The 230,686-nt window shown below is 55.5% G+C and carries 203 protein-coding genes, 5 tRNA genes, 3 rRNA genes and 2 pseudogenes (1 of these 213 only partly in view); 92 read left to right on the top strand and 121 right to left on the bottom strand.

The window, feature by feature from the left end; genetic code table 11:
- The first annotated feature begins 126 nt into the window (after window positions 1-126).
- Window positions 127-669 (top strand): DUF3251 domain-containing protein, encoded by a 543-nt coding sequence (locus EGY08_RS08785; RefSeq protein WP_049114423.1) that lies wholly within the window; start codon window positions 127-129, stop codon window positions 667-669.
- Between the two features lie 295 nt (window positions 670-964).
- A complete protein-coding gene (locus EGY08_RS08790; RefSeq protein WP_004129680.1) occupies window positions 965-1,849 on the top strand; it encodes a nucleoside-specific channel-forming protein Tsx in 885 nt (294 codons plus the stop codon).
- A 47-nt stretch (window positions 1,850-1,896) separates the two neighbouring features.
- On the opposite strand, the gene EGY08_RS08795 is transcribed toward EGY08_RS08790, so the two are convergent.
- The 8 genes from EGY08_RS08795 to queA form a co-directional block, all read right to left on the bottom strand.
- The gene (locus EGY08_RS08795; protein WP_004129678.1) at window positions 1,897-2,586 is read right to left on the bottom strand and encodes a helix-turn-helix transcriptional regulator; all 690 of its coding nucleotides are present in this window, start codon (window positions 2,584-2,586) and stop codon (window positions 1,897-1,899) included.
- A gap of 14 nt (window positions 2,587-2,600) precedes the next feature.
- A complete protein-coding gene (locus EGY08_RS08800; RefSeq protein WP_004129676.1) occupies window positions 2,601-2,966 on the bottom strand; it encodes a VOC family protein in 366 nt (121 codons plus the stop codon).
- A gap of 64 nt (window positions 2,967-3,030) precedes the next feature.
- On the bottom strand, window positions 3,031-4,422 hold the full coding sequence (locus tag EGY08_RS08805; RefSeq protein ID WP_004129673.1) for a M24 family metallopeptidase: 1,392 nt from the start codon (window positions 4,420-4,422) through the stop codon (window positions 3,031-3,033).
- A gap of 115 nt (window positions 4,423-4,537) precedes the next feature.
- The gene (gene secF / locus EGY08_RS08810; RefSeq protein ID WP_004129671.1) at window positions 4,538-5,509 is read right to left on the bottom strand and encodes a protein translocase subunit SecF; all 972 of its coding nucleotides are present in this window, start codon (window positions 5,507-5,509) and stop codon (window positions 4,538-4,540) included.
- Window positions 5,510-5,519: 10 nt separating this feature from the next.
- Window positions 5,520-7,367, bottom strand: coding sequence for a protein translocase subunit SecD (gene secD / locus EGY08_RS08815; RefSeq protein ID WP_071532289.1), 1,848 nt, complete (start codon window positions 7,365-7,367; stop codon window positions 5,520-5,522).
- 27 nt (window positions 7,368-7,394) lie between these two features.
- The gene (gene yajC, locus EGY08_RS08820) at window positions 7,395-7,727 is read right to left on the bottom strand and encodes a preprotein translocase subunit YajC (RefSeq protein WP_004099423.1); all 333 of its coding nucleotides are present in this window, start codon (window positions 7,725-7,727) and stop codon (window positions 7,395-7,397) included.
- Between the two features lie 22 nt (window positions 7,728-7,749).
- Entirely contained in the window at window positions 7,750-8,877 is a 1,128-nt protein-coding gene (tgt, locus tag EGY08_RS08825) for a tRNA guanosine(34) transglycosylase Tgt (protein ID WP_087828315.1), read from the bottom strand.
- 53 nt (window positions 8,878-8,930) lie between these two features.
- Window positions 8,931-10,001 carry a tRNA preQ1(34) S-adenosylmethionine ribosyltransferase-isomerase QueA gene (gene queA, locus EGY08_RS08830; protein ID WP_004129664.1) on the bottom strand — a complete coding sequence of 357 codons (1,071 nt, stop codon included), beginning with the start codon at window positions 9,999-10,001 and terminating at the stop codon, window positions 8,931-8,933.
- Between the two features lie 91 nt (window positions 10,002-10,092).
- Between queA and acpH the strand changes: the two genes are divergently transcribed.
- Window positions 10,093-10,674 carry an ACP phosphodiesterase gene (acpH, locus tag EGY08_RS08835; RefSeq protein WP_004129663.1) on the top strand — a complete coding sequence of 194 codons (582 nt, stop codon included), beginning with the start codon at window positions 10,093-10,095 and terminating at the stop codon, window positions 10,672-10,674.
- A gap of 170 nt (window positions 10,675-10,844) precedes the next feature.
- Window positions 10,845-11,447 (top strand): peroxiredoxin, encoded by a 603-nt coding sequence (locus EGY08_RS08840; RefSeq protein WP_004099418.1) that lies wholly within the window; start codon window positions 10,845-10,847, stop codon window positions 11,445-11,447.
- Window positions 11,448-11,494: 47 nt separating this feature from the next.
- Here the strand turns inward: EGY08_RS08840 and EGY08_RS08845 are convergent, their stop codons facing one another.
- The 5 genes from EGY08_RS08845 to EGY08_RS08865 all read right to left on the bottom strand — a co-directional run bounded on the left by EGY08_RS08845 (window position 11,495) and on the right by EGY08_RS08865 (window position 19,060).
- The gene (locus tag EGY08_RS08845) at window positions 11,495-12,889 is read right to left on the bottom strand and encodes a DUF3999 domain-containing protein (RefSeq protein ID WP_087828313.1); all 1,395 of its coding nucleotides are present in this window, start codon (window positions 12,887-12,889) and stop codon (window positions 11,495-11,497) included.
- Entirely contained in the window at window positions 12,886-15,537 is a 2,652-nt protein-coding gene (locus EGY08_RS08850; RefSeq protein WP_123828412.1) for a DUF2339 domain-containing protein, read from the bottom strand. Before EGY08_RS08850 ends, EGY08_RS08845 begins: the two co-directional genes overlap by 4 nt.
- 136 nt (window positions 15,538-15,673) lie before the next feature.
- Window positions 15,674-17,542 (bottom strand): amidohydrolase, encoded by a 1,869-nt coding sequence (locus EGY08_RS08855; protein ID WP_004129654.1) that lies wholly within the window; start codon window positions 17,540-17,542, stop codon window positions 15,674-15,676.
- Between the two features lie 24 nt (window positions 17,543-17,566).
- Window positions 17,567-18,112: an antibiotic biosynthesis monooxygenase gene (locus EGY08_RS08860; RefSeq protein ID WP_004129650.1), complete on the bottom strand. Its 546-nt coding sequence runs from the start codon at window positions 18,110-18,112 to the stop codon at window positions 17,567-17,569.
- Between the two features lie 306 nt (window positions 18,113-18,418).
- Window positions 18,419-19,060, bottom strand: a complete 642-nt coding sequence (locus tag EGY08_RS08865; RefSeq protein ID WP_004129647.1) for a hydrolase — start codon at window positions 19,058-19,060, stop codon at window positions 18,419-18,421.
- 291 nt (window positions 19,061-19,351) lie between these two features.
- Between EGY08_RS08865 and EGY08_RS08870 the strand changes: the two genes are divergently transcribed.
- Entirely contained in the window at window positions 19,352-20,254 is a 903-nt protein-coding gene (locus tag EGY08_RS08870) for a LysR family transcriptional regulator (RefSeq protein WP_004129645.1), read from the top strand.
- On the opposite strand, the gene malZ is transcribed toward EGY08_RS08870, so the two are convergent.
- From malZ to phoB, 5 genes are all read right to left on the bottom strand, one after another.
- On the bottom strand, window positions 20,251-22,068 hold the full coding sequence (gene malZ, locus EGY08_RS08875) for a maltodextrin glucosidase (RefSeq protein ID WP_087828310.1): 1,818 nt from the start codon (window positions 22,066-22,068) through the stop codon (window positions 20,251-20,253). The two genes, EGY08_RS08870 and malZ, sit on opposite strands and share 4 nt — an antisense overlap.
- A gap of 152 nt (window positions 22,069-22,220) precedes the next feature.
- Window positions 22,221-23,591, bottom strand: coding sequence for a proline-specific permease ProY (proY, locus tag EGY08_RS08880; protein WP_123828413.1), 1,371 nt, complete (start codon window positions 23,589-23,591; stop codon window positions 22,221-22,223).
- Between the two features lie 123 nt (window positions 23,592-23,714).
- On the bottom strand, window positions 23,715-25,034 hold the full coding sequence (gene brnQ, locus EGY08_RS08885) for a branched-chain amino acid transporter carrier protein BrnQ (RefSeq protein WP_004129638.1): 1,320 nt from the start codon (window positions 25,032-25,034) through the stop codon (window positions 23,715-23,717).
- 418 nt (window positions 25,035-25,452) lie between these two features.
- Window positions 25,453-26,742: a phosphate regulon sensor histidine kinase PhoR gene (gene phoR / locus EGY08_RS08890; protein ID WP_123828414.1), complete on the bottom strand. Its 1,290-nt coding sequence runs from the start codon at window positions 26,740-26,742 to the stop codon at window positions 25,453-25,455.
- Between the two features lie 21 nt (window positions 26,743-26,763).
- Window positions 26,764-27,453: a phosphate response regulator transcription factor PhoB gene (gene phoB / locus EGY08_RS08895; RefSeq protein ID WP_004099401.1), complete on the bottom strand. Its 690-nt coding sequence runs from the start codon at window positions 27,451-27,453 to the stop codon at window positions 26,764-26,766.
- Window positions 27,454-27,760: 307 nt separating this feature from the next.
- Between phoB and sbcD the strand changes: the two genes are divergently transcribed.
- The 3 genes from sbcD to EGY08_RS08910 all read left to right on the top strand — a co-directional run bounded on the left by sbcD (window position 27,761) and on the right by EGY08_RS08910 (window position 32,746).
- A complete protein-coding gene (gene sbcD, locus EGY08_RS08900) occupies window positions 27,761-28,963 on the top strand; it encodes an exonuclease subunit SbcD (protein ID WP_123828415.1) in 1,203 nt (400 codons plus the stop codon).
- Entirely contained in the window at window positions 28,960-32,094 is a 3,135-nt protein-coding gene (sbcC, locus tag EGY08_RS08905; protein WP_123828416.1) for an exonuclease subunit SbcC, read from the top strand. The genes sbcD and sbcC overlap by 4 nt, the downstream gene beginning before the upstream one ends.
- Before the next feature lie 289 nt (window positions 32,095-32,383).
- Complete coding sequence (locus tag EGY08_RS08910) at window positions 32,384-32,746, top strand: hypothetical protein (RefSeq protein WP_004129631.1); 363 nt, start codon at window positions 32,384-32,386, stop codon at window positions 32,744-32,746.
- A 47-nt stretch (window positions 32,747-32,793) separates the two neighbouring features.
- Here EGY08_RS08910 and mak read toward each other — a convergent pair whose 3' ends face one another.
- On the bottom strand, window positions 32,794-33,699 hold the full coding sequence (gene mak, locus EGY08_RS08915; protein WP_004129629.1) for a fructokinase: 906 nt from the start codon (window positions 33,697-33,699) through the stop codon (window positions 32,794-32,796).
- Between the two features lie 90 nt (window positions 33,700-33,789).
- Between mak and rdgC the strand changes: the two genes are divergently transcribed.
- Complete coding sequence (rdgC, locus tag EGY08_RS08920) at window positions 33,790-34,701, top strand: recombination-associated protein RdgC (protein ID WP_004129627.1); 912 nt, start codon at window positions 33,790-33,792, stop codon at window positions 34,699-34,701.
- Between the two features lie 45 nt (window positions 34,702-34,746).
- Here rdgC and ppnP read toward each other — a convergent pair whose 3' ends face one another.
- The 4 genes from ppnP to aroL form a co-directional block, all read right to left on the bottom strand.
- Window positions 34,747-35,031 carry a pyrimidine/purine nucleoside phosphorylase gene (ppnP, locus tag EGY08_RS08925; protein WP_004129626.1) on the bottom strand — a complete coding sequence of 95 codons (285 nt, stop codon included), beginning with the start codon at window positions 35,029-35,031 and terminating at the stop codon, window positions 34,747-34,749.
- Between the two features lie 87 nt (window positions 35,032-35,118).
- The gene (locus EGY08_RS08930; RefSeq protein WP_170100633.1) at window positions 35,119-35,799 is read right to left on the bottom strand and encodes an AroM family protein; all 681 of its coding nucleotides are present in this window, start codon (window positions 35,797-35,799) and stop codon (window positions 35,119-35,121) included.
- 250 nt (window positions 35,800-36,049) lie between these two features.
- On the bottom strand, window positions 36,050-36,241 hold the full coding sequence (locus EGY08_RS08935; protein ID WP_004129622.1) for a YaiA family protein: 192 nt from the start codon (window positions 36,239-36,241) through the stop codon (window positions 36,050-36,052).
- Between the two features lie 70 nt (window positions 36,242-36,311).
- Entirely contained in the window at window positions 36,312-36,839 is a 528-nt protein-coding gene (gene aroL / locus EGY08_RS08940; RefSeq protein ID WP_004129620.1) for a shikimate kinase AroL, read from the bottom strand.
- A gap of 334 nt (window positions 36,840-37,173) precedes the next feature.
- Between aroL and EGY08_RS08945 the strand changes: the two genes are divergently transcribed.
- Window positions 37,174-37,872: a DUF2076 domain-containing protein gene (locus tag EGY08_RS08945; RefSeq protein WP_049113305.1), complete on the top strand. Its 699-nt coding sequence runs from the start codon at window positions 37,174-37,176 to the stop codon at window positions 37,870-37,872.
- Here EGY08_RS08945 and EGY08_RS08950 read toward each other — a convergent pair.
- A complete protein-coding gene (locus EGY08_RS08950) occupies window positions 37,869-38,327 on the bottom strand; it encodes a YaiI/YqxD family protein (protein ID WP_049113307.1) in 459 nt (152 codons plus the stop codon). The genes EGY08_RS08945 and EGY08_RS08950 overlap by 4 nt on opposite strands.
- Before the next feature lie 116 nt (window positions 38,328-38,443).
- Here EGY08_RS08950 and proC point away from each other — a divergent pair, with 116 nt between their 5' ends.
- On the top strand, window positions 38,444-39,253 hold the full coding sequence (gene proC / locus EGY08_RS08955) for a pyrroline-5-carboxylate reductase (protein WP_123828417.1): 810 nt from the start codon (window positions 38,444-38,446) through the stop codon (window positions 39,251-39,253).
- 53 nt (window positions 39,254-39,306) lie between these two features.
- Here the strand turns inward: proC and psiF are convergent, their stop codons facing one another.
- The 8 genes from psiF to EGY08_RS08995 form a co-directional block, all read right to left on the bottom strand.
- Complete coding sequence (psiF, locus tag EGY08_RS08960; RefSeq protein ID WP_004129612.1) at window positions 39,307-39,627, bottom strand: phosphate starvation-inducible protein PsiF; 321 nt, start codon at window positions 39,625-39,627, stop codon at window positions 39,307-39,309.
- A gap of 90 nt (window positions 39,628-39,717) precedes the next feature.
- Window positions 39,718-41,148 carry an alkaline phosphatase gene (phoA, locus tag EGY08_RS08965; RefSeq protein WP_032742056.1) on the bottom strand — a complete coding sequence of 477 codons (1,431 nt, stop codon included), beginning with the start codon at window positions 41,146-41,148 and terminating at the stop codon, window positions 39,718-39,720.
- Between the two features lie 88 nt (window positions 41,149-41,236).
- Window positions 41,237-41,497: an anti-adapter protein IraP gene (iraP, locus tag EGY08_RS08970; RefSeq protein WP_004129608.1), complete on the bottom strand. Its 261-nt coding sequence runs from the start codon at window positions 41,495-41,497 to the stop codon at window positions 41,237-41,239.
- A gap of 224 nt (window positions 41,498-41,721) precedes the next feature.
- Window positions 41,722-42,714 (bottom strand): DNA-binding transcriptional regulator IdnR, encoded by a 993-nt coding sequence (idnR, locus tag EGY08_RS08975; RefSeq protein WP_004129606.1) that lies wholly within the window; start codon window positions 42,712-42,714, stop codon window positions 41,722-41,724.
- A gap of 66 nt (window positions 42,715-42,780) precedes the next feature.
- The gene (locus EGY08_RS08980; protein WP_123828418.1) at window positions 42,781-44,067 is read right to left on the bottom strand and encodes an MFS transporter; all 1,287 of its coding nucleotides are present in this window, start codon (window positions 44,065-44,067) and stop codon (window positions 42,781-42,783) included.
- Between the two features lie 94 nt (window positions 44,068-44,161).
- Window positions 44,162-44,926 carry a gluconate 5-dehydrogenase gene (gene idnO, locus EGY08_RS08985; RefSeq protein WP_049113309.1) on the bottom strand — a complete coding sequence of 255 codons (765 nt, stop codon included), beginning with the start codon at window positions 44,924-44,926 and terminating at the stop codon, window positions 44,162-44,164.
- A gap of 178 nt (window positions 44,927-45,104) precedes the next feature.
- The gene (locus EGY08_RS08990; protein ID WP_004129587.1) at window positions 45,105-46,304 is read right to left on the bottom strand and encodes a multidrug efflux MFS transporter; all 1,200 of its coding nucleotides are present in this window, start codon (window positions 46,302-46,304) and stop codon (window positions 45,105-45,107) included.
- A 169-nt stretch (window positions 46,305-46,473) separates the two neighbouring features.
- The gene (locus tag EGY08_RS08995) at window positions 46,474-47,157 is read right to left on the bottom strand and encodes an extensin family protein (protein WP_004129584.1); all 684 of its coding nucleotides are present in this window, start codon (window positions 47,155-47,157) and stop codon (window positions 46,474-46,476) included.
- Between the two features lie 101 nt (window positions 47,158-47,258).
- Between EGY08_RS08995 and ddlA the strand changes: the two genes are divergently transcribed.
- Entirely contained in the window at window positions 47,259-48,356 is a 1,098-nt protein-coding gene (ddlA, locus tag EGY08_RS09000) for a D-alanine--D-alanine ligase (protein ID WP_087828328.1), read from the top strand.
- A gap of 222 nt (window positions 48,357-48,578) precedes the next feature.
- On the opposite strand, the gene EGY08_RS09005 is transcribed toward ddlA, so the two are convergent.
- Window positions 48,579-48,782: a DUF2754 family protein gene (locus tag EGY08_RS09005; RefSeq protein ID WP_004129579.1), complete on the bottom strand. Its 204-nt coding sequence runs from the start codon at window positions 48,780-48,782 to the stop codon at window positions 48,579-48,581.
- 255 nt (window positions 48,783-49,037) lie between these two features.
- Between EGY08_RS09005 and EGY08_RS09010 the strand changes: the two genes are divergently transcribed.
- The gene (locus EGY08_RS09010) at window positions 49,038-49,340 is read left to right on the top strand and encodes a DUF2755 family protein (protein WP_004129576.1); all 303 of its coding nucleotides are present in this window, start codon (window positions 49,038-49,040) and stop codon (window positions 49,338-49,340) included.
- Here EGY08_RS09010 and EGY08_RS09015 read toward each other — a convergent pair.
- The 3 genes from EGY08_RS09015 to EGY08_RS09025 all read right to left on the bottom strand — a co-directional run bounded on the left by EGY08_RS09015 (window position 49,337) and on the right by EGY08_RS09025 (window position 52,312).
- Entirely contained in the window at window positions 49,337-50,443 is a 1,107-nt protein-coding gene (locus EGY08_RS09015) for a DUF1615 domain-containing protein (protein ID WP_123828419.1), read from the bottom strand. The genes EGY08_RS09010 and EGY08_RS09015 overlap by 4 nt on opposite strands.
- Window positions 50,444-50,461: 18 nt before the next feature.
- Window positions 50,462-51,682 (bottom strand): peptide antibiotic transporter SbmA, encoded by a 1,221-nt coding sequence (sbmA, locus tag EGY08_RS09020; protein WP_004129571.1) that lies wholly within the window; start codon window positions 51,680-51,682, stop codon window positions 50,462-50,464.
- A gap of 117 nt (window positions 51,683-51,799) precedes the next feature.
- Entirely contained in the window at window positions 51,800-52,312 is a 513-nt protein-coding gene (locus EGY08_RS09025; protein WP_162626048.1) for a cysteine hydrolase family protein, read from the bottom strand.
- Between the two features lie 221 nt (window positions 52,313-52,533).
- On the opposite strand from EGY08_RS09025, the gene ampH reads away from it, so the two are divergent.
- From ampH to EGY08_RS09045, 4 genes are all read left to right on the top strand, one after another.
- A complete protein-coding gene (gene ampH, locus EGY08_RS09030; protein ID WP_032742055.1) occupies window positions 52,534-53,694 on the top strand; it encodes a D-alanyl-D-alanine-carboxypeptidase/endopeptidase AmpH in 1,161 nt (386 codons plus the stop codon).
- Between the two features lie 106 nt (window positions 53,695-53,800).
- A complete protein-coding gene (gene hemB, locus EGY08_RS09035) occupies window positions 53,801-54,775 on the top strand; it encodes a porphobilinogen synthase (protein WP_112165862.1) in 975 nt (324 codons plus the stop codon).
- Between the two features lie 215 nt (window positions 54,776-54,990).
- Window positions 54,991-55,482: an REP-associated tyrosine transposase gene (locus EGY08_RS09040; RefSeq protein ID WP_087828305.1), complete on the top strand. Its 492-nt coding sequence runs from the start codon at window positions 54,991-54,993 to the stop codon at window positions 55,480-55,482.
- Window positions 55,483-55,666: 184 nt separating this feature from the next.
- Window positions 55,667-57,385 (top strand): lysophospholipid acyltransferase family protein, encoded by a 1,719-nt coding sequence (locus EGY08_RS09045; RefSeq protein ID WP_123828420.1) that lies wholly within the window; start codon window positions 55,667-55,669, stop codon window positions 57,383-57,385.
- A gap of 164 nt (window positions 57,386-57,549) precedes the next feature.
- Here the strand turns inward: EGY08_RS09045 and tauD are convergent, their stop codons facing one another.
- Genes tauD through tauA form a run of 4 tightly spaced genes read right to left on the bottom strand, consistent with a single transcriptional unit; the run spans window position 57,550 to window position 60,964 of the window.
- Window positions 57,550-58,401: a taurine dioxygenase gene (gene tauD, locus EGY08_RS09050; RefSeq protein WP_004129556.1), complete on the bottom strand. Its 852-nt coding sequence runs from the start codon at window positions 58,399-58,401 to the stop codon at window positions 57,550-57,552.
- Entirely contained in the window at window positions 58,398-59,225 is an 828-nt protein-coding gene (gene tauC, locus EGY08_RS09055; RefSeq protein WP_004129553.1) for a taurine ABC transporter permease TauC, read from the bottom strand. Before tauC ends, tauD begins: the two co-directional genes overlap by 4 nt.
- Window positions 59,222-59,989 (bottom strand): taurine ABC transporter ATP-binding subunit, encoded by a 768-nt coding sequence (gene tauB / locus EGY08_RS09060; protein ID WP_123829416.1) that lies wholly within the window; start codon window positions 59,987-59,989, stop codon window positions 59,222-59,224. Before tauB ends, tauC begins: the two co-directional genes overlap by 4 nt.
- A 12-nt stretch (window positions 59,990-60,001) precedes the next feature.
- Window positions 60,002-60,964, bottom strand: a complete 963-nt coding sequence (gene tauA / locus EGY08_RS09065; protein ID WP_004099349.1) for a taurine ABC transporter substrate-binding protein — start codon at window positions 60,962-60,964, stop codon at window positions 60,002-60,004.
- Window positions 60,965-61,305: 341 nt separating this feature from the next.
- On the opposite strand from tauA, the gene EGY08_RS09070 reads away from it, so the two are divergent.
- From EGY08_RS09070 to fbpC, 6 genes are all read left to right on the top strand, one after another.
- Window positions 61,306-61,935 (top strand): response regulator transcription factor, encoded by a 630-nt coding sequence (locus tag EGY08_RS09070; protein ID WP_004129541.1) that lies wholly within the window; start codon window positions 61,306-61,308, stop codon window positions 61,933-61,935.
- On the top strand, window positions 61,935-63,476 hold the full coding sequence (locus EGY08_RS09075; protein ID WP_004129537.1) for an MASE1 domain-containing protein: 1,542 nt from the start codon (window positions 61,935-61,937) through the stop codon (window positions 63,474-63,476). The genes EGY08_RS09070 and EGY08_RS09075 overlap by 1 nt, the downstream gene beginning before the upstream one ends.
- Before the next feature lie 84 nt (window positions 63,477-63,560).
- On the top strand, window positions 63,561-64,862 hold the full coding sequence (uhpC, locus tag EGY08_RS09080) for an MFS transporter family glucose-6-phosphate receptor UhpC (protein ID WP_004129536.1): 1,302 nt from the start codon (window positions 63,561-63,563) through the stop codon (window positions 64,860-64,862).
- The gene (locus EGY08_RS09085) at window positions 64,862-65,893 is read left to right on the top strand and encodes an ABC transporter substrate-binding protein (RefSeq protein WP_004133724.1); all 1,032 of its coding nucleotides are present in this window, start codon (window positions 64,862-64,864) and stop codon (window positions 65,891-65,893) included. The genes uhpC and EGY08_RS09085 overlap by 1 nt, the downstream gene beginning before the upstream one ends.
- Window positions 65,894-65,963: 70 nt before the next feature.
- The gene (locus EGY08_RS09090) at window positions 65,964-68,042 is read left to right on the top strand and encodes an ABC transporter permease (RefSeq protein ID WP_004129518.1); all 2,079 of its coding nucleotides are present in this window, start codon (window positions 65,964-65,966) and stop codon (window positions 68,040-68,042) included.
- A gap of 11 nt (window positions 68,043-68,053) precedes the next feature.
- A complete protein-coding gene (gene fbpC / locus EGY08_RS09095; RefSeq protein ID WP_049112661.1) occupies window positions 68,054-69,100 on the top strand; it encodes a ferric ABC transporter ATP-binding protein in 1,047 nt (348 codons plus the stop codon).
- Window positions 69,101-69,189: 89 nt separating this feature from the next.
- Here fbpC and mmuM read toward each other — a convergent pair whose 3' ends face one another.
- Complete coding sequence (gene mmuM / locus EGY08_RS09100) at window positions 69,190-70,122, bottom strand: homocysteine S-methyltransferase (RefSeq protein ID WP_004129514.1); 933 nt, start codon at window positions 70,120-70,122, stop codon at window positions 69,190-69,192.
- On the bottom strand, window positions 70,109-71,515 hold the full coding sequence (gene mmuP, locus EGY08_RS09105) for an S-methylmethionine permease (protein ID WP_004129511.1): 1,407 nt from the start codon (window positions 71,513-71,515) through the stop codon (window positions 70,109-70,111). The genes mmuM and mmuP overlap by 14 nt, the downstream gene beginning before the upstream one ends.
- A gap of 290 nt (window positions 71,516-71,805) precedes the next feature.
- Between mmuP and eat the strand changes: the two genes are divergently transcribed.
- The 3 genes from eat to eutC are packed head-to-tail and all read left to right on the top strand — an operon-like array spanning window position 71,806 to window position 75,358.
- Window positions 71,806-73,185: an ethanolamine permease gene (gene eat / locus EGY08_RS09110; RefSeq protein WP_004129501.1), complete on the top strand. Its 1,380-nt coding sequence runs from the start codon at window positions 71,806-71,808 to the stop codon at window positions 73,183-73,185.
- Between the two features lie 11 nt (window positions 73,186-73,196).
- Window positions 73,197-74,585 carry an ethanolamine ammonia-lyase subunit EutB gene (locus EGY08_RS09115; protein ID WP_123828421.1) on the top strand — a complete coding sequence of 463 codons (1,389 nt, stop codon included), beginning with the start codon at window positions 73,197-73,199 and terminating at the stop codon, window positions 74,583-74,585.
- On the top strand, window positions 74,582-75,358 hold the full coding sequence (eutC, locus tag EGY08_RS09120; RefSeq protein ID WP_004129497.1) for an ethanolamine ammonia-lyase subunit EutC: 777 nt from the start codon (window positions 74,582-74,584) through the stop codon (window positions 75,356-75,358). Before EGY08_RS09115 ends, eutC begins: the two co-directional genes overlap by 4 nt.
- Window positions 75,359-75,618: 260 nt before the next feature.
- Here eutC and EGY08_RS30765 read toward each other — a convergent pair whose 3' ends face one another.
- On the bottom strand, window positions 75,619-75,762 hold the full coding sequence (locus EGY08_RS30765; RefSeq protein WP_162626045.1) for a hypothetical protein: 144 nt from the start codon (window positions 75,760-75,762) through the stop codon (window positions 75,619-75,621).
- Between EGY08_RS30765 and EGY08_RS09125 the strand changes: the two genes are divergently transcribed.
- From EGY08_RS09125 to EGY08_RS09150, 5 genes are all read left to right on the top strand, one after another.
- Complete coding sequence (locus EGY08_RS09125) at window positions 75,755-76,861, top strand: ABC transporter substrate-binding protein (RefSeq protein WP_024359092.1); 1,107 nt, start codon at window positions 75,755-75,757, stop codon at window positions 76,859-76,861. The genes EGY08_RS30765 and EGY08_RS09125 overlap by 8 nt on opposite strands.
- A 153-nt stretch (window positions 76,862-77,014) precedes the next feature.
- Window positions 77,015-77,914, top strand: a complete 900-nt coding sequence (locus EGY08_RS09135) for a branched-chain amino acid ABC transporter permease (RefSeq protein ID WP_112165869.1) — start codon at window positions 77,015-77,017, stop codon at window positions 77,912-77,914.
- Complete coding sequence (locus tag EGY08_RS09140) at window positions 77,914-78,963, top strand: branched-chain amino acid ABC transporter permease (RefSeq protein ID WP_123828422.1); 1,050 nt, start codon at window positions 77,914-77,916, stop codon at window positions 78,961-78,963. The genes EGY08_RS09135 and EGY08_RS09140 overlap by 1 nt, the downstream gene beginning before the upstream one ends.
- Window positions 78,950-79,732 (top strand): ABC transporter ATP-binding protein, encoded by a 783-nt coding sequence (locus EGY08_RS09145; RefSeq protein ID WP_004129487.1) that lies wholly within the window; start codon window positions 78,950-78,952, stop codon window positions 79,730-79,732. The genes EGY08_RS09140 and EGY08_RS09145 overlap by 14 nt, the downstream gene beginning before the upstream one ends.
- Entirely contained in the window at window positions 79,725-80,420 is a 696-nt protein-coding gene (locus EGY08_RS09150; protein ID WP_004129484.1) for an ABC transporter ATP-binding protein, read from the top strand. The genes EGY08_RS09145 and EGY08_RS09150 overlap by 8 nt, the downstream gene beginning before the upstream one ends.
- 107 nt (window positions 80,421-80,527) lie before the next feature.
- Here the strand turns inward: EGY08_RS09150 and EGY08_RS09155 are convergent, their stop codons facing one another.
- Entirely contained in the window at window positions 80,528-80,710 is a 183-nt protein-coding gene (locus EGY08_RS09155) for a hypothetical protein (RefSeq protein WP_004129481.1), read from the bottom strand.
- Window positions 80,711-81,146: 436 nt separating this feature from the next.
- On the opposite strand from EGY08_RS09155, the gene EGY08_RS09160 reads away from it, so the two are divergent.
- From EGY08_RS09160 to EGY08_RS09175, 4 genes are read left to right on the top strand one after another with little or no spacing between them, the layout of a single operon-like run.
- On the top strand, window positions 81,147-81,956 hold the full coding sequence (locus EGY08_RS09160; protein WP_004099328.1) for an ABC transporter substrate-binding protein: 810 nt from the start codon (window positions 81,147-81,149) through the stop codon (window positions 81,954-81,956).
- Between the two features lie 14 nt (window positions 81,957-81,970).
- Entirely contained in the window at window positions 81,971-82,789 is an 819-nt protein-coding gene (locus tag EGY08_RS09165) for an amino acid ABC transporter ATP-binding protein (protein WP_004133749.1), read from the top strand.
- Entirely contained in the window at window positions 82,786-83,538 is a 753-nt protein-coding gene (locus EGY08_RS09170; RefSeq protein ID WP_004129476.1) for an amino acid ABC transporter permease, read from the top strand. Before EGY08_RS09165 ends, EGY08_RS09170 begins: the two co-directional genes overlap by 4 nt.
- On the top strand, window positions 83,528-84,211 hold the full coding sequence (locus EGY08_RS09175; protein ID WP_004129475.1) for an amino acid ABC transporter permease: 684 nt from the start codon (window positions 83,528-83,530) through the stop codon (window positions 84,209-84,211). The genes EGY08_RS09170 and EGY08_RS09175 overlap by 11 nt, the downstream gene beginning before the upstream one ends.
- Window positions 84,212-84,238: 27 nt before the next feature.
- On the opposite strand, the gene EGY08_RS09180 is transcribed toward EGY08_RS09175, so the two are convergent.
- The 6 genes from EGY08_RS09180 to ecpR all read right to left on the bottom strand — a co-directional run bounded on the left by EGY08_RS09180 (window position 84,239) and on the right by ecpR (window position 91,108).
- Entirely contained in the window at window positions 84,239-84,943 is a 705-nt protein-coding gene (locus tag EGY08_RS09180) for a fimbria/pilus periplasmic chaperone (protein WP_004129473.1), read from the bottom strand.
- On the bottom strand, window positions 84,912-86,525 hold the full coding sequence (ecpD, locus tag EGY08_RS09185) for a fimbrial adhesin EcpD (protein ID WP_224326426.1): 1,614 nt from the start codon (window positions 86,523-86,525) through the stop codon (window positions 84,912-84,914). The genes EGY08_RS09180 and ecpD overlap by 32 nt, the downstream gene beginning before the upstream one ends.
- 19 nt (window positions 86,526-86,544) lie before the next feature.
- Complete coding sequence (locus EGY08_RS09190; RefSeq protein ID WP_123828423.1) at window positions 86,545-89,070, bottom strand: fimbrial biogenesis outer membrane usher protein; 2,526 nt, start codon at window positions 89,068-89,070, stop codon at window positions 86,545-86,547.
- Between the two features lie 25 nt (window positions 89,071-89,095).
- A complete protein-coding gene (locus EGY08_RS09195; RefSeq protein ID WP_004133761.1) occupies window positions 89,096-89,764 on the bottom strand; it encodes a hypothetical protein in 669 nt (222 codons plus the stop codon).
- Between the two features lie 61 nt (window positions 89,765-89,825).
- Window positions 89,826-90,413, bottom strand: a complete 588-nt coding sequence (ecpA, locus tag EGY08_RS09200) for a common pilus major fimbrillin subunit EcpA (protein WP_004129459.1) — start codon at window positions 90,411-90,413, stop codon at window positions 89,826-89,828.
- 152 nt (window positions 90,414-90,565) lie between these two features.
- The gene (gene ecpR / locus EGY08_RS09205; protein WP_004129457.1) at window positions 90,566-91,108 is read right to left on the bottom strand and encodes an ECP biosynthesis operon DNA-binding transcriptional regulator EcpR; all 543 of its coding nucleotides are present in this window, start codon (window positions 91,106-91,108) and stop codon (window positions 90,566-90,568) included.
- Window positions 91,109-92,034: 926 nt separating this feature from the next.
- Between ecpR and phnC the strand changes: the two genes are divergently transcribed.
- The 4 genes from phnC to phnE (EGY08_RS09225) all read left to right on the top strand — a co-directional run bounded on the left by phnC (window position 92,035) and on the right by phnE (EGY08_RS09225) (window position 95,662).
- Complete coding sequence (gene phnC / locus EGY08_RS09210) at window positions 92,035-92,877, top strand: phosphonate ABC transporter ATP-binding protein (protein ID WP_004129455.1); 843 nt, start codon at window positions 92,035-92,037, stop codon at window positions 92,875-92,877.
- A 23-nt stretch (window positions 92,878-92,900) separates the two neighbouring features.
- Window positions 92,901-93,842, top strand: a complete 942-nt coding sequence (gene phnD / locus EGY08_RS09215) for a phosphonate ABC transporter substrate-binding protein (protein ID WP_029669800.1) — start codon at window positions 92,901-92,903, stop codon at window positions 93,840-93,842.
- A gap of 69 nt (window positions 93,843-93,911) precedes the next feature.
- Window positions 93,912-94,784, top strand: a complete 873-nt coding sequence (gene phnE / locus EGY08_RS09220; protein WP_004132516.1) for a phosphonate ABC transporter, permease protein PhnE — start codon at window positions 93,912-93,914, stop codon at window positions 94,782-94,784.
- Window positions 94,781-95,662 carry a phosphonate ABC transporter, permease protein PhnE gene (gene phnE / locus EGY08_RS09225; RefSeq protein ID WP_087828299.1) on the top strand — a complete coding sequence of 294 codons (882 nt, stop codon included), beginning with the start codon at window positions 94,781-94,783 and terminating at the stop codon, window positions 95,660-95,662. The genes phnE (EGY08_RS09220) and phnE (EGY08_RS09225) overlap by 4 nt, the downstream gene beginning before the upstream one ends.
- A 98-nt stretch (window positions 95,663-95,760) precedes the next feature.
- On the opposite strand, the gene EGY08_RS09230 is transcribed toward phnE (EGY08_RS09225), so the two are convergent.
- The 3 genes from EGY08_RS09230 to EGY08_RS09240 form a co-directional block, all read right to left on the bottom strand.
- Window positions 95,761-96,423 carry an HAD family hydrolase gene (locus EGY08_RS09230; RefSeq protein WP_087828298.1) on the bottom strand — a complete coding sequence of 221 codons (663 nt, stop codon included), beginning with the start codon at window positions 96,421-96,423 and terminating at the stop codon, window positions 95,761-95,763.
- A 94-nt stretch (window positions 96,424-96,517) separates the two neighbouring features.
- A complete protein-coding gene (locus EGY08_RS09235) occupies window positions 96,518-97,387 on the bottom strand; it encodes a DMT family transporter (protein WP_123828424.1) in 870 nt (289 codons plus the stop codon).
- A gap of 409 nt (window positions 97,388-97,796) precedes the next feature.
- On the bottom strand, window positions 97,797-98,606 hold the full coding sequence (locus EGY08_RS09240; RefSeq protein WP_004129438.1) for a sulfite exporter TauE/SafE family protein: 810 nt from the start codon (window positions 98,604-98,606) through the stop codon (window positions 97,797-97,799).
- A 100-nt stretch (window positions 98,607-98,706) separates the two neighbouring features.
- On the opposite strand from EGY08_RS09240, the gene EGY08_RS09245 reads away from it, so the two are divergent.
- Window positions 98,707-99,504, top strand: coding sequence for an AraC family transcriptional regulator (locus EGY08_RS09245; protein WP_123828425.1), 798 nt, complete (start codon window positions 98,707-98,709; stop codon window positions 99,502-99,504).
- A 7-nt stretch (window positions 99,505-99,511) separates the two neighbouring features.
- Here the strand turns inward: EGY08_RS09245 and EGY08_RS09250 are convergent, their stop codons facing one another.
- The 3 genes from EGY08_RS09250 to EGY08_RS09260 are packed head-to-tail and all read right to left on the bottom strand — an operon-like array spanning window position 99,512 to window position 103,631.
- The gene (locus tag EGY08_RS09250; RefSeq protein ID WP_123828426.1) at window positions 99,512-101,299 is read right to left on the bottom strand and encodes an aryl-sulfate sulfotransferase; all 1,788 of its coding nucleotides are present in this window, start codon (window positions 101,297-101,299) and stop codon (window positions 99,512-99,514) included.
- Between the two features lie 23 nt (window positions 101,300-101,322).
- Window positions 101,323-102,066, bottom strand: a complete 744-nt coding sequence (locus tag EGY08_RS09255; protein WP_004129433.1) for an ABC transporter ATP-binding protein — start codon at window positions 102,064-102,066, stop codon at window positions 101,323-101,325.
- The gene (locus EGY08_RS09260; RefSeq protein WP_123828427.1) at window positions 102,063-103,631 is read right to left on the bottom strand and encodes an ABC transporter permease; all 1,569 of its coding nucleotides are present in this window, start codon (window positions 103,629-103,631) and stop codon (window positions 102,063-102,065) included. Before EGY08_RS09260 ends, EGY08_RS09255 begins: the two co-directional genes overlap by 4 nt.
- Before the next feature lie 222 nt (window positions 103,632-103,853).
- Here EGY08_RS09260 and EGY08_RS09265 point away from each other — a divergent pair, with 222 nt between their 5' ends.
- Complete coding sequence (locus tag EGY08_RS09265; RefSeq protein WP_123828428.1) at window positions 103,854-104,921, top strand: ABC transporter substrate-binding protein; 1,068 nt, start codon at window positions 103,854-103,856, stop codon at window positions 104,919-104,921.
- Here the strand turns inward: EGY08_RS09265 and EGY08_RS09270 are convergent.
- On the bottom strand, window positions 104,918-105,862 hold the full coding sequence (locus tag EGY08_RS09270; RefSeq protein WP_004129427.1) for a LysR family transcriptional regulator: 945 nt from the start codon (window positions 105,860-105,862) through the stop codon (window positions 104,918-104,920). The genes EGY08_RS09265 and EGY08_RS09270 overlap by 4 nt on opposite strands.
- A 329-nt stretch (window positions 105,863-106,191) precedes the next feature.
- On the opposite strand from EGY08_RS09270, the gene EGY08_RS09275 reads away from it, so the two are divergent.
- Window positions 106,192-106,755, top strand: a complete 564-nt coding sequence (locus EGY08_RS09275; protein ID WP_004099299.1) for a C40 family peptidase — start codon at window positions 106,192-106,194, stop codon at window positions 106,753-106,755.
- 53 nt (window positions 106,756-106,808) lie between these two features.
- Here the strand turns inward: EGY08_RS09275 and phoE are convergent, their stop codons facing one another.
- Complete coding sequence (gene phoE, locus EGY08_RS09280; protein WP_004129421.1) at window positions 106,809-107,861, bottom strand: phosphoporin PhoE; 1,053 nt, start codon at window positions 107,859-107,861, stop codon at window positions 106,809-106,811.
- Between the two features lie 290 nt (window positions 107,862-108,151).
- On the opposite strand from phoE, the gene proB reads away from it, so the two are divergent.
- From proB to EGY08_RS09315, 7 genes are all read left to right on the top strand, one after another.
- On the top strand, window positions 108,152-109,255 hold the full coding sequence (gene proB / locus EGY08_RS09285) for a glutamate 5-kinase (RefSeq protein ID WP_004099297.1): 1,104 nt from the start codon (window positions 108,152-108,154) through the stop codon (window positions 109,253-109,255).
- Between the two features lie 10 nt (window positions 109,256-109,265).
- On the top strand, window positions 109,266-110,519 hold the full coding sequence (gene proA / locus EGY08_RS09290; protein WP_123828429.1) for a glutamate-5-semialdehyde dehydrogenase: 1,254 nt from the start codon (window positions 109,266-109,268) through the stop codon (window positions 110,517-110,519).
- A 112-nt stretch (window positions 110,520-110,631) separates the two neighbouring features.
- Window positions 110,632-110,704 (top strand) — tRNA-Thr (locus tag EGY08_RS09295).
- Between the two features lie 213 nt (window positions 110,705-110,917).
- Window positions 110,918-111,112: a helix-turn-helix domain-containing protein gene (locus EGY08_RS09300; protein ID WP_224326421.1), complete on the top strand. Its 195-nt coding sequence runs from the start codon at window positions 110,918-110,920 to the stop codon at window positions 111,110-111,112.
- 232 nt (window positions 111,113-111,344) lie between these two features.
- The gene (locus EGY08_RS09305) at window positions 111,345-111,722 is read left to right on the top strand and encodes a helix-turn-helix domain-containing protein (protein WP_227635278.1); all 378 of its coding nucleotides are present in this window, start codon (window positions 111,345-111,347) and stop codon (window positions 111,720-111,722) included.
- A gap of 257 nt (window positions 111,723-111,979) precedes the next feature.
- Complete coding sequence (gene cysI, locus EGY08_RS09310; protein WP_112165881.1) at window positions 111,980-113,674, top strand: assimilatory sulfite reductase (NADPH) hemoprotein subunit; 1,695 nt, start codon at window positions 111,980-111,982, stop codon at window positions 113,672-113,674.
- Between the two features lies 1 nt (window position 113,675).
- Window positions 113,676-114,392, top strand: coding sequence for a glutamine amidotransferase (locus EGY08_RS09315; protein WP_123828430.1), 717 nt, complete (start codon window positions 113,676-113,678; stop codon window positions 114,390-114,392).
- An 853-nt stretch (window positions 114,393-115,245) separates the two neighbouring features.
- Here the strand turns inward: EGY08_RS09315 and EGY08_RS09320 are convergent.
- From EGY08_RS09320 to EGY08_RS09350, 7 genes and pseudogenes are all read right to left on the bottom strand, one after another.
- Entirely contained in the window at window positions 115,246-116,079 is an 834-nt protein-coding gene (locus tag EGY08_RS09320) for a PRD domain-containing protein (protein ID WP_004129338.1), read from the bottom strand.
- Between the two features lie 24 nt (window positions 116,080-116,103).
- Window positions 116,104-117,564 carry a glycoside hydrolase family 1 protein gene (locus EGY08_RS09325; RefSeq protein WP_004129335.1) on the bottom strand — a complete coding sequence of 487 codons (1,461 nt, stop codon included), beginning with the start codon at window positions 117,562-117,564 and terminating at the stop codon, window positions 116,104-116,106.
- A gap of 5 nt (window positions 117,565-117,569) precedes the next feature.
- Complete coding sequence (locus tag EGY08_RS09330) at window positions 117,570-119,438, bottom strand: beta-glucoside-specific PTS transporter subunit IIABC (protein WP_004129330.1); 1,869 nt, start codon at window positions 119,436-119,438, stop codon at window positions 117,570-117,572.
- A gap of 343 nt (window positions 119,439-119,781) precedes the next feature.
- A complete protein-coding gene (locus EGY08_RS09335) occupies window positions 119,782-121,347 on the bottom strand; it encodes a carbohydrate porin (RefSeq protein WP_049115066.1) in 1,566 nt (521 codons plus the stop codon).
- Between the two features lie 1,095 nt (window positions 121,348-122,442).
- Complete coding sequence (locus EGY08_RS09340) at window positions 122,443-125,532, bottom strand: efflux RND transporter permease subunit (RefSeq protein WP_123828431.1); 3,090 nt, start codon at window positions 125,530-125,532, stop codon at window positions 122,443-122,445.
- On the bottom strand, window positions 125,529-126,638 hold the full coding sequence (locus EGY08_RS09345) for an efflux RND transporter periplasmic adaptor subunit (protein ID WP_123828432.1): 1,110 nt from the start codon (window positions 126,636-126,638) through the stop codon (window positions 125,529-125,531). The genes EGY08_RS09340 and EGY08_RS09345 overlap by 4 nt, the downstream gene beginning before the upstream one ends.
- 74 nt (window positions 126,639-126,712) lie before the next feature.
- Window positions 126,713-127,325, bottom strand: a pseudogene (locus EGY08_RS09350) (TetR/AcrR family transcriptional regulator).
- Window positions 127,326-127,672: 347 nt separating this feature from the next.
- Between EGY08_RS09350 and EGY08_RS09360 the strand changes: the two are divergent.
- Window positions 127,673-127,900 carry a hypothetical protein gene (locus EGY08_RS09360; protein ID WP_123828433.1) on the top strand — a complete coding sequence of 76 codons (228 nt, stop codon included), beginning with the start codon at window positions 127,673-127,675 and terminating at the stop codon, window positions 127,898-127,900.
- A gap of 215 nt (window positions 127,901-128,115) precedes the next feature.
- On the opposite strand, the gene EGY08_RS09365 is transcribed toward EGY08_RS09360, so the two are convergent.
- The 4 genes from EGY08_RS09365 to EGY08_RS09380 all read right to left on the bottom strand — a co-directional run bounded on the left by EGY08_RS09365 (window position 128,116) and on the right by EGY08_RS09380 (window position 132,722).
- Window positions 128,116-129,405: an anaerobic C4-dicarboxylate transporter family protein gene (locus tag EGY08_RS09365; protein WP_087828279.1), complete on the bottom strand. Its 1,290-nt coding sequence runs from the start codon at window positions 129,403-129,405 to the stop codon at window positions 128,116-128,118.
- 112 nt (window positions 129,406-129,517) lie between these two features.
- Complete coding sequence (locus EGY08_RS09370) at window positions 129,518-130,366, bottom strand: fumarylacetoacetate hydrolase family protein (protein ID WP_123828434.1); 849 nt, start codon at window positions 130,364-130,366, stop codon at window positions 129,518-129,520.
- A 143-nt stretch (window positions 130,367-130,509) separates the two neighbouring features.
- Window positions 130,510-131,439 (bottom strand): dihydrodipicolinate synthase family protein, encoded by a 930-nt coding sequence (locus EGY08_RS09375; RefSeq protein ID WP_004129307.1) that lies wholly within the window; start codon window positions 131,437-131,439, stop codon window positions 130,510-130,512.
- A gap of 251 nt (window positions 131,440-131,690) precedes the next feature.
- On the bottom strand, window positions 131,691-132,722 hold the full coding sequence (locus tag EGY08_RS09380; RefSeq protein ID WP_004129304.1) for a LacI family DNA-binding transcriptional regulator: 1,032 nt from the start codon (window positions 132,720-132,722) through the stop codon (window positions 131,691-131,693).
- 440 nt (window positions 132,723-133,162) lie between these two features.
- On the opposite strand from EGY08_RS09380, the gene EGY08_RS09385 reads away from it, so the two are divergent.
- The 6 genes from EGY08_RS09385 (at window position 133,163) to EGY08_RS09410 (ending at window position 141,061) form a co-directional block, all read left to right on the top strand.
- On the top strand, window positions 133,163-134,560 hold the full coding sequence (locus tag EGY08_RS09385) for an MFS transporter (protein WP_123828435.1): 1,398 nt from the start codon (window positions 133,163-133,165) through the stop codon (window positions 134,558-134,560).
- A 122-nt stretch (window positions 134,561-134,682) separates the two neighbouring features.
- Window positions 134,683-136,023: a carbohydrate porin gene (locus EGY08_RS09390; protein WP_123828436.1), complete on the top strand. Its 1,341-nt coding sequence runs from the start codon at window positions 134,683-134,685 to the stop codon at window positions 136,021-136,023.
- A gap of 696 nt (window positions 136,024-136,719) precedes the next feature.
- Entirely contained in the window at window positions 136,720-137,763 is a 1,044-nt protein-coding gene (locus tag EGY08_RS09395) for a TRAP transporter substrate-binding protein (protein ID WP_123828437.1), read from the top strand.
- Window positions 137,764-137,834: 71 nt separating this feature from the next.
- Window positions 137,835-139,709: a TRAP transporter large permease subunit gene (locus tag EGY08_RS09400; protein ID WP_004129256.1), complete on the top strand. Its 1,875-nt coding sequence runs from the start codon at window positions 137,835-137,837 to the stop codon at window positions 139,707-139,709.
- A 119-nt stretch (window positions 139,710-139,828) separates the two neighbouring features.
- Window positions 139,829-140,593, top strand: coding sequence for an SDR family NAD(P)-dependent oxidoreductase (locus EGY08_RS09405; protein WP_123828438.1), 765 nt, complete (start codon window positions 139,829-139,831; stop codon window positions 140,591-140,593).
- A 48-nt stretch (window positions 140,594-140,641) separates the two neighbouring features.
- On the top strand, window positions 140,642-141,061 hold the full coding sequence (locus tag EGY08_RS09410) for an RbsD/FucU family protein (protein ID WP_049115076.1): 420 nt from the start codon (window positions 140,642-140,644) through the stop codon (window positions 141,059-141,061).
- A 43-nt stretch (window positions 141,062-141,104) separates the two neighbouring features.
- Here the strand turns inward: EGY08_RS09410 and EGY08_RS09415 are convergent, their stop codons facing one another.
- The 5 genes and pseudogenes from EGY08_RS09415 to EGY08_RS09430 all read right to left on the bottom strand — a co-directional run bounded on the left by EGY08_RS09415 (window position 141,105) and on the right by EGY08_RS09430 (window position 145,015).
- A complete protein-coding gene (locus EGY08_RS09415; protein ID WP_123828439.1) occupies window positions 141,105-142,154 on the bottom strand; it encodes a LacI family DNA-binding transcriptional regulator in 1,050 nt (349 codons plus the stop codon).
- A 395-nt stretch (window positions 142,155-142,549) separates the two neighbouring features.
- Window positions 142,550-143,296, bottom strand: a complete 747-nt coding sequence (locus EGY08_RS31055) for an SAM-dependent methyltransferase (RefSeq protein WP_117085590.1) — start codon at window positions 143,294-143,296, stop codon at window positions 142,550-142,552.
- Window positions 143,297-143,704: 408 nt separating this feature from the next.
- Window positions 143,705-144,184: pseudogene (locus tag EGY08_RS31060) on the bottom strand (class I SAM-dependent methyltransferase); the annotation flags it as partial.
- Between the two features lie 11 nt (window positions 144,185-144,195).
- Entirely contained in the window at window positions 144,196-144,747 is a 552-nt protein-coding gene (locus tag EGY08_RS09425) for a GNAT family N-acetyltransferase (protein WP_049115078.1), read from the bottom strand.
- A 10-nt stretch (window positions 144,748-144,757) separates the two neighbouring features.
- Window positions 144,758-145,015, bottom strand: a complete 258-nt coding sequence (locus tag EGY08_RS09430; RefSeq protein ID WP_004129235.1) for a YjhX family toxin — start codon at window positions 145,013-145,015, stop codon at window positions 144,758-144,760.
- Window positions 145,016-145,598: 583 nt separating this feature from the next.
- Here EGY08_RS09430 and uxuA point away from each other — a divergent pair.
- The 5 genes from uxuA (at window position 145,599) to foxA (ending at window position 152,626) form a co-directional block, all read left to right on the top strand.
- Complete coding sequence (gene uxuA / locus EGY08_RS09435) at window positions 145,599-146,783, top strand: mannonate dehydratase (protein WP_004129234.1); 1,185 nt, start codon at window positions 145,599-145,601, stop codon at window positions 146,781-146,783.
- Window positions 146,784-146,859: 76 nt separating this feature from the next.
- Entirely contained in the window at window positions 146,860-148,335 is a 1,476-nt protein-coding gene (locus EGY08_RS09440) for a fructuronate reductase (protein WP_112165899.1), read from the top strand.
- A 137-nt stretch (window positions 148,336-148,472) separates the two neighbouring features.
- Window positions 148,473-149,249, top strand: coding sequence for a Uxu operon transcriptional regulator (uxuR, locus tag EGY08_RS09445; protein ID WP_004129229.1), 777 nt, complete (start codon window positions 148,473-148,475; stop codon window positions 149,247-149,249).
- 154 nt (window positions 149,250-149,403) lie between these two features.
- Entirely contained in the window at window positions 149,404-150,396 is a 993-nt protein-coding gene (locus tag EGY08_RS09450) for a helix-turn-helix transcriptional regulator (protein WP_123828440.1), read from the top strand.
- Window positions 150,397-150,517: 121 nt separating this feature from the next.
- The gene (gene foxA, locus EGY08_RS09455; protein ID WP_087828270.1) at window positions 150,518-152,626 is read left to right on the top strand and encodes a ferrioxamine B receptor FoxA; all 2,109 of its coding nucleotides are present in this window, start codon (window positions 150,518-150,520) and stop codon (window positions 152,624-152,626) included.
- A gap of 40 nt (window positions 152,627-152,666) precedes the next feature.
- On the opposite strand, the gene EGY08_RS09460 is transcribed toward foxA, so the two are convergent.
- Window positions 152,667-152,918, bottom strand: a complete 252-nt coding sequence (locus EGY08_RS09460; protein ID WP_004129224.1) for a zinc ribbon domain-containing protein — start codon at window positions 152,916-152,918, stop codon at window positions 152,667-152,669.
- A gap of 255 nt (window positions 152,919-153,173) precedes the next feature.
- On the opposite strand from EGY08_RS09460, the gene gabD reads away from it, so the two are divergent.
- The 13 genes from gabD (at window position 153,174) to EGY08_RS09525 (ending at window position 168,538) form a co-directional block, all read left to right on the top strand.
- Window positions 153,174-154,622: an NADP-dependent succinate-semialdehyde dehydrogenase gene (gene gabD / locus EGY08_RS09465; protein ID WP_004129222.1), complete on the top strand. Its 1,449-nt coding sequence runs from the start codon at window positions 153,174-153,176 to the stop codon at window positions 154,620-154,622.
- Window positions 154,623-154,960: 338 nt separating this feature from the next.
- Window positions 154,961-156,364 carry an undecaprenyl-phosphate glucose phosphotransferase gene (locus tag EGY08_RS09470; protein ID WP_004129221.1) on the top strand — a complete coding sequence of 468 codons (1,404 nt, stop codon included), beginning with the start codon at window positions 154,961-154,963 and terminating at the stop codon, window positions 156,362-156,364.
- Window positions 156,354-157,640, top strand: coding sequence for an outer membrane beta-barrel protein (locus tag EGY08_RS09475; protein WP_049115084.1), 1,287 nt, complete (start codon window positions 156,354-156,356; stop codon window positions 157,638-157,640). The genes EGY08_RS09470 and EGY08_RS09475 overlap by 11 nt, the downstream gene beginning before the upstream one ends.
- The gene (locus EGY08_RS09480) at window positions 157,637-158,191 is read left to right on the top strand and encodes a polysaccharide biosynthesis/export family protein (RefSeq protein WP_049115085.1); all 555 of its coding nucleotides are present in this window, start codon (window positions 157,637-157,639) and stop codon (window positions 158,189-158,191) included. Before EGY08_RS09475 ends, EGY08_RS09480 begins: the two co-directional genes overlap by 4 nt.
- A 1-nt stretch (window position 158,192) precedes the next feature.
- Window positions 158,193-160,280, top strand: coding sequence for a GumC family protein (locus EGY08_RS09485; RefSeq protein WP_123828441.1), 2,088 nt, complete (start codon window positions 158,193-158,195; stop codon window positions 160,278-160,280).
- Between the two features lie 5 nt (window positions 160,281-160,285).
- Entirely contained in the window at window positions 160,286-161,503 is a 1,218-nt protein-coding gene (locus tag EGY08_RS09490; protein WP_004129214.1) for a capsular polysaccharide biosynthesis protein, read from the top strand.
- A complete protein-coding gene (locus EGY08_RS09495; RefSeq protein WP_004129213.1) occupies window positions 161,494-162,876 on the top strand; it encodes a hypothetical protein in 1,383 nt (460 codons plus the stop codon). Before EGY08_RS09490 ends, EGY08_RS09495 begins: the two co-directional genes overlap by 10 nt.
- A complete protein-coding gene (locus EGY08_RS09500) occupies window positions 162,869-163,894 on the top strand; it encodes a glycosyltransferase family 2 protein (protein WP_004129212.1) in 1,026 nt (341 codons plus the stop codon). The genes EGY08_RS09495 and EGY08_RS09500 overlap by 8 nt, the downstream gene beginning before the upstream one ends.
- On the top strand, window positions 163,875-165,089 hold the full coding sequence (locus tag EGY08_RS09505) for a glycosyltransferase family 4 protein (protein WP_032742045.1): 1,215 nt from the start codon (window positions 163,875-163,877) through the stop codon (window positions 165,087-165,089). The genes EGY08_RS09500 and EGY08_RS09505 overlap by 20 nt, the downstream gene beginning before the upstream one ends.
- Window positions 165,086-166,201 carry a glycosyltransferase family 4 protein gene (locus tag EGY08_RS09510; RefSeq protein WP_004129209.1) on the top strand — a complete coding sequence of 372 codons (1,116 nt, stop codon included), beginning with the start codon at window positions 165,086-165,088 and terminating at the stop codon, window positions 166,199-166,201. Before EGY08_RS09505 ends, EGY08_RS09510 begins: the two co-directional genes overlap by 4 nt.
- On the top strand, window positions 166,198-166,608 hold the full coding sequence (locus EGY08_RS09515; protein WP_004129207.1) for a hypothetical protein: 411 nt from the start codon (window positions 166,198-166,200) through the stop codon (window positions 166,606-166,608). Before EGY08_RS09510 ends, EGY08_RS09515 begins: the two co-directional genes overlap by 4 nt.
- A gap of 2 nt (window positions 166,609-166,610) precedes the next feature.
- The gene (locus EGY08_RS09520; protein ID WP_123828442.1) at window positions 166,611-168,029 is read left to right on the top strand and encodes a DUF4832 domain-containing protein; all 1,419 of its coding nucleotides are present in this window, start codon (window positions 166,611-166,613) and stop codon (window positions 168,027-168,029) included.
- A 2-nt stretch (window positions 168,030-168,031) separates the two neighbouring features.
- Complete coding sequence (locus EGY08_RS09525) at window positions 168,032-168,538, top strand: serine acetyltransferase (RefSeq protein ID WP_087828264.1); 507 nt, start codon at window positions 168,032-168,034, stop codon at window positions 168,536-168,538.
- A 77-nt stretch (window positions 168,539-168,615) separates the two neighbouring features.
- Here EGY08_RS09525 and crl read toward each other — a convergent pair whose 3' ends face one another.
- The 3 genes from crl to gpt all read right to left on the bottom strand — a co-directional run bounded on the left by crl (window position 168,616) and on the right by gpt (window position 170,881).
- Window positions 168,616-169,014 (bottom strand): sigma factor-binding protein Crl, encoded by a 399-nt coding sequence (gene crl, locus EGY08_RS09530; RefSeq protein WP_004099188.1) that lies wholly within the window; start codon window positions 169,012-169,014, stop codon window positions 168,616-168,618.
- A 57-nt stretch (window positions 169,015-169,071) separates the two neighbouring features.
- A complete protein-coding gene (gene frsA / locus EGY08_RS09535; protein WP_004129202.1) occupies window positions 169,072-170,316 on the bottom strand; it encodes an esterase FrsA in 1,245 nt (414 codons plus the stop codon).
- Between the two features lie 106 nt (window positions 170,317-170,422).
- Entirely contained in the window at window positions 170,423-170,881 is a 459-nt protein-coding gene (gene gpt, locus EGY08_RS09540) for a xanthine phosphoribosyltransferase (RefSeq protein WP_004129200.1), read from the bottom strand.
- 258 nt (window positions 170,882-171,139) lie between these two features.
- Here gpt and pepD point away from each other — a divergent pair, with 258 nt between their 5' ends.
- Entirely contained in the window at window positions 171,140-172,597 is a 1,458-nt protein-coding gene (gene pepD, locus EGY08_RS09545) for a cytosol nonspecific dipeptidase (RefSeq protein ID WP_004129198.1), read from the top strand.
- Window positions 172,598-172,653: 56 nt separating this feature from the next.
- On the opposite strand, the gene prfH is transcribed toward pepD, so the two are convergent.
- From prfH to dinB, 4 genes are all read right to left on the bottom strand, one after another.
- Window positions 172,654-173,253, bottom strand: coding sequence for a peptide chain release factor H (prfH, locus tag EGY08_RS09550; protein WP_123828443.1), 600 nt, complete (start codon window positions 173,251-173,253; stop codon window positions 172,654-172,656).
- Entirely contained in the window at window positions 173,250-174,389 is a 1,140-nt protein-coding gene (locus EGY08_RS09555; protein WP_004129194.1) for an RNA ligase RtcB family protein, read from the bottom strand. Before EGY08_RS09555 ends, prfH begins: the two co-directional genes overlap by 4 nt.
- A gap of 172 nt (window positions 174,390-174,561) precedes the next feature.
- Window positions 174,562-175,014 (bottom strand): GNAT family N-acetyltransferase, encoded by a 453-nt coding sequence (locus EGY08_RS09560; RefSeq protein WP_406943860.1) that lies wholly within the window; start codon window positions 175,012-175,014, stop codon window positions 174,562-174,564.
- 5 nt (window positions 175,015-175,019) lie between these two features.
- On the bottom strand, window positions 175,020-176,075 hold the full coding sequence (dinB, locus tag EGY08_RS09565; RefSeq protein WP_004129190.1) for a DNA polymerase IV: 1,056 nt from the start codon (window positions 176,073-176,075) through the stop codon (window positions 175,020-175,022).
- A 159-nt stretch (window positions 176,076-176,234) separates the two neighbouring features.
- Here dinB and EGY08_RS09570 point away from each other — a divergent pair, with 159 nt between their 5' ends.
- Complete coding sequence (locus EGY08_RS09570) at window positions 176,235-177,092, top strand: glycerophosphodiester phosphodiesterase family protein (RefSeq protein WP_004129188.1); 858 nt, start codon at window positions 176,235-176,237, stop codon at window positions 177,090-177,092.
- Between the two features lie 33 nt (window positions 177,093-177,125).
- Here EGY08_RS09570 and nqrM read toward each other — a convergent pair whose 3' ends face one another.
- From nqrM to EGY08_RS09605, 7 genes are read right to left on the bottom strand one after another with little or no spacing between them, the layout of a single operon-like run.
- A complete protein-coding gene (nqrM, locus tag EGY08_RS09575) occupies window positions 177,126-177,341 on the bottom strand; it encodes a (Na+)-NQR maturation NqrM (protein ID WP_049114465.1) in 216 nt (71 codons plus the stop codon).
- A 2-nt stretch (window positions 177,342-177,343) separates the two neighbouring features.
- Complete coding sequence (gene nqrF, locus EGY08_RS09580) at window positions 177,344-178,567, bottom strand: NADH:ubiquinone reductase (Na(+)-transporting) subunit F (RefSeq protein WP_004129183.1); 1,224 nt, start codon at window positions 178,565-178,567, stop codon at window positions 177,344-177,346.
- Window positions 178,568-178,578: 11 nt separating this feature from the next.
- Window positions 178,579-179,175, bottom strand: coding sequence for an NADH:ubiquinone reductase (Na(+)-transporting) subunit E (gene nqrE / locus EGY08_RS09585; protein WP_004129181.1), 597 nt, complete (start codon window positions 179,173-179,175; stop codon window positions 178,579-178,581).
- Window positions 179,176-179,181: 6 nt separating this feature from the next.
- Entirely contained in the window at window positions 179,182-179,820 is a 639-nt protein-coding gene (locus EGY08_RS09590; protein ID WP_004099162.1) for an NADH:ubiquinone reductase (Na(+)-transporting) subunit D, read from the bottom strand.
- Window positions 179,813-180,607 carry a Na(+)-translocating NADH-quinone reductase subunit C gene (locus tag EGY08_RS09595; RefSeq protein WP_004129178.1) on the bottom strand — a complete coding sequence of 265 codons (795 nt, stop codon included), beginning with the start codon at window positions 180,605-180,607 and terminating at the stop codon, window positions 179,813-179,815. The genes EGY08_RS09590 and EGY08_RS09595 overlap by 8 nt, the downstream gene beginning before the upstream one ends.
- Window positions 180,600-181,838: an NADH:ubiquinone reductase (Na(+)-transporting) subunit B gene (locus tag EGY08_RS09600; protein WP_123828444.1), complete on the bottom strand. Its 1,239-nt coding sequence runs from the start codon at window positions 181,836-181,838 to the stop codon at window positions 180,600-180,602. The genes EGY08_RS09595 and EGY08_RS09600 overlap by 8 nt, the downstream gene beginning before the upstream one ends.
- A 3-nt stretch (window positions 181,839-181,841) precedes the next feature.
- Complete coding sequence (locus tag EGY08_RS09605; protein WP_004129173.1) at window positions 181,842-183,185, bottom strand: Na(+)-translocating NADH-quinone reductase subunit A; 1,344 nt, start codon at window positions 183,183-183,185, stop codon at window positions 181,842-181,844.
- A 413-nt stretch (window positions 183,186-183,598) separates the two neighbouring features.
- Here EGY08_RS09605 and dpaA point away from each other — a divergent pair, with 413 nt between their 5' ends.
- Window positions 183,599-184,339: a peptidoglycan meso-diaminopimelic acid protein amidase gene (gene dpaA / locus EGY08_RS09610; protein ID WP_004129169.1), complete on the top strand. Its 741-nt coding sequence runs from the start codon at window positions 183,599-183,601 to the stop codon at window positions 184,337-184,339.
- Here dpaA and EGY08_RS09615 read toward each other — a convergent pair.
- A complete protein-coding gene (locus tag EGY08_RS09615; protein ID WP_004129167.1) occupies window positions 184,310-185,077 on the bottom strand; it encodes a class II glutamine amidotransferase in 768 nt (255 codons plus the stop codon). The genes dpaA and EGY08_RS09615 overlap by 30 nt on opposite strands.
- A gap of 209 nt (window positions 185,078-185,286) precedes the next feature.
- Window positions 185,287-185,868 carry a D-sedoheptulose 7-phosphate isomerase gene (gene lpcA / locus EGY08_RS09620; RefSeq protein ID WP_004099149.1) on the bottom strand — a complete coding sequence of 194 codons (582 nt, stop codon included), beginning with the start codon at window positions 185,866-185,868 and terminating at the stop codon, window positions 185,287-185,289.
- Window positions 185,869-186,106: 238 nt separating this feature from the next.
- Between lpcA and fadE the strand changes: the two genes are divergently transcribed.
- Window positions 186,107-188,551 (top strand): acyl-CoA dehydrogenase FadE, encoded by a 2,445-nt coding sequence (fadE, locus tag EGY08_RS09625; protein WP_004129165.1) that lies wholly within the window; start codon window positions 186,107-186,109, stop codon window positions 188,549-188,551.
- Between the two features lie 183 nt (window positions 188,552-188,734).
- Entirely contained in the window at window positions 188,735-189,505 is a 771-nt protein-coding gene (locus EGY08_RS09630; RefSeq protein ID WP_087828258.1) for an amidohydrolase, read from the top strand.
- Between the two features lie 247 nt (window positions 189,506-189,752).
- Here the strand turns inward: EGY08_RS09630 and EGY08_RS09635 are convergent.
- Together EGY08_RS09635 and dnaQ are read right to left on the bottom strand one after the other, a co-directional pair.
- A tRNA-Asp gene (locus EGY08_RS09635) sits at window positions 189,753-189,829 on the bottom strand.
- Window positions 189,830-189,961: 132 nt separating this feature from the next.
- Window positions 189,962-190,693 (bottom strand): DNA polymerase III subunit epsilon, encoded by a 732-nt coding sequence (gene dnaQ, locus EGY08_RS09640; RefSeq protein ID WP_004133854.1) that lies wholly within the window; start codon window positions 190,691-190,693, stop codon window positions 189,962-189,964.
- A 65-nt stretch (window positions 190,694-190,758) separates the two neighbouring features.
- Here dnaQ and rnhA point away from each other — a divergent pair, with 65 nt between their 5' ends.
- Window positions 190,759-191,226, top strand: coding sequence for a ribonuclease HI (gene rnhA / locus EGY08_RS09645; RefSeq protein ID WP_004129160.1), 468 nt, complete (start codon window positions 190,759-190,761; stop codon window positions 191,224-191,226).
- On the opposite strand, the gene EGY08_RS09650 is transcribed toward rnhA, so the two are convergent.
- Entirely contained in the window at window positions 191,223-191,945 is a 723-nt protein-coding gene (locus EGY08_RS09650) for a class I SAM-dependent methyltransferase (protein WP_004129158.1), read from the bottom strand. The two genes, rnhA and EGY08_RS09650, sit on opposite strands and share 4 nt — an antisense overlap.
- 32 nt (window positions 191,946-191,977) lie before the next feature.
- On the opposite strand from EGY08_RS09650, the gene gloB reads away from it, so the two are divergent.
- Complete coding sequence (gloB, locus tag EGY08_RS09655; RefSeq protein ID WP_004129157.1) at window positions 191,978-192,733, top strand: hydroxyacylglutathione hydrolase; 756 nt, start codon at window positions 191,978-191,980, stop codon at window positions 192,731-192,733.
- A gap of 71 nt (window positions 192,734-192,804) precedes the next feature.
- Window positions 192,805-194,172: a murein transglycosylase D gene (gene mltD, locus EGY08_RS09660; RefSeq protein ID WP_087828257.1), complete on the top strand. Its 1,368-nt coding sequence runs from the start codon at window positions 192,805-192,807 to the stop codon at window positions 194,170-194,172.
- Window positions 194,173-194,229: 57 nt separating this feature from the next.
- Here mltD and EGY08_RS09665 read toward each other — a convergent pair whose 3' ends face one another.
- The 3 genes from EGY08_RS09665 to EGY08_RS09675 all read right to left on the bottom strand — a co-directional run bounded on the left by EGY08_RS09665 (window position 194,230) and on the right by EGY08_RS09675 (window position 197,178).
- A complete protein-coding gene (locus tag EGY08_RS09665; RefSeq protein WP_004129155.1) occupies window positions 194,230-195,000 on the bottom strand; it encodes a class I SAM-dependent methyltransferase in 771 nt (256 codons plus the stop codon).
- An 86-nt stretch (window positions 195,001-195,086) separates the two neighbouring features.
- Window positions 195,087-195,884 (bottom strand): endonuclease/exonuclease/phosphatase family protein, encoded by a 798-nt coding sequence (locus tag EGY08_RS09670; RefSeq protein WP_024359141.1) that lies wholly within the window; start codon window positions 195,882-195,884, stop codon window positions 195,087-195,089.
- 103 nt (window positions 195,885-195,987) lie between these two features.
- Window positions 195,988-197,178, bottom strand: a complete 1,191-nt coding sequence (locus tag EGY08_RS09675; RefSeq protein ID WP_004129154.1) for an MFS transporter — start codon at window positions 197,176-197,178, stop codon at window positions 195,988-195,990.
- 104 nt (window positions 197,179-197,282) lie between these two features.
- Here EGY08_RS09675 and yafC point away from each other — a divergent pair, with 104 nt between their 5' ends.
- Entirely contained in the window at window positions 197,283-198,185 is a 903-nt protein-coding gene (gene yafC / locus EGY08_RS09680; protein ID WP_004129153.1) for a DNA-binding transcriptional regulator YafC, read from the top strand.
- Between the two features lie 30 nt (window positions 198,186-198,215).
- Here the strand turns inward: yafC and dkgB are convergent, their stop codons facing one another.
- From dkgB to gmhB, 8 genes are all read right to left on the bottom strand, one after another.
- Window positions 198,216-199,019, bottom strand: coding sequence for a 2,5-didehydrogluconate reductase DkgB (gene dkgB, locus EGY08_RS09685; protein ID WP_004129152.1), 804 nt, complete (start codon window positions 199,017-199,019; stop codon window positions 198,216-198,218).
- A gap of 163 nt (window positions 199,020-199,182) precedes the next feature.
- Window positions 199,183-199,259, bottom strand: a tRNA-Asp gene (locus EGY08_RS09690).
- A gap of 55 nt (window positions 199,260-199,314) precedes the next feature.
- A 5S ribosomal RNA gene (gene rrf, locus EGY08_RS09695) occupies window positions 199,315-199,430 on the bottom strand.
- A gap of 201 nt (window positions 199,431-199,631) precedes the next feature.
- Window positions 199,632-202,535: ribosomal RNA gene (locus EGY08_RS09700) — 23S ribosomal RNA — on the bottom strand.
- Between the two features lie 178 nt (window positions 202,536-202,713).
- A tRNA-Ala gene (locus EGY08_RS09705) sits at window positions 202,714-202,789 on the bottom strand.
- 108 nt (window positions 202,790-202,897) lie between these two features.
- Window positions 202,898-202,974 (bottom strand) — tRNA-Ile (locus tag EGY08_RS09710).
- A gap of 72 nt (window positions 202,975-203,046) precedes the next feature.
- Window positions 203,047-204,585: ribosomal RNA gene (locus EGY08_RS09715) — 16S ribosomal RNA — on the bottom strand.
- Together the 16S, 23S and 5S rRNA genes with 3 tRNA genes alongside form the textbook arrangement of a ribosomal RNA operon.
- Window positions 204,586-204,955: 370 nt before the next feature.
- Window positions 204,956-205,522: a D-glycero-beta-D-manno-heptose 1,7-bisphosphate 7-phosphatase gene (gene gmhB / locus EGY08_RS09720; protein WP_004129150.1), complete on the bottom strand. Its 567-nt coding sequence runs from the start codon at window positions 205,520-205,522 to the stop codon at window positions 204,956-204,958.
- 188 nt (window positions 205,523-205,710) lie between these two features.
- Here gmhB and metN point away from each other — a divergent pair, with 188 nt between their 5' ends.
- The 7 genes from metN to EGY08_RS09755 all read left to right on the top strand — a co-directional run bounded on the left by metN (window position 205,711) and on the right by EGY08_RS09755 (window position 212,165).
- Window positions 205,711-206,742: a methionine ABC transporter ATP-binding protein MetN gene (metN, locus tag EGY08_RS09725; RefSeq protein WP_004129149.1), complete on the top strand. Its 1,032-nt coding sequence runs from the start codon at window positions 205,711-205,713 to the stop codon at window positions 206,740-206,742.
- Window positions 206,735-207,388 (top strand): methionine ABC transporter permease MetI, encoded by a 654-nt coding sequence (locus tag EGY08_RS09730; RefSeq protein ID WP_004129148.1) that lies wholly within the window; start codon window positions 206,735-206,737, stop codon window positions 207,386-207,388. Before metN ends, EGY08_RS09730 begins: the two co-directional genes overlap by 8 nt.
- A 39-nt stretch (window positions 207,389-207,427) precedes the next feature.
- Window positions 207,428-208,243 (top strand): methionine ABC transporter substrate-binding lipoprotein MetQ, encoded by an 816-nt coding sequence (gene metQ, locus EGY08_RS09735; protein ID WP_004098791.1) that lies wholly within the window; start codon window positions 207,428-207,430, stop codon window positions 208,241-208,243.
- A 108-nt stretch (window positions 208,244-208,351) separates the two neighbouring features.
- A complete protein-coding gene (gene rcsF / locus EGY08_RS09740) occupies window positions 208,352-208,759 on the top strand; it encodes an Rcs stress response system protein RcsF (RefSeq protein ID WP_004098790.1) in 408 nt (135 codons plus the stop codon).
- Window positions 208,756-209,463 (top strand): tRNA (N6-threonylcarbamoyladenosine(37)-N6)-methyltransferase TrmO, encoded by a 708-nt coding sequence (gene tsaA / locus EGY08_RS09745; RefSeq protein WP_004129147.1) that lies wholly within the window; start codon window positions 208,756-208,758, stop codon window positions 209,461-209,463. The genes rcsF and tsaA overlap by 4 nt, the downstream gene beginning before the upstream one ends.
- 110 nt (window positions 209,464-209,573) lie before the next feature.
- Window positions 209,574-211,292, top strand: a complete 1,719-nt coding sequence (proS, locus tag EGY08_RS09750) for a proline--tRNA ligase (protein ID WP_004129145.1) — start codon at window positions 209,574-209,576, stop codon at window positions 211,290-211,292.
- Window positions 211,293-211,343: 51 nt separating this feature from the next.
- The gene (locus tag EGY08_RS09755) at window positions 211,344-212,165 is read left to right on the top strand and encodes a YaeF family permuted papain-like enzyme (RefSeq protein ID WP_123828445.1); all 822 of its coding nucleotides are present in this window, start codon (window positions 211,344-211,346) and stop codon (window positions 212,163-212,165) included.
- Here the strand turns inward: EGY08_RS09755 and nlpE are convergent, their stop codons facing one another.
- The 3 genes from nlpE to EGY08_RS09770 are packed head-to-tail and all read right to left on the bottom strand — an operon-like array spanning window position 212,166 to window position 213,864.
- Window positions 212,166-212,867, bottom strand: a complete 702-nt coding sequence (nlpE, locus tag EGY08_RS09760; protein WP_004129140.1) for an envelope stress response activation lipoprotein NlpE — start codon at window positions 212,865-212,867, stop codon at window positions 212,166-212,168.
- 41 nt (window positions 212,868-212,908) lie between these two features.
- On the bottom strand, window positions 212,909-213,322 hold the full coding sequence (gene arfB, locus EGY08_RS09765; protein WP_004129138.1) for an alternative ribosome rescue aminoacyl-tRNA hydrolase ArfB: 414 nt from the start codon (window positions 213,320-213,322) through the stop codon (window positions 212,909-212,911).
- The gene (locus EGY08_RS09770) at window positions 213,319-213,864 is read right to left on the bottom strand and encodes a YaeQ family protein (RefSeq protein ID WP_123828446.1); all 546 of its coding nucleotides are present in this window, start codon (window positions 213,862-213,864) and stop codon (window positions 213,319-213,321) included. Before EGY08_RS09770 ends, arfB begins: the two co-directional genes overlap by 4 nt.
- A 196-nt stretch (window positions 213,865-214,060) precedes the next feature.
- On the opposite strand from EGY08_RS09770, the gene EGY08_RS09775 reads away from it, so the two are divergent.
- Both EGY08_RS09775 and rof read left to right on the top strand, forming a co-directional pair.
- Window positions 214,061-214,261, top strand: a complete 201-nt coding sequence (locus tag EGY08_RS09775) for a YaeP family protein (RefSeq protein WP_004098778.1) — start codon at window positions 214,061-214,063, stop codon at window positions 214,259-214,261.
- Complete coding sequence (rof, locus tag EGY08_RS09780) at window positions 214,248-214,508, top strand: Rho-binding antiterminator (RefSeq protein WP_004129134.1); 261 nt, start codon at window positions 214,248-214,250, stop codon at window positions 214,506-214,508. The genes EGY08_RS09775 and rof overlap by 14 nt, the downstream gene beginning before the upstream one ends.
- 15 nt (window positions 214,509-214,523) lie before the next feature.
- Here the strand turns inward: rof and tilS are convergent, their stop codons facing one another.
- The 13 genes from tilS to bamA all read right to left on the bottom strand — a co-directional run.
- A complete protein-coding gene (tilS, locus tag EGY08_RS09785; RefSeq protein WP_123829418.1) occupies window positions 214,524-215,825 on the bottom strand; it encodes a tRNA lysidine(34) synthetase TilS in 1,302 nt (433 codons plus the stop codon).
- A gap of 69 nt (window positions 215,826-215,894) precedes the next feature.
- Complete coding sequence (locus EGY08_RS09790) at window positions 215,895-216,284, bottom strand: VOC family protein (RefSeq protein ID WP_004129130.1); 390 nt, start codon at window positions 216,282-216,284, stop codon at window positions 215,895-215,897.
- A gap of 62 nt (window positions 216,285-216,346) precedes the next feature.
- Entirely contained in the window at window positions 216,347-218,485 is a 2,139-nt protein-coding gene (locus tag EGY08_RS09795) for a lysine decarboxylase LdcC (RefSeq protein WP_049123085.1), read from the bottom strand.
- A gap of 76 nt (window positions 218,486-218,561) precedes the next feature.
- Entirely contained in the window at window positions 218,562-220,349 is a 1,788-nt protein-coding gene (locus EGY08_RS09800; protein WP_123828447.1) for a chitinase, read from the bottom strand.
- A gap of 188 nt (window positions 220,350-220,537) precedes the next feature.
- On the bottom strand, window positions 220,538-221,497 hold the full coding sequence (accA, locus tag EGY08_RS09805; RefSeq protein ID WP_123828448.1) for an acetyl-CoA carboxylase carboxyl transferase subunit alpha: 960 nt from the start codon (window positions 221,495-221,497) through the stop codon (window positions 220,538-220,540).
- 12 nt (window positions 221,498-221,509) lie between these two features.
- Entirely contained in the window at window positions 221,510-224,992 is a 3,483-nt protein-coding gene (dnaE, locus tag EGY08_RS09810; protein WP_123828449.1) for a DNA polymerase III subunit alpha, read from the bottom strand.
- Window positions 224,993-225,030: 38 nt separating this feature from the next.
- Window positions 225,031-225,627 carry a ribonuclease HII gene (gene rnhB, locus EGY08_RS09815; protein ID WP_004129122.1) on the bottom strand — a complete coding sequence of 199 codons (597 nt, stop codon included), beginning with the start codon at window positions 225,625-225,627 and terminating at the stop codon, window positions 225,031-225,033.
- Entirely contained in the window at window positions 225,624-226,772 is a 1,149-nt protein-coding gene (lpxB, locus tag EGY08_RS09820) for a lipid-A-disaccharide synthase (protein ID WP_004129121.1), read from the bottom strand. Before lpxB ends, rnhB begins: the two co-directional genes overlap by 4 nt.
- The gene (gene lpxA, locus EGY08_RS09825; RefSeq protein WP_004129120.1) at window positions 226,772-227,560 is read right to left on the bottom strand and encodes an acyl-ACP--UDP-N-acetylglucosamine O-acyltransferase; all 789 of its coding nucleotides are present in this window, start codon (window positions 227,558-227,560) and stop codon (window positions 226,772-226,774) included. Before lpxA ends, lpxB begins: the two co-directional genes overlap by 1 nt.
- A gap of 3 nt (window positions 227,561-227,563) precedes the next feature.
- Window positions 227,564-228,019 carry a 3-hydroxyacyl-ACP dehydratase FabZ gene (gene fabZ / locus EGY08_RS09830; RefSeq protein WP_004098761.1) on the bottom strand — a complete coding sequence of 152 codons (456 nt, stop codon included), beginning with the start codon at window positions 228,017-228,019 and terminating at the stop codon, window positions 227,564-227,566.
- Window positions 228,020-228,120: 101 nt separating this feature from the next.
- Window positions 228,121-229,146, bottom strand: a complete 1,026-nt coding sequence (lpxD, locus tag EGY08_RS09835) for a UDP-3-O-(3-hydroxymyristoyl)glucosamine N-acyltransferase (protein WP_004129118.1) — start codon at window positions 229,144-229,146, stop codon at window positions 228,121-228,123.
- 3 nt (window positions 229,147-229,149) lie between these two features.
- Window positions 229,150-229,635 carry a molecular chaperone Skp gene (gene skp, locus EGY08_RS09840; protein WP_004129116.1) on the bottom strand — a complete coding sequence of 162 codons (486 nt, stop codon included), beginning with the start codon at window positions 229,633-229,635 and terminating at the stop codon, window positions 229,150-229,152.
- 130 nt (window positions 229,636-229,765) lie between these two features.
- A protein-coding gene (gene bamA / locus EGY08_RS09845; protein ID WP_004129114.1) for an outer membrane protein assembly factor BamA crosses the window boundary here: on the bottom strand, window positions 229,766-230,686 show its final stretch. Its footprint extends 1,509 nt past the window's final position; the window shows 921 of its 2,430 coding nt (coding positions 1,510-2,430); its start codon lies beyond the right edge, outside the window — the gene reads right to left on this strand; it ends in the stop codon at window positions 229,766-229,768.

Raw genomic sequence — 230,686 nt, forward strand, 5'->3', positions numbered from 1 at the left:
AAACTAACGGGTAGTTTACCGCGAAGTGACCCGACAACAAAGAAAGAGCTTTTGAGACAAAGGATCTATAGTGCGATTATCCGAACGATCTACCATTAAGCATCCTCTGTTAACGGAATCCCAACTATGACAAGACGTTATTTAAAACTGGCCATTGTGGGTAGCATTTTCACCCTCAGCGCCTGCGCGCAGCAAAGCGAAATCCGCCAGATGAACCAGAGCGTGAGCACGCTGAGCAAAGAGATGACCCAACTCAATCAGCAGACGGTCAAAATCACCCAGCAAAACGTGCTGAATGCGAAATCGAGCAGCGGCGTTTATCTGCTGCCGGCCGCGAAAACGCCGGCCCGCCTGAAAAGCCAGATCGGTACCCTGCGCATGTCTCTGCTCAATATCACTCAGGATGGCGACGGTACCCGCCTGACGCTGCGCATCCAGGGTGAATCAAACGATCCGCTGCCGGCCTTTAGCGCGACGGTGGCCTCGGGGCAGATCAGCGGCACCACTGAGAGCTATCAGGAAGTTAACGTGCAAAATCAGCTGATTAGCGCCCCGGCAAGCGTTCTGGCGCCGAGCGATGTCGATATTCCGCTGCGCCTGAATGGCGTAACGCCCGAGCAGGTTGGCTTTGTCCGCATCCACGATATCCAGCCCGCAAACCTGCCGTAACTCCCTTCTGCCGGGTGTCGCGAACATCCGGCTTCCCCTCTCGCGCCAATCCACTTACAGATTTTCCATTCAGTTCACTAAAAATTGACAGGATTTATGAATTTCAGTGGCATTCCGTCAAGAAATGCATAAAATCGTGAACGCAATCGATTACGTTAATGTTCGTTATGTGAAACAACACATATTTTTGTGAGCAATGATTCCTATAATAGACGCCACAGAAATACGAAATATTTAGAAACGCTTCGGCGCTTCTTTTAACGCCTTCAGGCTTAATTTAAACAGTGGCATCATTATGAAAAAAACATTACTGGCCGCCGGCGCAGCTCTGGCGCTCTCCGCATCTTTCTCTGCCAGCGCGGCAGAAAACGACAAACCGCAATATCTGTCTGATTGGTGGCACCAGAGTGTGAACGTGGTGGGTAGCTACCACACTCGTTTTGGGCCACAGATCCGTAACGATACTTATCTGGAATATGAAGCGTTCGCCAAGAAAGACTGGTTTGATTTCTATGGCTATATGGATGCGCCGGTCTTCTTCGGCGGTAACACCAACGCGAAAGGCATCTGGAACCACGGTTCGCCGCTGTTTATGGAAATTGAGCCGCGCTTCTCTATCGACAAACTGACCGGTACCGACCTCAGCTTCGGCCCGTTTAAAGAGTGGTATTTCGCCAACAACTACATCTACGACATGGGCCGCAACAAGTCCGGTCGTCAGAGCACCTGGTATATGGGTCTGGGTACCGATATCGATACCGGCCTGCCGATGAGCCTGTCGCTGAACGTCTATGCGAAATACCAGTGGCAAAACTATGGCGCGTCTAACGAGAACGAGTGGGACGGCTACCGCTTCAAAGTAAAATACTTTGTGCCGCTGACCGACCTGTGGGGCGGTTCACTGAGCTATATCGGCTTCACCAACTTTGACTGGGGCTCCGATCTGGGCGATGACAACTCTTATGATTTGAACGGTAAGCATTCACGCACCAGCAACTCCATTGCTTCCAGCCATATCCTGGCGCTGAACTACGATCACTGGCACTACTCCGTCGTGGCGCGTTACTTCCACAACGGCGGCCAGTGGGCTGACGACGCGAAGCTGAACTTCGGCGACGGCGACTTTAACGTTCGCTCGACCGGCTGGGGTGGTTACTTCGTGGTTGGTTACAACTTCTAATCGGCGCGAATTTTCCCCGGCGAATACGCCGGGGAAAGTATAAAAAGCTAGCGCTCTTCGCATCTCACCTTACGTAAAAAATCACTCAATGAGCGATCGGCTCGTTCGCTAAAATGACGCCCGGTTGCGGAAATTTCCAGGCAGCGGTCGAGGCGAAAACAGCGATAATCTTCCCGCAGCTCACACCAGGTCACCAGCAGCCAGCGCTCGCCCCAGAAAAATAGCCCCAGCGGCAGCACTTCACGCTGCGATACCTTTCCCGCTTCATCGCGATAGTGCAGCGCCAGCGCCTGCTGGGCGGAAACTGCCCGATGCACTAAATCAAATTGATCTTTGCTATAGCCCTGAGCGCCAAAGTCGGGAGCAAACAGCCTCGACTGCTCCGCCTTGCGCCGGCTCTCGGCAGGCAAAATGGCCAGCACTTTTTCCTGCGCCGATTCCAGCGCCAGGGATAGCGACGCGCCGCCCCAGGTTTGCAGCAGCCGAATAGCGGCTACCAGCGCTTCCGATTCCTGGGTTGTCAGCATCAGCGGCGGTAGGTCGTAGCCCGCCAGCAGCCGGTAGCCGCTTCCGGCCTCCCCCTCAACCGGGACGCCGGAGAGCGAAAGATCGCGAATGTCGCGGTAGATCGTGCGCTCCGATACGCCAAGCCGCTCGGCCAGCAGTCCGGCGGTCGTTAATCTCCTACCGCGCAGGATCTGAACGATTTGAAAAAGGCGGTCGGCGCGTCGGCTCATTTCTGTTGTCTCATTTACGCAGGTTGGTGAAGGCCAATCCGATTACCCTCGCTATCATTAAAAAGGGCAATCGTGCCGATATCGTCCGCCAGCTCAAGGGGGCCAAACACGCAGCTTCCGCCCGCCGAGTTGACGCGATCGAGCGTGGCCGCCAGATTGTCAGTATGCAGATAGATAATACATCCCTGATCGGAGGGCTTAACGCCATCGAACTTTGCCAGCGCGCCGCCGGGAGCCGGGTCCTCATACGGAAAAACGGCCATTTCGATGCAATCCATTTTTTCCCGACGCAGCGTCACCTGCATCACCGGCTCGTAAAACGCCACGGCACGATCCATCTCCACCACCGGAATCTCAAACCAGTTAATTACGTTGTTCATACATCCTCCTGTCCATTGTTTGGGTTCAGGAGGAGTGTATGACAGGCCTACTGACAGCATTGTGTCAGTAGGGTGCGCACACCAGCGCGCGCTCGCGGCTCAGCAGCCACGGGCGCAGATACCCCACGGTACTGGAAAAAGGCAACACCTCTTCAGGCAGCACAATGCCAAGCTGCTCGCCGATGTACAAGCGGCGGGCGACAATACGCTGCCAGAGCTGAGGGTAGCGCTGCGCCAGCGCCTGACGCAAAGGGCCATCGGCAAGCGCCACGGTATCTTCAATGCTTGCGCCGCCGTAGCCCGCGCGGGAAGGAATGATGTCGATCTGCAATATCATCCCGCTTTGCAGGGTGGCGGCTGAATTGGGGCCAATGGGCGAACAGAGCCACTCTTCATCCGCGACCAGATGCCCGGGATTGAGGTGCCAGTGATATTCCGCCTTCGGCAACACCTGTTCTATCAGTGCATACATATCGCCGCCGCGCATGCCAATGCGCAGATTTTCCAGCCAGTTAACCACCGCCTTAAAGTAGGGCTTCGCCACCACCTCAAGATAATCGGCGACTTCCGGCGCCAGCTCGCGCTCATCGGCCACCACGTAAGCGGCGCGGCTGCTCAGGCCACCTTTGAAGCTGGTGGTCAGCGAGAATTTATCTCCGCGCTGAATGACCTTATCGCCCGGATAGAGATTCGCCCAGGCAAAGCGATCGCCGGTGGCGGCAATCATCACCACGCTATTAGGCTGCCCTTCCGCCGCCAGCAGCGCGCCGATTTGCTTTTCCGTTTTACCCGGCGCAATGGCGTTAAGCGCGGTCAAAATCGCGGTAGAAGCCAGATTAGCGCCGTACTCATAATGCGCCAGCTCGTTGGCATTATTAGTGATTCGCGCCCCCTCTGCCGGATCGATAAAAATACCGGTGGCATTGCTTAATTTCGCCTGCGGCCCGGCGGTCTGGCGAAGAGCGTCAACGATAAATGCCGGCAGATCGAACATCTGCGAGCGGTCATCAGCCGCGCCGGTAAAGAGCTTCCAGCCCGCCAGGCCGATACTTTTTCCCGCGGCGACGCCGGCCTCCTGGAGCAACTGAGCCAGGGTTTTGCGGGTATCCATCGGCTGATTAGGCAGCGAAAACCACGGAGCGTGAATGACCCGGTTTTCCAGCCGGGCATAGCCTGCGAGCTTGAGATTCTCGTTGCCCAGCACCAGCACCGCCTCGCCGTCCCGATGCAGCACCAGCAGCGCCTCTTCGAAACGGGGAATAAAGCCGGTGAGATACTCAAAATTGCCGCCGTGCTCTTTATCGGCATAGACGATAAGCGTGTCTAAGCCGCGCTGCAGCATCTTCGCCAGTACTTTGGCTTTGCGCTGCCGCAGCGTGTCGTCATCGAGGGTAACGGAAGGCACATCGCGCCAGAGAGGGGGTTGAGGAACGGTGGAAAGAGTTACGACAGCCATCGGCATTTCTCCATGTCATTTAACGCTGATACCGGAGAGTAACCAAAATCCGAGCGGCTGTAATAAAAAAATCCCGGCCTTGCGACCGGGATTCGTTTATCAACACGCCAATGCCTTACGGCAGAATTGACGGCTGATCCGCCCCTTCTTTCTCGACTTTCTGCTGCAGCATGTGCTCACGCTTCATGCCCAGCTTCAGCGCCAGCGCGGACGCGACGTAGATAGAAGAAGCCGTACCGATGGAGACGCCGATCAGCATGGTCAGCGAGAAGCCTTCCAGAATCGGCCCGCCGAAGAGATACAGCATCAGGATAACCATCAAGGTCGTCCCGGAGGTGATCAAGGTACGGTGCAGCGTCTGCGTCAACGACACGTTAAAGATTTCGTACGGCGTACCGCGGCGAATCTTACGGAAGTTTTCACGAATACGGTCAGATACCACGATACTGTCGTTCAGCGAGTAGCCGATCACCGACATCAACGAGGCCACGATGGTCAGGTCAATCTCGATATGCAGTAACGACAGCACGCCCATGGTGATCACCACGTCGTGCGCCAGCGCGATAACCACCCCAGCCGCCAGACGCCACTCAAAGCGGAAACCGACGTAGATCAGGATACACACCAGCGCGGCGATCAGCGCCAGCGCGCCGGTCTGCGCAAGATCGGCGCCAACGCTCGGACCCACAAACTCAATACGCTTGACCGTCGCGTTCTGGCTGGTTGATTCGTTAATGACGGTAACGACCTTGCTGCCCAGCTCCTGGCTGCCGTTGGCGTCATGCACCGGCGGCATACGCACCATGATGTCGCGGCTGCTACCGAAGTTTTGCAACTGCGGCTCTTCAAAGCCCGCCTTCTGCAGCGACTGGCGCACCTGGTCCATATCGACAGGTTTTTCGAGGGTAATCTCAATCACCGTACCCCCGGTGAAATCCAGACCCCAGTTAAACCCGCGCACGCCAATAATAGCGATGGACAAAATCAGCAGAAAACCTGAAATGCCGAAAGCCCAGTAGTCCCAGCGCATAAAGTCCCAGACTTTACGGCCGTGGTTCAATTGTTCAACAGTATATTCCTGTGCCACAACGCACTCCTCAGATAGACAGCTTTTTAACGCGCTTGCCGCCGTACAGCAGGTTCACGATGGCACGGGTGCCGACGATAGCGGTAAACATTGAGGTCGCAATACCGATACCGGTGGTAATCGCAAACCCTTTAATGGCACCGGTACCGACCGCGTACAGGATAATGACTTTGATAAGCGTCGTAATGTTGGCATCAAAGATGGAGCTGAACGCGCCGCGATAACCTTCGTCAATCGCCTGCTGCACGGAACGCCCGTTGCTCAGCTCTTCTTTAATACGTTCGTTAATCAGAACGTTCGCATCGACCGCCACCGCAAGGGTTAAGACGATCCCCGCAATCCCCGGCATGGTCAGCGTCGCCCCCGGAATCAGGGACATAATGCCGACAATCAGCACCAGGTTAGCCACCAGCGCAGAGGTCGCAATCAGGCCGAACTTCTTGTAGAAGAAGATCATAAACAGGATGGAGACCACCAGACCGGCCAGACACGCTTCCAGGCCCTGCTTGATGTTCTGCATACCGAGGGTTGGACCGATGGTCCGTTCTTCAACAATCTGAATCGGCGCAATCAGCGCGCCTGCACGCAGCAGCAGGGAGAGCTGGCGCGCTTCGGTCGGGTTGCTGATGCCGGTAATACGGAAGCTGTTACCCAGACGAGACTGGATGTTGGCGATGTTAATCACCTCTTCCTCTTTCGCCAGAATCGCACGACCATTGGCATCTTTCTTACCGCTGTCTTTGTACTCCACAAACAGGGTCGCCATCGGTTTACCGATGTTGTCCTTGGTGAAGTTAGACATGATGTTGCCGCCAGCGCTATCCAGGGAGATGTTAACCTGCGCCTGGTTGTACTCATCCATGCTCGACGTCGAGTCGGTGATGTGGTCACCGGTGAGGATGACGCGCTTGTACAGCACAACCGGCTGGCCTTCGCGGGTATATTTCACTTCCGAGTCGCCCGGAACGCGACCGGAGGCCGCCGCGGCGCTATCAACGTTGGTGTTAACCAGACGGAATTCCAGGGTCGCGGTCGCGCCGAGAATCTCTTTCGCACGCGCGGTGTCCTGGATACCCGGCAGTTCAACCACAATACGGTCGGCGCCCTGACGCTGAACCAGAGGTTCGGCAACGCCCAGCTGGTTTACACGGTTACGCAGGATATTGATGTTCTGCTGAACGGCATATTCGCGAGCTTCTTTCAGACGGTCGTCGGTCATCACGGCTTTCAGGCCAGTGCTGCCCTGAGTGGAGATAACCAGATCGCGGTGACGAGGGCTAAGGTAGGAGATAGCCTGGTCGCGCGCGGCGCTGTCGCGGAAAGCGATGCTCAGGCCGTAGTTGTCTTCTTTACGCACGGTCGCGTAAGGAATGCCTTTATCACGCAGTTCGCTGCGCAGGCTGTCGATATTTTGTTCCTGCAGTTTGCCCAGCGCGGTATCCATGTCGACTTCCATCAGGAAGTGCACGCCGCCGCGCAGATCAAGACCCAGCTTCATCGGCTCGGCATAAAGGGCCGCCAGCCAGCGCGGGGTTGCCGGAGCAAGGTTAAGCGCCACGACGTATTTGTCACCCAGCACGCCCATCAGCGCTTCGCGCGCGCGCAGCTGGATATCAGTGGTGTCGAAGCGCGCAAGAATTGCGCCCTCTTCCAGTGCCACAGACTTCGCGGTAATTTTTTCTTCTTGTAGTGTTTTCTGGACCTGGATCAGCGTTTGCTCACTGGCGGCGACGCCGCGCGCGCCAGTGATTTGAACAGCCGGATCCTCACCATACAGGTTGGGAAGCGCATACACTAAGCCGACGACAATAACGACGACCAGCATGACGTACTTCCACAAAGGATAACGGTTTAACACGGCAGTTCCCTTAGGGAAAATGGGTAATTACAGCGCCTTCATGGTGCCTTTCGGCAGAACGGCAGCTACGAAGTCACGTTTGATAACCACTTCAGTGGTATCGTTCAGCGCGATAGCGATGTAACCGCTTTCCGCGACTTTAGTGACGCGCCCAACCAGGCCGCCGTTGGTCAGTACTTCATCGCCTTTGGCAATGGAGTTCATCAGGTTTTTATGTTCCTTGGTGCGTTTCTGCTGTGGGCGCAGGATCATGAAGTAAAAAATCAGACCAAACACCACCAGCATCAGGATCAGAGACATCGGGCTACCCTGCGCCGCGCCACCGGTTGCTGCTACCGCATCAGAAATAAAAAAGCTCATTGAAATTCCCTCATTATTAAAATTAGTCAACGTTCAAAGGTGGAACGGTTCGACCCTGACGTTGGTAAAAATCGGTCACGAAGCTCTCTAATTTACCCTCTTCAATAGCCTTGCGTAAACCAGCCATTAAGCGCTGATAGTAACGAAGGTTATGAATGGTATTGAGGCGCGCGCCCAATATTTCGTTGCAACGGTCCAGATGATGCAAGTAAGCGCGTGAATAGTTGCGACAGGTGTAGCAATCACATTCTGCATCCAGCGGCGAAGTATCGCTCTTGTGCTTCGCGTTGCGGATTTTCACCACGCCGTCGGTGACGAACAGGTGGCCATTGCGCGCATTGCGCGTCGGCATGACGCAGTCGAACATATCGATCCCGCGGCGCACCCCTTCGACCAGATCTTCCGGCTTACCGACGCCCATCAGGTATCGCGGCTTGTCGGCCGGGATCTGCGGGCAGACGTGCTCCAGTATACGGTGCATATCTTCTTTCGGCTCGCCGACAGCCAAACCGCCGACAGCGTAGCCATCAAAGCCAATCTCTACCAGACCTTTAACAGAGATATCACGTAAATCTTCGTAAACGCTGCCCTGAATAATGCCAAACAGCGCATTTTTATTGCCCAGACCGTCAAAACGGTCGCGGCTGCGCTTCGCCCAGCGCAGGGACATTTCCATCGAACGCTTAGCGTAATCCCAGTCCGCCGGGTATGGCGTGCATTCATCGAAGATCATCACGATATCGGAACCGAGATCGTACTGAATCTCCATCGATTTTTCCGGATCGAGGAAAATCGGATCGCCGTTGATCGGATTGCGGAAGTGCACACCCTGTTCGGTGATCTTGCGAATATCGCCGAGGCTGAAGACCTGGAAGCCGCCGGAATCAGTGAGGATCGGCCCTTTCCACTGCATAAAGTCGTGCAGGTCGCCGTGCAGCTTCATAATTTCCTGGCCCGGACGCAGCCACAGGTGGAAGGTATTGCCGAGGATGATTTGCGCGCCGGTCGCTTCAACTTCCTCCGGCGTCATTCCTTTTACGGTACCGTAGGTGCCGACCGGCATAAACGCTGGCGTTTCAACGACGCCGCGCTCAAACAAAAGACGGCCGCGACGCGCGCGACCATCGGTAGTATCTAACTCAAATTTCATTATCACTCCTGCGTCAGAAAAACAGTCTGACGTTAAACACGCGCATCGCGGACTTATTCCCCGACACGTTCAAAAATAGCCTGCGGATTGTACGTGATAAACATCGCGTCCCCGTAGCTAAAAAAGCGATATTTTTGTTCTACCGCAGCCTTATAGGCGTTCATGGTGTGCTGATAGCCGGCAAACGCGGAGACCAGCATAATCAGCGTGGATTCAGGCAGATGGAAGTTGGTCACCAGCGCATCAATGACTTTGTACTGATAGCCCGGATAGATAAAAATCTGCGTATCGCCGAAGAAGGGCTCAATCAGATCGTTTTTCGCCGCCTGCGCCGCGCTTTCCAGCGAACGCACCGAGGTCGTCCCGACCGCAATCACCCGGTTCCCGCGCGCTTTTGCCGCCAGCACCGCATCGACCACCTCCTGCGGCACTTCCGCATATTCAGAGTGCATAATGTGGTCTTCAATGCTGTCTACGCGCACTGGCTGGAAGGTCCCCGCTCCGACGTGTAGCGTAACAAACGCCATCTCAACGCCTTTTTCGCGCAGCTTCGCCAGCAGCGGCTCGTCAAAGTGCAGGCCGGCGGTGGGCGCAGCCACGGCGCCCGGTTTTTCGCTATATACGGTCTGATACAGCTCGCGGTCGGCCTCTTCGTCCGGACGCTCAATGTACGGCGGCAGCGGCATATGGCCGATAGCGTTGAGAATATCCAGTACGCTGCGCGCGTCGTCGAAAGCCACTTCAAACAGCGCGTCGTGGCGTGCAACCATCGTTGCTTTAATGCTCTCATCGTCGCCAAGCAGCAGCTCGGCGCCGGGTTTCGGCGCTTTAGACGCGCGAATATGTGCCAGAATACGTTTATCATCGAGCATACGCTCGACCAGCACCTCAATCTTGCCGCCGCTGGCTTTACGGCCAAACAGGCGGGCCGGGATCACGCGGGTATTATTAAAAACCAGCAGGTCGCCTGGGTTGAGCTTGTCGAGTAAATCGGTGAAAGTACCGTGCGTCAGCGCGCCCGTCGGCCCGTCTAATGACAGCAAGCGGCAGCTGCTGCGCTCGGGCATGGGATAGTGGGCAATCAGGGATTCGGGTAATTCAAAGGAGAAATCGGCGACGCGCATGGCATATACTCATGACTTAAAAACAGGCGGCTTAGTCTAGTGCTCACACCTCTTCGCTGCAACAACTAGCCGTATCCGGATAACGAATCGCATGAATTTTCTCGCACACCTGCACCTTGCCCATCTCGCTGACAGCTCCCTTTCCGGTAATTTACTGGCCGATTTCGTTCGCGGCGACCCCGCCGGCGAATGGCCGGCTGACGTCGTAGAGGGCATCTTTATGCACCGGCGGATCGATGTACTGACGGATAACCTGCCCGAAGTCGCCGAAGCCAAAGGGTGGTTTCGCCCCGAAACGCGCCGGGTCGCGCCCATCACCCTGGACGTGATGTGGGACCATTTCTTGTCACGCCACTGGGCGCAGCTGTCGCCCGAACTGCCGCTGCCGGAGTTTGTCCGCTACGCCCACGCCCAGGTCACGTTTATTTTGCCCGATTCTCCGCCGCGTTTTGTCAATCTCAACGAATACCTATGGTCTGAGCGCTGGCTTGAACGCTATCGGGATATGGAGTTTATTCAGCGCGTGCTGAACGGGATGGCCAGCCGCCGTCCGCGGCTGGATGCCCTGCGCGATTCCTGGCAGGATCTGGATACCCACTACGACCGGCTGGAGGAGCAGTTCTGGCGCTTCTACCCGCAGATGATGGCGCAGGCGAAAAAACGCGAACTGTAAAAGATTGCGCTTTTTTCAGAAAACGCTATTCTGGAAAGCGCTTTTAAATAACGATTGATAGACAAAACCTATCTCATCGATTGTCAGCGTCACGTTGAGTTCCTCCGCACCGCTCCCTATACTTGCCCGCGTTGCGTTCCAATTAACCTTAGTATTAACAGGAGAATCATATGGTTCTGGTTACTCGTCAGGCTCCGGACTTCACCGCGGCAGCTGTTTTAGGTAACGGCGAAATCGTTGAGAAATTCAACTTCAAACAGCACACCAGCGGTAAAGCCACCGTTCTGTTCTTCTGGCCGATGGACTTCACCTTCGTTTGCCCGTCTGAACTGATCGCTTTTGACAAGCGCTACGAAGAATTCCAGAAACGCGGCGTAGAAGTGGTTGGCGTTTCTTTTGACTCCGAGTTCGTCCACAACGCATGGCGTAACACCCCAGTAGACCAGGGCGGCATCGGCCCGGTTAAATACGCGATGGTTGCTGACATCAAACGCGAAATCCAGAAAGCGTACGGTATCGAGCATCCGGACGAAGGCGTTGCCCTGCGCGGTTCCTTCCTGATCGACGCTAACGGCGTTGTTCGTCACCAGGTGGTTAACGATCTGCCGCTGGGCCGTAACATCGACGAAATGCTGCGTATGGTTGACGCGCTGCAGTTCCACGAAGAGCACGGCGAAGTTTGCCCGGCGCAGTGGGAAAAAGGAAAAGAAGGGATGGCCGCTTCTCCGGAAGGCGTGGCTAAATACCTGACCGAGAACGTTTCCAGCCTGTAATCGGCGTACGTTCGGCAAAAGGCTCGCAGACGCGAGCCTTTTTTGTTTTATACGGAGCCGCTTTTTTTCACTTCACGCCAGATGCGCCACGCCATCAACGCCAGCACAACGACGCCAAATATCAGCGCACCCCATACCAGCAGCGTTTTCCAGCTGCTTTGCTGCTCGGCAGCAGACGTCGCCGTTAACCGCGCTTCGCCGCCCAGCATGACGTCTTCTTGCGCGACCGCCAGAGGGAGATCATTCACAGACTGCGTCTTACGCAGCGACGGCGGGATCAGCATGTCCAGGGCGACATCTGCCTTTTGCGCCGCCCGGTTTCCCCAGGCCAGCATATAAGGCCCTTTTCCTTGGGTATTAAAGACCAGCTGGTATTTATCGCGCGCGCCGCTTATCGCCGGCAGCGACGCCGATAAGCGGGCATTAATCGTCTTCATGCGAACCGCTTCAACCGTTTGACCTGACAGAGGAATATCGTCCGAACGCTTGCCGTCCAGCTGATACAGCACGGTTTTCGTCAGCGGCTGCCAGGGCTCATTTTCGCCGCTACGCCAGGCAAGCTCGACCGGTAGAACCCCTTCGCCTGCCAGCGATATTCTGAGCGAAGTCAGCGGCTGAGGCCGGGCCCAGCGCCAAACGGCCTCCTCATCTGAAACCCTGTCCGCCTGAGCATCAAGCTCAATGCGCGTAGACTCCGGTTCTCTGCGTTCCGCCAGAGCCGTCACGCTATTTAACGCCGGCGCCTTGCTTTGTGCATCGAGGATCAGCAGCAGGTAACGATTCCCGTCCGCGGAGAGCGTCAGGTCAGCGCTAATGGTGTCCATTTTCAAACGATCGCTATCGCGCGTCAGATCCATAAGAGGCGCATCCTCCTGAACAGAGCGCCAGTACTTCAAATCGCGGCTGGAATACAGCGACGCTTTCCCCTGCCAGTTAGCCGCCAACGATTCCCAGTTCAGCCGCAGTTGAGCCAGCGCGAAAGCGTCCGTCTTATCCGCCGGCAGCGTCAGTAAATAGCTCTGCCCGAGCGCCTTCGCATCATCGGTTTCCAGGTGAATTTCGATCCCCGTTGTTGAACGCAGGACCAGCGACTCTCCGCCGCGTCGCCCCTCTTCACGCGGCGGAACCGGCGACATCTGCAGAGGGAAAAGCCGTAGCGTCATCGCTTCAGGCGTAACGGGTTGCGCCTTCTGCACCTGCAGCGCGAACGGTACCGTATCTCCCTGATGGTTAAATACCCGCACATCGCGCAAATCAGGCCATGCCGTCCCCTGATAGAGCAACGGGGAAAGCTCGACGCGATACCAGGGCGACGCGCCGCTGGTTTCCAGCATCACCCCCTGCATATAATCCAGTGGTTTTTCTCGCGCTTCATTGCCGCTGACAGCCGCGCCCGTCACACCCAGCAGCACGCCGCATAACACCGCTTTCATCCATTTCATTTTTCTTCTCCTGCTTTGGGCGGTAACGGGGAAAAATACCCGACGATCAACACCAAAATCGCCACGCCGATAAACGCAACAGCCCGCGCCAGCCCGCCGCCGCCTGCGCTATCCACCAGCATGAGTTTCACAATGACAACGCCTAACAACGCCGCGCCGCATAGCCATTCGCGGCGGGAAAGTCGCCGCGTCGCGCGCAGCATGATCGTCAGCGCTGCCAGCGTCCAGACCAGCGCGAAAGTGGTCTGAATTAAACGCGAATGCCACAGCGGCTCGATACTCCAGGCCACCTCGCCGTACCAGGCCAGGGCGCGCAGCAGCAGACCATTCAGCCACCAGAAGCCGAGCGCCAGCAAAGCAACGACGGGCCAGGGGCGGCATACCGATAGCTGCAGCGGAAAATAACGCCGCGAAACGCGGTAAAATATCGTCAGCCCAAGCAGCGCAAAAGCGGCGCCCTCTTCCAACGGGTTAATCAGCGGCAAATAGGTCTGACCGTAGACTGTGCCATCCTGCACATTCGTCAGCATTAACAGGCATCCCAGCGCCACCGCCACCGGTATCATCGCCTGAGAAGCATACAGCGCAGGCCATACCCGGAATGGCCACACTTGCCGATGAACGGCTTCCGAGACGAGGAAAATCAGCATCCCGCCCGCCGCCATCATTAATCCGCTCGCCCAGGCCGACATGCCCCACGGCAAATCCTGGGTAAACCAAAACAGCTCCATTGCCAGCGCCAGCAAAATCATCCACAACAGCGACAGGTGGGCAAGCTTACTCAGGCGCGGCGGCAGTGAATGCCCATCACGCCAGAGCAGGGCCGCCGCCGCGGGTAGCGCCGCGCACCAGGCCAGATTTTTCCAGCCAGCAGCGAAAATCTGCTGCTGGGACAGCTGGTAAAACAGCACCATCAGCATCATTGGCCACAGCAGCCATTTGCTCGCATCCAGCTCTTGCCAGGCTAAGCGCGCGGCGGCTGCGCGCCAGCACCACACCGACGCCGCCAGCGCCGCCAGCACGCCAAAGACAATCTGCGTGTCTTTACTCACCGCCAGCTGCGATGCGCCCACAAGCGCCACCATCCAGAACAACAGGCCGCCGATAAGCAGCCCCCAACTGCCCTGCACCTGGACGGTTCGCCACAGCCAGGCGGCAACCAGCCAGCTAAGGCTGAGTACGGCGAAAATCAGCAGCAAAGAGAGCGGCGTGGCGCCATTCGCCTGCGCCCATAGCGCGCTGCCAACCGCCAGTACAAGTAACGCCGTACCGCTGTAGCTCATGCGCCGCTGCTGCTGTTGCACGCCCAGCCAGAGGATGCCAAGACCTTCCAGCGACCAGGCCATCGCAGTCCAGCGAGCCGACAGCGCCAGCGGGATGGCCAGCGTGGTAAAGGCGCCGCCGAGCGCCAGCGCCGCCAGCACCAGCGGCTTCCCTAAAGAGGGGTAGCGACGCAGCGCCAGCCAGGCAAGGGCCAGATAGAAACCGCCGTAGCCCAGCGCGCTAAGCGCCGGGCCGTATTCCATATGCCGGGTAATGGCGTACTGCATACCAAAACCGACCAGCGGCGGCGCAAACAGCAGCACGCCGTCAATAATCTGACGACCTTTTTCCTGCGCCCTCAGCGACAGCGCCACGCTCAACACGCCAAAAATAAGCGTATTGGCAATTAAAAACAGCTGACAGCTCAGGTAAAACGCTGGCCGATACTCATTCAGCCCCCACAGGCCGCCAACGCCAAAGGTAAACAGCAGGCCAAGCAGATTAAGCTCGCGCCAGTGCTGGCGGATGCTAATGGCATGAATGCCGACCGACAGCAGAAGATAGAAGGAGAACAACGCCACATGGCTGCCGCCGCCGGTAGAGAGCAGCAGCGGCGCAAGATAACCGCCAAGGCTCGCCAGCATGGCCAGGCTGAGCGCTTTTTGCACAATCGCCAACCCAACGCTCGCCGCGCAGATCGCCACCAACAGCGCAAACGCCAGGGTCATCGGCAGCATCTGCCACAGGCGAAAGGCGCCAAAAACGGTGAGATAGAGCGCGCCCGTTGCCCCACCCTGCAAGATCAGGGCGTACACCGGTTGCTTATGCCGCAATCGCCATCCGACAGCCAGCAGGACGACCGCGAACAGCGCCGCCGCGACCAGACGTAATTCGAGGGGGAACAGAGCGTGTTCCACGGTATAGCGCAGCAGAAAGGAGAGGCCAAGAAACAGCAGCAGGATCCCGAGCTTCGCCAGCGGATTGCCCTGCATAAACCAGCCTGCCAGTGACGATATTATTCCGCCAAAGGCGGAAGATGGCTTGCTTTCGGGGAGAGAGGCCGCCTTTTGCTCTGGCTGCGGTTGTGGCGTTGGCTGCGCGCGCCACGGATCGATGGCTTCAGCCACGGGCTCCGGCCGAGGCTCACTGAGCTTCACCGTCATCGCGTCAGCAGCGATAGCGGCTTCTGGCGTTGTCGGCGCGAAGGCGGTGGTCTCTGCCGCAGGCGCGACGCCGCATCGCTCAAGCTCCTCAACCCGACGTTGCAAAGCCGCCAGCTCAAAACGGACCGCCGCGCTGCGCCTGAGAGCGACAATCGCGACGAGCGGCCCAACCACCAGCCCGCAGAATAAAATCACGGCGCCAAAGATCAGTAGATCGTCCATGTTCCCACCTTCACTGTTTGAAGAGGGAGCAGAATGACACACATTGTCTTATCAGCGCTATCCGAGAAAATGAAAAAGGCCAATGAGGGCGTTGATGCTCTCATTGGCCTACCGGTACTGATAAGCGCCCGTCGCGCTAAAAAGCAAAGCAGGAGCAGCCGAGCACGCCCCAGAATGCCTGCTCATCGGCAACCGGTATCGACGATTTGCGCGCAATATCATGCTGATGCCCGTGTACGCCGCAGCTGCCGCAGCACTGGTGCATCTGCACGATTGCACCGATTTTCGCGGCCGTCGGCGGCGCGGAACGGTAATGACCCGGAACCTTCACCACCGGCGACCACTCGGGCAGCACCGGAATGGGCGGCGGCGCCAGCGGCGAGAAGTGTCCGGCGGCGTACACCACCTTGCCGTCCACCACCGTCAGCACCGACTCGATCCCCTTGATTTCCTCTTCCGCGACGCTGAAATAGTCTTTGGAGAGCACCACCAGGTCGGCAAGCTGGCCTTGTTCAATGCGCCCTTTCTTACCCTGTTCGCTGGAAAACCACGCGCTTCCCGCCGTCCACAGCTCCAGCGCCACGTCGCGCGGCAGGCGGTTGCTGTCGTCATACATCGCCATCCCGCCGACGGTACGGCCGGAAACCAGCCAGTAGAGCGCGGTCCACGGATTGTAGCTCGCCACGCGGGTAGCATCCGTCCCCAGCCCCACCGGAACCTCCAGCTCGAGCATTTTCGCCACCGGCGGCGTATGTTTGACCGCATCTTTACCGTAGCGGTCGACAAAATATTCGCCCTGGAAAGCCATACGGTGCTGCACGGCAATGCCGCCGCCCAGCGCTTTAACGCGTTCGATATTGCGCTCGGTGATGGTTTCCGCATGATCGAAGAACCAGTGCAGACCGTTGAACGGAATATCGCGATTCACCTTCTCGAAGACGTCGAGCATCCGGCTGATGGATTCATCATAGGTGGCATGCAGGCGGAACGGCCAGCGATGTTCAACCAAGTGGCGCACCACCCGCTCCAGCTCATCTTCCATCCCTTCCGGCAGATCCGGACGCGGCTGGAGGAAGTCTTCGAAATCCGCCGCCGAGAAAACCAGCATCTCCCCGGCGCCGTTGGCGCGGTAAAAATCGGTGCCCTGTCCCGGCTTGAGCATATCGGTCCAGCGCTCAAAATCTTCCAGCTCCTGCTTAGGCCGCTGGGTAAACAGGTTATAGGCAATCCGCACGGTCATCTGCTCTTTGGCGTGCAGCTGTTCAATAATTTCATAATCTTCCGGGTAGTTCTGGAAACCGCCCCCGGCATCAATGGCGCTGGTCAGCCCCAGACGATTCAGCTCGCGCATAAACTGTCGCGTTGAGTTGACCTGAAGTTCCAGCGGCAGCTTCGGCCCTTTGGCCAGCGTCGAGTAGAGGATCATGGCGTTGGGTTTGGCGATCAGCATGCCGGTAGGATTACCGTTGCCGTCGCGAACGATCTCGCCGCCCGCCGGATCCGGCGTCTCTTTGGTGTAGCCCACCGCCTTCAGGGCCGCGCGGTTAAGCAATGCGCGATCGTACAGATGCAGGACAAACACCGGGGTATCCGGCGCCGCATCATTAAGCTCCTCCAGCGTCGGCATCCGCCGTTCAGCGAACTGGAATTCGCTCCAGCCGCCGACGACCCGCACCCACTGCGGCGACGGCGTGCGATCGGCCTGATCTTTTAGCATCCGTAGCGCGTCCGCCAGCGAGGGAACCCCCTCCCAGCGAAGCTCCAGATTGTAGTTCAGACCGCCGCGGATCAAGTGCAGATGGGAGTCGTTCAGGCCGGGGATCACCGTATGGCCTTTAAGATCGATAATTTGCGTCCCTTCAGCGGCAAAGCTCATGATCCGATCGTGGCTACCGGCTGCGAGAATTTTACCGTCAGCGATCGCCACCGCATCGGCCAGAGGGTGTTGACGATCGAGAGTATGAACCCGACCGTGGGTCAGGATCAGTGTGGCAGTTTGCGACATAACGCACTCCTTCAGGAGGCTGGCTCAGTTTTTCTTTAACCAGCCAGCAAACAGACGGGTCACGATGGGCATCCAGAACCAGACCACCAGCGCGACCACACAGGCATCATTGATCAGATGCAGCAACAGGCTTCCCTTCAGCGAGGGCAACAGTATTCCGGTTATCGACGGCACCAGGTTAGTACTGGGGAAAATCACCAGCAGGGTGATTAAAAATTGCTTCCAGCGTCGCGGCTGGCGCACGTTCGCCGCGGGCGGCGTAAACCAGAAGGCCGGTTCAGTCCGGACTTCGGTACGATCGCCTTCGCTTAGCAGCGGCGCAATTTCCGCCACCAGCTGGCGGCGGGTCTCCGACTGGGTCCAGGCATAAAGATGCTCAATGGTGTCGAAGCGAATAATCACGCTCCATAAATTCTGCCCGGGGGCCGGACGAATGACGTTTGCGCCAAGATGGCCGGGAAACTCTGCCGCAATCGGCATAATTTTGCCCAGCCACGCTTCATACCGCTGGCCATGCTCCGGGTCGAGCACATGGCTGATCACCAGGGTCACCGATTTCTGTTGCGCCATTAAGAGTTCCTTGCTTCAGGGAATGGCGGGTTGTCCGCCGCCATTAGCTATACATGACCATACACAAAATCATTCACGCTGCGTCGAGGCGGCAAGGTTGTTCGTCCCCGGGAGCTGACATGAGTCAGTGACCGGGGCGGGCAAACCAAGCCCACAAAGAGGCAGCTGAAGGATGATGCCAATACACAAAATCATTCACGCTGCGTCGAGGCGGCAAGGTTGTTCGTCCCCGGGAGCTGACATGAGTCAGTGACCGGCGCGGGCAAACGAAGCCAACAAAGAGGCAGCTTGAAGGATGAAGTGTATTTAAGCTTTACGCTCTGGAGCGCCGTGCACCATGGTATAAGCGTAATCCACGCCCATCCCGTAGGCGCCGCTGTGCTCGCGCACCAGATCCATTACCGCGTCATAGGTCTCTTTACGCGACCAGTCGCGCTGGTACTCAAGCAGCACCTGCTGCCAGGTCACCGGCACCGCGCCGGCCTGCACCATACGGTCAATTGAGCGCTCGTGGGCATCAACCGAGGTGCCGCCGGAGGTATCGGTCACCACGTAAACTTCATAGCCTGCGTCCAGCGCCATAAGCGCCGGGAAGGTCAGGCAAACTTCCGTCCACAGCGCGGAAATAATCAATTTTTTACGCCCGGTGGCTTTTACCGCGGCCACAAAAGCCGCATCTTCCCAGGAGTTCATCGAGGTACGTTCAATGGGTTTCACATCAGGATGCACGGCCAGCAGTTCCGGCCAGATATAACCGCTGAAGCTTTTAGTTTCTACGGAAGTATAAATCACCGGAACATTAAAAATTTTGCCCGCTTTGGCTAAAGCCACCGTATTATTTTTGAGAGTCTGACGGTCAATATTGGCCACGCCAAAAGACATTTGCGGCTGGTGGTCAATAAAAATAAGCGCTGAGTTTGAGGGATCGATCAGTTCACGAATAGACATAACATATCCTGTTAATCAATGAGTTAAAAAGATACTACCGTTTCCGTTGTGCTGTCTGGATCCTGACTGATAAAGCATGATGAGTATAGTCAGTAATTTCTAACGAGTTATTAAAGATTTTTTTCTGATTTATTTCCAAAGCGAAAAGTTATGGTTATTCAATTAACCATTACAAGATGCGCGAAATTATGTTTATCAAATTTTTACGGATAACCGTTCTAAATTATTCACTGGAATTGAACAGGACGCTCAGGTAAAACGGGGGCACTCTTTTTTACCGGAAGCTGACGCATGCGCCTGAACCTTGATGTCCTGTTGATTCTCGACGCGCTGGACAAACATGGCTCTTTTGCCACCGCCGCAGAATCGCTATTTAAAACCCCTGCCGCGCTGAGCTACATGATTCAAAAGCTGGAAAACGATCTGAATATCACCCTGCTGGATCGCTCCGGACATCGGGCTAAATTTACCGATACCGGCAGAATGATGTTGGAGAAAGGCCGATTGCTGCTAAATGCCGCCAAAGATCTGGAAAAGCAGGCGGTGCAGCTCAGCGCCGGTTGGGAGCGGGATCTGGCTATCGCCCTGGATGACTCTTTCCCGTTCAGCGCGCTGCTGCCGCTGATCGACGCGTTCTATGCCCAGCACCCGCAAACCCGCCTTAACTTTACCCACCATACCCTTGCGGGCTCGTGGGAAGAGCTCACTCACAACGGCGCGGATATTATTCTCGGGGCGATCAATGAACCACCGACCTCCGCCGAATGGTCGTGGAAAATGCTCGGCGCCATGGACAATATCTTCGTCATCGCGCCGGGGCATCCGCTGGCGGAAACCACCCAACCGCTGACCAACAAGCAGCTCAGCCTGCATCGCGCGGTGGTCATCAGCGACAGCGCCCGCTACTGCCATCCGCTCAACAGTAACCTGCTCGACGAACAGCCGCAAATTCGCGTGGATGATTTCGCCAGTAAAGTCGAACTCTTGCGCGCCGGGCTGGGCTGCGGCTTTTTACCGCGCCATATTGCCCGGCCGTGGCTGGAAAAAGGCGAGCTAGTCGAAAAGGCCGTTATCTCCTGCCGTGAGAAAGATATCACCTATATGGCCTGGCGAAGCGGCAACGACGGGCTGGCCCAGCGCTGGTGGCGCGAGGCCATTTTGCAAAGTGAAAGCCTGGGCCAGCTCTACGACTAGCGGCTAAACCAGACGCTGGCGGAGATCGCCGGTAGCGTCAGCACGCCGTCGTGTAGCTCCCCGGCGCCCTCTTTCAACTGCCAGCCGTTGACGTCGAGTAGCGGCGAATCCTCTACCACTACCTCGCAGGCTTCGCCGCGGTTGATCGCCACCAGCACGCGCTGCTGCTTATAGACGCGCACGAACACCACCACGTTATCTTCGGCATAAATCGCCTGGCAGCCGCCGTAGCGCAGCGCCTGATTGGCCTTACGCAGCTTGCACATCCGCTTGTACAGGTCGAGCAGATCGCCATCCTGCAACGCCGGATCCCACGGGAACGGTTTGCGGCAAAACGGATCGTTATTGCCGTCCACGCCCACTTCGTCGCCGTAGTAAATGCACGGCACGCCCGGCCAGCTAAATAGCCACACCACCGCCAGCGGCAGGCGTGCGACATCTTTACCCAGCAGAGACTTAAAGCGGGCGGTATCGTGGCTATCGAGCTGGTTAAACATCCTCAGCTGCTGCTGGTGCGACAACCCGGCCCGATAGTTGTCCATCCATGCCATGCAGGTCTGCGCATCAATTTTCTGCGGATCGTAGGAGATATCGGTGTTCGCGAGGAAGCCCCATAGCGGGAAGGTGAAGCCGCGGTAGTTCATCGCCGAGTCTTCAACGTCAGCCTGTAGCCACTGGCGCGCGTCGCCGAAATGCTCGCCGAACACGAAAGCGTCCGACCGCTCCAGCTTCGCCGCCTGGGTAATGCCGGCGATATGGCGCAGGTTATTGCGCGCCCCGCCCCCTTCGCCCAGCATGTGTACCACGTCCAGGCGCCAGCCGTCCATGCTCCATGGCGCTTTCAGCCAATGGCGCACCACGCTATCTTCCCCGCCGTAGATTTCATCGATCAGCGTCGACGAACGGTAGTCCAGCTTCGGCAGGCTGGCGTATCCCAGCCAGTCGTGGGCAACGCCCTCGGGGGAAAAATTATACCAGTCGCGCCACGGCGAATCGGCGTTATGGCAGGCGCCGCCGCTACCGCGCTGGTGGCGGTCGAACCAGGCATGCGAATCGCCGCTATGGTTGAACACGCCATCGAGGATCAGACGCATCCCCTCTTTTTGCGTGTTGTGACGCAGGCGTAGCAGCGCCGCATCGCCGCCAAACTGCGGATCAACGCGGCGGTAATCCTCGGTATCATATTTATGCACGCTGGGAGCGACAAACACCGGGTTGAGATACAGCGCCGTGACGCCAAGCTGCTTCAGATACGGCAGCTTCTCGCTGATACCATCGAGATCGCCGCCGTAAAAGGTGGAGCCGCCCGCCTCGGCGGTTAACGGTTCATCCCACGCTTTACGCACAATATCGTGACCGGCGGCGTGGTGGTAGTAAGTTACATCCTGTTCCGCTTCGCGGGACTGGCTGCGGGCAAAACGGTCAGGGAAAATTTGATAAAACACCTGATCGGCCACCCACTGCGGCCCGCTGTCTGGCAAATCGACCGCAAACTGCTCCAGCCTCGCCGGCGGAAAGCGGTTGAATCCCTGCGGCGTGAACCACAGCTGACGATCGGCCCACAGCAGCTTGAAGCTGTAGCGCCGACGCGGCTGCCCATTGACGAGGTTGATTTCCCCGCGCCACGCCACCACGCCCGGATACGGCGCCTGCCGCAGGCGGTGCATCGGCAGCGACAGCTCTTCGTTATCCTCTTCCGCGCGTAGGGTCACCCGCGGCGGCAGATCGTCGCCGCTCAACCATAGCGTAATCATCAGTCGTTCCTGCTGTTCCTTGATAAACGGAGCAACCGGGAGGTGCCATGCCTTCAACATTGTTATTCCTCTCTTTGCAGAATGGGCACACCTTGCCACAGCGTACTGGCGTATGACTCATCATCGGCAGAATTATTGGGGGAGGATGGCGGGGGTGGAGGGATCGCTTGCCGGATAGCCTGTGCGTATCCGGCAAGAAGAGAAGCAAATGACTACGCTTTCGCCAGCTTTCGCTCGCGGCGGGTTTTAAACTGCCAGCCAATCAGCAGCAGAAGTATCCACGCAAAGCCAACGTACAGCGAGATGCGGGTATCGGGGTGGTAGCCAATCAGACCGATAATAAAGACCAGGAACAGCAGGCCAATCACCGTGGTCGTTACCCCTCCGGGTACCTTGAACTTAAGCGCCTTCGCCTCTTCCGGCGGCAGACGGCGACGGAAGGCGATCTGCGACAACAGGATCATAATCCACACCCAGACGGTGGCGAAAGTGGCCAGCGAGGCGATCACCAGGAAAACGTTCTCCGGCATAATATAGTTAAGATAGACCGCGAACAGCAGCGCGATGGTCATCACCATCACTGTCACCCACGGCACCCCGCGACGTGAGGTTTTAGCAAGCATTTTCGGCGCGCTGCCCTGCTCCGCCATGCCGTGCAGCATACGCCCTACGCCAAAGACATCGGAGTTAATCGCCGATAGCGAAGCGGTCAGCACCACAAAGTTCAGGATGCTGGCGGCAAAAGTGATGCCGAGATGCTGGAAGGTTAAGACGAACGGGCTGCCGTTGGTCCCGACCTGGTTCCACGGATAGATAGACATAATTACAAACAGCGTACCCACGTAAAACACCAGAATACGCATCGGCACCGAGTTAATGGCGCGCGGTATGGATTTCTCCGGATCTTTCGCTTCGCCGGCGGTAATACCGATAATCTCAATGCCGCCGTAGGCGAACATCACCATCTGCAGCGACATCACCATCCCCAGCCAGCCGTTGCTGAAGAAGCCGCCGTTGCTCCACAGGTTGTGGATGCCGGTCGGCTGCCCGCCGTTGCCAATACCCCAGATAATGATGCCGAAACCAGCGAGGATCATGATGATAATGGTGGCGACTTTGAAGAAGGAGAACCAGAATTCCAGCTCGCCGAAGACCTTCACGCTCATCAGGTTGACGGCGCAGATAATCAGCACCACGCTGAGCACCCAAATCCAGTGCGGTACCGCCGGGAACCAGACGCCCATATAGATGCCGAAGGCCGTGACGTCGGCGATGGCGACAATCAGAATTTCAAAACAGTAGGTCCAGCCAGTGATATAGCCCGCCAGCGGGCCAAGGTAATCCTGCGCGTAGCGCGAGAACGAACTGGCGGCCGGATTATGCACCGACATCTCGCCCAGCGCGCGCATAATAATGTAGGCCGCGACGCCGCCGATAATATAAGCCAACAGAACGCTCGGACCCGCCATTTTAATCGCGTCAGCCGAACCATAGAAAAGGCCGGTACCGATTGCCGACCCCAACGCCATAAAGCGAATATGCCGGGTACTTAGCCCGCGCTTAAGCTTGTTACTACTTTCCATCGTGTTCCATGCCGTTTTTCTCCTCTGGCCTTCGCGTGGGCAAAGCACCAGGGAGGGTGACCAAAAAAACAAAAAACCACGGGACCTGAAGTCCCGTGGTTAAACACCTGTGTAAAGCGTCGGTTAGTGCGCGCTGGAAGTCACCTGACGTCCTGCTGCGCGATCCCAGATAACGGCCAGAATCACCATCACGGCGGTTGGCATCAGCCAGGCCAGACCCTGCTCCGCCAGCGGCAGACGCGCGGTCCAGGACGGCATAATATCTGCAAACGCCGACGCTTTAATGCCGTCAATGATACCAAACATCAGGCTGATAAACATTGCCGGGGCGATAACGCGGGACGAATTATGCCACCAACCGCGGGTAAAGCTTAATACAACCAGTGCGATACACGGCGGATAGATAGCCGTCAGCACCGGAATCGAAATCTGAATCAGGTGGCTCAGACCGAGGTTGGAGACCGCCATCGAAAACAGGCCGAGGATAAAGACCAGCGTACGATAGGAGAACGGCAGGTACTGGGCGAAGAACTCCGCGCAGGCGCAGGTCAGGCCCACCGCCGTCACCAGACAGGCGATAAAGATCAGCGCCGCCAGCATAAAGCTTCCCGCGCCGCCGAAAGTATGCTGAACGTAAGCATGGAGAATCGCCGCGCCGTTAGCGGATTGCTCAACCAGCGTGCCGCTATCTGAACCTAAACGGAACAGCGCCAGGTACAGCAGCGTCAAGCCCACGCCGGCCATCAGGCCAGCCCACACGGTGTAGCGGGTCAGCAGGCGGGCTTCGGTCACGCCGCGGGAACGCGCGGCGTTGACAATCACGATGCCAAAGACCATCGCGCCCAGGGTATCCATAGTCAGATAGCCGTTGACGAAACCGTTAGAGAACGGCGCGGTGCGGTAGGCTTCCATCGCGTGGCTCAGCGGACCGGCAGGCCAGACGATCGCCGCAACGGCGAGAATAATCAGGGCGATAATTTTCAGCGGCGCGAGGAAATTCCCCACGGTGTCCAGCAGCTTGCCCGGATAGAGCGAAACGAGGATCACCAGCGCAAAATAGATAACGCTATAAATCAGCAGCGGCAGCGGACCGTCGCCGGTCAGCGGCGCAATCCCCACTTCAAAAGAGACGGTGGCGGTGCGCGGAGTCGCGAACAGCGGCCCAACGGCAAGATAGCAGACCACCGCCAGCAGAATACCGGCGACTTTACCAATCGGCGTGCTCAGGCTCTCTACGCCGCCGCCGACCTTAGCCAACGCCACGACCGTTAGCACCGGCAGACCCACGGCGGTAATCAGAAAGCCAATAGCCGCGGTCCAGACGTGCTCGCCGGCCTGTAAGCCAACCATCGGAGGAAAGATAATATTGCCTGCGCCGACGAACAGCGCGAAGGTCATAAAGCCCAACGCAATGATGTCGCGAGATTTTAACTGATGGGTCATAAATTCATTACAGCCTGTGGATGTGGTGTTGTAAAAACGGATTAATACCGCGCCTTTCCCCTGGGGATGATACAGCGGCCATTGTCAGTAAACTCAGCGGGATATGCTCCCAAAGCGGCGTGGAAAAGAATTGTTTTTTGTATTACCACGCAAAAACAGTCTGTCTGCGACCGTAGGGGGGCAATTTAAACGCTTATAACGTTTTAAAGCAAGGAGGGATCGCAAAAGCAGATGATTATGCTAACTCTATTTTAATGAATAGCATCATTAGCCAGAATGATAGAAAACATCTGGCTTATCATGCGAACAAAAAAGCAGCTAACGCTCGTTAATTATGCAGCTGTGATGGCGCTGCAAACGAAAATGACCAGCCGAAGCTGGTCATTGGCAAGGAATGCTGACACTCACCCGTCCGGGTTTAATTTTTGGCAATTAAACGTTCCGGTAATAAGAAGCTAAAGCGGGTGCCTTTGCCGACCGCGCTCTCGATCTCAAGGCGGCTATCGTGATGGCTGACGGCATGTTTAACAATCGCCAGTCCGAGACCGCTGCCGCCAGTTTGCCGCGAGCGCGCTTTATCCACCCGGTAGAAACGTTCGGTCAGCCGCGGAATATGCTCCGGCGCGATCCCCGGCCCGTTATCCTCGACGCTAAACAACGCGCCGTGCGGCGCCCGCTGCCAGGTTACGGTAATCACCGTTCCCGCTGGCGTATGGTTGACCGCGTTATACACCAGGTTGGAAATCGCGCTGCGCAGCTGTTCTTCATTGCCCAGCACTTTAAGCGAGTCATCGACCGAAAAATGCAGCTCATGCTTCTGCTGGCTTAGCGTTTGCGCCTCGCGCTCGACGACCCGCAGCATCATCGGCACGTCGATTTTATCGTTCATCGCCAGTACCGGCGCGGCTTCAATGCGCGACAGCGTCAGCAACTGCTTCACCAGGCCTTCCATACGCTGGGTTTGTTCGCGCATGGTGTGTAACGCTTTTTCGCGCGTTCCACCTTCCAGCACCTGCTCCTGCATCATCTCCAGATACCCCTGCAACACCGTCAGCGGCGTGCGCAGTTCATGGCTAACGTTGGCGAAAAAGTTACGCCGCGCCCCTTCCAGCTGGTGCATCTGCGTGACATCGCGCGCCACCATCAGCAGCTGTTTGTCGCTATAGGGCATCATACGAATTTCCAGATGGCGGCCATTATTCAGCACCAGATTGAGCGGCCTGGAGAAGTCGCGGTATTTCATGTAATTAGCAAATTCAGGATAGCGCAGAAGGTTGAGGATATTCTGCCCGTTATCGTCGGGCCAGCGCAGATTAAGGATCTGCTGGGCCAGGCCGTTACACCAGAACATCGCGCCTACTTCGGTGGTCAGCACCACCGCGTCCGGCAGAGACTCCGCCCCGCTGCGAAAGCGTTTAATCAGGCTTCCTAGCTCACGGCGGCGCTTTTTATTACGCATTTGCATCTGGTGCAGACCGTACAGCAGGGGTTCCCAACTGCCGCTACCCGGCGGCGGCGTCATGCTGCGGTCGACCCACAGCCACCACGACAGGCGCATCAGATTCCAGAAATGCCAGATAAGAAGGCCGGTCACTGCCGCCAATAAAAACCACGGCAGATGACCTACAAACGCCCCGAGGATCAGGGCCGGGATACAACATAAGAAAAGCTCAAGCGCCAGCCTTTTCCATGACAGCCGTTCCAGCACGGTTCACACTCCTGTCAGCATTCAGAAACGGGCGGAGAAACGATATCCCGTACCGCGAACCGTTTGTACCATCCGGTCATGGCCGCTATGTTCCAGCGCTTTGCGCAGACGGCGTATATGCACGTCTACCGTTCTGTCTTCTACATAAACGTTGGTGCCCCAGACGTGATTCAGCAGCTGTTCGCGGCTATAGACCCGCTCCGGATGCGTCATGAAGAAGTGTAATAATTTAAATTCCGTCGGCCCCATATCCAGCGGATTTTCGCCGGTCATCACGCGATGTGAAGAAGGGTCGAGGCTCAGGCCCTGCATTTCAATCACCTCTTCCACCGCCATCGGCGAGATTCGCCGCATCACGGCTTTAATGCGCGCCACCAGCTCTTTCGGGGAAAATGGCTTGGTAATGTAATCATCCGCACCGGTTTCCAGGCCGCGGACGCGATCTTCTTCTTCGCCGCGGGCGGTCAGCATCACCACTGGAATATCACGGGTCATCGCTTCACGCTTGAGCTGTTTAATAAACTGCAGACCCGACCCACCCGGCAGCATCCAGTCAAGGAGGATTAAATCAGGCCAGGGTTCATTGAGCTGATTGACCGCGCTGTCAAAATCTTCCGCCTCGACGGGCTGAAAGCCGTTTTGCTCCAGAACAAAGCAAACCATTTCGCGGATTGGAGCTTCATCTTCAACGACCAGAATTCTTCTCGCCATTATTTACCCTGTATTTTTTAGCCATCAGTATAGAAGTGCGCGGCCATTATGCGTCAGATTTATGACAGATTTATGAAAAAAATGACCGCCAGATGAACGCGGATTTCGAATTGTGACACGGACTTAACTCACCGAAGAACAGCATTATCCCCTCAATAATTCACGTGGCTTAATGGCGGCAAGGGCGTCAGTCCCCACACCCCCTGGTAACCAGGTGGCTGGGGTGAGCGCACGTAGCCAACACATAAGCAACTTGACGTATGACGGGTATATAATGCCGCTTACGCTTTTTCGCTATGGAACAACTATGCGCATCCTTCACACCTCTGACTGGCATCTCGGGCAAAATTTTTACAGCAAAAGTCGCGCCGCCGAACATCAGGCGTTTCTCGACTGGCTGCTGGCCAGCGCGCAGGAGCATGATGTTGACGCCATTATTGTCGCGGGCGATATTTTTGATACCGGCTCGCCGCCGAGCTACGCGCGCGAGCTGTATAACCGCTTTGTCGTTCAGCTGCAGCAGACCGGCTGTCGGCTGGTGGTGCTGGCGGGAAACCACGACTCGGTCGCTACCCTCAACGAGTCGCGCGACATTCTTGCGTTCCTGAAAACCACGGTGGTGGCCAATGCCGGCCACGCGCCCTTTATTCTGCCGTTACGCGACGGTACCCCGGGGGCGGTTTTTTGCCCGGTACCGTTCCTGCGTCCTCGTGAGCTGGTGACCAGCCAGGCCGGGCACTCCAGCGGCGAGAAGCAACAGCAGTTACTCAATGCCATCAGCGACTACTACCAACAGCAATACCAGCAGGCCTGCGAACTGCGCGGCAACCAGGCGCTGCCGATTATCGCCAGCGGCCATTTAACCACCGTCGGCGCCAGCAAAAGCGACGCGGTTCGCGAAATTTATATCGGTACCCTCGACGCCTTCCCGGCGAACCGCTTTCCGCCTGCCGACTATATCGCGCTCGGCCATATTCACCGGGCGCAGGTGGTCGGCGGCTGCGAGCATATTCGCTACAGTGGCTCCCCAATTGCGCTGAGCTTTGACGAGACCGGGAAAAGCAAAAGCGTCAATCTGGTGACCTTTAGCGCTGGCCGCCTGGCGGACGTCACGCCGCTGATCGTGCCCATCACCCAGCCTCTGGCGGTCTTAAAGGGCGATTTCGCCAGCGTTAGCGCTCAGCTGAACCAATGGCAGAATAACGGCCAGCGGCCCGCCGTATGGCTGGATATCGAAATCACCAGCGATGAATATATGCATGATATACAAAGGAAAATCCAGGTCCAGACCGAAACACTGCCGGTAGAAGTGTTGCTGGTGCGCCGCAGCCGCAGCCAGCGCGATCGCATTCTGGCGGGCGTTCAGCGGGTCACCCTCAGCGAGCTGCAGGTCGAGGAGGTCTTCGCCCGCCGTCTGGCGCTGGAAACGCTGGAAGAGGCGCAGCAGCAGCGCCTGGAACAGCTCTTTAATGAAACGCTGCATAGTCTCAACGGTGAGGATCGCCTGTGAAAATTCTCAGCTTACGCCTGAAAAACCTCAACTCACTCAAAGGCGAATGGAAAATTGATTTCTCCGCTGAGCCATTTGCCAGCAACGGATTGTTCGCGATTACCGGGCCAACCGGCGCCGGCAAGACCACCCTGCTGGACGCTATCTGCCTCGCGCTTTATCACGAAACGCCGCGCCTGAGCAGCGTGTCGCAATCGCAAAACGATCTGATGACCCGCGACACCGCCGAATGTCTGGCGGAAGTGGAGTTCGAGGTCAAAGGCATCGCCTACCGCGCCTTCTGGAGTCAGAACCGGGCGCGAAACCAGCCGGACGGCAATTTACAGGTTCCGCGCGTCGAGCTGGCGCGCTGCGAGGACGGTAAAATCCTCGCCGATAAGGTCAAAGATAAGCTGGAACTGACCGCCTCGCTCACCGGTCTGGACTATGGCCGCTTCACCCGCTCAATGCTGCTGTCGCAGGGGCAGTTCGCCGCCTTCCTCAACGCCAAACCGAAGGAGCGCGCCGAGCTGCTGGAAGAGCTCACCGGGACCGAAATTTACGGACAGATTTCCGCCCAGGTCTTTGAAAAACATAAGCAGGCCCGCGTTGAGCTGGAAAAAATCCAGGCGCAGGCCTCCGGCGTCCTGCTGCTGAGCGAGGAGCAACAGCAGGCGCTTCAGCAAAGTTTGCAAGCGCTTACTGCTGAAGAAAAACAGCAGGTTAGCGAACAAACCCGGTTGCAAAATGCCCGTCAGTGGCAAATACGCCGTGAAGAACTGACGGCAGAAGATCTGCAGGCTCAAACCGCGCTACGCGAAGCGCAATCTGCGCTGGAGCAGGTCCAGCCGCAGCTTAGCGCGCTGTTAAATTCCCAGCCGGCGGAGCGTTTGCGCCCGCAGTGGACGCGTCAGCAGGAGCAAACCGCCGCGCTGGCGCAAACCCGCAGCCAGAGAGAAGAAGTAAATACTCGCTTACATGAACGATTGCGGCTGCGGGCGGGTATTCGCCTCGCCGCCCGGCAGCAGTCTGAGCAACTTCACAGCCGTCAACAAGCGTTGTCCGCATGGCTTAAAGAGCATGACCGCTTTCAGCTCTGGGGCAACGCGCTGGCGGGCTGGCGGGCCGCTTTCCAGCAGCAGGCTCGCGATACGCAGCAGCAATCCGTGGTCCAACAGCGCCTGGCGGAAACCCACCGCAGGCTGGGCGAACTGCCGGCCGCCGGGCTGACGCTGGATGCCGAACAGGTTAGCGCCGGACTCGCGCAGCACGCTGCGGCCCGCGCTCTGCGTCAGCAGCTCGCTGCGCTGCATGGTCAGCTGCAGCCGCTGGCCCAGCGGTTATCGCAGCTTGATGCCGCCGGGCAGGCCAGTAAGCAGGAGCAGGAACGGCTGGAAGCCACCCTGGCTCAGCGCCGTCAGGCCTATAAAGAAAAGAATCAGCAGTTCAGCGATGTGAAAGCCCTTTGCGAAATGGAAGCCCGCATTGCCGGGCTTGAGGCGGAGCGAGCCCGCCTGCAGCCTGGCTCACCCTGCCCGCTCTGCGGTTCCGCGCAGCATCCGGCCGTCGCCGAATATCAGGCGCTGGTTCCCGGCGTAAACCAGGCGCGGCGCGATGCGCTGGAGCGCGAAGTTAAGCAGCTGGCGGAGGCCGGAGCGCAGGCGCGCGGCGAGCTTGACGCTCTGATCAAGCAGCAGCAAAAAGAGGTCGCTGAGAAAGCATCGCTTCTGCAGCAGGAGCAAGCGCTTACATCACGCTGGCATGAGACCATCACCGGATTAAATATCGACCTGACGCCAAAGGATGACATTCCGGGCTGGCTAAACGCGCAACAGGAGCATGAACAGCGGCTGTATCAGCATCAGCAGCGTCTGGCCTGGCAGGCTCAGCAGCAGGAGTGCCAGCAGCAGCTCCAGCAGCTACAGCGGGAACAAGCGCAGCGCAGCGCCGCGCTGGCGACGGAGCTGAGCGCATTTGCGCTGGACTTACCGGCTGTCGGGCAGGCCGCTGGCTGGCTGGCGCAGCGGGAAGAAGAGACCCGCGGCTGGCAGGCCAAACAGAATGAACTGCTCGCCCTTCAGGAACAGATCCAACAGCTGGCTCCGCTACTGGAGGCTTTGCCGGAAACGGAATTAGCGGCGGAACCCGCGCCGCTGGACGGCTGGCGTCAGGTACATGACGACTGCCTCGCACTCCAGAGCCAGTGGCAAACCCTGGGGCAGCAGGAAAGCCAGCAGCAGGCACAGCTGAAAGAGAGCGAAGCGCAGTTCAGCGCAGCGCTGGCCGCCAGCCCGTTCGCCGATCGGCAGGCGTTTCTCGCCGCCCTGCTCGATGAAGAGACGCACCAGGGCCTTGAACGCCTGAAGCAGACGTTGGAAAGCGCGCTCCAGCAGAATCAGGCGCTGGCGCTGCGAGCCCGCGAGGCGCTGGTGAACCACAGCCAGCAGCCGCCGACGGACATGGACATCGACCAGCCGCCTGAACAGCTACAAGAAAAGCTTCAGCAACTGACCGCGCTGCTGCGGGAAAACAGCGCCCGCCAGGGAGAGATTCGCCAGCAGCTGAAGCAGAATGCCGAAAACCAGCAGCGTCAGCAGTCGTTACGCCAGCAGATGGAACACGCGGCCCGGGAAGTGGAAGACTGGGGGTGGCTGAACTCGCTTATCGGCTCCAGAGAGGGCGACAAATTCCGTAAGTTTGCGCAAGGGCTGACGCTGGATAACCTGGTATGGCTGGCCAACCATCAGCTTAACCGCCTGCACGGCCGCTATCTGCTGCAACGCAAAGCCAGCGACGCGCTGGAGCTGGAGGTGGTCGATACCTGGCAAGCAGACGCGGTGCGCGATACCCGGACGCTTTCCGGCGGCGAGAGCTTCCTCGTGAGCCTCGCGCTGGCGCTGGCGCTCTCCGATCTGGTGAGCCATAAGACGCGGATAGACTCGCTATTCCTCGATGAGGGTTTCGGCACGCTGGACAGCGAAACCCTGGATACCGCGCTGGATGCGCTGGACGCGCTTAACGCCAGCGGCAAGATTATCGGCGTCATCAGCCACGTTGAGGCGATGAAAGAGCGCATTCCTGTGCAAATTAAAGTTAAAAAAATCAACGGGCTGGGCTATAGCCGCCTCGATAAAGCTTTCGCCGTTGAGTAATTCCCTCCCTCCGCTCCTTACCTGAAGATCTCTCCCCGCCGGGAGAGATCGCCGCCTCCTGAGAAATGACGTGCTTCCAGCTGCCCGGCGCAGTAATCATTGCCAAACAATTCACGAATAATCTTGATTATGCACGAAAGTGCATGATAGTTTATCTGTTAACCTATAAACGGCCATTTTCATTTATTTTCGTGCAAACTCATGCATCGGAAATTGTCTATGACGGAACGTACAACGGGAAGGAAGCCTTCAATAGCATTCCCATTCACGCATCAAGAAGGTCTTAAATATGCAAAGTTTACTTATTTTGATCGCCGGCCCGGTACGCAGCGGCACCGACAATCGCGCGGAACTTATCGAGGCTAATCTGCACAATATGGCCCAGGTTGCGCTACGCGTTTACCAGAAAGGGCATATTCCCGTGGTCGGCGAATGGCTGGCGTTACCCGTTGCTAAAGCGGCGGGCTCCAAAGAAATTGGCGATGCGATTAGCGAAGAGTATCTCTACCCCGTCGCTCACCGTTTAATTAGCCGCTGCGATGCAATTTTGCGCATACCGGGCGAATCCCGGGGAGCGGACCTGGATATTGAGGAGGGTAAAAAAAGGGGATTGTCGATTTACTACGGCCTGGAGGAGATCCCGGAGCGGTAATCAACCGCTACCCGCTGCGCCGTTCAGGCCGCGCAGCGGGTTGATGATTACAGCGGCCACAGCCAGGCGGCGCCGCGTACGCCGCTGGAATCGCCGTGGGCCGCTTTGCGAATCGGCGTCTCGCATTCGCCGCCAAAGACCCACGGTTTTAGCAGATTCGGCACCGTCTGATACAGCCGGTCAACGTTGCTCATTCCGCCGCCAAGCACAATAACGTCCGGGTCGAGGATGTTGATCACGTGCGCCAACGACTTCGCCAGCCGCATCTCATAGCGGCTCAGCGCCAGTTCCGCCAGCGGATCCCGTTCGCCGACGCGCTGCATAATCTCGCTGCCTTTCAGCGGATGCCCGCTCAACCGACGGTAATCGGTAGCAAAGCCGGTGCCGGAGATAAAGGTTTCAATGCAGCCCTGCTTGCCGCAGTAGCACGGCACTTCAGCGCGATAGCGCAGTTCGTCTTCATCCATCCACGGCAGCGGATTATGCCCCCACTCGCCCGCCGTACCGTTGCCGCCTATGTGGGCGCGTCCGTTAAGCGCCACCCCAGAACCGCAGCCGGTGCCAATAATCACCGCAAACACCGTTTGCGCCCCGGCCGCCGCGCCGTCTACCGCTTCCGACACCGCGAGGCAGTTGGCATCGTTGGCCAGACGCACTTCCCGTTGTAGACGCTGGCTCAGGTCTTTATCAAACGGCTGACCGTTGAGCCAGGTTGAATTAGCGTTTTTGACCACGCCGGTATAGGGCGAAATCGACCCGGGGATGCCGATGCCAACCGTGCCGCTCTGCCCGGTGGCCTGCTCGGCCATCTCAACCAGCGAGGCAATTGTCTCTATCGTCTGGCAATAATCGCCCCCTGGCGTAGGCAGGCGATGACGAAATAGCTGCTCTCCCTGGTCGCTCAGCGCGATGACTTCCGTTTTGGTCCCGCCTAAATCAATGCCAATGCGCACCGTGAATTCCTCCCCCGATTAACAATGCAAGCATAGCGACAATTCGCTATCATGCCCGCTGGATTTAACGACTAAGCCGTGGAAATTATCATGCTGTGGTTCAAAAATTTAATGGTTTATCGTCTCAGCCGCGACATTTCCCTGCGCGCCGAGGAGATGGAAAAACAGCTGGCCGAGCTGACCTTTACCCCTTGCGGCAGCCAGGATATGGCCAAAACCGGTTGGGTACCGCCGATGGGATCGCACAGCGACGCGTTGACGCATACGTCAAACGGCCAGATCGTTATCTGCGCGCGTAAAGAAGAGAAGATCCTGCCGTCTCCGGTGATCAAACAGGCGCTGGAAGCAAAGATTTTCAAGCTGGAAGCCGAGCAGGGCCGCAAGCTGAAAAAGACCGAAAAAGATTCGCTGAAAGATGAGGTTCTGCACTCTCTGCTGCCGCGCGCCTTCAGCCGCTTCAGCCAGACTATGATGTGGATCGATACCGTCAACGGACTGATCATGGTGGACTGCGCGAGCGCCAAAAAAGCGGAAGATACCCTGGCGCTACTGCGTAAAACCCTCGGCTCGCTGCCGGTGGTCCCGCTGGCGCTGGAAACCCCGATCGAACTGACGCTAACCGAGTGGGTGCGCTCCGGTACCGTTGCCCAGGGCTTCCAGCTACTGGACGAAGCCGAGCTAAAAGCGATGTTGGAAGACGGTGGCGTGATCCGCGCGAAAAAACAGGATCTGGTCAGCGACGAGATCGCCGTGCACATTGAAGCCGGTAAGGTCGTGACCAAGCTGGCGCTCGACTGGCAGCAGCGCATTCAGTTCTTAATGTGCGATGATGGTTCGATTAAACGCCTGAAGTTCTGCGACGAACTGCGGGACCAGAATGAAGATATCGATCGGGAAGATTTCGCTCAGCGTTTTGATGCGGACTTTATTCTGATGACCGGCGAACTGGCCGCGCTGATACAGAATCTGGTGGAAGGGTTAGGCGGCGAAGCGCAGCGCTAATCTGGCGGTAAATTCCTTCCTGCCAGCGCAGGAAGGAAGCTGACTTTACAGGTAGCGGCAAAGATAAGACGTCGGCTCAGCCACCTGCAAATGAAACTCGCTATTCCCCGGAACGTTGAATACTTCCCCGGCGGCGTAGACTTTCCACTCGGTTTCCCCCGGCAGAAGTACGTTCAGCGCGCCGCTGACTACGCTCATCTCTTCTGGCTGCGCGGTGCCAAAGGTATATTCCCCTTCCGCCATCACGCCCACGCTCGCACGGCCGGTGCTGCTGCTGGTGAAGCCGATAGATTTTACTTTTCCGTCAAAGTATTCATTGCTTTGAAGCATAAACTCGCCCTTATGATCTTGTGTTGAAGGCACAATATAGGGGGCGCTCCTTGCACCTGTCACGTAAAATTAACGCGATATATCAGGTTAAACTAATAGTTCTGCCGCCAGTCGCGAAACCAGCACATTTGACAACAGAACCGGGATATCCAGCGCCTTTTGTAATATGTCTCGATGCTGCTGGTGGTAGCAAAGACAATCCAGCATCAGTACGTCTGCGCCTTGCTCAATCAGCTCCCTGCCGGCGGCCAGTAAATTCTCTTTACTACCGCTGACCGGGTTGGAGATGGCATACAGCGGAGTGTTTTCTAACACCTGCCATTTATCCCGCTGCAGCGGCAAAATCTCTTCGACCGGAACAATGACCCCTACCTGATGACCGTCAACAATCGAGGCAACCAGCGGCGGGATAATTCTTTGCGGCTCAAGCAGGATCGCATTATTCGCCGTAAATCCGCGAAAGGGATGGGTACTCATGAGTAATATCAGGTCGTAATCTTGTTTATCGAGCACCGCAATGACGCTACGTAAATCACGTTCAACCTTCTGCCGCGAGACCTGGGCGATTTCATTGTCGTTAAGCAAGGTCAATAGCATCTCATCGCCGGGCTCAATGCCATAGTCCCGCATTACCTCTTCGCGCGCCATTTTGCCTAACAGGCTAACGTGGTCGATCTGTTCTTCCCTGATATGTTCAGTTAAAAGCGGCAACATCTCCGCCACCGGTACTACCCCAATGGTCAAAATTGCCATCGATGCACTACTCATATCATGTACCTTTTCACAACCGCTGTTTCAAAACAGGCTTCTCTTGACGACTTCTGCCCCCTGGTGACCAAAGCAACCGTCGAGAAGCGTAGCAGATTACGGCTATTTTGGAATGTAAAGATTCCAAAAGCGTCAAAACGCACCAGAAAATCCGTGACTTAGGTAATCATTAGTACGGTTAATAAATTAAAAATGTGATGCATGTCCGGTAGCGACCTTTTCAGAGCCAATCCCGGACATGAATGGGAAATTAAGATTTGTCAGGATCTTCGTAGCGCCGTTTGGCGTCCAGCGCTTCCTGTTCAGTAGGGTGTTCACTGATGAGGGAGTTTGGCGTCGGATGGTCAGCGCGCAGTTCATACCAGGTGACCGTTTGGCCCTGCGGGCCTTTTTCAACGGCGACAACACGCGCTTCCCTTGGATATGGAGGTCTGGTCGGCATAGCGTTTCCTTTTTTACCTTAAGAGCTTTAAAGTATAGGCGCTGCCGATCCGTTTTCCCCAGGTAAAGTCTTAACTGGTATAGCTCGCACCGCATACGGTCGTCATAATCTGTTCCACGACCTCATCCGGCGACGCGGTGGCGTTAATAATATGATGCGCGGCCGCGCGATATAGCGCTTCTCTCTGCGCCAGCACTTCACCCACTTCTTCGCGGATGGGCTTTCCGGTCAGCGTCGGGCGCTGTTCAGCCTTCGGATAGGCTTCAAGACGGTCTATCAGCGCGGAAACCGAAGCCTCAAGATAGATCACTACGCCATTCTCCCGCATAAACTGACGGTTATATTCGCTGAGTATAATGCCGCCGCCGGTGGCGATGATGGTTGCGGGTTGCGCGACTCTTTCTAACGCCTGCGTTTCCAGAGCACGAAAGCGTTCCCAGCCTTCCTGCTGGACGATCGCCGCTACCGTGCGCTGCTCATGCTCCTGCAGCTCATGGTCCGTGTCGGCGAACTTAAAGTTGCGAACTTTCGCCAGCGCATGACCGACGGTCGTTTTACCGCAGCCGCGAGGCCCGACAAGAAATATTAGCTGTGTCATTACCGAAGACCCCTTGGTTCCGCGTACTGCGGATAAATGAAAGCGAAAAGAAAAACAATGGTACCGCAAACTTACCTGACGCCAACCGTAAAATAAACGTTACACACCATCTACAAACCCTTTCACCTTAGTATTAGAAAGGACTTTAAATGTAAACTTATCATTGCATCTAGTGTTATGCCAGCTTTACTTTTGTACAGAAGTTATTTTTTGTTCGCAGTCTGGCGTAAACAGTAACACATTTCTGCACAGCTTTACGCTGCCGCATATTTACAAGACGAGTCCTTCGGAGCGAATCTGAAGCTAATCAATCAGTATGACAGAGGTATGTAGTATGCAATCTGAAGAGCAACGCCTTATTGATGGACTGTTTTCCCGGTTAAAAGAGGCCGAGAGCCGCAGCGCATCGCGCGATGCCAGCGCTGAGGAGCGGATTGCCGGGCACATTAAAGAGCAGCCGTTCGCCCCTTACTATATGGCGCAGACAATTTTGATTCAGGAAGCGGCTATCAAACAGCTTAACGACCGTATTCAGGCGCTGGAAAGCCAGGTCACCCAGCTTCAGGCTGCGAAGCCAAGCAGCGGCGGGTTTCTCTCCGGCCTGTTTGGCGGCGGGCAGTCTCGCGGCTCCGATCCGATTCCTGGCGCAGAGCAGTATGGCCGACAGCAGGCCGGCGCCCAGCCTCAGTACGCCCCACAGGCGCAACAGCAGAACTACGCGCCTCAGGCCTCGCGCAGCGGCAGCGGCTTTATGGCCGGCGCGCTGCAAACGGCGGCAGGCGTCGCGGGCGGCGTAGTGTTGGGCAATATGTTGACCAATATGTTTAGCGGCTCGCATCCGCAGGAGATCGTCAATATTATCGAAGATAAACCGCAGCCGGATCTCAGCCAGGCGCAGGACAGCAGCGTCGCTGACGATACCTTCCGCCAGGATGACGGGCAGTTCCTTGCCGACAACAACGACTATGACTCCGACTTTGACGCCGGTTTTGGCAACGATGATTTTGGCAGCGACGACGACAGCTGGGTTTAACCCTGCGGGCGTTTGACCTCTAGCAGCCATTTCTCCAGCGCGGCGGCAAACTGCTGACGATCGCGCTGGGATAAGCTATCCGGGCCGCCGGTCTGCACACCGCTGGCCCGCATCGTTTCCATAAAATCGCGCATCGTCAGGCGCTCGCGAATAGTCGCCTCGCTGTAGCGTTCTCCGCGCGGATTCAGCGCCGCCCCGCCTTTCTCCAGCACTTCCGCCGCCAGCGGAATATCGGCGGTAATCACCAGATCTCCTGGCTCGCATAAACGAACGATTTCGTTATCCGCCACGTCAAATCCCTGCGCCACGCGCAGCGTGCGGATAAAGCGCGACGGTGGGACGCGCAGCGGCTGGTTAGCGACCAGCGTCAGCGAGATTTGCGTGCGCTCTGCGGCGCGGAACAAAATATCTTTAATGACGTTCGGACACGCGTCCGCATCAACCCAAATAGCCATTGCGGCTCCTGTCGACCAAAAAGAGATACCGTATTGTCACCTGCTTTTGCCTTCCGCGAAAGCAACAAGATGATAAGCTATGTAGCTAACGATAAAACAAGCAAAGGGGATTGGTGATGGAGAAGAAAATCGGCTTTATCGGCTGCGGCAATATGGGCAAGGCCATTCTGGGCGGCCTAATCGCCAGCGGACAGGTTCAGCCGGGTCAAATCTGGGTCTACACCCCGTCGCCGGACAAAGTGGCGGCCCTGCACGACCAGTACGGCATTAATGCGGCGCAAAGCGCGCAGGAAGTGGCCCAGGTGGCGGATATCGTTTTTGGCGCCGTGAAGCCGGGCGTGATGGTTAAAGTCCTCAGCGACATCGCCTCCAGCCTGAATAAAGACTCTCTGGTGGTTTCTATCGCCGCGGGCGTGACGCTCGATCAGCTGGCGCGCGCCCTGGGCCACGATCGCAAAATAGTCCGCGCGATGCCCAACACGCCTTCGCTGGTCAACGCGGGGATGACGTCGGTCACGCCGAACGCGCTGGTGAGCGCCGAAGAAACCTCAGAAATCCTGACCATCTTCCGCTGCTTTGGCCAGGCGGAAATCATTGCGGAGCCCATGATTCACCCGGTGGTTGGCGTCAGCGGCTCCGCGCCGGCCTACGTTTTTATGTTTATCGAAGCCATGGCGGATGCCGCCGTGCTTGGCGGAATGCCGCGCGCTCAGGCTTATAAATTCGCGGCCCAGGCGGTGATGGGTTCCGCTAAAATGGTGCTTGAGAGCGGAGAGCATCCGGGCGCGCTGAAGGATATGGTGTGCTCGCCGGGCGGCACCACGATCGAAGCCGTGCGCGTGCTGGAAGAGAAAGGCTTCCGCTCGTCCGTCATCGAAGCGATGGTGAAATGCATGGAGAAATCAGAGAAGCTCAGCCGTTCCTGATTGGAATAGCGAATAACGCATAGCGGGTGAGGTTTCCCTCACCCGCTTATTTTTTACACCTGTTTTTTCAGGCAGGCGCTCATAAATTTGCTGCGATCGTCTCCTTTCAGAGACTGCTGGGTCGCCTGAGCGTTACACTCGCGCATTTTCTGCTGCTGAGGCGTTAGCCCCTTACCGTCCTGCGTGGCGCCATCTTTCTTCAGGCAGCTACTCATAAACGTTTTACGCTCATCCCCTTTCAGCGACTTCGACGACGCTTCTTTATTACACACGCTCATTTTTTGCTGCTGGGGGGTTAACTCTTTTTCCGCGGCACTCACCGCTGTCATAAATACCAGGCCAAAAAGTAGGGTCACAAGTAATGTTATTTTCATCGCACCATCCTCTATGAGTGGATCTCTGTAAGTCTGGTCGCTGATGGAGAAAAAACCAGCCGGTAACGAAAATTCGTCACCGGCTTCAGGTTATTTCAGATTAAGTGCGGCCTTCATGGTATAGAACAGGTCGGTCTGATCGGTTAGCCCCACCACGTTGGCCGCGTGCGGGCCGTAGGCGGCAATACGCAGCTGGGTGCCGGTATGCTCCATCGACGTTTCTTCAGAGTTGCCGTAGCTCATGACCATCACCGCGCCGTCTTTGGTATTCAGCGCCTGCGTCAGGCCTGGGGCTTTGGTGTCTGCCGGGATAATCTGGCTGGCGTGAGCGTGGTCGGCGGTGACGATAACCAGGGTATTGCCCTCTTTTTTGGCAAACTCCAGCGCCTTCTGTACCGCTTCATCCAGATCGACGGTTTCGCCAATCTGACCGCACGGATTCGCCGCGTGATCCTGTTTATCGATAGAAGCACCTTCCACCTGCAGGAAGAAGCCCTTCTCGCTGCTGCTCAGCAGATCGATGGCTTTCTCGGTCATCTGCGCCAGCGTCGGCACCGAAGCGTCACGTTTCGGGTTCGGCGTACAGGTCACCGCCGGCTTATCGATATTACCGTGATAAGACGCCTTTGGGCCTTCCCAACGCACCGGCATATTCCCTTCAGCGAAGAGACCGAGCAGCGGTTTGTCCTGATTGGCCTGGCTAATGGCGGCCAGCGAGCTGGTGTCGGTGACGATCTGGTAGCCGCGGGCTACCGCTTGATCGCGCAGCGTTTTGCCCTGCCATTCGCCGGCCGTCGCGGTTTCAGCGAAGGTTTTCGCTCCGCCGCCCAGCGTCACGTCCGGACGGGCGTTCAGCAACTGCTCGGTAATGGAACCCTTACCGCCTTTTTCCAGCGCGTTGCTGGCGCATTTTTCACTGGTTACGCTCGGACCGTAGCATTTACGCGAAGTGACGTGCGCTACCAGCGCAGCCGGCGTGGCGTCCTGCAGTTCCGCCGTCGAGACGTTACCGGTAGCTAAACCGGCCGCTTTCGCCAGTTCAAGGATGGTCTGATGATCTTTTTCATGGATATCCACACCTAGCGCGCCGTTGTAGCTTTTCACGCCGGTAGTCCAAGCCGTAGCGGAAGCGGCGGAGTCGGTGACATAATCCGGCTTGCCGGTTTTCTTATCCAGTGAATAATGGGTGTACTGGCCGGTCAGCGGCAGCGCGTCAATGCCTTTAAAGAAACCGCCAGCCCCTTCTGCATAATTTCGCGCGGCGGTAATTTCTGAATCGCCCATTCCATCGCCAATCAGCAAAATAATATTTTTAGCCGGTTTATTGATTAACGAAGCGCGCAGCGCCTCGGTCTGGTCGCCGGTTAAACGACGCGCGCCGCCCGGCGTGGTGATATCGCCCTGCGCGGCACGATTTTCCAGAACCGGAGCGGTTGTTGTTTCCGCGTGAATAATCGGGGAACCCAGCAGAGGTATCAGGGCAATAAACAAGGCGCTTAATTTCACTTTTATCGTCTCCATGTAAAAAATACTTTAAAAAACAAAACGAGGGAGACTGTATAAAAGCGATGTGACAGTAAAATGACAGCATCCATACCTTGTCACAAAACTAACTACGAGGATGCCGTAACAGCTTCTTTATATATTGCTGCAATAGCTGGGTATCGCGGTCGTCGACCAGCGGGCCGGGGCTGGCCTCGTCGATGGCTTGCTCAATATCGCTGATTAGCGCCTGCTGGGCACCCTGCTCCATATGGCGTAGCAGAGCGGTCACCACCACTTCCAGGGCCTCCACCTGTGCCGTCAGTTCCTTCGATTCTTCTTCCTTTTGGGCGAGTTTAACCAGCAGCTCAGCAATGAGATTCTTCACAGCGCTTTATCCTTATGCGAGGTCCGTAGTCTGCTATTTATGTCATAGATTAGCCGTCGGTTTCCACCATTATTTTTTAAAAAGGATCGACACGTCAATGAATAACAAGCGAAACGTTTTGCTCATTGCCAATCCCCAGGAATTTACTCAACGAGGGATTAATAAGCGTCATAACCAAAATTAACAAATAAGAATAAAATGGAATATCGCTATTCTATCGATAACTATAACGTATCGCCATAATATATCTGGTAGGCCAGATTAACGCTGTCCGGTGCGTCTTTACCGGCCAGGCGCGCAATAAGTATTTCGCTCGCGGTTTTACCGATGTCATAACGTGGGGTAATGACGCTGGCTATTTTTTGTAACCGCGCCCGGCCAATTTCGAGGCCGTGAAAACCGGCAATGGCAATCTCCTGCGGGACGGCTTTCCCCTGCGCCTGGCACTCGAGCAGCACGCCCACCGCCAGGTCGTCGTTGGTACAAAAAATGGCGTCGATATCCGGGCGCGACTGCTGCATCTGCAGAAACATCTGCCGACCAAGCGCAACCGAGGAGATCGTCTTCGGCGCCATGTGATACGCCTTCAGACCGTGCTCCGCCAGCGCCAGTTCAGTGCCGTGAAAACGGCTTAAATCGCGGGGATCGTCCATGGAGCCAAAAAAGGCGATCGCCCGTTTTCCGCTCTCAAGAAAAGCGTGGGTCATGTCCCACGCCGCCTTTTCGTTATCGAAACCCACCTGGATATCCAGTTGCTGACCGCCAAAGTCCATCAGTTCAGCGACGGGAATACCGCTGGCGCGCACGTACTGCACCATGCGATCGCTGTGCTGCTTGCCGGTCAAAATCAGCCCGTCGATGTTATAAGAGAGCAGGTTGAGCACCTCGCGCTCTTCGCGCTGCGGGTCATATTCATAGTTGGCAATCAGGGTCTGGTACTGATGCGCGGAAGTCACCGACTCAATGCCGGCCAGCACATCGGCAAAAATCTGGTTGCGAAAGGAAGGAATAAGCACGCCAATCGTTTTGCTGCGGGCGTTAAGCAGGATTTCCGGTGCCCGGTTAGGGATATAGTTGTTTTCTTCCATAACCTTTGAAATCAGCTCGCGGCTGCGCTCAGAAACCTGGCCGGGGTCGCGTAAATAACGGCTGACCGTCATTTTATTCAACCCCGCCAGATTAGCGATATCCTGCAATGTCATCCGGTTGTTTTTCATCAGGTTCTCTACGACAAACGACTTATGTGCTCGCAGAGAACCTTACCACAGCAGCGGCGGTTTATGTTAGCCGACAACCCTTTTTGCCACTGCCGGGGAAGAAGATTGCGGGTTAGCGCGCACGTTGAACATCAGCACAACGGACGACAACAGCGCGACGGCCATAAAGGTATAGGATACCCCCGGCCCGCCGGTGATACCGTTCAGATACCCCACCAGCCACGCGCCAATGAAAGCGCCGAGTGCGCCGAAGCTATTAATTAGCCCCATCGATACGCCGGAAACGTTGCGCGGCAGCAGTTCAGGAATAAGCGCGAAGAACGGCCCGTAGGGCGCATACATGCAGGCCGCAGCAATAACCAGCAGCGCGTAGGATAACCAGAACGCCTGGTTGCCCACCATCCACGAGCCAAAGAAGGCGATAGCGGCAATCAGCAACAGCGGCCAGATAAACAATTTACGATTCTGGAACTTATCCGACAGCCAGGAGACCGTCAGCATCAGGATAATCGCCGCCAGGTACGGCGCCGCCGCCAGCCAGCCCACCGCCACGATATCCATCTGCGCGGCGTTTTTCAGAATCGACGGCATCCACATCATGAAGCCGTATACGCCGATGCTCCACAGCGCATGCACGGCGCAGAGCATAATCACATTGCGCGAGCGCAGCGCTTCACCGTAGTTGCGCACCGGCTTGATATGACTCTGCTCGCTGTCCATCACCTTCTGCAGGGTCTCTTTTTCCTGCGCGTTCAGCCAGGAAACCTCGGACGGTTTATCGCGCACCAGTATCCACCAGCATATCGCCCACAGTACCGCCGGAATGCCTTCAATGATGAACATTTCGCGCCAGCCCCACGCCTGAATCAGATAGCCGGAAACGATAGACATCCACAGCACCGTCACCGGGTTCCCGAGGATCAGAAAAGTATTGGCGCGTGAACGCTCGGTTTTAGTAAACCAGTTGCTGATATAAATCAGCATCGCCGGCATCACCGCCGCCTCAACCACACCAAGCGTAAAGCGAATCGCCATCAGCATCGGAATATTGCTGACGAACCCGGTAGCCGCCGCGCAGAATCCCCATAAAATAAGACTAAAGAAAATCATTTTTCGCACGCTGCGTTTTACCGCATATATCGCGCCGGGAACCTGAAAAAAGAAATAACCGAGAAAAAATAATGCGCCAATCAGCGACGCCGTTCCTTTCGTAATACCTAAATCACTTTCGATTCCCGCCGCAGCGGCAAAACCATAATTCGCGCGATCAAGGTAGGCCAGACTATAGGTAATAAATATAATCGGCATTAAATACCACCAGCGACGCGCGGGTAATTTCGCGAGCATATGCATAAGCAATCCTCAGATATTAATATCTTCACACGGGTTAAATACGCCGTCCTTCAGGCAGTACGGGCACGCTGCTGCCTGAAGGAGGCGAAGTGATTCAGACAGCGGCGAGCATTCCGCCGTCCACAAACAGCAAATGACCGTTAACAAAGTTTGCCGCCGACGAAGCCAGATACACCGCGGCGCCAATCAGCTCTTCCGGTTTTCCCCAGCGCGCCGCCGGCGTGCGCTGATACAGCCAGGCGGAAAACGCCTCATCGTTGACCAGGGCGGTCGTCATCTCGGTGGCAAAATATCCCGGCGCGATACCGTTAACCTGTATATTATATTCGGCCAGCTCAACGCACATACCGCGGGTAAGCATTTTAACCGCCCCTTTTGAGGCCGCATAAGGCGTAATTGTTTTACGTCCCAGCTCGCTCTGCATCGAACAAATATTAATTATTTTTCCCGCGCGGCGGCTCATCATATATTTCGCCACCTGCTGCGATACCAGAAAAACGCCTTTCTGGTTGACCTCAATAACGTTGTCCCACTCCTCCTCCGGAAATTCGGTAAAAGGGAAACGCCGCTGGATCCCGGCATTATTAATTAAAATATCAATGGCGCCGACCTCCTCTTCGATGCGGGCTATCGCCTGCTCGACCTGCGCCGCCTGGGTGACGTCAAAGGCGACCCCTACCGCGCGAAAGCCCTGCGCCACCAGCACCTGCGCCGCCTGGTCCGCTCTTTCCTGCGTCCGGTCGTTAATGATTATCTCCGCGCCGTACTCGGCGAGGCCGCCGGCCAACAGATGGCCTATCCCCTGAGCGGAGCCGGTGATCAGCGCGCGTTTCCCTGACAAATCGAATAAATTTCGCATATAACCTCTTTTTCAATAACTGTTACGCGTAACTGTATACGCGTAACAGTTAAGAATAGAAGAGGATGAGAAGGGAAAATGATCGTTTTGTGATCGGTGATACATTTGAAGATTAAGGAATACAAAGGCCGGCATTGACGCTGTGATGCAAATACCGGCCAGGCAGAAGAAGAAGGGATTACGCCGCGGTACGGCGGCTGCGGCGCAGCATGATGGCCAGCTGCCAGATATTGATCAGCACAATAATCGCCGTGGCGATAAACACCCAGCGGAAACCGGCCATGGCCGAGACCGACGCGCCGATCAGCGGCCCGGCTACGTTGCCGAGATACATAAATGACTGATTATAACCGAAAATACGCCCGGTGACGCTGTCGCTGCAGTACTTGAGCAGAAGCGTTTGCACCGCCGGCAGCATCGCCCCATCGGCAAAACCGAGCAGAAAGCGCAGGACGCCAAGCTGGAATGGGGTCGTAACGAACGACATGGCAAAGAACATCACTACCGCGCAGCACAACGTCGCCAGCAGAATTCGCGAGGTGCCGATTCTGTCGCCCAGTTTCCCCAGACGGGGCGCCGAAATCAGCGCCGACACGCCCGGCACGGCGGCGATCATCCCCGCGAGAAAGGCGATATTATTGCTATCCGGCGCCATCGACTTGATAAACAGGGCCAGAATCGGGCCGATTGATCCGTTGCAAAGCTGAATCACCAGGGTGGTGAAAAACAGGCTGATCACCAGCCCCGGATAGGGCAGCGAGGCAAACACCGCCTTACCGCTCAGCCGCTCCGCCTTGCTGACCTGCGGACGGGCGCCCTCTTTAATCAGAAATAGCGTCACCAGGAAGCTTACGGTCAGCAAAATCGCGGTGATGATAAATACGGCGCGCAAACCGACGTGATCGGCCAGGAAACCGCCGAGCAGCGGCCCGCCAATCACGCCGCTGATCTGCGCCGTCGATAGCGTGCTCAGCGCCCAGCCGCTACGCTCGCGCGGAACCTGAGACGCCACCAGCGCCATGGCGTTGGGAATATAGCCGGAAGTCAGTCCCATCACCGCGCGCAGGATAAACAGCTGCCAGACGTTGGTGGCGAACGCCTGGAGTAAAATGGCGATGGCCATGCCCAGCGAGGCGCGCAGCAGCATCAGCTTGCGCCCTTTGCGGTCGGCGAGGCTCCCCCACATCGGCGAGACAATCGCCGACACCAGAAAAGTGACGCTAAAGGTCAGCCCCGACCACATGGATAACGCTTCATGCGAGGTCACGCCCAGTTGGGAAACGTACAGCGGCAAAAAGGGGAGAATTTGGCTGATAGCCAGTCCGGTAAAAAAACAGCCAAACCAGACGGAGATAAGATTAACCTTCCAGGATTCCATAACTACGCGTATTCATTAGTTTTTCGACAATTATTATCTAGCTTAGCAATTTCCCTCATCCGACGTACTACCAGAGGTGCGCTGGCAGAGAGTTTGGTGTTTTATGACATGTGATTTCGTTATGACGAACAATTTCGTGGTGAAAAGCGCGTAAGACAGCGAGATATGCTCAGAAACAGAATCCCTGGCCGCGCATGCCGAGGTGAAAATGGTTGGCGTGAGCCGCGTTGTAGTCCGGCCCTAAAGCGTTACCGTAATAGCCGCAGCCGCCGGTCAGTAACGCCTGCAGCCAGGGGTGATACTGCGCATCGGGCCACCCTTTCAGCACGCTGATGCGGCGGCCATCGGCCAAACGAAAGCCGCTGATATCCAGCGCCTCCGCGGTAGCGTGTTCGCTGCGCCGCGCGTTCTGGCGATGGTAAATATTGCGGCAGGCATAGCTGCCAAAATGGTCAACCTGGCGGAGTTCCTGCCCCAGCATCCGGTGGGTCAGCGGTTTCGCCTGCTGTTGTAGATACAGCGCGCTGCTCAACGCCAGCGGGCAGCTGGCGAGGAAGCTGCTGCTGAGCTTTACCGCGCCAAAATCGCGTACCCGAACCACGTTTTGCAGCGGGCACTCTCCCCCGCTATCGGCCACCGGCTGGCTGGTGATGAGATTTCGCTGATTCGCTTCTTTCAGCAGGCCGGCGCACTGCGCGGGGGTCAGTCGCCGCAGCTTATAGTGGGTGATGAACCCCGGCGGATCCTCCAGGCGCAGCGGCGCCAGCGGGTTATAGTGCGCCGGAAGATAACGATAGCCGTAATATCCGGCCGCCAGCAGCGCCAACAGAACGATAAGCCCTTTTCCTTTCACGCGCTGCCTCCCAATGCTTTACCCGGTGAATATTATGGCAGCCAGGCGGCTGTTTCACATGCTATGTTATGCCCTTTGATGTAATCATGATGGAAGTTGAAATGGCTAAGATGAGGGTTGGGATCGTTTTCGGCGGTAAGTCGGCAGAACATGAAGTATCGCTACAGTCAGCGAAAAATATCGTGGAAGCGATCGATAAAACGCGCTTCGACGTCGTTTTACTGGGGATTGATAAGCAGGGGCAATGGCATATCAACGACGCCAGCAACTATCTGCTCAATCCGCAGGACCCCGCCCATATTGCCCTGCGCCCGTCCGATATTACGCTGGCGCAAATTCCCGGACGCGAAGCGCAGCAGCTGATTAACGCCGATAGCGGCCAGCCGCTGGCGGCCATTGACGTGATCTTCCCAATTGTTCACGGCACCCTTGGGGAAGATGGTTCTCTGCAGGGCATGCTGCGGATGGCCAACCTGCCCTTCGTCGGTTCCGACGTCCTCGGCTCAGCCGCCTGCATGGACAAAGACGTCACCAAACGTCTGCTGCGCGATGCCGGGCTGTCGATTGCGCCTTTTATTACCCTGACCCGCGCCAACCGTCATCAGGTGAGTTTTGCCGACGTGCAGGCGAAGCTAGGCCTGCCGCTATTTGTTAAACCGGCGAACCAGGGTTCCTCGGTAGGCGTCAGCAAGGTCAACAACGAAGAGCAGTATCAGCAGGCGGTCGCACTGGCCTTCGAATTTGACCATAAAGTGGTGGTTGAGCAGGGGATTAAAGGGCGCGAGATCGAGTGTGCGGTGCTGGGCAATGATAATCCGCAGGCCAGCACCTGTGGCGAAATCGTCCTCAACAGCGAATTTTACGCCTACGATACCAAGTACATTGACGATCAGGGGGCGAAGGTGGTGGTTCCAGCGGCCATTGACAGCGAAGTCAACGATAAAATTCGCCAGATCGCCGTTCGCGCCTACCAGACCCTCGGCTGCAGCGGCATGGCGCGCGTCGATGTCTTCCTGACCGCCGATAACGACGTGGTGATTAATGAAATCAACACCCTGCCGGGCTTCACCAATATCAGTATGTACCCGAAGCTGTGGCAGGCCAGCGGTCTGGACTACACCAGCCTGATTAGCCGCTTGATTGAACTGGCGCTGGAGCGTCACGCCGCCGATCGCGCGCTGAAAACATCGATGAATTAATCCCGGTAACGGGTTCACCGTCGTCTGCCGGCGGTAGCCCGGGTAAGGCGTTTACACCGCGATCCGGGGAGTGTGCGGGGTTGATGTATCAGCTCGCCACACTCCCCGGCTCGCGCTGCGCTTAGCCGGGCTACGGGTTCACCAGGGCCTGCGGTCGGGTAGCCCGGACAGGCGCGCCAGCGCCGCCTCCGGGAAAGCACATCTCATGCGGCCTCTCTCACTTTACACTTCCTCTGCCGGGCGGCGGCGAATAATAAACCCGGCGATCCAGAAGCTAATCACCCACGTCACCAGCCCAACCGCGTAAGAACGCCAGCCTTCGGTTTCATAGCCGAGCAGCCCGACCACGCCATTCATAATAAAAATTAACCCCAGCGCAACCGCGTAGTAGTGCCAATCGCGGCGAATTTTTTCAGTGAGCTTCATAACCACTCCGACAACAAAAAAAGCATCTTCGCATAGCCGCCACCACGGGTCTGTAGCTGCGTTGAGAATTGTCGCACATTGCGATATCGGTCTAAATTTCACAAATTTGTAGCAAACTCACAACCCGATGAAATCAGGAATATTCCTGGACGGAAATTACCAGCAATCTGATACTGAGATATCTCCTTCGTTGCCAGAATAAACCTCTATGTAGCCGTGGAAAAAACGGCAGGTAGGTGAAGTATGGAGGTCAATATGGCAGAGTTCACCTTTGCAAAGACCGTCAACGGCGGCAAAAAGAGGGGCTCTATCACCAGCAGCAACATCGCTTACGCTCTGTTTGTGCTGTTTTGCTTCTGGGCCGGTGCGCAAATGCTGAGTATGCTGATCCACGCGCCGGGAGTGTTTGAGCATCTGATTCAAATGCAGGACAGCAGCCGCCCGCGGGTCGAGATTAGCCTGACGGTCGGTACCCTGTTCGGGCTAATTCCCTTTCTGGCAGGCTGCGTATTAATTGGTATACCAGGGCTGATTTTCCGCTGGCGCAGCCGCCGCTAACGGCGCGCCATACAGCTGGCCCGCCGGTCATCAACGCGTTTAGCAAACCAGGCGGTCGTCAGATTACGGGTGATTTTCGGGCTCTCAAGCTGAATGCCCGGCAGCACTTCCCGCGGTAGCGTTTTAACGGCTTTTTTATCGGCAATACGAAACACCTGCTTATAAAGATCGCTCTCTTCAAACGCCAGGGTATCGCCCTTCTTTAACTGACGATGGATATCGTCATCGCTCATCGCCAGCTGCGAGGATAACCGGCGCACCGCCAGTTCGGTGGTTCCGGCCTCGTCGCTATCGTAGCGAATCAAATCGCCATCCAGCGCCAGCTTCACGCCCGTCGCTTTAGCGACGGCGTTCTGGAACGCGGCGTTGCGGCTGGCGTACCATCCGGCGTTGAAATCAGCAAAACGGTACAGCGGCACGCTGTAGTTCGCCGGATAGTTCAACAGATGGTAAGTGCCAAACCACAGGCCGCCGCGCAGGCTGAACACCTCCTGGCGCACGGTACCGTCGATTTTCCACGGATAGCCGTCGGTATGCTGCTCGGCGAAGGCGATGCTGACCTGCATCGGGCCGCCGGTATGCACCGGGTTCAGAGAGCCGAATAGCTTCTGCCCCATCGGCACCATACCGATAAAATCATCGAAAATCGCGCTCAGCTGCTTTTCGGTTTTCACGCTATCGAGGCGTTCGCTATAGCTTTTGCCGTTGGGCGATTTGATTTTCAGCGCGGTATGCACCAGAAAAACCGGGATGTGCATTTTCTCCGCCCGGCGGTCTATCTCCTGCCAGGCGATTTTATTCAGCCCCGGCACCGCCGGGTCGGCCTGATAGTTGGACTCCTGCTGCGCCACCGCCAGCACCGAACAGACGTTCTCTTCCGTCGGTGCCAGCTTCTGGCTGGCAAACGTTTTGGCGATGGCCTGCGCCCAGGCCTCGCGATCTTTCACGCTGGCGGGCATTTTCTGCCGCACCACCGCGGCAACATCAATCGCCTTTTCCCCCTTTTTCAACTCCGGCTCCGGCTTGCTGGAACAGGCGCTGAGAACCATCCCGGCCACTAGCGTCAGGGTGAGCGAAACGAAACGAGATGATGCTACGGCCATATTTCTTCCTTGCGATGGTTAACTTAATGTTTGGGTCACTTCCAGCAGCTCTTTGCCATCCAGTTCACGTTCAAAGCTGCGCAGACGTTTATAGATGGACATCAGCTCAACCAGCGTAGTCCAGGAGCTAATCAGATACTGGAACGAACCGCGTACCTGGCCAAAGACGTTGGTTATCTGGGTCATCAGGCCCAGCGTAATCGTACCGGCAACAATCGACGGAAACAGCAGGAACAAACCGAAAACGTTATCCACCTGCAGATAAAGAATACGGGCGATATTGAAATACATGTAGTGGAAATAGAGGCGGAAATAGTTGCGGCGCACGGCGCCAAAGAGCTCACGCACCGTCGGCGGCGTCGCGCGGTTGGCGTCATCCTCGCCGTACACCAGCTCTTTACGATAGGCGGCCTCGACGCGCTGGTTTTTAAACTCCAGCCCGGGCAGCTTGATCCCCACCACCGCCAGCAGGCCGGTGCCCATTAACGACCAGACGATAGCGGCAATCACCAGACCGTAAGGCAGGTGGCCGACAATCGGTAAATCCGGGACGTGCGCGGAGAGCGTCACCAGCACCGGCAGGAAGGCGATAAGCGTCATCACCGCGTTAAGGAAGCTGACGCCCATGCTCTCCAGGGTGGAAGCAAAGCGCATAGTATCTTCCTGCACACGCTGCGCGGCGCCTTCGATATGGCGCAGATGCTGCCAGTGCGCCATATAGTGTTCGTTCATGGCGGTACGCCAGCGGAAAACGTAGTGACTGACGAAGAAGTTGTTCATCACCCCGATAATCACCGCGATAAGCGCGATACCGAGAAAGATGCCAATCTCCTGATAAAACTGGTTAATGCTGACCTTATGTGGCGTCGCCAGCGCGGCCTGAATAAGATCGTAGAACGGGGCGTACCAGGCGTTGATCGCCACCCCGACCTCCACCAGAAACCAGGTGACAAAAATAATCAGCGAGGTACCGAGGATCGACCAGTATTGCCAACGGTGGGGGCTGTAGATAAACCAAAAAAGGGCGAAAACGCCCACGCAGAATATGTAGAACGCGTAGAACACCAGGTAATTGAGCGACCAAAAGCGCGCCGCGCTAATCGCCACATCCTGGGATGCGCCGGTGACCCGCAGCAGCCAGTCGCCGCCGCCCGCCTGCCAAAAGATCACCGCCAGCAGCGACCAGATAAAGGCAGAAATAAAAAACGGCCCCGGTTTGGGGAAAAAGGATTTAAACATCATGCTCTCCTGCTAACTTCTTTCTCGTTTTGCTGTGCTGTGTACCACAAAAACGCCCGCCGCAAAGTCGTCGCAGCGAAGCAAAGTGGGCGGATGATGAGACCGGATATCAGCGGCTTAGTTCGCCGACCATCCGTTCAGAATTGTTTCTGTCGATTTCACCTGTAAAGGATTGCCCGGAACGGTCAGCGTACGCCACACCTCGTTGTAGTGAGCGATCAGGGTGACGGCCTGCGCCGCCGGGCGGTTGGCGGTAGTATGGGCATCTTCAGCGACGGTAATCGCATAGCCCCGGCTGGCGCCGTTTTTGATGGTGGTATCTACGCAGTAGTCGGTGGCGCAGCCGCAAATGACAAATTGCGTGATGTGATGCTCGCGCAGCACCGCTTCCAGGCGGGTGCGGTAAAAGGCATCGCAGGCGGTCTTGGTCACAAACAGTGCGCCAGCGGGTTGATGCAGTTCGGGCAGCAACGCAAAACCTTCGCTCCCCTCCTCCAGACCACCCTCTTCGCAGTGCTGGATGAAGATAACGGTATCCGCGGCATCTATCAGGCGGTTAATTTGCGCCGCGCAGCGCTCGCGCTCAATACGCGGCGTCGCGAAAACGCCGTTTTGCATATCCACTACCATCACTACCCGTTTCGCCGCCATCGTCTCTTGCCACCCATCTTAAGCCAAAACGATCATCATACGCGCCCGCAGGCGAAAGCCGCTATCCGAAAGCTTAAAAAAGGTTTTTTTACGCCAGGTTACGTTTTTCCGCACAGAATGGCGTTATTAGCGCTTTGCTCGGCGGCGCTTCGTAGTATAAATACGCTCTATATTTTTCTTCACCATGATGGATGCCCCCGTTGAAACGTAGTCTGCTCATTTTTGCTGCGCTGTGCGCGGCGTCGTTGACATCGGCCCAGGCCGCGCAGCCGAGCGTCGACCCGGAATTCGCTGCGGATGTTGTCGACCGTTACGCTAACCATATCTATTACGGCAGCGGCGCGATCGGTATGGCGCTGGTGGTTATCGATGGTAACCAGCGCGTATTCCGCAGCTTCGGCGAAACGCGCCCGGGCAATAATGAGCACCCGCAGCTCGATTCAGTGATTCGCATCGCCTCCCTGAGCAAGCTGATGACCAGCGAAATGTTGGTCAAACTTCTCGACCAGGGCGTGGTGAAGCTCAACGATCCGCTGAGCAAATACGCCCCGCCGGGCGCGCGAGTGCCGACATACCAGGGAGCACCCATCACGCTGGTGAATCTGGCGACGCACACCAGCGCCCTGCCGCGCGAACAGCCCGGCGGCGCGGCGCATCGTCCGGTGTTCGTCTGGCCGACGCGCCAGCAGCGCTGGAACTGGCTCTCCACGGCAACGTTAAAAACCGCGCCGGGTTCGCAGGCCGCCTATTCCAATCTGGCGTTCGATTTACTGGCCGATGCGCTCTCTACCGCCGCAGGCAAGCCCTGGCCGCAGCTGTTTGAAGAGCAGATCACCCGCCCGCTGGGGATGAAAGACACCACCTTTACGCCTTCTCCCGATCAGTGCCGGCGCCTGATGATCCCGGAGAAAGGGGCCAGCCCGTGCAACAATACCCTGGCGGCCATCGGCAGCGGCGGCGTTTACTCCACGCCTGGCGATATGATGCGCTGGATGCAGCAGTTCCTCTCTTCCGATTTCTTCACCCGCGGGCAGCAGGCGGACCGGATGCAGACGCTGATTTATCAACGCAGCCAGCTGACGAAGGTGATCGGGATGGACGTGCCGGGCAAAGCCGATGCGCTGGGCCTCGGCTGGGTCTACATGAAGCCGAAGAACGGCCAGCCGGGCATTATTCAGAAAACCGGCGGCGGCGGCGGTTTTATCACCTACATGGCGATGAACCCGCAGGCTAACGTCGGCGCCTTCGTGGTGGTGACCCGCTCTTCATTGACGCGTTTCAACAACATGAGCGATGGGATCAACGAGCTGGTCAGCGAATTAAGCGGCGACCGTCCCGGGATTGAAACCGCCAGCCAGTAGCCTTGTGGGATGTTTTGCCGACGATAGATAAGGATCGTTTTGGCGAAACATCCCGCCGCCAATTGAGGTAAACTCGCTTTTTTCATTTCACAAAATCAGGCAAACCATGACAGATTTAATTACTCGCCCACGCCGCCTGCGCAAGTCCGCTTCGCTACGCGCCATGTTTGAAGAGACAACACTGAGTTTGAACGACCTGGTGTTGCCGATCTTTGTTGAAGAAGAAATCGACGATTACAAAGCCATCGAAGCCATGCCCGGCGTGATGCGTATTCCGGAAAGACACCTGGCGCGCGAAATCGAGCGCATTGCCAACGCCGGTATCCGTTCGGTGATGACCTTCGGGATTTCCCATCATACCGATGCCGTTGGCAGCGATACCTGGAATGAAAACGGCCTGGTGGCGCGCATGTCCCGTATCTGTAAAGAGGCGGTGCCGGAGATGATCTTGATGTCCGACACCTGCTTCTGCGAATACACCTCCCACGGCCACTGCGGCGTGCTGTGCGACCACGGCGTCGATAACGATTTAACCCTTGCCAACCTCGGTAAGCAGGCGGTGGTCGCCGCTGCCGCTGGCGCGGATTTTATCGCCCCTTCCGCGGCGATGGACGGCCAGGTGCAGGCCATTCGCCAGGCGCTGGACGCCGCCGGATTTACCGATACGGCGATTATGTCCTACTCCACCAAGTTCGCTTCATCGTTCTACGGCCCGTTCCGCGAAGCCGCGGGTACCGCGCTGAAAGGCGATCGTAAAACCTATCAGATGAGCCCGATGAACCGCCGCGAAGCGATTCGCGAATCGCTGCTGGACGAAGCCCAGGGCGCCGATTGCCTGATGGTCAAACCGGCCGGTCCGTATCTCGATATCCTGCGCGATCTGCGCGAGCGCACCGACCTGCCGCTCGGCGCGTACCAGGTGAGCGGTGAATACGCGATGATTAAATTCGCCGCCCAGGCCGGCGCTATTGATGAAGAGAAAGTGGTGCTGGAAAGCCTCGGCGCGATCAAACGCGCCGGCGCGGATCTGATCTTCAGCTACTTCGCTCTCGATCTGGCCGAAAAGAAAATCCTGCGTTAATTCGGCTCTTACCGTTCCCCGGTCGCGGCTGACGCCTTACCGGGGCTACAAACCTGCTCCGGTAGCCCGGGTAAGGCGCTAGCCGCAACCCGGGGAATTCCTCTGCTGCAAAAAGTTGCGAGACTCTTTCCACCATTATCTTTGGATTCTTGCCAGACTGTTACCCCGACTCTACCCTGCCGCTTAAGAAGCTATCTTTTGCAAAGGAGCGCGCCGTGGTCGCCTACCGTCGTTATTACCTGAAGGGTGGAACCTGGTTTTTTACCGTTAATTTGCGAAACCGAAAAAGCGGACTTCTGACCGAGCACATCGGAGCTTTACGTCACGCCATCCTCACCATCAAACGGCGAAAACCCTTTTACATTGATGCATGGGTTATCCTTCCTGAACATCTTCATTGCATCTGGACATTACCCGGAGACGATAGCGATTTCTCCGCCAGATGGCGGGACATAAAAGGTTGCTTTAGCAAAGCATTAAAACAAGAAAATGTCTGGCAACCGCGTTTCTGGGAACATGCAATCCGCGATGAAGAAGACTACTGCCGGCATATCGATTACACCTACATTAATCCTGTAAAACACGGTTGGGTACGACAGGTTTGTGATTGGCCTTTTTCAACCTTTCACCGGGATGTACGGCGCGGGTTATATCCCGATAATTGGGGTGGCGAAGTTCACGATTTTTTGTGCGGCGAACGCCAGTGACCCCCGGTCGCGCTACGCTTACCGGGGCTACGGGTTCACCACCGTATGTGGGCCGGTAGCCCGGGTAAGGCGCTAGCCGCAACCCGGGGAAATAAGCTCCCGCCAATCCCAAATCTTCACTCAACTGTAATCTGAGCGACATCTGCGCCTTCTACTGTCTGGGCAGGACGGAGGAGGTGCCGCTATGTTTAGTCTCGACAATGTTATCGATGACCTGTGGCCTCAGGCAAAGCCAGCCCCCTGGCAGAAAAAGGTGCTGAAAAAGCTCCTGCATGAGGAAGAATTTCAGCAGTTTGCCGCGCGTCATCATCACCTGAAAGGACTGGATACGGTCGAACAGGTGCTCGAACATCTTAATATCCGCTGTGCTATCCCGGCGCACGATCTCGAACAAATCCCCGAATATGGCCCGCTGGTCATTATCGCCAACCACCCCACCGGTACGCTTGACGGCCTGGCCCTGCTCTACGCGGTGTCCCGCGTGCGCCGCGACGTTAAAGTGGTCACCAACCGCATGCTGACCCACCTTGAACCGCTGAGCTCGCTGTTTATTCCGGTCGATAATATCAATGGCCGAACCGCCAAAGCGGCGCTGCAGCAGATGGACCAGCAGTTGCAAAACGGCGGCGTGCTGATTTTCTTCCCGGCGGGTGAAGTTTCACGCCTCACCCGGCGCGGCATTCGCGATAAAAAATGGCACTCTGGGTTTATTAAGCTGGCGGCGAAATATCGCGCCCCGCTGCTGCCGGCGTGGATCCGCGCGCGCAACAGCGCGCTGTTTTACGCCAGCACGCTGATTTCCGATAGCCTGCCGCTGCTGCTGCTGATGCAACAAATGTTTCGTCGCCGCAACGGCAGCCTGCCGGTTAATTTCGGCCAACAAATTGCCTGGTCAAGCTGGTTCGATCCCCAGCGCTCTACGCGCGAGCTGACCGAGCGCTGCTATCACCATCTGGAACTGCTTGGAAAAGGCATGCCGGGCGTATTTACAAGCGAAAGCGCTATCGCCCGTCCCGAAGACCGCGCCCTGCTCAAGCGCGAACTGGGTCGGGCGGAAACCCTGGGGCGCACGGCGGATGGCAAAGTGATTTATCTCTGGCAGCGCCGCGACCAGGAAGATGCGCCGATACTGCGCGAACTGGGTCGCCTGCGGGAAATCGCCTTTCGCGCGGTGGGGGAAGGCAGCGGCAAACGACGCGACGTTGACGGCTATGACGACGACTATCTGCATCTGATTCTGTGGGATGAGGAAGATCTTGAGATCGTCGGCGCTTACCGTTTTATGCCAACCGCAATGCAGCTGGCAAAGCGCGGACTGACAGGTATCTACAGCTATAGCCTGTTTCATTACGACGCGCGGATGGACGATATTCTGCAACACGGCATTGAGCTGGGGCGCAGCTTTATCCAGCCGCGCTACTGGGGCCGCCGCGGGCTGGACTACCTGTGGTCCGGCATCGGCGCGTATCTGGCGCGCTATCCGCACTATCGCTATCTGTTCGGCCCGGTGTCGATTTCCGGCGGGCTGCCGCCGTCGGCGCGCGATCTGCTGGTCGCGTTCTATCGACTGTGGTTCCCGGCGACGCATCCGCTGGCGGAGTCGCGCCGCCCTTATCCGGCCTCGCTGCCCGATGTGCTGGCGCAGTTTGGCGGAGAAGATTACAACGACGACCTGGCGCGGCTGAAGTCTCTGCTCGGCAACCTCGGCTGCGCGATCCCGCCGCTGTATAAGCAGTATTCGGAAGTCTGCGAGCCGGGCGGCGTACAGTTTATCGATTTTGGCAGCGACCCGGATTTCAACAACTGCGTGGATGGGCTAGTGTTGGTGGACTTTACCTATCTGAAGGCCAACCGCTATCAGCGCTATATTGGGGTACATCTGGACGCGCAAAAATCGGCATAAAAGCCTTTTCCCGGCTTGCGGCGCATTGCGTCTTAGCCGGGCTACGGGTTTACAGCTTTCTGCGGACCGGTAGCCCGGACAAGGCGCGTTAAGCGCCGCCTCCGGGAAGCCACGTGCAATACCGCTTCCGATGTTCTCCACGGCGCGCGGCCGGGCTACAAGCATTACCCCGCACGGTAATAGGGTTTATCCCCGAGAATCGTCGCCCGGTGCATAATGCGCCGCTGCGGCAGGTAATCGGCGTTGGCGTAGTGCTGGGTGACGCGGTTATCCCAAATCGCCACATCGTTCGGCTGCCAGCGCCAGCGTACCTGGAAGTCCGGTTTGGTGACGTGGGCAAACAGGAAGCTCAGCAGCGTCTCGCTCTCTTTCTCCGTCACGTCGACGATGCGGGTCGTAAAGCCCTCATTGACAAACAGCGCCTGCTTCCCGGTCACCGGATGGGTGCGCACCACCGGATGCAGCAGCGGTGGATTTTTCGCCACCGCCTCTAGCCAGCGCTGATGCTCCTCTTCGTTTTTGCGATATTTATACTCCTGAAACGATTTGCGAAAATCATGCTCCGCGCGCAGGCCGCTTAACAGCTGGCGCAAGGGCGCGGAGAGCGCCTCATACGCGGCAATGCCGCTGGTCCACAGGGTATCGCCGCCGGTTGAAGGCAGCTCTTTTGCCGCGAGTATCGCCCCGGCGGGCGGCGTTTCAATAAAGGTAACATCGGTGTGCCAGTTATCGTTATCCGGCGGGTTATCGTCGTGGGTATCGAGCACGATAATCTCATCCACGCCGGGCGCGTGCGGATAGACCGGATGAATATGCAGGTCGCCAAAGCGCAGGGCGAGATCGCGCTGCTGCTCGGGAGTGATGTTCTGCTCGCGCAGGAACACCACCTGATGGCGCAGCACCGCGTGATACAGCTGTTCAAACTGGTTGTCGCTCAGCGGGCGGGTGATGTCGACGCCGGATACCTGCGCGCCAATATACGGCCCCAGCGGGGTGATACTTAAACGTTCGCTCATTGTACTTCTCCATGCCAGGGGGTCAGGCGACGCTGCAGCGCGCGCAGCCCCAGTTCCAGTAAAAAGGCGATGATGGCAATCACCGCGATGCCGGCCAGCACCACGTCGGTGGCGAGGAATTCACCGGCGGACTGCACCATAAAACCTAACCCGCGGGTAGCGGCAATCAGCTCCGCGGCCACCAGCGTCGACCAGCCCACGCCAAGCCCGATGCGCAGTCCGGTGAGGATCTCCGGCAGCGCGCCGGGCAGGATCACCAGCCACAGTACCTGCGCTTTACTGGCGCCTAAAGCTTGCGCGGCGCGAATACGCACCTGCTGGGCGCTCTTCACGCCCGCCAGCGCCGACATCGCCACCGGCGCGAATATCGCCAGGTAGATCAGCAGGATCTTGGAGGTCTCGCCGATACCGAACCAGATCACCATCAGCGGTAAATAGGCCAGCGGCGGCACCGGGCGATAAAGCTCGATCAGCGGGTCGAGGATCCCGCGTACCGTGGGGCTCAGCCCCATGGCGATCCCTACCGGTACGCCGAGCAGCACCGCTGCCAGCAGCGCGATAACGATACGCGTCAGGCTCGCCGCCAGATGCTGCCAGAGGGTGGCGTCCATAAAGCCCTGCGGACCGGCAATAGCGATCAGTTTCTGCAATACCTGTCCCGGCGGCGGCAGAAACAGCGGGCTAATCAGCTGCAGGGCGGCAACGGCCCACCAGATAGCCAGCAGTACCGCCAGGGTCGCCACGCTCAGACTGAGCTGACGCGAGAGCGGCCAGCGCCACTTCAGTCCCCGCTGACGCGGTTTGTCATTAATGACCACGCTCATGAGAAAGCCTCCCGTTGTTCAAACACCCGGCTGAGGACGTATTCACGCTGTTCGATAAACCGCGGGTCCGATTTAATGCTGCGGCAGGATTCCCCGGCGACGAAGCGGCGGCCAAAATCGAGCGGCAGCCGTTCGAGCACGCGCCCCGGCCCCGGCGAGAGCAGTACCAGTTCGGTGGCCATAAACACCGCCTCTTCGATATCGTGGGTGATCAGCAGTACCTTCTTACCGGTCTCATGCCACAGGCTAAGCAACAGGGTTTGCATCTGCTCGCGGGTAAAGGCATCCAGCGCGCCAAAGGGCTCGTCGAGCAGCAGCACCTGCGGATTTGCCGCCAGCGCGCGGGCAATGCCTACCCGCTGACGCTGGCCGCCGGAGAGCTGCCAGATAAAGCGTTTCTCCGCCCCTTCAAGGCCCACTTTTTTCAGCATCCGCGCGGCGGTGGCCCGGCGCTGCGTTTTGTCGACCCCGGCCAGCTGCAGCCCGAGCGCGACGTTATCCTGCACGTTGCGCCACGGCAGCAGCCCTTCATGCTGAAACACCACGCCGCGATCGGCGCCCGGCCCTTCAACCCGCCGGCCTTCGAGGGTGATGCTGCCGTGCTGATAAGGCACGAATCCGGCAATCAGGTTCAGCAGCGTGGTTTTACCGCAGCCGGAGGGCCCCAGGACCACCAGCAGTTCGCCGCTGTCCAGCGTCAGGTTGATATCCGCCAGCGCCTGTTTACCGCCGTAATCGGCGGAAAGATGCGAGATTTGCAGCATCATGACCTCCTTTTACTTCACAAAACGGTCGGTGACATACTGGCTGTAGTCGCTGCCGGCGGCGGGCACTTTGCCCTGCTCTTTAAGGAACTTCGCGGTATCGATGATGGCTTTATTCACCGGCCCGTTCAGCTCCTGCGCCTGCTGGGCGGCGGTCAGGTAGGTATTGCCTTTCACCAGCCCCGGCACGTCGGCTTCCGGTACGCCGCTTAAGCGCGCCAGCTTGCTGATGTTTTCCGGCTGCTTCAGCCATTCGTCCGGGTTAGCGATATAGGGCTGCTGCGCGTCAATGGCGCTTTTAGCGAAGGCTTTGACGATGTCAGGATGCTTTTCGGCAAAGTCTTTGCGTACTACCCACACATCCAGCGTCGGCGCGCCCCACTCGCCCACCTGCGACGAGTCGGTGAGAACCGTGCCATCTTTTTCCAGCGCGTTAACCGCTGGCGCCCAGACGTAGGCGCCGTCAATGTCACCGCGCTGCCAGGCGGCGATAATCGCCGGCGGCTGCAGGTTAAGGATCTGCACCTGGCCCGGTTTAATCCCCCAGTGCTTCAGCGCCGACAGCAGGCTGTAGTGGGTGGTGGAGATAAAAGGAACGGCGATGCGTTTGCCGATCAGGTCCTGCGGTTTGGTGATGCTCTTCTTCACCACCAGCGCTTCGGAGTTACCGAGCTTTGAGGCCAGCAAGAACACTTCAATCGGCACCTGCTGGGTGGCGGCGACCGCCAGCGGGCTGGAACCGAGGTTGCCGATCTGGACGTCGCCGGAAGCCAGCGCCCGCACGATGCTCGCGCCGCTGTCAAACTTGCGCCAGTCGACGGTCGCCCCGCTGGCTTTAGCGAAGGTGTTGTCCGCCTGGGCGACTTTCGCCGGCTCAGCGGAGGTCTGATACGCCACGGTAACGTTGACCGCCTGGGCCTGAAATGCCGCCAGCGCCAGCGCGGCAATGAGTGTGATACGCGATGATAGTGCCATAGTGTCTGCTTCCCATAGTTGTTATGGGTGCAGTATTTCCGGCGCGATGCGTTTGATGAAGTAATTAAAAATTCTTGCTAAGAACAAAGCGTTTTTAGAAAAAAATCGGCAATGCTTATACACAAAATCATTCATGCTGCATCGAGGCGGCAAGGTTGTTCGTCCCCGGGAGCTGACATAAGTCAGTGACCGGGGCGGGCAAACGAAGCCAACAAAGAGGCAGCTTGAAGGATGAAGTGTATTGCGATTTTGTTACATTCATTGCATAACTGCGCCTGATTGATTGCCAGCGCAGCGGCGGCAGGCATCATAGAACCATGATGCGCTAAGAGAGAAGAAACATGATTCGAGTGGTGCTGGTCGATGACCATGTGGTGGTGCGTTCAGGCTTCGCGCAGTTACTCAGCCTCGAAGAAGATCTCGAGGTGGCTGGCCAGTTCAGCAGCGCGGCGCAAGCCTGGCCGGCATTATTGCGTGACGACGTCGACGTGGCGGTCATGGATATCGCCATGCCGGATGAGAACGGCCTGAGCCTGCTGAAGCGCCTGCGCGCGCAAAAGCCGCAATTCCGCGCCATTATTCTCAGTATTTACGACACCCCCACCTTCGTACAGAGCGCGCTTGATGCCGGCGCCAGCGGCTATCTGACCAAACGCTGCGGCCCGGAAGAGTTGGTCCAGGCGGTGCGTTCCGTCGGTATGGGCGGACACTACCTGTGCGCCGATGCGCTGCGGGCGCTGCGTGGCGGAGAACAACCGGCGCAGGTGCTGGAAGTGCTGACCCCGCGTGAACGCGAAGTGTTTGATTTGCTGGTTAAAGGCGACAGCGTCAAGGAGATCGCCTTTAAGCTCGAGCTCAGCCACAAGACGGTACACGTCCATCGTGCCAACGTGCTGGGAAAACTGCAGTGTCACAGCACCATTGATCTGGTCCATTTCGCCCTCGACCACCAGCTGCTGGCGGGTCATTAATGTCGCGCAGCCTTCGTCACGGGGTGATTTCGCTGTTCATCGTGCTGGCCTGGGGAAGCGGCTGGCTAATGCTGTGGACGCTCGGGTTTTATCTGACCCAGAACGGCCAGCAGGCGGCGCTGTTCCTGCCGCACGGCGTCTATCTGGCGCTGCTGATCCTGCTTTCTCGCCGCTACTGGCCCGCGCTGGCGCTGCCTCCGGTGCTGATGCTGCTCTGGCTGCACGGCGAACAGCTGCTGAACGGCTATCTTCTGCTGGCCGCGCCGTTGATCGGCCTGCTTCCCGCCGGCATCGCCCAACAGTTCTGGCACCGCTTTCCCCTTTACTGGCAGCGGCTGACGCTGCTGCTGGCGACGGTTACCGCCAGCGCATTGCTCAACACCGCCCTGCTGTCGCCGTTTGTGAAAAGCCCGGCGATGATGCTCGGCCTGGCCTCGTTTACCGGCGGGGTGCTGCTGACGCCGTTTGTCTATCTGATCTTTGAATTCCTGCGCCAGCAGCACCGCTACCATCTGCTGGGGCTGGATACCAACAATCCGCCGCTGCGCACCTCGCTGATCATCTGGTGCAGCCTGTTCTTTATCATCGGTATCGGCACACAAATGGTGCTGTCGCCGGAAATCGAGCGCCTGCTGCTGATTGTGGTATTTCTGCCTAACGTGGTGATGGCGTGGAAGTTCGGCTGGCAGGGCGGCGTCCTCTCCGGCCTGCTGGGCAGCATGATGATTACTATCGCCCGCCAGGTTGGCGTTGGATTCAGCAATCTGGTGGAGCTGGAGATTTTTCTGGCCACCCAGGCGCTGCTCGGCATCGGGCTGGGCATTGCCATCAGCCGCCAGCAGCACCTGGCGCAAAACCTGCACCACTACCGCCAGCGGCTGGAAGCGGAGCTGGCGGCGCGGCGGGCGCTGGCCGAAAAGCTGATCCATACCGAAGAGGATACGCGCAAAAACCTGGCGCGCGAGCTACACGACGAAATCGGCCAGAACATCACCGCCATTCAGATCCAGTCGCAGCTGGTGAAGCGGGCGCGCGATCCGGCGCAAACCCAGGCCGCCGCCAGTCAGATTAACGATCTCGCCCGACGCATCCACCACTCCACCCGCCAGCTGCTGCGCCAGCTACGCCCTCCGGCCCTCGATGAGCTGTCGTTTAAAGAGGCGCTGCACCATCTGCTCAATGAGTTTGCCTTTGCCGAGCGCGGTATCCGCTGCCGCTTTGACTACCGGCTCACCGCCACGCCGGAGAGCGAAACGGTGCGCTTCACCCTCTATCGGCTGCTTCAGGAGCTGCTTAACAACGTCTGTAAGCACGCCGACGCCAGCGAGGTCGCCATTGCCCTGTTTCAGCAGGGCGCGCTGCTGCGCCTGGAGGTAAAAGACAACGGCATCGGCCTTCGCGCCGACCAAATGGCCGGCTTCGGCATTCAGGGCATGCGCGAACGGGTCAGCGCCCTCGGCGGAGAACTGACGCTGGAGTCGCAGCGCGGCACACGCGTAATTGTTAACTTGCCCACAAATTTGCAACAAACAGCCGGCTAACCAGGAAAAAGTCTTAGTCACTCCGGACTTTCTCTCATCCTCTTTCGATTTCACTTTCATATAGTCAGCAAAACGGAGACGGCTATGCACGCACGCTCAGCAACCGACATTAATCACCATTACCGAACGCTGCGTCCGCAGCTGCTGATGTACATGGTCATCGGGTATGCGGCGTTTTACCTGACGCGCAAAAGCGTCAACTACGTTCTGCCGGCGCTGCAAACGGATCTGGGGCTGGATAAAGGCGATATCGGCCTTCTGGGGTCGCTGTTTTATCTGACCTACGGCCTGTCAAAGTTTGCCGCCGGACTGTGGCACGACAGCCACGGACAGCGCTGGTTTATGGGCGCGGGCCTGTTCGCCACCGGTCTGCTGAACGTGGTGTTCGCCTTCGGCGAGTCGCTGACGCTGCTGCTGGCGGTCTGGACGCTGAACGGATTTTTTCAGGGCTGGGGCTGGCCTCCCTGCGCCCGCCTGCTAACCCACTGGTACTCGCGCAACGAACGCGGTTTCTGGTGGGGCTGCTGGAATATGTCGATCAATATCGGCGGAGCGATTATCCCGCTGATTAGCGCCTTTGCCGCCCACTGGTGGGGCTGGCAGGCGGCGATGCTGGCACCGGGGATGATCAGCATGGCATCAGGCATCTGGTTAACGCTACAGCTGAAAGGAACGCCCCGCGAAGAGGGATTGCCGTCGGTGGGCGCCTGGCGTAACGACCCGCTGGAGCTACGCCAGGAGCGGCAAAGCCCGCCGATGGGGCTGTGGCAAATGCTGCGCACCACGATGCTGAAGAATCCGATGATCTGGCTGCTGGGCGTCTCTTATGTGCTGGTCTACCTGATCCGCATCGCGCTCAACGACTGGGGCAACATCTGGCTGACGGAGAGCCACGGCGTCAATCTGCTCAGCGCCAACGCCACGGTGATGCTGTTTGAAGCGGGCGGTCTGCTCGGGGCGCTGTTCGCCGGATGGGGCTCGGATCTGCTGTTCAGCGGCCAGCGGGCGCCGATGATTTTACTGTTCACGCTGGGGCTGATGGTCTCCGTCGCCGCGCTCTGGCTGGCGCCGGTGCACCACTACGCGCTGCTGGCGGTTTGTTTCTTTACGGTGGGCTTCTTCGTTTTCGGCCCGCAAATGCTGATTGGCCTCGCGGCAGTGGAGTGCGGACACAAAGCGGCGGCGGGCTCCATCAGCGGATTTCTCGGCCTGTTCGCCTATCTGGGGGCAGCGCTGGCGGGCTGGCCTCTGTCGCTGGTCATTGAACGCTACGGCTGGTCGGGGATGTTCAGTTTACTCTCCGTCGCCGCGGTACTGATGGGTTTATTACTGATGCCGCTGCTGATGGCGAGCATTACTACCTCTGCTGCTCAAAGGATAAAATAATGAAAAAAACGCTGGTCACAACCCTGATTGCTTCCGGCATTGCGCTGGCGACGTTAAGCGGCGCGGCGCACGCCAAAGGTCGTCTGGTGGTCTATTGCAGCGCCACCAACGAAATGTGTGAGGCGGAAACCAAAGCCTTCGGCGAAAAATACGACGTAAAAACCTCGTTTATTCGCAATGGCTCCGGCAGCACGCTGGCGAAGGTTGACGCCGAGAAGAAAAACCCGCAGGCGGATGTCTGGTACGGCGGCACGCTCGATCCGCAGTCCCAGGCCGGCGAAATGGGCCTGCTGCAGCCCTATAAATCGCCGAATCTTACGCAGGTCATGGAGCAGTTCCGCGATCCGGCGAAGCTGAAAGGCAACTACTCCTCGGCGGTATACGTCGGCATTCTCGGCTTCGGCGTTAACACCCAGCGCCTGAAAGAGAAAAACCTGCCGGTGCCGAAATGCTGGAAGGATCTAACCAAACCGGAATACAAAGGCGAAATCCAGATCGCCGACCCGCAGAGCTCCGGTACCGCCTACACCGCGCTGGCGACCTTCGCCCAGCTGTGGGGGGACGATCAGGCTTTCGATTATCTTAAACAGCTCAACGCTAACGTCTCCCAGTACACGAAATCCGGGATCGCCCCGGCGCGCAACGCCGCCCGCGGCGAAACGGCCATCGGCATCGGCTTCCTGCACGACTATTCGCTGGAAAAAGAACAGGGCGCGCCGCTGGAGCTGATCTCGCCGTGCGAAGGCACCGGCTACGAAATTGGCGGCGTGAGCATTCTGAAGGGCGCGCGCAACCTCGACAACGCCAAGCTGTTCGTCGACTGGGTGCTGTCGAAAGAGGCCCAGGAGCTGGCGTGGAAGAAAGGTAAGTCTTATCAGATCCTGACCAACACCACCGCCGAAACCTCGCCGAACTCGCTGAAGCTCGACGACCTGAAGCTTATCAACTACGACATGGATAAATACGGCTCAACGGACGTGCGTAAAGCGCTCATCAATAAATGGGTTAGCGAAGTGAAGATGGGTAAATAAGCCCACATTTTGCGGTTAATGCCCGGTGGCGCTCACGCTTACCGGGCCTACATACAACACCGGAAAACTTATGTCACACACACTTGCACTCCATCCCGTGAAAAAGCGGGATGCGATATTCCTTTGGGTTTTATTCGGCTGGCTGGCGTTCGCCCTGCTGCCGAGCTGGAGCCTGGATTACGGTCTGCTGGAGTCCACGCGCGATGAAATTCTCGCGGCCTACGGCTGGTCACAGTTCAATATCAGCTGGCTGTGGTATCTGCTGCCGAGCCTGCTACTGATTCGTCCATGGCAGGAAGCCAGACGAGAACAGCGCAGCCGCCACTATCTTGATGCCGGCTGGGCATTTTTATGTATGGCGTTTATTGTCGTCAGCGCCACCGTGGAAGGCCGCGGGTTAGGCTACGCCACCATCGTGCTGTTTGTCGCGCTGGGGGCCATCATGACCCTGGCGCTCACCCGCCTGGAATGGCTGGGCGGCGACCGCTTTGTGATTGGTTCGCTGGTCACCATCGTGGCGTTAATCGGCGTCTTTATCGTCTGGCCGAGCATCGCCATTTTTATCCCGATGTTCACCAACGACGCCGGCGAGTTTGCCCCGCTGGCGTTTATGGCCGTGCTGTCGCAGGCGCATATTGTCCAGGTGATCCTCAACTCCATCGCCCTGTCGATTGCGGTAGGCATCGGCTGCACTTTCTTTGGTCTGGTGCTGGCGATTTACACCACCCGCATCGCGAAGCGCAGCGCGATTATCGGCCGCATTTTCTCGATTCTGCCAATCGTCACCCCGCCCTTTGTCGTCGGCCTCGGCGTTACCCTGATGATGGGCCGTTCCGGCTACGTCACCGAACTGATGGTCGACTGGTTCGGCTTAACCAACACCAACTGGCTGTACGGATTTACCGGCATCTGGCTGGCGCAGGTGCTGGCGTTCACCCCGATGGCGTTTATGATCCTCGACGGCGCGATTAAGACCATTCATCCGTCGCTGGAGGAGGCGTCGTACACCCTGCGCGCCAGCCGCTGGCAGACCTTCAATGGCGTCTTCGTCCCGCTGCTGAAACCAGCGCTGGCGAACGCGTTTTTAATCGTCATCGTTCAGTCGCTGGCCGACTTCAGCAACCCGCTGGTGCTTGGCGGCAACTTCGACGTGCTGGCGACGCAAATCTACTTCTATATCACCGGTTCGCAGCTCGATTATCAGGCCGCCAGTACCCTCGGCGCATTCCTGCTGCTGTTCTCGCTGCTGGTGTTCTGCATTCAGTATATGTGGATCGGCAAGCGCTCTTACGTCACGGTTTCCGGCAAGTCCTATCGCGGCGACGTGCAGCCGCTGCCGGTGACCCTGGTGTGGAGCGTGATCGCCATTCTGGCGGTGTGGATCGCCTTTAACGCCCTGCTCTACGGCAGCATTTTCTACGGCAGCTTTACCGTTAACTGGGGCGTGGACTACACCCTGACGCTGGATAACTTCATCAAGCTGTTCGGCCAGGGGATGAGCGACGGTGCGTGGCCTTCGCTGCTTGATACCCTGCTGTATGCCGGGATCGCCGCGCCGATCACCGCCGCCTTCGGCCTGCTGATCGCCTGGATCGTGGTGCGTCAGCAGTTTAAAGGCAAAAAGACCATCGAGTTCACCACCATGCTGTGCTTCGCGGTGCCGGGCACCGTGGCGGGCGTCTCCTATATCCTCGCCTTTAACAGCGCGCCGGTGTACCTCACAGGAACGGCGGCGATAGTGATTATCTCGATGGTGATGCGTAACGTGCCGGTGGGCATTCGGGCAGGCATTGCCGGTTTAGGCCAGATCGACAAATCGCTCGACGAAGCCTCGCTCAGCCTGCGCGCGGGTTCTCTGCGCACCATCACGCACATTCTGCTACCGCTGCTGCGCCCGGCGATCCTCTCGGCGCTGATCTACAGCTTTGTGCGCGCCATTACCACCGTCAGCGCCATTGTGTTCCTCGTGACGCCGGACACCCGCGTCGCTACCGCCTATATCCTCAACCGGGTGGAAGACGGCGAATACGGCGTGGCGATCGCCTACGGATCGATTCTGATCGTAGTGATGCTGGCGATTATTTTCCTCTTTGACTGGCTGATCGGGGAAGCGCGTATCTCCCGTTCAAAAGCCAAAAACCAGGCGTAATGGAGCGCTCTATGAGTCAGAAAAATTTTGTTGAGCTGCGCAACGTCACCAAGCGATTCGGCAGCAACATGGTTATCGACAATATCAATCTCACCATCCCACAGGGGCAAATGGTGACGCTGCTCGGCCCTTCCGGCTGCGGCAAGACCACCATCCTGCGCCTGGTCGCCGGGCTGGAAAAACCGAGCGAAGGGCAGATTTACATCGACGGTGAAGACGTCACCCATCGCTCCATTCAGCAGCGCGATATCTGTATGGTGTTTCAGTCATATGCCCTGTTCCCGCATATGTCGCTGGGGGACAACGTCGGCTACGGTCTGAAAATGCTCGGCGTGCCGCGCGGCGACGTCAAAGCACGGGTGAAAGAGGCGCTGGCGATGGTCGATCTGGAAGGATTCGAAGACCGCTATGTCGATCAGATCTCCGGCGGCCAGCAGCAGCGCGTAGCGCTGGCGCGCGCCCTGATCCTCAAGCCGAAGGTGCTGCTGTTTGATGAGCCGTTAAGTAACCTCGACGCCAACCTGCGGCGCAGCATGCGCGACAAGATCCGCGAACTGCAAAAGCAGTTTGATATTACCTCGCTGTACGTGACCCACGATCAAAGTGAAGCCTTTGCGGTTTCCGATACCGTGCTGGTGATGAATAAGGGGCATATCATGCAGATCGGCTCGCCGCAGGATCTTTACCGCCAACCCGCGTCGCGCTTTATGGCGAGCTTTATGGGCGACGCCAACCTGTTCCCGGCCGCCTTCAGCGAGGGTTTCGTCGATATTTATGGCTATCGGCTGCCGAGGCCGCCGCATTTTGCCGCCCACGGCGAGGGCAGCGTCGGCGTCCGCCCGGAGGCGATCACCCTGAGCGATCGCGGCGAGGAGAGCCAGCGCTGCACGATCCGCCACGTGGCCTATATGGGGCCGCAGTATGAGGTGACGGTAGAGTGGCACGGGCAGGAGATCTTATTGCAGGTTAACGCCACCCGTCTGCAGCCGGACGTCGGCGAGCACTATTATCTCGAAATCCATCCGTACGGGATGTTTGTGTTAGCGGATGCTGGGTGATTGATGCCGGGTAGCGCTTACGCTTACCCGGCCTACGGTTCGTGCACGTTGTAGGCCGGGTAAGGCATCAGCCGCTACCCGGCGCAAACTCAACGCCGTGCGTTCAGTTCGGCAATATCCTTCGGCGTCGTGCGGCAGCAGCCGCCAATCAGTTTCGCCCCCGCCGCCAGCCACTGAGGTAAATATCCCGCCAGCGTTTCACAGGCTTCGCCGTGGTGATGCCAGGTCTTGGACTCCGGGTCATAGTGCTCCCCGGAATTAGGATAAACCACCAGCGGCAGCGCCGTCAGGCTATGCAGATGCGCCAGCGCGGCGGTGGTGCTCTCCAGCGCGATACAATTAATGCCCAGCGCCACCACCTGCGGATAGTTTGCCAGCACCCCAATCACTTCCCGCAGCGGCGTGCCGTCGCTGAGATGCTGCGCATCGCGCAGGGTAAACGAGAACCACGCCCGCGCGCGCGGATAGGCGGTCAGCAGCTCTGCCAGCGCCTTAATCTCGGCGAAGTTGGGCAAGGTTTCACAGGCCAGCAGATCGGCCCCGGCGTCGAGCAGCGCTTCAACGCGCGGACGATGAAACGCCTGAAATTCTTCATGGCTGCGGAGATAATCGCCGCGATACTCCGAGCCGTCCGCCAGGTAGGCGCCGTACGGCCCGACCGAACCGGCAACCAGCAGCGCGCCCGCCTGCGGGTTTTCCGCCAGATACGCCTCCCGCGCCTTACGGGCAAGCTCGACGCTTTTGCCGATCAGCGCTTTCGACTGCGCTTCATCCAGCCCGCGGGCAGCAAAGCCCGCCGGCGTCGCCTGATAGCTGGCGGTGATCGCCACCTGCGCACCGGCGCGGAAATAGTCGAGATGAACTTCGCGGATAAGCTCCGGATTGTCGACCAGTACTTTCGCCGACCACAGGCTGTCGGCAAGATTACAGCCGCGCCCTTCCAGCTCTGTCGCCATCGCGCCGTCCAGCAGGATAAAGGGCCTTGCGTCAAGGAGGGCGGTTAACGGATTATTCTGCGACATGTTGAGGCTCCTGGGTGAGTTTCCGTGAACGAGTCAGATAATACGCACCATAACACAGGGCCACGAACGGGATCCCGCACCACAGCGCAATCCTCTGACTCGGGTCAAACGCCAGACCCACGCAGGCCACCAGACAAAGCACAAATCCCAGCGCCGGCACTAGCGGATACCACGGCGCGCGGTAGTGCAGTTCGCTTAGCGCCTTCCCCTGCTGCAGATGGCGGCGGCGGAACATAAAGTGCGAGGCGCAGATGCTCAGCCATACCGCCACGACCGCAAAGCCGGAAATCGCCGACAGCGCGACAAATACCGTATCCGGGGCCACGACGCTGGAGAACAGCGCCAGCACGCCGCCGAGCATGCTCACCGAAATCGCCGTCAGCGGCACGCCGTTTTTGGTCAATTTGGTAAAACAGGCCGGCAGCGTGTTTTCATTGGAGAGCGACCACAGCATCCGCCCGGAGGCGTAGAGGCCGGAGTTGGCCGCTGACAGAATCGCCGTCAGGATCACAAAGTTAAAGATATCCGCCGCGTAGGGGATCCCCACCTTTTCGAACACCAGCACAAACGGGCTTTTCTCTACCCCCGCCTGCTGCATCGGGATCAGCGCCGCCAGCACGAAGACGGTGCCGATAAAAAAGATAATCAGCCGGGCGATGGTGGTGCGAATGGCCACCGGAATCACTTTATGCGGATTTTCCGTTTCCCCGGCCGCAATGCCGATAAGCTCGGTGCCGGAGAAGGCGAAGTTGACCGCCACCATGGTCATCAGGATCGGCAGACCGCCGTGCGGGAACCAGCCTTCGGCGGTGATATTGCGCAGCCCCGGCGCCGGCGAGCCATCCTGCATCGGAATAATGCCGAAGATCGCCGCCCCGCCGAGAATAATAAAAGCAATAATGGTGATCACTTTCACCAGCGAGAACCAGAATTCACCTTCGGCAAAGAAGCGGGTAGAGATAACGTTGAGGGCGAAAATAACCGCGCAGAACACAACGCACCAGACCCATACCGGCACCTGCGGAAACCAGTACTGCATGCAGAACCCGGCAGCGGTGAAGCTGGAGCCAAGCGCCACGGTCCAGGTCAGCCAGTAAAGCCAGGCGACGGTATATCCCGTCGCCGGGCCAAGATAGCGCGCGGCGTAGACGTGAAACGCCCCGGTTTCCGGCATCGCCACCGAGAGTTCGCCCAGACACTGCATCACCAGCCAGACCACCAGCGCGCCAATCAGATAGGCCAGCAGCGTACCCGCCGCTCCGGTGGTGGAGATGATATAGCCGGTATTAAAGAATAACCCTGTGCCAATAACGCCACCCAGCGACAGCATGATCAGGTGGCGGGTCTTCATGGTGCGCTTAAGCTGCCCACCTTGTTGTTGTGTTGTTTGCATTTGACCTCATGGGCGTATAGACATCTAAACATCCAAGTAAGAGATTCCTTATACCGCGACCACTGCTAAATTGCAAAGCGACCTGGCGCGATGGCGTAAAAAAGATGCTGGCGCCATCGTGCACCAGCAACGCCACATTTGCGGGCAACTGCACCACGGCGGCTCTCCCGCCGGTTGCGGTCTGCCCCTTTTTTGATCCTCGTTGGCGTAAACCGCCGCGTTTATCGGTGGTATGCCCTGGCATTCTCTTTGCAACCCTCCCGATATCTTTATCTGGCGAGGCAACGAACATGACAGAGCAAACCACAACGCTAAAAAGAACGCTCGGCAGTTTCCGCTTATGGGGGATCGCCGTTGGGCTGGTTATTTCCGGAGAGTATTTTGGCTGGAGCTACGGCTGGTCCCAGGCCGGGACGCTGGGCTTTATGATCGTCGCGCTGGCCATCGCTGCGATGTACTGCGCCTTTATTTTTAGCTTTACCGAGCTGACCACCGCCATTCCGCATGCGGGCGGTCCATTTGCCTACGCCTACCGCGCCTTTGGCCCGACCGGCGGGTTTATCGCCGGCTTCGCGACCCTGATTGAATTCGTCTTCGCCCCGCCCGCCATCGCCATGGCCATCGGCGCCTACCTTAACGTGCAGTTTCCGGCGCTCGACCCCAAATGGGTGGCCTGCGGCGCCTACATCATCTTTATGACACTGAATATTCTCGGCGTGGGCATTGCCGCCACCTTTGAGCTGGTGGTGACGTTATTAGCGATTTTCGAACTGCTGGTGTTTATGGGCGTTGTCGCGCCGGGTTTCTCCTGGAGCCACTTTACCGCTAACGGCTGGGCGGGCGCGGAGAGCTTCAGCGGCCTGGCGCTGCCGGGCATGTTTGCCGCCATCCCGTTTGCTATCTGGTTTTTTCTGGCGATTGAAGGCGCATCGATGGCCGCCGAAGAGGCTAAAGATCCGCAGCGCACCATTCCCCGGGCGCTGGGCGGCGGCATCCTGACTCTGACCGTGCTGGCGATCGGCGTGATGATCTTTGCCGGCGGCGTGGGCGACTGGCGAACCCTGGCCAATATTAACGATCCGCTGCCGCAGGCGATGAAAATGGTGGTCGGCAACAGCAGCGGCTGGCTGCATATGCTGGTGTGGCTGGGGCTCTTCGGCCTGGTGGCCTCGTTCCACGGGATTATCATGGGCTACTCGCGGCAGATTTACTCGCTGGCGCGCGCGGGCTATCTCCCCGCCAGCCTGGCGACGCTGAACCGCCGCACCCGCACGCCGCATCTGGCGATCCTCGCCGGGGGCGTGGTGGGCATCGCCGCCATTTTCTCCGATTCGCTGATCACCATTAGCGGGATGCCGCTGACCGCCTGTATCGTCACGATGTCGGTATTTGGCGCTATTGTTATGTATATCACCTCGATGGCGGCGCTGTTTAAACTGCGCCGCAGCGAGCCGAAGCTGATTCGACCGTTCCGCGCGCCGCTCTATCCGTGGGCGCCGGCCTTCGCCCTGGCCATGGCGGTACTCTGCCTGGTGGCGATGGTCTGGTACAACACGCTGCTGGCGCTGATTTTCGCCGCCATGATGCTCGGCGGCTACCTGTGGTTTCGCAAGACCGCAGCGGCCCGCCAGCGCGCGGCGGTGGATCCGCAGCTGCGTACGGTCTCCTGAGGAGGCGACACATGTATAAAACCACGCTATCGGGCCAGGTATGGCGCTTTGATAGTCTGAAAACCTTGATGGCGAAGGCCTCCCCAGCGCGTTCCGGCGACGCGCTGGCGGGCGTTATCGCCGGCTCCGCCGAAGAGCGGATGGCGGCCAAAATGGCGCTGGCGGAGGTTCCGCTCACCGAGATTCTCGATAATCCGCTGATTCCCTACGAGCAGGATGAGGTGACCCGCCTGATCCTCGATACCCACGACAGTCGGGGCTTCGCGGCGATTCGCCATCTGACGGTCGGCGATTTTCGCGACTGGCTGCTCGATGACGCCACCGACGAGGCAGCGCTGCGCGAGGTCGCAAGGGCTATCACCCCGGAGATGGCAGCTGCGGTCAGCAAGCTGATGCGTAACCAGGATCTGGTCCTCGCCGCCAGCAAATGCCGGGTGGTGACCCGTTTTCGCAACACTATCGGCCTGCCGGGGCGCCTGAGCGTGCGCCTGCAGCCCAATCACCCGACCGATGATATGAAAGGCATCGCCGCCAGCATGCTCGACGGCCTGCTGTACGGCGCCGGGGACGCGGTGATCGGCATTAACCCGGCCAGCGACAGCCTGCCAGTGCTGGCGCAGCTAAACCATATGCTTGACGATATTATTCAGCGCTTCGCCATCCCCACTCAGTCGTGCATTTTGACCCACGTCACCAACACCCTGCAGCTGATTGAGCGCGGCGCGCCGGTGGATCTGGTGTTCCAGTCGGTGGCTGGTACCGAAGCCGCCAACAGCGGTTTCGGCATTAATCTGGCGCTGCTGCAGGAAGCGCGGGAAGCGGCGCTTAGCCTGAACCGCGGCACGCTGGGCAACAACGTAATGTATTTTGAAACCGGCCAGGGCAGCTGCCTTTCCGCCAACGCCCATCACGGCGTTGATCAGCAGACCTGCGAAGCCCGGGCCTACGCCGTCGCCCGCCATTTTGAGCCGCTGCTGGTCAATACGGTGGTGGGCTTTATCGGCCCGGAGTATCTGTACGATGGTAAGCAGATTATCCGCGCCGGGCTGGAAGATCACTTCTGCGGCAAGCTGATGGGGCTGCCCATCGGCTGCGACGTTTGCTACACCAATCACGCCGAAGCGGATCAGGACGATATGGATACCCTGCTGACGCTGCTCTGCGCGGCCGGGCTGACCTTTTTGATCGGCGTTCCGGGGGCTGACGATATTATGCTCAACTACCAAAGCACCTCGTTCCACGATGCCCTTTACGCCCGCCGACTGCTGGGCTTGCAGCATGCGCCTGAGTTCGCCGACTGGCTGACGAAGATGCAGATTATTGACCGCCACGGCGCGCTGCGTCTGACCGATGCCCGCCATCCGCTGCTTTCCGTCCTGCCGCAAGGAGAACCGGTATGAATCCTCCCGACGCCTGGAACCCGCTGCGTGAATTTACCGATGCGCGGATTGCGCTGGGGCGCAGCGGCGCCAGCCTGCCGACCCGCGAAGTGCTGAATTTCGGCCTCGCCCACGCCCGGGCGCGCGATGCGATTCACCAGCCTTTCGCCAGCGACCAGTTAGTCCAGCCGCTGGCGGAACTGGGGCTGTCGACGCTGACCGTGCGCAGCGCCGCCAGCGATCGCCATGTCTATCTGAATCGCCCGGATCTTGGGCGACAGCTGAACGAAGAGAGCCGCGCCGACCTCGCCACCAGCGGCGCGCGCCCCGCCGACCTGCTGCTGGTGATTGGCGACGGGCTGTCGTCGTACGCCGTGCAGCGCCAGGCGGTACCGCTGATTCGCGCCCTGCTGCCCTATCTGAAAACCCTCGGCCTGAGCCTGGCCCCGGTGGTGCTGGCGCACCAGTCGCGGGTCGCGCTGGGCGATGATATAGGCGAAACGCTGAAGGCCAGAGCGGTGGCGATATTGATTGGCGAACGGCCCGGGCTCTCCTCGCCGGACAGCCTCGGGGTGTATTTAACCTGGCAGCCGCATCGCCAGCGGCTGGAGTCGGAGCGCAACTGTATTTCTAATATCCGTCCGGAAGGGCTGAGCTTTGATGCCGCCGCTTTTAAGCTGGCCTGGCTACTGGAGCAGGCCTTTTTGCGGCGGCTTACCGGAGTGCGCCTGAAAGATGAAAGCGATAATCCGGCGCTGCATGGAAAAATAAAACCGTTGAGCCAGTTAAAATAATAAGTCACGCGAACAGCAGAATAGATTTTTAATATTATCGAGCGCACCTGGATATTATATTCGGGCGCGCGCTGAAATTGCGGATTTTCCAGGCCGGGTAAGGCGTCAGCCGCCACCTGGCAAAATGCGCTCACCGTACTAAAAACAGTATTTTCATCAGCCTTATGCCCTTTCCTGCAGGTAATAAGAATATTGCATGAGTAAAAACGAAACGGACGTTGTAAGGTAATTCTGCGCATTAAATATATCTCGTTATCTATTCAACATAACAGCCAATAATTCGCCGGATATCCTGGTGAATTATGTCTCAATGTTATGCAGTCATTGATGGTTAAAGATAAATAATCGACCGACGGTGAGGTAGCAATGAACAAGTTTTCCGGGAAAGCGTCTTTAATGGCCACGCTGGTTGCCGCGTGGGTCGGTGCCAGCAGCGCGCAGGCGGCTGAAATTAAAATCGGCGTGGTATTGCCACTGAGCGGCGCGCTGAGCGGCTACGGTCAGCCGTCGCAAAAAGGACTGGATATTATCCAGAGCATTACGCCGACGTTAAAAAACGGCGACACCGTGAAGCTTATCGTGATTGACGATAAGAGCGACAAGGTCGAAGCCGCTAACGCCATGCAGCGCCTGGTCTCCAGCGATAAAGTCGACGCGGTGATCGGCGAAGTCACCTCCTCCAATACCCTGGCGATGACCAAAATCGCCGACGACAGCAAAACGCCGCTGGTCTCCTCAACCGCCACCAACGACCGCGTCACCCGCAACCATCCTTACGTCAGCCGGGTCTGCTTCTCCGACAGCTTCCAGGGCGTGGTCGGCGCTAACCTCGCCTCGCGCGATCTGAAGGCCAAAACCGCCGCCATCGTTTTCGACAGCAGCAACGACTACTCCGTCGGTCTGGCGAAGGCCTTCCGCACGCAGTTCCTGAAAAATGGCGGCACCATACCTATCGAAGTTCAGGCCCCCGGCGGCAGCAAAGACTTTAAGGCCCAGCTGGCCAGCGTGAAGGCGAAGAACGTCGACATGATTTATATGCCGATTTACTACACCGAAGGGGCGCTCATCGCCGTACAGGCTAAACAGCTGGGGCTGAGCAAACCGGTGGTCGGCGGCGACGGACTGGCGGCGGATCAGGTCTTTTTTGACGTCGGTAAAGACGCGGTCAACGGCTATATGACCACCGACTACTACTCACCTAACGCCAAAGAGCAAACGCCAGCGGGCGAGGTGTTTATTAAAGCCTGGGAAGCCAAATACCAGCAGCCGACCCACACCTGGGGCGCGATGGCGGCGGACGCCTATAACGTCATTATCAACGCCATGAACCAGTGCAGCGACCCGCACGACCGGGTTTGCGTTAACGAAAAAATTCGCGCCACTAAGGACTTCCAGGGCGTGACCGGTACGCTGACGTTACAAAACGGCGACGCTATCCGCAGCGCGGTCATCAACGAAGTGAAGGATGGCAAGCTGGCGTTTCGTACCGTGGTTAATCCTTAACCCCGTCATACTTCAAGTTGCATGTGCGCTGGCTGTGTTACTCGGCTCATCCATGAGCCTCGCCCCTACGGGGCCAGCGCAAGCACTGTTCAAAACGGTTAACCGTTTTGTCCTGCAACTCGAATTATTTAGGGAAAATAAGAGAGATATCAGATGGATGGTGCCATTTTTCTCCAGCAAGTGGTCAATGGAATGAGCCTTGGGGGCATGTACGCCCTGATTGCCATCGGTTATACGATGGTTTATGGGGTGCTGCGCCTGATCAACTTCGCCCATGCGGACGTGATGATGGTCGGGGCGTTTACCACCCTGTTTTTGTTTTCTTCCATTGGGCTACCCTTCGGGGTAGCCGTTTTCCTGACCCTCGCGCTGTGCGGCCTGTTCGGGATGCTGATCGACCGGGTGGCCTATCGCCCGCTGCGCCAGGCCTCCAAAATCTCAATGCTGATCACCGCCATCGGCGTCAGCTTTTTCCTCGAAAACCTGTTCAACGTGCTGTTTGGCGGCAGCTCGCGTTTCTTTTCCTCACCGGACTTTTTCAACAACACCCGCGCCTTTGGCGACGTGATTATCACCAACGTGGCGTGGATCGTGCCGCTGATCACCGTCCTGCTGCTGCTGGCGATCCTCTGGCTGCTGTACCGTACCCGCTACGGGATGGCGATACGCGCGGTGGCCTTCGACGTCAATACCGTGCGCCTGATGGGCATCGACGCCAACCGCATTATCTCGTTGGTGTTCGCCCTCGGCAGCAGCCTCGCGGCGCTGGGCGGGGTTTTCTACTCCATCAGCTACCCCACCATCGATCCGCTGATGGGGGTGCTGATTGGCCTGAAGGCGTTCGCCGCCGCGGTACTCGGCGGGATCGGCAGCGTCACCGGCGCGGTGCTCGGCGGCTTTATTCTCGGCTTTACCGAAGTGGTGGCGGTCGCCCTCTTTCCCGAGCTGGGCGGCTACAAAGACGCTTTTGCCTTTATGTTCTTGATTCTGGTCCTCTTGTTCCGCCCGGTTGGCATTATGGGCGATGAACGTCTGGAAAGGAGCCGTTTCTGATGCTCAACGCTACGACTACCGCCGGGGCGCAGCTGCGCAACCTGGTCATTATTGTTCTCTGCATCGCGCTGCTGGCCGGGATCAACGTCGTCTTCAACGACTACATTATTCGCGTCATCAGTACCATTTTTGTCTTTATGATCCTCGCGGTCAGCTACAACCTGATCAACGGCGTTACCGGGCAGCTGTCGCTGGAGCCCAACGGCTTTGTGGCGGTCGGCGCTTACGTCACCGCCCTGCTGATCCTCTCCAGCGATAGTAAGCTGGATATGTTTGAGATGGCCGCGCCCAGCCCGTGGATCCTCGTGCTGCACGCCGGTTTCCTGCCCGCCTTGCTGATCAGCGGCCTGTGCGCGGCAACGCTGGCGGTGTGCCTGGCCCTGCCGGTCTTCCGCGTGCGCGGCGACTACCTGGCGATTGTGACCCTCGGCTTCGGCTTTATCATTAAAATCCTCGCTATCAACAACCCGCAGATCACCAACGGCGCGATTGGCCTCAACGACATCCCGCAACAGCCGCATCTGCTGTTCTGGTGCGGGCTGTTCGCCCTGCTGGCGACCGGGATGATTCTGCAGCTGGTGTGGTCGAAGTACGGGCGAATGATGAAAGCGGTGCGCGACGACGAAGACGCAGCCATCGCCATGGGGGTGAACACGTTTCGCATTAAAACCTGCGCCTTCGCCACCAGCGCCTTCTTCGAAGGGATCGGCGGCGGCCTGCTGGCCTCGCTGTTGACCACCATTTCGCCGGGCCTGTTCGACTTTATGCTCACCTTTCAGCTGCTGATTATTATCGTGCTCGGCGGCCTGGGCAGCACCACCGGCGCGTTGCTCGGTACCGTGCTGGTGGTCGGCAGCGGCGAGTGGCTGCGCTTTCTCGACCAGCCGCTCCAGTTCTTCGGTCACGATCTCGGCGCGTATCCGGGCCTGCGGATGGTGGTTTTCTCGCTGCTGCTGCTGATCATCATGCTGTTCGCTCGCGAAGGTCTGCTGGGCAAAAAAGAGATTTGGCAAGTGGGAAAAAGAGGTCGCGGCTATGGCGCAAAATAAGGTCATTTTAGAGGTACAGGACGTGACCATGCAGTTCGGCGGCCTGCGGGCCATCGACAGCGTCAGTTTCCACGTCGACGAGGCGGAAATTTTTGGTCTGATTGGCCCGAACGGCGCGGGTAAGACCACCATGTTTAACGTGATTACCGCCAACTATAAACCGACCAGCGGCAGCGTGACCCTGGCGGGAAAATCGCTAAAAGGGCTGAAGCCGAACCGGGTGGTCAACGCCGGGATCGCCCGCACCTTTCAGAACATCCGCCTGTTTAACTCAATGACGGTATTAGAAAACGTGATGGTCGGCCTCGACAGCGCCAGCCGCTACTCGTTGCTGGAAGCAGCGCTGCATATTGGCCGCTATTTTCCCGCCGAGCGGGCGGCAAAGGCCAAAGCGATGGCGATTCTGGACGACATCGGTATCGCCCATTTCGCCGACGTGCAGGCCACCAACCTCAGCTACGGCAACCAACGTAAGGTGGAGATCGCCCGCGCGCTGGCGACGTCGCCAAAATTACTGCTGCTCGACGAACCCGCCGCCGGAATGAACCCGAAAGAAACGGAAGATCTGGCGGATCTGATCTTCCGTATGCGTGACGACTACCAGCTCAGCGTGCTGTTGATTGAGCACGACATGCCGTTCGTTAACAAGCTGTGCGAGCGGGTGATGGTGCTGGAGTACGGCAAACCGCTGTTTAGCGGCCTGATGTCCGAAGCCATTCAGGATCCGGACGTCATTTCCGCCTACCTGGGGGACGTTCGTTATGCTTAGCGCGCGCGAGTTAAAAGTATTTTACGGCGTGATTCAGGGGCTGAAAGGGGTGGATATTGATATTCACGACCGGGAGATCGTGACCTTAATCGGCAGCAACGGCGCGGGAAAAACCTCCACCCTCAACGGGATCGTCAACCTGGTGCGCTCTACCGGGCGGGTCAATTTTCTCAACGAGGATATTTCCCGCAGCCAGACGCACCAGATTGTGCGTAAGGGGTTGGCGCTGGTGCCCGAGGGGCGACGCATCTTCACCAATCTGACCATCGAAGAAAACCTGCGCATGGGGGCCTACAACAATCTCGCCGGCTTTCCCCGCCTGCGCGATCGCATGTACAGTCTGTTTCCCCGGCTGAAAGAACGGCGTACCCAGATGGCGGGGACCATGAGCGGCGGCGAGCAGCAGATGCTGGCCATCGCCAGAGCGTTGATGAGCGAGCCGGTACTGCTGATGCTCGATGAACCAAGCCTCGGGCTGGCGCCGAAAATTGTCGGTGAGCTGTTCGCGACGATTAAGCAGCTGCGGGAGGAGAATATTACCGTGCTGCTGGTGGAGCAAAACGCCACGGCGGCGTTGACCATCGCCGATCGCGCCTATGTGCTGGAAAATGGGAAGATTATGCTCTCTGGTCCGGCGGCGGAGGTGCTGGCGAATCCGGAGATTAAGCGGATGTATCTTGGAGGATAAAGCTGTTCAGGGCTGCGGCATCGCTTCCTGCGTCGCCGCAACCGCAAACAGCCTCGCGCTACACAAAGCACACCTCGTTCCAGTAGGCTTCACGCGTCCTGCGCCGCTCAGTATGTTTTATCATGGCGAAACCACCTTGTTTCTACGTTGCCAAGTTCAATTCCATAGAGACTGGCGACCGGTAATATTGCCTCCATAATGCGTTGGGTATCCTGCTGCCCGGCTTCTCCGCCAGATCCAGATAAAGAAGCCAGCCAGCCCGTTATGCGTTGCCACAGCGCCACTTTCATTTTTCTCCTCCGTCGGGAAGCATTTTTGCCTGGGTCTATTTCAACCACAGTTGACGACGGACGGGAAATATCAATTCCGGATTTGTAATTCTGTGGGATGCATATTGCGGCCTTTCCCGGATTGCGACGCAAACGTCTTATCCGGGCTACACGACCCCAGACGACTGAGGCCCCGTAGCCCAGCCAAGCGCAGCGCAGGCTGGGAAGGACCCGCAGCGTTTGCCGGAGCCTGATTTGTAATTCTGTGCGCAAGGGTTCCGTTCACTCTCAATCCGCAGAAAATGCCTCACCGTTACCCGTGAACGGGTAAACAATATCCACAATTTTGTTAAGTTCTTTTTCGTTATAGATAAGAACTTTTTCTTCTTTGCCGCCGACGGGCGATTTGTGGGAGCGTGATAAACACAAAACAAAACAGGGATTCAGGGGAATAACCATGCGCATTGCAAAAACAAAAATCGCGCTGGCGCTGGGCATGCTGGTGCTCGCCGCGCAGGCTCAGGCCGATCAATTAGCCGATATCAAAGCCGCCGGCGTGGTCAAAGTCGCCACCTTCGACGCTAACCCGCCGTTCGGCTCGGTAGACCCGAAAACGCATAAAATCGTCGGCTACGACGTGGACTTCGCCGAAGCGCTGGCGAAATCTCTCGGCGTTAAGCTGGAGCTGGTCGCCACCAACCCGGCCAACCGTATTCCGCTGCTGCAGTCCGGTAAGGCCGACCTGATCGTCGCCGATATCACCATCACCCCGGAGCGCGCCCAGGTGATTGATTTCTCAACGCCTTACTTCGTGACCGGCCAGCAGTTCCTCGTCCCGGCGAAGTCCCCGGATAAGCTTGATGATTACAGCAAAGCGCGCATCGGCGCGGTAAAAGGCACCACCGGCGAACAGGCGCTGCATCAGCGTTTCCCGCAATCGCGCGTACTCTCCTATGACGACATTCCGCTGGCGCTGACCGCCCTGCGCAACGGCAACGTGCAGGCCATTACTCAGGACAGCACCATCCTCGCTGGACTGCTGGCGGAAGCGCCGGACAAGGCCAACTTCAAAATCATCCCCGATCTGCTGAGCAAAGAAGAGATTGGCGTCGGCGTGAAGAAAGGCGAACCGGCCCTGCTGAAAGCGGTAAATGACGAGCTGGTTAAGCTGGAAAAATCCGGTGAAGCGGCAAAAATTTACGACGTCTGGTTTGGCCCGAGCACCAAAACCCCGCAGCCGCGCGCCTTTACTATCGAAGCTAAATAAGCAGAAAAAAGATTATGTTATCGGCTCTATTTTCACGCTCCGCGGCATCGTCCGCGGATTTTTCGCATCTGCAGCGCGCCAGCATTGAGTTCCGCGATGTCGCCAAAAGCTACGGCGATCATCGGGTGCTGAACGGCGTAAATTTACAGGTTGAACCCGGCGAAGTGGTGGCGATCCTCGGTCCTTCGGGCTCGGGTAAATCAACCCTGATCCGCCTGATCAACCAGCTGGAGTCCCTCAGCGGCGGCGAGATTTTGATCGACGGCAAACCGACGCGCCAGCTTACCGGCAGCGCCCTGCGCCAACTGCGCAGCCGGGTCGGCTTCGTCTTTCAGCAGTTTAATCTCTACGCCCACCTGACGGCGCAGGAGAATATCACCCTCGCGCTGGAACGCGTCCACGGCTGGGGCAAAAGCGCCGCCCGCGAGCGCTCGCTGGCGCTGCTCAGCCAGGTCGGCCTCGCGGATAAAGCCGGGCAGATGCCGGCCCAGCTCTCCGGCGGCCAGCAGCAGCGGGTGGCAATCGCCCGCGCCCTCGCCTCCTCGCCGCAGATTATTCTATTTGATGAACCTACGTCGGCGCTGGACCCGGAGATGATCGGCGAAGTGCTGCAGGTGATGAAAACCCTGGCCCACAGCGGGATCACCATGGTGGTAGTGACCCACGAAATGCAGTTCGCCCGCGAAATTGCCGATCGGGTGGTGTTTATCGACGGCGGCGATATTCTCGAAGTCGCGCCGCCGGCCGAGTTTTTCGCCCGACCGCAGCACGCCCGCACCCGCCGTTTCCTGCAGAAGGTGCTCGACCCGCTGCACCAGGAGAGTGAGGCGTGATCCCGCATCTTGACTGGCATGGCGTGCTGAGCGGACAGCCGCTGCAATGGATAATCTCCGGCTTTCTCACCACCGTCTGGGTCAGCGTCGCCGGGATGATTCTGGCGACCGTGCTGGCTATCCTGCTGCTGGCGCTGCGTCTCGGGGGCGGCCGGCCCGGACGCTGGCTGGTGGCGGCCTGGGTATCGCTGTTCCGCAATACGCCGCTGCTGGTGCAACTGCTGTTCTGGTATTTTGCCGCCTGGAATCTGCTGCCGCTGGGGGCGCGCGATTTTATTAACGACGACCACAGCTGGTCGATTCTGCCGGGCAACGTCTGGTGGCTAACGCCGGAGTTTCTCTGCTCCATGTGGGGGCTTGGGGTCTTTACTTCGGCGTTTCTGATCGAAGAGATCGCTTCCGGGCTGCGCGCCGTTAGCCACGGTCAGCGGGAAGCGGCGCTGTCGCAGGGGTTTACCCCCTGGCAGGAGTTGCGCCACATTCTGCTGCCGCAGGGGCTGGCAAACGCCTGGCAGCCGATTATCGGCCAGTATTTGAATCTGATGAAGCTCTCTTCGCTGGCGAGCGGCATCGGCTTTGCCGAACTCACCTATCAGGTGCGGCAAATTGAGAGTTACAACGCGCATGCGCTGGAGGCCTTTGCCATCGGCACCGCGCTGTATCTGGCGCTTGGCGTGGTGATGGGCGTGGCGCTGACGCGTCTCGGCCCGGGAAAAAATCAGCAAAGGAGAGCCGGGTATGAACGCTAATCTGGCGGTGATTGTCGATAACCTCGACTATCTGCTGTGGGGACGACTGGCGGACGGTATTCCCGGCGGCGTGGTGTTAACGCTGCTGATGGCTATCGGCGCCGCCGCGCTGGCGCTGCCCGGCGGGGTGCTGTTGGCGGGTATCGCCTGGCGCTACGGCGGCATCGTGCGGCGATTATTATTTCTGTGGGCGGAGATTATTCGCGGCATCCCGCTGATTTTCGTGATTTTCTGGCTGTGGTATCTGCTACCCATGCTCACCGGCAGCGATCTACCGGGCGCTGTCACCGTCACGGTGGCGCTGGCGTGGTTTACCGCCGCGTCGGTGATGCACTCGGTGCTGGCGGGCCTGCAATCGCTGCCCCGCGGGCAGTACGAAGCGGCGCTGACCCAGGGTTTTGCCCCCGGACAGACGCTGCGCCTGATTCTGCTGCCGCAGGCTCTGCGCAACGTTCAGCCGTCGCTGGTTGGGATATTTATCGGCCTGCTCAAAGACACCTCGCTGGCGTTTATCGTCAACGTGCCTGAACTGACCACCGTCGCCGGACAGGTGAATAACCGGGTGCAGATTTACCCACTGGCGATTTTTGTCTTTACCGGCGCGGTTTATTATTTGCTGTGCTGCGGCCTGAGCCTGCTGGCGAATCGCCGGTATGCCGGGCGCGCGGCTTAGCGACGAAGTGCGAAAAAAGCTGCCCGGTTACTTCACCGGGCAGTCTTTGGTCATTTTAATAAATTTATCGTTATAGATGATGTAGTGGTTCCCCGGTTGGCGCAGCGTGGCCTGGCGGACAACGTCCCCCGGCCGTAAATACCATGCGTCTCCTTCCTCTTCCGTCGTATCACAGCCGGGCTTAATCAGCAGCTTAAACCAGGTATTCCCGGTATTGCTGACGGTACCCGCCGCACGATCGTAGGCCCATTTAAACTGTACCTGGCGCGGGCGTACTACCAGGATTGTGTCCACTACCACCACTGGATCCATACTCACTTCCGTCCCGCTTTGATTACGCATCACGTAATTGCGGGTGGGTATTTCACGAAAGGAGACCCGGTAATAGCGCTCACGGTTATCTTTCGGGCCGTGGTAGTAAAACTTAAAATATTCGCTCTCCCCCGCCTGAAGGGTCAGCTGGCGCGGGGCAAACAGCAGCTCGCCGTCCGCCGGACGGGAGCGCACCTCTTTGCCGCCGGGACGGTCAATAGCGACAATAGAGACCCGATACAAGCGGGCGCTTTTATTGTTATTAATGACCCGTTTAGACGCGAAATTATCTTCCGCCGCCAGCGAGAAAGTTAAATTACCGACCGAGATGGCCTGTGCCGCGGTCGCCAATCCGAGCGACAGCAGACAGATAAGCATCCGCAGCAAATTAGTTAATGTTACGCCACGTCGCCTGAACATGAATTTCTCCTGAAGCACTCACTTCACCAAACCAGCCGTTATCTTCCACCGTGCGCAACGATATCGGGTTATCCATCGGAATGGAAAACTTCACCGTCGTTTTGTCCATCTGTCCCACGTCGCCGGAAATATCCGTCCACGGCGTGGTTAACCACAGGGCATCGGTCATATCGCGCCAGGTATCATCACATCCGGCGTCATACGTTTTGATAGCCCCTGTCTGGGTGGTAAACGCCAGCGTCGCCGGGAACGGCACTCTCGACGTACCGTCCGGTGAAGTGAAAATACAGTATGAACGTCCGCCGATCGCCTGCGTTGGCCCGGTCACTTTAATGAGCACTTCATCGGCGGCGGTTTTGCCGCTGGTGGTGACAATATAGCCAAAGTCCAGCGACGGCTCGCCGGTGCCCACGTAGCCCTCGCGCGTCGGCGTTGCGATATACTCATCGGAAATAATGCTGATGCTGAAGTCGCGCGGTTTAATAATCAGCGTGTTGGACGTGGAAAACTCATACCAGCCTGACTCCGGCGAGGTGGTGTTATAGAAACGGAAATTAAACAGGTCTTTGGTATTCACATCGCTAATGCCCAGCGTGACCATCTGCTTAAAGAAGTTACTGGAGAAAAATACATAAACCGAGTCAGATGATTTCATCTCATTAAACGTGTAGTACTGAGAGATGCCGCTCACCGGTTTCCATGAATTCCCATTCAGGCTGAACTGCATATCGTAGCTTCCGACCGCGGAGGCCAGCGCCGAGTTGCTGATCGCCGGAAAAATATGAATTGAGGTATTACTCAGGCCATTATGCTGCAAATTGTAGTTCACCATTTTGCAGCTCAGACCGGAACGGGGGCCAATCGTCTGCGTACGGCAGTCGGCGTTGCCTTCGCCCAGCGTCGGAACCCCGTCGCTGTTGATAAACACTTCTGCCAGCGCATGGGTGTTAATCAGCTTCAGGTTTGCCGCTTTGGTATGGGTGACTTTACGTACATACCAGCTACCTGAAGCCTGATCTTTGCAACGCGCGCCGCTGGTAGCGTCATAGTTAACAGAAGTTTGACAGGAGTTAATGGTCATTGAGAAGCTGCTGCCCACCGACATCTGCTGCAGATACTGGTAGAAAGCATCGGACATCATGCCATGCATCCACTTTTGCCCGCCGCTGGTTACCGTCGCGCCATAGAAACCGCTGGCGTCGGTAGTTTGCGGCTGAATCAGGCTGGTGGCCATATCGCAGCCCGCATACCAGTTGATACAGCGCAGCCCCTGTAACGGATGAGATGTGGGGGAGTTATCAAACCACATATCAAACTTCCAGTTGGCAATCAGACCGGTATTATAGCCGTTATCGATGTATCCCAGACTCTGCTGATAAATAGTGCCCGAGCCGTTATATTTCAGCCCCGTCCAGCGGTTGGCCCCGGTCATTCGCGGGTCCAGCGCCCCACCGGGGGTGACGAAGAAGTTATCATCCGAGTTGTTTTCGACAAACACAAACTGCATGGCCGCCGCATCCGGCCAGGTGGTTTTGGTGACCGCTGCGTTGACCCGCGTCACGCTCAGCGCTGCCGTGAACATCACTAAACATGCCAGCCATTTAGCTTTCATTACCTTCTCCTGTCTGCTGCGTGCGGGCATAAGTGGAGAGGCCGCTACAGACCACATCGCCCACCCACACCGCGCCGCGCGCCTGGCTCAGCTCCAGCGCCACTTCGCAGCTCTGGTTTTTACCGTAACTGAAATCGATGGTGGGATATTTTTTATCCACGTCCATCACAAACTCACCGTTCTCATCGGTGCGGGTACGACCGATATGGTTATTAATGCGCGCGTTGGCCAGCAGCGTGCCGTCTTCCGCGCGGATACGCCCGGAGACCGTCACCATCTGCTTCACTTCCGGCTCAATCACCGCCACGTTGCCCGGATAAAGGGTCAGCTGGCTCTTACGCCCGGTCACGATGTCGTAGCTGTCGAGCGAGTTTTTACTGTTCTGCAGCTCCACTTCATAGCGGCTGTACGGCGACAGCGGCAGGTAATTACGGTTGCCGGAGAGCTGAACAATACGGCCGTTCACCTTAGCGCTCAGCTTGCCGTCATCCTCAAGGCCGGTTTTGAAAATCACCCCGGCGTTGCCGTCGGTGCGGCCGCTGGCGGCGATATTTTTCCCCTGCCAGCCCACGCTGCCGTTGGCGGTCAGGTTGGTGTTCACATAGCCATCCACGCCGCTGTTCACATTCAGCGTGCCGGTGGAGTAGCGGGTATCAAATTGAGCATACGCGCCGCCGCTGAGGGTTTTATCATCACCTGTGTCGCCGGAAATCGCCCGCGAAACGTTGGCGCCGATGGTACGGATGGTGCCTTCATCAAACTGTTTACGCGCCGACAGGTTGGCCATGGTGTAGCCATTCTGGTGCGTCATCCCGGCGCTGAACCAGTTGCCGAGCGGCAACGAGAAATCGAGCGCAATATATTTCCCGGTGCTGGCGCTGCTGTCGCCGTTATTAAAGCGCTGTAGGCCCGCGCGCAGGCCCAGCGATCCCCATGAGCCGGTGTAAAGCGTCTGGTAGTAATCCGCCGTGTAGTAGTGGCTGTCATAGCGGCGGTCGTCGTTATAGCTGATGCTGAAGGTACCCAGCTTTGACCAGAGTGAATTGAGGTTCAGCGTGCCGCCGATAGCCCGGTTGTCGGCATTACTGCGCCGTATCCGTTCGCCAATCTGCGTTTTTTCCTGGTTGACCCACACCGAACTAAAGCCGCCGGGCAGCGTGGCGCTGATACTGCCGATGCTGCTCCAGGAGCTGTCGCTGGCCAGCATATTCTGCAGGTTCACGTTAATGGACTCGGTGATCGGCAGGGTCAGGCGCGTCTCGGCGACGGCGTTGTTATCGTAACCGTAGCCGGTCGCCGCCCAGCTTAAGGTGCTGAGCGACCCGGAGGCCGATGCGCCCGCCAGCCAGCTGTCTTTTGCCGGCAGCGTCTTTTTACCGCTTTCGGACCAGCGGTCCATATGGAAGCTACCGCCCCAGAACTGCCAGGCCAGCGGCGCGCCGGCGCCGCGTCCGCGGCTGAACAATTTATTGACCCGCTGGGTACGCTTGCTGACCACCCGGCCGTTCACAATCACTTCAACATCGACATCATAAATCCCATAAGGCAGGCCGCGGGTGTCCACTTCGTGGTTACCCATGGCAAAGTTCTGCACGCTCATCAGGCGCCCGTCGCGGGTCAGATGGACCTCCCCGGCGGCGGGTAAAAAGGCGACCACCGGCGTGGCCGACTGGCTGTTATCAAATACCGTCGAACTGGCCTGGTTGCCCCAGGAAGCGCCGTAAATTTTCCCTGCCGAAACGGCGGTCATTGGGCCAAGGGACTGTAGATTCCAGGTATCCAGCATCCCGCCCGCAAAACGGTGACCGGCAAAGTCGCGCTCATACATCGCTTTATAGACTTCGCTGTCCTGATTGCCGGAGCCAATACCGTACAGCGAGCCGTCGAGCACCACGTGGTGCTCGCGCAGCGCGGTGACGTTGTTCAACGACAGATAGCTGGAGGTATTATTGCCGCCGTTACGCATCTGGTTGTTATAGACCCCGAGGTTATAGTTCATCGTGCTGCTGAGGGTATTGACGCTGGACTGACCGATATCTTCGCTGCGCGAGCGGAGTACCGTACCCAGCGCCTCTTTTTTCACCACCAGCTGCAGCAGCAGCTGGCGCAGGCTGAGCTGTAGCTGCGCATCATCTGTGAGGCTAATGTTGAGTTCTTTGCTGAAAGCTTCATTGGCCAGCGCGGTGAGCTGTTTGCGGGTCTGATCGCTGACGGTGGCGTTATTATCGTTTTCTTCCAGCTGAATTTGCCGTACGCGCAACACGCCGTTATCCAGCCAGATAAAGGCATTGCCGATCCGCTGATCGTCCTGGGTGCCGGTGCCGCCTTCAAGGTGAATAAACAGAGGAATGCTCATTCCGTCCTGCAGCGCCTGGCTGAAGGCCTGGGGGATAATCACGCCGCCGATTTGCTGTACTTTGTCGGAGGCGGCAGTGACGCTAAATGGAACCAGCAAAATGACCATGCCGGAGGCAAAGAGTGTTTTTAATCCTGGAGCGATCCCTGGTTGAGCCATGATGTTGATCCGTCATAAGAAATGTCTATTTCACGGGAACAAACTGCTCGCCCTGCCAGAGCGCAACCCGTCCTTTTTTGTCCGCAACGTTCACGCGCGTGAAGCGACGCTCTTTACCCGGCATCAGGAAGTAATTTTCCTTGCACTCTTTACCGTCAGCCGGCTTCAGACACGGGCCGTAGGCAAGAATGCGCAACGTCGCATTACCGGTATTGACCAGCGTGCCGTTGGCGTACTGATAGCGAAAGTTTGCTTTCCTTGGCGCCACCACCAGGATAGTGCCGATGCGTGCCGAGGCCGTGGCGACCGCGCTGCGGGTCGAGCCATTGCGCTGGGCATCGCTGAGCGCCTGATCGAACCAGACGATGCGGTAATAGCGCTCTTTATCATCCGCCGGGCCTTTGTAGAAAAAGCGGATCACGTCGCTGGCCTTCGCGGGCAGCAGCAGACTAGCCGGGGTCAGTAAAATCTCGTCCTGCTTATCCATCGGGATCACCTTACCGCCATCCAGCGGCGAAGAGAGGCGTTCCATATGGATGTTGATTAAGCGACCGCTGTCGGTCGTGTTCTTGATCTCTTTACTCAGCGTGCTGCTTTCGCTGTTCATAAATGAAGAGATATCGCCCACATCCAGCGCCAGGGCTGGCGTCATTGTGCTGAGCAACAGGCTGATGGCCAGAATGTGTTTTTTCATATGAATTCAGTCCGTGAAATAAGGCAGGGGGACGTTCCCCCTGCCTTGTGCTACGAGAGGATCAGCTGGTCCAGGTCGCGTCGAACTGTACGCTGACGTCACCGCTCCAGATACCTTCCGGCAGGGCGCTGTAGTCAGTGACAGCCGTAGAACCATTGGTGGTGCCGCTGATGATGGAGAACGTGAAACCGTCCTGCGCGGTGGTGCGGCCAGCGGTGTTATAGCCGTTAGACAGCGCGCTGAGGTTGCCGCCCAGGGTGCCCGCAGCGGTGTCGATCATGGTGGTGTCAGCCGTTTTTTCGACCGCAACGCCGTTGTAGTCAACGCCCACGCTCAGGGTTGAACCAGAGGTATCCAACTGAGTCAGAGTGTTCGTGATCAGACGAGAAGTCAGTTTGAATGAGGTCGCGGTGGTGTCACCTTCGATAGCCACATCAAACAGGCCTTTCTGTGAGTTAAAGCCTTTAATCCCTTCGGCATACTGGAAAGCCAGGCTGCCCAGCGGAGTCACCACCAGCTTGCTGGTAGTGTCTTTTTTGGCGGTTGCGGACCAGGTAGCGACTGCCTGAGCAGTAACGTCAGCTGCCTGAGCGACACCCATACCGGCAAACGCGGTTACCAGAGCAATTGCAAGAACCTTTTTTTTCATAGCTTTTTCATCCTGAGTTTATTAAGGGACCTGATGTCCCACGTCTGTGTGCATTTCCCGCCATAATTCAGGCCGCATAATATTTATTGCGGCACAAATTATTTTGGGGTTACGACCTGGTGCACAATTTTAAAAATTACGTCCATTACTAATTACAGCGCGAGCTTATATATCTTTGAATACAGTTTTGCCTCGGCATTTCGCCGATGGGTATAAACCGTTTTCACACTACAATTTTCAATTTTGGCGATAGATTTTGGATGCATTCCCTGCGCCGTCATACGAATTATCTGCATTTCCCTGTTGGTAATTTTGTCTTTCTTTATATCTTTGCGTAGAAAACGACCATTAATAACGTATGCCAGCTCCTGACGAATATCTTTCGCTAAGTCGACATAAACTACGCCACGAATAGAGCCATTGTAGTACCAATAATTGGCCAACGCTTCCGAGCGCCTTGCGGCAATTAATACGATCTGTTTTCCTTTCATTTCAGCCAGCCACTCATTATCGCGGCGGATAAAATAGTTCAGCGAACTGGCGCTAAGATTAATAAATACAAATTCCCGGCGTACCTTTTCAAGTGACAGGTAAATTAAGTTATCGATATCAATAATTAGCTCAGCGAGTCCTTTAAGAAAATAACTGTCATGCGCTGGCCAGATGCACTGATCCAAAGAATATTTATAATCCATATAAAGTTAAACCCCATAGTCCTGGAAATCTTGAACGTATCACAACACTGCTGATAGCCCAGGCCTGCAAAGTCTAAGTCAGCAAATTCCCTCTTTAATATATCTAACCTAAAACTCAAAATAGTATTGCTTGAGACAAAGAACGCTAAATGACTTGCTTGTTTCTTGTGTTATCAAATTTAGGATTTTTCTCCATGTGTGTCAATAAGTGCTCAGAGTGCTAATTACCGAACAGGTCAATTTAAGCCAAAACAATAAAAATAAGAATATTGAGTTAAACATAAAAAGCATTTATTTTCATATGGTTATTAGCATTGCGTACGGGGATTCTTAAGTGAATATTATATGTTCCAGGATCTTAGCCATTACTGGTTAAGACTATTCTTAACGAGGGTTTCATTCGGAAATGCAAAAAAGTCGAACAAATTCAAAAAATAAGAACATAATGCCAATAATCAACACAAGATCAGTGGTTAATTCCATTAACTAGCGTAAATAATGAAATTACACTCCGCACAAAAGGCCTGGTCGCCGACTAAAAATTTATCGAGGCCAATCGTAATCAAGCACGAAAAGATTAACTATTCGGTTAAACCGACTCAGCAAGAAGCCTGGCACGAACATCCTGAATGATGCCTTTGCGCCCGAGGCGGTAAATTTCCCCTGCAAATATCGCATACACCGCATTATATTTATCAGAGGAAATACGTATCATTATTAATCTCATTGCCAAAGCGTATTAAAGGTAGCAGACCCTGACCGGATTCCCGCTTGTGGATACAAAAGTGTGACCGCTGTCGGGCTTTTTCGCCACCCGCTACCTCAAATCTTGCGTCCGTTCACTATTTGTTCGTCTTACTGTCATCCGACAGTCATATAAAACACCATTAATAGTGCCCAGTTGACTGACGAACCTGGACGCATTTATGAACAGTTCTCTGGCTGCGGTTGCAGAAACCGATTTTCAACCGTTTACGCCCCCCTATACCGACCGGCAGCGCAAGGTCCTGAGCGTACGTAACCTGAGCAAATCCTGGAACGCGCAGCAAACCGTTCTGGATAGCATCAGTTTCGATCTTCATGCGGGCGAACTGGTTGGCGTGATTGGCCGTTCCGGCGCCGGTAAATCGACGCTTCTGCACCTGCTGAACGGCACCCATAGCGCCAGCGGCGGCGAGATCCTGAGCTTCCCGGAAGTGGGGACGCCGCAGGACGTATCAAAGCTGTCAGGCCGCGCGTTAAACGCCTGGCGCAGCCAGTGCGGCATGATCTTTCAGGATTTCTGCCTGGTCCCGCGCCTCGACGTTTTGACCAACGTGCTGCTGGGGCGCCTGAGCCAGACCTCAACCCTGAAATCCTTATTCAAAGTCTTCCCCGACGCCGACCGCGCCCGCGCGATCTCTCTGCTGGAGTGGATGAATATGCTGCCGCAAGCGCTACAGCGGGCGGAAAACCTCTCCGGCGGCCAGATGCAGCGCGTGGCCATTTGCCGGGCATTAATGCAAAACCCCGGTATTTTACTGGCCGATGAACCAGTCGCGTCTCTTGACCCGAAAAATACGCAGCGAATTATGAATGTCCTGCGCGAAATTAGCGAACAGGGCATCAGCGTGATGGTAAACCTGCATTCGGTGGAGCTGGTGCGTGAATATTGCACGCGGGTTATCGGCGTGGCCAAGGGCAAGATTATTTTTGACGACCATCCCGCGCAGCTGAATCAGGAAATTCTGCACCAGCTGTACGGCGATGAAATTAGCCAATTGCATTAAATTTCACTCACACGGGCAAAATAATGAAAAAGTACATCACTGGCGCAGTTCGTTTATCCGCAGCGGTTGCAGGCATTATGATGGCGTGGCAGGCAGGCGCTGCTGAACAGCCGAAGGAATTAAATCTGGGCATCCTTGGCGGCCAAAACGCAACGCAGCAAATTGGTGATAACCAGTGCGTTAAACAGTTCCTCGATAAAGAACTGAACGTCGATACGAAGTTGCGTAACTCTTCCGACTACTCCGGTGTAATTCAGGGATTGCTGGGCGGAAAAGTTGACGTCGTATTAAGCATGTCGCCGTCATCATACGCTTCGGTTTATATTAACAATCCTAAGGCCGTCGATATTGTCGGGATTGCCGTAGATGATAAAGACCAGTCCCGCGGCTATCACTCGGTGGTGATTGTCAAAGCCGACAGTCCGTATAAAAAGTTAGAAGATCTGAAGGGCAAAGCCTTTGGCTTCGCCGACCCGGACTCCACTTCCGGCTTTTTAATTCCGAACCACGCTTTTAAACAGCAGTTCGGCGGCACCTCGGATAACAAATACAATAACTTCTTCTCCAGCGTGACCTTCTCCGGCGGCCACGAGCAGGATATTCTGGGGGTGCTGAACGGCCAGTTTGCCGGCGCGGTGACCTGGACCTCCATGGTCGGCGACTATAACAGCGGCTACAGCGTCGGCGCCTTTAACCGCCTGATTCGCATGGATCACCCGGATTTGATGAAGCAAATTCGCATTATCTGGCAATCGCCGCTGATCCCGAACGGTCCGATCCTCGTCAGCAATGCCCTGCCGGCGGACTTTAAGGCCAAAGTCGTTACCGCGATTAAAAAGCTCGATACTGACGATCACGCCTGCTTTATCAAGGCGATGGGCGGTACTCAGCACATCGGCCCGGGAAGCGTGGCTGATTTTCAGCAGATCATCGATATGAAACGCGAACTGGTTAGCGCGCGTTAATCCCGCCCCTGACGCCGTCGCCCGCTGGCTATCGCGGGCAACGGCGACTCGTTGAAGACACCACGACGCATGAATAACACCCATACCGAATTCGAACGCTATTACCAGCAGGTCCGCTCGCGGCAAAAGCGCGATACCTTGAGCGGATCCCTGCTGCTGTTGGCGCTCTATTTTGCCGCCGGCAGCATGGCCGAGTTTAATCTCTTTACTATCTGGCACTCGCTGCCCAACTTTTTCGATTACATGTTTGAGACGCTGCCGACGCTGCGCGTCGCCGACCTGTTTGCCGATTCGCATACCAAAGGTTCGCTGGCTTACTGGGGCTATCGTCTGCCGATACAGCTGCCGCTGATCTGGGAGACGCTGCAGCTGGCGCTGGCGTCCACGCTGGTGGCGGTGGCGATAGCCACCCTGCTGGGGTTCGTTGCCGCCAGCAACGCCTGGTCCCCTGCCCCGCTGCGGGTTGCCGTCCGCGTGCTGGTGGCTTTTCTGCGCACCATGCCGGAGCTGGCGTGGGCGGTCATTTTCGTGATGGCTTTTGGTATCGGGGCGATACCGGGCTTTCTGGCATTGATGCTGCACACTATCGGCAGCCTGACCAAGCTGTTCTATGAAGCGGTGGAGAGCGCCCAGGATAAACCGGTGCGCGGTCTGGCCGCCTGCGGCGCGTCGCATCTGCAGCGTATTCGCTTCGCCCTGTGGCCGCAGGTGAAACCCATTTTTCTCTCCTACGGCTTTATGCGGCTCGAAATTAACTTCCGCTCTTCGACGATCCTCGGGCTGGTAGGCGCGGGCGGCATCGGCCAGGAGCTGATGACCAACATCAAACTGGATCGTTACGATCAGGTCAGCATCACGCTGCTGCTGATTATTATCGTGGTATCGCTGCTGGATATGCTGTCCGGCCGCCTGCGGCAGTGGGTTCTGGAGGGGAAAAAATGAGTCAGTGGCAAAAACAACCGGATATCGCCGCCAGCCGCCGCCAGCATCGGCATTTATATCAGGCCCAGGGGCGCTATCTGCGCTATGTCGGCCTGCTGGCGCTGGCCAGCGTGCTCTATTATGTCTGGTTCTTTATGCAGTTCGGCATCAGCGGCGGGCAGCTCGCCGCCGGGCTGCAGCAGATGGGTCGCTACCTACTGCGGATGTTCGTCTGGCACGACTTTTTCAACTGGCCGTTTCGCTATTACTTCACGCAAATCGCCATTACCCTGGCGATTGTTTTCGCCGGGACGCTTACCGCGACGGTTATCGCCCTACTGCTCTCTTTTCTCGCGGCGCGCAACATTATGCGCGGCGTTGTTCCGGGGATCATCGCCCTGCTGATGCGCCGGTTGTTCGACGTGCTGCGCGGCATCGATATGGCTATCTGGGGGCTGATTTTCGTCCGCGCCGTAGGGCTCGGGCCGCTGGCCGGGGTGCTGGCGATTATCATGCAGGATACCGGGCTGCTGGGCCGTCTGTATGCCGAGGGGCATGAGGCGGTTGACCGTTCGCCGGGACGCGGCCTGACGGCGGTGGGGGCGAACGGTTTGCAGAAGCATCGCTTCAGCATTTTTACCCAGTCTTTTCCGACATTTCTGGCGCTCAGCCTGTATCAGATTGAATCGAATACCCGTTCCGCGGCCGTACTCGGTTTTGTCGGCGCGGGGGGCATCGGCCTGATTTATGCGGAAAATATGCGCTTGTGGAACTGGGACGTGGTGATGTTTATTACCCTGCTGCTGGTGGCGGTGGTGATGGCGATGGATACGCTGTCCGCCTGGCTGCGCCGCCGCTATATCGGCGGCAGCGCGGTGCCGCTGTTTAAAGCTGATTAGTTTTTTCCCGGAAACGGTACTGCGCACTTGTCCGGGCTACCCAACCGGCACGAAAAAGTAGCCCGGGTAAGGCGTTTACGCCGCCGCCCGGGGGAAAATCACAGCCGCCACGTCAGCACCGGCCACCGGTGCTGCGCGTTCGCCGCCGCCAGCTGCGGGCACGGATTGACCAGCCGTACGCGATCGGCATGCAGGCACAGCGGCAGGTCGTTGATTGAATCGGTGTAGAAGGTTATCTCGCCCGAATAGTCGGGATGGGCCGCCAGCCACTGCTGAAGGCGCACGACTTTCCCCTGCTGATAGCTCGGCGTACCGGCAATCACGCCGCTATAGCCACCGTCGGACATTACGACGTCAATTCCCAGCGCCTGCTCGATGCCCAGCTCCGCCGCAACCGCCTGTACCAGCAGGCTGACCGACGCCGAGATCACCAGCATCTGCTCGCCCTTCGCCTGTAAAGTCCGAATCAAATCCCATGCCTGCGGATACACGCGCGGCATAACCTCTTCGCGTACGCAGCGCGCCAGCAGCGCGTCTACGTCCTGCTTTGGTACGCCAATCAGCGGTGCCTGAATCAGGGCGACATAATCGGCGATATTCATTTCGCCGCGGTCGTAGTCCTCCATCAGTCGCGCTTCCCGCGCCAGGTAATCAAGATCGTTTACCCAGCCCTCGCGCACCATAAAGCGGCTCCACAGCGTACTGCTGTCTCCCTTAATTAACGTATTATCCAGATCGAAAATGGTCAGCGTTTTACCCATCGTTTATTTTCCCTTATCGGCCACGGCGTCTCGCGAGAGCATGCGCAAGAAAAATGACAGCAGAATGACCCGGGAGAAATACCCGGGTCATTGGCTATGCGGCGCTAACTTTCGGCGCGCGAAACACCAGCATAATTCCGCCAAGGATCGCCGCCATACCGACAACCGCCGCCCAGGGGAGTCGGTTCCCCAGCATTAGATAGTCCAGCAGCGCGGTAATCACCGGCACCAGATAAAACAGACTGGTGACGTTAACGATATTCCCGGCGCTCAGCAAACGATAGAGCAGCAGCTGAGCCACGACCGAAATCAGCAGGCCAAGGAACAGCACCGGGATGATAAAGCCTGCGCTAAAGTGAACATAAAAACCGCTCACCGGCGCCATAAATAAGCACAAAAGCAGGCTAACCAGATACTGTAGCGGCAGAACGTCAACCGGCGCCTGGCGGCTACGCTTTTGCAAAATGGCGCCAAAGGTCATCAGCAGCAGCGCGGCAAGGGCAAAAATAATGCCGCTGACCGCCATCTGCGAAGCCGCCAGGCTCCGCCATACCAGCAGAACCAGCCCCGCCAGCGCCAGCAGCAGGCCCAGCAGCCGAATGCCCTGCAGCCGCCGCTCAACGACGCAGAGGGTGAGAATCGGCTGAATGCCCATGATGGTGGCAATCAGCCCCGGCGTCACGCCGTGGGCCATCGCTTCAAAGTAGCAGACGGAATAGCCGCCAATCAGCATCAGTCCACTGATGATGACCTGCAATCGCGTCCCGCGCGCCGGTAGCCAGCGTTTGCGCAAAATAGCGAGCGGCAGCAGCGCCAGCAGGGCTATCAGAAAACGGAAAACCAGCAGCGCCATCGGCGATGCGTTGTCCAGCCCCCAGCGGGTAAAAATCGCGGCGCTGCCCCACAGCAGGACAAAGGTTGCCGTTGTCGCCTGCGAGGCGAGCAAAGCGTATCGAGAATGCATAAATGTGTTCCAGATCCTGAATGTGTTGCGGTCGGTACGCGTTATCAACGAGTACCATAAAGTTCGGAGGTCAGACCCCGGTTACCACGGATTCAGGAGGCGGAGGGCAGGCGCAGGAATACAGGCGACGACGCGATGATACCATCCGGCCCGCCGATAAATCAGCGCAGGAGAGGAAATGTCCAGAGATGGCGCTATGCGTCACGGGGGTCACCTGTTAGTTAACGTGCATAAACATTAGCATGGTTAACGAAAAATTTACAAGACAGCGCGTGACTCGGGGAATGCGCCGGGATTCACGCATCAGTGCGGGTTTTCCCGGGTCGCGCTACGCTTACCCGGGCTACGCCTCCACGGCATTGTGCTGAGCGGTCGCCCGGGCAGATACGCGGCGAGGTAGCTTCCCTCCTCATCCCCACAAGCTCATGACCAGCAGCACCGCTATCAGCAATAGCGGATAAATTCGCACATGCCAGCGATCCGGTAAACGCGCCAGCCAGCGGGAGGCGATTTTTAATCCCAGCCAGCTTCCCGCCACCAGCTGCGCCGCCGCCGACAGCCAGATATTGCCGACAAACCCAGCCGGCAGCGCCACCGGCGACAGCCACGCCATCAACAGCCAGGTGAGCGTCGCCGTTGCCGCCAGCGGCAGGGTCAGGACGTTGGCCATCGCCGCGGCTTCAGACATCAGCACGCCGCGACGGCGCATTAAAGGAACCGTCATCACGCTTCCTCCGACGCCGAGAAAAGAGGCGATCAGGCCAATGACGCCCCCTACCGTCAGCTCATGGGGCGCCGTCGGCACCACCCGGCTGGACGGCGGAGTCATAAATCCGGCGCGAAAGTAGCAATCGATAATGGTCGCCAGCAGGTAGATAACGAACAGCCAGCGGATCCACTCCCCGTTCACCTGAAGCGCCAGCATCGCGCCCGCCGTTCCGCCCACGGCAATGCCGGTAAGCATCGCCCATAAGCGGCGCCAGCGGAGGATACCGGTACGCGCGTGCCGCCAGGTCGCCAGCAGCGCGGAACAGAGCATAACCAGCGCCGAGGTGGCGACGGCGATCTGCATCGCCTGTTGCCCGACGGCGCTTTGCGCTCCCCACCCGTTGGTCGCCAGTAAATAGAGCAGCGGGACAGTAACGAAACCGCCGCCGAAGCCAAAGAGCCAGGTCGTGATGCCGGAAAGTATGCCGCACAGAAAAAGCCAGTCGCTCATTGGAACGCCTCCACAAAAGGAGGTAACGATATAGAATAAGGCGATGACCGGCTTACGCTTTAAAGCCAATCTATTACGAATTTCAGCCAGGGCTACACTTATGCGCAACGTTGCGATTGATGACGTCGACCATCTTCCTCGCCCGGTACTGGCGCTGGGCAGCGACTATCCGCCCAACACCCTTCTGGAGAGGCATAGCCACCGCCGGGCGCAGTTTCTGTACGCCATGAACGGATTAATGAAGGTCGAAACGGACGACGGCCAGTGGCTGGTACCGCCGTTCAGCGGGGTCTGGATCCCGGCGACGAAACCGCATCGCGTCTGGATGCCCGGCGTCAGCACCCACAGCCTGTATATTGACGCGCGGTACGCCCCGCGGGAAAACGAGCGCTGCGAAGTCTTACAGGTTTCTCCGCTGGCCCATCAGCTGCTGCTGGCCGCCTGTCGGCTACCGCTGCTGTATGAAGAGAGCGGGCGCGATGCCGCTCTGATTACGCTGCTGCTCCATGAACTGCGCGCCGCCGCGCCGCTGCCGATGTTTACGCCGCTTCCGCAGAACAGCCGCCTCGCGGCGTTATGCGGCGATTTTCAGCGCCAGCCGAGTATCCGCAGTACGCCGCAGCAGTGGGCGCAAAAGCTGAGTAAGAGCGTACGCACGTTTAATCGTCTGTTTCGTCGCGAGACCGGGATGGCGTTTTGCGACTGGCGCCAGCAGGCCTGCCTGATGTACGCCATGACGGCGCTGCGTGAGGGACGTTCGATTACCGAAGTTGCGCTAAGTCTGGGCTATGAGTATCCGGCTGCCTTTACCGCGATGTTCCGCAAAGCGATGGGCTATTCGCCGCTGGCGTTTATCCGTCAGATAAACGGCGGACCGGCACACGCCAGTCCGCCGTAGTCGCGGATTACCCGGCTGCGCGATTCAGCCAGTCAAACAGCGTGTCCACCGAGAGCTGCGCAGGCGCACGCGATGCCGGCTGTCCCGGTTTAATCAGCAGCAGCGTCGGCAGACCGCGCACGCCGAGGTCGCTCGCCAGCGCCTGATGCCGATCGGCATCCAGATAACGCGTATCCAGTTGAGCAATTCGCGAGCTGAGTTTCTCATGCGCCAGCAGCTGCCAGAGCTTGCGGCAGTGCACGCAGCGTTCCGCGCCAACGAACAGCAGCACCGGCCGTTCACTCTCCAGCTCGCTCGCCGCGCTTATCGGCGTGAACGCGCTTTCCGCGACGCGGAACAGCTTCGGACTGCGGCGCAGGGTATCGTTATCAGTTGCCACGCACAGCGCATCGGCACTTTTACTGTACGGCTTCACGCCTGCCACCCGCACCACGCTCTGCGCCGGACCGGCCCCCGCCGCCCCAGGCTGGCGCAGGGTACGCACATCCACCGCCGCAATCGGCGTCTCCTGCGGCTGCGCCAGCTGCGGGATCCAGCCATAGGGAATGCGGTAGGCGCGATAGACCATATTGTTGTTCAGGGTCTTGCCCCAGAACGGCGAAATATATTCCCAGACAATTTCGTGGTCGCGGGTCACTTCGAAAATGCGCCCGTTCGATCCTTCGTTAATCAGGGTATTGCCGTTTTCCAGGCGCTGCATATTGCTGATATAGGGGCTGTAAAAGCGGTACGAATCGGTCGGCTGCGGCAGATCTGCTTCATAGGGCGAGTAGCGCCATTCGATATCGAGGGTCAGCGGATTGATCTCCAGGATCCGGGAGTAATCGCGCCAGGCGTTTTTCACGCCGTCCGCCGATGCCGGATTCGGCGCGCCGTATCCGGCCCAGCCGCCGTTATCGAAAATCAGGATATTACCCGCGCCCGGTAGCCCCTGCGGGATCATATGCGCATGGTGCTGGCCGATGATCCAGCCGATGTGCTTCAGCTCCGGCTTGCTGTAGTCCGGGCCCAGCTGCCAGACGATCTTGCCGCTCTGTTTGTCGATAATGGCGATAATGTTGGATTCGCGGGCGTCCCAGATAATATTGTCGGGGTGAAAACGCGCATCGCCGGCGTCATACCACTTATTCGGCCCCAGCGCCGACATCGAATTGATATGCATCCAGTCGCCCATACCGCCGCCGCTGGCGCGCATATTCGGGTTGTTGTACAGCGCGGTACGCGCCGCGTCGTCGAAACCCAGCTCGTGGAAATGGTCGCTGCAGCGCCACTCCCACACCACGTTGCCCTGCCAGTCAACTTCAATAATGGTGTCGTCCAGCAGCAGCTTGTCGGAAATCGCTTCATTAACCAGATTGGTGTGGGCGAGGATCAGGGTATTGCCGCCATCCACCTGCGGCTCCAGCCCCGGCGCGTAGTAGCCCACCGGGTTACCCGCGCGCTGATAGTCGTGATGCGCGCGCGCCATCCAGCGCGTTTCATTACCCGGATCGCTCACCTGCTCGTAGCGATCGAATTTCCAGGTGACGTTGCCTTCCCAGTCCACCTGGATCAGGTCGAGCATATCTTGCATACCGTAGCGCGGGTCGCGCTCGCCGCTGTGGCCGAGGATCGCGCCGCCGGGCAGGATTTTATTGGGAAACCCGTGCAGTTCAGGCCATTCGCGCACCACGCGGCCGTTCATATCCACCAGCACCGCGCCGTGTTCGGTGGCCTGGAAAAGGGTGTAGCCGCTCCAGGCGCGCGACGGATCGTAGAGGGTGGCGCCGGTCGGGTAGACGGAAGGATATCCCATATATTGCTCCTTAAATAAAAGAATCAGGCAGAGGTAATCAGGTTGCGAATCTGGCGGCAGGCGGCGCTAAACGAAGCATCATCGCGCTGGCGCGGATGGGGCAGCGCCAGGCTCACCACTTCCCGTATCCGCCCCGGACGCGGCGAGAGCACAACGACCCGGTCGGCCAGAGCGACGGCCTCTTCCACATCGTGCGTCACCAGCAGCGTGGTGGTTCCCGCGCGCTGGTGGATCTGTAAAAGTTCCTGCTGCAGAGTGTGACGCGTCAGGGCATCCAGCGCGCCGAAAGGCTCATCGAGCATCAGGATCTGCGGACGGGCCACCAGGCCGCGGGCAATGGCCACCCGCTGGGCCATCCCGCCGGAGAGCTGCGCGGGCAACGCGTTGGCGAATTCGCTGAGCTGCACGCGTTCCAGCATTTCCAGCGCCCGCTGGCGCTTCGCCGCCCGGCTGAGCTTTTCATCCGCCAGGCCGAGCATCACGTTGTCGAGCACGTTAAGCCACGGAAACAGGCGCGGCTCCTGAAATACGATGCCGCGCTCTTTGCCCACGCCGGTGACCCGCTCGCCGTTAATGCGAATTTCGCCCTGGGTCGCTGACTCAAGGCCTACCAGCATCCGCAGCAGCGTCGATTTGCCGCAGCCGCTGCTGCCCACCAGCGCCACCAGTTCACCGGCGGCGATATCCAGGCTGAAATTCTGTAGCGCCGTCACCTGTTGCCAGGATTTACGCACGTGACGAAAAGAGACCAGAGTCGAAGAGGTCATAGCTGCTCCTGTTGACGCCAGCGGGTGGCGCGCATTTCCAGTAAACGTCCGGCTTTATCCAGCGCCGCGCCGGTAATACCGACCAGCACCATGCCGCAAAGAATGGTGGGCATATCCAGCAGCTGCTGGGCATTGATCATCAGACTGCCGATGCCGACGCCGGAGGACATGAAATATTCCGCGCCGATATTGCCAAGCCAGGCGTAAATCAGCGCCAGCCGCAGACCGGCGAAGATCCCCGGCGCCGCGCCGGGAAGAATGACCCTGCGCAGGCGCGCTACTTCACCTAACCGCAGCACTCTGGCAACCTCATCGAGCTGCGGGTTGCGCTGCAGCACGGCCTGCAGGGTGCTGAAGAACATCGGAAAGAACGACGCCAGCGCGATAAAAACGATTTTGCCGCCGTTATCGTTGCCCACCCACGCGGTCAGCAGCGGCAGCCAGGCAAACAGGGCGATATGACGCAGCACGTTGAGCGTAGGCGTGAAAATTTGCCCGGCGCGCGGGCGCAGCGCCAGCAGCAGTCCGCAGAGCAGGCCCCCCGCAATCCCCAGCGCGCCGCCGACAAAGGCTCGCCCGAGGCTTGCCAGCATCGCCGCGGTCAGCTCCCCGCTCAGGGCGCCCTGCATAAAACGCGCCGCCACCGCCAGCGGTGAAGAGAACAGCGCGCCATCGATCCAGCCCCACGAACTTGCCAGCTGCCACAGCGCCAGCAGGACCAACGGCAGCTGCAGCGCCCGCCAACTGGCCTGCGGTTTCCACGCCAGGCGTCCGGCGGCTGGCTGCGGCCAGAACACCAGCCGGGCACAGGCGCGGTTCGCCGCCCACTCCATCAGCATGCCGCTCAGGCCAACCACCGCAATGGTGACGAAGACGATATCCAGTTGAAACAGCTGGCGGCCCCAGACCATCAGGTAGCCAATGCCTTCCGAAGAAGCCAGCAGTTCAACGACGATAAGCGATACCCAAGCCTGGGACAGCGCCAGACGCAGGCCGGTAAACCAGCCCGGCAGGCTTGCCGGGATCACCAGCCAGCGCAGCCGCTGCCAGCGGGAAAAGTTCATCACTCTTGCGGCTTCGCTCAGGGTCAGCGGCACGCCGGCCACCGCCTGCTGCGTATTAATGGTCATCGGCACCACGGTGGTTTTGACGATAACCGCCAGCTTGAGGCCGTTATCAATGCCGAACAGCACCATAAACAGCGGGATCCAGCCGAGCGTCGGGATTTGCGCCAGGGCGTAGAACAGCGGCTCCACGCGCTGCGCGGCGGCCGGGACCAGGCCGAACAGCGCGCCAAGCAGCGTGCCGGCAGTGGCCCCCAACAGCAGGCCAAGCGCCAGATGCTGAAGGCTGAATCCCCACTGCGCCAGCAGGTCGCCGCTCAGCAGCGATAGCGCGGTATCGGCAACCACCGACGGCGCGGGCAAAATTTGCTCCGGCATCCATCCTTCGCGAGCGGCGACGTACCACAGCAGCAGCAGCAACGCTGGCAGCAGCCACGGCCAGCCGTTAACCCTGAAGCCTGGCCTGGCTGGGGCATCGGTTCTTAAGATCATCTGCGACATATCGGTCCACTTTTCGGCAAGTTATGTCGCTATCAAAACGTCACTTCCCCTTCGCCGCCATTGCGTAAGGCGAATAATCCCGATGCATCGAATGCATTTCAGCCTGCCGGCCGCGCGGCGTCTGATTTAGCTTTTTTTCACCCATGCTTGGCGAATAAAAGCATTTAACACGCGACCCGTGGGCTCTTTAGGGTGAGAAAAAACTCAAGGGAGCAATACGTTATGATGAAAGCATTTTTTAGCAGCACCTTGCTGGCGCTGGCGGCGGTTATCGGCCTGGCGGCAAGCGTCCAGGCCGAAGCGCTGCGCACCATTCGCATCGGCGTGCCGGACCAGAGCGCAGGCAGTAAACCCTTTATTGAGGGTCCGGTCGGCATGGCGTTTATCCGCCATCAGCTGGAAGAAACGTTTAAACCGCAGGGCGTAGAAGTGCAGTGGCAGTTTTTCAAAGGCGCTGGCCCGGCGGTAAATGAAGCGTTAGCCAACCGCCAGCTGGATTTTGTCTACCTCGGCGATCTGGCGGCGATTATCGGTAAAGCCAACGGACTGCCGACGCGCCTGCTGCTGGGCAGCCGCGGCTCGGAATCTTACCTTGCGGTGACCAAAGCCTCGGGGATTAAAACGCTGGCCGATCTGCAAGGCAAACGGGTGGCGGTATATCGCGGCACGGCGGACCAGCTGGCCTTTGACCGCGCGCTGCAAACCGTCGGCCTCAATGAGCGTAGCCTGCAGGTAATCAACCTCGACTGGAACGCCGGCAAAGCGGCGCTGGCGGCCGGTCGCGTCGATGCGGTGTGGGGCGGCGTTTCGCTGCTGGCGCTGCGCGGCGATAAGATTGATGTGGTCGTCAAAAGCGGCGATTCCGGCCGTCAGAACACGACTCAGGCGGGATTCCTCGGCACGCAGACGTTTATTGACGCTTGGCCGCAGGCGACCCAGCAGATGATTAACGTACTGGTGAAGAACGCTGCGGAAATCAGCGACCCGGCCAATCGCGACGCCTGGTCCGCCGAGATGGCGCAGCAGAGCCAGATCCCGCAGGCGCTGTTTCTCGAAGAGCTGCAGCCGCAGGATCTGAACTTTACCACCTCGCCGCGTATCGACCCGTTCCTGACCGACAGCTTTAGCCGTAGCGTCGAACAGGCGAAATCGGGACGCCTGATCCGCAGCGCTTTTGACGTCAGCCAGTGGGTGGACGGCCAGTTTGTCGAGCAGGCGCTGAAATCCCTGCGGCTGGAAAATCGCTGGCCGCAGTATGATGCCAAAGGCCTGGCGAAAAACGCCGGTTAACCGCTCTCCTCCTGCGCCAGCAGCTGCAGCTGATGCTGACGATCGGTATGAAGAATAATCTCAATTAGCTTCTCCACCAGCGGCGGCTGCGCCGCGTGAACCGGAGAGATAATGGCAAACCGGGTCTGCATCAGCCGCCACTCCTCAGGCAGATCGCTGAGCTCCAGCTTAACCAGCCGATGGCTGTGCTGGCACAGCGCGAAGCCGTCCTCGCTGGCGAAGCTAATCGCGTTGGTCTGCGCGAGGGTGGCAAGCAGCGCGTAGATATGGTCACACTGAATCGCCGGGGTAAAATCCTGCTGCTGGCTAAGGGTCGCCAGCACCTTGCGCACGCCCGGCGGCAAATAGGGCGCCGCAAAGGGGTAGCGCAGCATCGCCTGAATAGAGACCGGCCCCTGTTTGGCCAGCGGATGGTCGGCATGGCAGACGAAAAAGCAGCGCTGCGGGCTGAGCGGCTGCACGCGCAGCTGCGGGTCGAGCTCGGCCTGCCAGCTGTCGGCGACCACAAAAGGGTAAAGCTGGGAGTTCAGCGCCTGATGCAGCGCCAGCCAGTTATCGATTTGAAAGCGCACCCTCGCCTGCGGTAAAAGGCGATGAAACCCGCCGACGGCGGCCGGAATCAGCCTCGCGGCAGGGGCCGGGCCACAGCCAAAAGCGACCTCGCCGTTTTGCGCATCGTCCGCTTCGCGCAGCTGGCTGCTGAGCTCCACGTTCAGCTCCTGAAAGCGGCGGGCGTAGGGCAGCAGCTTTTGCCCGTGCAGGGTGAGCGTCGGTAGCTTACTCTGACGATCGAATAACGGATGGCCGACGCTCTGCTCCAGCGCCTGAATGCTGCGGCTGAAGGCCGACTGCGACAGGCACACCGCCTCCGCCGCGCGATTAAAACTGCCGTATTCAACTAGCGCCACAAAGTTGCGCAGTTGGCGAAAATCCAGATGCATTGGCCGCCCCACTCTCTCTTTTTGGCTACAAAAGTACTGGAGCGCAGCCAGGCGGCGCAATGGCGGAATGATGAGGATTTTTCACCCAGCACGGAAGCAGAAGGAACGTCCAGCATCCGTATATTTGTGAAATATTGTTTCAAGGAGAAAAAAATTATTAATATGGCGAGTTCGGTTTTGCCATAAATAATCAGCGTTAATTCTCACGCCGCGAACCGGCCTATATTATTTACGTAAGGTTTCGTAAATTTTGCGTTTGGTCATTCTGAGGCCGTAGCGAATCGGCTATAAAATATCACGGCCCGTTTTCAGTGACGAAAAACAATGATATGAAGCCCAGACTCTCTCACGCGCTATTATTTGTTCCTTTTTTGCTTTTGGCAGGATGTTCATCCTCATCGAAACCGCATAAAACCGCCGCCCAGAGTAGCCACTCGACCATTGACGGAGGTTCTGACGATCTGATCCCGGTGATCGCCGCGCTGCACGATCAGATGCATACCTGGGAGGGAACGCCCTACGAATGGGGCGGGACGGAGCAAAGCGGCGTCGACTGCTCCGGGTTTGTCTGGCGTACGCTCAAAGATCGCTTTAACCTGCCGATGGAGCGCATCACCACTCGCGAACTGCTGCACATGGGTGAGCGCGTGAGTCCGCGCCAGCTACGGCCGGGGGATTTGGTTTTCTTCCGAATTAAAGGCGGCATGCACGTCGGCTTCTATGATACCGACCGTAATTTCCTTCACGCTTCCACCAGCCAGGGCGTGATGCGCTCTTCGCTGGATAATCCGTACTGGCAATCGGTATTCTACCAGGCGCGCCGTCTGCCGAAGGAATATAACGCGCAGATCACGATGAATAACGATAATCTGCACCTGGCGAAAAACCGTTAATCACAAATAATAAAGCCGCCCTGTTACCACGGCGGCTTTATTGTCGATCAGTCTTAGAACTGGTAGGTCATACCGACAGCGACGATATCGTCATCGTTGATCCCGAGCTTATTATCGCTCTTCAGCTGGTTGATTTTATAATCAACAAAGGCGTTCATGTTTTTGTTGAAGTAATAGGTCACGCCAACATCAATGTAGTTGACCAGGTCTTCGCTTCCCACGCCCTCAATATCCTTGCCTTTTGACAGCACGTAGCCCAGGGACGGACGCAGGCCGAAGTCGAACTGGTACTGCGCCACGGCTTCAAAGTTCTGCGCTTTATTGGCAAAACCGCCGCTGATTGGCGTCATTTTGCGGGTTTCGGAGTACATGGTCGCCAGGTAGATATTATTGGCGTCATATTTCAGGCCGGTCGCCCAGGCTTCCGCTTTTTTACCCGTACCGCGGGCCAGCAGGTTCTGATCGTTCGTACGATCGGAGCTGGTGTAGGCCGCGCTGACGGCAAAATCGCTGCCGCCGAAGTCATAGCTTAACGCGGTGCCAAAGCCGTCGCCGTTCTGTTTTTTGGCTTCACGGCCTTCGTTTTTGCCCTGGTACTGCAGGGTCAGATCCAGGCCATCCACCACGCCGAAGAAGTCGGTATTGCGGTAGGTTGCCAGGCCGCTGGCGCGTTTGGTCATAAAGTTATCGGTCTGCGCGGAAGAGTCGCCGCCGAATTCCGGGAACATATCGGTCCAGGCTTCGACGTCGTACAGCGCGCCGAGGTTACGGCCGTAGTCAAATGAACCGTAGTTTTTAACTTTCACCCCGGCGAACGCCAGGCGCGTTTTCTGCGAAGAGTCGCTTTCGGTTTTGTTGCCGGAGAACTCTGATTCCCAGCGGCCGTAGCCGGTCAGATCGTCGTTAATCTGCGTTTCGCCTTTGATGCCGAAACGAACGTAGGTCTGGTCGCCATCTTTGCTGTCATAGTCGCTCATATAGTGCATCGCTTTGACTTTGCCGTAGACGTCCAGTTTATTGCCGTTTTTATTATAAACTTCTGCCGCCTGGGTAGCCGAAGAAGCAATAAGACCCATCATCATTAATGCCAGTGAGCTCTTTTTCATTATCTAGTCCTGGTGATTTATTTATACGCGCTAATCAATTCCGGGCGGAAGCCCTGTCAAAAACTGCAGGTTTTTTAACGCTCTAATATTAAAAATTTATGACAACATGGAACTTTTGATAAAAAAGCGTATTTAATTATTTCCGTCATGAATGTGTCACGTTTCCCCGCCAGAATGCCCGATCCGCGCAATGAAGTGGTTCGTCCACCACGCCAGGTGTTGGCAAGCGGGCTGACTCCTGTTACAACATCAATTCGATATCGAAACTCCTTTTTGAACGGCAGAGAATCATGAGTGATAGCCAGACGCTGGTGGTAAAACTGGGCACCAGTGTTTTAACGGGCGGATCCCGCCGCCTGAACCGCGCCCATATCGTTGAATTAGTGCGCCAGTGCGCACAGCTGCACGCGATGGGCCACCGAATTGTGATAGTGACCTCCGGGGCGATCGCCGCCGGACGTGAACACCTCGGCTACCCGGAATTGCCCGCGACCATCGCGTCCAAACAGCTGCTGGCGGCGGTTGGCCAGAGCCGTCTTATCCAGCTGTGGGAACAGCTGTTTTCTATTTATGGCATTCACGTCGGCCAGATGCTGCTGACCCGCGCCGATATGGAAGACCGCGAGCGTTTCCTTAATGCCCGCGATACCCTGCGCGCGCTGCTGGATAACAACATCGTGCCGGTAATTAATGAAAATGACGCCGTGGCCACCGCCGAGATTAAAGTCGGCGATAACGATAATCTTTCGGCGCTGGCGGCGATTCTCGCGGGCGCCGATAAACTGCTGCTGCTGACCGATCAGCAGGGCCTGTTCACCGCCGACCCGCGCAACAACCCGCAGGCCGAACTGATTAAAGACGTGTACGGTATCGATGACGCCCTGCGCGCGATCGCGGGCGACAGCGTATCGGGTTTAGGTACCGGCGGTATGGGCACCAAGCTGCAGGCCGCCGATGTCGCCTGCCGCGCGGGCATCGACACGATCATCGCCGCCGGTAGCCGTCCGGGCGTGATTGGCGACGTGATGGAGGGGGTTTCCGTTGGCACCCGCTTCCACGCCCAGGAGTCGCCGTTGGAAAACCGCAAGCGCTGGATTTTCGGCGCGCCGCCGGCGGGCGAAATTACCGTGGACGCCGGTGCGACACAGGCCATTCTCGAACGCGGCAGCTCCCTGCTGCCGAAAGGGATTAAAACCATCACCGGCAACTTCTCGCGCGGCGAAGTGATTCGCATTCGCAGCCTTGAAGGCCGCGATATCGCCCACGGCGTCAGCCGTTATAACAGCGATGCGCTGCGCCGCATCGCCGGGCAGCACTCGCAGCAGATCGATGCCATTCTGGGCTATGAATACGGCCCGGTCGCCGTCCACCGTGACGACATGATTATCCGTTAAGGAGCTGAAAATGCTGGAACAAATGGGCATTGCTGCCAAAGCGGCCTCGTATAAACTCGCGCAGCTTTCCAGCCGCGAAAAGAACCAGGTGCTGGAAAAGATTGCCGACTATCTTGAAGCGCAGACCGACGCGATTCTGCGGGCTAACGCTGAGGATCTGGCGGAAGCGCGCGCCAACGGTTTGAGCGAAGCGCTGCTCGATCGCCTGGCGCTCAATCCGGCTCGCCTGACCGGGATTGCTAACGATGTTCGTCAGGTCTGCAGCCTGGCTGATCCGGTCGGTCAGGTGATCGACGGCGGCCTGCTGGACAGCGGCCTGCGTATCGAGCGTCGCCGCGTGCCGCTGGGCGTAGTGGGCGTGATTTACGAAGCCCGTCCAAACGTGACCGTCGACGTCGCCTCTTTGTGCCTGAAAACCGGCAACGCGGCGATTCTGCGCGGCGGCAAAGAGACCTGGCGCACCAACGCCGCCACGGTGAAAGTGATTCAGCAGGCGCTGCAGGAGTGCGGCTTACCGGCGGCCACCGTGCAGGCGATTGAGAGTCCGGTTCGCGCGCTGGTCGGCGAGATGCTGAAGATGGATAAGTATATCGATATGCTAATCCCGCGCGGCGGCGCAGGTTTGCACAAGCTATGCCGCGAGCAGTCGACGATCCCGGTGATCACCGGCGGTATCGGCGTTTGCCATATTTATATCGACCACTCCGCTGACGTTGCCGAAGCGCTGAAAGTGATCGTTAACGCCAAAGTGCAGCGCCCGAGCGCCTGTAATTCGGTCGAAACGCTGCTGGTACATCAGGATATCGCCGAACGCTTCCTGCCCGCGCTGAGCAAGCAGATGGCGGAAAGCGGCGTCAGCCTGCACGCCGATGCGGCCTCCCTGCCCGCGCTGCAAAACGGCCCGGCCAGCGTAGAGCCGGTGAAAGCGGAGCAGTATGACAACGAGTACCTGTCGCTGGATCTGAACGTGAAGGTGGTGGCCGATCAGGATGAAGCGGTGGCGCATATTCGCGAGCACGGCACCCAGCATTCCGACGCCATCCTGACGCGTACCCTGGGCAACGCGAACCGCTTTATCAACGAGGTGGACTCCTCGGCGGTGTACGTCAACGCTTCTACCCGCTTTACCGACGGCGGCCAGTTCGGCCTCGGCGCGGAAGTGGCGGTCAGCACCCAGAAGCTGCACGCGCGCGGCCCGATGGGGCTGGAAGCCCTGACGACCTATAAGTGGATTGGTTTCGGCGACGATACCATTCGTGCTTAATGCTCATTGGGTGATGCAAAAGTAGCCGTTTGATTCGCAAGGGCATTGACGCATCACCCACTTAGTTTTAACCTTCTATCCCGTGCTTACGCTCGTCAGCACGTCTTGCAGGGCCGATATAGCTCAGTTGGTAGAGCAGCGCATTCGTAATGCGAAGGTCGTAGGTTCGACTCCTATTATCGGCACTCTCTAATAAATCAATAACTTAGGTTAAAATACCCAAGAAATTGTATCTTCTAAAATCACATCCAAACGCCTGTGGGTTGTACTGGCTTTGGTATCGTACAACATATGGGCAGGTAGTTACCAGGCTCAACCCTGTACAGATTTTCCTTTGAAGCCAGAAGACGCCGCCAGCGTCTCTAATCCTCATACCAAAACCCTTAGCAAAGTTCCGCGTGACCCTGGCCTGCCAGCACATCGCCGGCGGCGTATGCCTGACGCAGACCGCGGAACGAGTCGGCTATCAATCCCAAGCCGCGTTTAATCGCGCATTTCAACGCATCACAGGAGTCCCCCCGGCCGTTACAGCCAACAGTGCCGGGACAACGCCACCGTTCAGCAATTTCACGGCCAGAATTATCAGCAGATGAACGAAATCGTTTAGCTCACCCCTGCCGCAGCATGGCTGATTGCGATCGGCCATGCTTCATGCCGTGCCCTGCTGTGCGAGCGGAAATGACGCCGACAAACCGCCTGCGCTGAAATATCGATTATCACGGCACTCATAATACTGTTATCCATAAAAACCACTATATTGTATATTTCGTTCCGTTTTAAATCGTCTACGATAAAAAAGATATAGTCAAAAAAGAAGTAGTATCTATGCATCACCAGGTTCAACTCTCCGACAGCATAATATCCAATAGCCAGGCATTGGTGAATTTCGCCATACAGTACATTTATCAAAATATAAATAATAACATTTCAGTTTATGATATCTCTGAATATCTGCAGGTTTCCCGGCAATATGTGCATCGCATTTTTAAAAAACAAACCGGAGTGACTGTCAACAAATTCATCAGCAATAAAAAAATTGAATATGCAATAATGGATATCATCCTCGGGATTGAGGATACCGACTCGGCCTACCTTAAATATAATTTCAAAAGTAAACATGCGTTTGTCGACCAGATCCAGCGCTATATCCACACCACGCCTGCCTTGTATAGCCTACCAGCGCTCGCAGCGTATAAAAAATAAATCACTGCGCGCGCTGGTAGCCTCAATATCACTGCCTCCCTGATGCCCCCCGTGGGGCGCTCAGCAATTAGCAAAATAATCACTAACGTATAACGGTAAAATGACTCAGGACGAATAATTATTAATTAGAACCAGCGGTTATAACAACTGTTATATCGATTAACAAACTAACTGTTCATGTTGGTTAAGGATCTGCTGTGATGTAATCTACTGGTATTTTTGGGTGAATTAACCTGCACATTTTTGAGAACACTATAATGAGCAATGATAAATTTTCAGATAATGAACGATTAAAACAGCAGAGCCAACTTCTGCGCGGCACGATTAAAGAAGATCTGCATAACGAATTAACCGGCGGATTTCTCGGCGATAACTTTCAGCTGATCCGCTTTCACGGCATGTACCAGCAGGACGATCGCGATATTCGCCAGGAAAGAGCGGCGCAAATGCTAGAACCCCTGCATACGGTGATGCTGCGGGTGCGTTTACCTGGCGGGATCATCAGCCCGCAGCAGTGGCTGGGGATCGACGAGTTTGCGTCGCAGCATACGCTTTACGGCAGCATCCGCATCACCAACCGCCAGGCGCTGCAGCTGCACGGCGTGCTAAAGCGTAATATCAAGCCGGTTCATCGGCTATTGCATCAGTTGGGTCTCGATTCGCGGGCGACGGCGGGCGACGTCAACCGTAACGTACTGTGTACTTCAAATCCGGTGGAGTCCGGGCTTCATCATCAGGCTTACGAGTGGGCTAAAAAGATATCGGAGCATCTGTTGCCGAAAACAAACGCCTATGCCGAAGTTTGGCTGGACGGTGAAAAGATCGCGCAGCCGGAAGAAGAGACCATTCTGGGCAACAGCTATCTGCCGCGCAAATTCAAAACCGCGGTGGTCATTCCACCGCAAAACGACGTCGATTTGCACGCCAACGATCTTAACTTTATCGCTATCGGCGAGAATGGACAGCTGACGGGCTTCAATGTGCTTGTAGGCGGCGGCCTGGCGATGACCCACGGCGACCAGAGCACCTATCCGCGCCTGGCGACAGAGCTGGGGTATATTCCTTTGAACGCTACGCTGGCGGTTGCCACCGCCGTTGTCGCCACCCAAAGAGACCGTGGAAACCGCGCAAATCGACGCAACGCTAAAACTAAATATACTATCGATCGACTCGGCATTGAGGTATTTAAAGCGGAAGTCGAGCTGCGAGCAGGCATGGCATTCCAACCGCTGCGGCCTTACGCTTTCAGCAGTCGCGGCGATCGTATCGGCTGGGTAGAAGGGATCGACGGTAAGCACCATCTCACCCTGTTTATCCCCAGCGGCAGGTTGATTGATAAGCCCGGCAAGCCTCTCAAGTCGGGCCTGGCCGCCATCGCCGCCGTCCACGACGGTGACTTTCGCTTAACCCCCAATCAAAATATCATTATCGCCGGCGTCAGCGAGCGCAACCGAGCTCAGATTGACGCACTGGCACAGCGCTATTCCTTGATTGATGACACGGTATCGCCGCAGCGAAAAAGCGCGATGGCCTGCGTCTCCTATCCCACCTGTCCGCTGGCAATGGCCGAGGCCGAACGCGTGCTGCCGGACATAGTCGATCGCCTTGACGCTATCTTAATGCGTAACGGGATTGCCGATCGGGACGTGATATTTCGCGTCACCGGCTGCCCGAACGGCTGTGGCCGGGCGATGCTGGCCGAAATCGGCCTCGTCGGCCGCGCCGTGGGCCGCTATGACGTATACCTCGGCGGCAACCGCGAGGGAACGCGTATTCCTCGCCTCTATAAAGAGAACCAGCCGCTTGAAGAGATTATCCGCGACCTTGACGCGTTGCTGAGCGCCTGGGCGCAGGCGGCTAACCATGATGTGGCGTTCGGCGACTTTGCGGTACAGACGGGGATTATTCGCCCGGTACTGAACTCCAGCATCGACTTTTATCTGCAGGACTAAGATGGCCAGGCCGTTGGCGATTATTCAAATGGGCGATCCGCCGGCGATAATCCGCGAGGAGGCTGGCGAGCAAAGCCAATGGTTCGTTCAGGCGCTCACCTTATCCCGCGGGGAGTACCGGGTTATTCACCCGGATCGCCAGGAGCCCCTGCCCGCTATCGACACAATCTGCGGCGCCATCATCAGCGGCTCCTGGGCGATGGTCACCGACCGGTTAGCGTGGAGCGAGGAGACTGCGCAATGGATACGACGCGCCCACGCCCTGAACCTGCCACTACTGGGCGTGTGCTATGGCCACCTGCTAATTTCCCACGCGCTGGGAGGCCTGGTTGCGGATAACCCGCTGGGGAGCGAACACGGGCTTCAGCTGATCCAGATCGCCGAAAACAGTACAGCCCCGCTGCTAACGACATTTCCCGGTCGCTTCGCGGCCTGGCTTTCTCACCGGCAAACCGTGCTACGGCCGCCGGATGGTGCCAGCGTGATGGCTTTTTCCGCCCGTGACGCCTGCCAGATTCTGCGCTATAGCGACACGGCGTATTCGGTGCAGTTCCACCCGGAATTTACCTGGGATATTATGGCCGCTTGCCTCAAACAGCGCGGAGAAGAGTTGGAAATGGCCGAGATGCCCGGCGAACCAGTCTGGCCACAAGAGCTGCTCAGGCGCTTCTATTATCTCTGGTGCAAGGATAATGCCCCCCGCTTATGCCAGTCATAATCGTGAGAAAGCTGTTTAATCGCTACATCAGGCGCAGGGTCGCCTTCCTCCCCTACCAGTATTCGCTGATAGCCGGGCAACCAGGAAAAAATATTGAATAGCAGGTCTCTGCCTGGTTGTCTTCAGTCAGACCTGTCATTCGCATGGCCGTTTTCCGATCCATACAATTTTGCAATATATTTCGAAAAATCAGCATAATATATTACCTAATCATCCACCTAATTCGAAACAATACATTCCTCCAGAACGTCAGATTTATCGTTTTATTCGCAGCACAGGCGGCCAGTAATTTATACAGCGAGCGTCACTAGACTGGATGGAAGTGCAACTCAGCAGCCTCTTCTATTATTCATCCGCGTTCGATGGGATATCACACAAAAAATTCAGCTGGACCAGCATGGGCTGATTAACTATGAAAGTAAAAATTGCAACGCCAACGGGCAGAGTGTCCTGGAGCATGTCTGCCGTTGAATAAGTAATGGCGCATTCAGGCATCAATGCACCGGTGCAACCGTCAAGCTTCTGGCAAATAGCTTTGGTGACGGAATTCCCGGACCATTCCGTGTGATACTCTTCACAGTACCTAATTAGTAGAGTTTTAAAGCAGACTTGATGAGGTGAATTGCATGTATGATTTTGATTCAACTAGCTGGCTGGTTGGACATGGAATGAGCGTGGATCTTCGCGTCGTAAGTCATAAAGTCGAATGTGCAGCAAGGCATTACTAATATCGCGGTATGTTAATCAATGTGTAGCAGAGCAGTTCTACAGTGAAGAGCATAACAATTTTAACACCGCGATATCAATGACTTACCACACTCACCTTCCCAATAGATAAATTCAGCCCACAATACTAAATTGAATATTTACTTAGCTTACTGATATGTATCCCTAACCAGGTAAGCTCGTCGTTTGGAATAAATATAGCGTAATTATTTTTTATATAATCACGAATTGCTTCTGCAACAACCATAGCTCTTGGATGGAAGCGAATTAATTCATTATAGAAATCATCAGTTTCTTCTAATTCAATGTTATTACTTAAGACTCTTTCAGCGAAGTACCTTAAATGTGTAATAAATCTGGCGTAGTGAATTGAATTGATATCAATGTTTTTATTAAGTTTATAGCGAACAATTTCGGCAACTCTATTCACTAATTCAACTTGCTTATGCGCATTAGTCTCATCACATTGGGAACTTGCATTAATAATGTGAAAAGCAATATGTACAGCCTCATCTTCAGGAAGATTTACAGAAAATTTAGCAGATACCATATCTCTTGCTAACTCACCTATATTATATTCTTTCTGATAATACCTTTTTATCTCCCAAGTGAGTTTATTCGCAATGTTAACATTTGCCTTACAGCGTTCAACCGCGAAATGCAAGTGCTCTGCCAATGTAAATAGCAACACTGTATTAAGCTTTTCATTGTAATGCGCTTGAGCTAACTTGACTATTTCATGCGTAATTTCAAAAAAAACTGCGGGAATTGTGTCAGTCAAGGACAAGTAATGCTGCGCTTTAAGCGTATTTAAAGGGATAAATACCTGTTCAACATTTTTCAAGTCGACCATTGTGCCCGGCTTGGAATTAAAACCAATGCCTTTGCCAAAAAGTATAATCTCTTTTCCATCATTAACAGCAAGCAGCATACTGTTATTTAAGGACTTTTTAATTTTCATCACAATTCCCGCGATAACAAATGATTAACCTAAATCAGTTCCGTTGGTCGCAATGACCTTACGATACCAGTAGAAGGAATCTTTGCGTAATCTATTCAATGAACCATGCCCCTCGTCATCTTGATCTACATATATAAAACCATAGCGTTTGGTCATTTGCGATGTTCCAGCACTGATGATATCAATCGTGCCCCAACTTGTATATCCTATCAAATCAACACCTTCTTTAACAGCTTCAATCATCTGTTCGAAATGCGCACGAAAATAATTAATGCGGTAATCGTCATGAATTTTCCCATCAACTACTGTATCTTTCGCACCGAATCCATTTTCAACAATAAATAACGGAATTTGGTATCGATCATAGAGTTCCAGCAACGATATTTTGAGCCCAACGGGATCTATTTGCCAACCCCATTCAGATGCAGGCAAATGTGGGTTTTTTACACCCATGATAGTATTTCCTGCAGTGCGTTCTGCATCGGGCTGGACTGATTCAGTAATGGACATATAATAGCTGAATGAAAGGAAGTCTACAGTATAGCGTCGTAGCGTATCCAAATCATCCGGCTGCATTTTTATCTTTATGTTACGTAATTCGAGATCCCGCTTAATTAGCGGTGGATATTCTCCCTTAATTTGAACATCCGAATAAAAATAATTTTCTAAATTCTTTTTGAGAGTAGCCTCCACGTCATCAGGATGACAAGTCAGAGGATAGGTAGTTAACTTGGTAAGCATGCATCCCACCTGGCTACCAGGTATTTTTTCGTGGCAGTCCTTTGTTGCTAACGCCGAAGCAACAAACTGATGATGCAATGCCTGATAAATATCCTGTGTACTTTCTCCTGGTAAGCTTTTTTCTTCACGAACACCTGCAGTCGTAAAGGGGTGCCGATGAATGCTATCAATTTCATTGAATGTTAACCAGTAACGGACCAGATTCTTGTAACGGTCAAAGCACACATTTGAATAGCGCAGAAACGCATCAACAACATTTCGGTGGACCCAGCCATTATATTTCTCACTCAATACTAATGGCATTTCATAGTGTGATAGCGTAACGAGTGGTTCGATGCCAAGTCTGCGCATCTCAGTGAACATATTTTCATAAAACTGTAAACCACTTTCATTTGGTTGATCATCTTCACCTGTAGGGAAGATTCTTGACCAGGCTATTGATACCCTGAGTACTTTTATCCCCATTTCGGCAAAAAGAGATAAATCCTCTTTATAGCGATGATAAAAATCGATACCTCTGCGTTTAGGATAATTTTTATCGTTCTCACCTTTAAGCGCATCGCTAACGTTTTCATCAGATACGGACATATGGCCGGCATAATCGCTTGTGCTCAAATGAGCCTTATAGGCGACTGCATCTGCAACAGAAGGGCCTTTTCCGTCAACGTTCCATGCTCCCTCTGCCTGATTCGCTGCAATGGCCGCACCCCATAAAAAATTCTCGGGAAGAATAGATTTTGACATAATGATTAAGCCTCTTTTAATGAAAGAATATTTAACTGATGTGTTGCTTCGGTTTGCTCGGTTGACGGTTTCATCTTAAAACGTTCGCTATTTGTAACAACCATTACTACGACTGGGTCGTAACCCGATTTAATGATTTTATCAATCTCAAATTCGATTAATAGCTCACCAGCCTTAACCCGTTGGCCATCGGTAATTTGCGGGTGAAAGCCTGCTCCGTTCATTTGTATTGTATCAATTCCGATATGAAAGATGACCTCAACTCCATGGTCAGTTATCATGCTTGCTGCATGGCCACTTTCGAACACATGCTCTATAACGCCATCGGCAGGTGCATATAGAGCTCCGACAGATGGAATGATAGCGATACCATCGCCCATGATTTTTGCAGAAAATACATCGTCGTTTACATCCGTTAACGGGATGATTTTCCCTTCAACCGGACTGGTGAAGAAAAATTCATTCACTGATTTTGAAGTAGCGATGGCCGCTGGATCCTCAAAACTAGATTTTTCCTCATCAGAGGGCAGAGTCGCCGTCTTTTCTTTCCAAAAGAATAATGTTGATAAAAACGCCATGCTGAAAGAAATCAGAGCACCTATGATTGCATACATCAAGCTAGTTGGATTATCCGGGGAAGCAAATATTGAGATGCTGGCAAGGCTCGGAGCTACTATTGCGTAAGCTGAGACCATCGTAAATCCCATGAAAGCCCCACCGATCATTGCACCTATCATCACCGAAATAAGCACAGGCCTATGGAGTAAAGTAATACCATACAGTGCAGGTTCAGTAATACCAAAGAGGGCTGAGATTCCGGAGGAAAGTGCAGTACCTTTAAACATTTTATTTTTACTTTTAAGAGAAACCGCAAAGCAGGCTCCTGCTTCAGCTATATTGTGTGCCAGGGAAGCTGGATTATATAAAGATTCTTTACCGGTTTGGCCCATCGACATTATGGCATAAGGAAGAAAAGGTTTATGCATTCCTGCAGCCACAATAAATGGTAACCCGCCAGCCAGTAATCCTGTGGCGATGAACCCAAATTTTCCATGCATCCAAAGAATCAGTTGGGTTAATAAAGAGCCCATTTCAAAACCTAAAGGCCCAAGGATAAGTAGTGTTACAGGAACTGTTGTGACCAGCGATAACATTGGTGATAAAAAACCGCGTAACGCATTAGGTGTGTAACGATTAAAAAGAGATTCAGTTTGTGCATAGAAAATCACACAAAGTATTGCCGGAAATACCTGTGCCGCATAGGAGACATTCGTAATATCAAACGTCATTAACGTTGCCCCTTGTTTTGCCAATGTAGTAAACGTGGGCAACAACAAGACTGACACAGCTGTTAATGCGACTAACGAATTCACTTTAAGCTTATTCGCAGTAGTGATTGCTATAAGTAAGGGTAAAAAATAGATCGGTGCGGTTCCAATGCAATCCAAGATTTTATAAGTAGAACTGTCCTTCGTAAGCCATCCGGCCATGTCCATGATGATCAGAAGAGATTTCAGCACACCACCACCTGCAATAGCAGGAATGAGCGGCTGGAAAATACTGATAACAAAATCAATCAGCCAGGCACTCCACTTTTTTTTGATAACAGGTTTCTGTTTCTCGGCAGAGTTATTACCCATCAATGATTTAATAGCATCAAACACTTTTACAACGTCTTTGCCAATGACAATCTGACACTGCACATTTGTCACGACCCCCATTATCCCAGGCATTTTTTTGAGTTCAGATACCTCCACTTTAGAGTTATCATACAAGCTTAGTCGTAATCTGGTTGAGCAATGTTCGAGGTGTTCGATGTTTCCTACTCCACCGACTAATTCAAGAATTGTACGCCCAGTATTTAGATGATCCATAAGTTGCCCCATGAGCAAAAAAAAAGACCCGAAACTCTTGCCCCGAAAAAGGGGGGAGAGTTTCAGGTCTTGCCTGCATTACCAGTGACACGCCTGTACTACATATCTATTGACAGTATACTCTATACATAGTTACAGACAACAAATTTAAACCATGTTTTATGAAAATGTGACAGCTATAACATAATGCCCCTTGTAGATACTTACTGCATAAAAATGCCGGCAGTTGCACTCCCTTCGTTTAATAACATTTAGTAAGAACAACTTGATTATCTATACTCTAAAAAAAACGACAACTCATTACTTAATTGATTTTATGATGATAATTTAGTTTTCAACATAGTTACCACCACACCTCAGCCTGAGCGCCAATCGAAAATTGGTCTTTCTTATTATCATTGAATTTAAAATTGGAGAGTTCATTCTGATTTGCTCTGATGTAAGTTGTATAGAAACGAATTTCCGGCCTTGAGGTTAAGATTGACGTATCAATTTTGAGTGCATGATATAACGTTGTTTTGTAACCGGACTCACTAAATGTTTGTCCTTGTGATTTGTTGTCTTGTCTAAACCATCCAAGCTCAACACCGCTTTGATTGAATTTATCCCAGATATAAGCAGGTCGTATGACACTTCGGTAGCTTTGAAAATCAGTATGGGCGCCGGTATCATAGCTGAATATATCATGGCCATTTGAATAAACCAGAGCGTGTGCCATTATAGTGTCCTCGGAGGGATAAAACTCTCCTTGGGAAATAATTCTGAATGCCTTTCCATTCGTGTGATTCCCATAATAATAGTCACCATTTCCATATGTTGGATTTGCTCCTGAAATTTTTGCAAATGAACTGGCAATAGAATTATCGGCAACCTGTAGTGTTAATTCTCCATACCCACCAGTTTTAAATTTCTGCCTTAAAATCGCAGCCGCCAGCCATGCATCTTTTACTTGATAATACTGACCATCAGACTCTCCTGACTTAACAACGTCTGATTTATTCGCCATATTATAGCGACCATTGAGTTCCAGTGTTGCCTTATCCCATAATGGAATTTCGCGATAACGAATATCCAGAGCGTTAGTATTGAGTTGTAGTGAATTTCCTGATGTTTTGTAATCAAGCGCGCGTGCGTTCAGATCCTGGCGCACAACAGCAACGTTGAATTTTCCTGGGCCAATTTTCCAGTTTTCTATACCGAGCCCTGCGCCACTTTCAGTTCTGATACTTTTCCAGTCAAGCATCTGTATCTCATATTTAGGCAGATAGTGCTTACCTACCCAGAAATCGGCTTCTGGAGCAAAACTCAGGAAACCCTTAGTTGTGAGATAGATATCAGAAAACTGTAAGTTACTCTCTGAATTTTTATCAAACACAGCATTGCTGTATTGCTCACCGACATTACCATCCAGCATAACAACTGCGTGTGCGGTTTTTCCATCCAAATCATAGACTTTTTGTTTTAGTTGTAAATCAAACCAGGATGTATATTCATTGCCAAACCTGCCAAGTGAACCAATCGCATACTCCTTTGGAGAACCATGGTTTGCAGTTCCCCAACCGGACCGGAAGTAACCATTATAAGAAAAACCAATATCATTTTTTACAAAGTTACTTATATCTTTCAACGTCAAATCATTACTCACCGCATCTTTTTGTATGGTCTTTTTTTCGGAGGTAGTAATGTCTACATTTTTGACTAATACCTGATTCTCTGCATACATTGGTTTAGTAAACCCAGTATCATTGAGCTTGTATTTTTTTAACTCAGCCCTGGTATCATATAGTTCTTTGGTATTTTCTTGCAATTTTTTTTCAAGTATAGCAATGCGTTCTTCCATTGTTAGGCTTTGAGCATGTGAGTTGCTGCATATTACGGATATAAAAATAAACAAAACTCTTTTTTTCATTATAAAACCCTCTTTAGTTACACTCGCGCATAAACTAAATACTTTGTTTAGAGATGTTTTAAGTGCTCATAGATATTAGTGGCACCAGGTACCTATTTATATCGCTTTGGTTTAACAAGCAAAATATCTTCATCAGAATTTTGATATAGTGTATAGCTATAAAAGATTAAGTCCTTTTTCACCGGTGCACTGAAATTTATTTTATGAACACATAATTTTCTCCTCTCAAAATAAAACATACCCCCCCACCCAGACATATCTCAGCAATTTTTAAAACTAACGAGCAGACGTTCCCTGCTCAATAATTAATTGAGAGACCAATGAAATGTATAATGAAGATTAAACTTTTATTTTCGTTTCATGAATAAAGCCCAAAAAAACCAAAAAAAAAGACCCGAGGACATTTTCGAATCTAGATGAATTCGAAAGTGCACTCAGGTCTTGCCTGCTCTTGCAGTTACACGCCTGTACATCAATTCACACATTAATACATATTTAATATGAATTTGACAACGGGAAATTTTGAGTCGTTTGAAAATTGTGATCTACTTAACAATTGCTCGCTTTCCCTCTAGCATTCATCCATCACAGATAGCTTATTTTCACCTTCTATTTTAAGGGGAGGCCGGCTCTATTGACCTCCCAGGGATAGATGACTACCTCAGAGAAACCTTCTAGATTATGTTCTTAAATCATAATACAACCAATATTTTCCTGGATTCAGTCCCAACAAATAATAAAAAGCCCCATCATTCTGTTTATAGGTTGAATCAGCTTGCCTTACATATAAACAACTGTTTCTTTTATTTGTGTAGTGCATTAACATCACTCCAATTAAACTCTATTTCCCCAACATCTATCACTCCATACTGAAACGACGCCCTTAAAATTCAAAAAATAAGAATACCTTGTTTTATCATAATTTTCGCAAGTAAATATTGCCTGGTATAATGGACCGCTATTAGAACCAGTATGGATTTATATTTAGACAGAATCGTCTGCCGGGGTGGGGTCAGTCCAATCCTCATCATTCGGGTCGATATTTTCAGGGCCGCCGGAACGTCGTCTGGCGACCTCTTCTGTAGTGCGTCACGGTCAAACTGCAGCCTGCGGTTCCGCAGGTTTCTGCGTATCAGGACGTATTTTGAACCAGATGGCATACATGGCGGGCAGGAACACCAGCGTGATAATGGTGCCGCCAAAGGTCCCGCCAATCAGCGTGTAGGCCAGCGTCCCCCAGAACACCGAGTGCGTCAGCGGGATAAACGCCAGTATGGCAGCCATCGCCGTCAACAATACCGGCCGGGCACGCTGCACCGTCGCCTCTACCACCGCATGGAAGGGCGCCAGCCCCTCCTGCTCGTTGTGATGGATCTGGCCTATCAGGATCAGGGTGTTGCGCATCAGAATGCCGGACAGCGCAATCAGCCCGACGAGGGTATTGATGCCAAAAGGCTGATTGAAGAGCAGCAGCGTTGGCACCACCCCAATCAGCCCCAGCGGCGCGGTCAGGAAGACCATCACCATCGCCGCCATCGACCGCACCTGGAGGATGATAATCAACAGCGTCATGGCAATCATGATAGGGAACAGCGGCACCATCGCTTTGGTGGCTTTCCCGGACTCTTCAATCGAACCCGCCTGCTCGATGCGGTATCCGGCCGGCAGCGTATCGATGACCGGCTGCAGCGCCTTCGTGATGGCGGCAGAAACATCCGGCGGCTGCAGATTTTCGGCTATATCTCCCCTGACAGTTATGGTCGGAATACGATCGCGACGGCGCATAACCGGCTCTTCCATTTGCACCTCAACCTCCCCAATCTGAGACAGCGGAATGCGCTGCCCGGCAGCCCCCACCAGGGTAAAACCGGCTATTTTTGCCGGGTCAAGCCGGATATCCCCCGCCGCGCGTCCCATGACCTGTACCGAACGGATATCTTCCCGTACTGAGGTGATTGGAATGCCTGAAAGCAGAAACTGAAGCTGCTGCGCGGCCGCATTCGAGGTCAGCCCCACCGCCTGCAGGCGATCCTGATTGAGCGTGAAGTGCAGCGCCGGTACCCGCGGCCCCCAGTCGGTGTTGACGGTTCTCATCATCGGACTGGCCTGCATCACTTTTTCCACCTTATCTGCGATTTCGCGCAGCGTGGTAGGATCAGGCCCCATGACGCGATAAGCCACCGGATAGGGTGAATACGGGCCAAACACCAACTGGGTCACGCGCACGCGCGCCTCGGGCGTCAGTCCACCGGCCACCGCTTCACGCAATCTGAACTTAAGCGCCTCGCGGGCTTCCGGGTTGTCCGTCAGCACGACTATTTTCGCAAATGACGGGTCAGGCAGCTCGGGGGCCATGGCCAGAAAGAAACGCGGCGCCCCCTGCCCGATGTAGGAGGTGACGATTTTTGCCTCTTTCTGTTTTCTCAGCCAGGCTTCGATTTTCGCCGCGGTGGCATTGGTCTGCTCAATAGCGGTGCCATAGGGCATCTGCACTTCAACCAGTACCTCAGGACGGTCGGAGGTGGGGAAAAATTGTTTTTTCACCAGCCCTAAGCCGAGTATCGCAACCGTAAAGACGGCTATCACAGTACCCGCCACGATCCACTTGCGCGCGATAACCCAGCCCAGCAATCGGCGAAAACGATTGTAATGACGGGTGTTGTAAATCGCTGCGTGTCCCCGCTCTACCTTTTTGATATCGGGCAGCATCTTCACGCCCAGATAAGGCGTGAACACCACCGCGACAATCCAGGAGGCAATAAGGGCGATACCGACGATCCAGAACATATTGCTGGTATATTCGCCGGCGGTGGACTGGGCAAAACCGTTAGGCATGAAACCAACGGCGGTGACCAGCGTACCGGCGAGCATCGGGGCGGCGGTGTGGCTCCAGGCATAGGCGGAGGCTTTTATGCGGTCGTAGCCCTCTTCCATTTTCACCACCATCATTTCGATGGCGATGATGGCATCATCGACCAGCAGCCCGAGCGCCAGGATCAGCGAGCCCAGGGTGATACGGTCAAAGTTTTTGCCGGAAGCCTCCATCACAACGAAGACAATCGCCAGCGTTAACGGTACGGCAGCGGCGACCACGACGCCCACGCGCCACCCCATGCTGACGAAACAGACCACCATCACCACCAGCAGCGCGACAAAGAACTTGATCATAAACTCGTCAACGGCGGAGCTGATGTTGACCGATTGGTCGGTGACCTTGGTCAGAGTCATGCCGAGCGGCATACCCGCATTAATTTTGGCGGTTTCCGCATCCAGCGCCTTCCCCAGATCCAGTCCGTTCCAGCCGTCCCGCATCACGATGCCCAACAGCAGCGCCGTTTCCCCCTGATTGCGGATCAGGAAGGTCGCCGGATCTTCGTAGCCCCGCTCAACGGTCGCCACGTCCGATAGCTGCAGTGTCCGGCCCTGAACAACAATGGGGGTTTCGCGGATTTTCTCCAGTTTGTCAAAAGCGCCATCCAGGCGGATAAAGACCTGCGGTCCTTTGGTGTCAATCGAGCCAGCGGGTGTCAGTACGTTCTGGCTGTTGAGGGCGGAGAAAATATCCTGAGGGGAAACGCCCAGCGTGGCCAGCCGGTCATGCGAGAACGAAACAAAGATGCGTTCGGCCTGTTCACCGATAATATTGACCTTCTTCACCCCCGGCACGTGCAGAAGACGCTGACGCAGCGATTCCGCATCGCGAACCAGTAGCCGCTGCGGCTCTCCTTTCGCCTTCAGCGCAAAGAGCGCGAAGGTGACGTCGGAGAATTCGTCATTGAACATCGGTCCGATAACGCCTGCCGGCAGGTTTTTGGCCTCATCGCCGAGCTTCTTGCGCGCCTGATAGAACTCTTCCTGCACCTGTGAAGGCGGCGTGCTGTCTTGCAGTGAAAGCATGGTATAAGCCAGACCGGGTCGGGTGTAGGTTTCACTACGGTCATACCACTTGAGCTCCTGCATTCGCTTTTCAAGCGGTTCAGCAACCTGATCCTGCATCTCCTGCGCGGTAGCGCCCGGCCAGGCAGAAATAATCGTCATCTGCTTGACGGTAAACGGCGGGTCTTCCGCGCGCCCCAGTTCGAAAAATGACAGAACCCCGGCCACGGTAATCAGAATAATGAGGAACAGGGTGATGGAACGCTCGCGAACAGCCAGCGCTGAAAGATTGAATTTGCCGTCGCTCATGGCCGACTCCCGGCGACGCGGGCATCGTTCTGTACAGCCATGCGTACAGCCTCACCGTCATGCAGCAGATGCGCCCCGAGGGCGACCACCTTCTCGCCAGGCTGGAGGTTACCGGATACCTGCGCCACATCATCACTCAATCCCAGCACCTGAACGGACCGCCACGACACTTTGGCTGGCTGACCTGAAATCTGCCAGACGCCCGGCCCTTTACCCGGATCGTAGAGCGAGGTTAATGGTACCTGCATCACCTGGTTCGGTAATTTACCGTCTGCAATGTGCAGCGTTACGGTGGATCCCAGCGGCGCATTCGCCAGCGCCCCTTCAAGCACATATCTCGCCTCGAAGGTGCGGGTTACCGGATCGGCCGCATCGGAAAGGAGACGCAGTTTCGCCGGGACCGTCTGTTTACCGGTGCCGTACAACATGGCCTCGGCCTCGCTTTCAGGAGCCGGACGTAACGTCTCGGGTAACTGCACGCTGGCCTCACGCTGGCCCGCTCTGGCCAGACGAACCACCGGCTGACCAGCGCTAACCACCTGACCGGGTTCAGCCAGAGTCTCCATGACCACGCCGTCTGCGTCGGCCAGCAGCACCGCGTAGCCCGTCGCGTTTTGCGCCACATTCGCCTGGGCCTGAGCCGCATTGAGTTCAGCTTTGGCCGTATCGGCGGCCGCTTTTATCTGGTCGTAGGCCGATACCGACACCGCCCCTGTCGAGACCAGACCGCGGTAACGCACCTCATCCGCCGCAGCTTGTTTTGCTCGGGCCCGTGCGGCCGCGACCGCCTGTTGCTGAGCCTGTGCCTGCAGGCCGAGGTCCGCGGGATCCAGACGCATCATCGGCTGGCCGCGCTTGACGTTCTGGCCGGTATCGACCAGACGTTCAAGAATTTTGCCCTGCACTCTGAAACCGAGATCGCTTTGAACCCGGGCGACAACAACGCCGGTAAATGCGCGGGAGGCATCCATCGCACTCACTACGGTCGCAGACCTGACCAGAGGAGGCTGAGTGCGGGGATCGTCTGTGCCGGAAACGTCACCGCAGGCCGCGAGGGCAAACGGCAGCAGGCAAACGGCAAAAGGGGCGGATTTGAGCCTGAGCATGGGGTTCCTTAATCATTTTGACAGGACAGTTGAACCATACTCTTTCATGTGACCAATTAAGTCAACGGTCACATTCAGGTTGCTAAACTTTTGAGTATTAATGAGGACGGCAGTATGGCCGCAGTGGGTGCGGTATCGAGGTTAAATTGCAGCTATAAAGGGCACATATAAGGCTGCATGACCAGACAGATGGCATCCGCAGTCTCATCCAGCGGGGTTTTGCGTTCAAACTCCCCTGCCTGCCAGCCTTCCTGAATGACGTGCTGTATCAGCTGACGCAGCTGCTGCTGATAGACGGCGGCGGAAGGTCAGCGCTCCCGGGAGGCAACGGCAGCAATGTCATAAAGCTTGCGATCGTGAAAGAACAGATCGTTACCGGCTTCGATCAGCGCGTTTAATAAACGCCTCAGCTTCTCGGAGGCGGTAGGCGCATCGGCAATCGCGTCATTAACGACCACAGAGACTTTCGCCAGCCTGTTAGCACAAATGGCTTCTCCAATCGCCTGTTTTGAATCGAAGAATTTGTATATAGGTTTTTGAAAAACCAATCGTTTTCGCCAGATTTGACACGGTGGTCTTCTCGTAGCCGAAATACCCGAAGTGCTCCGTAGCGGCTTCCACAATCCGATCGCGGACGCAATGATCCGACGGCCCCCGCGAGGAGTATGCATTTGTGAATTTTGTCATTTTTCCAGCTTAGCCCAGAAGGCCTCGATTGAAAACTTGTGACTAATTGGTAATTAAGTCACAAAGAAGTGTTGACTCAAGGCACATCATGTTTCTCCTGGGTAGGCTTGTCATGGCCGTAACGGCCGGCTTACTGGCGGACTGTGCCGTCGGGCCGGATTATCATCGTCCCGATGTACCGCTTTTAAAGCAATATCATTCTCAGCCTGCCGTCCAGCAAAGAAGTGCCTCGCGGATGGCCCAGGCCCACGCCGGACTTGGGGCGGCCGACCTGCTTCGCCGGAGACCGGATATTATCGTGGCGGAGCGTCATCTCGCCGCCTTTCATGCGCGTACCGGGAGTAGGGATGAAAAGAACAGGCGTTCTGGGCGTTGATGCGTTAAGCGAAAAACTGATCGCAGGATTCTTTCAGGCGGAAACGGGCGCCCAGGTGTTTCTGTTCCCGGCAAACAGCGAACGAGCTCAAAGGCTGGCAAGAGAATTTCCCTGCTGGACCCTGGACAATCACCAGGCCGTCCTTGATGAAGCGGATGAAAAATTTAGCGCCTGTTTGCCTCGCCAGGCCCGCTCTTAGTGGCTGCCGACGAATCGGATTTTGATTCACCAACCGGAGGCCCTGCCTGAGCGGTGATTTCTATTTGGTTTTTCAATCACTCTGACCAGCACGGGAATAATCACTCCCTGAAAACGGCTCATCTGCCCCCTCAAATAAACGTGACAATTTTCGCCATGTTTTAGAGATAATCACCGGCCTGCTCCCCAACCTATCGCAGGCCGGATTGGCGTGATTCACCGAATCAAAAAAGCCAGCCCCGCGGCGAAGAGAATAGAAAGCAGCACCGATGCCAGGCCAGGCAGTAGAAAAGGATGATCGATAATATGTCGGCCCAGTTTGGTGGAGCCGGTATCGTCCAGCTCTACCGCTGCCAGTAACGTCGGGTAATTTGGCAAAATAAAAAGAGAAGCCGTAGCCGGAAAGCAGGCGACCAGGATACCGGGAGCAACGCCCATACTCAGCGCGGCAGGGAATAAAATTTTTGTTGAAGCCGCCTGCGAATACAAGAAACATGACGCGGCCATAATAATGAGCGCCAACATAATGGGCGAATCCAATAAGTGTGACGAGACCGCGCTTTGCAGCCACTGTTGATTGCTATCCATAAAGGTGGAACCCAGCCAGGCGACGCCAAGGATACAGATGCAGGAGGTCATCCCGGTTTTAAACACCGAGCCGGACGGGACTTTGTGTACGTTAACCCGGCAGCACACCACAATCAGCAGCGCAACGCCCATCATCACCCCAACCCGTGCCTGCCCGCTGCTCATGACCGGATGGGCAATCAACCCTAACTTTGGACTGGTGACAATCGCATAGGCCAGAACCGCAACCAGCCCAACGATAAAGATCAGCACCGAACGGCCGGCGTAGGGCGGGATAGCCCGCTCAGTCCGTGCCTTAACCTGCACCGGATTGTCATAGAGCCGATCCTGCTGGCGGATTCTGTCCCAGAACAGGTAAAAAACGGAGGTGACCAGCAGCGCAAGAAAGGTGGACGGTATTGATACCGCGATGAGCTCAATATAGCCCCAGCCGTCATGCCCTTTTTCCAGTATCCCCGAGAAAAAAATCACCGCAGCGGAAATGGGCGACGCCACAATCCCCAGCAAAGACGCGCTGACGGAGAGAGCAAGCGCGCGGGTGGGTTTTATATTGTTCTCTTTCGCCACGCCGACAATAACCGGCATACAGGCAAAGGAGACCTGCCCGGTGCTGGCCATCATAGTTAATAGCCAGGTGGAAAGCGGCGCGGTGATGACTAACAGTCGCGGATAGCGGCGCAGCAGCCGCTCGGTGAGGTCAACAAGATATTCAATACCGCCGGCCTCCTGCATGGCGGCAATCGCCACGATCACCACCATGATAAACACGATAACCAGCATCGGCATATCGCCCGGCGTCGCGCCGAGCGCGCTGAGCACAATCACGCCAGCGCCGCCGGCAAACCCTACGCCGATCCCCCCAACCCGCATGCCGATGTACAGAAACAGCAGCACCACCAGAAACTGGACCAATATCATATATTGCCTCCACGGCTCCCTGTCCGGCATTAACCCTTCACAAGATGACATGGCCGCCGGGCAAACGCGCGCTCACCATATCTTTGGATGTCACCTGCCGGTGAACGACAATTTATAGCGATACAGCGGCGTCGCTGCACACGGTGTGAATCAGACATCCGATCTGCTCAATCTCAACTTCCACCCTGTCCCCGGGCTGCATAAAGAGCGGCGGCGTACGTTTTTTTCCGATACCGCCGGGGGTGCCGGTCAGGATCACGTCTCCCGGAGAGAGCGCGCTGAAGGTGCTGATATAGGCAATAAGCCCGGCGATTGAATGCAACATGCTGCCCGTATTATCCTGCTGCACCGTCTGACCATTGAGACGGGTGGTAATATTCAGATTTTGCGGGTCGGGGATATCATCCGCCGTCACCAGCCAGGGGCCGAAGCCGCCCGTTGCAGGCCAGTTTTTCCCGCCGGTAAAGCAGGCATGCTGCCAGTCGCGCACGGAGCCATCCATATAGCAGCTGTAGCCGGCAACATACTGCAGCGCCTCCTGCTCTGGGATATTGCGCCCTCCACGGCCGATCACCAGCGCCATTTCGCCTTCATAGTCAAACTCATTGCTGCATTCCGGCTTGAGGAGCGGCGCCAGATGCCCGGTCTGCGAATCCGCAAAGCGGATGAATAGCACAGGATTCGCGGGCTTCTCGTTCCCCGCAACGTTTTTATCGCGATAATTCACCCCAGCGCAGATGATTTTTTTCGGTTCAGTAATGACCGGCAGGAAAGCAATCTCGTTGAAGGAATAATGCGTTTTTTTCGCGGACGGCGGCAGAGCATCAAGCAGATGAAGGTGGGGCAAAAATTCAAGCAGGCTGCCATATTGAGGGAACAGCGCCTGCAGATCGATGACGCCATCGGCGTTCGCCAGACCATATTTATTTTTATCATTAACGCGAAAGCTTAATAGTTTCATAAATCACCTTGGGAATAGACAGAGGTGAAAGCCCCGACGTGATGATGAAGAGAAGGAAATGATACCGGGGCGAAGTAACCGATTATCCGCAATACAGTAAGGCCTATTTCTGCATTGCGGATTCACAACTGACTCAGAATGAATTAACGAACGCGGCCCAGCTCAGCGGCGCGCATGGCGTCGTGGATCTCTTTTTCAGCCCCATTTTCGAGCGGCAGCAGCGGAGAGCGAACGGTGGCATGTTCAAGGATCCCTCGCGCAACCAACGCATGCTTAAGGGCCACGGTGCCTTCCATGTGAGAACCGCGGTGGTAGACGCTTTTGGTCACCGGCAGCAGACGATCGTGCAGCTGACGCGCTTTAACGTAATCGCCCGCTTTACCCGCCTTAATCATTTCAATTAACGGCTCAGGCGCGATATTACCGTAGCCGACCAGGAAGCCATCCACATCAAACGCGGTATGCAGCAGGTATTCATCGTGGCAGCTTAAGATTTGCAGATCAGGACGTTCGCGACGGATCACCGGAATCTCAGTATCCCAGCGGCGCATATTACGTACGCCATTTTTCATGGCAAATACGCCCGGCTGCGCGGAGATATCCAGCAGGGTCTTCAGGTTGTAGGTGGCTTTAGTGACATCCGGATACTGGAAAAGAATCAGCGGCAGGCCGCTTTCTTCATACACCACACGGTAGCGATCCTGGGGGGCGCCATCCTGATAGCCAAAACGCAGCCAACCGTGAGAAGGATAGAGCAAACCTGCGGATGCCCCGGCGGCAACGGCGCGCTTCGCCTCCAGCGCAGCCACTTCGGTCCCTTCCCCGGTGATACCGGCAATGATAGGAAGCTTATCATCCACCGACTTCACAAATGCGCGGATCACATTCGCCTGCTCTTCCTGGGTCAGAAAAGTCCCTTCCCCCGCGTGTCCCAGAACCACCAGACCTTTCACGCCGTCGATGCTGCCGAGCCAGTTACCAAGGCGCTGAATGGCATCATAGTCTACGCGTCCATCGCGAGTGAATGGTGTAACCGGAGCCGGAGTCAAACCTCTCAGATCGATGTTAATCATAAATATCCCCTTGATGAGTAAGCATTTGTTTACGGTTAAGCGATTATTTGAAACGGAAGTGAAATCGTTTCTGCAATCGTTTTCACGTGATTGACATTGAACCTCAAAAATAAAACCGTCAACGCCACGTTGGTTAAAAATGCAACGCAGATCACAAACTAAACAGCAATCTGCATCCGGGATGAGATCCGTTATACAAAATTCAACCCTCCCCGCTTTCTCCAGGAAAGCCGGGAAGGATCGCTGGCGGATTATTTACGTGGAGACGAGGTAGACTTACGGGGAATAAGGGAAGGCGTGGTAATCCGCATATTATTATTTATCTCTGGATTCAATAACATATCAACCGCATTGCTGGCGATATGCTCCAGCGGCGTTCTGACCGAAGTCAGCGCCACGGGCAGTCTGCTCACCAGCGGAATATCGTTGTATCCCACCAGCGAGAGATCTTCGCCAATCACCAGGCCCTGCTGGTGCGCGGCCGCGAGGACGCCAATCGCCAGTTCGTCATTGACGGCAAACAGCGCGCTTGGGCGGTGAGGCTGGCTGAGAATTTTCATTCCCTGCTGCTCTCCCGAGGCGATGTTAAAATCTGAATGACAGCACCAGTCCGCTTCGATCCGGAGCCCGGCTTCCTGCATTGCCCGCTCAAAGCCCTTACGCCGGTTGCGCGCGTTGGAGGCAAAATCAGGGCCGCCAATCAGGCCAATATCGCGGTGACCTAAATCAATCAGGTGCCGGGTTGCCAGATAGCCGCCAAGCTCATCGTCGCCCACCGATGAGGGGCTAAAACCGTCGGTACGCAGCGCCAGTACGTGGGGAACGTCTCGTTCACGCAGGGCTTGCGGCAACGGATCGTCCAGCCGGCAGGTGGACATGATCAGCCCATCCACGCGGCGATCCAGCAGCGACTCAACGGCGTTTTTCTCCTGCTCCTTGCTATCACCGCAGGTCGCTACAATCGCGAAATACCCCCGTCTGGCCGCGGCCCTGGCTATCTCTTCGAAAAGCATGGCGGTGACGGCATCGGTTAGCCTGGGAACCAGGACGCCAAGCGTCCCGGTATCGCCGCGCCGCAGGCTGGAAGCAACATAGTCCCGACGGTAGCCCAGCTCTCGGGCAACCTGGCGAATTTTATCTGCCGAGGCGCTGCGCGAGGTGGGTAATCTTTCATCGAGTACCCGTGAAACGGTCGAGACGCTAACGCCCGCGGCGCGAGCAACATCCCGCATTGTCGCCAGCTTTTTTTCCGGCAAATCGTTCAGTTCACTTTCTTGATCCATCTGCTGCTCCAACTCATCAATGCGGGTAAAAATCCGTGTTGCCCGTTCAACGGATACCATCGTGCAAACCGTGGGGTTAAAGGATCTTACGTCAAACCTCGTCCGGACAAAAGGAATGGTGCTTCACTTTGCCTGGGTGCGCCTGGCAGGTTGTTCATTGACCCTTTTTATTCACTTTGCCCTGCGTTCACCGCTTCGCTTTTATTTACCGGTTAGTTTTTTCAGATTGTGAACTGCTCGACAATTATACAACAGGCGCAATTGACTTAGCGGCGAATCCAGCAAAGGATTAGCTGAAAGTGAAATCGATTGCAGTAACGTTACCACAAACGAATTCAGAGAGCATTATATGCAACACGTCTTTGGATAAGGGTTCGTTGCCCTGTTGTTATTCAGAATCTTACGTGTATGCCCCAGACAACGTTTAACAGGGTAATACTATGTCAACTCAGGCCATTGCTTCAGATTACGCCGTTGCCAGCGGAACGGCGTCAACCCCGGACGCGCTGCTGGCAAGACTGGAACGTCTGCCCATCACCCGGCGGCTGAAGGCGATCCGCGTTATCGTCGGCTTATCAACGTTTTTCGATGCCTATACCATTATTGCTATCGCTTTTGCGCTTCCCCAGCTTACTCAAGAGTGGGGCCTCACGCCGACGTTTGTCGGTCTTATTATTGCGGCCAGCTACGTGGGTCAGCTGTGCGGCGCCCTATTTTTCGGCTCGCTGGCGGAAAAAATAGGCCGTATCGGCGTATTGCGTATCACCATCATCATGTTCGTCCTGATGGATGCGGCGTGCCTTTTTGCCTGGAACGGCTGGTCAATTCTTGTTATTCGCTTTTTACAGGGGGTGGGTATCGGTGCGGAAGTTCCCGTTGCCAGCGCCTATATCAATGAATTTGTCGGAGCAAAGAAGCGCGGGCGTTTCTTTTTGTTGTATGAGGTGATTTTCCCTATCGGCATGATGTTTGCCGGATTGGTGGGGTATTTTCTGGTGCCTATCTATGGATGGAAGGTCATGTTTTTAATTGGCTTAGTTCCCTCAGCGCTGACCGTTCCACTGCGCTGGCTGATGCCTGAATCACCGCGCTGGCTGGCTTCAAAAGGTCGGCTGAAGGAAGCGGACAACGTCGTATCGACGCTGGAATCTGAGGTCATCAGGCGTGGAATGACGTTGCCCGAACCTGAAATAAAAGCCCCCGTGGTGCAAAAAGCGGCTCCGGAAGGGGTTAAGGCCCTCTTCGGCGGTATTTATAAATCCCGCACCTTTATGCTGTGGGGGCTGTGGCTGACAGTTTACAGCGTCAACAATGGAATGATCACCTGGTTCCCGACTCTGTACAAAACCTGGTTTAACCTCTCCCTCGATACCAGTCTGGCCTACGGCTGGATCACCTCCTCCTGCGGCGTCGTCGCTTCGGTGATCTGCGCCTTGCTGATCGACCGCGTCGGGCGCAAGCGCTGGTACACATGGGCCTTTTTACTGGCCGTCGTTCCGCTGATTACGCTTTCTGTTCTGGGCGCAAAATCCGCCGTTGAAATTCTGATTCTGGGCAGCATGACCTACGCCATTCTTCAGACCATCGCCTTCTCGCTTTATCTGTACGCGGCTGAGCTTTATCCCACCCGGCTGCGCGCTATTGGCACCGCGTACTCCAGCGCATGGCTCCGCGCGGGGTCATCCATTGGCCCATTAATGGTCGGGTTTATCGTCAGCGGCTTCGGGATCCGTTTTGTGTTTGTCACGTTCGCGGTCATCGCACTGATTGGCGGCTTGATTACGTGGATTTTTGCCATTGAAACCAAAGGGAAATCATTAGAAGAGCTGTCGCCATAGACGGCCTGTGGCTCCTGCAATCGCGGAGCCACCTCTGACAGGAGGCCGGCTAGTCGGCTGATTCAGCTGCGCCTTATCGGGAACACTTCATAGACCTGGCTCATCAACGGGCGGTGAAAAACATGAACACACTCATTAAAAGCGGCACGATGCTGCTGGCATTTCTCTACCCTTTACTGGCTCTGGCCAACGATACACTTTTTTCTCCAACAGCAAAAAACATGACCGGAGAGTGGGGAGGCATGCGGACGGACCTGCGCCGTCATGGTTATGATTTTACGCTGGAATATAGCGCGATGACGGCCACAAATGTTTCCGGCGGTTACGATCGCGATAAAACCCTGCGCTACAGCGACCAGTATATTCTCGGCATAGATATGGATCTGGAAAAGATTTTAGGTATTCGCGACGGTGAATTTAAAGCGTCGGTGAATAATCGTAACGGGCGAGATCTGACTCAGGATCGCCTTCAGGATCCGCGCGCGCCGGTAATAGGCTCCGGTGTTCAGAGCAACTATGGCCGGGGTCAAACATGGCACGCAACGCAGTTTTGGTTCAAAAAAACCGGGTGGGAGAAGAAGCTGGATATCAAGGTGGGCCTGATGCCACCAGGAGAGGATTTTGATAACAACGGCTGCTTTTTTCAAAACCTGTCGCTGTGCGGTTCTTTAGCCGGACACGGCAGCGGCGTCTGGTATAACACCCCTATAGGCCAGTGGGGTGGCCGCATCAAATACAGCCCTACCCCAGCCCTTTACGTCCAGGCCGGGGCGTTTCAGTACAATCCTAACTACGCCACCCGCCACGGAAGTTTCGAGCTCGATGGAACCGGGCATCTGGGGTACATGTACCTTTTTGAACTGGGATACTCACCCACCCTCGGCGCGGCAAAACTCCCCGGCATCTGGAAACTCGGGGGATGGTACAACACGGCGGAGGCCAACGATGTGCTGGATGATGACAATGGCGACCCCTATGTTATCACGCACCAGGCCGCCCGGCGACACGACGGCCGCTACGGAGGTTATCTCTATATCGTCCAGCAGCTGACCTACTCGAGCAGCCAGCGCCAACGTGGCCTTAGCCTTTTCGGGCATCTGGCAATGAATGATAAAGATACGGCGACAATGGACTATCAGATTCAGGCCGGAGCCATTTATCAAGGCCCTTTCGCCAGTCGTCCGCAGGACTTTATCAGCTTCGGCGTCAGTAAAATGCACGCCAATGACAGAGTCGCCCGTCGGGCTCAGCTCCTGAACCAGATGCGGGGGATCGATGATTATGATAACCCACTGTATGTTCCGGTTCGCAGAGCCGAGTATGCCGCAGAGCTGCATTATAGCTTCCGCGTTACGCCCTGGCTGACCGTGCGCCCTAACCTGCAGCTGCTGGCCCACCCGGGAGGAAGCGAGGAGATTAAAAACGCGTGGGTGATCGGCAATCAGGTGACCGTTAAATTCTGATAAAACAGGCGGCCGCCGTCAGGACTAATCAGAATAAGCAACAATGGCGAACAATCAAAATATGGGCTTACTTTATCAATTTTAAGCGCCGGGTATTGGGTCCAGGCCCGACGGGATGGCCAAATAAATGCGGAGTGTGGTGAGAAATCATCGCACTCCTTTTTCTCTGGATGCAAATTGAGTCAGACATCAGATTTCTGCTGAGTATCGAAAGACGAAGTTAAACGTATTCCTGACTTTTTAAATCACATGGGATAGTAGCGAAAAATTAGGCTGTTTTAAGCTTCATGATGATTTTCCCGAATAACCAAGCTGATATCTTGCAAATCATGGCAGGATAAATCAAGCAAAGGCATCTCGCGCGGCGCTGCGCATCGACTGCTTATCAGGAGCTACCGCCTACCCGTATATATCAATAGCGGGCCAGCTCAACTAAACAGTGACTAAACAGTGGAATCCTCATTTCCATTTTGTAACACACCTCGGCAAATTAGCGATACCCGCCACAAAATTCACATATCACTCCCAATGATATAGCAAGCATCTTGCATTTGCAGAATGAGTCCGTTAGCGTCTGTAACGTTACACTAAAACGTTACAGAAGAAAGAAACACCCCTTTTTCGTTAAACCTACTGGCTGATTTAGCCATGCCAGAGAGCCTTATCGCGACCCCTACACTGTGAGAAAGGATAATCATGATGAAAACAAAACTGCTTCGTTCCGCCAGACTTTTTCTGGCATTCGCTTGCCTCGGTACCGCACTCATAGCTGGTAGTGCGCTGACCGCTTCAGCACAGGCCGCCATCAATTTTCGTGTGTACTCTTCTTTGCCGGCTGATGATTCTTCCGCACACTATATTTGGTTCAACCGTTTTCAGGAAAATATCAATAAAAACGAGAGGTTAAAAGGCCAGATTAAGCTCAATTACTTCGCAAACGCGATGCTGGGCAAAGAGGCTGATGCCACTCAGCAGGTGCGAATCGGCGCCATTAACATGATGATTTCAGGCACTTCAATCTGGGCGACACTGGTACCCGAAATTGGCGTTCTGGATTTGGGGTACCTGTTTAAAGATTACGCTCAGGTCGGAAAAGCACTGGATGGCAAAGTCGGCGAAAAGCTTTCCAGCCTGATGATGGATAAAGCAAACGTTATGGTACTGGGCTATGGCTATAACCTCGGCGCACGTAACGTGTATACCAAAAAGGTGATTGAAAAACCGGCGGATTTAAAAAACCTGAAAATCCGCGTGCTGCCGGTTCCCAACTTTATCGCCACGCTAAATCACATGGGTGCCGTTGCCATTCCCATGCCGGGCGGGGAAGTCTATTCCAGCCTCCAAATGGGCGTTATCGACGGAGTGGAACACGATGCCCCAACCATCTACGCCAGCAAATACTATGAAATTATCAAAAACGGTACACTGACTCGCCACAGCTATAACCCGCTGATGATTGCCATGAACAAGAAAAGCTTCGAGCAAATTCCGCAACCCTTACGCGCAGACGTGCTGGCCGCGGCAAAAGAAGCCACCGAGTACGAACGTCAGCAGGCCAGTCAAAAAGAGCTTGAGGCGATTAAAAACCTCCAGGCTAAAGGAGTGACCTTCCGGGAAACCGATCGCGCTTACTTTGCGCACGCCGTACAGCCTGTCTGGAAGGCATTCCTTGATAAATATCCTGATTTAAAACCGATGATGGAAGAGTTCAGCGCTACGGCGTCGAGCGCTAAACCTTGAACCGGGAATCGTCGGTCCGCTCGGTTCAGTCGGGCCGTCGGCGTAGCCATAAACCATGTGAGGAGTTCATCATGGCTGAGATCTCTCTGAAAACAAAGGATGAAAATACTTTGTTGACGCTGTTGGGGCAGATAAGCAAAGGCCTAACCTGCTTCACCTCCTGGGCCGGAGCGCTGGTATTATTTATCAACGTCCTGGTGGTATTTGCTTCCGTTATCTGGCGTTATGCGCTGCATTCGCCCATTCATTGGGCGGAAGAGGTGGCGCGCGCGCTGATGATAGCGCTGGTCTTTTTTGGTGTCGCCACCTCAACCGGCAGAGGAGGACATATTGGCGTCGATCTTTTCCTGCGCTTTCTACCTGATGCCATTCGACCGTATGTCGTGCATGCCAGTCGCTGGATCCTGTTCCTGGTCTCCGTCGGCCTGGTCATCTCCAGCTACGATCTCGTCCAGGCTGCACGGCTACAAACCACCGAAACGGGCTTACCGCAAACCATCTATGTGATCCCGGTCCTGATCGGCTCCGTGGTGATGATGGTGGCTGCGCTGGAACATGCCCTACGCGAACGTGCGAAGATCGTTCTGCTCAGCGGCGCAGGGATCCTGGCGCTGGCGGCACTGGGGTATCTGAAACTCTCGCTGATGGCCGATCCAGCCAGCGCGGCTGCCGGACTCATGCTGATTTGCTTTGTCTTAGGCATCCTGGCCGGTGTGCCCATTGCCTTCACGCTCGGCATGTCGGCAATGGTATTTTTTATCTGCGACCCTTCCCTGCCGTTTGTTTTCTTTTCACAGCAGGTCGCGGCAGGCGTTGATCACTTTGTCCTGCTGGCAATTCCATTCTTCTTACTTGCCGGTGCGGCGATGGAAATCAACGGCATGTCAACGCGTCTGGTGGAGCTTATTGTGCGTGGCATGGGGCGCTTTCGCGGCGGGCTGAATATGACAACCGTGCTGTCGATGGCCTTCTTCTCCGGCATCTCGGGTTCAAAGCTGGCAGATGTGGCAGCAGTAGGCGGCGTGTTAATGCCCGCAGTACGCCGGGCGAAACAAGACGGTGAAGAGGCCGCCGGGGTCTTTGCTGCATCTGCGGTAATGGCAGAAACCATTCCACCCTGTGTGAACCTGATTGTAATGGGGTTCGTCGCCAATATCTCTATCGGCGCGCTGTTTATCGCCGGTCTGGTGCCGGCAGCCTGCCTGTTGGTGCTGTTAATGGTGGCCGCCAACCGCTTTGGCGGGAAAATCAACGTCAGCGAAGCGTACCCGGTATTGCGCCCGCGCACCCAGCTTTATCTCGGCGCCGCCGTCGGTCTGGTTATGATATTCATGATTGGTCGCGGAGTGATGATGGGGATTGCCACATCAACGGAAATTTCAGCTTTTGCCGTCATCTACGCCATTGTAGTGGGCCGACTGGCGTTTCGTGAGCTGACGCTGAAAGCGACGATAAAAATGTTTGTTGATATTGCAGCGATGTCGGGTGTCTTACTGTTCATCGTGGCCTGCGCTACCAGCTTGTCCTATGCCCTGACGATACAAATGATCCCCCAGCAGATCGCTGAACTGCTGGTCGGAATTGGTATGGAGCAAGGTGCCTGGCTGTTCCTGATATTAACCATTGTGATTCTGATTATCTTTGGCGCAGTTCTCGAAGGCGCGCCAGCGCTGATTATCTTCGCTCCCATCCTGGTGCCTATTGCCATTCAGCTTGGTTTTAATCCCTTGCACTTTGGCATCGTGATGATCATGGCGATGGGTTTTGGCTTGTTTTCCCCGCCTATCGGCTTGGGGTTATATACCACCTGCGCTATTTGCGGCGTGGAGATGAAACATGTGATTAAACCCATGGCGAAATATCTGGCGGTGGTTTTTGTCGGCATCATTATTGTCGCCATGGCCCCTCCTTTAACCACCTGGTTGCCAGGGCTCGCCGGCTATTAATTATTAGATCCTGCTATTTGCCACGCTCAGATGGCAGGGACACCCATGCAAATAAAACGCTAACACCATGCCAGATAATAAATCTGGCACCGTCTAACGCTGTATAACGGGAGTATACAATGGGAATATTAACGGGTAAGAAAGCCTTTATTACCGGTGCCGAACAAGGTATTGGCAAAGAGAGTGCGAGAAAACTGATCGAGGCCGGATGTGATATTTATATACATTATTTCAGTGGTGAAGAGGGCCCACAGGAGTTAATCGCTTTAGCCGAACAGCAGGGTTCTCGCGCGGCCTGCGGTTTCGCTGATTTAACCAATGAGGAAGATGCCGCGCGCTGCGTGGCGAATGCGGCGGAATTTTTGGGAGGCATTGATATTCTGGTCAATAACGTCGGCGGTATTATTGCCCGCAAATGGCTGGGAGAGATTGAACCGCATTTCTGGCGCACCGTTATCGATGTGAATATGACAACGATGATGAACGTCACCCAACAGGCGCTGCCCTGGCTGAAGGCGGCCCCTGAGGGCGCAAGTATCGTTAACCTGGCTTCCCTGGCCGGACGTTCTGGCGGGCATGCCGGCTCTCTGGTTTATTCCACCACCAAGGGTGCCGTACTGACATGGACACGCTCGCTGGCCGCGGAATTAGGTGAATATGGCGTACGCGTTAACGCCGTTGCGCCAGGGTTAATTCTGGGAACGCGTTTTCATAACCAACATACGACCCAGGCCTCAGCCGATCGGACAATTCAGGAGATCCCTTTGGGACGGGCGGGCACGCCGGAAGATGTGGCAAGGGTCATTTGCTTCCTCGCGTCCGAATATGGTGGTTTTGTTTCCGGCGCGACCATCGATATCAATGGCGGGGTTTATCGGGCTTAAAAAATATGGCGGGTATGCATACCCGCCAGCGTATAAAAGGTAGGGTATATGATCAAGGCAGATATTATTCATCCTGATTTATTACAGGCACTGGCACAATGCGGGCATAAGGCGAACATTTTAATCGCTGACGCTAACTACTCTTTTTTAACCAATACCTCCGCGCAGGCACGTATTATATGGCTTAATTTTTCACCGGGACTGATTGGTAGCGTGATTATTCTCGAGAAAATCCTCCAGTATATAAATGTTGAAAAAGCTACGTTGATGAATAGTCCGGCGGATTTCGATAATACTATCGAGCGTGAGTATCGGAGCCTGCTAGCAGCAACTATCGAATTTGAACATGTTGAGCGCAATGCATTTTATTTACAGGCGAAAACGTCGGACACGATCCTGGTCATCGCTTCCGGTGAAACGCGCCGCTTCGCCAATATTCTGCTGACTGTCGCCCCAACGCTGGTATGAAATAAAGAGAAGAACAGGCTGTTCTTCTCTTGTCGTACTAACCTCAGGTATCTGCACTACGCACAGATTGTCGGGAAACCAGCGATGGAGGGAATAAAAACTCGGCAGGCGGGATAGATGCGTTATCTATCCGCATAATCAATCGGTCTACCATCACCTCTGCCATCGTTTTCAGCGGCGGCATGATAGAAGTGAGCCCTGGGAAAATCAGCCCGGAAAGTGAGATGTTATCGATGCCTACAATAGATATTTGCTGGGGTATATTGATTCCCGCCTGGTGCAGGCCGGTCATCAGTCCGATACCGAGCGCATCGTTAATCGCCACGATACCATCCGGGAGGTTGGACTGCTGGCTGATTTTTAACGCCAGCGCGCGCCCCAGTTCTGTCATTTCTGTGTCGCCATAGGCCGCCATCGCCTGTCCTTCCACGATCATCCCATCGCGGTATAACCCCTGCTCTTTTACCGCGCAAAGAAACCCTTCTATTTTGTGTGCGCGGCTCGGCGTCATTCCGGCCACGGTGGCAAACGCCAGACGACGACACCCCTGCGCGATAAGATGTTCTGCGGCCATTCGCCCTGCAGCAATATTGTCCATTGAGATGCTATCGAGGGAAAAATTACCCGTCTGTGCCCGCGCAGGCATACGGCCATCATAGTTCACCATCACCATGCCCTGCTCTACCGCGCGAGCAAAATGCGGTTTTTCGATATCGCATGCGGCGACGATAATCCCCCGAACGCCATGGGAGAACATATCATCCAGAAATGCTTCTTCTTCTTCTTCGATTTGCCGATAGGTATTACCAATCAGTACTCGATAGTGCCGCTCTTTCGCTGCCAGGTCCACTTCACGCGCCAGCGCCGCGAAACTCGGATTAACTATCGATGGCACCAGTAAACCAATCATTTTGGCCTGGCCGGTCTTTAACTGTTGCGCCACACGATTCGGAAAGTAGTTCAGCGTCTGCATGCTCTGCTGGATGCGAGTCAGCGTTTCAGCCCGCATTTGATCGGTACGACCGTTCAGCACATTGGATACGGTGCTCACGGATACGCCTGCGTGTTTTGCGACATCACGAATATTCGCCATACCTCTCCTTTACGGCAATGAATGAATGGCATCAGGCATGAGGGTCAACGCTGCCATCTTATTATAAATTATGCACTACAACGGTTTAGTGTAACGTTACAGACGATGCTGTCAATGCTATTGCCTGGACGGGAGAAAAATTCTGTTATACCAGGCCATATGCTCTTCAAACTTGCTTACAGGCGGATCGTCGATGGGCGAGTCCGCCATCATTCCGCACGAAGTTCATTCGCTTTTTGCAGAGCTTACGGATGACTCATCCCTTCACGCCATGAGTCGCTTTGATTATCACTTTTGGGGCAATTTTCTTCGTACAGACATTGTTTATTAAAGAACATCCGCAACATTAAGCGCGATACCCCGGCATAGCCTTCCTGCTATGCCGGGTATTTCAACTACCGCTTGATTAACGCAAACACGCCCCAGCCAAAGTATTCACGCGTATAAGTCGCATGGCGTTTTGGCGCCATCGTCAGCTCCGCCCTGACTTCTGACGCAAAGTCATCATCGGGGTTTTCCTCTAACCAACGGCGCATGGTGAGCCATTTCGCCGCTTCGTAGCGGTCCCAACCTTCCTGGTCCGCCAGTACCATTTCGACGAGGTCATAGCCAAGCGCATCGTAAGAGGAGACCAGATCGGCAAGCGTCAGAAAGTCGGCGAGCGAAGAGGCGCCACAGGCCTGTGCTATCTCTTCCGTTGCCGGTACCTGCCGCCAGTACGGTTCGCCGATCAGCAGCATACCGCCGGGCTTGAGGCTTTTGCTCAGCAGCGCGATAGTCCCGGCGACGCCGCCGCCGATCCAGGTCGCGCCCACGCAGGCGGCGATGTCGCATTTTTCCTCGGCCACATAACCGGCGGCGTCCTGGTGAATAAACATCACGCGGTCAGCAACGCCGAGCTCTTCTGCCCGCAGCTTAGCCTGCTGGCTGAACAGCGCGCTCATGTCGACGCCGATGCCGCGAATGCCGTGATCGCGCGCCCAGGTACAGAGCATCTCCCCCGATCCGCTGCCGAGGTCGAGTATGCGGGTTCCGGCCTTCATCCGCAGCACGCGGCCAAGGGCGGCATATTTTTCCGGCGTAAACGGGTTATGGATGCGGTGAGCGCTTTCACTAATGGTGAAAATACGTGGGATATCCAATGGTTGAATTCCTTTTATGGGTGTTGCGGAAAGAGAACCGGGAACGTTTTTTTCGGCCAGCAGCGCGTACAGCTTACCGGCAAAGGTTTCGCTGACCGGCCATTCCGCCTCATCCGGACGGGTAATGGTGGTCAAACCCGCCGTACGCAGCAGATCGAGATAAGCATCATCACGCCATGCGGTCATCTGACTACCGAAACGCGTCACCTTGCCGCTCTCTTCAATCGCCATGAACAGCGTGGAGCTGGTTTGCTCCGCCGGATCCCAGGCGTGCTCGGTCAGAAGCAGGTGCGGAATATCCAGAAACAGCCCCTGCGGACAGCGCTGCCAGCCGGGCTCGGCCATTCCCTGACGTTTAACTTCCGCATAGGTATGAACCTCGATGAGCAGCTTTCCCCACGGAACCAGCCACTGCGCGCAGCGGTTGACCAGCGAGCGAGCCTCAGCTGCGCTGAACACGTTCAGTTCACCGAAGGTCATCATGATGAAATCAAACTGTGTTTCCGGCGCGCAGTCGCGAACGTCCTGCTGGTGATAGACAATATCAAGCCCGGCCGCCTGCGCCTGCTGCCGGGCCCAGGCGATCGACGCCGGTGAAAAATCCACGCCCGTACAGCAGAAGCCGCGCTCGGCCAGCAGGCGCGTGTAAAGACCCGGCCCGCAGCCGAGGTCGAGAATGCGGGCGCCGGCGGGCAGCTGTCCGGCAATCCACGCCACCTGTTGTTCGATAACCGCCTGCCTGCGGCTGGCCCAGTCGTGCTCCTGCGACAGATGGTTCTCCAGCATACGCTGGCTAAACGCCGGTTCATCCCAGGGGATTTTGCGCTCCTGGGATGACAACGTGATATGCCTGGAACCTGTAATAATCGTGCCAATAGTCATCATCATCTCCTTATTGATTACTCGCGCCAGTGCTCGGGTTTCATTAACGCCCGGGCGCACTGTATCTGGCCCGTTCGCCCCAGCGGCTGAGACGAAAGCCGCTGTAGCATCCAGCAGGCTTTATGCGCCTCGGGAATCGGATAAGGCGCCGGATAGCCTTTATCTCCCGCGCATGGCTCAAACCCGTGCCTGGGGTAGTAAGTGGCGTGGCCCAGAACAAATACCGTCTGGCTTCCCATGGCTTTCAACTGCTCAATGCCGTGCCGGATAAGCGCTCCGCCAACGCCCGCGCCCTGGTATTCCGGCACCACCGCCAGGGGAGCAAGGATGTGCATCATCGGCGAGTCCGGCTCCCCTTTGAACATCGCCCGGGTGAATAAAATATGCCCAACCGCCTTTCCGTTATGCCTGGCCAGCAGCGATAACGTCGGGCTGGCACTCTCATCGTTGAGCAAAGAGGCCACCAGCCTGGCCTCTTTGCTGTAGCCGAAAGCCCGGGTTTCGACATTGAGAATGTCATCGGTATCGCCTTCAGAGGCGACATGAAAAGTGAAGCTGTGGTTTGTCATCAGAGGCTCCTTAGCGATTGTCCAGCTGTGCGCGGACGTTGTTCAGCCCGGTGGTATTGATGCGGTAGGGCTGTCCGTTGACGGACTTAATCAGCTTTTTGGTTTTGAGTTTTTTGAAAACGGCGAGCGTGCAGTCGCTGAGCAGGAGCCCTTCGCGGCTGTAGCATTCAACGGAGGTGACGCGGCCTGATGTATCGCGAACGTGCGCGATCCGGCCACCTTTAGCGAGAACGTGTAAGGTACGTTGTTCCTGACGGGATAGATTCATACTGAAGAAACCTGTTAATCATCATGCGTAAAAACGAGCCAACACCCGCAGGTGTTCGCGTAAGGTTTAAGCGCAGCGATAACCAGTCCGGCCTGAAAAGGTCGGGAAGCTGATTATCTGATGATGACATTCTCCAGCATCAAAGCCTCGGTGAGAGTTGAAAAGGTATTTACCAGCGAAATAATAACACGCAGTTTTTATATGGAAATCGTTATAGTCAAAAAGTGTGATCTGCAGCGAGCCCATACGCTTCCTGGCACTTATGGTCGACATGTTGACGCCATTGGTTAACCATTTATACAGGCATGACGCGCGGGACCCTATACCTTTCTGAGCTTCAGCAGGATCTATAGGCGCTACTCAACGGGTCTGAAATGACGTCGGGCCCTTCACCTATGCCATTAGCGAATCTCCATCACACTTTGGTTTACCAATTTACCTTACATGGTTGACTTGTTCGACCAATTGGAGGAACTTATACGCCATATCGTCTGGTTTCTCCTCCGTTACGATGGTTGACCGGAACCGACGCTCCCATCAAAGCAGCGGCCTGAAGCAGGTCAACAACGTGAAGAGGTTAAGCATGGAACAGACATGGCGCTGGTATGGCCCTAACGATCCGGTCACTTTAGCTGACGTCCGTCAGGCAGGCGCGACCGGGGTGGTTACCGCCCTGCACCATATTCCGAACGGCGAAGTGTGGACGGTTGACGAGATCCTCAAGCGTAAAGCCATCGTGGAAGAAGCCGGCCTGGTATGGTCGGTGGTCGAAAGCGTACCGATTCACGAAGAGATCAAAACCCATACCGGCAACTACGCGCAGTGGATCGCTAACTATCAGCAGAGCCTGCGCAATCTGGCCCAGTGTGGTATTCGCACCGTGTGCTACAACTTTATGCCGGTCCTCGACTGGACCCGTACCGACCTTGAGTACGTCCTGCCGGATGGCTCCAAAGCCCTGCGCTTCGATCAGATTGAATTCGCCGCCTTTGAGCTGCATATCCTCAAGCGTCCGGGCGCGGAAGCGGACTACACCGCCGAAGAAGTCGCCCAGGCGAATCAGCGTTTCGCCGCCATGAGCGATGAAGATAAAGCGCGCCTGACCCGCAACATCATCGCCGGTCTGCCGGGTGCGGAAGAGGGTTATACCCTCGACCAGTTCCGCCAGCACCTTGCGACCTATAAAGATATCGATAAAGCCGCGTTGCGCGAGAATTTCGCCGTCTTCCTGAAGGCGATTATCCCCGTTGCCGAAGAGGTTGGCGTACGTATGGCGGTACACCCGGACGATCCGCCGCGCCCGATTCTCGGCCTGCCGCGCATCGTCTCGACCATTGAAGATATGCAGTGGATGGTTGATACGGTGAACAGCATGGCGAACGGCTTTACCATGTGCACCGGCTCCTACGGGGTCCGCGCCGACAACGATCTGGTTGATATGATTAAGCAGTTTGGCCCGCGCATTTACTTCACCCACCTGCGATCTACGCTGCGCGAAGAGAACCCGAAAACCTTCCACGAAGCCGCGCATCTGCATGGCGACGTGGACATGTATGAAGTGGTGAAGGCGATTGTTGAAGAAGAGCACCGCCGTAAAGCGGAAGGCAAAGAGGATCTTATCCCGATGCGTCCTGACCACGGCCACCAGATGCTCGACGACCTGAAAAAGAAAACCAACCCCGGCTATTCCGCGATTGGGCGCCTGAAAGGGCTGGCTGAGGTCCGCGGCGTTGAGCTGGCGATTCAGCGCGCTTTTTTTAGCCGCTAATTCCTGACTGGTGGGGCCGACAGCGCCCCGCCTTTATCCCTTCGGTCGCCTGTTGCGGCCCATCCTGGAGTTTGCTATGACTGCCACCCTTGCCGACAGCAACCTGCCGGTTACACGCCCTGCGTGGGATCGTTCTCGCCTGGAATCCCGCATCGTACACCTGGGCTGCGGCGCGTTTCACCGCGCGCATCAAGCGCTTTACACCCATCATCTGCTGGAAACCAGCGACAGCGACTGGGGCATCTGCGAAGTCAACTTGATGCCGGGCAACGACCGTGTCCTGATTGAGAATCTGAAAAATCAGCATCTGCTTTATACCGTGGCGGAGAAAGGCGCTGACAGCACCGCGCTGAAAATTATCGGCTCGATGAAAGAGGCGCTGCATCCGGAAATCGACGGCTGCGAGGGCATACTGCGCGCCATGACGCGCCCGCACACGGCTATCGTCTCCCTGACGGTAACGGAAAAAGGTTACTGCACCGATGCGGCCAGCGGCCAGCTCGATCTCAACAACCCGCTGATTCAACACGACCTCGCCCATCCGGCGACGCCGAAATCCGCCATAGGCTATATCGTCGAAGCGCTGCGCCTGCGCCGCGAGCAGGGGCTTGCGGCCTTTACGGTGATGTCCTGCGATAACGTCCGCGAGAATGGCCACGTGGCGAAAGTGGCGGTGCTTGGCCTGGCCCAGGCGCGCGACCCGCAGCTGGCGGCGTGGATTGAAGCCCATGCCACCTTTCCGTGCACCATGGTTGACCGCATCGTGCCCGCAGCGACGCCCGAAACCCTACAGGAGATTGCCGACCAGCTTGGCGTCTACGATCCGTGCGCTATCGCCTGCGAACCGTTCCGCCAGTGGGTGATTGAAGATAGTTTCGTCAACGGCCGCCCGGAGTGGGACAAAGTCGGCGCCCAGTTCGTTGAAGACGTGGTGCCGTTTGAAATGATGAAGCTACGGATGCTCAACGGCAGCCACTCTTTCCTCGCCTATCTTGGCTACCTCGGCGGCTATGAAACCATTGCCGAGACCATGACCAACCCGGCATACCGCGAAGCGGCTTTCGCCCTGATGATGCAGGAGCAGGCTCCGACGCTGTCGATGCCGGAAGGCACCGATCTTCAGGCCTACGCCACGCTGCTGATTGCCCGCTTCAGCAACCCGTCTCTGCGCCATCGTACCTGGCAGATCGCCATGGACGGTAGCCAGAAGTTGCCGCAGCGCCTGCTTGACCCAATCCGTCTGCATCTGCAAAACGGCAGCAGCTGGCGTCACCTGGCGCTCGGCGTGGCGGGCTGGATGCGCTACACCCAGGCGATCGACGAACAGGGGCAGCCGATTGATGTCGTCGACCCGCTGCTGGCGGATATCCAATCGATCAACCAGCGTTATCAGGGCGCGGAACGCGTCGCGGCGCTGCTGGCGCTAAGCGGAATTTTTGCCCACGATCTGCCGGACAACAGCGATTTCGTGGCGGCGGTGGCGCAGGCGTACCAGCAGCTGTGCGAACGCGGCGCCCGCGCGTGCGTGGCGACGCTCGGCGCCGGCCTGTAATAACCTCTCCCTGTCACGGGTTAACTGAACAACAGCGTGGTTGACCCGTTTTCCCTCTCTCAGCGCAGAGAGATGCCAACCCGGCGGCCAGATGCTATAGTCAGCCACCGGGCTATCGCATCTCACAACATAACATCATGAAATCACAAACTTCTCAGCACAGACCCTACCAGGAAGTCGGCGCGTTGATCCGCGATCTGATCGTCAAGACGCCCTATCGCCCCGGCGATCGCTTACCGCCGGAGCGCGAGATCGCCGAGATGCTGGACGTCACCCGTACCGTAGTTCGTGAAGCGCTGATCATGCTGGAAATTAAAGGGCTGGTCGAAGTGCGCCGCGGCGCCGGGATCTACGTGCTCGATAACGCCGCCGGAGAAGGCGCGGCGGAGAGCGCGGACATGAACCACTGCAATGACGCCGGTCCGTTTGAACTGCTGCAGGCCCGCCAGCTGCTGGAAAGCAATATCGCCGAGTTTGCCGCCCTGCAGGCGACCCGGGAAGATATCATCAAAATGCGCCAGGCCTTACAGCTGGAAGAGCGCGAACTGGCCAGCAGCGCGCCGGGCGGCTCCGAAAGCGGCGATATGCAGTTTCACCTCGCCATCGCCGAAGCGACTCATAACAGTATGCTGGTAGAGCTGTTCCGCCAGTCATGGCAGTGGCGGGAGAATAATCCCATGTGGATCCAGCTGCACCGCCATCTCGGCGATACTCACTACCGCCAGGAGTGGCTGGTGGATCATAAACGGATCCTCGCCGCCTTAATCAAAAAAGACGCCCGGGCGGCCAAGCTCGCCATGTGGCAACATCTGGAAAACGTTAAACGGCGCCTGCTGGAGTTCTCCAACGTCGACGATATTTACTTCGACGGCTATCTGTTTGACTCCTGGCCGCTGGACAACGCGGACGCCTGACCTCTTCTACAAGCGCGCGGACATCGCCCATCCACGCGCCCCTTGCCGCGACGCCGCAATCATTGATAATGATTCTCATTTTATTGTCGCTCTGCCCGCGTAATGGTAAAGTTACCCTATCTGATGACGCCCCCTCTCCGGTGCCGACAACCGCATGAACAAGACAACGACGCACAACGAACCCGCCCGCCGGGCGCCGAGAAAAACGTTCTCCGTCAGCGAGTTTATGGCGTTTGGTGAACGATACGGTATCGACTACCGCTTCCCGCTGCTGCGGCAAACGCCGGAGCCCTCGTACGCCAGCCCTGTGCTGCGGGGAGAAGTGGAAGAGATGACGCTGCCCTGCGGAATGTGCGTCACCCATTCTGATGTTCACGTGTTGCAGCCCTATGAGACCACCTCCCGCCACAGCAGCCCGCTCTATATGCTGGTGGTGCTGGAAGGCTGTGTCGCCCTGACCCTCAACGGGGAGCAGCACCTCGTCCGTTCCGGGATGGCGTTCACTTCGCGTCTTAGCGAACAGCAGACGATGCGCGCCCGCCACGATGCCGACAGTCGACTACGTACGCTCTCCCTCGGACTCTACCCGGACGGCGCGTGGCGCGACGGCCTGCTCGATTCATTGATGCGCGAATGGGAAAGATGCCAGACGCCAACGCTGATCTGGCAGATACCGGGTTTTCTGCTGAGCGGGCTAGAGTACGCGCAGCAGAGTTCGCCTGGCCGCGTTTCCCGCCAGCTGATGCTGGAGGGGCTGATTCTTCAGCTGTTTGGTCACGGGCTGAGCGTATGCCAGGACGAAAGCACGAAGCATATCGCCCCGGCGGGCGGCGAACGGCAGCGGCTGGAAAGGGTTCGCCGCCTGCTGGAGCAGGCGCCGGAAAACGACTACACCCTGAACGAGCTGGCCCAGCGGGCGGCGATGAGCTCCAGCAGCTTACGCAGTAAGTTTCGCCAGGCATACGGCTGCTCGGTCTTCGACTACCTGCGCGACTGCCGCCTGGCACGGGCAAGAGGCTATCTGCTTGAGGGCTATAGCGTACAGCAGGCGGCCTGGATGTCGGGCTATCAGTACGCCACCAACTTCTCGACCGCTTTTCGTCGGCGCTACGGCATCTCGCCCTGCGATGTGCAAAAGGCGGGCTAATCCATTTTTCCTCTTTTTGCGAAAAATAGTCAGCGGCTTTGGCAGCGCGCATACGTATCCTGGCATTGCGCATAGTTATAGAGAGCATCAAAAAGGTAATAATTCTTATTAACAATTAGAAATGCCTTTGGAGATGTTCATGTTTGCGAAAACTCGCCTGGCGCTACTGGTAGGATGGGTGACCGGCGGCGTCGCTTTCCCGCTGCTGGCCCAGGAAACAACTAAGAATGAAACCATCGTGGTCACTTCGCAGATGCAGAGCGGCGCGACCAAAATTGCCACACCGGATATTGAGACGCCGCAGTCGGTGTCGATTATCACGCGCGAGCAGTTTGAAGAACAGGGCGCAATCAGCGTCCGCCAGGCCGTGAGCTATACCCCCGGGGTTTACAGCAACCAGATTGGCGCCTCCAACCGCTTTGACTATATCGTCCTGCGCGGCTTCTCCGACGGCAGCCTGGATAACGTCTATCTTGACGGCCTGAAAATGATGGGCGATACCAACTCCCATAGCTCGCTGGTGGTCGATCCGTGGTTCCTCGAAAATATCGAAGTGGTGCGCGGCCCGGCCTCAGTGCTGTACGGCCGCTCTTCGCCCGGCGGCATCGTCGCCCTCACCTCGCGTAAACCTTCATTCGATCCCGGCGGTGAAATCAAGCTGTTTGCCGGGAATAACAACCAGCGCGGGGCGGCGTTTGACGTCACCGGGGCGCTGGACGATAACGATCGCGTGGCGGCGCGCTTAAGCGGCATGACCCGCTATGCGGACTCACAGTTTGATACCTTAAAAGAGCAGCGCTATGCGATTATGCCCAGCCTGACCTGGCGCATCACCGACCAGACGCGGCTTGATTTAATGGCCTATTTGCATCGCGACCCGGAAGGCGGCAGCCACTCTGGCCTCCCTTATGAAGGCACCGTGGTACCGCACTACGGTAAAAAAATCGCTAACACCTTCTTTGAGGGCGAAGATGATTACGATAAGTATGACCGCCGCGAAAACATGGTCGGCTACAACTTCGAGCATATGTTTGATAACGGCTGGTCGGTGCGGCAGAAGCTGCGCTACCTGCACACCAAAGTCGAGCTGAATCAGGTCTATGCCGCGGGCTGGCTGAACGAAAGCGAGCTGAACCGCGGCTATTCTGGCTCGGACGAAAAGATGAACGCCATCACCCTTGATAACCAGCTCGACGGCAGCGTCGATACCTGGGCCGTCAACCATCGCCTGTTGCTGGGGATCGACTATCAGGACCGCAGTAACAACACCACAGGCTACTATGGCGCATTCCCGGCCATCGACGCCTTTAATCCGGTCTATGGCGCGAAGCCGGATTACATCACCATGTACAGCCGCGAGAAGCACAAGCTACGCCAGACCGGCTACTATCTGCAGGATCAGATGTCCTGGGAGCGCTGGCGCTTCACCCTCGGCGGGCGCTACGACCAGGTCAGCGTGTCGAATATCGATAAGCTCAATCAAACGCGCAGCGATCTGGATAAGAACAACTTCAGCACCCGCGCCGCGCTGCTGTATCTGTTCGATAACGGGTTTGCCCCGTACATCAGCTACTCCACCGCCTTTACGCCCACCAGCTTCGCCGACGAAAACGGCAACGTGCTGGATCCGATGAAAGGCAAGCAGTGGGAAGCCGGGCTGAAGTATGAGCCGGAAGGAATGAATAGCCAGTTCAGCGCCTCGGTATTCCGCATCAATCAGACCAATATCGCCACCAAAGAAGAGCCGACCGATCCGTATCGTTCGATTGGTGAAATTGAGTCGAAAGGGGTGGAGCTGGAAGCGATTAGCCAGCTAACAGACAGCTTCCGCCTGCAGGCCGCCTATACCTACACCGACATTCGCTATAAGAAAAGCAGCCCTGAAGAGCAAGGCAAGCGTGCCGTTTACGCGCCGCGCAATCAGGCCAGCGCCTGGCTGAGCTATGATGTGAAAAGCGGCCCGCTGGATGGTCTGACGCTGGGTTCCGGTATGCGCTACGTCAATGGCATTACCAGCGACCGCCTGAATACGCACACTCTACCGTCCTATACGCTGGTGGATATGGCGATTGGCTATGACCTGTCGAAGGTGGGAATTAAAGGCCTCAGCGCCCAGCTGAACGTCAATAACCTGACCGACAAGAGCTACATTGCCGCCTGTAACTCGCTCTCCTACTGCTACTTTGGCGCGGAGCGCAGCATCGTCGGCAGCGTCTCCTGGAAGTTCTGATAACGTTAAAAGCCCGGAGTTTTTGGCTCCGGGCAGCCGGTTAATCTTCCGCTTTATGGGCCCACGCGGGCATGGCGGTTAAATAACGCATCGCCCGCTTGCGTGATTCCACGGGCCCGACCTTCTGCCAGGAATCGAGGAACTCAGCCAGGCCGGAGACGGCATCTTCCCATGACTTAAGCTTCCCCTCGCTATCGCAGCACCAGGCGCAATAATCGTCGCTTGCGCTTTTCGCACCTTCGGCGGACATCGGCATTCCACAGGCCTGACAAAACCTTTCTTGCTGTGACATAGAGCGCTCCTTTCTTGCCAGTTGAGCATAAAAAATACCGCATTTTTTGCACAATAACGTACCGCCAGTTCAAATAACCGTAAATTAACGATGGTTATTGCAGCCGTAGAACCCCCGGCTTCCTGAACGCGTTCGACTACACTAAGCAGGGACAGATGTTTGACGCCGCAGGGTCTGCCGGGAGTATCAATCGATGGCAGCCCCCGCCGAGCCGGACGCATTCACTGCTAAAACAGATTAAGACAGGACGCAACCATGCAACTTAACGACCCTACCCTTTTTCGCCAGCAGGCAATGATTAATGGACGTTGGCGCGACGCCAGCAGCAAAGAGACCCTTGTGGTCACGAACCCCGCCAACGGCCAGCAGCTGGGCAGCGTGCCCAAAATGGGCGCCGGGGAAACCCATGAGGCTATCGATGCCGCCGCCCGCGCGCTGCCCGCATGGCGCGCCCTTACCGCCAAAGAACGCTCCAGCATCCTGCGCCGCTGGTTTGAGCTGATGATGGAACATCAGGACGATTTGGCGCGCCTGATGACGCTGGAACAGGGAAAACCGCTGGCGGAAGCAAAAGGTGAAATCAGCTACGCCGCCTCCTTTATCGAGTGGTTCGCGGAAGAGGGCAAACGCATCTACGGCGACACCATTCCCGGCCATCAGGCTGATAAGCGGCTGCTGGTGATTAAGCAGCCGATCGGCGTGACCGCCGCTATCACCCCGTGGAATTTCCCCTCGGCGATGATCACCCGCAAGGCGGGCCCGGCGCTGGCCGCTGGCTGCACGATGGTGCTCAAGCCCGCCAGCCAGACCCCGTTCTCCGCGCTGGCGCTGGCGGAGCTCGCCAACCGCGCCGGGATCCCCGAAGGGGTATTTAACGTCGTTACCGGTTCGGCCAGCGAGGTCGGCGGTGAGCTCACCGGCAACCCGTTAGTGCGCAAACTCTCCTTTACCGGCTCGACGGAAATTGGCCGCCAGCTGATGGAACAGTGCGCGAAAGATATCAAGAAGGTCTCGCTGGAGCTCGGCGGCAACGCGCCGTTTATCGTTTTTGACGACGCCGATCTGGATAAGGCCGTCGAAGGCGCGTTGGCCTCCAAGTTTCGTAATGCCGGACAGACCTGCGTCTGCGCCAATCGCCTGTACGTCCAGGATGGCGTTTACGATCGCTTCGCCGAAAAGCTTCAGCAGGCGGTCAGTAAGCTGCAAATTGGCGATGGTCTACAGCCGAATGTCACTATCGGGCCGCTGATTGACGAGAAAGCGATCGCTAAAGTGCAGGAGCATATCGCCGATGCGCTGGGCAAAGGCGCGCGGGTAGTAACCGGCGGGAAAGTCCATGAGCTGGGCGGTAATTTCTTTCAGCCAACGATTCTGGTGGATGTCCCCGGCGACGCCAAAGTGGCGAAAGAAGAGACCTTTGGCCCCCTCGCCCCGCTATTCCGCTTTAAAGATGAAGCGGATGTCATCGCTCAGGCCAACGACACCGAGTTCGGCCTCGCGGCCTATTTCTACGCCCGCGATCTGAGCCGCGTTTTTCGCGTCGGCGAGGCGCTGGAGTACGGCATTATCGGGATTAACACCGGCCTTATCTCTACCGAGGTCGCCCCGTTCGGCGGCGTGAAATCTTCCGGTCTCGGCCGCGAAGGTTCGAAGTATGGCATTGAGGATTACTTAGAAATCAAATATATGTGTATTGGTCTTTAGCCGATAAACGCGCCAGTCTCCGCTGGCGCGGATTTTTTAACGCTCGAGTACGGATCGGCCAGGAAATGTCGCCATGACGGCCGTTAGTTTGCCACCCGGGTCTCCCCCTATTTAACCGTAACCGCCCTTCTTTATGCTTAAGATCATGATAAAAGTATTATTGCCCGGAAGTAAAAGTTATCTCCCCTCAGTCCGGGGCATGTTCGACATAAGATTAATCGTAGGCTACAATAATCAACGCCAAGCTAAAGCTTAATTTTTGAATAGATTCATAGACATAAATTCAGCTCTAGAGAAGGACAGGACATCATTTTATTGACTATAAAACGAGCAAAAAGATGACGGATAGCACCATTAAAATTTACAACGCCCGCTATAGTAAGCTGATGAAGTTACTGGATTTTTTTGCCGTCAACCTGTTCATTTTCGCTTATTTAAAATACTTTTTCGTCGAACCCTCAACGGCCTCTCTGTTCCTGGGAATCATATATTCGCTGATTTTTATCCGGGCTAATGAACACTTTCAGTTATATTCCGGTCAGTTCAAGGGACAATATTTAAAAAAATTAACTAAATTGTTTTTCAGCGTCAGTATAAGCGGCTTGTTATCATTTTTATTATTCGTAAGCGCCGAACTATTGTTGAACAATCACGCCAGCACAAACGCGGTGCGCTTAGCTGAAATTATTGTGCTGTGTTCGATGGCCATATTTATTAGCATGTTTCTTATTCGCGTTATCACCAGCCGCTATTTTTTCAAATCCAGACTCAAGGTAGCTATTTTAGGCATAACGCCAGCCGGGCTGGCCATCGAGCAGGCGCTGTTTAAGGAGTATACCCACGACGGGATTGATATAACCTTCTTTGAGGATCGCGCCGTTCAGCGCGACAGTCGCCTGCTAAGCATTGAGAAAAAAGGCAACTCACGAGACCTGCTGGCGCTGGCGAAAGCCGGAGAAATCGATGAAGTCTATATTGCCCTGCCGATGGTCGCCCAGCAGCGTATTCGCCAGTTCTTGAATGAATTTTCCGACACCACCGTGGACGTATTCCTGGTGCCGGACCTCTTTTCCTACAGCTCACATATTTCTCAGCTGCGGATGTTCGGCAATATTCAGACAATCAGCATTTTTACATCGCCTTTCGAAGGTGAAGGCGCGGTACTCAAGCGTATTGAAGATATCGTGCTTGGCGCTTTTTTTACCCTGGTCAGCCTGCCGGTCATGCTGGCGGTGGCGATCGGCATTAAGCTAACTTCGCCGGGCCCGGTGCTGTTTAAACAAAACCGTTACGGCCTGAACGGTAAACAGATCCCCGTCTGGAAGTTCAGAACCATGCGCGTGATGGAAAACAGCGCGGTAGTGACCCAGGCGACGCGTAACGATCCGCGCATTACCCGCTTCGGCGCCTTTTTACGAAAAACCTCGCTTGATGAACTGCCGCAGTTTTTTAACGTGCTGCAGGGAACCATGTCGATTGTGGGTCCACGCCCTCACGCGGTCGCGCATAATGAGCAGTATCGCGTGCTGGTGGAAAATTACATGATCCGCCATAAAGTGAAGCCCGGCATTACCGGGCTGGCGCAAATACACGGTTTTCGCGGCGAAACCGACACGATTGATAAAATGGAAAAACGCATTCAGTACGATCTGGAATATATTCAGTCGTGGTCGCTGCTGCTGGACATCAAGATTGTGTTTTTAACGTTTTTCCGCGGATTTGTGGGGAAGAATGCGTTCTGAACTCACTTTTCTCGCAGGTTTGCTGGCGATGCCTTACGCATGGGCTGACCTGCAGGCAAAACCCCATACCGGTGTGGCTGGCATCGATTTCGAGAGCCAGGTGGGTTATGACGTCGGTTACAATGACAACGTGACCTGGCAACGCTACGGCGGGAATGAAATCGGCTCAGCTTATCAAGGTGTTAAGCCGATTTTTAAAGCCATCGGCGAGCGCTACGAGGACCGCTATTTACTGATGTACTCCGGCGATTACCGCCGCTACGCCAGCGATAGCGCAGATAACCGCGACAACCATTTTTTTATGTTTAACGGCAAGTGGCGCTTCGGCAGCATGCACGGGCTGTCGTTGGATCTCGATGAAACGTTCGGCCATGAAGAGCGCGGCCGCGATACCACCGAGGGTTTTCTCCCCGAGCAGTTTAAAGAATTTGGCATTAATCAGCCTATCGCCACGCGCTTCTTTAACAGCGAATTGCGCTATAGCTACGGCGCCCCGGAAGGGCGCGGCAAAGCAGAAGTTGCGCTAATGCATAAGCAGCTGCGCTTTCGCAATCTCGACAGCATTGAGGACGCCAGCGCCGACTTTCATTACTACATGCACGATCAGGAGTGGCATGAAAACAGCCTGGTCGCCGAACTTTTTGATCAAAAAGCCAAAACGCTGCGCTATCGCTACAGTTTTATTACCAACCAGCGTCGCTATGAGCTCAACCCGTTAAAAGACAGTAATGAATATTATCTGCTGGTCGGCATGAAAAATCGCCTTTCCGGCAAGACCGAGATCAACGGCAACGTCGCCTGGCTATATAAAGATTTCATCCATAACCCCGACTCACAGGGGTTCAACGGCCTGAACTGGGATATTAACGCCGACTGGAAACCGCTTGAACAGATAAAGCTCAACTTACACAGTTCACAACGAATAAAAGATCCCACCGACTCCGGCGGCTATATTCTGGTATCAAATTTCGGTGTGGGATATGAGCACCATTGGCTGGTCGACAGATTCTCCACTCTGGTTGATTACTCTTATATTACAGAGGATTACAAACACCAGACCAACGGACGCAAAGATCAATCAAATCTCGTGTCGCTCACCTTCAACTACGACTACCGTCCATCCGTTAATTTTCAGCTGAAGCTGCAATGGAACACGATGCATTCTAATAAAGAAAAAGATGCCTTTTATATTGGCCCGGATTATGACCATGAGGTCGAGCGCACGCTGGGCTACAACGACTCGGCCGTTATTTTTATGACGCAGGTACAAATATGATCCTTAACTATGGAAAACGGGTGATGGTTTCTCTTCTGGCGCTATGGCTGGCGGGCTGTTCAGCGCCGCCGCAGACGATCCGAACGCCGCCGGATGCCGTTTATCATCTGGACCAGGGGGATGAGATCAATATCGCGGTTTCCGGCGAGCAGGATCTCACTATGCGCGTAAAAATCGATAATAGCGGCAGCGTTGATTATCCTTATATAGGCTCCCTGATGCTGAAAGGAAAAACGCCGGAACAGGTCGGCAACGAAATTGCCGATAAGCTGCGCGGTAGCTATCTACAGGCGCCCATGGTGACCGTGAGCATTGCCGAATACCGTAAAATTTATCTGTTAGGCGAAGTCAAAAAACCGGACGGTTACGCCTGGGAACCGGGCTTAACCGCTGAAAAAGCCATTGCGCTGGCCGGTGGATTTACCGATCGCGCCGATCGCCATGACATCCGCATTCGTCAGTTTCGCAGCGGTAAACTGCTGGAAAACGTCGCCGCCGACTCCTCCGTACAGGCTGGAGATACCATCATCATTGGCATGAGTTTCTTCTGATATGGCTATTTCATTAGTTGAAAATGGAAAAAAGAAAGAGGGCTTTATCGACTTCACGCCTTACTTCAACAAAATTAAGCACAAGCTGATCTGGTGCCTGGTGGTGGTCGTGGTGGCGGCAGCGGCGTCGTGGATCCTGACGCGCTTTATGTCATCCAGCTATACCGCAACCGCGACGGTGCTGTTTAAAGCGCAGTCGCAGGACGTCACTCCCCTGCCGCGGCTGGAAAACTACGATTCCACCCGCAGCGATTACTATGAAACCAAATACGCGCTGATGGGCTCCCGCGTGGTACTGGAAGCCGCGGTAAAAGCGCTAAAGCTGGATCAGGACCCGGAATTTAACGGCGGGGATAAGCTTGATGAGGCCGCGCGCGTCAATAATGCCGTGCGCGCCCTGCAAAAAAACCTGACCATCTCCGGCGTGCGCACCACGCAGTTGGTTTCCGTTTCGATGGAGGCAAAATCGCCGCAAAAAGCCGCCGATATCGCCAACGGCGTGGCGCAGGCGTTTATCGATTACAGCCTGGCGCAGAAGCAGAAAATCCTGCTCCAGGCCCAGGGCTGGAACGAAAAAATGATGGACGATCTGCGCAATAAGCTCGATCGCCAGAAAGCCGACATCGATGATTTTCTTAAAAAGAATGGCCTGCTGACCTTCCGCAGCATGGATGGCTACGAGACCGAGCAGCTGGGCATCGTGATTAACCATCTTGCCGACGCCACCCAGCGCCGTCTGAAAGCGCAAACGGTATGGGACAAAGTGCGCCGTCAGCAGGGGAAACCGCCGGAAGCGATCATCTCACTGCCGGAAATTTCCGGCCATCCGCAGATTCAGGATTTGCGCATCGCGCTAATCCAGACCCGGCGTAACCTATCGGAAGCGGCGAAACACTATGGCCCTAAGCATCCGAAATATCTTCAGGCTCAGGCCCAACTGCAGGTCGTGAACGGGCAGATAGGCCAGGTGTTGGGGGAACTGCTTAACGGCTTACGCCAGCAGTATCAGATTGCGCTGGACGATGAGCAGCACTATCAGAAGATGCTCGACGACCAGAAAGCCGGCTTTCAGGCGCTGGGCGCCAAGCGCGACAAATACAACACCATGATGACCGCGCTGAACAAAACTGAAGAGCTGTATAAATCGCTGTATCAGCGGGCGAATGAGCAAAAGCTCTCCGAGAGCTTTTCGGTTCCTGATGAAGTGATCTACGATGCCGCCGTGCCGCCAAATCTTCCCTCTAAACCGCAGCGCGGTCTGCTTATCGTGATGGCTACCCTGATGGCGCTCGCACTGTACATCATGTACTTGATAGTCAGCACCGCGCTCGATAAAACGGTGAACAGCATCAGCGAACTCAAAGCCAAAACGGGCCTTGATGGCAGCGGTGAGTTTCCGCTATTACCTCAGGTGAACAGCGCGCAGCTGACGTTCCAGAACCTGCTGTATGCCGATATGCTCCACAGCCTGCGCCTGGCACTGCTCGGCCAGAATAATCATAGCGGGACGATACTGGTGACCTCGGCACAGGCCCATGCCGGCAGCAGCCTGATTGCCGAAATGCTGGCGTGGTCCGCCGCTAAGTCAGGCAAAACCTTACTCATCGATATAGATTATCTCGCAAGCGCAGGGCTCTCCGCGCGCTATCCTCAGCATAAAACAGGGTTCAGCGCGTGTCTTGATGACCGCTGCGCCACGTCGCAGGCGGTCGTCTCTCTGGCCGACAATCTTGATTTTATGCCGCGCGGCGAACTGAACGACTCGACGCTGCTGCTGTTCACCTCGCAACGGCTCCCGGCGCTGCTGACCACGCTGCGGCAGACCTACGATTATCTGATCATTGATGCGCCATCGCTCGGGCTGGCCCAGGACGCCCTGCTGCTGGCGCCGCACGTCGATATCAGCCTGCTGGTGGTCAACGCTGGCGAGCAGGCGTCGCGCATCCGCGATGCGCAAAATCGTCTGCAAGCCGCCGCGCCAACCCCTGTCGCCACCATGCTTAACCGGGTGCAAGAAGAGAACCTGGAGACGCAGGAGGGCAAACGCCTGCCCGAGCGCGGCATGGGCGAACTGATTTCACCGAAGTAGCGATTATGAACTTAATTAAGAGTATTTCTTCAATCGCCAGCTCCTCGGTCCTCTCGCAGGCGATCGGCGCCTTCTCTGTATGGCTGATTTCCCATCGCTACGGCATGGCGGAAGTCGGGCACTACGCGATGATCTACAGCAACGTGCTGATTGGCGCTCAGGTTTGCACTTTTGCGTCGCAGCTGCTGATCCCGCGCCAGGAAGAGCATGAACTGGGGCAGAACGTGGTATTTTGCCTGCTGCAAAGCCTGCTCCTGGCGCTCCCCTGGGCAGTGGTCACGGGACTGATGTTCCATCTCAATATTGTGTTTCTCTATCTGCTCACCTTCGGCTATGCACTGGTTTTGATCGCCGAGAACCTCTCGCTGCGCGGCGGAAACTATCCGTTCCTCACCTTTCAGCGCATCGCCGTATCGCTGGTGGTGGCAATAGCCCTGCTGGCGATGCCGAATACCACGCTGTTCTATATTGCCTGGATGGTGGGCATTTTGCTGCTGCTCAGCCTCTGCCTGCTGCGCTTGTTTCGCTTCAGCACCCTGACACCGGCACACTTTTCACCGCGGGCGAACGGTCTTTTCGCGCGCCAGCACTGGCAGCATCTCAGCCGCGTCGGTAGTGCGGAGGTGCTGGCGATGGCCAGCAACAATCTGCCGACAATGTTGATTAACGTCTGGTTTTCACCGCTGGTCGCGGGTTATTTCTCGGTGGTGAGCCGCTTCTGCTTATCACCGGTGATGATTGTCGGTAACGCGGTGCGCAATTCCATCTTTTCAAAATGGTCGATGGATTTTCGTAACAACACCTTTAACTATGCGGAATACAAAAAAATTCGCCTGCTGCTGATGGCCGCGGCGCTGATCTGTATCCTTGGGATCTGGATTTTCTATCCACTGGTCATGCGACTGGGTTTCAGCCAGGAGTGGCTCAATTCGATCCCAACCTCACGCTATATGCTGCCTTATCTGTTCGCCGCCCTGGCCGTCAGTCCGCTGACCGTTATCGAGCTTATCTTTGGTTCTAAACGCTATTTTTTACGCATTCAGATAGAGCAGTTGCTGATCATTATCGTCGCTTTTATCGCTCTACCTGAATTGGGCCAAAGCTATGAAATTGCCCTGCTGACTTTCTCTGTTCTTACCAGCATTCGCTATCTGTTCATTCTGTTGAAAATGAATAAGCGGGCGCTGCAGCTCTCCCGGCAGGAGCAGAAAATATGCAGCTAAACACCGGTCGCTATCTGGAAATATTCGCGCTGACGACCATCGTCTTCTGCGGCACGGTGCAGTATTTCACCGGCGTTGTCGCCGTATTATGGCTTCCGTTTTTCATGGTGCTGGTCATGGTGGTTTTGTTGATGATGCAAAGCCGGCAGCAGCCTTTGGCGCTCAGCGCGCGCGAGAAGGTGGTGCTAGCGCTGTATCTGACCTTTATTATCCTCAGCCTCTGCGCCACCGTTTTACAATCCGGTATCGTCACCGCCATCGTCGGTTTTAAAAACGAACTGGCCTTGTCGCTGGTGATGTTTTGCATGCTGCTTGGTATGTTTCGCGAGTCGCAGCTGCATCGCCTGACTCAGCTTTTTTACTGGCTGTTCTACGTCCAGTTTCCGCTGGCTATCTATCAGGTGCTGGTGGTGGTGCCAAAACGCGTCGCCCTGCGCGGTGAGGATGAAAAATGGGATTCGGTGGTCGGCACGTTTGGCGGCGACCCGATGGGCGGCGGCAATACCGCGGCCATGGGGATGTTCTGCCTGCTGATTATGCTGTTGAAGGTGTCCGAATTTAAGCACGGTATTTGCTCGTTCAAGTCGATGGCGGCGCATATCGTGCTGGCCTTTTTCCTCTGCGTGGTCGGCGAGGTAAAATTCGTGATTCTGCTGTCGCCGTTCTTACTGGCGCTGCTGTGGATCATGCCCGCTTACGTCAGCGGCATCAGCAAAGTCACCCTGCGCTCGTTGATGATAATCGCCGCCGGAATGGTGGTGTTAATTTTTGCCGCTATCACCATTCTCGCCTCCAACTACTCGTCGGCCTTCGGCGGGGATCCGACCAAAAGCGCGCTCTCGGTATTTATCGATTCTCTCGGTTATATTTTTGATACTAACTACATTATGGAAAGCGGCGAGCTCGGCCGGTTTACTACTATTTTCTTCTGGCTTAAGCATAACGAACTTTTTGGCCCCGGCGGAATGCTATTTGGCTACGGCCTGAACGCGACCAACAGCGGCAGTACGGTCTCTCCAGGCTATATCGGCGCCTGGTATCATCTGATACTCGACTCCACCGCGCTAAGCATGATGCTGTGGGAAGTGGGTATTATCGGCGTGATCTTATTTATCGCCATGATTGCTTCTATTCTTATCGGCATGCGGCCCAAAGAGACCTTTTCCCGCTACGATCTTAAACATGAAGATTTACAGCTGCTCAGCTCCGCGCCTGCGTTTTACGTCTTTGCCATCGGCTGTTTACTCAGCCTTCCCTACAGTCAGATCCTGATGATCATTCCCATGCTACAGTTTTTATTATGGCTGGCCCTCGGGGCGCTCATTGTCATTCATCGTTCCGTTCGTCTGAACTCCGGTACCCAATATGAATAAAACGCCATCAATTACCGTCAGCATTAAAACCCTCAACGAAGCGCAGGGGATTGAAAAAACGATCGACAGCGTCCGCAAGCAATTGCAGCCTTATCCGCATCAAATTATCGTCGCCGATAGCCTCTCCACCGACAATACCCGGGAGCTGGCCATCGCCAAAGATGCGATGGTGGTCTGCCTTGATAATGCGAAAGATCGCTGCTGCGGCGTAGGCCACCAGCTGGGCTGGTTATTCAGCGAAGGGGACTATCTGCTGCTGCTGGACGGCGATATGGAGCTGGAGCCAGGTTTTCTCGACACCGCCGTCGCCTTTCTCGAAGAACATCCCGAATACGCTGGCGTGGCGGGCAGCGTCGAGATGGATGATGCCGCTAACTATGAGTTTAAATCGCGCAAGCAGCGCCTGCATCTTATTTACCCGCAGGGGGATACCGACCACCTTGGCGGCGGCGGACTCTATCGCCGCTCGGCAATCGAGAAAATTGGCTATCTGACTAACCTTAATCTCCATGGCTATGAAGAAGCCGAATTGGGGATCCGCTTGCAGGCCGCGGGCTATAAACTCCACCGCCTCGCTGCGCCCTATTTTAGCCATGCTTCCTATACCATGCCGACATTTAAAATGTTGACCTATCGCTGGAAGAACGGTTTTTTATGGGCGCCCGGTGAGCTATTACGCAACTGCTGGGGGAAAAAGCATTTCCCTGCCGCGCTTAAGATTGTTCGCAACGAATTGATATTCACGCTGTATATCCTGGTATTGATTATTTGCCTGCTGTCGTTAAATCCCGGTTTGATTATTATCGCCCTGCTTCCACTGCTGGCGTTTATCGCCCTGAAGGCGATTAAAAATAAGTCGCTGCGGGACGGTGTACAGAGCGTTATCAACTTATCGTTATTTTCCGCAGGTATGGTGCGAGGCCTCATGAACTCCGTTCGCGATCCGATGAAACAACCCGCCGTGACCGTCTCCAACCCAAAACATATCCAGACAGAACATGAAAATATTATTCGTTAACAAATTCTTTTTTATTAAGGGCGGAGCGGAAACCGTATTTTTCCAGGAGCGAGACGCCATGCTGCAAGCGGGCTATCAGGTTGTCGACTTCAGCATGCAGCATGCAGAAAATAAACCCTCGCCCTGGGAAAGCTTCTTCGTACACAACGTGGACTACCATCAAAACCACGGGCTGACAGGCAAGCTCAAAGCGGGTATCGACTTTATCTACAATGCGGAGGCCTGCAACAAGCTCAATACGTTGCTGCTGGCGCAACGCCCGGATATTGTGCACTTTCATAATATTTACCACCAGCTGACGCCGGCGCTAATCGGCGTCGCCAAACGCTTTGGCTGTAAAACGGTGTTGACTGCGCACGATTATAAAATCGTTTGTCCATCGTACACCATGCTGCGCGATGGCCACGTCTGCGATGACTGTCTTACCGGTTCGGTGAGCAACGCCTTCCGCCATCGTTGCCAGCAGGGCGACACCTTTAAAAGCCTGCTGCTGTCGCTTGAGGCCTACTGGCAAAAGTTCGCGCAAAATTATGCCATGCTCGATTGCATCATCGCTCCCAGCGAATTTATGCGTCAGACGCTGCTGCGTAAATTACCCCGGTCGCGGATCGAGACGATCGTCAACGGTATTGATGCCAGCGCCACGATCCCGGGCGATACGGCGGGGGATTATTTCCTCTATATCGGCCGCTTGAGCCGTGAGAAAGGCGTCGCTACCCTGGCGCTGGCGCAGCAAAAAATGCAGCAGCCCATGCCGCTGAAAATCGTCGGCGATGGCCCTCTCGGCAACGACCTGCGCGCCCGCTTTAGCGGTCCGGAATTTCTCGGCTATATGCGCCACGGAGAAGCGCTCAACGCGTTGATTCGCGGCGCGCGGGCGGTGATCGTCCCTTCCGAATATTATGAAAACTGCTCGATGTCGGTACTGGAGGCGATGGCGTTCGGTCGCCCCGTCGTCGGCGGCAATATCGGCGGCATTCCTGAGCAAATCCGCGATGGCATTGATGGTTATCTGGTGGAACCCGGGGATGCCGACGCGCTGGCGCGCATCATGGATAACCTGGCAGCCAATCCGCAGCAGGCGCGGGAAATGGGCATCAACGCGCGCCAGCGTTTAGAGGATAAATACGATCTCGCCCGGCATATGCAGGTTCTGCAGGAACTCTATCAGCAGCTCGTGGGGGAAGCGAAATGAAGCTCAAAGTGACGGTGCTTGGCACCCGCGGTATTCCGAATGTACAGGGCGGCGTTGAGACCCATTGCCAGAATCTCTATCCGGAAATCTATCAACAGAATCACGCCGATATCTGCGTCATTGCCCGCTCACCGTACGTTGACTACCGCCGTAGCGAATATAAAGGCGTGCGGTTAAAAAGCCTGTGGGCGCCTAAAAGCCGCAAGTTCGAAGCCATTATTCACTCAACGCTGGCCGCCTTCAGCACCCTGTTTGACGGCTCAAATGTGGTTCACGTTCATGCGGTCGGCCCTGGACTGGTGGTCCCGCTGCTGCGCCTGCTCGGCAAGCGCGTCGTTTTTACCCACCACGGCCCGGACTACGATCGCCAGAAGTGGGGCAAAATGGCGAAAGAGATGCTGCGTCTTGGTGAGAAATGGGCGGTGAAATATGCCAATGAGGTTATTGTTATCTCGGAAGTGATTAATACGCTCATTAAGACCAAACACGGCCGTACCAACGCTAACGTGATCTATAACGGCGTGCGCCAACCGCCGCTTCCCGCCGAAGAGACGCGACAGGCCACGCTGAATCAGTATTCGCTGAAAGCCGGGCAATACATTGTCGCCGTCGCCCGTTTTGTCGAAGAAAAAGGGCTGCACGATCTGCTTGCCGCCTACAAAGCCTCGAACTGTTCGCTGCCGCTGGTGCTGATTGGCGATGCCGACCATCCTGATGAGTACAGCGAGCGGCTGAAGAAGCAGGCTGCCGCTACCCCGGGAACGATCATGACCGGTTTTATTAGCGGCGATCCGCTGCATACCCTGTTCTCACAGGCCGGGCTTTTTGTTCTACCGTCTTACCATGAAGGGCTGCCTATTGCCCTGCTGGAGGCCATGTCCTGGTCCTTACCGGTTATCGTCAGCGATATCCCCGCCAACCTGGAGATCGACCTGCCTGCGGAAGTTTATTTTCCGACGGGCAATGTCGCCGCGCTGGCGCAAAAGCTCCAGTCCTGGCGGGGTGATGAAGCCGCGGATTACAGCCAGTTAATGGCCAAATACCGCTGGCCGGACATTGCAGCGAAAACGTCTCAGGTCTATCAGCGATTAACGAATAAGAGTCAACCGTGACAAAATCAACATCCGACCTGGTCATCGAGCGTTTTTATTCCGCGCTTGACCCGGAAACAGAAGCCTCGTTAACGCCGGAGCAAAAGCGCGGTATTGAACAGGCGCTGGTGAGAGCGAGCCTGGCTTCCCGCCATCGCATCGATTTTCGCCACAGTTTTCCTTTTCTGCATCGCCGCTATTTCGTGGTCTTTTTATGCGGTCGCGATCTGCGCAAAATCCCGCGGGAAAGTACGCTGCTCGGGCGTCTATTTTCCACTCTGGCGATTACGTTTGCCGTGCTGTTCGCGATTCTTGCGGTGCTACTGGCGCTCTATATGCTGAAATCCGCGCTGGGAATCGATGTGTTTAAGAACTTCCACGTCGGTATCTGGACATGGTTTGTGAACCTCCACGACAAAGTGAATTAACGATGAGCTCTTTTTCACCGCGCCGCGCCGCGCTCTTTTTGGCGCTACTGCTGGCCGGAATCATTCCGTCTGCAGCGGTACTGGCTGAACGCACGATTATCACCCCACCGGCCTTTACCGGTCTGTTAACAAACCCAGGGATCGGCGTGGCCAGTTTCCACGATGGTTATGGCCAGAAACCCTCTCTGCAAGAGTATCCGGACACCGGGTTTGAATACGATCGCTTTTACTGGAGCGATCTGGAGCCCGAGGAAGGCGTCTATAATTTTGCGCCGATCGATCATGCCTTCAGCGTCGCCGCCCAGCATCAGCCGGCGATGAACGTCGGATTGCGTTTTATGGCGCTCGATGAACCGCAATCGGGCTCGAAAATCCCCGCCTGGCTTATTGAAAAAGGCATTCAGGGACAATGGGTCGAAAACGGTAAAACCTTTGTGCCGGACCTCAGCGATCCAACCTTTATCGCCTATGCGCAAAAACTGCTGAATGCCCTCGGCGCGCGTTATGACGGTATTCCGGAGCTCGCATTTGTCGATATCGGTATGGTGGGTTCGTGGGGAGAATGGCACAACTCCAATTTCCCTGACGTGGCGCCATTGCGCGAGAAATACACCTCTGAGCAGCTCAATCGCTACATTGATATGCACTTCAGCAGTTTCCCTAAAACGCCCAAAATCATGTTGATCAGCGGCGGCGACTCGCTGGCCTGGGCCAGCCAAAAAGGCGCCGGATGGCGCGCGGATTGCTGGGGAGACTGGCATAACTTTTCCACATCCTGGAGCCACATGCGCGATGACTATCCTCAACGTCTGGCCGCCGCGCAGGCGGCGTGGGGCGGTTTTAATGACGGCTGGCAGCACGCCCCCGTGAGCCTCGAGATTTGCGGCTATATGGCAGAGTGGGAAAGCGTGCAGCATTACACTCGTGAAGAGGTCCAGGCAAGCTTCGACTGGGCATTAGCGCAACACGCCAGTACCCTGAATCTGAAATCGCGGCCGGTGCCGGCGGCGTATCGCGATATCGTTGATAATGCGCTACTACGCATCGGCTATCGCTACCGGGTGAGCCAGCTGGAATTTGATACGCCCGTACGTAGCGGCATGCCGCTTACGCTGAATGTCACCTGGCGTAACGACGGCGTCGCCCCGGCCTATCTCCCCTGGCTTGTGCAATGGCGGATAGTCAATGCGGCGGGCGATACCATTACGCAAATCAAAACGGCGGATGACGTTCGCCAGTGGTTGCCTGGAGCTCATCAAAGCCGCGCTACGCTAGCGCTGCCTACTGGGCTCCCTGACGGTCAATATCGCCTGCAAACGGCCCTGACCAATCAGCAGGGGCAACCGCGTATTCAACTCGCTAACGAAGGCCAAACCGGTGATGGATGGTATTCACTGGCTTCGTTTAACCTTAAGGAATAACCATGTTTGAGGCTATCAGACAGGTCGGCCGGGAGATCAAATCCTGCGGCGGCATCAAAGCGAAAATCGCGGTTCTGCTTTATCGTCTGGCGACGCTCTATCGCAGCCGTAATCCTCTGTGGAAGATCTGCGGGATCCCCTTCGTTATTCTCAATATCGTGATTAACGAGTGTTTATTTTGCATTGAGCTGCCGTGGCGAGCGCGCATTGGCTATGGGCTGAAGCTGTATCATCCGCACTGCATCGTGATAAACCGGGGAACGGTTATTGGCCAGAACTGCACCCTGCGCCAGGGCGTCACCATTGGCAGCGTGACCGATAGTCAGGGCCGGGAAGGCGCTAGCCCGCGAATTGGCGATAACGTGGAATTTGGCGCCCACGCCGTGGTGATTGGCGCGGTCACGCTAGGGGACAATGTCAAGGTCGGCGCGGGCACGGTGGTGACCAAAGATCTGGCCGCAGGCATGATTGCCGTCGGTCAGCCATACCGGGTACTAAACGGCGATTAGCGTAGGTTTGTCTGGGGACAAAACCCACGCTGATAGAAAAGCGGGTTTTAAAGCGGGATGGCAAAAATGGCCAGAACTTAGGCCCTCAGCTTAACCGGCTCGCTAAAATCATCGGCGGGCTCCAGCTTAAGGTTAAACGTTGCCAATAGTGCTTCGGCTCGTTGGTGAAAATCGCGTAGCGTCTTTTCGAGCTTTTCAGTGACTTCAGGATCGTCAATCGCGACCGGACGCCAGTCGCCTTCTTTATCGAACAATCCAAACTGATAGCTATAGGTGAAGCGCGAAGCCTGCGCTTCCATCTCCATCCACCATCCCCAGAACTCGCGTTTTTCAGGCGCTGGTTTTACGTTGACGCAAACTGCCAGGCAATCGAAAAAGAAGCGGTTGTCTTCACATTGCTCCTCACGGATGTAAGGGCCAAGCGCCGTGAATTTCTTAATCAGCTTACTCTTCAGGTGTCCACTCGGTAACGTCATTGCGATCTCCTTTAGTGATGCTATGACGTTACCAAATCAATAGAATTTAGCAATATATTAACTAAATCTATGGCTAATCCAGCGGGCGATCTGCCGCAGAGCGTGATCGAAATTACGGTAGACCGGATTGAACGGGATCTCCAACAGCTTGCCGTCGGAGGAGGATGAAGTGATTAAACGCGACTCCTCTTCCGGACTGAACGGATCGTCCTTCCAGAAACCGGAGAGCATCGGCGTAGGGCAGCGACGCCCCAGCAGGCCCTGAACCTTGAGGGAATAGCGGTTAAGCTCAACCCGCAGCGCGTCGTCGGAAGCGTCATGCATCCCCAGCCGCGAAGCCAGAACATCAAGATACATCTCCGGCACCCGCCCCTGATGCAGCGGGTCCACTAACAGGCCGTGTACCACCGGCCCCAGGCAGGCCACCGCCTTCAGGCGCTGGGACTCAAGATAGCCCAGCCGGACGGCGATGTTCGCGCCGAAGCGGAAGCCAAAGGCGGCCACGCGGGTATGATCGACCCAGGGCACATTAGCCAGATGCTGCAGCACATACTGGTGCAGCAGACTGGTATCCTGGGTCAGCTTGCATTTTGAGGAAAAACCGATGGAAGGCATATCCACGGTCAGCATAGCGATACCCAACGGCGCAAAATAGTTTTCATACAGGTTGTAATAATCGGTCTGTAGCGCGTCAAGCCCGCCGCACATCAGCACCGTCGGGAACGGCCCATCGCCTGGCGGCATATGCAGGAAACCGGTGATCGGCGCAGCGCCAGGGATGGAGAACTCCAGCTCTCGCAGCTTGCCGGGCAAGCGCTGGGCGGCTTCTTCATAAGCCCGGTAAGCCAGCACCTGCGCCTGTTCCGCCAGCTCATCGCCCTTGATGTGCGGATAGGCAGCAATGCTGTAAAGGTTTGCCGCATGGAGCCAGTGACGACCGCTTACCAGAAGATTCTCTTCCTGACCGGCCTTCTGCTGCCAGTCCATCGCCTGTTTGGCCCATTCAAAGATCCAGTTGCCGCCGCGATAGCCGACGACCGTATCGTAAAGCTCTGGATCGGTTCGCTCGGCATCGCTCATGACGATGCGCGCCTGCACATCGAGGATTTCCTGCGGCGTCACGCCACGCCAGATCCACATCAGACGGTTAATCAATCGATACCAGTGATCAACGTGATTACCGCTGAGCGCAGACTGGATCGGTTGCTGCGCTCCGGTATTAAACCGACGCACCAGCGTGGAGGTTTCCGGATGTTTGAATCGGGGTTTAAACAGCGTTTCGCTAAGGTTAGCCTGGGACATGTGCAGCCTCCATCATGTTGCCACTGAAGCTATTGTAACCTGCGCAAGGGTAAAAAAAACCACGCCCGGCAAAACCGGGCGTGGTAATTAGCATTTATGCGGGAAATTAACGGCCTGCGATAGGCGGTACGAACACCACGCCCATATCCCACGGCTGTTCAATCCAGGTATCCTGGGGAATATCAACGACATAATCATCAACCAGTGGGCGACCTGCCGGTTTTGCGAAGATAGTGACAAAATGTGCTTTCGGATACATTTCGCGGATGGCTACGGCGGTACCGCCGGTGTCGACGAGGTCATCGATCACGATAAAGCCTTCGCCATCGCCTTCCGCACGTTTCAGCACGGTCAGTTCACGCTGATTATCGTGGTCATAGCTTGAGATGCAAACGGTATCAACATGACGAATACCCAGTTCACGCGCCAGTAGTGCTCCCGGTACCAGACCGCCGCGGCTAACGGCAATAATGCCTTTCCACTGTTCAACCGGCAGCAGGCGAGTTGCCAGCTTGCGGGCGTGAATCTGCAACATGTCCCAGGTGACGACGTATTTTTCGCTCATGTGAAGTGTCCCAGCCTGTGTAATACGGCTTAAATAATGTTCGAGGGGGAAAATGGTTGCGCGAGATTATAGAGATCTGACGCGCTAAAAACCAGCGTTAAGCGGCCACCGCGACTCTTTTTACGTGGTTTACACTACCAGAGTACACGGAAAGTGGTATTCTCAACCCCATCGCGCAAGCCCGGGCTTGTAGTGTATTTGATTGCTAACCCCTCGATCTGCAAACGACTTTTGCAGGTGATTGTAAGGAGACTTATCGTGTCTGAACTGTCTCAATTATCCCCGCAGCCGCTGTGGGATATTTTTGCCAAAATCTGCTCTATTCCTCACCCCTCCTATCACGAAGAACAGCTCGCTGAGCACATTATGGGCTGGGCAAAAGAAAAAGGCTTACACGCGGAACGCGACCAGGTTGGCAACATTCTGATTCGTAAAGGCGCGACTGCCGGTATGGAAAACCGTAAACCGGTGGTGCTGCAGGCGCACCTTGATATGGTGCCGCAGAAAAACAACGATACCGTTCACGACTTCGCTAAGGACCCGATTCAGCCGTACATCGACGGCGAGTGGGTCAAAGCGCGCGGCACCACCCTGGGCGCCGACAACGGTATCGGCATGGCTTCCGCGCTGGCGGTGCTGGCTGACGATAACGTCGTTCACGGCCCGCTGGAAGTGCTGCTGACCATGACGGAAGAAGCCGGTATGGACGGCGCGTTTGGCCTGCAGGCCAACTGGCTGCAGGCGGACATCCTGATCAACACCGACTCCGAAGAAGAAGGTGAGATTTACATGGGCTGCGCCGGTGGGATCGACTTCACCTCTGACCTCGCGCTGACCCGTGAAACCGTTCCGGCCGGTTTCCAGAGCTTTAAGTTGACCCTTAAAGGACTCAAAGGCGGCCACTCCGGCGGCGAGATCCACGTCGGTTTAGGTAATGCCAACAAGCTGCTGGCACGCTTCCTCGCAGGCCATGCTGAAGAGCTGGATCTGCGCCTGGTCGATTTCAACGGCGGCACCCTGCGCAACGCTATCCCCCGTGAGGCGTTCGCCACAGTCGCCGTGGCCGCGAACAAAGCGGATACGTTGAAAGCGCTGGCTAATGAGTACCAGGCGATCCTGAAAAACGAGCTGGCGGCCAAAGAGAAAAATCTAACAGTACTGCTGGAATCGGCTGCGAACGACCAGCCTGCGCTAACGTCCCAATCTCGTGATACCTTTGTACGCCTGCTTAACGCCACGCCGAACGGCGTCATCCGCAACTCTGATGTGGCAAAAGGCGTGGTAGAAACCTCGCTGAACGTCGGTGTGGTGACCATGACCAGCGATAACGTGCAGATTCACTGCCTGATTCGCTCCCTGATCGACAGCGGTAAAGATTATGTCGTCAGCATGCTGGATTCTCTGGGCAAGCTGGCCGGCGCGAAAACCGAAGCGAAAGGCGCCTATCCAGGCTGGCAGCCGGACGCCAGCTCGCCGGTGATGCATCTGGTGCGTGAAACCTATCAGCGTCTGTTCAACAAGACGCCGAACATCCAGATTATCCACGCGGGCCTGGAGTGCGGTCTGTTCAAAAAACCGTATCCGGACCTGGACATGGTTTCTATCGGGCCAACCATTACCGGCCCCCACTCCCCGGACGAGCAGGTTCACATTGAAAGCGTTGGCCAGTACTGGACGCTGCTGACCGAGCTGCTGAAATCCATTCCGGCGAAGTAAGACAGCACAGGCCCACTCCCCAGAGAGTGGGCCTTTTCTTTATAACGACTCGCTCATTAACGCCCGCTAAACGTCCGCAGCGGATTACCGCGTTCAATTTGATGATGGAACATTCGCCGTTCAGACTTCAACACCGCGCCGTCATTCTGCCGCTGCTGTTCCAGCTTCCACGCAATCAGCAGGCGCGCCAGCCTTTTATTGGCATGCTGACTCCGTTCCGACTGCACCTTGACGCTAATCCCGCTTGCCAGGTGCGTGGCGCGTACCGCTGAGTCGGTCTTATTGACGTGCTGCCCGCCGGGTCCGGAAGCGCGCAGCGTTTCAAAGCGGATCTCTTCGGACTGCTTTTGTTCATCGCAAGAAAAACGCCCTACGCCGACATACCAGTTTTTACGTCCGTGATGCGGCCTGAATGGGCTGGGAAAAATCCATTGCAGCGTGCCGCACCAGCGTTCACTTAAGGCAAACGCATTGTCGCCATCAAGAGAAAGCAGAGCGGAGCGGAGCGTGCCAGAATGCCGACCTGGCTCGCTTTCCAGCAGAGTAATGGAAACCCTCTGCTCTGCCGCTTCTTTTATGAGTCGATCCAACGAGAGTTTCACCGCCAGGCAGCACTCATCCGGCCCCTGAGCGGAAGAGAGTTGTAATAACATCATGCGCCTTTCCCTCCGCTGGTTTTGAGCGTCAGCAGCGGACGCAGGCGGGCGATCGGTTCAACCAGTCCGGCCTGCACCAGACAGTTAAATACGCTTTCCACAGATTTGTACGCCTGCGGCGCCTCCTCGTAGATCAGCTGACGATCGCGACAGATCACCCGGCTTCCCAGTTCAGTACGGGCCAGCTGTGCCGCACTGTATTTACCAGATAAGCGCCCTTTGCAATCAGTACGCATCCATTTACGCCCGGCGCCGTGAGCGAGCGAATTCAGCGTTTCTTCGCTGACCACGGGGTGAACCAGCCAGCTGTGGTCGCCGCGAGAGCCCGGAATAATCACCAGGCCGCGGTCGTCCGGCGTCGCCCCTTTGCGATGCAGCCAACCCTGCCGTCCGTTAACAGAACGGGCCTCGACAAAGTTATGCGCGACGTCCAGCACATTCTGTCCGTCAGCTCGTACCTGTTGCAGAATGCGGGTAGCGATCAGCTGCCGATTCACGCGGGCAAAAGCCAGCGCATCTTGATGTTCCGCCAGGTAATCCTGAGCCGCAGCACTGTCTTCCGCCAGACCATCGTGAGAAAAAGCCGTGATATGGCGTTGCAGGATAGACTGTCCCAGGCCGCGCGACCCGCTGTGCACCAGCAGCAGCAGATGCTGAGCATCCAGACCGGCCTGCTGAAGGCGCTGGCGATCGATGACCCGATCCACCTGCTGCAATTCAGCGAAGTGGTTACCGCCGCCAATAGAGCCCAGCGCGCTGCGCCAGGGATGGGTTAGCAGATTCTCCGCCAGATGTTCATCCAGCCAGCGTTCTTCCGCTGCGTCATCCATGGCTGACAGCTTCTTCTCAAACCTATCCGCATTATATTTTCGCGCGAGGATATCCGTTTGCCATAGCGCCATGCCGCAGCCGATATCGTTACCCACCAGTGCCGGGTAGAGATGACCGAGCGAAAAGAAGGCCGCGCCGATTGGGTAGCCGCGCCCGGGATGTAAATCAGGCATCCCTACCACGCGCTGCATGTGAGGTAACTTTGCCGTCGTGTGTAATTGCTGGATCGCTAAATCTTCGATCCACAGATCGTCTGAACTAATATAAGAAATACCTTCAGACGTATAATGAACATTATTGCCCATATACCAATCCATATAAAAATAAATAAAGGATGTGGCAGACGTTACCAGGGCAAAAAGAGAGTTATTCCTGGAAAGGCCTGCAAAGTATGTTCTGGAAATCTGTATTCATGGTGAACCTCCTTTGCAGTCAATAAATAAGTGAAAGTGCGCGTATAGTAATCAGGCGTTATATCTATTGCAAGCCGATTTGCCGCCGCATCAAATAATTAAGAAATCGTTCACCGCGCGCCGTCACTTCCTGTGGCTGAATAACCGTGAAGCCGTGACGCGCAAAAAAGGGCTTTGCCGTAATACTGGCCTCTACCGTGTAAACGCGCTCAGGAAGCTGCCTCAATAGCGTATTGAGCAGCGCGCTGGCGACGCCCTGGCGGCTATGGTCGGGAGAGACAAACAGTAAATCGATATAGTCATCCACGGCGGTAATAAACCCGACCGGCGAGGCATCATTTATTGCCACCAGTACGCATGATGCCGCTAGTTTTTGCCGCCAGTGGGCTTCATCAACCTGAGCCCAGGCGGCAATCTGCCGGGGAGAATAATCGGCGCTGGCCGTCTCTTGAATCGCCCGTAAAAAAATCACGCATAGCGCGGCAAAATCATGCTCTTCATACGGTCTTATTTTCAGCATTGTTATAACCCCAGAACCAATTGTCGCTCCAGTTGCGGATCGAGCAGCGTCACGTGCAGCCCCACCAGCCTGACTCCCCGACCTCCGCGCCGCTCGTTCCAGGCTTTATGGGCAGTGGTGATCAAATCATCTTTATTCAATCGGGGCCAGACATGCTCCTGGGTGGTGAGCTGGAAATCATTAAACTTGAGCTTGACCCCCTGCCGGGCGATCAGCAAATCCGGTTTAACCTTCGCCAGGCGCCGTTCCAGCTCCGGATAGAGGTTCTCAATAATCGACTCACACTCCGCCCATTCATGGATATCCTCTATCAGGGTTCGCTCAACGCCCACCGATTTGCGCTGGCGCTCGCTGCTGATTTCTCGTTCATCAATCCCCTGGCTGCGCTCCCATAGTATCCGCCCGAATTTACCAAAGCGTTTGAGCAACATTGCCAGATCGCTGTTTTGTACATCTTCACAGGTCCTCAGCCCCATGCTTTCCAGCTTCGCGGCGGAAACCTTGCCGACGCCCGGGATCTTCGCTAGCGGCAACGTTTTGACAAACTCCGCGACCTGATGCGGCGCAATCACAAACTGGCCGTTGGGTTTATTCAGGTCCGAGGCGATTTTTGCGAGAAATTTTACCGGCGCAATGCCTGCGGAGGCGGTCAAATTTAGCTCACGATGGATGGTCTCGCGGATCTCCTGCGCCATCAGCGTCGCTGACCCCTGACAATGAACGCTGTCGCTAACGTCGAGATATGCTTCGTCCAGCGATAAAGGCTCGATTAGCGAGGTATAGCGGGAAAAAATCTCCCGGATATGGTTCGACGCCTCTTTATATGCATCAAAGCGGCCGGGAAGCAGCGTCAGGTGAGGACAAAGCTTGAGCGCTGTGGCGGTGGGCATGGCGCTACGCACGCCGAATTTACGCGCCGGATAGTTGGCCGTACTGATCACACCGCGCTGCACCCGGCTACCGCCAATGGCGATAGGGATGTCGCGCAGTGCCGGGTTGTCCCGCATCTCCACCGCCGCGAAGAAGCAGTCCATATCAACGTGGATGATCTTACGCATAGCCAAACCTTAGACTGTACATGCGTACAGTATAGCAAAAGTCGGCGAAATTTAATCTTTTTAAAACCCTCGCCATAAAAAACATGCTACAACATAAAAATGCAACAAATATGATTTATTTTTCATATAGTTACATTAATGAATAAGGTGAATGCAATCATGAAATCAATACTTACTGCGCTTGGTTTGCTTATTGCCAGCAGCGCCTGCGCTGCGCCGCAGCTCATTGCTCATCGGGGAGGCACCGGCGATGCGCCGGAAAACACCCTTCCTGCGATAAAACTGGCGCTGGAGAATAAGGCCGAGGCGATTTGGATAACGGTACAATTAAGCCAGGATGGCGTTCCGGTCTTATATCGCCCAAGCGATTTATCCGCCCTGACTGACCATACCGGGAAGATCTCAAGCTTTAGCGCTGCCGAACTGGCCCGCATGGACGCGGGATGGAAATGGGGCGGTGAAACTCACCCCTGGCGCGGTAAAAATGCAACCATTCCAACGCTGCAATCAGTGCTGGAGCAATGGCCACAGACCTTCTTTTACATCGATATTAAATCGCCTGATGCCGACCCGGCAATTATGGCTTCGCGTCTTAGTGAAGTATTGCAAACGACCCATAGCCTCTCGCGCGTGCGGGTTTATTCCACCGAAGACCGCTATATCGCGGCGCTACCAGAATCTATTCCCCATTTCGTCAGCCGGGGCGAAACGCGAACGAAACTGGCTAATATTTCCCTTAGCCACCAGTGCCAGCCAACCACACAGCCGGGCGATGACTACTGGTACGGTCTGGAGCTGAAACGCAAGGTAGAAATCGTGGAGAAGTTCACCCTCGGCGAAGGCGTGTCGCCTGCAACCCTCACCTGGGATAAAGAAGCAATGGACTGTTTCCGCTCTCAGGGCAAAGCCCATGTTGTCTTCTTCGGCATTAATAGTGCCGATGATTTTCGTAAGGCAAGCGAACTGGGCGCCGATGGCGTGATGGTAGACTCGCCGGCGAAAGCGAAAACCTGGTAAATCGTAAAAGGCCGCGATAAGGCGGCCTGCTGTTTAAATGATGCGATCCCGTTTGCGCTGCGCTTCGCGAGCCATGCGTTTTTTACGCGCATCGCAGGGCTCAGGACAGTCGCAGACCTTTTCCATACCCAGCGATGAGATCCCGCCGCAGCTGCCCTGAAGCGTTTTGCGCTTGACCAGATAACCAAGCGACATTCCCAGGATAACCAGCGCGAAAATCACGAAGGTCGCGACAAATACTGTCAGCATCATCAGCCTCCAAAGTCGTCCAGCATGATGTTTTCATCCTCAACGCCGAGATCTTTAAGCATTTTGATGACCGCGGCGTTCATCACCGGCGGACCGCACATGTAAAACTCACAATCTTCCGGCGCCGGGTGATCGCGCAGATAGTTTTCATACAGGACGTTATGAATAAAGCCAGTATGGCCGGTCCAGTTATCTTCCGGCTGCGGATCGGAGAGCGCCACGTGGAAGGTGAAGTTCGGGTTTTCCCGCGCAAGCTGTTCAAACTCATCATCATAGAACATTTCTCGCAGAGACCGCGCACCGTACCAGAAGCTGATTTTACGTGTACTGTGTAGCCGCTTAAGCTGGTCGAAAATATGCGAGCGCATCGGTGCCATCCCTGCCCCGCCGCCGATAAACACCATCTCCGCCTGCGTTTCTTTGGCAAAGAACTCCCCAAACGGCCCGGAGATCGTCACTTTATCACCAGGCTTCAGCGACCAGATATACGAGGACATAATCCCCGGCGGCGCATCAGGCACCTGCGGCGGCGGCGTGGCAATACGCACGTTGAGCATGATGATGCCCTTCTCTTCCGGATAGTTAGCCATGGAGTAGGCGCGCAACGTTGGTTCTTTCACGTCGGAGACATAGCGGAAAAGGTTAAATTTATCCCAGTCGCCGCGATACTCGTCCGGAACGTCAAAGTCGGCATAGGCAACCTTGTGTGAGGGGCATTCGATCTGAATATATCCACCGGCGCGGAACGGAACCGCGTCACCGTCCGGCACGCGCAGCTTCAGCTCCTTGATAAAAGTGGCTTTGTTATCATTCGAGATAACTTCACACTCCCACTTCTTAACGCCAAAAATCTCCTCCGGCAGCTCAATTTTCATGTTCTGCTTCACCGCGACCTGGCAGGCCAGACGGCAGCCCTCTCTCGCCTCACGCTTGGTGATATGAGAGAGTTCGGTAGGCAGAATATCACCGCCGCCCTCTTTCACCGTCACCCGGCACTGGCCACAGGAGCCGCCGCCGCCGCAGGCCGACGAAACGAAGATTCCGTTGCTGGAGAGCGTATTCAGCAGCTTGTCACCGGCCGGAGTACGAATTTGTTTATCCGCTTCGTTATTGATTTCAATGACCACGTCGCCCGCATTCACTAATTTCGAACGCGCGACAAGTATCAGCCCCGATAGCACCAGGACGATCAGCGTGAACATCACTACGCCAAGAATTATTTCCATACTTTCCGCCCTTATAGCTGCACACCGGAGAATGACATAAAGCCCAGCGCCATCAGACCCGTGGTAATAAAGGTGATCCCTAACCCGCGCAGACCCGCGGGCACGTTTGCGTATTTCATTTTTTCACGGATACCCGCCAACGCCACAATTGCCAGCAGCCAGCCGATGCCGGAACCTAAGCCGTAAACGATCGACTCGCTTAAGTTATAGTCACGCTGCACCATGAAGGAGACACCGCCAAAAATCGCACAGTTGACGGCAATGAGCGGCAGGAAGATCCCCAGCGCGTTATAGAGCGTCGGGAAGTACTTATCGAGGATCATCTCCAGGATCTGAACCAGCGCGGCAATAACGCCAATGAAGGTAATAAAGTTCAGAAAGCTCAGATCAACGCCTTCCACCAGCGCGCCGTCGCGCAGCACCAGGTTATACACCAGATTATTGATCGGCACCGCCAGCCCAAGTACGACCGTTACCGCAACGCCGAGTCCGAAAGCGGTCGAGACCTTTTTCGATACCGCGAGGAAAGTACACATCCCAAGAAAGAAGGCCAGCGCCATATTTTCAACAAATACGGCGCGGACAAAAAGGCTAATATAATGAGCCATAATCGGTTACTCCTTTTCCTGTTGTTCAGGCTTCCAGCTGCGCACCGCCCAAATCAACAAACCGATAATGAAGAACGCACTGGGCGCCAGAAGAAACAGACCATTTGGCTGGTACCAGCCGCCGTTCTGCACCGTTTCCAGCACGGTAATACCGAATAGCTTACCACTGCCGATCAGCTCTCTCAGGAAACCGACGATGATTAGGATCGCCCCGTATCCCAGACCGTTGCCAATACCGTCCATAAAGCTCGCCAACGGCGGCGACTTCATGGCATAGGCTTCGGCGCGCCCCATCACGATACAGTTAGTGATGATCAAACCGACAAAAACCGAAAGCTGTTTCGAAATCTCATAGGCAAACGCGCGTAGCACCTGATCGACGACGATAACCAACGAAGCGATAATCGCCATCTGTACAATGATGCGCACGCTATTCGGAATGTGGTGGCGAATCATGGAGATAAACATGCTGGAGAATGCCGTAACCAGCGTCACCGCGATGGTCATTACAAAAGCGGTCTCCAGCTTGGTGGTCACCGCCAGCGCGGAGCAGACGCCCAGAACCTGCAGAGTGATAGGGTTATTAGCGATAAGCGGACCCACCAGCACGCGCTTCATTTCTTTCATGTCGCCCAAATCAGCCATTATTCAGCTCCCCTTCTCGCACCTTTTGCAGGAATGGGCCAAAGCCGAGTTTGCCCATCCAGAAATCAAAGCTATGTTGCACGCCGTTTGACGTCAGCGTTGCACCCGACAGGCCATCAACGGCGTGCAGGTCGCCAGGACGCGCGCCGCCTTTGACGATTCTCAGCGCAGGCATCCCTTTATCATCAAGCACTTGTTTACCAACGAACTGCTGGCGCCAGTTGGGGTTTTCAATTTCCCCGCCCAGTCCCGGCGTCTCACCATGTTCGTAATAGGTGATCCCTTTGACCGTGCGGCCATCGGTTTCCAGCGCAACAAAAGCGTACATCACCGACCACAGGCCGTTACCGTAAATCGGCAGTACGACTTCCTGAATCTGCTGCTTTTCATCGCGCACCAGGTAAATTTCGGCAATATTACTGCGGCGTTTGATACCGGCAGGATCCTGACTCGCCTCCAGCTGTAAGCTCTGCTGAGGGTCTTTCAGGGCCTGGGCTTGATTAAACTTGCCCGGATCTTTATCCAGCAGCTCACCGCTGGCTAAATCGACTAAACGCGGAGAGATATGGGCCTTAAAAATGTCAGCCACTTCATCTGCGCTCATTCCCTGCTTCATCAGACCGGCAACCGCCAGGATATTGCGCTGTTTATCGAGAGCGCGCTGCTCCTGCTGGCGCGATTTTAGCCCCACGGCAGAACCGGCGACCACAATTGAGCAGACCAGACAAAGCACCAGCACCACCAGCAGCGTTTTGCCGATGCTATCGTTACTTTTATTCTCAGCCACGCGATTTCCTCCGCTTAATATTGGCCCGCACCACCAAGTAATCAAACAGCGGCGCGAAGAGGTTGGCGAAGAGGATCGCCAGCATCATCCCTTCCGGATAGGCCGGGTTGACCACGCGAATCAGGACGCACATCACACCGATCAGCAGGCCGTAGCTCCATTTACCTTTATCCGTAAACGACGCGGACACCGGGTCCGTCGCCATAAACATCATGCCGAATGCAAAACCGCCGAGCACCAGATGCCAGTACCACGGCATGGCAAACATCGGGTTGGTATCAGAGCCTATAAAGTTAAACAGCGTCGCGGTGGCCACCATACCGATGAAAACCCCTGCGACAATGCGCCACGAGGCCACGCGACCAAAAATGATGATGGCGCCGCCGATGAGAATCATTAGCGTCGAGACTTCGCCAATCGACCCCGGTATATTGCCGAGGAAGGCGTCCATCCAGCTTACCGGCTGACCGGTAGAGACGTTAACCAGCGATTCACCGCCGCCGCTTGCCCACTGAGATAACGGCGTCGCGCCGGAGAAACCATCCGCCGCAGTCCACACCAGGTCGCCGGAAATTTGCGCCGGCCAGGCAAAGAATAAAAACGCGCGCCCCGCCAGCGCCGGGTTGAGAAAGTTACGCCCGGTTCCGCCAAAAATCTCCTTGGCCATGACGACGCCAAAGGTGATTCCGAACGCGGCCTGCCATAGCGGCAGCGATGGAGGCACAATCAGCGCGAACAGAATTGACGTCACGAAGAAGCCTTCGTTTATTTCGTGCTTGCGCATGATAGCAAACAAGACTTCCCAGAACCCGCCGACAAGAAACACGGTGATGTAGATAGGCAGGAAAAATACCGCCCCCAGGGTCATCATACTGAGCCAACCGGCGTCAGCGGTGAAGTTCACCCCCAACCACTGCGCGATGCTGTAGTGCCAGTTCCCGGCGATAACCTGCTGCAGCTGCTCAGCACCGTATAATTTATGCAGTGCCGGAATAGTCTGCAGGCCAACGTTATACATACCCCAAAACATCGCTGGGAAAACGGCAAACCACACCAGAATCATCATCCGCTTGAGATCGATGGCGTCTCTGACGTGCGCCGCGCCGCGCGTGACCTGCCCAGGGGTGTAGAACAGCGTCGCCGTCGCTTCAAACAGCGGATAGTATTTTTCCAGCTTGCCGCCGTGCGTAAAGTGCGGCTCAATTTTGTCAAACAGTTTCTTTAAGCCCATCACTTATCCTTCCTGCTCTATCTGGGTTAACACGCTGCGCAATGCCGGGCCATATTCGTACTTGCCGGGACATACGTAGGTGCAAAGCGCCAGGTCTTCTTCATCCAGTTCCAGGCAGCCCAGTGCCTGCGCGCTGTCAGTATCCCCCGCCAGCAAATCACGCAGCAGCATGGTGGGCAGAATATCCAGCGGCATCACTCGCTCATAGTTGCCAATCGGCACCATAGCCCGCTCACCGCCGTTGGTATCCGTCGAGAAATTAAATAGCTTACGCTTCATGAAATGGCCGAGCGTGGTGCGGGTAATGGAAAATTTATCTTTCCCGGGCATTACCCAGCCGAACAGCTCTTTCTCACGCCCCTCTTTTACGACGCTTATCTGTAAATGAAAGCGGCCAAGAAAAGCATGGGGCCCTTGAGCATGCGTTCCGCTGAGGACTGAACCAGAAATAACGCGGTTTTCATCATCCAGAAGTTCATCTGCCAGCAGTTCATCAAGGCTGGCGCCAGAGCAGGTCTTTAATAAACGAGGCTCTTTCACCTGCGGGCCGCCGAGCGCAACGATGCGTTCGCTAGACAACTCCCCTTCAAGGAACAATTTGCCAACGGCGATAACGTCCTGATAGTTAAGATGCCAGACCTGCTTTTTCAGGCTAACCGGCTCGAGAAAATGGATGTGGGTCCCGACCAGCCCGGCCGGATGCGGCCCGGCAAACTGGTTGAAGGTCACCTGGCCTACGGGATGCCCGCCAAGCTTGCCACCGCTGGCCTGGCAGACGTGGACCTTACCGTCGGTCAACCGCGTCAACAGGGTTAAGCCCGCATCAAAAGCCTCGCGCTGGGCCAGAATGATTGGCTGGGGGTCTGCCGCCAGTGGATTTGTATCTATGGCGGTGACAAATATGGCCGCTGGAACGCTGGCTGGCGCGGGTATTTTGCTGAAAGGGCGGGTGCGAAACGCCGTCCACATCCCCGACTCCATCAGTTGCTGCTGCACGGCCTCGCGCGTCAACGCGGCAAGATCGGCTAATTCATAGCGGGGAAAATGAACGGCATCATCGCCATCTACGTCAATAACGACCGATTGCAGTACCCGCCGTTCGCCGCGATGAATGGCGCTGATGGTTCCACTCGCAGGGGCAGTAAATCGCACGCCAGAATTTCTTTTATCTTCAAACAGAAGTTGACCTTTTTGTACCCGGTCTCCTTCACGCACCGCCATCGAAGGGCGCATACCGATGTACTCTTCACCCAACAGCGCAACGCGCTTGACCGCAGTCTTCGAAGAAATCTGCTGTGATGGCATGCCAGCTATGGGCAAATTCAGCCCTTTCGTGATTTTAATCATATCGTTAGCAGGTATCCGTTACGTAAACCCCGGCATCAGACCGAGGCCAGCATAATTAATGGAAAATAAGAGGAAGAAAGGAACATCGTAGTCCTGATAATTCACAAGACGGGAGAGAAGCATCCTTTCTTACCCTGAGTATTTAGCGGAGCAAGTGTAACATTTCGTGAGCAGCGCCTGTAGACAAACTGCCATTAAGTCGTTCTAAAATGCGAGCTATTACGCAAAGTTCTGACTGCGCTTTACCTGAATATTCGCTATAACGGAAAACTAAAACGTAAACGTGGCACATCGTGCTTGCGAAAAAATGCCGTGATGCTAATGTGAGCGCTCTAAAACCAGAAAACTCTGATTTCGGGTCTCTCTTGCCGTCCTGGCAATGTGGTTATTTGTTTTATCAAGGAACAAGTAGTATGCGCAAAATCGCATTATTTATTGCGATGCTTCTGTTGCCGTGCGTTTCATTCGCAGGGCTACTTAGCAGTAACAGCTCGACAACACCGATGAGCAAAGAGTATAAACAGCAGCTCATGGGTTCGCCGGTCTACATTGAGATCTTCAAAGAAGAGCGCATGCTCGATCTTTACGTCAAGATGGGCGAAACATACCAGCTTCTCGACAGCTACCGGATCTGTAACTACTCCGGCGGGCTCGGTCCAAAGCAGCGCCAGGGCGATTTCAAGAGCCCCGAAGGTTTCTATAACGTTTCCCGCAATCAGCTAAAACCCGACAGCCGTTTCTACAAAGCGATCAATATCGGTTTCCCGAACGCTTACGATCGCGCGCATGGATATGAAGGGAAGTATCTGATGATTCACGGTGCCTGCGTATCCGTTGGCTGTTACGCCATGACCGATACCGGTATTGATGAAATCTTCCAGTTCGTCACCGGCGCGTTAGTCTTCGGCCAACCCAACGTTCAGGTGAGTATTTATCCTTTCCGCATGACCGATGCCAACATGGCGCGTCACAAATATTCCTACTTCGCGGATTTCTGGCAGCAGCTTAAACCCGGGTACGACTACTTCCGGCAGACGCATAAGCCGCCGGTGGTTTCGGTAGCCGATGGCCGCTACGTGGTGAGCAAACCGCTCAGCCACGAAGTTGTGCAGCCGCAGCTCGCGTCAAACTACTCGGTCCCCGAGGCAAAATAACGCCCACTCGCCTGGCATAATTTTATTCCAGGTTTCGTTGCCGGTCAGCGGCTGAGTGGCGATAACGGAGACCACATCATTCGGTGTGGTCTCGCGTTGAAAATCAATTTCTACATCCTGATCCAGCAGCGTCGCTACGCCAAACGGTGCCCGTCGCGTAATCCAGTATAAATTCGTCGAGCAGAACGCCATCACGTAGCGTCCATCGGAGAGCAGCATGTTAAATACGCCTTTTTCACGCAGCTCTCCGGCAAGCGTGGCGATAAAGCTGAATACCTCCACCATATCGCCCGGCATTTCCGGATAGCGCTCGGTGATGCTGTGCAGCAGCCAGCAAAACGCTTTTTCGCTATCGGTTTCCCCAATGGGATGCAGGTTGCCCGTCACGAGATTCTCATACCCTTCCAGTTGACCATTATGGGCATAAGTCCAGTTGCGTCCCCATAGCTCCCGGGTAAAGGGGTGAGTATTTTCCAGCGCAACGATACCCCGGTTGGCCTGGCGAATATGGGCAATGACCGAGCAGGACTTGATAGGATATTCCTGCACCAGCTTGGCTATGGGCGACTGAAAGCTAGGCTGCGGATCTTTAAATGTGCGACAGCCCTTACCTTCATAAAAAGTAATGCCCCAGCCGTCTTTATGCGGCCCGGTTCCGCCACCGCGCTGCACCAGCCCGGTAAAGCTGAAACAAATATCAGTTGGCACATTCGCGCTCATCCCGAGCAGTTCGCACATAGATCACCTCATACAACTTACTGAAACATAAAAGGCGTTATTGGTGCAGTCAGTTTGGACACGGCCAGCGCGCAGAAACCGGAGCGTACTTCATGTACGTGAGGATGATTCGCTACGCTCCCCCTTCGGCCCGCCCTGAAGGGCGTTCAAAACTCGGTGAGTTTTGTCTGAGCACTGCCCGGGTTCAAAATGGCTAACAAACTAGCCTTTTAAGCTTTAACCATCTCTTTTTCGATCAACATAATCAGAATATGAATCACTTTAATATGAATTTCCTGAATGCGGTCGGCGTAGCCAAAATGCGGTACGCGAATTTCGACATCCGCCGATCCCGCCATTTTACCGCCATCTTTTCCGGTCAGAGTAATCACTTTCATCCCTTGGGCGCGAGCGGCTTCGATCGCTTTGATTACGTTACCGGAGTTACCCGAAGTGGAGATCCCCAGTAATACGTCGCCTGCACGACCCACTGATTCTACGTAGCGAGAGAAAACATATTCATATCCGAAATCATTGCTGACGCAAGAGAGATGGCTCACGTCTGAAATCGCAATTGCCGGATAGCCTGGGCGGTTTTCACGATAGCGCCCGGTCAGTTCTTCCGCAAAATGCATCGCATCGCAGTGCGAACCGCCGTTACCGCAGGAAAGGACTTTGCCGCCAGCTTTAAAGCTATCCGCCAGCAGCACCGCAGCACGCTGAATCGCGTGAATGTTGGCTTCGTCCTGCAGAAAGTTAGCCAGCGTTTCAGCGGCTTCATTCAGTTCGTTACGAATAAGATCCTGGTACATGAGGATAATCCTTCAGTATTTGTGGGATAACCCAGGCAGTTTACCGGATAGCCGACGCAGCGAGAAGCAGCACGCGATGCAATCCCCTGTGCTTTTGATTTTATGTGCCGCATTTCCGTACAACAATGTGAGCAAGGTTGTAATTATTTTGTAAACACATTGCTAAAACAAATTACATCCACTACAACCATATCATCACAAGTGGTCAGACCTCCTACAAGACAGGGAGCATTTCTCTATGATGATTTTGAGTATTGTTGCAACCGTTGCTTTACTCGGTGCGCTCTTCTATCACCGAATCAATCTGCTGCTCAGCAGCGCAATTTTACTTGTCTGGACCGCCGCGCTCGGCGCTGCGGGGCTGTGGAATATCTGGCTGCTCATTCCGCTGGCGATCGTTTTACTGCCGTTCAACCTTGCGCCGATGCGTAAATCCATGATTTCAGTCCCGGCCTTCCGCGCTTTCCGTAAGGTCATGCCGCCGATGTCGCGCACCGAGAAAGAAGCGATTGACGCTGGCACAACCTGGTGGGAAGGCGATCTGTTTCGTGGCAACCCCGACTGGCAGAAACTGCACAACTATCCGCAGCCGCGCCTCACCGCTGAAGAACAAGCCTTTATTGACGGTCCGGTCGAAGAAGCCTGCCGTATGGCGAACGACTTCGAAATTACCCACGAGATGGCCGATCTGCCGCCGGAGCTGTGGGCCTATCTGAAAGAGCATCGCTTCTTCGCGATGATCATTAAGAAAGAGTACGGCGGACTGGAATTCTCCGCTTACGCGCAGGCTCGCGTCCTGCAAAAGCTGTCGGGCGTCTCCGGGATCCTGGCGATTACCGTCGGCGTACCGAACTCATTAGGCCCGGGCGAGCTGCTGCAGCATTACGGCACAGAAGAACAGAAAAACCACTATTTGCCGCGCCTGGCTCGCGGTCAGGAGATTCCTTGCTTCGCACTGACCAGCCCGGAAGCGGGTTCAGATGCCGGCGCCATTCCGGATACCGGCGTCGTCTGCATGGGCGAATGGCAGGGCCAGCAGGTGCTGGGAATGCGCCTGACCTGGAACAAACGCTATATCACCCTTGCGCCTATCGCCACCGTGCTGGGACTGGCGTTTAAACTCTCCGATCCAGATCGCCTGCTGGGTGGAGAAGAGGAACTGGGCATCACCTGCGCGCTCATCCCCACCAGTACCCCCGGTGTTGAAATTGGGCGTCGGCATTTCCCGCTGAACGTTCCGTTCCAGAACGGCCCGACCCAGGGGAAAGATATTTTCGTTCCTATCGATTACATTATTGGCGGCCCGTCGATGGCCGGCCAGGGCTGGCGGATGCTGGTTGAGTGTTTATCCGTGGGACGCGGCATCACCCTGCCATCAAACGCCACCGGCGGCCTGAAATCCGTCGCCATGGCTACCGGCGCCTATGCACACATTCGCCGTCAGTTCAAAATCTCTATCGGTAAAATGGAAGGGATCGAAGAACCGCTGGCGCGTATCGCAGGCAACGCCTACGTAATGGATGCCGCCGCCTCGCTGATTACCTACGGCATCATGCTTGGCGAAAAACCAGCGGTACTGTCGGCAATTGTGAAGTACCACTGTACTCACCGTGGTCAGCGCTCCATTATTGACGCAATGGATATTACCGGTGGTAAGGGCATTATGCTCGGCACCGGAAACTTCCTGGCGCGGGCCTATCAGGGCGCGCCGATCGCCATCACCGTTGAAGGGGCGAATATCCTGACCCGCAGCATGATGATCTTCGGTCAGGGAGCGATTCGCTGTCATCCGTACGTGCTGGATGAAATGGCGGCCGCGCAGAATAACGACGTTAATGCTTTCGATAAGCTGCTGTTTAAACACATCGGACATGTTGGCAGCAATAAGGTACGCAGTTTCTGGCTGGGCCTGACCCGCGGTCTCACCAGCAGCACGCCGACTCGCGATGCCACTCGTCGTTACTATCAGCACATGAATCGCCTGAGCGCCAACCTGGCTCTGCTGTCCGATGTCTCAATGGCGGTACTGGGTGGTAGCCTGAAGCGTCGTGAAAGAATTTCTGCACGTCTGGGCGATGTACTGAGCCAGCTCTACCTGGCGTCGGCGGTCCTGAAACGCTATGACGATGAGGGGCGTAACGAAGCGGACTTACCACTGGTTCACTGGGGCGTGCAGGATGCGCTGTATCAGGCCGAACAGGCGATTGACGATCTGCTGGTCAACTTCCCGAATCGTCTGGTCGCCGGGGCGCTCCGCGTGGCTATCTTCCCGACCGGGCGTCACTACCTGGCGCCTTCAGACAAGCTGGATCATAAGGTGGCGAAAATTCTGCAGGTTCCGAGCGCGACGCGTTCCCGTATCGGCCGCGGTCAGTATCTGACGCCGAGCGAGCATAACCCGGTCGGCCTGCTGGAAGAGGCGCTGCTTGATGTTATGGCAGCAGACCCTATCCACCAGCGACTGTGCAAAGAACTGGGCAAGAATTTGTCGTTTACGCGTCTTGATGAACTGGCCGGTAATGCGCTGGCAAAAGGGTTAATCAATCAGGAAGAGGCGGACATCCTGGTCCGTGCGGAAACCAGCCGACTGCGCAGCATAAACGTCGACGATTTTGCCCCGGATGAACTGGCGACCCGCCCGGTAAAGCTGCCGGAGAAAGTGCGCAAGATCGAAGCGGCTTAAAAACGAAAAAATAAACACATCACGATCGAGGCGGGGATTTCCCCGCCTCTCTTTTTTCTGACAATTCAGCGGAAGGTATTTCCAGGGCTGTCATTCTTTTACAAAATATTCCCTGAGCCGTCCGTCGGCTGATATGGTGTTAAAGTCATTATAATTCCTCTCATCATACTGGAGTTCACCACCGTGCCCGGACTTAAAATTACCCTTTTACAACAACCGCTGGTGTGGATGGATGGTCCCGCCAACCTGCGCCATTTCGATCGTCAACTGGAAGGGATAACCGGGCGTGACCTCATTGTTTTACCCGAAATGTTTACCACCGGCTTCGCGATGGAGGCAGCAAAACAGTCGCTATCGCAAGAGGAAGTGGTTACCTGGATGGAAGCTAAAGCCGCGCAAACCAACGCGCTGATTGCCGGTAGCGCCGCGCTACAAACGGACCGCGGTCCGGTTAACCGTTTTTTGCTAGTTGAGCCCAACGGTCAAATCCATTTCTATGATAAACGACACCTGTTTCGCATGGCGGATGAACATCATCATTACGAGGCGGGTAACGAACGGGTTATTTTTGAATGGCGCGGCTGGAGAATTCTGCCGCTGGTGTGCTACGACCTGCGTTTCCCGGTGTGGTCACGCAACCATAACGACTACGATTTAGCGCTGTACGTTGCCAACTGGCCCGCCCCACGCTCAATGCACTGGCAGTCGCTGCTTGTCGCCAGGGCTATCGAAAATCAGGCTTATGTAGCCGGGTGCAATCGCGTCGGCACCGATGGCAACGGGCACCATTATCGGGGCGATAGCCGGATAATTACCCCGCAGGGCGAGATTATCGCCACGGCTGAGCCGCATCAGGCGACTCGCCTGGATGCTGAGCTTTCGCTGACGTCGCTAAAAGAGTATCGCGAGAAGTTTCCGGCCTGGCAGGACGCTGACCCCTTCACGCTCAACTAAGGCAAGCAAACCCGGGGAGCCAGGGCTCCCTTTCTTATGCCGCAAACGCGCGTTGGGCCCCGGCAGTAAAGCCAAATAAAGTTTACCTGTCACCCATCAATGCGGTTTGCGCAAGGCATGCAGGCTGCGCCGTGAGTCCGGCATATTGTCGAGGGGATGGAAGCGTGTCTGAAGGCCTGGCTCAGGAAACGGCACGGGCCAGAACGACGAAAGCCTGAATCATTGCTGATTCAGGCTTCCTGAATAGTGGCGGAACGGACGGGACTCGAACCCGCGACCCCCTGCGTGACAGGCAGGTATTCTAACCGACTGAACTACCGCTCCACTTACTGTTCCCTTGGGAACGAGGCGAATATTACGGATTCCCCTCTACCCCGTCAACGCTTTTTCTTCATTTTTGAATCGCTTGCTGCAAAAATCGCCCATCAGGCTATTTTTAGCGCGTTTACGGGCAAATCAGGCACGCCACAGGCAGCTTCCGCCTTTCTTTTGCACCAGATCGAGCCGCGATTCATGGTTCATCAGCTCTTCATCGGAGGCATAAACCACCCGTAATTTGCTGGCGGCGCGAACAACGCGTTGAATGCCCATTTCTCCGGCCTGCTGCTGACCTTCCCCTTCCATTGAGAAAGCCATCGTCGTCTGGCCACCGGTCATCATCAAATAGACGTCGGCAAGAATCTGGGCATCGAGCAACGCGCCATGCAGCGTTCGCTTGCTGTTGTCTATTTCATAACGTGAACAGAGGGCATCAAGGCTGTTACGCTTGCCCGGGAACATTTTACGCGCCAGGGCCAGGCTGTCGGTCACCTTACAGAAGGTATCCGTCTTCGGAATTCCGCGATTCAGCTTCGCAAATTCATAATCCATAAAGCCGATATCAAACGATGCGTTATGGATGACCAGCTCCGCCCCGCGGATATAGTCGATGAACTCATCGACCACATCGCCAAACGCGGGCTTATCCATCAGGAATTCGTCCGCAATACCATGAACGCCAAACGCTTCAGGATCCACCAGCCGGTCCGGCTTTAAATAAACGTGGAAGTTGTTTCCGGTCAGGCGGCGGTTGATCACCTCCACCGCACCGATTTCAATTATCTTGTGCCCTTCATAGTGCGCACCAATCTGATTCATACCGGTGGTTTCGGTATCGAGAACGATCTGTCGCGTAATTGCAGTGCTCATAGCGGTCATTTATGTCAGACTTACCGTTTTACGTATCGATTTCAATTACAGGAAGTCTACCAGAGATGCTCAAACAGGTAGAAATTTTCACCGATGGTTCTTGCCTGGGAAATCCAGGCCCCGGCGGCTACGGTGCGATTTTACGCTATCGCGGGAAAGAAAAAACTTTTAGCGAAGGCTTTAACCTTACGACGAACAACCGCATGGAGATGATGGCCGCCATCGTCGCCCTGGAAGCGCTGAAAGAACATTGTGAAGTCATCCTCAGTACCGACAGCCAGTACGTGCGTCAGGGGATTACGCAGTGGATCCACAACTGGAAAAAACGCGGCTGGAAGACGGCGGACAAGAAACCGGTAAAAAATGTCGATCTCTGGCAGCGCCTGGACGCCGCGCTGGGTCAACACAAGATCAAATGGGAATGGGTTAAAGGCCACGCCGGGCATCCGGAAAACGAACGCTGCGACGAACTGGCGCGCGCGGCGGCATCTAACCCAACCCGGGACGACATCGGTTATCAGGCGGAAAGCTAATTCTGCCCCTTGCGCCACTGACGCGTGGCGCCTACCGCCTGCGGTATCCGTTTTTTTGCTTTGCCCGATTTCATCGGGTTTAGCGTCAACGGGATAGTGCGTTTACGGGCAATAATCAGCTGCAGACATCCCAACGCCGGGAGATGCGTACTGAGCATTTTCCCCCCGTGGCGCGACCAGGGAAGGACCTGATAGCCGCCATAGTGCATAACTTCAAAATTAAGCACCCCCAGCCAGTCCATCTGACGCGTTAAGGTGAACATGCGGCTGTTATAGGGGGGCTTATTGCGTAACACTGGCACCAGCTTACGTAACCCCATCAGGCTCATGGGATTAAAACTGGTTAAAATTATCCAGCCATCGTCGATCAGCACTCTATCCGCTTCCCGTAGCAGTCGATGCGGATCGCTGCACCACGGTAAGGTATGCGCCAGCAGGCAGGCATCAACCGACTTCTCGGCAAAAGGCAAATGCAGCGGATCGGCCTTTACCTGCACAGGATTTCCTTGTAAAGAGACATTCACCTGATGGGAAATCGCGCAGGATTCGGTATTGATTTCCGCGCTCAGATTGCCAATCTTAAGTAAATGAAAGCCATATAATTTAGCGAGCCAGGGCTTCATCTGCCGTTCCAGCGATTCGCGGTAGTATTCGCCCCACGGCATGCTGGACCAGTGCTCTGGCGCTGTAACTGTTTGAGGTATCCTTGCCGGCTTCATCGCAACCTTCCGCTACGCATTAGAGGTAATTTATGAATCTTATCAGTATTCCCGCATTTCAGGACAACTACATCTGGGTTCTTAGTGAAGATAGCGGGCGCTGCCTGATAGTCGACCCGGGCGAAGCCGCTCCAGTGCTCGCCGCCATTGAACAAAACCGCTGGCAGCCGGAAGCTATCCTGTTGACGCATCATCACCACGACCACGTTGGCGGCGTAAAACAACTGCGAGAAAAATTTCCGGCTATAGCGGTTTACGGACCGGCAGAAACCCAGGATAAAGGTACAACCCGCATCGTCAAGGACGGAGAAAGCATCTCTGTTTTGGGCCGTGAATTTTCTATTTTTGCCACGCCAGGTCACACTTTAGGACACATCTGTTTCTTCAGCGCACCTTATCTATTTTGTGGCGATACAATGTTTTCCGGCGGCTGCGGTAGACTGTTCGAAGGGACTGCAGAGCAGATGTATCAATCATTTAAGAAGATTAACGCCCTCCCTGATGAAACATTAATATGTTGCGCACATGAGTACACTTTAGCAAATATGAAGTTTGCAATGAGCATCCTTCCCCATGATAGGGATATAAATGATTACTATCACAAAGTTAATGAGTTACGTGCAAAAAACCAAAAAACACTCCCCGTAATTCTGAAAAATGAGCGGCGTATAAATTTATTTCTGCGCACAGATGATGCTGATTTAATTAAAGAAATTAGCAAAGAAACAAATTTGCAACACTCTGCTCAGCGATTTGCATGGTTAAGGTCAAAGAAAGACGACTTCTGATATTTAATTCTTGTCTTCAGCCGACTTCACCGTTATCCTTGCTCGTCTTTTAAGCAACTATTGACACACACATGAAGGCACGAGCGATTTTACTCGCCTCTGTCCTGCTGGTGGGGTGCCAGGCGTCTAAGAACGATGGCACCGTACAACAGCACGCACAGAGCCTTTCTGCAGCGAGTCAAGGGGAAGCAAGCAAGTTCACAAGTCGAGCGCGCTGGTTAGATGATGGAACCTTCTACGCGCAAGACCAGGATCTGTGGACTTCGATAGGCGACGAGCTAAAGATGGGAATTCCGGAAAACGTCCGGATTCGCGAACAAAAACAGAAGTACTTAAGAAATAAGAGCTATCTCCACGATGTAACTTTACGGGCAGAGCCGTATATGTACTGGATAGCCGGGCAAGTTAAGAAACGTAACATGCCAATGGAGCTGGTATTACTACCCATAGTGGAGAGCGCTTTTGACCCGCACGCAACGTCTGGCGCCAATGCCGCAGGCATTTGGCAGATCATTCCGAGCACCGGGCGCAATTATGGTTTGAAACAGACCCGCAGTTACGATGCGCGTCGTGATATCGTTGCCTCAACCACGGCAGCGTTAAACATGATGCAACGTCTGAACAAAATGTTCGACGGCGACTGGTTGTTAACCGTCGCAGCATATAACAGTGGCGAAGGCCGGGTAATGAAGGCTATCAAAGCGAACAAATCACGGGGTAAACCCACCGATTTCTGGTCGCTGTCATTACCGCAGGAAACCAAAATATACGTACCAAAAATGCTGGCCCTGAGCGATATACTCAAGAACAGCAAGCGGTATGGCGTAAGGCTGCCGACGGCAGACGAAAGCCGTGCCCTGGCGCGTGTACGCCTCGACAGTCCGGTTGAGATTTCACAGCTGGCGGATATGGCAGGAATGCCCGTCAGCAAGTTGAAAACGTTCAACGCCGGCGTGAAGGGGTCGACTCTGGGTGCAAACGGCCCCAATTACGTACTGGTACCGCAGAAGCATGCGGCGCAGTTGCGTGAATCTTTGGCCTCAGGTGACATTGCCGCCGTGCAGCCGACGCTGCTGGCTGACAACAAGCCGTTGACCAGCCGCAGCTACCAGGTGCGCTCCGGTGACACCATCTCCGGCATTGCATCGCGTCTCGGCGTATCAACGAAAGATCTGCAGCAGTGGAACGGTCTTCGCGGTTCTAACCTGAAGGTCGGTCAGAATCTGGTGATTGGCGCAGGCAGCAGCGCGGAACGTCTGGCGAACAATAGCGATAGCATTACCTATCGCGTACGTAAAGGCGACTCTCTGTCGAGCATTGCGAAACGTCATGGCGTGAACATCCGCGATGTGATGCGCTGGAACAGCGATACCGGCAACCTGAAACCTGGCGATCAGCTGACGCTGTTTGTGAAAAACAGCGACAGACCAGAATCCTGATGATTCAGCAGGCATTAAAAAAGGCACCCATGCGGTGCCTTTTGTTTTATCTCTGCGTTAGATGGCCTTATGGGCCTCAAACATAATCGTATCGCTGGTGAAAGAACCATCCTGCTGCAAGGCAAAATAGGCTTTGACCTCCGCCGATGCGCTCTCCTGGTATAAACGAATCGCTTCCGTCAGCGCCGCTGGCGTCCGCATCCGCGCGACCCAGGAGCTGAACTCCAGAGGCAGGCGATCGGTCAGCAGATGATTTATCACCAAACCGGCCTCACTCGCCATTGTCAGCCATTCGCCGCTGGAGTAGTTGCGAACATGGGAGGTATCGCGCAGCGCCTCAACCGTCTGCAGCCAGACGTCGCGAACAGGGTGACCGGGAGACATCACATCCATAATAATCATCACTCCGCCCGGTTTCAGCACCCGCTTCACTTCACGCAATGCCTGGCCAACATCATGCCAATGATGCGCAGAATAACGGCTGATCGCGACATCAAAGCTGGCATCAGCGAAAGGCAAAGATTCGGCATAGCCCTGCTGCGTGGCAATATTAGTAAAACCTTTATCCCTTGCGGCCTGAGCCACCACCTCCAGCATCTGGCTGGATAAATCATATGCCGTTACCTGGGCAACCTGCCCTGCCGCCGCAAAGCTGGCGTGTCCGGCACCGCATCCCATATCCAGCACGTGGGCCTGAGGGAAGTCCGCCAGCCGTTCGGCCAGTCGCTGCAGATCGCGCCCTGAAGCGTGTACGGCACTGCTCAGGTAGGCGCTGGCCTGTGAGCCAAACTGTTTTTCAACGTTGTCATGATGAGAGCGTGTTGTCATTGCATTGTCCTTCGGTTTTTTTTGAGTAATAAAGGCAGCACCATGCATACGCAGGCCTGCCCCATGGCAGGCCTGATGTACCTTAATTAATCAGGCTTGCCGGGACTGAATTCGACTAGTAGAGGGTTGTGATCGGAGGCGCGGGTCACCAGCACGGAAGCATCGTGCACGCTTAACCCCCGATAAAACACAAAATCAAGCGGACGACCAAAAGTGCGGCGGCGCTGATCGTCAGAGAAGCGGACTTCGCGCAGCGACATTTCACGCGCAAAGCGATACAAAGCGTTCATTCGCGGACGGCTCCAGGCGTTAAAGTCACCCGCCATTATCACCGGCCCGCTGTGATGGGCGATCTGGTCGCCAATCGGCAGCAACTGTTTGCTGTAGACATCAACGCCAAGACTAAAATTGACCGCGTGGATATTCACCACCATCAGCAGACGGGAATCCGGTAACGGGTAAACGGTGACCAACGCTGACTTTGCCAGCCGCAGGATAGGCTCTCGTTCGCGCAGAGGGCAGCAGTAAATGGGATGCGCGGAAGCTAACGTCATGACCCCGGAAGGATGTTGCGGGAGCACCAGAGCAGGAACCTGGTCCGCGGCCAGATAGTTGGACGTGGCGAATTTCACTAACTCAGGCGTGGTTTGCGCTTCCTGCAATAACACCAGGTGAGCATCTTTACCGAAATTATTAAGCACGGATTTCCACTCGGCGCGCTGTTGTTTGAAGATGTTCCACACCAGAACGCGGATTTTCTCATCCGAGCTTAACGGTACCCCGGCCGGAAATGCCGGAGTCATACCAGCAAACGACCCCGGAGGTAAGATTCTCTCCGCGGGTTGTCCGGCGACATAGCGCATGGCATAGGTATTCTTTCGCAATTTAGGCATCAAACCTCGATAACAGGAAACCAGCCCGACTGCAGCTGGTTCTTCTGTTATAGGGATTTTTGTATACACTTTCAATGCAATTTGCCAGAAACCTTTATCCTTCTACGGAAAGAGCCTTAGCACGGCGCCGAGGCCTATCGAGCCGCCCGCTGAGAACCACCAGTAACAGCGCGACCAGAACAATCAGCGCGCCAATCCACGGCGTCTGAGTCAGACCATAATGCTCTACCGTCTGACCGCCAATCACCGATCCTAAGGCAATCCCAATATTGAAGGCGGCAATATTCAGGCCAGAAGCAACGTCAACCGCGCCAGGGGTATACTGCTCCGCTTTCTGCACCACGTACACCTGCAGGCCCGGAACGTTACCAAAAGCAAAGATGCCCATCACCAATACCGTCGCCAGCGCCGCATACTGCAAACTGGCCGTAAATTGGAAGATCAGAAGTAAAGCAACTAACGCGGCAAAAATCAGCTTCAGCGCAGGCACGGCGCCGTGTTTATCCGCCAGCTTTCCGCCCCATACGTTGCCCACCGCCACAGAAACACCGTAACCCAGGAGGATCCAGCTAACGGCCGCCGGGCTAAATCCGGCAAGATCCTGCATCATCGGCGCCAGGAAGGTAAAAGCGGTAAATACGCCGCCATATCCCAAAGCAGTAATGGCGTAGATAATCAGTAAACGAGGATGGGTCAGAACCTGCAGCTGGGCGCGCAATCCCGCGCTGATGCGTCCAGGAATATTATTCGGCACCAGAATAAGGCTGCTCATTAACGCGATGACGCCAAGGATCGACACGGCGAGGAACGTCTCACGCCAGCCAAAGTGTTGGCCGATAAAGGTACCTAAAGGCACGCCGGTCACTAGCGCAACGGTCAGACCGCCAAACATAATCGCAATCGCCGAAGCCGCTTTCTCTTTCGGTACCAGGCTGGTCGCAATTGTCGAGCCGATCGAAAAGAATACCCCATGCGCCAGCCCCGTCAGCAGGCGCGCCAGAACCAGAGTTTCATAACCTGGCGCCTGCCAGGCCAGCAGGTTACCGGCGGTAAACAGCGCCATTAACGCCAGCAGCAGTTGCTTGCGCGGCATCCGCCCGGTCAGCGCGGTGAGCACCGGGGCGCCGATCGCCACGCCAAGTGCATAGATAGAAACCAGCAGCCCCGCAGAGGGAAGCGAAATAGCAAGTTGTTCTGCAATGGTGGGCACCAGGCCCACGATGACAAATTCGGTCGTGCCAATAGCAAAGGCACCGATAGTTAAGGCAAGTAGCGCCAGCGGCATAATGTACTCCGTATCAACATGATTAAGATGACACGTAGTATGAAGAGGTGTTTTAATAACAAAAATAGCCAAAGTATCAATAGAATTTTGCCACAGGTGCAATAATGAGAGCTACCTCAGAAGAAATCGCCATTTTTGTCGCCGTGGTTGAGAGCGGCAGCTTTAGTCGCGCAGCCGAACAACTAGGTCAGGCTAATTCCGCCGTCAGCCGGGCGGTGAAAAAGCTCGAATCAAAGCTCGGCGTGAGCCTGCTTAATCGTACGACCCGTCAGCTAAGCCTGACCGAAGAGGGGGAGCGTTATTTCCGTCGCATGCAGGTTGTGCTTCAGGAAATGGCCGCAGCCGAGAATGAGCTTCTGGAGAGCCGCACGACGCCAAGAGGCCTGTTACGTGTTGATGCCGCAACGCCGGTGATACTGCATTTCCTGATGCCTTTGATAAGACCCTTTCGCGAGCGCTACCCGGAGATGAACCTTACGCTGGTCTCGTCAGAAACCTTTATCAATCTGATCGAGCGGAAAGTCGATGTCGCGATCCGCGCCGGCACGCTGACCGACTCCAGCCTGCGCGCCAGGCCATTGTTTAATAGCTACCGCAAAATTATTGCTTCACCGGACTATCTTGCTCGCCATGGAACGCCGCAAAGCGTCGCTGAGCTAAAACATCATCAGTGTCTGGGCTTTAGCGAACCCGTTTCATTGAATACATGGCCAATCTCCTGCTGCGATGGTCAGCTGCTTGAAATCGAAAGCGAGATATCTTCCAATAGCGGAGAAACGCTTAAGCAGCTATGCCTGGCCGGTAACGGAATCGCCTGTCTGTCGGACTATATGGTGGATAAGGAGCTTGCTGAAGGGGCGTTTGTCGAGCTGCTGGCTGACAAACGGTTGCCGATTGAAATGCCGTTTAGTGCGGTTTACTACAGCGACAGGGCCGTAAGCACGCGGATCAGAGCCTTTATCGACTTTCTTAGCGAACATGTAAAACAGCTCCCGAAGGAGCTGTAACAGGGTTGTAGAGTAACGATGGGGATTAAATTAGTCCCATTCAGGCGCCAGACCGTCCGGACTAACCAGACGATCGTTGCAGTCCAGCGCGGCGATCGTCTGGCGATCGTCTTCATCCAGCTGCAGATCCTGAGCTTTGAGATTGCTTGCCAGGTTTTCGCGCTTAGTCGAAGATGGGATTACCGCATAACCTTCGCCCATTGCCCAGGCCAGGATAACCTGTGCCGACGTAGCATCGTATTTTGCCGCGATACGTGCGATCGCTTCATCTTTCAGCGCCTTACCGTAGGCCAGCGTCATATAAGAGGTGATGTGGATGCCGTGTTCACGTGCCCAATCAACCACTTTACGGTTCTGCAGATACGGGGAAAGTTCAATCTGGTTGGTCGCGATGTTCTCCGCGCCAACGGCAGCAATTGCGCGCTCCATCAGCGGAATTGTGAAGTTAGAGATACCAATCTGCCGGGTTAGCCCCTGTTTTTTCGCTTCCAGCAGCGCGGCCATAAACTCTTCAACCGCAACGGCATCGTTTGGCGACGGCCAGTGGATTAACGTCAGGTCGACATAGTCAGTACGCAGCTTCTGCAGACTCTCTTTCAGGCTGGCGATCAGCTTCTCTTTGTTGAGATTCTCAATCCAGATCTTGGTGGTGATGAACAGTTCATCGCGCGCAACGCCGCTTTCTGCAATTGCCTGGCCCACAGCAGCTTCATTATCATAGATTTGCGCGGTATCAATGGTGCGATAGCCCAGTTCAAGCGCCGTTTTTACAGATGCAATAACCACGTCATCTTTCAGACGGAAGGTCCCAAGACCAAATGCAGGGATTGTCATGACTTTCCTCTTTATTCATTCATATCAGTTAACGAGAACAATTATGACCAACGAGAAGATTGAGAAAAAGAGTGCTAAATGCAGAGGATTTTTGCTAAAAAAGCAATAATTAAACGACAGATAAAGAAAAAGCCCTGAGCAAATGCTCAGGGCTTTTAATAAGTGGCGGAACGGACGGGACTCGAACCCGCGACCCCCTGCGTGACAGGCAGGTATTCTAACCGACTGAACTACCGCTCCACCGAATACTTCTGTAACCACCGGATTAATGCACCGGCTTACTACTTAATTTGATGCCTGGCAGTTCCCTACTCTCACATGGGGAGACCCCACACTACCATCGGCGCTACGGCGTTTCACTTCTGAGTTCGGCATGGGGTCAGGTGGGACCACCGCGCTATCGCCGCCAGGCAAATTCTTTGTGCTCAGTACGCAATTCTTTATCGCATCTGCCGCGTTGCCCGCGCTCGCAAAGTCAGTCACATACTTCTGTATGCTCCTTCCTTTCCTTCGCTTGTCGCCTTGCTGCTGCGCAAATTATTGCGTACTCAACTCTGAATCAATGCTGAAATTGTTCTCTTCTCAAATCCGCCAAAACATCTTCGGCGTTGTAAGGTTAAGCCTCACGGTTCATTAGTACCGGTTAGCTCAACGCATCGCTGCGCTTACACACCCGGCCTATCAACGTCGTCGTCTTCAACGTTCCTTCAGGACTCTCAAGGAGTCAGGGAGAACTCATCTCGGGGCAAGTTTCGTACTTAGATGCTTTCAGCACTTATCTCTTCCGCATTTAGCTACCGGGCAATGCCATTGGCATGACAACCCGAACACCAGTGATGCGTCCACTCCGGTCCTCTCGTACTAGGAGCAGCCCCCCTCAATTCTCCAGCGCCCACGGCAGATAGGGACCGAACTGTCTCACGACGTTCTAAACCCAGCTCGCGTACCACTTTAAATGGCGAACAGCCATACCCTTGGGACCTACTTCAGCCCCAGGATGTGATGAGCCGACATCGAGGTGCCAAACACCGCCGTCGATATGAACTCTTGGGCGGTATCAGCCTGTTATCCCCGGAGTACCTTTTATCCGTTGAGCGATGGCCCTTCCATTCAGAACCACCGGATCACTATGACCTGCTTTCGCACCTGCTCGCGCCGTCACGCTCGCAGTCAAGCCAGCTTATGCCATTGCACTAACCTCCTGATGTCCGACCAGGATTAGCTGACCTTCGTGCTCCTCCGTTACTCTTTAGGAGGAGACCGCCCCAGTCAAACTACCCACCAGACACTGTCCGCAACCCCGATTAGGGGCCCACGTTAGAACACCAGCCATTAAAGGGTGGTATTTCAAGGATGGCTCCATGCAGACTGGCGTCCACACTTCAAAGCCTCCCACCTATCCTACACATCAAGGACCAGTGTTCAGTGTCAAGCTATAGTAAAGGTTCACGGGGTCTTTCCGTCTTGCCGCGGGTACACTGCATCTTCACAGCGAGTTCAATTTCACTGAGTCTCGGGTGGAGACAGCCTGGCCATCATTACGCCATTCGTGCAGGTCGGAACTTACCCGACAAGGAATTTCGCTACCTTAGGACCGTTATAGTTACGGCCGCCGTTTACCGGGGCTTCGATCAAGAGCTTCTCCTTACGGATAACCCCATCAATTAACCTTCCGGCACCGGGCAGGCGTCACACCGTATACGTCCACTTTCGTGTTTGCACAGTGCTGTGTTTTTAATAAACAGTTGCAGCCAGCTGGTATCTTCGACTGATTTCAGCTCCATGAGTAAATCACTTCACCTACATATCAGCGTGCCTTCTCCCGAAGTTACGGCACCATTTTGCCTAGTTCCTTCACCCGAGTTCTCTCAAGCGCCTTGGTATTCTCTACCTGACCACCTGTGTCGGTTTGGGGTACGATTTGATGTTACCTGATGCTTAGAGGCTTTTCCTGGAAGCAGGGCATTTGTCACTTCAGCACCGTAGTGCCTCGTCATCACGCCTCAGTGTTAAAGTGAACCGGATTTACCTGGAACACACACCTACACGCTTAAACCGGGACAACCGTCGCCCGGCCAACATAGCCTTCTCCGTCCCCCTTCGCAGTAACACCAAGTACAGGAATATTAACCTGTTTCCCATCGACTACGCCTTTCGGCCTCGCCTTAGGGGTCGACTCACCCTGCCCCGATTAACGTTGGACAGGAACCCTTGGTCTTCCGGCGTGCGGGTTTTTCACCCGCATTATCGTTACTTATGTCAGCATTCGCACTTCTGATACCTCCAGCAACCCTCACAGGCCACCTTCAACGGCTTACAGAACGCTCCCCTACCCAACAACACATAGTGTCGCTGCCGCAGCTTCGGTGCATGGTTTAGCCCCGTTACATCTTCCGCGCAGGCCGACTCGACCAGTGAGCTATTACGCTTTCTTTAAATGATGGCTGCTTCTAAGCCAACATCCTGGCTGTCTGGGCCTTCCCACATCGTTTCCCACTTAACCATGACTTTGGGACCTTAGCTGGCGGTCTGGGTTGTTTCCCTCTTCACGACGGACGTTAGCACCCGCCGTGTGTCTCCCGTGATAACATTCTTCGGTATTCGTAGTTTGCATCGGGTTGGTAAGTCGGGATGACCCCCTAGCCGAAACAGTGCTCTACCCCCGAAGATGAATTCACGAGGCGCTACCTAAATAGCTTTCGGGGAGAACCAGCTATCTCCCGGTTTGATTGGCCTTTCACCCCCAGCCACAAGTCATCCGCTAATTTTTCAACATTAGTCGGTTCGGTCCTCCAGTTAGTGTTACCCAACCTTCAACCTGCCCATGGCTAGATCACCGGGTTTCGGGTCTATACCCTGCAACTTAACGCCCAGTTAAGACTCGGTTTCCCTGCGGCTCCCCTATACGGTTAACCTTGCTACAGAATATAAGTCGCTGACCCATTATACAAAAGGTACGCAGTCACCCAACAAGTGGGCTCCTACTGCTTGTACGTACACGGTTTCAGGTTCTTTTTCACTCCCCTCGCCGGGTTCTTTTCGCCTTTCCCTCACGGTACTGGTTCACTATCGGTCAGTCAGGAGTATTTAGCCTTGGAGGATGGTCCCCCCATATTCAGACAGGATACCACGTGTCCCGCCCTACTCTTCGAGTTCACAGCCTGTGCGTTTTAGTGTACGGGAGTATCACCCTGTACCCTGCGACTTTCCAGACGCTTCCACTAACACACAAGCTGATTCAGACTCCGGGCTGCTCCCCGTTCGCTCGCCGCTACTGGGGGAATCTCGGTTGATTTCTTTTCCTCGGGGTACTTAGATGTTTCAGTTCCCCCGGTTCGCCTCGTTTGACTATGTATTCATCAAACGATAGTGCAACGAATTGCACTGGGTTTCCCCATTCGGACATCGCCGGCTGTAACGGTTCATATCACCTTACCGACGCTTTTCGCAGATTAGCACGTCCTTCATCGCCTCTGACTGCCAGGGCATCCACCGTGTACGCTTAGTCGCTTAACCTCACAACCCGAAGATGTTTCGTAAAACATCATCGTGTCGCGAAAATTTGAGAGACTCGAACACACATAACATGTGTGTCGTTTCAATTTTCAGCTTGATCCAGATTTTTAAAGAGCAAAACTTCGCAGTGAACCTTTTAAGGTACACTCTGAAGTTTTCTTGTGGTATGCAGTAAAGATGGTGGAGCTATGCGGGATCGAACCGCAGACCTCCTGCGTGCAAAGCAGGCGCTCTCCCAGCTGAGCTATAGCCCCATCGTAGTTAAATCTCATCAACCTTAATTTCTGTTGAGGCAAGGCGGGATGACACGAAGCATACTTAAAGCATGTGAGTGTCGCCGCAACGCAGCATCAGCAGAAATTTGGTAGGCCTGAGTGGACTTGAACCACCGACCTCACCCTTATCAGGGGTGCGCTCTAACCACCTGAGCTACAAGCCTGCAGAGATTTTCTTACTGCTTATTTTTCATCAGACAATCTGTGTGGACACTACAAAGGCAGGTTCTTTAAGGTAAGGAGGTGATCCAACCGCAGGTTCCCCTACGGTTACCTTGTTACGACTTCACCCCAGTCATGAATCACAAAGTGGTAAGCGCCCTCCCGAAGGTTAAGCTACCTACTTCTTTTGCAACCCACTCCCATGGTGTGACGGGCGGTGTGTACAAGGCCCGGGAACGTATTCACCGTGGCATTCTGATCCACGATTACTAGCGATTCCGACTTCATGGAGTCGAGTTGCAGACTCCAATCCGGACTACGACATACTTTATGAGGTCCGCTTGCTCTCGCGAGGTCGCTTCTCTTTGTATATGCCATTGTAGCACGTGTGTAGCCCTACTCGTAAGGGCCATGATGACTTGACGTCATCCCCACCTTCCTCCAGTTTATCACTGGCAGTCTCCTTTGAGTTCCCGGCCGGACCGCTGGCAACAAAGGATAAGGGTTGCGCTCGTTGCGGGACTTAACCCAACATTTCACAACACGAGCTGACGACAGCCATGCAGCACCTGTCTCAGAGTTCCCGAAGGCACCAAAGCATCTCTGCTAAGTTCTCTGGATGTCAAGAGTAGGTAAGGTTCTTCGCGTTGCATCGAATTAAACCACATGCTCCACCGCTTGTGCGGGCCCCCGTCAATTCATTTGAGTTTTAACCTTGCGGCCGTACTCCCCAGGCGGTCGACTTAACGCGTTAGCTCCGGAAGCCACTCCTCAAGGGAACAACCTCCAAGTCGACATCGTTTACAGCGTGGACTACCAGGGTATCTAATCCTGTTTGCTCCCCACGCTTTCGCACCTGAGCGTCAGTCTTTGTCCAGGGGGCCGCCTTCGCCACCGGTATTCCTCCAGATCTCTACGCATTTCACCGCTACACCTGGAATTCTACCCCCTCTACAAGACTCCAGCCTGCCAGTTTCGAATGCAGTTCCCAGGTTGAGCCCGGGGATTTCACATCCGACTTGACAGACCGCCTGCGTGCGCTTTACGCCCAGTAATTCCGATTAACGCTTGCACCCTCCGTATTACCGCGGCTGCTGGCACGGAGTTAGCCGGTGCTTCTTCTGCGGGTAACGTCAATGAATAAGGTTATTAACCTTACTCCCTTCCTCCCCGCTGAAAGTACTTTACAACCCGAAGGCCTTCTTCATACACGCGGCATGGCTGCATCAGGCTTGCGCCCATTGTGCAATATTCCCCACTGCTGCCTCCCGTAGGAGTCTGGACCGTGTCTCAGTTCCAGTGTGGCTGGTCATCCTCTCAGACCAGCTAGGGATCGTCGCCTAGGTGAGCCGTTACCCCACCTACTAGCTAATCCCATCTGGGCACATCTGATGGCAAGAGGCCCGAAGGTCCCCCTCTTTGGTCTTGCGACGTTATGCGGTATTAGCTACCGTTTCCAGTAGTTATCCCCCTCCATCAGGCAGTTTCCCAGACATTACTCACCCGTCCGCCACTCGTCACCCGAGAGCAAGCTCTCTGTGCTACCGTTCGACTTGCATGTGTTAGGCCTGCCGCCAGCGTTCAATCTGAGCCATGATCAAACTCTTCAATTTAAGTTTGATGCTCGTAGAATTAAACTTCGTAATGAATTACGTATGTTCACTCAGAGACTTGGTATTCATTTTTCGTCTTGCGACGTTAAGAATCCATGTCACTTTGAGTGCCCACACAGATTGTCTGATAAATTGTTAAAGAGCAGTGCAACGCGGCTTTCGCTCACCGTTGCGAGGTGGCGTATATTACGCTTTCCTCTTTCAGAGTCAACCCTGTTTTTCAGGATTTTTTCTCTTCAACCAACCGGCTGTTTGTGTGAAGTGATTCACATCTGCCGTGTCAGTGGGAGCGCATTATAGGGAGTTATTCGGCGCTGACAAGCGGTAAAATACAATTTTATTTCAACCGCTCATCTTTTATACATAACGCTTATTTTCGCTGCTTTTTGATAGCATCCGGCAGGTCCGCCAGGCTATTAAGCACCCAATCAGCGGCGCTTTCCGCTTCAGGAGTGACTGGCTTGCCGGTACGCACTAATACTTTCATGCCGACATTGGCAGCCAAAGCTGCCTGCATATCTTCGACTTTATCGCCGACCATATAGGAAGCAGCCATATCAATATGCAGATAGTCACGCGCCGAGATCAGCATACCCGGGTGGGGCTTACGGCAGTCGCAGGTCTGGCGAAACTCTTCGACGGTTCCCTGCGGGTGGTGCGGACAATAATAGATGCCATCCAGGTCAACGCCGCGATCGGCCAGCGACCAGTCCATCCACTCGGTCAGCGTTTCAAACTGCTCTTCAGTAAACTTACCGCGGGCGATGCCGGACTGGTTGGTCACCACCACCAGCGCGTAGCCCATCTCCTTTAATTGACGCATTGCGTCAATAACGCCATCGATAAATTCAAAGTTGTCGATTTCATGGACGTAGCCGTGATCGACATTAATCGTGCCATCACGGTCAAGAAAAATTGCGGGTACTGATATTGCCACCGGTCTGCTCCTGATAAAGGCTAATGCGCGTAGTATCGCATGTTTCCCGACGCAAGAAAGTGCTCATTATACAGAGTCAGATTGATTTAGACGTCTGGATGCCTTAACATCCATTTCATTGACAGGCATCGCCTGGACACGGCAGAAGAAAATGCCACGGCAAACGGCTAAACGATAATAAATAACTGATGATTAAACTTTCGAAGATTACCAAAGTGTTCCAGCAGGGAAATCGCAGCATACAGGCGCTGAACGATGTCAGCCTGCATGTTCCCGCCGGGCAAATTTATGGCGTCATCGGCGCTTCGGGCGCGGGTAAAAGTACGTTAATCCGCTGCGTTAACCTGCTTGAACGTCCAACTCAGGGCAGCGTACAGGTGGGCGGTCAGGAGCTAACGGCGCTGTCCGAAAAAGAGTTGACGCGCGCGCGTCGCCAGATCGGCATGATATTCCAGCACTTTAACCTGCTAGCCTCCCGTACCGTATTCGGTAATGTGGCATTGCCGCTGGAGCTCGACAATACTCCGAAGGAAGAAATTAAACGCCGGGTTACCGAGCTTCTCGATCTCGTCGGCCTGGGGGATAAGCACGATAGCTATCCGGCAAACCTCTCCGGCGGTCAAAAACAGCGCGTCGCCATCGCCCGTGCGCTGGCAAGCAATCCAAAAGTCCTGCTCTGCGACGAAGCCACCAGCGCTCTGGATCCGGCTACCACGCGTTCGATTCTGGAACTGCTGAAAGATATCAACCGTCGTCTGGGCCTGACGATTTTGCTGATTACCCACGAAATGGATGTTGTCAAACGGATCTGTGATTGCGTTGCCGTGATCAGCAACGGTCAATTGATTGAACAGGATACGGTGAGCGAGGTCTTCTCTCATCCCAAAACTCCATTGGCGCAACAGTTTATACAGTCAACGCTGCACCTGGATATCCCGGATGATTATCAGGCGCGTCTGAAGTCTGAGGCTCTTCCCGATAGCGTACCCATGCTGCGCATGGAGTTCACGGGCCACTCCGTTGATGCCCCGCTGCTTTCTGAAACTGCCCGTCGCTTTAATGTAAACAACAACATTATTAGCGCGCAGATGGATTACGCGGGTGGCGTGAAGTTCGGCATTATGCTGACCGAGATGCACGGCACGCAAGAAGATACCCAGGCCGCGATCGCCTGGCTACAGGAACACCATGTAAAAGTAGAGGTACTGGGGTATGTCTGAACCAATGATTTGGCTGCTGGTTCGCGGCGTATGGGAAACGCTGGCCATGACTTTCGTCTCCGGCTTCTTCGGTTTTGTTCTCGGCCTGCCGGTCGGGGTTCTGCTCTACGTCACCCGACCGGGGCAAATTGCCGCTAATGCAAAACTCTACCGCACGCTTTCGGCGGTGGTGAATATTTTCCGCTCGATTCCTTTTATTATCTTGCTGGTCTGGATGATCCCCTTTACCCGCGTCATCGTAGGGACATCCATCGGCCTGCAGGCGGCAATTGTTCCGCTAACGGTCGGCGCAGCGCCTTTTATCGCCCGAATGGTTGAAAACGCCCTGCTGGAGATCCCCACCGGCCTTATCGAAGCATCCCGCGCCATGGGCGCAACGCCGATGCAGATTGTGCGTAAGGTCCTGCTGCCGGAAGCGCTGCCGGGTCTGGTGAACGCGGCGACCATTACCCTCATTACGCTGGTCGGCTATTCCGCGATGGGCGGCGCGGTGGGTGCCGGTGGTCTCGGGCAGATTGGCTATCAGTACGGTTATATCGGCTACAATGCAACGGTAATGAATACCGTACTGGTGCTGCTGGTTATTCTGGTGTACTTAATTCAATTCTCTGGCGATCGTATCGTCCGGGCTGTGACTCACAAATAACATTACACACAATACAGAATCTTACAGGAAGGAAATAACATGGCCTTTAATTTCAAAACCTTTGCGGCAGTCGGCGCGTTAATCGGTTCTCTGGCTCTGGTGGGTTGCGGTCAGGACGAAAAAGATCCTAACCATATTAAAGTCGGCGTTATCGTCGGTGCGGAGCAGCAGGTTGCGGAAGTCGCGCAGAAAGTAGCAAAAGAAAAATACGGCCTTGATGTCGAACTGGTAACCTTCAACGACTACGTTCTGCCGAACGAAGCGCTGAGCAAAGGCGATATCGACGTTAACGCCTTCCAGCATAAACCGTATCTTGACCAGCAAATCAAAGACCGCGGCTACAAGCTGGTTTCCGTAGGTAACTCTTTTGTTTACCCGATTGCGGGTTATTCGAAAAAAATCAAATCGCTGGACGAACTGCAGCCGGGCTCCCAGGTCGCGATTCCTAACGATCCCACCAACCTTGGCCGCTCTCTGCTGCTGCTGCAGCAGGTTGGCCTGATCAAACTGAAAGAAGGCGTTGGTCTGCTGCCAACCTCTCTGGATATTATTGAAAACCCGAAAAACCTGAAAATTGTTGAGCTGGAAGCCCCACAGCTGCCGCGCTCTCTGGATGATGCGCAAATCGCTCTGGCGGTTATCAATACCACCTATGCCAGCCAGATTGGCTTAACGCCGGCAAAAGACGGTATTTTCGTGGAAGGTAAAGAGTCTCCGTACGTGAACCTGATTGTCGCTCGCGAAGACAATAAAGATGCGGAAAATGTTAAGAAATTTGTTCAGGCTTACCAGAGTGACGAAGTTTACGAAGCGGCTAACAAAATCTTTAACGGCGGTGCAGTGAAAGGCTGGTAATCTTTTCTCAGCGTAATATCATTCAGGACGGGCTTTATGCCCGTCTTGTCATTTATGCAAGCACCTGATTCAATAGCGCCCTGTTTTATTATTTATTGAGGAAATACTATGCGTGCTTTACCGGTCTGTTTGTTAGCACTCATGTTAAGCGGTTGTTCTATGCTAAGCAGATCTCCCGTCGAGCCTGTACAAAGCACCGTAACCCCGCCTGCCAAATCGGAACCGGCAAAACCGAAAGCGACGCGTCCGGCCCCGGTAAGAATCTATACCGATGCAACAGAATTGGTGGGTAAACCTTTCCGCGAACTCGGCGAAGTCACCGGTGAATCCTGCCAGGCCTCGAATCAAGACTCTCCACCCAATATCCCGACGGCCCGCAAGCGTATGCAGATTAACGCTGCAAAAATGAAAGCCAATGCCGTGCTGCTGCACCGCTGCGAAGTCACCAGCGGAACCCCGGGCTGCTACCGCCAGGCCGTCTGCCTTGGTTCAGCGCTTAACGTTACGGCGCAATGAGTGATTTTCAGTTTGCGCAGATAGGCGTTATTCGCTCGCCCTATAAAGAAAAATTTGCCGTTCCCCGCCAGCCTGGGCTGGTTAAAAACGGCGGCGGCGAATTACATCTTCTGCCTCCTTATAACCAGGCCGAGGCCGTACGCGGCCTGGAAAACTTCAGCCATCTGTGGGTCCTGTTTGTGTTTCATCAGACCATGGAAGGCGGCTGGCGCCCGACCGTACGCCCTCCCCGCCTCGGCGGCAACGCGCGGATGGGTGTTTTCGCCACCCGCTCTACCTTTCGTCCTAATCCAATCGGTATGTCGCTGGTCGAGCTAAAGGGTATTCACTGCCAGAAAGAGCGCGTCGTTCTTGAGTTAGGCAGTCTTGACCTGGTGGACGGTACGCCGGTAGTCGACATCAAACCTTACCTGCCCTTTGCCGAAGCGCTGCCGGAAGCCAGCGCGAGCTACGCTCAGCAGGCGCCGCAGGCAGAAGTGGCGGTAAGCTTCACGCCGGAAACCGAAGCCCAGCTTTTCGCTCTGGAAAACCGCTATCCCCGCCTTAAGGCGTTTATTAGCGAAGTTCTGGCACAAGATCCGCGGCCGGCATATCGTAAAGAAGAAAACCCGGGAAAGACCTATGCCGTCTGGCTGCTGGATTTTAACGTGCGCTGGCGGGTGATTTCGTCCGGTTTTGAAGTCTTTTCTCTCGAACCACGCTAATTTTATTTTCCTCTCTTTTGGCATCTTTGCCACACTGGTAAACTAAACCACTTTTTTGTGTCAGGCTGGCTTCCAGCCTGTATCGATCGTCCAAATGGAACCGTAACAACATGCGTACTAGCCAATACCTGCTCTCCACTCTGAAGGAGACACCTGCCGACGCCGAGGTTATCAGCCATCAGCTGATGCTGCGCGCCGGGATGATCCGCAAGCTGGCCTCCGGGTTATATACCTGGCTGCCGACCGGCGTGCGCGTCCTGAAAAAAGTCGAGAACATCGTGCGTGAAGAGATGAACAACGCCGGTGCAATCGAGGTGTTAATGCCGGTAGTTCAGCCCTCTGAGCTGTGGCAAGAGAGTGGTCGTTGGGAACAGTACGGCCCGGAACTGCTGCGTATTGCTGACCGTGGCGAACGTCCATTCGTGCTCGGCCCGACTCATGAAGAAGTGATCACCGACCTGATTCGTAACGAGCTGAGCTCCTACAAACAGCTGCCGCTGAACTTCTATCAGATTCAGACCAAGTTCCGTGACGAAGTGCGCCCGCGTTTCGGCGTGATGCGTTCCCGTGAATTCCTGATGAAAGATGCTTACTCTTTCCATACCTCTCAGGAATCTCTGCAGGAAACCTACGACGCGATGTACGCCGCGTACAGCAAAATTTTCAGCCGTATGGGCCTGGATTTCCGCGCGGTACAGGCTGACACCGGTTCTATCGGCGGTAGTGCATCCCACGAATTCCAGGTGCTGGCGCAGAGCGGCGAAGATGACGTGATCTTCTCTGACTCTTCCGACTACGCGGCCAACATCGAGTTCGCCGAAGCCGTTGCGCCGAAAGAGCCGCGCGCTGCCGCTACTCAGGAAATGACCCTGGTCGATACGCCGAACGCCAAAACCATCGCCGAGCTGGTTGAGCAGTTCAATCTGCCGATTGAGAAAACGGTGAAAACCCTGCTGGTAAAAGCGGTAGAAGACAGCAAGTCTCCGCTGATTGCCCTGCTGGTTCGCGGCGATCATGAGTTGAATGAAGTGAAAGCGGAAAAACTGCCGCAGGTCGCCAGCCCGCTGACCTTCGCCACCGAAGAAGAGATCCGCGCGCTGGTGCAGGCGGGTCCCGGTTCTCTGGGCCCGGTTAACATGCCGATTCCGGTGATTATTGACCGTACCGTTGCCGCAATGAGCGATTTTGCCGCAGGCGCGAACATCGATGGTAAACACTACTTCGGCATCAACTGGGATCGCGATGTCGCGACCCCTGAAGTGGCTGATATCCGTAACGTGGTAGCGGGCGACCCGAGCCCGGACGGCAAAGGCACGCTGCTGATTAAACGCGGTATCGAAGTGGGCCACATCTTCCAACTGGGTACCAAATACTCTGAAGCGATGAAAGCCTCCGTCCAGGGTGAAGATGGCCGTAACCAGATCCTGACGATGGGTTGCTACGGTATCGGGGTGACTCGCGTGGTGGCGGCAGCCATTGAGCAGAACTTTGACGATCGCGGGATCCTGTGGCCGGAAGCTATCGCCCCGTTCCAGGTTGCGATTCTGCCGATGAACATGCATAAATCCTACCGCGTACAAGAGCTGGCCGAGAAGCTGTATGCTGAGCTAACCGCGTTGGGTATCGACGTGCTGATGGACGACCGTAAAGAGCGTCCGGGCGTAATGTTCGCCGATATGGAGCTTATCGGTATTCCGCACACCATCGTGCTGGGCGACCGTAACCTCGACAACGACGATATCGAATATAAATATCGTCGCAGCGGCGAGAAGCAGTTGATTAAAACCGGTGATATCGTGAATTACCTGGTACAACAAATTAAAGCTTAACGCCAAAAGAGGCTCTGGTTTCAGAGCCTCTTTTTTACAAGGATTGTAATCATGGCTAAACGACGGGCAAATCATGTCCTGCTTTTTCCCGCATTGTTCTTACTTTCGGCCTGCACGCTAGACGTCAGCCGATCCACGCCTTCCGCTTCCGCTATTAAGCCACCATCGCAGCAATGGGCGGTTAAATTTCAGCGCCAGAGCTCAGTGGCTAATACCACGCTGGCTGAAATTAACGCACAAGACCTGCTCCCCGGCGATCTCCTTTTCTCTTCCAGCATTGGCGTGACGTCCCTGGGGATTCGTGCATTTAGCACATCCTCCGTTAGCCATGTCGCTATCTATATCGGTGATAACCAGGTTGCGGAGGCAACTGGCGCCGGGGTGCAGATTGTTTCTCTTCAGCAAGCGATGCAGCACAGCGATAAGCTGTTTGCCCTAAGGGCGCCTGACCTCACGCAGCAACAAGCCGCAGGCATTAAACATTTCGCCTATAAAAACAGAAACAGCGGCTATAACTATCGCGGCATCATTGAATTTGTACCCTTTATGGTAACCAAACAGCTCTGCTCCCTGAATCCCTTCTCGAAAGACTTCCGCCAGCAGTGCGTGAATGGTCTGGCCAAAGCTCAGCTTAGCAATGCCGTTTCCGGGGACAAAAAAATGTGGTTTTGTTCTGAGTTTGTCAGCGATGCCTTCGCGAAGGCCGGACACCCGCTGACCCTGGCTCAACCGGGCTGGATTAGCCCATCAGACCTGCTTCATATGCGTGAGGGGGACGTGGCAAACTTTACGCCCGAAACACAATTGCAGTATATCGGGCATCTTAAATTGGGAATTTATATCAAGACAAGCCGTCTCGTAGGACTCAATTAACTAACGAGAATTGCAGTCTTCTTTTTGATAAAACTTGCCCGGTGAATCCACCGCCAGAACTTTAATCGGCGCTCCCGAATCCGGGTTCGCTTCCAGCGTAAAGTGCCCCTCGACCACCAGCAGCACCGGGCGAGTATCCGTTCCGCGCGCTGCGGCATAATCACGCTCGAGCTGCGCGTTATTCGTAACTGCCACTCGCTTGCCGGTTGCGCAATCGGTAAAGGTCGCGGCATCAGCCATATAGAAGTACATGCCGCGCATCGCCATCGGCGTGATGGGCAGGCTGGCTTTGACGGACTCCAGCGTATAGTTCAGCGTTGACTCGATGGGATTACCGTCGCGATCGAGCATTTCCAGCTTGTCGCCTTTCGCCCGATAGTAAGATTTCTCGCCTTTGCTGTCGGTCAGCACCAGCTTATCGGCCGTGCGCGCCCAGGTACCGTATGAAGCAAAAGAGGAGGGCTCGCGCCTGACGCCCTGATATCGCTCATTCATCACCCAGGTGCCGTCTTTCTCAAGAAAGAGTGAGGTTTCGATACCTTCGCAGTCGGCGCACGGCAGCACGCCGCGCCAGCTCTGCTGCATCGGCTTTAGCTCTTCCATCGGTGTCGGTTGTAGCGTGTCCATCTCCGCACGATGGTTGCAGCCGAATAAGGCAAAAAGCGAACAGGCCGCCACCACTGAAAACACGATTTTCTTCACTGTAAATTCCTTATCATCCATTCCACCGGTTCGCCATACCCTTAATGACGAACTTTTCCACGCAGCGCTTTAACTGAAGATTTTTGCGCCTTTGAGGCAAGCCGGCGCTCTTTCGACGCCCTGGTCGGTCGCGTCTCCCGACGACTTTTCTGTACTGCGGTTAATTCTTGTATTAAGGCAACCAGGCGCGCAATCGCCGCTTCACGATTCATCTCCTGGCTGCGATATTCTTGAGCCTTAATGATAACCACACCATCGGCAGAAATTAAGTGATGGCTGGAAGTCAGCAGGCGTTCCTTATAAAACTCAGGCAGGCTCGATGCTTTAATATCAAAACGTAAATGAATAGCCGTCGATGCTTTATTAACGTGCTGGCCGCCCGCCCCCTGCGCGCGTATCCCGGAAAGTGAAACTTCATCATCCGCAATCGTCACGCTGCGGCTAATCGTAATCATGAGGATGTTTGCCAGGCCGTTAAATGAATTTCCAGATTATTCTTAGCGTCAGAAAACCAAATTCCGCCGTCCTGAATAGTCGCCTGTAGCGACATCGTCCGATCGGCAAAAGCACTGAGCTGCGCCAGCTGAGTATCATCTAAATACCATACGGTCAACTTTGAAAACTGTGCCATTTTACTTTTATTCTGCTGCCACCAGATTTCTGCCGCCCGACTATTATAGGCAAACAGCGCGACCTCTTGCGCTCGCGAGCAGGCTTTTTTAATCCGCCGCTCGTCCGGCAGCCCCAGTTCTATCCATAGATCAACGCCCAGATGATCGTTTAGCAGCCAGAGTTCAGCTTCATCATCAGAAGACAAGCCGCGGGTAAACTGCAGACGTTCGTCGGCGTATTTAATCCACGCCAGCAGGCGCAGCATCATACGCTCCTGGGTTTCTGACGGATGCTGCGCAAGGGTCAAACTGACATCCAGAAACTGGTTGCGGTCCAGATCGGCCACGTTCACCGTCGCTTTATAAATCGTCGCTTTCAGCGCCATGAGGAAACTCCTGATAAAAATGGCGTACATTGTAGCGAAACTGGCGGCAAAAGGCTGTCAGCAATCGCAGGATCCCATTTCATCCTGCTGATATTGCTTAAATGACTATGGTATAGTCACCTTGCTAAACAGAGTTTATCTTCGTAGGCTTAAACTTACATCCCACGGTTAAGTCAGAACGCTGACAGGAGGGCATGTGGACAAATATTGTGAGTTAATACGCAAGCGGTATGCGGAAATAGCCAGCGGGGACCTTGGGTATATACCGGATGCGCTAGGTTGCGTGTTGAAAGTATTGAATGAGGTTGCGGCGGATCAGGCCCTTGCTGAGTCAGTCAGGGAAAAGGCCGCATATGCGGCGGCAAACTTACTGGTGAGCGATTATGTCAATGAATGATACTTATCAACCCATCAATTGCGATGATTATGACAACCTCGAACTTGCCTGTCAGCACCATCTGGTCCTGGCGCTGGAGCTCAAAGATGGCGAACAGCTGCAAGCGAAGGCCAACGATCTTATCTCGCGCAAAAATATCGAGTATCTGGTCGTGGAGCTCGCCGGCGACGTTCGCGAGGTACGCCTGGATAAAATCGCCAGCTTCAGCCATCCGGAAATCGGTACGGTAGTGGTCAGCGAGTCCTGAAGCAAAACGGGTGGCTTAGCCGCCCGTTTTCATCCATAACAACTGCACGCCTTCACCTTCCTGAACTTTCCCATCGACGGTAATAAACAGACCATCGGCTGCGGCGATTAGCGTTTCGCCGTAAAACAGCAGCGGCGTGGTATCGCGCCGCCAGGGAGCCACGTTCAGCTCCTGCCAGATTTTCTTCAGCTTGCGGCCACCGTGGCGACCGACGATATGAAGATGACCGCTGGCGCGAAAGCGAATACTTACCGCTTCATCCTGGCGCGGGCTGCGTAACGGGCCGCAGGGCAGGAGCCTCAGTTCACCGAGGCCGTCGGGTAACGGCAGCGGCTTAGCGATATCGGGCCACGCCAGTACCGTCTCGCTCTGGCCGGGGAGATATTTCACCCAGTACAGCCGCTGCTGGAAGCGACGGACGGTAAATTGACCAAGACGCAGACAGGGAAACGCGTCCTCGCGCGCCATCGCCACTTCACGCCAGATACGCTCAGGCACCTCGCGCGAAGGCATTGGCGCATTGAGTCCAGCCAGCCAACGGCGCAGCAGCGCGGCCCGACGCGGCGCGCTCATGGCCGTCAACGGTTCGATAGCCAACGCGCCATCCTCAGTCACCAGCGTTGCCAGCTCCGCTGCCAGCATTTCATCCAGCAGCCGTTCCTGTTCGCCACACAGGCTGGCGCTGCGCGCCACGGCCTCGGCAAAGTGCGGCCAGCGGGCGTTAAGCAGCGGAACAATCCGCAGGCGGAGAAAATTGCGATCGTAGGCATCGTCCCGGTTACTTTCGTCTTCAATCCAACTGAGCTGATGGGCTATCGCCCACCGGTGCAGAGAGTCGCGACTTTCGTTAAGCAACGGACGCAGCAGTTTCGTTCCGGCAAAATCGGACTCGCCGGCCATTGCCGAGAGCCCGGTGGGACCGCTCCCCCGCTTAAGCGCCAGCAGGAAGGTTTCACACTGGTCGTCAAGATGCTGCGCGGTCACCAGCGCTTCGCCGGGCAGCAGCGCCGAACGGAAAGCCTGATAGCGCGCCTGACGCGCATGGGCCTCAATCCCCAGCCCCTCATCGGCGAGGACTACCCGTTCAACCAAAAGCGGCACCTGCCACTGCTGACATATTTTCCGGCAGTGCGCCACCCAATCGTCAGCGTTCGCGCTGAGTCCGTGGTGAATATGCATCGCCCGCAGCTGAACGGTGGGATCCTGTTCGCGCCAGCGAACCAGGCGATATAAGAGCACGCTCGAATCCAGGCCGCCGCTAAAGGCCACCAAAAACTGGCGATGCGGACGGAGCGTTTGCGCGATATCTGGGATCATCATCATGAGAGCACTAACTGAGGAAAGCGTGTCCGGCACGTTACCCGGCAGAACACGCTCTGACAAGAATTACTGCTGATAAATCTCCAGCGGTAGACCGTCCGGATCGTTAAAAAAGGTGAACCGCTTACCGGTGAAGGGGTCGATACGAACGCCTTCACAAGTTACGCCGTGCGCCTCAAGATGGGTAACGGCGGCATCAACATCGTCGACGCTAAATGCCAGATGGCGTAACCCGCAGGCTTCGGGGCGGCTCGGGCGCGCTGGGGGAAACGGGAAAGAAAACAGTTCAATAACATATTCGCCATTCAGCGCCAGATCGCCCTTCCATGAATCACGCTCTGCGCGGTAAAACTCGCCCTGCAGAGTGAACCCCAGAATGTCGCAGTAGAACGCTTTACTCTTTGCATAATCCGTCGCAATGATGGCGATATGATGAACCCGTTTTAAACCCAGCATGCTCAAACTCCTCCCGTTGAAGCCAACAACGTTACTCGTTCAGTTCGTTATTGCGCAAGCGCTTAGTCATTTTTTAAGACTCGAACCCAGTACACGCCATCTTCATCGCGTTTCGCGCCGTGGATATCGGTTTCGAAGCCCGGATAGTGGCGGCCGATAGAGCACAGCATTAACAGAAAATCGAGCACCGCCCGGCTCTCCTCGACGATCATCTCGCCGGGCATCAGCAGCGGCACGCCCGGCGGGTACGGTAAGATCATATTCGCTGAAATACGCCCGACCAGATTCTCCAGTTCGATGGTTTCCACTTCGCCTTTAATCTGCCGCTGCCAGGCCTGATGCGGCGTCATTTTCATCTCCGGCAGAACGTCAAAGGCGCTCAGCATCAGCTGCGAGAGCTGGTGCTGGCGAATCAGGCGATGGATACCCTGCGCCAGATCCTGAATGCGCATGTTGCGGTAAAAATCCGGATCTTCGGCATACAGATCCGGCAGCATGTTTTTCACCCGTAAATTGAGATCGTAAGCGCGTTTGAATTCGGTTAACCCGCGCAGCAGACCCATCGCTCGGGTTTTATCAATGCCGATACTGAAAAGGAACAGCAGATTGTAGGGCCCGGTTTTCTCAACCACCACACCGCGCTCATCCAGAAACTTCGCCACCAGCGCGGCCGGAATGCCTTCGCTATCCATGTTGCCCTGTTCGTCCATACCGGGCGTCAGAATGGTCACTTTCACCGGATCGAGGAACATATGGTCGTCATCGGCATCCTGAAAGCCATGCCACGGTTCACCCGGCGATACCGGCCAGCACTGCGCTTCCCCCACCTCTTCCGGCTGCCAGATATCAAAGAACCAGCCGTCAGACTCTTCGCGTAACCGCTGCACCTCTTTACGAAAATCCAGCGCCCGTTCAATTGAACGCTGAATCAGACGCCTGCCGGAATTGCCGCGCAGCATCGCGGCAGCCGTTTCGATGGAGGCAACGATCGGGTAGCTGGGGGACGTCGAGGTGTGCATCATAAAGGCTTCATTGAAGGTATCTTCATCATAGCTGCCTTTAATATGAATCAGCGAAGCCTGGGATAGCGCGGCCAGCATTTTATGCGTCGACTGCGTTTCAAAGATCACTTTCCCCGGAACGCGATCGCCGCTCATCCCGCTTTTGCCCTGATAGATCGGATGAAAATGGGTATAGGGCACCCATGCGGAATCAAAGTGGATTGACGGCACGTCGAGAGTCTCTTTTATCCAGGTGGTATTATACAGCAGCCCGTCATAGGTAGAGTTAGTGATCACCGCATGCACAGGCCACCCGGCGCCGCCTGTCGCATTCACCTTTTGCTGAATACTGTCGCGGGTAAATTCGCGCTTGGGTATGCCGCCGAGGATCCCCAGCGCATTGCGCGTCGGTTTTAGCCACAGCGGCACCACATCGCTCATCATCAGTAAATGGGCCAGCGATTTATGGCAGTTGCGATCGATAAGCAGGGTGCTGCCCGCCGGGGCGGAATACATCCCGACAATCTTATTCGACGTCGAGGTCCCGTTGGTTACCATATAGCTCTGTTCGGCGCCGAATGCGCGGGCAATATACTCTTCAGCTTCCAGATGCGGGCCGCTATGATCGAGCAACGACCCCAGTTCCGTCACGGATATAGAGACGTCGGCCTTTAAGGTATTCCCGCCAAAGAAATCGTAAAACAGACAGCCCACCGGGCTTTTTTGATAAGCCGAGCCGCCCATATGCCCGGGGGTACAGAAGGTATATTTTCCCTCCTGCACATAGTTGAACAAGGCTTTGGTAAACGGCGGGGTAATATTATCGAGGTATTCGCGGGTGTATTGACCGATGCGGGTAGCGATCTCTTCCGCCAGCCCCAGCGCGTATTCAAAGAACCATAGCGTCATGCGCAGGTCCTGACTGCTGACGTCCATCGTCGAATGGGCGTTGATAAATGCGTAAAGCGGCAGGTATTCGTTTAAGCGATTAATATCACTGCACAGGTCAACGCTGTATTCATCCCAGTCGAAAATAACTCCACAGATCCGCGGATTATGCTCGATAAATTGCAAAAGATCGGCGCTATTTTGCGGCCAGATGGTCTGGAAACCTTGCCGTTGCAGGGCGGCTTCCAGTTCTTTGATCGGTTCGTCTTTATAGTAGACGCCGTGGGGCCCCATGATCGCAATGATATTCACGCTTTCCTCCTGGAATTTACCTAAGGAAAGCATAATAGCACCCCGCCAGCGCTAAGCACTGGCGGATTTATCTCTATTAAAGCGCTTTCCAGGCATCGCCCCAGGTAATACCTACTCCAGGCTCGTAGTACGTCGGCGCTACGTTGCACCATGCGCCTTCAGGCAGCGGTTTACACTGATAAAGCGCACCGTGGTTGTTGACGATATCGCCCGCATTCCAGGTTTGGGTGCTGCTCCAGGAAGGATAGCTGATGGTGTCGCTGTCTTTGCCATCCGTCGTTTCATCCGCAGAAGCGGCTTTGTCCTTCACGTTCAGGGTATAGGTGGTCGTACTGGACAACGTACCGTCGCTGACCGTCAGGCTAACAACATATTGCGCGTCCCGATCGGTTGTCGGCGCGGTAAAGGTAATCACGGCTTTATCCTGCCCGCCGAGAGTCTGGCCGTCCTGCGACATCCAGGTGTAGATAAGCTTGTCGCCGTTCGCATCGGTAGAACTCTCCGCACTCAGGGAAACCGTGGCCCCCGCTTCGATAGCGCCGATCGGACCCGTGATACGGGCAACCGGCGCCACGTTTGTTTCCTGCGCAGGAGTATTATCCTCGGGCGCAGGCGGAGTGGTGTCGCCCTGGCAGCTGTCATCGATGATGTTGACATTGAAGTGGCTTTGGACGCATTTGGCATAATCGCCTTCTTTAAAGGCGGTATACGGCGTCTGGTAACCCACCAGCTGACAGGCGTTGGTCTTACCGTCGGCGGTGTCGGCGCTCCATCCCCAGTCCTCTTCCCAGTAAATCGGCAATGCGCCCGCGCCGCCTTCATCGAACTGCTTCATATTTTTGCAGCCGAGAACTTCATCACCGGCAATCGGCACTTTCAGGTAGTTTGCGAACTCTTTGTAGTAGGCGATACGGTTCAGAGACTGCGCGTTCTCTTCCGCCCCGCCGCACTCAACGCCACCGTTGATGATCTGAATGGTGACCCCAAAGCCTTCCACCAGGCCATTCGCTTTATCATGATCGTTTGGCACCCAGGTTCCATCGATGACGTGCAGCATAGAGGGCTTCGGCGGCTGCGGGTAAACGAAAAAGAAGACCGCGCTCGCCAGGTTCATCCAGGTATCCGCCACCCGCTCTGGTTTATCCAGCAGAGGACGAACGTCGCCATCGTACATCGCATCGGAGAACGGACCATAATTGTAGTTATAGGAGAGCTGTTTCGCGCCGCGACCAAAATAGCTCAGGTAGTCGCCGTCTTTATCTTTGCCGCAAGGCCAGGTCTGGCCCTGCCAGATATCCGGGTTGCATTCCCCGTTGTAGCCGCCTTTCTGACCTTCAACCCAACCCACTTCACGCAGATACACCAGCGCCTGACGCCACTCGGGAATATCGCGCCAGCTTTCATGGCCGCCGGTTTCCTGAGCAAAGTGGGCAAACATGGTTGCCAGAGATTTACGGCAGATGGCATCGCTGTCGCGTCCGTCGGTATAGGTCCCGCAAACCGCGGGAAATTTACCAATAGCTTTCAGAAAGTTAGAGTAGGTATATTCTGCAGCGCGCATCGGAAACAGATATTCCCAGTCCTGTTCGGACAGGATGCTTTCCACACGCTTAACGTTGGTCGGGTTGGTCGCCAGACCCGGCTCGATTTTTTCAACCGCGCTGTTAGACAGCGTTTGAATCGATGATTTTACCGACGCCATGAGCGGAAAGTCGGTTAAGGCTTTTTCTTTCGCGGTCAGATCGCTCGCCTTAAGAGTTATCGCTTCCGTTGCACCAAGCAGCGGCGCGGATTGTGCGGCCCCCAGGCTTAACATGATCCCTGCGGCCACGGCGCTTAACGCGACGGTTTTATGCAATGCCATAGTATTTCTCCTTTATCCTTGTTAACTGACTGCCGGTTCGCAATACCTGGCAGTTGCTGCAGTTTCAGGGGAGACCGGCATCATCCGCTAATCACATTAGCTCTTGTCCATCTCATCTAATCTCAGTCAACAACACATAAAAAAAGGGCCGGAAAATCCGGCCCTTAGAGAAAAAATGAGATCGATAATCAGGCGTAGCCGTAGCTCATCAAACGCTGATAACGACGGTTCAGCAGCTCTTCCTCACTCAGAATGTCGAGGTCAGCCAGATCGGCCAGCAGTTGCGCTTTCAGAGAGGCGGCCATCACTTCCGGATTACGATGCGCGCCGCCCAGCGGCTCAGGAATAATGGAGTCAATCAGCTTCAGCTCTTTCAGACGCGGGGCAACAATGCCCATCGCCTCGGCGGCCAGCGGCGCTTTGTCGGCGCTTTTCCATAGAATGGACGCGCAGCCTTCCGGGGAGATAACGGAATAAGTGCTGTACTGCAGCATATTCACTTTATCGCCCACACCGATTGCCAGCGCGCCGCCGGAGCCGCCTTCACCGATAACGGTACAGATAACCGGTACGCTCAGGCGCGACATTTCACGCAGGTTGCGCGCAATCGCTTCAGACTGACCGCGCTCTTCCGCGCCAACGCCCGGATAAGCGCCCGGGGTGTCGATGAAGGTGATAATCGGCATTTTAAAGCGCTCGGCCATCTCCATCAGGCGCAGCGCCTTACGATAGCCTTCCGGCGCCGGCATACCGAAGTTGCGGCGAATTTTCTCTTTGGTTTCGCGCCCTTTCAGGTGGCCGATAATCATCACCGGACGTCCGTCCAGACGCGCAATCCCACCAACGATCGCTTTATCGTCAGCGTAGGCGCGGTCACCGGCCAGTTCGTCGAATTCGTCGAAAGCCAGGCGGACATAATCCAGGGTGTATGGGCGACGTGGATGGCGAGCCAGTTGCGCAACCTGCCATGCACCAAGATCGGCGAAGATCTTGCGCGTCAGCTCTACGCTTTTTTCACGCAGGCGATGCACTTCTTCATCGATGTTAATATCCAGTTTCTCATCCTGGCGGCTTACCGCTGTCAGAGAATCGATTTTCGCTTCCAGCTCTGCAATCGGCTGTTCAAAATCAAGGAAATTCAGACTCATAGTATTCCTGTATTAGTCAAACTCCAGTTCCACCTGCTCCGAGCCGATAAGGCCACGCAGATCGTTAAGTAAACGATCGCTCGGAGAGACGCGCCATGTTGCGCCAAAACGCAACCGCGCGCGTGCATCCGCCCTCTGATAATAGAGGTGTACTGGAATAGTTCCCGAACGGTGGGGTTCCAGAGACTGACGGAGTCGGTTTAAAAGCTGGTCATCAATTTGCCTGTCCGTCAGCGAGATAGCAAGCCCGCGAGCATATTTTTCCCGGGCTTCGTCAATATCCATGACTTCACGAGCGGTCATTTTAAGCCCCCCGCTGAAGTCATCAAAGCTGACCTGTCCGCTGACGATAAGTATGCGGTCTTTTTCCAGCAATTGCTGGTATTTATCCAGGGCGTCGGTGAACAACATCACCTCCAGACGCCCGGAACGGTCATCCAGCGTACAGATGCCGATACGATTGCCGCGCTTGGTGACCATGACCCGCGCGGCAATAACGAGCCCGGCCGCCGTGGTCACTTTACCACGATCGGTCGGATGCATGTCTTTGAGTCGCACGCCGCCAACGTAGCGCTCGATCTCTTTCAAATACTGGTTAATCGGGTGCCCGGTCAGATACAGCCCCAGGGTCTCCCTTTCTCCATCTAGCACCACCTGTTCCGGCCACGGCTGGCAGCTGGCGTATGACTGTTCGATTTGCTCCGGCTCTTCCGCCAGTACGCCGAACATGTCCGCCTGACCGATAGCTTCGGCTTTGGCGTGCTGATCGGCGGCTTTTAGCGCATCGCCCAGTGAATTCATTAACGCCGCGCGATGCGGCCCGAGGCGGTCGAAAGCCCCGGACATAATCAGTTTTTCCAGCACCCGGCGGTTGAGCTTTTTAATATCCGTACGCGCGCAGAGATCAAACAGTTCGCGGAAATAGCCGCCCTGATTACGGGCATCAATAATCGCTTCAATCGGGCCTTCGCCGACGCCTTTAATCGCGCCGATACCATAAACGATTTCGCCATCGTCGTTAACGTGGAAATGATACAGGCCGGAGTTAATATCCGGCGGCAGGATTTTCAGCCCCATCCGCCAGCACTCATCCACCAGGCCGACGACTTTCTCGGTGTTATCCATATCCGCGGTCATCACCGCCGCCATAAATTCAGCCGGATAGTGCGCCTTTAGCCACAGCGTCTGATAGGACACTAAAGCATAAGCGGCGGAGTGCGATTTGTTAAATCCATATCCGGCGAATTTCTCCACCAGGTCAAAGATTTTGATCGCCAGTTCACCGTCTACACCGCGCTTCCTCGCCCCTTCTTCAAAGGTGCCGCGCTGCTTAGCCATCTCCTCCGGCTTTTTCTTACCCATCGCACGACGCAGCATATCCGCGCCGCCAAGGGTATAGCCGGAAAGCTCCTGGGCAATCTGCATGACCTGTTCCTGGTACAGGATGATGCCATAAGTTGGCTCGAGTACCGGTTTCAGGCATTCGTGCTGCCACTGCACGTCCGGGTACGATATTTCTTCGCGACCGTGCTTACGGTCGATAAAGTTATCCACCATCCCCGACTGCAGCGGCCCCGGACGGAACAGAGCCACCAGAGCGATCATATCTTCGAAGCAGTCGGGCTGCAGACGCTTGATCAGATCCTTCATACCGCGCGATTCAAGCTGGAAAACGGCGGTGGTTTCCGAACGCTGCAGCATGTCGAAGCTTTTTTTATCGTCGAGCGGGATCGCGGCGATATCCAGCGGCCCCTCGCCGTTCTTCTCGCGGCGGGCGTTGATCATCTCCAGCGCCCAGTTAATGATGGTGAGCGTACGCAGGCCGAGGAAGTCAAACTTCACCAGCCCGGCATATTCAACGTCGTTTTTATCAAACTGGGTAACCGGATGCTGGCCCGCTTCATCACAATAAAGCGGGGCAAAATCGGTAATTTTGGTTGGCGCGATCACCACCCCACCCGCATGTTTACCGGCGTTACGGGTGACCCCTTCGAGCTTACGCGCCATGTCGATCAGCGCTTTAACCTCTTCATCCGCCTCGTAAATTTCCGGCAGCTGCGGCTCGGCTTCAAACGCTTTCGCCAGCGTCATACCCGGGTCAGGCGGCACCAGCTTGGAAATGCGGTCCACAAAACCGTACGGATGGCCCAGCACGCGGCCAACGTCGCGGATAACCGCTTTCGCCGCCATGGTACCGAAGGTAATAATCTGCGATACCGCATCGCGACCGTACATGTCCGCGACGTGTTCAATCACCTGGTCGCGCTTCTCCATACAGAAGTCAACGTCGAAGTCGGGCATGGAGACACGTTCCGGGTTAAGGAAACGTTCGAACAGCAGGTCGAACTCCAGCGGATCGAGGTCGGTAATTTTCAACGCATAGGCGACCAGCGAACCGGCGCCGGAACCACGTCCCGGCCCTACCGGCACGCCGTTATCCTTCGACCACTGGATAAACTCCATAACGATCAGGAAGTAGCCAGGGAACCCCATCTGGTTAATCACCTGCAGCTCAATGTCCAGGCGTTCATCATATTCAGGACGGCGTTTAGCCCGCTCATCCGGATCGGGAAACAGGAATTCCAGGCGCTCTTCCAGGCCTTCTTTGGATTTCTTGACCAGATAATCTTCGGTGGTCATATCCCCGGTCGGGAACTGCGGCAGGAAGTACTCGCCAAGACGCACGGTCACGTTACAGCGTTTGGCGATCTCCACGGTGTTTTGCAGCGCTTCGGGAATATCGGAAAAGAGCTCGCACATCTCCTCTTCGCTGCGCATATACTGCTGCGACGAGTAGTTACGCGGACGCTTAGGATCGTCGAGGGTGAAGCCATCATGGATAGCCACGCGGATTTCATGGGCGTCGAAGTCGCCCGGCTCAAGGAAGCGAACATCGTTGGTCGCCACCACCGGTAAGCCCCGGGTTTCCGCTAGTTCTACCGCAGCATGCAGATAGGGCTCTTCATCCTGACGGCCGGTGCGAATCAGCTCAAGAAAATAGCAGTCAGGGAAATGTTGTTCGTAAAAATCAACGCACTGATCCACCAGCGCCATGTTGCCGCGCAGCAGGCTACGGCCCACGTCGCCCATGCGCCCACCGGAGAGCAAAATCAGCCCTTCTTTTAATTCGATCAGCCAGTCGCGATCGATAATCGGGCCCGCCGCACCGTAGCCGCGCTGATAAGCTTTGGAGATCAGCAGCGTCAGATTCTGATAGCCAACGTTGTTCGTCGCCAGTACCGTCAGCTGGCTCAGTTCATCGCCAAGCAGCTCGCTCTGGACGTGAAAATCTGCCCCGACAATGGGTTTAATTCCGGCGCCGTGCCCCGCTCCGTAGAACTTCACCAGCCCGCAGAGGTTGGTAAAATCAGTGATCGCCAGCGCAGGCATGCCGAGCGCGGCCGCCTTTTTTACCAACGGTCCGGTTTTCGCCAGGCCATCGATCATGGAATAGTCGCTGTGCACCCGCAGGTGTACGAAACGTGGTTCAGCCATCTTCAGATTCCGCGTTACTTAATTGCTTGCGTGTCGGTTCAGGACGCCAGGCCCAGCGCGCGCTTCACCGGGCCAAAGCTGCGCCGGTATTGCTCGATTACGCCATGTTCCAGCAGCTTTTGCAGATGAAAAGCGGTGGGATAACCTTTATGTTGCGCAAAACCGTACTGCGGGAACTCCCGGTCCAGTACGGCCATTTCAGCATCCCGCGTCACTTTAGCCAGAATAGACGCGGCGCTGATTTCCGCCACTCGGCTGTCGCCTTTAACGACCGCCAGTGAAGGCACTGGTAGCGGCGGACAGCGGTTACCATCAATAAGAACAAACTCAGGGGAAATGCTCAAGCCCGCAACGGCGCGCTGCATGGCCAGCATGGTCGCATGTAGAATATTCAGCTCATCGATTTCATGCGGCTCCGCACGACCGAGGCTCCAGCACAGCGCTTTTTCTTTGATCTCATCAAATAGCGCAAGGCGCCGCTTCTCGCTGAGCTTTTTCGAGTCGGCAAGACCCAAAATCGGTTTTGCCGGATCGAGAATAACTGCGGCAGTCACCACCGCGCCGACCAGCGGACCGCGCCCGACTTCATCGACTCCCGCAACCAGGTGGGTATGCGGGTAAACGAACTCCATCATTTTGCTAACTCCAGTACTGCATCCGCCGCCTGCTCATCAGCGTTGCAGCGGATCTGCTGATGCAGCGCGCGAAAGGTTTCATGCATATCGTGGCTGGTTTTACCGTCGGCCAGCAGCGGCTTCAGCGCCTCGGCCAGCGCCTGCGGCCGGCATTCATCCTGCAGCAGTTCTTTAACCAGTTCACGCCCGGCCAGTAAATTCGGCAGCGATACGTAGTCGGTTTTAACCAGCCGTTTCGCCAGCCAGAAGGTAAACGGCTTCATCCGATAGCCGACGACCATCGGACACTTAGCCAGCATACATTCCAGCGCAGCCGTTCCGGAGGCCAGCAGCGCAGCATCGCTGGCGATCATCGCATCGCGCGCGCGCCCATCCAGCAGATGTACGGCAAGATCTGGCGCAGTTTCCGCTTTGATACGCTCGAACTGTTCCCGCCGCTTCGCGTTGACCAGAGGGACAACCACTTCGAGATCGGGGTAAGAGTCTCGCAGGATCTGCGCCGTTTTCAGGAAATCGGCGCTGAGCATCTCAACTTCCGCCCCGCGGCTTCCCGGCAGTAGCGCCAGGCAGTGCACGTTACGATCGATTCCCAGACGGTCGCGCGCCGCGCCTTTGTCCGGATCCAGCGGCATCGCATCCGCCATCGTGTGGCCGATAAACCGGCAGGGAACGTTAAATTTGTCATAAAACGCTTTTTCGAAAGGCAGGAATGCCAGTACCAGATCGGTGGATCTGCCAATTTTGAAAACGCGTTTTTGCCGCCATGCCCATACCGACGGGCTGACGTAATGAATAGTTTTGATACCCTGCTTCTTCAGATTACCTTCGAGGGTAATGTTGAAGTCAGGCGCATCAATGCCGACGAACACGTCCGGCTTGAGCTCGGTCAATCGACGGGTGAGATCGGCGCGAATATGCAGCAGCCGACGCAGGCGACCAAGCACTTCCACAATGCCCATCACCGCCAGCTCTTCCATCTCATACCAGGCCTCGCAGCCTTCCGCCTGCATCAACGGCCCGGCAACGCCGACAAAGCGGGCATCAGGGATGCGAGCTTTGAGCGCGCGGATAAGACCGGCGCCAAGAATATCGCCGGAAGTTTCTCCGGCGACCAGGGCAATCGTCAGGGGACGCGATTCAGCCATTAACGAATCAGGCCGCGGGTGGAGCGGGCAAAAAAGTCGGTAAATGTCTGCACTTCAGGGTACTGCGCCGCCAGCTCGGCGATCTCAGCTTTCGCTTCGTCCAGCGTTTTACCGCTGCGGTACAGCAGCTTGTACGCGTTACGAATTGCTGTGATCGCCTCACGGCTGAAGCCGCGGCGTTTCAGCCCTTCTATGTTGACGCCAAACGGCGTTGCGTGGTTGCCCTGAGCAATCACGAACGGCGGAACGTCCTGCGCAACGCCGGAGCAGCCGCCAACCATCACGTGCGCGCCAATAATGCAGAACTGATGCACTGCGGTCATGCCGCCGATGATAACAAAATCATCCAGCGAAACGTGGCCCGCGAGGGTCGCGTTATTCGCCAGAATACAACGGTCGCCCAGCGTACAATCGTGCGCCACGTGGGCGTTGATCATCAGCAGGTTATCGCTGCCCACCTTCGTTAATCCACCGCCCTGTACTGTGCCACGATGAATGGTGACGCTTTCGCGGATGCGGTTGCGATCGCCAATTTCCACGCGGGTCGGTTCGCCAGCATATTTCAGATCCTGGTTAACTTCACCAATGGAAGCAAACTGATATATCTCGTTATCGCGGCCAATTTTGGTATGCCCGTTAATAACAACGTGAGACTTCAGTACGGTACCTTCGCCGATTTCGACGTTAGCGCCAACAATACAAAACGGGCCAATGTGGACGTTAGCGCCAATAACGGCGCCTTCTTCTACAATGGCGGAAGGATGAATAAAGGCGGTTTTATCAATCACGTATCAGGCCTCCCGGCTACGGGCACACATCATCGTTGCTTCGCAAACCACTTTTCCGTCAACCGTCGCAACGCCTTTGAAACGAGTCAGGCCACGGCGGGTTTTCTCAAAAGTGACTTCCATAATCATCTGGTCGCCTGGCACGACCGGACGTTTGAAACGCGCTTCGTCAATCCCGGCAAAATAATACAGCTCGCCCGGTTCCAGTTTTCCAACGCTTTTGAATGCCAGAATACCGGTGGCCTGAGCCATGGCTTCGAGAATCAGTACGCCCGGTAAAATCGGCTTACCAGGGAAGTGTCCCTGGAAAAACGGCTCATTTACAGAAACATTTTTAACTGCGCGTAGAAAACGACCTTCTTCAAAATCCAGCACGCGATCGACCAGCAGGAACGGGTAACGGTGAGGCAGAAGTTCCAGAATCTCTTCAATGTGCAGAGTATGAGTGTCAGTAGTCAAAATACTCTTCCTGTCAAATATCCTAAAAGGCAATAATAACACGGCCTGCGGCAATCTCATGAATGCAACAGGCCGAAAATTTAATGTGGCTGGATGAAGCACTAATCTTGCTGATTAACCTTGCGCTCAATGGCTTTGAGACGCTTGCTCATATCATCAATATTCAGTACCAGCGCAGCGGTCTTACGCCAGACCTTATTCGGCTGCAGCGGGATACCTGAAGAGTAAACCCCTGGCTCGGTGATAGGACGCATAACCATCCCCATCCCCGTGACGGTGACTTTATCGCAGATTTCCATGTGACCGTTGATCACGCTTGCTCCGCCAATCATGCAATAGCGCCCAATTTTCAGGCTGCCCGCCATGATCACGCCGCCAGCAACCGCGGTGTTGTCGCCAATCACTACGTTGTGCGCGATTTGACACTGGTTATCAATAATGACGCCATTACCGATGACGGTGTCGTCCAGCGCACCGCGGTCAATGGTCGTACAAGCGCCAATCTCTACGCGATCGCCGATGATCACGCGACCCAACTGCGGGATCTTCACCCAGTTGCCGCGATCGTTCGCATAGCCGAAGCCATCCGCGCCAATCACCGTGCTGGACTGGATTAGGCAATTCTCGCCGATCTCAATGTTGTGGTAAACGGTGACATTGGCCCATAAACGCGAGCCAGCACCTATTTTCGTATTTTTCCCAACGAAGCAACCTGCGCCGATGACCACGTTATCACCGAGGATCGCGCCGGATTCGATAACGGCATTCGGGCCAATGGCGACGTGATTACCCAGCTTAGCCGTGGCATCGATGACCGCGCTGGGCGCGATATCCTGGGCCGGCTGCGGCGTGGTATCAAGAATCTGGGCCATGCGCGCGTAGGTCAGGTAGGGATTACGCACTACCAGCGCGGCGCGATGAGCAAAAGGCAAATCATCCTGCGTCATCACGACGGCAGATGCCTGGCAAGCGGCCAGGTGTTCACGGTACTTAGGATTTACCATGAAAGTAATATCGCCCGCTTGCGCGGACTGCATGGACGCAACGCCGGTGATGACGATATCGCCATCACCGTGTAATTCTGCATCCAACTGCTGGGCTAAATCAGCCAGTCGAATTGAAGGCATTACTTATTTAACCTGTTTCAGCACATCAGCGGTGATGTCTTTTACATCGCTGCTGTTGTATGCGACGGCATTAGAGTCAACAACCAGATCGATGCTCTGATCTTTAGCCACGCTCTGCACGGCGCTCTGAATACGAGTCACCAGCTTGCCGCGCTCTTCATTAGAACGACGTGCGCGATCCTGTTCGAAAGACTGTGCTTTCTGGGAGAAAGTCTGGCGCTGAGCCATTACATCTTTTTCCAGTTTGGTACGGTCAGAGCCCGCTTTCATGGACTGCAGACGCTGCATTTTAGACTGCAGGTCGCCTTCCATACGCTGCAGCTCGCTCGCGCGGCCTTTAAACTCGTTTTCCAGCGTGTTAGAAACGCCTGTTTTCTGGGCAACCTGTTGGAACAGGCTGTTCATGTTAACCATTGCAATTTTATCTGCCGCCTGAGCGGTAGTAACCATTGCTAAACCCAGACCTGCAGCTAATAACCACTTTTTCACAATTAACTCCTTACCATCCCATGAGTACCCAGGGGTACCGTTATTTGCGTGGCCAGGCGATAACCTCAGTTATCGCCAATAGTCAGCGCTATACTGCAACTGCACTTACATTCCATTGTAGCCAACATCATTACCAGGTTTTACCGATGTTAAACTGGAACTGTTCGGCTTTGTCTCCATCGTACTTTTTAAACGGCTGAGCGTAGGAGAATACCAACGGCCCTAACGGCGACATCCACTGTACTGCGATACCCGCAGACATACGGATATTGCTTGGATCGCTGTAGTCCGGGTAACCGCCATATGCGGCTGAATCCCAGTGAGTATCCCACACGGTACCCATATCCCAGAAGACGGAAGTACGTACCGAGTTCGCATATTTATCGCTAATAAACGGCGTTGGGGTGATCAGCTCAAGGCTGGCAACCGCCATGGCGTTACCGCCCACCGCATCATCAGACTTACACGGCGCGGACTCGCTGCTCTTACATTCGTTATCGTAGCTGCTGTCGTCGTCATGACGACTGCTGGCTGGGAAATAAACCGCTTTCGGACCGATAGTATTGGACTGGAAGCCACGCACGGTGCTTGAACCACCGGCATAGAAGTTCTCATAGAACGGCATCTCTTTACCGCCCAGACCATCGCCATATCCAAAGCGGGTACGACCCAACATGACCCATTTGTGATCGTCATCGATCGGTACATAGGTCGCGGTATCGAGCGTCGCTTTGTAGTATTCGTTATCCGATCCCGGAATCGTCACTTTACCATTCAGGTTGACGCGTGAACCTTCGGTCGGGAAGAAGCCACGGTCGAGCTTGTTATACGTCCAGCCGTAGTTGAAGGTGAAGTCGTCAGCGCTGAACGAGTTTCTGTCGTTCGTGTTGTCCGGATACTGACCCATCGAATTCAGATAACGCCACATGGATACCTGAGGCTGCATATTGGACAGCTTGTTATGCACATAGCCCAGGCCTGCGCGCAGCGTATTGTATTCGTTAACCGGGAAGCCCAGCGTGATGTCTGTACCATAGCTTTTGTTGGTATA

This window comes from Klebsiella sp. FDAARGOS_511, assembly GCF_003812845.1.
Classification (GTDB): domain Bacteria; phylum Pseudomonadota; class Gammaproteobacteria; order Enterobacterales; family Enterobacteriaceae; genus Klebsiella; species Klebsiella grimontii.

Excerpts from the sequence above, each read along its gene's own strand:
- aroL (WP_004129620.1), bottom strand. The coding sequence starts at position 36,839 with ATGACACAGCTAATATTTCTTGTCGGGCCTCGCGGCTGCGGTAAAACG.
- EGY08_RS09140 (WP_123828422.1), top strand. The coding sequence starts at position 77,914 with ATGCTCAACGCTACGACTACCGCCGGGGCGCAGCTGCGCAACCTGGTC.
- EGY08_RS09045 (WP_123828420.1), top strand. The coding sequence starts at position 55,667 with ATGTTTAGTCTCGACAATGTTATCGATGACCTGTGGCCTCAGGCAAAG.
- uhpC (WP_004129536.1), top strand. The coding sequence starts at position 63,561 with ATGCACGCACGCTCAGCAACCGACATTAATCACCATTACCGAACGCTG.
- EGY08_RS09195 (WP_004133761.1), bottom strand. The coding sequence starts at position 89,764 with ATGAAAAAACACATTCTGGCCATCAGCCTGTTGCTCAGCACAATGACG.
- tauC (WP_004129553.1), bottom strand. The coding sequence starts at position 59,225 with ATGAGCGTGGTCATTAATGACAAACCGCGTCAGCGGGGACTGAAGTGG.
- EGY08_RS09590 (WP_004099162.1), bottom strand. The coding sequence starts at position 179,820 with ATGGCTGATTTGGGCGACATGAAAGAAATGAAGCGCGTGCTGGTGGGT.
- tauA (WP_004099349.1), bottom strand. The coding sequence starts at position 60,964 with ATGGCACTATCATCGCGTATCACACTCATTGCCGCGCTGGCGCTGGCG.
- EGY08_RS09265 (WP_123828428.1), top strand. The coding sequence starts at position 103,854 with ATGATGAAAGCATTTTTTAGCAGCACCTTGCTGGCGCTGGCGGCGGTT.
- EGY08_RS09005 (WP_004129579.1), bottom strand. The coding sequence starts at position 48,782 with ATGAAGCTCACTGAAAAAATTCGCCGCGATTGGCACTACTACGCGGTT.
- EGY08_RS08805 (WP_004129673.1), bottom strand. The coding sequence starts at position 4,422 with ATGGCTGTCGTAACTCTTTCCACCGTTCCTCAACCCCCTCTCTGGCGC.
- EGY08_RS09615 (WP_004129167.1), bottom strand. The coding sequence starts at position 185,077 with ATGTGCGAACTGCTCGGGATGAGCGCGAATGTGCCAACTGATATTTGT.
- phnE (WP_004132516.1), top strand. The coding sequence starts at position 93,912 with ATGAATAACACCCATACCGAATTCGAACGCTATTACCAGCAGGTCCGC.
- EGY08_RS09470 (WP_004129221.1), top strand. The coding sequence starts at position 154,961 with ATGACGGATAGCACCATTAAAATTTACAACGCCCGCTATAGTAAGCTG.
- EGY08_RS09380 (WP_004129304.1), bottom strand. The coding sequence starts at position 132,722 with ATGGATCAAGAAAGTGAACTGAACGATTTGCCGGAAAAAAAGCTGGCG.
- EGY08_RS09250 (WP_123828426.1), bottom strand. The coding sequence starts at position 101,299 with ATGGGATATCCTTCCGTCTACCCGACCGGCGCCACCCTCTACGATCCG.
- EGY08_RS08790 (WP_004129680.1), top strand. The coding sequence starts at position 965 with ATGAAAAAAACATTACTGGCCGCCGGCGCAGCTCTGGCGCTCTCCGCA.
- prfH (WP_123828443.1), bottom strand. The coding sequence starts at position 173,253 with ATGATGTTATTACAACTCTCTTCCGCTCAGGGGCCGGATGAGTGCTGC.
- EGY08_RS09600 (WP_123828444.1), bottom strand. The coding sequence starts at position 181,838 with ATGGGCTTAAAGAAACTGTTTGACAAAATTGAGCCGCACTTTACGCAC.
- ppnP (WP_004129626.1), bottom strand. The coding sequence starts at position 35,031 with ATGCTTCAAAGCAATGAATACTTTGACGGAAAAGTAAAATCTATCGGC.
- EGY08_RS08980 (WP_123828418.1), bottom strand. The coding sequence starts at position 44,067 with ATGCATATGCTCGCGAAATTACCCGCGCGTCGCTGGTGGTATTTAATG.
- EGY08_RS09570 (WP_004129188.1), top strand. The coding sequence starts at position 176,235 with ATGAAATCAATACTTACTGCGCTTGGTTTGCTTATTGCCAGCAGCGCC.
- EGY08_RS08860 (WP_004129650.1), bottom strand. The coding sequence starts at position 18,112 with ATGGCGCAACAGAAATCGGTGACCCTGGTGATCAGCCATGTGCTCGAC.
- EGY08_RS09365 (WP_087828279.1), bottom strand. The coding sequence starts at position 129,405 with ATGATATTGGTCCAGTTTCTGGTGGTGCTGCTGTTTCTGTACATCGGC.
- EGY08_RS09490 (WP_004129214.1), top strand. The coding sequence starts at position 160,286 with ATGAACTTAATTAAGAGTATTTCTTCAATCGCCAGCTCCTCGGTCCTC.
- EGY08_RS09440 (WP_112165899.1), top strand. The coding sequence starts at position 146,860 with ATGACTGCCACCCTTGCCGACAGCAACCTGCCGGTTACACGCCCTGCG.
- EGY08_RS09325 (WP_004129335.1), bottom strand. The coding sequence starts at position 117,564 with ATGTCAAAATCTATTCTTCCCGAGAATTTTTTATGGGGTGCGGCCATT.
- mmuP (WP_004129511.1), bottom strand. The coding sequence starts at position 71,515 with ATGCAAACAACACAACAACAAGGTGGGCAGCTTAAGCGCACCATGAAG.
- tauB (WP_123829416.1), bottom strand. The coding sequence starts at position 59,989 with ATGCTGCAAATCTCGCATCTTTCCGCCGATTACGGCGGTAAACAGGCG.
- dkgB (WP_004129152.1), bottom strand. The coding sequence starts at position 199,019 with ATGACAATCCCTGCATTTGGTCTTGGGACCTTCCGTCTGAAAGATGAC.
- EGY08_RS09315 (WP_123828430.1), top strand. The coding sequence starts at position 113,676 with ATGGCCAGGCCGTTGGCGATTATTCAAATGGGCGATCCGCCGGCGATA.
- EGY08_RS09650 (WP_004129158.1), bottom strand. The coding sequence starts at position 191,945 with ATGAAGCCGGCAAGGATACCTCAAACAGTTACAGCGCCAGAGCACTGG.
- rnhB (WP_004129122.1), bottom strand. The coding sequence starts at position 225,627 with ATGATGGAGTTCGTTTACCCGCATACCCACCTGGTTGCGGGAGTCGAT.
- EGY08_RS09460 (WP_004129224.1), bottom strand. The coding sequence starts at position 152,918 with ATGTCACAGCAAGAAAGGTTTTGTCAGGCCTGTGGAATGCCGATGTCC.
- foxA (WP_087828270.1), top strand. The coding sequence starts at position 150,518 with ATGCCTTTGGAGATGTTCATGTTTGCGAAAACTCGCCTGGCGCTACTG.
- mmuM (WP_004129514.1), bottom strand. The coding sequence starts at position 70,122 with ATGTCGCAGAATAATCCGTTAACCGCCCTCCTTGACGCAAGGCCCTTT.
- EGY08_RS08845 (WP_087828313.1), bottom strand. The coding sequence starts at position 12,889 with ATGAAATGGATGAAAGCGGTGTTATGCGGCGTGCTGCTGGGTGTGACG.
- EGY08_RS09090 (WP_004129518.1), top strand. The coding sequence starts at position 65,964 with ATGTCACACACACTTGCACTCCATCCCGTGAAAAAGCGGGATGCGATA.
- dnaE (WP_123828449.1), bottom strand. The coding sequence starts at position 224,992 with ATGGCTGAACCACGTTTCGTACACCTGCGGGTGCACAGCGACTATTCC.
- rcsF (WP_004098790.1), top strand. The coding sequence starts at position 208,352 with ATGCGTGCTTTACCGGTCTGTTTGTTAGCACTCATGTTAAGCGGTTGT.
- ecpD (WP_224326426.1), bottom strand. The coding sequence starts at position 86,525 with ATGTTCACGGCAGCGCTGAGCGTGACGCGGGTCAACGCAGCGGTCACC.
- EGY08_RS09305 (WP_227635278.1), top strand. The coding sequence starts at position 111,345 with ATGCATCACCAGGTTCAACTCTCCGACAGCATAATATCCAATAGCCAG.
- EGY08_RS09410 (WP_049115076.1), top strand. The coding sequence starts at position 140,642 with ATGATCAAGGCAGATATTATTCATCCTGATTTATTACAGGCACTGGCA.
- EGY08_RS09275 (WP_004099299.1), top strand. The coding sequence starts at position 106,192 with ATGAAGCCCAGACTCTCTCACGCGCTATTATTTGTTCCTTTTTTGCTT.
- EGY08_RS09400 (WP_004129256.1), top strand. The coding sequence starts at position 137,835 with ATGGCTGAGATCTCTCTGAAAACAAAGGATGAAAATACTTTGTTGACG.
- EGY08_RS09505 (WP_032742045.1), top strand. The coding sequence starts at position 163,875 with ATGAAAATATTATTCGTTAACAAATTCTTTTTTATTAAGGGCGGAGCG.
- tauD (WP_004129556.1), bottom strand. The coding sequence starts at position 58,401 with ATGAGCGAACGTTTAAGTATCACCCCGCTGGGGCCGTATATTGGCGCG.
- sbcD (WP_123828415.1), top strand. The coding sequence starts at position 27,761 with ATGCGCATCCTTCACACCTCTGACTGGCATCTCGGGCAAAATTTTTAC.
- EGY08_RS09260 (WP_123828427.1), bottom strand. The coding sequence starts at position 103,631 with ATGTCGCAGATGATCTTAAGAACCGATGCCCCAGCCAGGCCAGGCTTC.
- lpxB (WP_004129121.1), bottom strand. The coding sequence starts at position 226,772 with ATGGCTGAATCGCGTCCCCTGACGATTGCCCTGGTCGCCGGAGAAACT.
- EGY08_RS09510 (WP_004129209.1), top strand. The coding sequence starts at position 165,086 with ATGAAGCTCAAAGTGACGGTGCTTGGCACCCGCGGTATTCCGAATGTA.
- EGY08_RS09135 (WP_112165869.1), top strand. The coding sequence starts at position 77,015 with ATGGATGGTGCCATTTTTCTCCAGCAAGTGGTCAATGGAATGAGCCTT.
- queA (WP_004129664.1), bottom strand. The coding sequence starts at position 10,001 with ATGCGCGTCGCCGATTTCTCCTTTGAATTACCCGAATCCCTGATTGCC.
- cysI (WP_112165881.1), top strand. The coding sequence starts at position 111,980 with ATGAGCAATGATAAATTTTCAGATAATGAACGATTAAAACAGCAGAGC.
- yafC (WP_004129153.1), top strand. The coding sequence starts at position 197,283 with ATGAGAGCTACCTCAGAAGAAATCGCCATTTTTGTCGCCGTGGTTGAG.
- EGY08_RS09480 (WP_049115085.1), top strand. The coding sequence starts at position 157,637 with ATGATCCTTAACTATGGAAAACGGGTGATGGTTTCTCTTCTGGCGCTA.
- hemB (WP_112165862.1), top strand. The coding sequence starts at position 53,801 with ATGACAGATTTAATTACTCGCCCACGCCGCCTGCGCAAGTCCGCTTCG.
- nqrM (WP_049114465.1), bottom strand. The coding sequence starts at position 177,341 with ATGCTGACAGTATTTGTCGCGACCTTCGTGATTTTCGCGCTGGTTATC.
- gabD (WP_004129222.1), top strand. The coding sequence starts at position 153,174 with ATGCAACTTAACGACCCTACCCTTTTTCGCCAGCAGGCAATGATTAAT.
- EGY08_RS09015 (WP_123828419.1), bottom strand. The coding sequence starts at position 50,443 with ATGGCCGTAGCATCATCTCGTTTCGTTTCGCTCACCCTGACGCTAGTG.
- dpaA (WP_004129169.1), top strand. The coding sequence starts at position 183,599 with ATGCGCAAAATCGCATTATTTATTGCGATGCTTCTGTTGCCGTGCGTT.
- EGY08_RS09085 (WP_004133724.1), top strand. The coding sequence starts at position 64,862 with ATGAAAAAAACGCTGGTCACAACCCTGATTGCTTCCGGCATTGCGCTG.
- dinB (WP_004129190.1), bottom strand. The coding sequence starts at position 176,075 with ATGCGTAAGATCATCCACGTTGATATGGACTGCTTCTTCGCGGCGGTG.
- EGY08_RS09425 (WP_049115078.1), bottom strand. The coding sequence starts at position 144,747 with ATGACAAACCACAGCTTCACTTTTCATGTCGCCTCTGAAGGCGATACC.
- tilS (WP_123829418.1), bottom strand. The coding sequence starts at position 215,825 with ATGATCCCAGATATCGCGCAAACGCTCCGTCCGCATCGCCAGTTTTTG.
- EGY08_RS09330 (WP_004129330.1), bottom strand. The coding sequence starts at position 119,438 with ATGGATCATCTAAATACTGGGCGTACAATTCTTGAATTAGTCGGTGGA.
- EGY08_RS09070 (WP_004129541.1), top strand. The coding sequence starts at position 61,306 with ATGATTCGAGTGGTGCTGGTCGATGACCATGTGGTGGTGCGTTCAGGC.
- proS (WP_004129145.1), top strand. The coding sequence starts at position 209,574 with ATGCGTACTAGCCAATACCTGCTCTCCACTCTGAAGGAGACACCTGCC.
- sbmA (WP_004129571.1), bottom strand. The coding sequence starts at position 51,682 with ATGTTTAAATCCTTTTTCCCCAAACCGGGGCCGTTTTTTATTTCTGCC.
- EGY08_RS09360 (WP_123828433.1), top strand. The coding sequence starts at position 127,673 with ATGAAAAGAACAGGCGTTCTGGGCGTTGATGCGTTAAGCGAAAAACTG.
- EGY08_RS09150 (WP_004129484.1), top strand. The coding sequence starts at position 79,725 with ATGCTTAGCGCGCGCGAGTTAAAAGTATTTTACGGCGTGATTCAGGGG.
- idnO (WP_049113309.1), bottom strand. The coding sequence starts at position 44,926 with ATGCGAAATTTATTCGATTTGTCAGGGAAACGCGCGCTGATCACCGGC.
- proB (WP_004099297.1), top strand. The coding sequence starts at position 108,152 with ATGAGTGATAGCCAGACGCTGGTGGTAAAACTGGGCACCAGTGTTTTA.
- EGY08_RS09390 (WP_123828436.1), top strand. The coding sequence starts at position 134,683 with ATGAACACACTCATTAAAAGCGGCACGATGCTGCTGGCATTTCTCTAC.
- metN (WP_004129149.1), top strand. The coding sequence starts at position 205,711 with ATGATTAAACTTTCGAAGATTACCAAAGTGTTCCAGCAGGGAAATCGC.
- EGY08_RS09230 (WP_087828298.1), bottom strand. The coding sequence starts at position 96,423 with ATGGGTAAAACGCTGACCATTTTCGATCTGGATAATACGTTAATTAAG.
- EGY08_RS09395 (WP_123828437.1), top strand. The coding sequence starts at position 136,720 with ATGATGAAAACAAAACTGCTTCGTTCCGCCAGACTTTTTCTGGCATTC.
- EGY08_RS09730 (WP_004129148.1), top strand. The coding sequence starts at position 206,735 with ATGTCTGAACCAATGATTTGGCTGCTGGTTCGCGGCGTATGGGAAACG.
- EGY08_RS09335 (WP_049115066.1), bottom strand. The coding sequence starts at position 121,347 with ATGAAAAAAAGAGTTTTGTTTATTTTTATATCCGTAATATGCAGCAAC.
- EGY08_RS08910 (WP_004129631.1), top strand. The coding sequence starts at position 32,384 with ATGCAAAGTTTACTTATTTTGATCGCCGGCCCGGTACGCAGCGGCACC.
- EGY08_RS08930 (WP_170100633.1), bottom strand. The coding sequence starts at position 35,799 with ATGAGTAGTGCATCGATGGCAATTTTGACCATTGGGGTAGTACCGGTG.
- rdgC (WP_004129627.1), top strand. The coding sequence starts at position 33,790 with ATGCTGTGGTTCAAAAATTTAATGGTTTATCGTCTCAGCCGCGACATT.
- EGY08_RS09345 (WP_123828432.1), bottom strand. The coding sequence starts at position 126,638 with ATGCTCAGGCTCAAATCCGCCCCTTTTGCCGTTTGCCTGCTGCCGTTT.
- EGY08_RS09405 (WP_123828438.1), top strand. The coding sequence starts at position 139,829 with ATGGGAATATTAACGGGTAAGAAAGCCTTTATTACCGGTGCCGAACAA.
- rof (WP_004129134.1), top strand. The coding sequence starts at position 214,248 with ATGTCAATGAATGATACTTATCAACCCATCAATTGCGATGATTATGAC.
- EGY08_RS09525 (WP_087828264.1), top strand. The coding sequence starts at position 168,032 with ATGTTTGAGGCTATCAGACAGGTCGGCCGGGAGATCAAATCCTGCGGC.
- EGY08_RS09240 (WP_004129438.1), bottom strand. The coding sequence starts at position 98,606 with ATGAGCGACTGGCTTTTTCTGTGCGGCATACTTTCCGGCATCACGACC.
- EGY08_RS08950 (WP_049113307.1), bottom strand. The coding sequence starts at position 38,327 with ATGGCTATTTGGGTTGATGCGGACGCGTGTCCGAACGTCATTAAAGAT.
- EGY08_RS09415 (WP_123828439.1), bottom strand. The coding sequence starts at position 142,154 with ATGGCGAATATTCGTGATGTCGCAAAACACGCAGGCGTATCCGTGAGC.
- lpxD (WP_004129118.1), bottom strand. The coding sequence starts at position 229,146 with ATGCCTTCAATTCGACTGGCTGATTTAGCCCAGCAGTTGGATGCAGAA.
- phnD (WP_029669800.1), top strand. The coding sequence starts at position 92,901 with ATGAAAAAGTACATCACTGGCGCAGTTCGTTTATCCGCAGCGGTTGCA.
- EGY08_RS08945 (WP_049113305.1), top strand. The coding sequence starts at position 37,174 with ATGCAATCTGAAGAGCAACGCCTTATTGATGGACTGTTTTCCCGGTTA.
- rnhA (WP_004129160.1), top strand. The coding sequence starts at position 190,759 with ATGCTCAAACAGGTAGAAATTTTCACCGATGGTTCTTGCCTGGGAAAT.
- nqrF (WP_004129183.1), bottom strand. The coding sequence starts at position 178,567 with ATGGAAATAATTCTTGGCGTAGTGATGTTCACGCTGATCGTCCTGGTG.
- arfB (WP_004129138.1), bottom strand. The coding sequence starts at position 213,322 with ATGATTACGATTAGCCGCAGCGTGACGATTGCGGATGATGAAGTTTCA.
- EGY08_RS09125 (WP_024359092.1), top strand. The coding sequence starts at position 75,755 with ATGGCCACGCTGGTTGCCGCGTGGGTCGGTGCCAGCAGCGCGCAGGCG.
- EGY08_RS09115 (WP_123828421.1), top strand. The coding sequence starts at position 73,197 with ATGTATAAAACCACGCTATCGGGCCAGGTATGGCGCTTTGATAGTCTG.
- EGY08_RS09500 (WP_004129212.1), top strand. The coding sequence starts at position 162,869 with ATGAATAAAACGCCATCAATTACCGTCAGCATTAAAACCCTCAACGAA.
- EGY08_RS09430 (WP_004129235.1), bottom strand. The coding sequence starts at position 145,015 with ATGAATCTATCCCGTCAGGAACAACGTACCTTACACGTTCTCGCTAAA.
- EGY08_RS09520 (WP_123828442.1), top strand. The coding sequence starts at position 166,611 with ATGAGCTCTTTTTCACCGCGCCGCGCCGCGCTCTTTTTGGCGCTACTG.
- phoB (WP_004099401.1), bottom strand. The coding sequence starts at position 27,453 with ATGGCGAGAAGAATTCTGGTCGTTGAAGATGAAGCTCCAATCCGCGAA.
- tsaA (WP_004129147.1), top strand. The coding sequence starts at position 208,756 with ATGAGTGATTTTCAGTTTGCGCAGATAGGCGTTATTCGCTCGCCCTAT.
- phnC (WP_004129455.1), top strand. The coding sequence starts at position 92,035 with ATGAACAGTTCTCTGGCTGCGGTTGCAGAAACCGATTTTCAACCGTTT.
- fadE (WP_004129165.1), top strand. The coding sequence starts at position 186,107 with ATGATGATTTTGAGTATTGTTGCAACCGTTGCTTTACTCGGTGCGCTC.
- eat (WP_004129501.1), top strand. The coding sequence starts at position 71,806 with ATGACAGAGCAAACCACAACGCTAAAAAGAACGCTCGGCAGTTTCCGC.
- yajC (WP_004099423.1), bottom strand. The coding sequence starts at position 7,727 with ATGAGCTTTTTTATTTCTGATGCGGTAGCAGCAACCGGTGGCGCGGCG.
- EGY08_RS09770 (WP_123828446.1), bottom strand. The coding sequence starts at position 213,864 with ATGGCGCTGAAAGCGACGATTTATAAAGCGACGGTGAACGTGGCCGAT.
- eutC (WP_004129497.1), top strand. The coding sequence starts at position 74,582 with ATGAATCCTCCCGACGCCTGGAACCCGCTGCGTGAATTTACCGATGCG.
- idnR (WP_004129606.1), bottom strand. The coding sequence starts at position 42,714 with ATGAAAAACAACCGGATGACATTGCAGGATATCGCTAATCTGGCGGGG.
- EGY08_RS09165 (WP_004133749.1), top strand. The coding sequence starts at position 81,971 with ATGTTATCGGCTCTATTTTCACGCTCCGCGGCATCGTCCGCGGATTTT.
- ecpR (WP_004129457.1), bottom strand. The coding sequence starts at position 91,108 with ATGGATTATAAATATTCTTTGGATCAGTGCATCTGGCCAGCGCATGAC.
- EGY08_RS09255 (WP_004129433.1), bottom strand. The coding sequence starts at position 102,066 with ATGACCTCTTCGACTCTGGTCTCTTTTCGTCACGTGCGTAAATCCTGG.
- uxuR (WP_004129229.1), top strand. The coding sequence starts at position 148,473 with ATGAAATCACAAACTTCTCAGCACAGACCCTACCAGGAAGTCGGCGCG.
- EGY08_RS09340 (WP_123828431.1), bottom strand. The coding sequence starts at position 125,532 with ATGAGCGACGGCAAATTCAATCTTTCAGCGCTGGCTGTTCGCGAGCGT.
- EGY08_RS08795 (WP_004129678.1), bottom strand. The coding sequence starts at position 2,586 with ATGAGCCGACGCGCCGACCGCCTTTTTCAAATCGTTCAGATCCTGCGC.
- phoA (WP_032742056.1), bottom strand. The coding sequence starts at position 41,148 with ATGGAGACGATAAAAGTGAAATTAAGCGCCTTGTTTATTGCCCTGATA.
- fbpC (WP_049112661.1), top strand. The coding sequence starts at position 68,054 with ATGAGTCAGAAAAATTTTGTTGAGCTGCGCAACGTCACCAAGCGATTC.
- psiF (WP_004129612.1), bottom strand. The coding sequence starts at position 39,627 with ATGAAAATAACATTACTTGTGACCCTACTTTTTGGCCTGGTATTTATG.
- EGY08_RS09475 (WP_049115084.1), top strand. The coding sequence starts at position 156,354 with ATGCGTTCTGAACTCACTTTTCTCGCAGGTTTGCTGGCGATGCCTTAC.
- EGY08_RS09010 (WP_004129576.1), top strand. The coding sequence starts at position 49,038 with ATGGCAGAGTTCACCTTTGCAAAGACCGTCAACGGCGGCAAAAAGAGG.
- EGY08_RS09160 (WP_004099328.1), top strand. The coding sequence starts at position 81,147 with ATGCGCATTGCAAAAACAAAAATCGCGCTGGCGCTGGGCATGCTGGTG.
- EGY08_RS09665 (WP_004129155.1), bottom strand. The coding sequence starts at position 195,000 with ATGACAACACGCTCTCATCATGACAACGTTGAAAAACAGTTTGGCTCA.
- brnQ (WP_004129638.1), bottom strand. The coding sequence starts at position 25,034 with ATGACCCATCAGTTAAAATCTCGCGACATCATTGCGTTGGGCTTTATG.
- EGY08_RS08990 (WP_004129587.1), bottom strand. The coding sequence starts at position 46,304 with ATGGAATCCTGGAAGGTTAATCTTATCTCCGTCTGGTTTGGCTGTTTT.
- EGY08_RS09025 (WP_162626048.1), bottom strand. The coding sequence starts at position 52,312 with ATGGTAGTGGATATGCAAAACGGCGTTTTCGCGACGCCGCGTATTGAG.
- EGY08_RS09075 (WP_004129537.1), top strand. The coding sequence starts at position 61,935 with ATGTCGCGCAGCCTTCGTCACGGGGTGATTTCGCTGTTCATCGTGCTG.
- EGY08_RS09800 (WP_123828447.1), bottom strand. The coding sequence starts at position 220,349 with ATGGCATTGCATAAAACCGTCGCGTTAAGCGCCGTGGCCGCAGGGATC.
- uxuA (WP_004129234.1), top strand. The coding sequence starts at position 145,599 with ATGGAACAGACATGGCGCTGGTATGGCCCTAACGATCCGGTCACTTTA.
- frsA (WP_004129202.1), bottom strand. The coding sequence starts at position 170,316 with ATGTCCCAGGCTAACCTTAGCGAAACGCTGTTTAAACCCCGATTCAAA.
- EGY08_RS08855 (WP_004129654.1), bottom strand. The coding sequence starts at position 17,542 with ATGTCGCAAACTGCCACACTGATCCTGACCCACGGTCGGGTTCATACT.
- EGY08_RS09235 (WP_123828424.1), bottom strand. The coding sequence starts at position 97,387 with ATGCATTCTCGATACGCTTTGCTCGCCTCGCAGGCGACAACGGCAACC.
- proC (WP_123828417.1), top strand. The coding sequence starts at position 38,444 with ATGGAGAAGAAAATCGGCTTTATCGGCTGCGGCAATATGGGCAAGGCC.
- EGY08_RS09790 (WP_004129130.1), bottom strand. The coding sequence starts at position 216,284 with ATGCTGGGTTTAAAACGGGTTCATCATATCGCCATCATTGCGACGGAT.
- mltD (WP_087828257.1), top strand. The coding sequence starts at position 192,805 with ATGAAGGCACGAGCGATTTTACTCGCCTCTGTCCTGCTGGTGGGGTGC.
- EGY08_RS09495 (WP_004129213.1), top strand. The coding sequence starts at position 161,494 with ATGCAGCTAAACACCGGTCGCTATCTGGAAATATTCGCGCTGACGACC.
- EGY08_RS09605 (WP_004129173.1), bottom strand. The coding sequence starts at position 183,185 with ATGATTAAAATCACGAAAGGGCTGAATTTGCCCATAGCTGGCATGCCA.
- EGY08_RS09180 (WP_004129473.1), bottom strand. The coding sequence starts at position 84,943 with ATGTTCAGGCGACGTGGCGTAACATTAACTAATTTGCTGCGGATGCTT.
- EGY08_RS09370 (WP_123828434.1), bottom strand. The coding sequence starts at position 130,366 with ATGAAACTATTAAGCTTTCGCGTTAATGATAAAAATAAATATGGTCTG.
- EGY08_RS08865 (WP_004129647.1), bottom strand. The coding sequence starts at position 19,060 with ATGTCTATTCGTGAACTGATCGATCCCTCAAACTCAGCGCTTATTTTT.
- EGY08_RS08935 (WP_004129622.1), bottom strand. The coding sequence starts at position 36,241 with ATGCCGACCAGACCTCCATATCCAAGGGAAGCGCGTGTTGTCGCCGTT.
- proA (WP_123828429.1), top strand. The coding sequence starts at position 109,266 with ATGCTGGAACAAATGGGCATTGCTGCCAAAGCGGCCTCGTATAAACTC.
- EGY08_RS08785 (WP_049114423.1), top strand. The coding sequence starts at position 127 with ATGACAAGACGTTATTTAAAACTGGCCATTGTGGGTAGCATTTTCACC.
- ecpA (WP_004129459.1), bottom strand. The coding sequence starts at position 90,413 with ATGAAAAAAAAGGTTCTTGCAATTGCTCTGGTAACCGCGTTTGCCGGT.
- nqrE (WP_004129181.1), bottom strand. The coding sequence starts at position 179,175 with ATGGCTCATTATATTAGCCTTTTTGTCCGCGCCGTATTTGTTGAAAAT.
- phnE (WP_087828299.1), top strand. The coding sequence starts at position 94,781 with ATGAGTCAGTGGCAAAAACAACCGGATATCGCCGCCAGCCGCCGCCAG.
- EGY08_RS09450 (WP_123828440.1), top strand. The coding sequence starts at position 149,404 with ATGAACAAGACAACGACGCACAACGAACCCGCCCGCCGGGCGCCGAGA.
- EGY08_RS08850 (WP_123828412.1), bottom strand. The coding sequence starts at position 15,537 with ATGGACGATCTACTGATCTTTGGCGCCGTGATTTTATTCTGCGGGCTG.
- EGY08_RS09270 (WP_004129427.1), bottom strand. The coding sequence starts at position 105,862 with ATGCATCTGGATTTTCGCCAACTGCGCAACTTTGTGGCGCTAGTTGAA.
- malZ (WP_087828310.1), bottom strand. The coding sequence starts at position 22,068 with ATGTTGAAGGCATGGCACCTCCCGGTTGCTCCGTTTATCAAGGAACAG.
- proY (WP_123828413.1), bottom strand. The coding sequence starts at position 23,591 with ATGGAAAGTAGTAACAAGCTTAAGCGCGGGCTAAGTACCCGGCATATT.
- EGY08_RS09675 (WP_004129154.1), bottom strand. The coding sequence starts at position 197,178 with ATGCCGCTGGCGCTACTTGCCTTAACTATCGGTGCCTTTGCTATTGGC.
- EGY08_RS09485 (WP_123828441.1), top strand. The coding sequence starts at position 158,193 with ATGGCTATTTCATTAGTTGAAAATGGAAAAAAGAAAGAGGGCTTTATC.
- EGY08_RS09245 (WP_123828425.1), top strand. The coding sequence starts at position 98,707 with ATGCGCAACGTTGCGATTGATGACGTCGACCATCTTCCTCGCCCGGTA.
- lpcA (WP_004099149.1), bottom strand. The coding sequence starts at position 185,868 with ATGTACCAGGATCTTATTCGTAACGAACTGAATGAAGCCGCTGAAACG.
- tgt (WP_087828315.1), bottom strand. The coding sequence starts at position 8,877 with ATGAAATTTGAGTTAGATACTACCGATGGTCGCGCGCGTCGCGGCCGT.
- EGY08_RS09385 (WP_123828435.1), top strand. The coding sequence starts at position 133,163 with ATGTCAACTCAGGCCATTGCTTCAGATTACGCCGTTGCCAGCGGAACG.
- phoE (WP_004129421.1), bottom strand. The coding sequence starts at position 107,861 with ATGAAAAAGAGCTCACTGGCATTAATGATGATGGGTCTTATTGCTTCT.
- ddlA (WP_087828328.1), top strand. The coding sequence starts at position 47,259 with ATGGCTAAGATGAGGGTTGGGATCGTTTTCGGCGGTAAGTCGGCAGAA.
- EGY08_RS09755 (WP_123828445.1), top strand. The coding sequence starts at position 211,344 with ATGGCTAAACGACGGGCAAATCATGTCCTGCTTTTTCCCGCATTGTTC.
- EGY08_RS09145 (WP_004129487.1), top strand. The coding sequence starts at position 78,950 with ATGGCGCAAAATAAGGTCATTTTAGAGGTACAGGACGTGACCATGCAG.
- dnaQ (WP_004133854.1), bottom strand. The coding sequence starts at position 190,693 with ATGAGCACTGCAATTACGCGACAGATCGTTCTCGATACCGAAACCACC.
- EGY08_RS08840 (WP_004099418.1), top strand. The coding sequence starts at position 10,845 with ATGGTTCTGGTTACTCGTCAGGCTCCGGACTTCACCGCGGCAGCTGTT.
- accA (WP_123828448.1), bottom strand. The coding sequence starts at position 221,497 with ATGAGTCTGAATTTCCTTGATTTTGAACAGCCGATTGCAGAGCTGGAA.
- EGY08_RS09555 (WP_004129194.1), bottom strand. The coding sequence starts at position 174,389 with ATGGGCAATAATGTTCATTATACGTCTGAAGGTATTTCTTATATTAGT.
- EGY08_RS09175 (WP_004129475.1), top strand. The coding sequence starts at position 83,528 with ATGAACGCTAATCTGGCGGTGATTGTCGATAACCTCGACTATCTGCTG.
- EGY08_RS08800 (WP_004129676.1), bottom strand. The coding sequence starts at position 2,966 with ATGAACAACGTAATTAACTGGTTTGAGATTCCGGTGGTGGAGATGGAT.
- EGY08_RS09190 (WP_123828423.1), bottom strand. The coding sequence starts at position 89,070 with ATGGCTCAACCAGGGATCGCTCCAGGATTAAAAACACTCTTTGCCTCC.
- EGY08_RS09155 (WP_004129481.1), bottom strand. The coding sequence starts at position 80,710 with ATGAAAGTGGCGCTGTGGCAACGCATAACGGGCTGGCTGGCTTCTTTA.
- acpH (WP_004129663.1), top strand. The coding sequence starts at position 10,093 with ATGAATTTTCTCGCACACCTGCACCTTGCCCATCTCGCTGACAGCTCC.
- EGY08_RS09375 (WP_004129307.1), bottom strand. The coding sequence starts at position 131,439 with ATGATTAACATCGATCTGAGAGGTTTGACTCCGGCTCCGGTTACACCA.
- metQ (WP_004098791.1), top strand. The coding sequence starts at position 207,428 with ATGGCCTTTAATTTCAAAACCTTTGCGGCAGTCGGCGCGTTAATCGGT.
- EGY08_RS08870 (WP_004129645.1), top strand. The coding sequence starts at position 19,352 with ATGCGCCTGAACCTTGATGTCCTGTTGATTCTCGACGCGCTGGACAAA.
- crl (WP_004099188.1), bottom strand. The coding sequence starts at position 169,014 with ATGACGTTACCGAGTGGACACCTGAAGAGTAAGCTGATTAAGAAATTC.
- gloB (WP_004129157.1), top strand. The coding sequence starts at position 191,978 with ATGAATCTTATCAGTATTCCCGCATTTCAGGACAACTACATCTGGGTT.
- gpt (WP_004129200.1), bottom strand. The coding sequence starts at position 170,881 with ATGAGCGAAAAATACGTCGTCACCTGGGACATGTTGCAGATTCACGCC.
- EGY08_RS09320 (WP_004129338.1), bottom strand. The coding sequence starts at position 116,079 with ATGAAAATTAAAAAGTCCTTAAATAACAGTATGCTGCTTGCTGTTAAT.